The organism is Acidovorax sp. BL-A-41-H1 (assembly GCF_051942715.1).
Window position 1 is genome coordinate 227,029 of sequence record NZ_JBPVJQ010000005.1, and the last position, 226,111, is coordinate 453,139.

Below are 226,111 nucleotides of genomic sequence, written 5' to 3' on the forward strand. Positions count from 1 at the left end.
TCCCGAAAGACTGGCAAAAGCGCCTGCCGCACAACAGCTCGCCCTACACCTCCACCATCGTGCTGGTGGTGCGCCAGGGCAACCCCAAGGGCATCAAGGACTGGGATGACCTTGTCAAGCCCGGCATCAGCGTGATCACGCCCAACCCCAAGACCTCGGGCGGCGCCCGCTGGAACTACCTGGCAGCCTGGGAATTCGCCAAGCGCAAGTACGGCGGTGATGCGAAGGCCCGCGAATTTGTGGCCAAGCTGTACGGCAACGTGCCCGTGCTGGACACCGGCGCGCGGGGCTCTTCGGTGACATTCGCCCAGCGCAACCAGGGCGATGTGTTCATCAGCTGGGAGAACGAGGCCTACCTGCTGGAAAAGGAATTTGGCAGCAAGGTGGACGTGGTGTACCCGTCGATCTCCATTTTGGCCGAGCCTGCGGTGTCGGTAGTGGACAAGAACGTGGACAAGAAGGGCACTCGCGCGGTGGCCGAGGCCTATCTGCAGTACCTCTACACCGACGAGGGCCAGGACATTGCCGGCAAGCATTTCTACCGCCCGGCCGTGTCTGAAAAAGCCAAGGCCAAGTACGCCAGGCAGTTCCCCAAGCTCAACCTGTTCACCATCGACGAAGCGTTCGGCGGCTGGGACAAAGCCGCCAAGGACCACTTTGCGGACAACGCGAGCTTCGACCAGATCTATTCGAAGAAGTAGGTCGCGCCAGAACCAGGCTGCCCGAGCGGCGGGCCTGTCCTCTCTCAGCAAGTGCGCTGCTGCCCGGCCAGGCCCTGGCCGGACGGCGCGGGGAGGGTGCTGCGCGTCATTTTTGAGCGAAATACGGCTCAGGCGCACGTTTCATATGCACCTTGTGCTATCAAAATAATAGTAAGGAATTCCATGTCTGCCCTGCTGATTGCTGGTAGCCCCTCCGAACGTTCCCGCTCCGCCGCCCTGCTCGATGCCGTGGCCCGGCGCCTGACGGTGCGGGGCGCGCTGGTAGACCGCATCCTGATTCGCGACCTGTCGCCCCAGGCCCTGGTGCTGGCCGACTTTGGCCACCCCACCGTGGTGCGGGCGACGAACCAGGTCGCAGATGCCAGCGTGCTGGTGGTGGCCACCCCTGTCTACAAGGCGGCCTACAGCGGCGTGCTCAAGGTGTTTCTGGACCTGTTGCCGCAAACAGCGCTCAAGGGCAAGGTGGTGTTACCGCTGGCCACGGGCGGCAGTCCGCACCACATGCTGGCGCTCGACTACGCGCTACGGCCCGTGCTGCAGTCGCTAGGCGCCAAGAGCATCCTGCCCGGCATCTACGCCACCGACTCGCAGGTCACGCTGACCCCCGAGGGCGCCTGCGACATCCACGCCGACATCGCCGCCCGGCTGGACGATGCGGTGAACGTGCTGGTCACGGAAACCCTGCGCCCATCGCCCGCCCAGGCCGCGCGGTTTGCGCCGGTCAACTTCGCTGACGTGCGATGTAGCGTGTAAGGCCAGTGTTGGCGCCGCGGCAAGCCCGCTGCGCCTGCGCCGTCGCCCGCGTTTCCTTCCCCAACTTTTCCTCTTTTTTGCTGCGCCCGGTGCGCGGGCAGGGCGTTGTGTTGCCCGCTGCCCGGCACGGTCGCCCCACCTTCACACCTTGATTCCGGAGCTTGCACCATGCACGAACTGACCCGTTTTTCCCTCCAGCGCCGCCACATCCTCGCGGCATCGGTTGCCGCTGCCGTTACCGCTACCAGTGGCGCGTCCTGGGCCCAGGCGCCCGGCCGCGTCCTGCGTGTCGGTCATCAGAAAGGCTGGCTTTCCATCCTCAAGGCCCGCGGCACGCTGGAAAAGCGCCTGGCCCCGCTGGGCGTGAAAGTGACCTGGACCGAGTTCAACGCCGGCCCAGTGCAGCTGGAGGCGCTCAATGTCGGCTCCATCGACTTTGGCGACGTGGGCGAAGCCCCGCCCATCTTTGCCCAGGCCGCAGGCGCGCCGCTCGTGTACGCCGGTGCCACCGTGCCGCGCCCCGGGCTGGAGGCCGTGGTGGTACCCAAGGACTCCCTCATCCGCACCGTGGCCGACCTCAAGGGCAAGCGCGTGGCCTACAACAAGGGCTCCAACGTGCAGTACTTCCTGGTCAAGCTGCTGGAGAAGAACGGCCTGAAGTACAGCGATGTGCAATCGATCTTCCTGGCACCGGCCGATGCGCGTGCGGCGTTCGAGCGCGGCGCCGTGGATGCCTGGATCATCTGGGACCCGTTTCTGGCTGCTGCGCAAAAGCAGCTTGATGCCCGCCTGCTGGTCGATGCTACCGGCGTGGTCAACAACCGCGCGTACTACTTCACCTCGCGCGACTTCGCCACGAAGAATAGCGATGTGCTGCGCATTGCCATCGATGAGGTCAATGCCATCGACACCTGGGTCTCCAAAAACAAGGATGCGGCGGCTGCCGAACTGTCGGCTGTGCTCGGCCTCGACAAGTCCATCACCGATCTGTACCTGAGCCGCGCCCGCTTTGGTACGGCCCCGGTCACACGCGAGATCCTGGCCGAGCAGCAGGCGATCGCAGACACCTTCTTCGAACTGAAGCTCATCCCGAAAAAGCTCAATCTGCTGCACGCCGCGCCGGTGGACCTTTGAGGGTGCTGGCAGTACCGCAAAGAAAGGAGTCAACATGACCCATTCCCATCTGAGTCCCGAGCGGCGTCGCGCACTGCAACTGCTGGGCGTCACCGCCTTCAACTGGGCGCTGTCCAGCCGCTATGCCCACGCGCAAAGCCCCGCTGTTCCCGGCCCTGAGCAACTGCGCATTGGTTACCAGAAGTCGGCTGTCAACCTGGTCATCCTCAAGCAGCAAGGGGTGCTGGAAAAGCGCTTCCCCGGCACCCGCGTGAGCTGGCTCGAGTTTCCGGCGGGCCCCCAACTGCTCGAAGCCTTGTCGGTGGGCAGTCTGGAGTTTGGCCTGACCGGGGACTCGCCCCCCGTGTTCGCCCAGGCCGCGGGCAAGGACCTGCTGTACGTGGGTGCCGAGCCGCCCAAGCCCGACAGCTCTGCCCTGTTGGTGCTCAAGGATTCGCAACTGCGCACGCTGGCCGACATCAAGGGCCGCCGCATTGCCGTGCAAAAAGGCAGCAGCGCCCACTACCTGCTGGTGCGTGCGGTCGAGCGGGCCGGGCTGCAATGGGCCGACATCCAGCCGGTGTACCTGACCCCCGCCGACGCGCGTGCCGCATTCGAGCGCAAGAGCGTGGACGCCTGGGCCATCTGGGACCCGTTCTACGCCGCTACCGAGCTGGCCATCCAGCCGCGTGTGCTTGCAACCGGCCGTGATCTGGCCAGCAGCAACAACTCGTTCTATCTGGCGGCCCGCCCGTTTGTGCAGGCCCACCCGCAGGTACTGCGCGTGCTGTTTGAGGAACTCAGCCGCGCCGACCGGCTGGCACAGGATGCGCGCACGGACGCCATCAAGCTGATTGCCGACTTCAGCGGGCTGGATGCAGGCGTTGTCAGCCTGTTCATCCAGCGCCGCCCGTCGTCCCCCGTGGGGCTGCTGAACGCCGAGACCGTGGCCGACCAGCAGCGCGTGGCCGATGCGTTTTTCAAGCTCGGCCTGATCCCAAAGCCTGTGCGTGTTTCCGACATCGTGTGGCGGCCTGCCTCTGCGCAGCTGACTGGCGCTGCCGCCCTGTCCTGAGCCATCGATCCATCCAACCCCCTGAGGTCTTCATGAAAATTTTCTGGTTCATTCCCACCCACGGCGACAGCCGTTATCTCGGCACCGCCAAAGGCGCGCGCCAGCTCAACCACGACTATCTGAAGCAGGTCGCCGTGGCGGCAGACAGCCTGGGCTACGAAGGCGTACTCATCCCCACCGGTCGCTCGTGCGAAGACCCGTGGGTGGTGGCGGCCAGCTTGCTGCCGGTCACGCGCAACCTCAAGTTCCTGGTGGCCGTGCGGCCGGGCCTGCACCAGCCCGCGTTGGCTGCCCGCATGGCAGCAACGTTCGACCGGCTCTCGGGCGGGCGCCTGCTGATCAATCTGGTGACGGGCGGCGACCAGGCCGAGCTGGAGGGCGATGGCGTGTTTCTGGACCACGCCGCGCGCTACGAACAGTCGGCCGAATTTATCCGCATCTGGCGCGAGATTCTGGCGCGCAGCCACCGGGGCGAATCGCTGGACTTTGAAGGCCAGCACCTGTCGGTGAAAGGTGCCAAGCTGCTCTTCCCGCCGGTGCAGCAGCCACACCCACCGGTGTACTTTGGCGGCTCGTCGTCCGCTGCGCACGACCTGGCGGCCGAGCAGGTGGAAACCTATCTGACATGGGGCGAGCCGCCGGCCGAGGTGGCCAAAAAGGTGGCCGATGTGCGCGAGCGCGCTGCCAGGCACGGCCGTACCGTCAACTTCGGCATCCGCCTTCATGTCATCGTGCGCGAGACGGACGAGCAGGCCTGGGCTGCTGCCGAGGAACTCATCAGCCACGTCAGCGACGACACGGTGGTGCGCGCCCAGGCAGTGTTTGCGCGCATGGATTCCGAAGGCCAGCGCCGCATGGCCGCGCTGCATGCAGGCGGCGCCAAGCGCACCCGCAAGGACCTGGAGATCAGCCCCAACCTGTGGGCCGGTGTGGGCCTGGTGCGCGGCGGTGCGGGCACCGCGCTGGTGGGCGATCCGCAAACCGTGGCGGCACGCATCGAGGAATACGCCGCGCTGGGGCTCGACACCTTCGTGTTCTCGGGCTATCCGCACCTGGACGAGGCCTACCGCTTTGCCGAGCTGGTGTTCCCGCTGCTGCCCCTGCCGCTGCGCAGCCAGCTGTCCAGCGGCAACCCCCTGTTTGGCAACCCGCTGGGGCCGTTCGGCGAAACCGTGGCCAACGACTTTGTACCGCGTGCGTCCCAGAGCTGACCGGAGCCGACCCATGACATACACCGCGAAAGAACTGCAGGTATCTCCACTGGCCGACGCCGCAGACCTGCCCATTGACGTACCGCCGCTTCCCGCAGCCGTGGGGCGCTTTGCCAGGCAGATCGCGCAGCGCCTGCTGCCATGGCTTGTGCCCGTGGGCCTGGTCGTGCTGTGGCAGGTCGCCTCGTCGCAAGGCTGGCTGTCCACCCGCGTGCTGCCTGCACCCTTCGAGGTGGCGAAGGCCGCCTGGACGCTCGCTGCGTCGGGCGAGCTGTGGACGCATGTCCAGGTCAGTGCCGGCCGCGCCCTCACCGGGCTGGCCATTGGCGGGGGCCTGGGGCTGCTGCTGGGCCTGCTCACGGGTTCGGTCAAGCTGTTCGAAACATTGCTGGATTCCACCATCCAGATGGTGCGCAACATTCCGGCGCTGGCGCTGATCCCGCTGGTGATCCTGTGGTTTGGCATCGATGAATCGGCCAAGCTGTTCCTCATCAGCGTGTCGGTGTTCTTTCCGATCTACCTCAACACCTTCCACGGCATCCGCAATGTGGACCCGGGGCTGATCGAGATGGGCCGCACCTACGGCCTCGGCCGCTGGCAGCTATATCGGCAGATCATCCTGCCGGGCGCGCTCTCCAGCATCCTGGTGGGGCTGCGGTTCTCGCTGGGCTTGATGTGGGTGATCCTGATCGTGGCCGAAACGATTTCGGCGCAGGCCGGCATTGGCTACCTCACGATGAATGCCCGCGAGTTCCTGCAGACCGACATCGTGCTGGTGCGCATCCTGCTGTACGCCTTGCTGGGCAAGCTGGCGGATGTGTTTGCCAAGGGGCTAGAGCGCTACTGGCTGCGCTGGCATCCTGGATATGCATCCCCCTGAGCCGCTGCGCGGCTTCCCCCTTCTCTCTACGCGCTGCGCGCTAGGGGAAGGGGGACGACGCCAGCGCGGCGGGGCGGCCCTTGCGCGGCGTCCAGCGCATTAGGTCGCGCCCAGTGCAGCCACTGCGCCCAATTACTCACCTTTTTATAGCTGCTAGCGCTTGATTGATAAGCGCAGGAGGTCATTGTGACTACTCATTCACCTTCAAAAAGCCAGGGCGTACGCCTGGAAGTGCGCGGCGTGGACAAGCGCTACGGCGCGCGCGACGTGCTCAAAGAAACCGAACTGGTAATCGAGCCCGGCGAGTTCGTCGCCATCGTGGGCCGCAGCGGCTGCGGCAAGAGCACCTTGCTGCGGCTGGTGGCGGGGCTGGAGTCCGTGTCCGGCGGGGCGATCCGCCTCGACGGCCAGGACGTTGCAGGCCTGAGCACCGACACCCGCATCATGTTCCAGGACTCGCGCCTGCTGCCCTGGAAGCGGGTGGCCGAGAACGTGGCCCTGGGCCTGGCACCCGAGCGGCGCGCCGATGCCGCCGACGTGCTGACCCGTGTGGGCCTGGGCGACCGGCTGGGCGAATGGCCCGCGCGCCTGTCGGGCGGCCAGCGCCAGCGCGTGGCACTGGCACGGGCGCTGGTGCACAAGCCGCGCCTTTTGCTGCTGGACGAACCATTGGGCGCGCTGGATGCGCTGACCCGCATCGAGATGCACCGCCTTATCGAGGGCCTGTGGCGGCAGTCTGGCTTTACCGCGCTGCTGGTCACGCACGACGTGCAGGAGGCCGTGGCCCTGGCCGACCGTGTGATCCTGATCGAGGACGGCCAGATCGCGCTGGACCAGCGCATTGACCTGCCGCGCCCCCGGGTACACGGCGAGGCCGCCTTTGCGCAGCTGGAAAAACGCATCCTCGACCGCGTGCTGCAAAAGCCCGACCCCGAGCCCGCAGCCAGCCCGCTGCCCTGGCCGGGCGTGGCGGCCCATGGACTGCGCTGGGCGGTATAGCCCGCAACGCCACCTCTGTCTTCAACCCATCTTTTTTTCGTTCAACGGACTTTTCAAGGAGAACCCTATGTCCATCCAAGCCATCAACGTTCGCAATCAGTTCAAGGGCAAAGTGCGCGAGATCATTCGCGGCGATGTCGTCTCGGAGGTCGATGTCGAAACGCCCTGGGGCATCGTCACTTCGGTCATCACCACCCGCTCGGTGGACGATCTGGCTCTGGTCGTCGGTTCTGACGTGGTCGCACTGGTGAAGTCCACCGAAGTGTCCATCGCCAAGCTGTGAAGCGGCGGTGTCACACGACTGAAGCCTGGGCAGCGCCGGCAATTTCGGTTCAGGTGTCGCTGACCCCTGTACGCGGCGACGCTGCCTGCGCCCAATTTCCCGTCAACGGAAAGGGCTATCTGGTCCGCTCATACATTCCCCCAAAACATGAGGGGGAATCCAGTGATCGATCTGCTCAAGAAAGCAATGTTGCTCGCCATCGTCGTCGTGGTGGGCTACTACGGCTTGCGCTTCATCGCCGGCTACAGCCTGGCCAAGCAGGTCGCAGCCTGCGCAACCGAAGTGAACTCCGGCGGGCGCCTTCAGGCTGCCAAGACCGATGAAGAACGCCGGGCCATCAAGCTGAGCGTGGCGGACTGCACGGCAAAGCGCATCAGCTTTCCCGGCTCGCTGATGTTCGACGAGCAGAAGTTCAGGGCTTCGATGCAGTGATGTGTTTTGCCATCAGCATGCGGCGGCGGTCACTCGCAGCCCGCTGATCCGTCCGAAGTACGACGCATGGGCGTCGCTCTGCGCAGGCCAGTTGGCCGTGAACAGCGACAGCCAACGTGCCTGGTTGTAGTGCACGGGCAGCGCGTCCACATTCACCCCGGCCACCTGCGCGCCGTGCGATGCCGCATGGGGCGACGGGCGGGCTGAAATGCGCGTGATGAGGCCCGGCAGCGCGCCCCCCGCGTTGGGCATGCCCGCGGCTCCGTTGTTGATGACCACTGCGCCCTGGGGCATGGCGGTGTGGTGCAGTACGGGCTCGCAGGTGTGGGTGGATGCAAACACATCCACCTGTGCGGCGCCAAATGCCTCTGCCAGCCACGGAGCCTGTTCAGGCCTGCCAATCTGGTCTACGGCAAAACGCCAGCCGGCCAGCGAATCGGCATCGCCGTGCACCACGCCCACGCGACAATCGCCGACCTGGTAGCGGGCCAACATGGGAAGGGCTGCAAGCTGCACGAGCAGATCGGGATGCCGCTGCGCCGTGGCCTTGAGCCGGGCGTGGATGCGGTTGGAGCGCTCCACCACCTCGCCCGACACCTCGGGCGGGTAGGCACAGCCGCAGCCGGCGTCGTCACCCTCCACGGGCAGTTCGGCCTCCACGTTGCCGGCGATGGCATCATGGCGCAGCACGCGGGCATTGATCTCGCGAAAGCCGGGGTCGTCCACGTTGAACCAGTTGAAGTCGCCGTTGAAGCACAGGGTGACCGTACCGGTTTCCTGCGCCGCCATCTGCTCGATCACATCGAGCGCAGCCACGTTGCCGTACAGGCCGCCAATCACATACAGCACATCCGCCGCGCGGGCGGGCGCGCTTGCGATGGCCTGTGGGCCGTAGCGGTAGCGCAGCGGGCAAGTGCGGCCGGCGGTGGCATCGGGTGATGGGCTCATCGGGTGCTTTCGGAAATGGGGGCGCGCACGGGTGCGGCGGGAATGTGCCAGTGGGCTACGGGCTCCTGGTCAGCGGGTCGGTACAGGTCGAGCAACTGGCGGTCGCCCACCTCGTCCACGGGCAGGTCGAACGCGATGCGGCCCTGGCGCAGGCCGATCACGCGGCGGGCCAGCACCGGCAATAGGGCGGGGTTGTGCACCACGGTGATGAGGGTGGCGCCAGCGGCAGATGCTGCCAGCAGCTGGCAGACCTCGGCCGCGGCAGCCGGGTCTAACGCTGCGGTGGGTTCATCGGCGAGGATGAGACGCGGGCCCTGCACCAGCATGCGGGCCACGCCGGCCTTTTGCCGCTCGCCGCCCGAGAGCTGGTCTGCCCGGGCGCCAGCACGCGCCAGCAGGCCCACCTGCTGCAGCGCGGCCTCTGCGCGTGTGACCTCGGCGGCGGGAAAAACTCTCGCCCAGCTGCGCCAGCCCCGCACGCGGGCCAGTGCGCCGATCAGCACGTTGTCGAGCACCGACAGGCGCCCCACCAGGTGCAGCCCCTGCATGACCTGGCCGACCTCCTGACGCAGCAGGCGCAGCTCGCGCGCACCCAGCCCCTGGCCCAGGTCCCGGCCCAGCACCTGGGCGGAGCCTTGCGCGGGCGCCATGAACCCGGTCAGGAGCCGGAACAGCGTGGATTTGCCCGCGCCGTTGTGGCCAATCACGGCCACGCGCTCCCCGGGCGCAATGCGCAGCTGAGGGATGTCGAGCACGGTTCGGCCGCCGATGTCGCAGCGCACGTTGCGCAGCTCGATGCAGGGCATGTTCATGCCAGCGCCCTCCGTATGCGCCGGCTCATCGCGTCGAATGACGCCACCAGCAGCACCACCACCAGCAGCACCGTGGCCAGCCGGTCCCACTGGAAAAGGGAGGTGGCTTCCGAGATCAGCAGGCCCAGCCCGCCCGCGCCGATGATGCCGAGGATGGTGGAGTCGCGGATATTGAATTCCCAGATGTACAGGTGGGCCGACACAAACTGCGGCAGCACCGTGGGCCACACGGCGTTGAAAAACACCTGTGTGCGGCTGGCTCCCACGCCCTGCACGGCGTGGATGGCGGCCATGTCGAGCGACTCGATGGCCTCGGCAAACAGCTTGCCGTAGGTGCCCATGGAATGTAGGCCTATGGCCAGAATGCCCGCCGTGGGCCCCAACCCCACAATGCCGACCAGCACCAGGCCAAACACCAGGGTGTGGATGGAGCGCAAGGTGTCGAGCACTGCCTTGGCCGCCATGGCCAGGGCGCGTGGTGCCGCCAGGTTGCGTGCCGTGAGCACGGCCAGTGGCAACGCCAGCACTGCCCCCAGCAGCGAGCCCAGCGTGGCGATGCGTACGGTGGTCCAGGTGGCGCGGGCCAGCCCGGCCAGGTAGTCGGCCTCCACCTGCTGGCGGTTTTCCACCCGCAGCACGGTGCCGTCGTCGCTGGTGTACTCGAGCCTCGGGTTGCCAAACCATACGTCGAGAAAGCTGGGGTAGGCGAACTCGCCCAGCGTCTTGGCCAGGTTGGCGAGCGGGGCGCGGCCCATGGACAGGTCGCCTTCGGCGAGCAAAGTCCACACGCAGGCGATCACCAGCGCTGCGTACACAAGGCCCAGCGCACCGAAGCCAAGGCGCCCACTGGCCCAAAGGTGCCGCTGCAGGTGGACCATGGTCAACGCGCCTTCAGGTTGCCAGTGGCCAGGCCCGCATCACGGATGGGCTTGTAGAAGCTGTTGTCGCGCACTACAAAACCGGTGTAGTGCGCAGGAAGCAGCTGGGGCTGCGAAGCGAGTGCGGCTCCCACGCCCGACAAGGCAGCCTGCAGGTGCGTGACAAAAGCCTTGTCCGCCGCCAGCGCCTTGCTGACCGCAAAGGCATCGTTGGGCAGCGGGGCCGACGTCCAGATGATGCGCGACTGCTCGGCTTTGATGAGGCCCTGCTCGATCATCGCGTTGCGGTTGCGGTCGTAGTCCGCCCCTGCATCCAGCACGCCCTGCGTCACCTGCGTTTCAATGGCCTGGTGTCTGGTGTGCAGCACCTTGCTGAAATACGTGTCGGGGTTGAGGCCCAGGGTCATGAAGTGGTGGCGGGGAATCAGGTAGCCCGAGGTCGATCCCTTGTCGCCAAACGCAAACGTGCGCCCCTTGAGGTCGGCAAGGGTGTTGATGCCGGATCTGGGGTGCGTGATGATGATGGCGTGGTACTCGGGCTTACCGTGGTACAGGATGGTGGAAACCACCTGCGCGCCGGCTTCGTGGTTGGCCAGCACATAGCCCCAGGGGCCCATGAGCGCCATGTCGGTCTCGCCATTGGCCAGCGACTTGGCCAGGCCTTCCCAGCTGTCTACCGTGCGCAGCTGCACAGGGCGGCCCAGCTGGCTTGCCAGGTAGGCGGCCAGCGGGCGGTAGGTGGCGTCGTTCTTTTCCCGGTCGGGCTGGAACATGCCCACGCCCAGCTGCAGCGGGGGGAGGGCGGCTTGCGCCAGCGCGAGGTGCGGCGCAGCTCCCGCGGCGGCAGCGATGAGCGCCATGGCGGCAAAGGTACGGCGGTGCAAGGGTGTGGTCATGGGGTCGTGTTGCAAGTGGCGGTGGATCGGTTCGTGTACGGGGTTTGGTCGCTGGCGGGCAGGCTGTTCTTACAGCGCCTGAGCCTGCTATTTCGACGCCGGGGCAGAAAAATCGCACGCCTCATCCGCCGCCACGAAATGCAGGTCTGAAAAACCGGCGCGCGCGGTCTCACCCGTGTTGTCGGTGTCCGATGCAATGGCCAGCGACGTGGCCTTGAAGGGCAGGGCGCCAAACGCCCGCGTGGCATCGGCCAGCACGTTCACCCGCTCGGCCACCCACTTGGCCGCCTGCCCGTTGCCCGAGCGCTGTACCACCATGGCCGCGCGGTCGGTGTAGGCGTTGAAGGCGCGGGTGCCCACGGGGTGGCGGTTGTCCCAGACGTAGTTGACGGCCGCATCCGGCACCAGGTTGCCAAACAGGCTGCGCCCCAGCGCCAGCTTCAGGCGCAGTCCTGCACCCAGTGATTCGGGTGGCAGGCTGAAGGCTACGTATACGCGGGCCGCGTAGTCGTCACCCGCCTTGCGGGCCAGATCGGCCTGCTGCAGCACGGCATCGACCCGCCACATCCAGCACAGCACGGGTGTCTTTTGCAGGTCGATCTCCAGCGGGCGGGCCAGCAGGGCCATGCTGGCGGTGGCGCTCGCCTCCACGGCGGAGCGGCCGTCCCACTGCAGGGTGCGGTAGCGCGTGGCGGGCACGCGCTGGTCGATGTGCACCACCTGCCAGTCGGGTGGCAGGGCGCTTGCGGTCGAAAACTCGCCTACGCGCACGGGTGCGGCCAACGCGGCAGGCGCAGTGGCTTGCAGTAGCGCCGCCAATGCAGCAAAAAGCAGGGAGTGGTGGGTCACGCGCATGAAGGCTCCGAAGGGTAAGAAGATGGCAGCTCGGCCTGCCAGCGGGCGGGCAGATGGCGAAGGTCTGCCGGTTCGTCGATGTCGTGCAGTGTCGGCAGGGTGTGCAGGCTCCAGCCCAGTTGCTGCAGACGCTGCCGCGTGAGGGTGGCCACGGCGTCCGTGCTCCAGGGCATGTCGGCAAACACCAGCGCGTCAAATCGCGCAAGGCCCAGCAGTGCATAGCCGCCGTCGGCCGTGGGCACCATGGCGGCGTCGTGGTCAGAGAGCGCCGCGGTGGCGTTGCGCAGCACGGCCGCGTCCAGGCCGGGGCAGTCGGTGCCGATCAGCAGCACCGCTTCCCCCGCAGCCACGGTGCGTTGCGCTGCGCCGCCCATGCGCTCGCCCAGATCGCCGTCTCCCTGCTCGGACCATTCCACCGATGCAGGCAGGCCCAGCGATGCCCAGTCAAAAGCATCCACGCCGGGCGTCACGCACAGCTCCACCGGCCCCACGTTGGCGCTGCACGCGCTGTTCACCGCATCACGCAGCATGCGGCGCGCCAGACGGGCCGCTGCCTCGGTGCCGATGGCCGGCGCGAGCCGTGTCTTGCAAAAGCCCGGGATCGGCGCCTTGGCGATGATGATGATGCGTGTCGGCTTCACCGGTAGGCCTTTGCAATGTCGCTGGCGGGCACGCCGCGCCAGTAGGCCCAGCGCAGCCGCCACATGAGCACGATGGTGCGCCACACACCGCGCTGCTCCCAGCGCCGGCCCGAGGTGGTCACGCGCTCGGCCAGGCACAGCGGGCGGGCCATGCGGCGCAGGCGGCTGGTAATTTCAATGTCTTCCATGAGCGGCTGCAGCGGAAACCCGCCCACCGCATCGAAGGCCTTGCGGGTCATGAAGATCGCCTGGTCGCCCGTGGCAATGCCGGTGATGCGCGAGCGCCAGTTCATCAGGGCCCCCACCACCCTGAGCATGGCGGGCCGACCTTCGATGGTCACGTCAAAGCGCCCCCATGCAATAGTGTCCGGATCAACCCGCGAGAGTGACGCGGTAGCGGTGTCAGGCAGGCGTGTGTCGGCATGCAGGAACAGCAGCACATCGCCGCGCGCACGGGCCGCCCCGGCGTTCATCTGTACTGCCCGCCCGCGCGCCGACCGCACCACTACAAAGCCCATCCGCTGCGCCATCTGCTCGGCCATGTCGGCACTGCCATCGCTGCTGCCGCCGTCCACCAGGATCACCTCTATCCCCTGGGCTGCCAGGCTTTCAAGCTGCGCGCCCAGCACGGGCAGCGCAGCCGCTTCGTTCAGCATGGGGACAATCACCGAAAGCGTTGTTGCCATGCTGCGCCTTCAGCCCCTGCGCCAGGCGTGGTAGCGCTGCACCCACGCCAGTAGCTGCTGCGGCGCGTGGGCACGCTTCCATTCGCCCGCTGCGTATTTGTTGGCCTCGGCCAGCGTGGGGTAGGTGTGGATGGTGCCCAAAATCTTGTTCAGGCCCAGGCCGTGCTTCATGGCCAGCACGAACTCGGCCAGTAGGTCGGCCGCATGCTCGCCCACGATGGTCACGCCCAGGATGCGGTCCTTGCCCGGCACCGTGAGCACCTTCACAAAGCCATGCGCGGTGCCGTCGGCAATGGCGCGGTCCAGGTCGTCGATGCCGTAGCGGGTGACCTCAAAGGCAATGCCCTTGTCGCGCGCCTCCTGCTCATTCAGGCCCACGCGTGCCACCTCCGGGTCCACAAACGTGGCCCAAGGAATCACCGAGTAGTCGACCTTGAACCGCTTGAACTGCCCGAACAGCGCATTCACCGCGGCGTACCAGGCCTGGTGGGCGGCTGTGTGGGTGAACTGGTAGGGCCCTGCCACGTCACCCGCTGCATAGATGTTGGGGTACAGCGTTTCGAGGTACTCGTTGGTGACGACGGTGCGGTCCACCGGGATGCCCAGTGCCTCCAGGCCATAGCCCTGCAGCCGTGCCACGCGGCCCACGGCGCACACCAGCGCGTCAAACTCGATGCGCCGCTCCACACCGTTGTGCTCGACGATGATCCACTTGCGCACCGCGCCGCCTTGCTCGTCGCCTTGTTCTTCGCGTTCACAGCGCACAGCCTTGTGGCTGGTGAGCACCTCCACGCCGTCGTGCGCGAGCGCAGCACGCACCAGGTCAGACACCTCGGCATCTTCGCGCGGCATGAGGCGCGGGCCCATCTCGACCTGCGTGACGGCCGAGCCCAGGCGGCCCAGCGCCTGCGCCAGTTCGCAGCCGATGGGGCCACCGCCCAGCACCACCACCCGCGCCGGGGCTGCGTCCATCTGGCCAAAGTGGTCCCACAGCGTGTCGCTGGTGACATAGCCCACGTCGTCCAGTCCGGGCAGGGGCGGCACCATCGGCCGCGCACCGGCGGCAATGACGATGCTGCGGGTGGTCAGGCGCTGGCGGGTGCCATCTGCGGCCTCAATCTCTACCGTCCACGGGTCTATGACGCGGCCGTAGCCCTGCAGCACCTCCACGCCCAGCGATTCGTAGCGCTCCACGCTGTCGTGCGGTGCAATGGCGCGCACCACATCGTGCACGCGCGCCATCACCTGCCTGAAGCTGAACTGGGGTGTGGCAGGCGTCAGGCCATAGCGGTCGGCATGGCGCATGGCCGAGGCCAGCTTGGCCGTCTTGATCAGTGCCTTGCTGGGCACGCAGCCGTAGTTCAGGCAGTCGCCACCCATCTTGTGCGCCTCGACCAGCGAGACCTTGGCTTTCACGGCCGCGCCGATGTAGGCGGTGACCAGCCCGGCTGCGCCCGCGCCGATCACGATGAGGTTGCGGTCGTAGCGCTCTGGCTGCTTCCAGCGCGCATACACGCGGCGGCGCGCCAGCCAGCCCAGCACGGCCTTGGCGAGCAGCGGGAACACACCCAGCAGCACAAACGACAGCAGCACGCCGGGCGACACAATGCCCGACAGGCTGGTGATCTGCGCCAGCTGCGTGCCGGCATTTACGTACACCAGCGTGCCCGCCAGCATGCCTAGCTGGCTCACGCCATAGAACGTGAGCGTGCGGATGGGCATCAGCCCCATCACCAGGTTGATGAGAAAAAACGGGAACACCGGCACCAGCCGCAGCGTGAACAGGTAGAACGCCCCATCGCGCGCCATGCCGTCGTTGATGGGTTTCAGTCGGTCGCCAAAGCGCGCCTGCACCCAGTCGCGCAGCAGGTACCTCGCGCTCCAGAAGGCAAGCGTGGCGCCCAGCGTGGAGGCAAACGACGCGATGACCGTGCCCCAGAAGAGGCCGAACACGGCCCCGGCGGCCAGCGTCATGATCACCGCGCCCGGCAGCGAAAGGGCCGTGACGAGCACATACACAGCGCCAAACGCCAGGCCCAGCAGCACAGGCGATGCGTCTTTCCACGCCAGGAACTGGTCCAGCCCGGCCTTGAGGCCATCCAGCGTGAGCCACCGCTGGCCGCCCAGCGCAAAGAACGCGCCCACGCCCAGCGCCGCCGCTGCCAGCAGCGCGACCGATTTGAGGTTTTTCATGGTGGTTGCCCGGGCGTGTCAGGCTTTGAGCGCGCCACCGCAGCTGCTGCCTTGCCCAGCGGTGCAGCCAAAGCAGTGGTCGGCAATGCGCACGGGCAGACCGGCCGGGTCCTGCGCCAGCAGGTCCGTGAGGTGCGGGCGCGGCTTGAAGGGCAGGCCTTCAGCCGCCGGCAGGGGCAGGCCGAGCTGCTGGTTGAAGTCGCAGTCGTACAGGTGGCCCTGCCAGTCCACGCTAATGAGGCTGCGGCACATCACCGCTGCGTGGTTGTTGTCGGTGAAGCTGCTGCGCAGCAGCTGCATGTAGCTGTGGAACTGCCCCTTGGAGACCAGCATCGAACCAAACCGCTGGATGGGCATGTTGGTAATGACGAACAGCTCGTTGAAGTCGATGCCGAAATGCGCCTTGAGCTCGCGCTTGTAGTCGGCCTGCAGGGCGCCCTGCTCGGGCGGCAACGATGGCCCCTGCGGGTTGTAGACCAGGCTCAGCTTGGGGCCGGTGCCGGGCTGGCCGTAGCCCAGCGCGTTGAGCTTTTGCAGCGCCGCAATGCTCTTGTCGAACACGCCCTTGCCGCGCTGCTTGTCCACGTTGTCCATCGAATAACAGGGCAGCGATGCCACCACCTCCACCTGCTGCTCGGCCAGAAACTCGGCCAGGTCTTCCTGCCCGGGCTCGAACAGGATGGTGAGGTTGCAGCGGTCCATCACATGCACGCCCAGGGCCCGCGCGCGGCGCACCAGGTGGCGAAAGCCCTCGTTGAGTTCGGGCGCACCACCCGTAAGGTCCAGCACGCCAATCGACCGGGCCCGCAGCACATCCACCACCAGGTCCAGGTGTGCGTCGTCCATCATTTCGGTGCGGTTGGGCCCGGCATTGACATGGCAGTGCACGCAGGTCTGGTTGCAGCGGTAGCCCAGGTTGACCTGCAGCGTGGTCAGTGCGCCGCGGTGCAGGGCCGGGAACGTGGTGGCTTCAAGGAGGGGCAAGGTGGCGTGCATGGAGCTTCTCGTGGGTCAGGCGTTGGCAGCTTTGGGGCTGTGTGCTGCTTGGTCGGTGGGCGTTGCCGGTTTCTTACACAGGCGGGTTGTGGACCTTGCGCGCGGCTGCATCAGCGGCGGGCTTTCTCGTCGTCGCCCTGCGCGTGGGCGCGCATCAGCTGGCTCAGGAACGGGATCTGCTGGCTGAAGTTGCGGCAGCCCGCGCACATCATCAGGTGCACGTTCAGGCGCAGTTTTTCGGTCATGCCCAGGGTGCGCTCCTGGGCTTGTGACACCAGCCCGGTGGCGGACTTGCAGTTCAGCATGGCTGCTCCTTCTTCTTCATGTACCAGTGGTTCTCCAGGCATTCGCGCAGGCGCAGCCGGGCACGATGCATCAGCACATTCAGGTTGGATGTGGAGATGCCCACGGTGCTGCAGATCTCGTCGGATTCGAGCCCGATGTATTCGCGCATCATGAACACGCGGGCCTGGTGGCCGGGCAGGCCGTCCAGGCACAGCTCAAATACCTTCCAGAACTGGGCCTGGTGCAGGCTTTCCTGCGGGTTGCCCCAGGCGGCGGGGCGCTCGTCGGGCTCCCACATGCCCCGGGCGTTGAAGAGTTCATCCAGGTCTTCCTCGCCGTCCCGCTCCCGCATCAGTGCGCTGGCTTCGCCCAGCCGCTTTTTCTGGCGCAGGGTGTCTGCGATCTTGTTCTTGAGGATGGCGAACACCCACGTCTTGAGCGCCGCCTGGCCCCGAAAGGCCGAGACGTTCTTCAATGCGCCGATCAGCGCCTCCTGCACGGCGTCTTCGGCCAGCGGCTCGTCGCCCAGCTGCAGGGTGGCAAACCGCAGCATCTGCTCGCGCAGGCTTTGCAGGGCCCGCGGGTCGGCCAGCACACTGCCTGCCACGTCCTCTATATCCTCAAGCTCCATGTTCGCTCCGTGTTTTTTCGATCATGCCGAACTCCCATCGCCCCTGGATTGGACGGGCCATCGCCCGGGCGCAAAGCGGCGGATGAACCGCCGGTCGATCCAGTCCTTCCAGCGCCACACCCAGTGGCCCTGCGCCGACCACGCGCCCCACGATGCGATGGCGTAGCGCGGCCCGCAGGCCAGCAGGTACAGCGCGTTGGGCTTGGGGGAATAGGTGTGCAGCGGCCTGCCGTCCAGGGCCGCCATCAGGTTGCGTGCCAGCACCGGCCCTGCATGCACGGCATGCACACCCGAGCGCGCAAGGGCCGAGCCAGGCCGTGCGCACACATCGCCCGCCGCGAATACATCGGCGTGCGAGGTGCTGCGCTGGTAGCTGTCCACCAGAACGTAGCCTGCCGGGTCGAGTGCCAGGCCCGACATCGACAGCCACACTGGCGCGCGTGCCCCGGTGGCGGCAATGACCAGGTCGGCGGGCAGAAAGCGGCCATCGGCCAGCAGCACGCCGCCCTCGCCACCCACGGCCCGCTGCATGTGCAGGTGCAGGCCGGCCCGGCGGGCATAGGCCAGCACGCGCTGTTGCACACGCGGGTGGTGGCCTGCCAGCACGCCGTTTTCAGATGCGACCAGGTCCACGCGCGCCTGCACGCCGGCCTGCTGCAGCGCGTGCTGCGCGGCCAGGGCCAGCTCGACCCCCGCGGCGCCCGCGCCCACCACCACCAGCCGGCAGGTGCCCCGTGCCCTGGCCTGCGCCAGCTCGTTGGGCCAGCGGTCGAAAAAATGGTCCAGCGGCTTCACGGGCAAGAGCGCAGGGCCGAGCGCCTGTAGCCACGACGTGGCCGTCTCGCTGCCCACATCCAGGGACAGCAGGTCGTAGTGCACATGCCTTCCATCGGTGAGGCCCACGCAATGGCGGGCGGCATCCATGCCCACCACGCTGTCCAGGATGAGCCGCGCGCCAGCGGCGGCCGCAAGGGGGCGCAGGTCGATGCGGCTGTTGTCCAGGGCGTAGTGCCCCGCGATCCAGCCGGGCAGCATGCCCGAGTAGTTTTGCCAGGCCGACGGCGTGATCAGCGTGACCTCGACGCCTGGCTTGGGCTGGCGGGCCAGCGCCTCCAGCACCGACAGGTGCGCATGTCCGCCGCCGACCAGCACCAGGCGCTGCTTCATGCGCGGCAGCCTCGGGTGGGCACGGCGCTGCGCGCGGGTCGGGTGTGGCGCGGGACATGGGAAGCAGTGGCGGTCTTCATGGTCGGTGTGCAGTCGGTAAGCCTAGTGGCGGAGGGAGCTTGGTTTTCATCAACGGGTGAACACGTCGGGACGTACCCGGCGTGGTGGTTCGATGCAGCTTGGTCGCACCCGCCGGGTTCATTCTTACACTCGCGTAATAAAAGACCGCGTGGCAGCGACCAAGCTTGCGCAACCAACCCAACTATCTGGAGTGATCCACATGACCAAGGCAGTGATCGGCGTTATCGGCGGCAGCGGGCTGTACCACATGGCGGCGCTGGAAAATGCGCAGGAGCAGCGCATCGACACGCCGTACGGCCCGCCCTCGGATGCCATCGTGACGGGAGAGGTGAGCGGCGTTCCGGTGGCGTTTCTTGCGCGCCATGGCCGGGGGCACCGGCTGATTCCGTCGGAGGTGCCGTACCGCGCCAATATCCATGCCCTGCGCCAGCTGGGGGTGCGCTACCTGGTCTCGCTTTCGGCTGTGGGGTCGCTGCGCGAGGAGATGCGGCCGCTGGACATGGTGCTGCCCGACCAGTTCATCGACATGACAAGGCGCCGTGAGGGCACGTTTTTTGGCGCTGGCGCAGTAGCCCATGTGTCGATGGCGCAGCCGGTGTGCCCGGCGGTGTCGGACGTGCTGGCGCGCGCGCTGGCGGCCGCCGGCCTGAACGACAAGGTGCGCCTGCACCGCGGCGGCACCTACCTGTGTATCGAGGGGCCGCAGTTTTCGACCCGGGCCGAGTCGCACTGGTACCGCAGCATGGGCGCCAGCGTGATCGGCATGACCAACATGCCCGAAGCCCGCCTGGCGCTGGAGGCGCAGATGGCCTACGCCACACTGGCCATGGTCACCGACTACGACTGCTGGAACCCGCGCGAGGCCAACGTCACGGCCACGTCGGCCATTGCCAACCTGCTGCAGAACGCCGAACACGCCCAGGCCATTGCGGCGCACGCCATCGGCATTCTGGGGCGTGAGCTGCCGGCTTCACCGGCCCACACCGCGCTCGACGCCGCCCTGGTCACCCCCCGCGATGCCATGGCGCCTGAGGTGCTGGAGCGGCTGGCGCCGTTCTGGAGCGGCACCTGAAGGTGCCTTAGCACCGGATTTTGGGTCAAAAAGGCCGAAAGTCCAATCAGGATAATGCCTGAAAGCTATAAAAATAATAGCGTCAATCGAGTGCTACCAGGGAGCACTACCGTGGCAGGCACGGCGCAAAGCCCTGCGGCCCGGTAGCCGCCACGTCGGCCCGCGCCAGCGGCACGGTGGCGTCGTTTTGCCCGGGTATCTTGGTCAGGCGCTGGCCGTTTTGCCACACCCACTGCTTGCCATCAAAGCTGTAGACGAAAGTGTGCGTGCGGTTGGACAGCAGGTGCGCAGGCGTGAGCGTGATGGCCTGGGCGGCGGCTTCAGTGGGGGCGGTGGCGCGGGCCTCGTTGTCCTTCACCACGATCTTGCCTACGTAGGGCGTCACTGTGGATTCCGTGCGTTGGACCTCTCCTTGCACCTGTGCGGGGCTGTAGCCGGTCTTCGCCCATTCCGCCGTGCCGCCGGGGCGCACAAAAGGCTCGCGCGCGGCCAGGTGCTGGGTGCACGCAGCCACCAGCGTGTCGAACGCCACCTGTGCAGGGCCCTCAACCGTGGCCTGCTTGCAGCCGGGCAGGGCCAGCAGCAGTGCGGCAGGGGCCAGAACGCAAAGAAAAAGGCGGGGGGCAGAAGGCATGGGCATCGGTAAGGCAGGCGGGGTGGTGGCGTGAGGCTGCTGCGGCGCTGGCGTGACGCAAGTGCAGGGCATGGCATTGTGTGCCGTCGCGCGCCGGCCGGCTTGACCGAAGTCAATGTGACGCCATGGGGCCATGCGCTGTGGCACCCCATGGGCGCGTGATGGGTGTCATCCCGCTGGGCCTGCCCACCACGCAGGCAGCAGGCTGCGCACCTGCGGCTGTGCAAAGCGTTCGTCCATGAGGTGCACTACGCCTTCGTCGCTGGGCGTGCGGATCACGCGGCCCGCGGCCTGCACCACCTTTTGCAGCCCGGGGTACAGGTAGGTGTAGTCATACCCCGCGCCAAACAGCGCCTGCATGCGCTCGCGGATCTGCTCGTTGACGGGGTTGATCTGCGGCAGGCCCAGCGTGGCCACAAAGGCTCCAACAAGCCGCTGGCCGGGCAGGTCGATGCCCTCGGCAAACGCGCCGCCCAGCACGGCAAACGCAATGCCCTGGCTGGTGTCGGTGAACCGCGCCAGAAACTCGCGCTGCTCGCCCTCTGCCATGCGGCGCGATTGGCTCCAGTGCGGCACATCGGGGTGTTGCCGGGCAAACAGCGCCGCGGCCTGCTGCAAATAGTCATAACTGCTGAAAAACGCCAGGTAGTTGCCCGGCCGCTCGCGAAACTGCTGCGCCATCAGCGCGGCGATGGGTGCGAGCGAGGCAGTACGGTGCGCATAGCGCGTGGAGATGTGGCGTGCCACCTGCACCTGCAACTGGCGCGCGGCAAAGGGAGATTCCACATCCACCCACGCGTGGTCGGCGGGCAGGCCCAGCAGGTCCGCGTAGTAGCGCGCGGGCTGCAGCGTGGCCGAAAACAGCGTGCTGGTGTGCGCAGCCGCCAGCCGGGGCTGCAGGAAGGGTGCGGGCACCAAGTTGCGGATGCAGACCACCGAGTCGCCGGGCTTCGGCAGGCGCGCCCCGGGGCCTGCCGCAGGCCGGGTGATGTCCACCATCGAATGCGCGTCCAGCAGGTCGGCCATGCGCTGCAGGTGCAGAGCGTCGAAGTAGAAGGCCTGCAGGGCAGCGTCGGGCTCGGTGGGGTGGTCGGTGAAGTGTTCGGTGAGTGTGGTGGTGCACTGCTGCAGCGCGGCCAGCAGCTTGTCGGGCATAGCGTCCAGCACGGTGTACGCGGCGGTCTGGGCCTTGTCCAGCGCCACCCAGGCGCGGCGCACCTTGTCCAGCGCCTTCTTCACCGGGGCGTGGCGTGCTGCGGCGGGGCTGCTGCGGGCCTGGGCCAGGGCGGCCGGGTGCAGCTCGGCGGTGAACATCTTGCGCCCACGCTCGACGAGGTTGTGGGCCTCGTCCACCAGCACCGCCGTGCGCCACTGGTTGGCCTGGGCCAGGCCGTGCAGCAGGCCGCCCAGGTCAAAGTAGTAGTTGTAGTCGCCCACCACCACGTCGGCCCAGCGGGCGAGTTCCTGGCTCAGGTAGTAGGGGCAGACGTCGTGCTGCAGGGCCACGTCGCGCACGCGGGTTTGCAGCAGCGCGGGGGCGGGGCTGCCGTCATCGGCGTTCGCCACGGCCGCGGCGCGGGCGGCGGGCAGGCGGTCGTAAAAGCCGCGGGCCAGTGGGCAGGATTCGCCGTGGCAAGCGTTGGCCGGGAACTCGCACGCCTTGTCGCGCGCCACCAGTTCCAGCACGCGCAGGGGCAGTGCCGGTGCGCTGTGGGCCATGCGCGCCAGGGCATCCAGCGCTGTCTGCCGCCCCGATGTCTTGGCCGCCAGGAAGAACACCTTGTCGATGCGCTGTGCCGGCGCGGCCTTGAGCAGCGGAAACAGGGTGCCCATGGTCTTGCCGATGCCGGTGGGGGCCTGGGCCAGCAGGCATCGGCCCGCCACGGCCGCCTTGTAGACGGCCTCGGCCAGCGGGCGCTGGCCGGTGCGAAAGCCGCCAAACGGGAATGCGAGTGCGCCCAGCGCCGCATCGCGCGCCGTGCGGTGGGCCGTCTCTCGCCCGGCCCACGCAATGAAGCGCTGGCACTGGGCCTCGAAATGCTGGCGCAGGTCGGCGGCGCTGCAGCGCTCGGTGAACACCGTCTCCTGCTGCGTGCCCACGTCCAGGTACACCAGCGCCACGTCGATGTGCGCCAGCCCCTCTTGTTCGCACAGCAGCCAGCCGTACACCTTTGCCTGCGCCCAGTGCAGGTGGCGGTGCGATGCGGGCTGGCGGTCCAGGCTGCCCTTGAAGGTCTTGACCTCGTCGACGCGTTGCTGTGCGGGGTCGTAGCCATCGGCCCGGCCGCGCACGCGCAGGGTCTGGTAACTGCCGCTCAGCGTCACTTCGGCCCGGTAGCCGGTGCCCCGGCGCGCTGCGGCCACGGCATGGCCTGCGATGCCTTCGAGCGCGGTGGGCGCGGGCGTGAAGCGCAGGTCCAGGTCGCCCTGCTTGGCGGTGAATTCGCACAGCTCGCGCACCGCCACGGTGTAGGTCATGGTGCGTCGGGGGCGGACGTTGCCGGGGTGGCTACTGGTGCTTCGTCCGGCCCGGGGGCGGCGCCCTCGATACCGCCCAGGTGGGCCTGGGCGGGTTCGTCCTCGCTGCGCAGCGGGGTGGCCTTGCACAGTGCCATCCACACCGCAAAGGGCAGCGTGCAGCTGCTGTGCCTTGCAGGGCGCAGCAGCTCGAAGCGGCCGTTGTCCACGCTGCCGTGCAGCACCCAGATGCCAAAGTGTTCGGGGATCTCTTCGGGCTCGGCAATGCCCGCGGGGAACACGTAGTAGCACTCCTCGCACAGCCACTGGTAGGCCTGGCGCTTGGCGTCGTGCCGCAAGTCCGACAGCAGGTCGGCCCGGCTGGCCTTGACCTCGTGCACCATGGGCTGCAGGTACGCTGGCACCGAGGTGTTGCGCACCGAAAACAGGTCGGGCCGGGCCATGCGCCACACGTTGGCAGCGACGCGGGCAGCGGGGGCCTGTTCATCGTCGGCCCACAGCGGCGCCAGTGCGGCTGGCAAGCCGTCTGCGGCTGTCGGCACGGGTGGGGGCTGGGTGTCGACCACCGCACGCAGCGACAGCTCGGTCCACACGATGCGGCCCGAAGCCAGCAGCTGCGACGCGAACTTCTGGCCCAGCCGGTCGTGCAGGCTCAGGGCGCGCACCCCGCGCTGGCGGGCCTGCGCGAGGGTGCGGATGCCTTGGTCGGTCAGACGCAGGGTTTCGCAACCGTCGGGCGCCCTGTGCAGCTGGATGAGTCCCGCAGCCAACAGATCAACCTCCAGCCCGTCCTTGCACGGCCAACCTGCCGAGCGCCAGATCTGCATCAGGCGGGTGCGGTGGAAGCGGGTGACCGTGATGGAGTGCGGGGAGTCCGAAGCGGGGGAGGGCTGCGCCGTCATGGCGGGGTGGGTGGGCTGGCGAGACACTGATTTTAATCACAGTGCCTGGCCCAGGGTGCTTCGAGACGGGGCGAGGGGCTGGAGCGAAGATTTGGACGAAATCGGCCCGTGGCGCACGTAGGACAACCGCTCGCAGCTATTGAAACAGGAGCGTTGCCGCGACTCGTGACCGCGGCGCATCGAGCGAACGCCTTCGGGGCCTGAACATTCTGCAAGCCGGTGCAACGACCGGCGCAGGCTCATGCTCAGGCCACGGCGCTGGTTTCACAATCAGGCCGGTTGCGAACAGTCGCCAGGGCTGGCGTTGCGCCGCGGACTTGGCTGCACTCAGTCTTCGACGCGTACTCCCAGCCGGCCCAGTTTTTTTGCAAACGAGTCCCGGCGTTTTGCCGCCTTGGCAGCGGTGTCGGACGCGGCCTGGATGGCCTTGGGCCCCTTGTCCGCCGCAGCTTTGATCAATCCGAATTTGTGGGTGGCATCGGCCTGCGCCCGCTTGTAGGTGGCAATGAGTTCAGCATGGGCAATGGATGGATTCACGGGAGCTCCCATATCGGTCAGCGTCGCTACCTCAAAGCTTGACGTGGGTGCGAAGCAGGGCGGTCCTCAATTCGCGACTGGCTGGTTTTGATACGTCCACCTGCTGAACAGCCAGCTCGAACGGCGAGCCGGGCCGGATGCTGGCAGGCAGTATCTTTTTGGCCGGATTCTTGGCGGGGTAGGTGCCCTGAGCCGGACACATGCGAACGGAGAACCCGAATTCTTCGAGGACACCCTTGGCATACAACTCTGCCAATTGTTGAAACGACACGAAGGTGGAACGTTTGCCCTCTTTGAGTCCCGGCTCGCGGATATCGCGCACGACCTCGAATTTGCCCAGCGAATCCCGCTGTGTGTCGGTAAACGGATGCAGCACAAAGGTCTGGCGAACCCCGTTCTTTTTGGACACTACGGTGTGCTCTACGGCGATATCGGTTAGCAGCATATTTATTCTTCGCTTTTAAAGCCGCAGCTCACACGGCCGCATCCGTCGCCATCCCGCCCTGAGTCGGCAGTCTGGGTTTAAAACCAGTCCAACGGGGGCAGTGCCCCTTCAGATGCGAAGCGCGCGACAAGGGCAAAGTCACCCCAAGGGCGCGGACTTTAACTGAACAGCAAAAAACGGCAGATCCCTATCGCGCCGTGACAGACTGCTTCGGTCGAAACCTCCCTGCCAATGACGTGCGAGTCAAAGCCCGGAGCCCGACTGAAAACAGCGCATACATCGGCGCGCCACCGGTCCCGCTGACCACGCCTGCCCTGCTCACCACTCTGCAAAGCTCCCATCCCGGTGCCGCCACACCGGGTTGCGCCAACGGTGCCCCTGCTGCGCACGTTCGCGCACATAGTTCTCGTTCACCTCAATACCCAGGCCCGGTCCGCCGGGAATGGCGACCATGCCGTCCTGGTAGGCAAAGACCTCGGGGTTGGTCACATAGTCCATCAGGTCGTTGGCCTGGTTGTAGTGAATGCCCAGGCTCTGCTCCTGGATGAATGCGTTGTAGCAGACGGCATCGAGCTGCAGATTGGCTGCCAGAGCGATGGGTCCCAGGGGGCAGTGCAAGGCCAGCGCCACGTCGAAGGCCTCGGCCATGGCGGCGATCTTGCGGGTCTCGGTGATGCCGCCGGCGTGCGAGGGGTCGGGCTGGATGATGTCCACATAGCCTTCGGACAGCACCTTCTTGAAATCCCAGCGCGAGTACAGCCGCTCTCCGAGCGCGATGGGGGTGGAGGTGGCGTGTGCGATCTCGCGCAGGGCCTCGCTGTGCTCGCTGAGCACGGGCTCCTCGATGAACATCAGCTTGTAGGGGTCGAGCTCGCGGGCCAGCACCTTGGCCATGGGGCGGTGCACGCGGCCATGGAAATCCACGCCAATCCCTACGTTGGGCCCGACGGCTTCGCGCACGGCAGCCACGTTCTGCAGGCAGCGGTCGACCTTGTCGAAGCTGTCCACGTACTGCATTTCCTCGGTGCCGTTCATCTTGACGGCGGTAAAGCCGCGGGCCACTGCTGCGGCCGCGGCAGCGGCCGTGTCTGCGGGCCGGTCGCCGCCAATCCAGCTGTAGACGCGGATGTGGCTGCGCACGTTGCCGCCCAGCAGTTCGGCCACCGGCACGCCCAGGGCTTTGCCCTTGATGTCCCACAGCGCCTGGTCGATACCTGCCAGCGCGCTCATGTGCACGCCGCCGCCGCGGTAGAAGCCGCCACGGTACAGCACGGTCCAGTGGTCCTCGATGTGGCGCGGGTCCTTGCCGATGAGGTAGTCGGCCAGCTCTTCCACTGCAGCGGCCACGGTGTGCGCGCGGCCCTCCAGCACGGGCTCGCCCCAGCCGCAGATGCCAGCGTCGGTCTCGATCTTGAGGAAACACCAGCGCGGTGGCACCAGAAACGTGGTCAGTCGTGTGATCTTCATGGCGCGGCAACGGGAGGGTGCAGGGTAGGGTATGCGGAACACGCCGGCGGGGTGCCGCCCGCGCCATACGACTCGCGCCACGCCTGCATGAACGCGACCGCCTGCTGCGCAACGTCGCGGGCGGAATCACCGGGCCGGTACAGGGCGGAGCCCAGCCCGAAGCCGCTGGCGCCCGCCATCGCATAGGTGGGGATGCTGGCGGGCACGATGCCGCCCACCGGAATCAGTGCCATGGGCGGCGTCAGCACGGCGCGCCAGGCTTTGAGTACATGGGGCGGCAGGGCCTCGGCCGGAAAGAGCTTGAGCACGTTGGCGCCTGCGGCCAGCGCGGCGTAGGCCTCGGTCAGGGTGGCCACGCCAGGGGCGCAGGCCATGCCAGCGGCACGCGCCGCGCGGATGACTTCTGCATCGCTGTGCGGCATCACCACGATCTGTCCGCCTGCGGCGGCCACATCGGCCACGGCCTGCACTGACAGCACGGTGCCCGCGCCCACCAGGCAGTCATCCGGCACCGCGCGGCGCAGCGCGGCAATGCTTTCCAGTGGATCTGGCGAGTTGAGCGGCACCTCGATGATGCGAAGCCCGGCGTCGTACAGCGTCTGGCCGATGCCTGCCACCTCGTGCGGGCGCACGCCACGCAGGATGGCGATCAGTCCGCAGTGCCCGAGGGTGTTGAACAAGGCCTTGTCGATGCGTTTCATGCGGTGGCGCTCCAGGACGATCCAAGGGGTTCATCGGCCTGCCGGCCCGGGCTGGCCAGCAACCCGGCAGCCACGGCCACGCGCCACAGACCGGTGACGGCCGGCTGGGCGGCGATGGAGGGCGTGCCCAGGCCAAAGAAGTCGAGTGCCATGGCATAGCGACGGCACAACCCGGGGGTACCGCACAGGACCAGACTGCAGGCCGAGGAGAAAGCTTCGTGTTCGGCACGCGCCAGACCCACCATTTCGTGGCCGATCAGCAGGCCCGAGAGGTAATCTGCCTGGGCGCCAGCGGCCAGTGCGTTGGTCAGGCCCAGCGTACGCACGGTGAAGATCTGCGACAGCAGACCTGGGCCGGCGTCACCCTGCCGGGCGACTTCCAGTCCGCGCAGGAAGGCCGCGTCGTCCGGTTCTGCAGCGGCGGCCATGGTCCTGCCCAGGATGGTGTGCTCGCGAAGCGCGGCAAACACCTCACCCGTCATGAAGGTGTGAAACCTTGCAATGCCGTGCCGGTGTGCCACCACCCATTTGCTGTGGGTGCCTGGCAAGCCGACGAGGGCCTGCGCATTGCCGGTCCATTCCAGGCCCGCCAACGCGCCCAGCACCTGGGTCTCCTCGCCGCGCATCACGTTGGGCAGCGCCCCGCACTGCAGCAGGCCGGGCACGATGTGCAGGGCTGGCCCGCGGGGCCGGTCCACCCGGGTGAGTCCTTGTGCCAGCGCGCCGGGCGATGCCGGTGTGTCCAGGTAGCGCGCCTCGCGCCAGCCCTGGGCGCTGCCCACCATGCCGCAGGCCAGCAGGGCGGGCGGCGGGTCGGCAGCCAGCCAGTCGCCACAAATACCCTCCAGCGCGCGCTCGAAAGCGGCGGCACTGTCGGGCTGTGCTCCGTCGCCATGCCCTGAAGGCAGGTTCATGATGCCCCAGGGACGCTCGCGTTCGTCCAGCACGCAGCCCGCGGCATCAAGATGGCTTGCGCGCAGGGACGACGTGCCCCAGTCCAGCGCCACCAGGCGGGATGCGGGCGGAGCAGTGGTGTCAGGTGGCCGCATCCCGCATTACCGCGACCAGCGCAGCACCAGCGGGTCGAGCCGGCGCGCGATGGCCAGCAGGCCCGCGCGCACCTCGGGGAGCATGGGTGGGAAAGGGTGGCGCCCGGCTTCGCAGGCGATCACACCGCCAGCCTTCATCAGCGCCTTGGCCGTGAGGATGCCGCCCTGCCGGTTCTCGTGGTTGATCAGGGGCAGCCAGCGCTGGTACAGGGCAAACGCCTGGTCCATGTCGCCGTTGCGGTGGGCCTCCAGGATGGGGCGGATCCCGTCAGGGAACGCGCCGCCCGTCATGGCGCCTGTGGCGCCCGCGTCCAGGTCCGCCAGCAGCGTGATGGCCTCCTCGCCATCCCAAGGCCCTTCGATGGCGTCGCCGCCCAGGCGGATCAGTTCACGCAGCTTGCTGGCAGCGCCAGGCACTTCGATCTTGAAGTAGGCAAGGTTCTCGATCTCGCGCGCCATGCGCGCCAGGAAAGGCGCAGACAGCACTGTGCCGCTGGCGGGTGCATCCTGCACCATGATCGGAATGCGGATCGCATCCGAAACGCGGGCGTAGAACTCGTAGATCTGCGCTTCGGGCACGCGAAAAGTCGCGCCGTGGTAGGGCGGCATCACCATCACCATGGCGGCGCCCATATCTTGCGCGGCGCGGCTGCGCTCTGCGCACACGCTGGTCCCGTAGTGGGTGGTGGTGACGATCACGGGCACGCGGCCTGCCACATGCTCCAGCGAGGTGCGGGTGAGGACTTCGCGTTCGGCATCCGACAGCGAGAACTGCTCGGAAAAGTTCGCCAGGATGCACAGGCCATCCACGCCGGCGTCGATCATGAAGTCGAGGCAGCGCTTCTGGCTTTCGAGGTCAAGGGTGCCGTCTTCATGGAAGGTCGTGGGCACCACGGGGAAGATGCCGCGGTAGCGTGGGTTCTGGAGGGAATGGGTGGCTGGCATGGCGGGTGCAGGAAAAATTGAATGAAATGGGGTTCTAGCGCTTGTCGGATAACCGCTAGAAGCTATCAAATTTGTAGCGACATGAGCGATGGACGCTGGCCATGCGCGTGCAGCCGCGCCAGGGCCACCCCGCCGTGCTGGCTGCCTCCCCTCCCCACGACGCGCAGCGTTGCGAGAACGGGGGAAGGCGCAAGGCGACTCAGGGGGTGTTGCATGTCCTTCAATGCGAGTGCCGTGGCACGGCGGCGCCGCGGCAGCCCACCAGGAAGTCGAAATCGCAGCCCTCGTCGGCCTGGAGCACATGGTCCACGTACAGCCGCTGGTAGCCGCCCCGGCCTCCACGGTCCGTGCCCGCCAGCGCAGCCAGGCGCTCCGCCAGTTCGGCATCGCTGATGTCCAGGTGCAGGCGGCCGGCGTCGCAGTCCAGTTCGATGAAGTCGCCATCGCGCACGGCGGCCAGCGGACCACCTGCAGCCGCCTCGGGCGCCACGTGCAGCACCACGGTGCCGTACGCCGTGCCGCTCATGCGGGCGTCCGAGATGCGGACCATGTCCTTGACGCCTTGGCGCAGCAGCTTGGGCGGCAGGCCCATGTTGCCCACCTCGGCCATGCCGGGGTAGCCCTTGGGGCCACAGTTCTTCAAAACCATCACGCAGCTGCCATCGATGTCGAGCGACTCGTCCATGATGCGTTCCTTGTAGTGCTCCAGATTCTCGAACACCACGGCGCGGCCCCGGTGCTTGAGGAGTTCGGGCGAGGCCGCCGAAGGCTTGAGCACGGCGCCCCGCGGTGCCAGGTTGCCGCGCAGCACGCAGATGCCGCCATCGGCGATCAGCGGCCGGTCGATGGGCCGGATCACCTCGTCGTCGTACTGCGGGGCTTCGCGCACGTTGTCCCACAGGCTCTTGCCGTTGACGGTAAGTGCGCCGGGGTGCGGCAGCAGGTGGTTTTCGCCCATGCGGCGCAGCACGGCCGGCAGGCCGCCCGCGTAGTAGAACTCTTCCATCAGGAATCGGCCCGAGGGCTGCAGGTCCACCAGCGTGGGCGTGCCCTTGCCGATGCGGGTCCAGTCCTCCATGTCCAGCTGCACCCCGATGCGTCCGGCAATCGCTCTCAGATGGATCACTGCGTTGGTCGAGCCACCAATGGCTGCGTTGGTACGGATGGCATTCTCGAACGCCTCGCGCGTGAGGATCTTCGACAGGCGCAGGTCTTCGTGCGCCATCTCCACAATGCGCCGGCCCGACATCTGCGCCAGCACGTAGCGGCGAGAATCCACGGCGGGAATCGCGGCGTTGTGGGGCAGCGAGGTCCCCAGGGCCTCGGCCATACAGGCCATGGTGCTGGCCGTGCCCATCGTGTTGCAGGTGCCGGCAGAACGGGACATGCCCGATTCGGCCGCGAAGAACTGGTGCTCGTTGATCTCGCCGGCCTTGAGCGATTCATGCAGCTGCCACACGGCCGTGCCGGAGCCGATGTTCTTGCCCTCCAGCTTGCCGTTGAGCATGGGTCCTCCCGTGACAACGATGGCGGGCACGTCGCAGCTGGCAGCACCCATCAGCAGGGCTGGCGTGGTCTTGTCGCAACCGACCAGCAGCACGACCGCATCGATCGGATTCCCGCGGATCGCTTCCTCGACGTCCATGCTGGCCAGGTTGCGCGTAAGCATGGCTGTGGGGCGCAGGTTGGACTCGCCATTGGAGAACACCGGAAACTCCACCGGGAAGCCGCCAGCCTCGTAGATGCCGCGCTTGACGTATTCCGCGATCTTGCGGAAGTGCGCGTTGCACGGGGTCAGTTCCGACCAGGTGTTGCAGATACCGATCACGGGGCGGCCGTCAAAGGCGTCGTCGGGTATGCCCTGGTTCTTCATCCAGCTTCGGTACATGAAGCCGTTCTTGTCTGCAGTGCCAAACCATTCGGTCGAGCGGAGTTTGCGCGGAGAGGTGGTCATCGGTGTGATGCGTTATGTGTGAAAAAGGGATGTGTCAGTGGCGCGCCTGCCGGCCGTGCACCAGAACGCGCTGGAGCAGGCAGAAGACAAGCAGGAGCAGGCCGACCACGATGCGCGTCCACCACGAGCTCAGCGAGCCGTCGAACGAGATCAGCGTCTGGATGATTCCGAGCATCAGCACGCCAAACAGCGTGCCGGCGAGGTAGCCCACGCCGCCGCTGAGCAGCGTGCCGCCGATGACCACCGCGGCAATGGCGTCCAGCTCCATTCCGGTGGCGTGCAGGCCGTAGCCAGAGAGCATGTAGAACGTGAAGACCACGCCGGCCAGTGCCGAGCACAGGCCGGATAGCGTGTAGACGCCCACCAGCGTGCTGCGCACAGGCAGCCCCATGAGCACTGCAGAATGCTCGCTGCCTCCGATGGCATATACCGCACGGCCGAACGGCGTGCAGTGCGCGACAAACATCGCTGCCAACAGCACCGCGATGGCCACCATCGCCCCCACCGACAGGGAGGCGCCGTCCCACAGCTCCAGGCGCCACTGCGCGAGGTCGGAATACGCTTCATTCGTGATGCTGATCGAGTCGATGCTGATGAGGTAGCACAGGCCGCGTGCCAGGAACATGCCGGCCAGCGTGACGATGAACGGCTGCAGGCGAAAGCGCTCGATCAGGAAGCCCATGGATGCGCCCAGCGCCATGCCCATCACCAACACGACCGGAACCGCGGCGGCGGGGCTCCAGCCGTGGTGCTCCACCAGGCTGGCCAGCACCATGGTGCTCAGCGCGACGACTGAACCCACCGAGAGGTCGATGCCGCCTGACAGGATCACAAAGGTCATCCCTACCGCAACGATGATGAGGAACGCGTTGTCGATCAGCAGGTTCAGGAACACCTGCGCCGAGAAGAACCCGGTGTAGAACACCGAGCCAAAGGTGGCCATCGCAACGAACAGCGATATCGTGACCGCCAGGGGCAGGTACTTCGGGTTCAGGCGCAGGCGGTCCGGACGCGTGGCGGGCAGCGGTCGTGCGGCCGTAGCGTGCGCGACAGGTTGGGGCAGGGCGCTCATGACGGTGCTCCTGGCAGGCCCGGCCTGCTGGCAATGGCAAGCACCTGAGATCGGAATTCGGCGGACTGCAGCAGCATCACCACAAACACCACCACCGCCTTGACCACGAGGTTGATCTCTGGCGGAACACCCAGCGAGTAGATGGCGTATGTCAGCGACTGGATGATGAGTGCGCCCAGCACGCTGCCCACCAGGCTGAATCGGCCACCGGTCAGCAGCGTGCCGCCCAGCGTCACGGCCAGGATGGCATCGAGCTCCAGCAGCTGGCCGGCATTGTTGCCGTCCGCGCTTTTTACATTGGACGAGATCAGCAAGCCGGCCAGCCCGGCACACACGCTGCAGAACACATAGGCGGCCAGCGTCAGCCGGCTGGCCTGTACGCCGGCCAGCCGGGCGGCCGAGGGGTTGATGCCGATGGCCTGTAGGAACAGGCCCAGGGCCGTGCGCGTGACCGCGAGGTACAGCAACAGGAACACCGTGCCCACTACAAACAGCGGAAACGGAAGCCCGAGGAAGTGCCCGCCGCCCAAGAAGAAGTAGGGTGTGTAGTAGATGGTGATGATCTGCCCGTCGGTGATGAGCTGGGCCACGCCACGGCCCGCGACCATCAGGATCAGGGTGGCGATGATGGGCTGCATGCCCATCCTGGCCACCAGCACGCCATTCCACAGGCCGCATAGCAGTGCGACGCCGATGGCGCCTGCAAAGGCCATGGGCAGCGGGAAACGGCTTTCGGTGCCCGAGACAGCGCCGCCGATCATCCAGCCGGCGACCGCGGCCGAGATGGCCACCACGGCGCCGACGGAAATGTCGATGCCCCGCGTGGCAATCACCATGGTCATGCCCAGTGACACCAGCACCAGCGGTGCTGCGCGGTTGAGGATGTCGATCAGACTTCCGTAGAAATGGCCATCGCGCCACTCGATGCGAAGAAAGTTCTCGTTGAAGGCCGTATTGACCGCCAGCAGGAGCAGCAACGTGATGACCGGCCAGGCCAGCCGGTGGCGCAGAAGACCTGCGAGTGGATTCGGAATCTTGCTATCAGGCATGTTCGGCAATCAGTTCGTACACGGCGTCTTCGGTGCTGCCTGCGGGCAGCTCGCCCACTTTCTGGCGGTCGCGCAGCACCACGATGCGGTGCGCAACGCGCACCACTTCGCTGATTTCGGAAGAGATGAACAGCACCGCCATGCCGGCCTTGGCCAGCCGGAGGATCTGTTCCATGATTTCCTGCTTGGCGGCAACGTCGATGCCGCGGGTGGGTTCGTCGAGGATCAGCAGGCGGGGCTCCACGGCCAGCCAGCGGGCCAGGATGGCCTTTTGCTGGTTGCCCCCCGACAGCAGGCCGATGGGGGTGTCGATGCTCGCGGTCTTGATACCCAGCATCTGCACGTAGCGCTCGGCCAGCGAGGCCTGTTCGGCCCGCGAAAGGAACTTGCCCACGCCCATGCGTGCCTGAAGTGCCAGGGCGATGTTCTCGCGCACTGACAGTTCGGCCACGATGCCGTCGGTTTTGCGCTCTTCAGGGCACAGCGCCAGGCCGTGGCGGATGGCGTCCATAGGGCTTGAAAAATTCACGGCCCTGCCGTCGATGTGTAGCATGCCACGGTCCGGCCGCTCCAGGCCGAACAGCAGCCGCGCCACCTCGGTGCGGCCCGCCCCCAGCAGGCCTGCCAGGCCCACGACTTCACCGGCGCGGATCTGGAAGTCCAGCGGCTGCAGCTGTCCGGTCTGGCCCAGTCCCCGGGTCTGCAGCAATGCGGGCCGGTGCGTTTCGGAGGCCACGGCGGCAGTCTGCGCGCCGGTGGCAGCCGCCAGCTCGCGGCCCAGCATGGCGGCGATGAGGGCGGGCGCGGGCAGGTCGGCGGCTGGCCATTCGCCTACCCAGTTGCCATTGCGCAGCACGGTGATGCGGTCACACACCGCGTACACCTGGTTCAGAAAGTGCGTGACGAAGACGATGGCCATGCCTTCGCTGCGCAGGCGGCGTATTACCTCGAACAGCTTTTGCACCTCGTCCTCGTCCAGGCTGGACGTCGGCTCGTCGAGGATGAGCACGCGCGATTCGATGCTGAGCGCGCGTGCAATCGCCACCAGCTGTTGCACGGCCACGGGGTAGTCGCTCAGCAACCGTGTGACGTTGATGTCCAGGCCGATGCGCTGCAGCAGTTCACGCGCACGCTGCTGCATCAGCGGCCAGTCGATGCGGCGCCCCTGGGCCCAGCCGTGGCGCGGGTAGCGCCCGGCAAAGATGTTTTCGGCCACCGTGAGGTTGTGGCAGAGGTTGACTTCCTGATACACGGTACTGATGCCCAGCTCCTGCGCGTCGCGGGAAGAGGTGGGCCATACGGCGCGCCCGCCGATGTGCATCTGCCCGGCATTGGGGGGCACCACACCGGTCAGCACCTTGATGAGTGTGGACTTGCCCGCGCCGTTCTGGCCCATCAGGGCATGGATCTCGCCCGGAAAAAGTCGCAGTTGGACATCGCGCAGTACCTGGACGCCGGAAAACTGCTTGTCCACGCCTGAAAGCGTGAGCACAGGCGCCGATGGCGGCGCATGCATGGACTGGCTCATGGAGGTCATGCCTTGTTCTTGTTGTAGACATCCACCAGCACGGCGGCCAGCAGCACCACGCCTTTGATCACCTGCTGGTAATCGATGCCGATGCCCAGGATGGACATGCCGTTGTTCATCACGCCCATCACAAAAGCGCCGATCACCGCACCCATCACCTTCCCGACACCGCCCGACGCCGATGCGCCGCCAATGAAACATGCAGCGATCACGTCCAGCTCGAAGCCGAGGCCGGCCTTGGGTGTGGCGGTGTTCAGGCGCGCCGCAAACACAAGGCCCGCCAAGGCCGCGAGCACGCCCATGTTGATGAATGCGTACATCGTCAGGCGCTCGGTCTTGATGCCCGAGAGCTTGGCCGCCTTCTCGTTACCGCCCATGGCATAGATGCGCCTGCCCACCGTGGTGCGACTGGTGACGAAGTCGAACAGCACAATGAGCACGGCCATGACGATGAGCACGTTAGGGAGCCCCTTGTACGACGCCATGAGGTAGGCAAAGCCGATGAACAGGGCTCCGAAGAGCGCCGTGCGCATGGCAAACAGGGCTGCAGGTTCGGCGTGCACGCCGTGGCGCGCGCGGTTGGCACGTGCGCGCAGGCCGGCAAGGGCCAGGGCTGCGGCCACCGCAATGCCCAGCAAAAGCGAGGTCAGGCGAAGGCCTTCGGCATTGAACAGGTCGGGGATGAAGCCGGAACTGAGCATCTGGAACGCTGGCGGAAAGGGTCCCACCGACTGGCCTGCGAGCAGTGCCAGCGCCAGCCCCTTGAACACCAGCATGCCTGCCAGCGTGACGATGAACGATGGAATGCGCGAAAACGCCACAAAGCCGCCCTGGATGGCGCCGATGAGGCCACCGCACAGCAGGCACGCCAGCGAAGCCGGGATTACGGGCCACTGGTACTCCACCATCAGCACCGCCGCCAGGGCGCCGATGAACCCGCACACCGATCCCACGGACAGGTCGATGTGCCCGGCCACGATGACCAGCAGCATGCCTAGCGCCATGATCACGATGTAGCTGTTCTGCAGCACCAGGTTCGTGAGGTTCAGGGGCTGCATCAGCGTCCCGTCTGTCATGTACTGAAAAAAGCCCATGATCGCGACCAGCGTGATCAGCATGCCGTATTCGCGCAGGTTGTGCTTGAGGTGGTCCAGCAGCGGCTTTGCCACCGCTGCTGCGGCCGGCGGCGCGGCGTCCTGCGGCGCAACGGAAAGGGAGGATGTCGTCTGGCTCATGTCGGTCAGTGGTTCAGTGGATGTGCAGCTGCACGGGGTCGCCCGCGGTGGCAGGCGGCGCCAGTGCTGGCTTTTCGTGGCCCGCCATCACGATCGCACGCATGATCTTTTCCTGGGACGCCTCAGCGGTCGGCATCTCTGCCACGAAGCGGCCTTCATTCATCACGTAGATACGATCCGAGATACCCAGCAGCTCGGGCATTTCCGAAGAGATCACGATCACGCACTTGCCCTGTGCGGCCAGCTGGGCGATGAGCGCGTAGATCTCGTACTTGGCACCCACGTCGATGCCGCGAGTGGGCTCGTCCAGGATCAGGACCTGGGGGCTGGTGAACAGCCACTTGGAGAGCACGACCTTCTGCTGGTTGCCCCCGGACAGGTGCAGTGTCTTCTGGTCCACGCCGGCGCAGCGGATTCGCAGCTTGCGGGCAAAGTCCACGGCAACCTGGTGCTCCTGCCCATCGTTGATGACCCCGGCAGTTGCCACGCCGTCCAGGTGGGCGAGCGAGATGTTGAACTGGATGTCTTCGCCCAGCACCAGGCCGTTGCCCTTGCGGTCTTCGGTGACGTAGGCCAGACCTTCCTGCACGGCCTTGCCCACGGTGCTCACATCAATCTTCCTGCCATGGAGCAGCACGTCACCGCGGATGCGGCGGCCCCAGGACCTGCCAAAAATGCTCATGGCCAGCTCGGTACGGCCGGAGCCCATCAGCCCGGCGATGCCGACGATTTCGCCGCGCCGCACCGTCAGGTCGATATCGCGCAGAAACGGTGTGTCGGAGCGCTGGGGGTGATATGCGCACCAGTTGCGCACCTCAAAGACCACGTCGCCAATGTCGGGTGTACGTCGGGGGTAGCGGTCTGCCATTTCGCGTCCCACCATGGCCCGGATCACGCGGTCCTCCTCAATGGGCTGCTGGGCGCATGCCATGGTCTCGACCGTGCTGCCGTCCCGCAGCACCGTGATGGCATCGGCCACGCGCGAGATCTCGTTGAGCTTGTGCGAGATCAGGATGCAGGTGATGCCCTGCGCCTTGAGTTCCAGGAGCAGGTCGAGCAAGGCCTGGCTGTCGGTCTCGTTGAGGCTGGCGGTGGGTTCGTCCAGGATGAGCAGGCGCACCTGCCGCGAGAGCGCCTTGGCAATTTCGACCAGTTGCTGCTGGCCCACGCCGAGCTGGCCGACGGCCGTATCGGCAGGTACGCGCAGACCGACCTTGCGCAGCAGGGCCTGGGACTTGCTGTGCGCGGCCATCCAGTCGATGACGCCGCGGTGGGCGGTCTCGTTGCCCAGGAAAATGTTTTCTGCAATCGACAGGAGCGGCACGAGAGCCAGCTCCTGGTGAATGATGATGACGCCGGAATGCTCGCTGTCGCGGATGCCGCTGAATGCGCGGGCCTGCCCGTCAAGCAGGATGTCTCCGCTGTAGCTGCCATGGGGATACACGCCCGAGAGCACCTTCATCAGCGTGGACTTGCCTGCACCGTTTTCGCCAACGATGGCATGGATCTCGCCGCGCCGCACGCTCAGGTTCACGCGGTCAAGGGCGACCACTCCGGGAAAGGTCTTGCGGATGTTCCGCATCTCGAGAAGCATTTTTTTCGGGGAGATGGTGGCTGGCTGTTCGGGGAGGTGAATGGCCGGGGGTACCCGGCGCCATAGGCCGGGGCCGCAGGAGGTGCGGCCCCGGGCGCCATCACCTGATCTGCGATTCCTTGTAGTAGCCGCTGCCCACCAGCACCGCGTTCCAGTTCGATGCATCCACCGACACGGGCTTAAGCAGGTATGCGGGCACGACCTTCACGCCGTTGTTGTAGGTCTTGGTGTCGTTGATCTCGGGCTGGCGGCCCGACAGCGTGGCGTCCACCATGTTGGCTGCCACCTTGGCCAGCTCGCGGGTGTCCTTGAACACCGTGGAGTGCTGTTCGCCCTTGAGGATCGATTTGATCGACGGGACCTCTGCATCCTGGCCGCTCACCACCGGGCAGGGTTGCTGCGCGGTGCAGTAGCCCACGCCCTTGAGCGAGGAGAGGATGCCGATAGAGATGCCGTCGTAGGGTGCAAGAACGGCGTGCACCTTGTCCTTGCCGTAGTAGGCCGACAGCAGGTTGTCCATTCGGGCCTGGGCGACCGAGCCGTCCCACCGCAGGGTGCCCACCTTGTTCATGCCCGTCTGCTTGCTGCGAACGACCAGCTTGCCGGAATCGATGTAGGGCTGCAGGACGCTCATCGAGCCGTCGTAGAAGAAGAAGGCGTTGTTGTCGTCCGGGGAGCCGCCGAACAGCTCGATGTTGAACGGGCCCTTGCCCTGCTTGAGCCCCAGCTTGTCCACGATGGATGTGGCCTGCAGCACGCCCACCTGGAAGTTGTCGAACGTGGCGTAGTAGTCGACGTTCTTCGTACCCTTGATCAGGCGGTCATAGGCGATGACCTTCACGCCCTTGTCGGCTGCGTTCTGCAGCACGCGAGACAGCGTGGTGCCGTCGATGGAGGCAATCACCAGCACCTTGGCGCCCTTGGTGATCATGTTCTCGATCTGAGCCAGCTGGTTGGGAATGTCGTCGTCCGCGTACTGCAGGTCGGTCTTGTAGCCCCGATCCTTGAGCACTTTGACCATGTTGTCGCCGTCGGCGATCCAGCGCGCCGAGGACTTGGTGGGCATCGAGATGCCGATGGTGCCCTTGTCCTGGGCCGATGCCACGGATGTGGCGCCCATGGCAGCCAGTGCCACACTGGCCAGCAGGGCCTTGAAAACTGCGCGCTTCATGTGTTGTTGTCTCCTGATGTGATTTGTTGTTCTGGTGGGCGCGGGCACTCGAAATGGACGCCCGCGATTGCACAGGCCGATGGCGGTGCCGCCCTTCGAGGCCGCCCCGCGACGGAGGCAGCGCCTCAGGGGGTCAGTACTTGCGGTTCGGGAATTCCTTGGCGGCCACTTCCATCGGGAAGATGCCTTCTTCGGTCACGATGCGCTTTTGCACGGGCTTGCCGGCCTTGATGTCCTTGACTGCGCTCATCAGCTGCGGGCCCAGCAGCGGGCTGCATTCCACGCTCACATTGAGCTTGCCGGCGATCATGGCTTCGAAGGCGCCCTTGACGGCATCGATGGAGATGATCGTGATGTCCTTGGCGGGCTTGAGGCCGGCTTCTTCGATGGCCTGGATCGCGCCGATGGCCATGTCGTCGTTGTGTGCGTACAGCACGTTGATCTTCTTGCCCTCGGCCTTGAGGAAGGCTTCCATGACTTCCTTGCCCTTGGCTCGCGTGAAGTCGCCCGTCTGCGAGCGCACGATCTTGAATTTCGGATCGGCCTTGATGATTTCTTCAAAGCCCTTCTTGCGGTCGATGGCCGGGGCCGAGCCCACGGTGCCCTGCAGTTCCACGATGGTGACTTCGCCCTTCTGGTCCTTCATCTTCTCGACCAGCCAGCGGCCCGCCTTGCGACCTTCCTCGACGAAGTCCGAACCCATGAAGGTGACATACAGCGACGGGTCCTTGACGTTGACTGCACGGTCGGTCAGCACCACCGGGATCTTTGCGGCCTTGGCTTCGCGCAGCACAGGCTCCCAACCAGACTCGACCACCGGCGAGAACGCAATCACGTCCACCTTCTGCGCGATGAACGAGCGGATGGCCTTGATCTGGTTTTCCTGCTTTTGCTGGGCATCGGAGAACTTCAGTTCAATACCGGCTTCCTTGGCAGCCGACTTGATCGACTCGGTATTGGCGGTGCGCCATTCGCTCTCGGCCCCCACCTGGCTAAAGCCCACCACGATGGGTTTCTGGGCCCACGCGGCAGCAGGCAGCAGGGCTGCGAGGGGGGCGCTGGCCAATGCGACGGCCAGGGTGCGACGGTTCAGTTTCATCATCTTTGTCTCCTCTTGTGAATGTGTGTCGATGAAGGGGTTGCAGAAATCGGGTTTCAGGCCAGCATGTAGCCGGTCTTGACGGTGGTGTAGAACTCGGCGGCGTAGCGGCCCTGTTCACGCGCACCGTAGCTGGACTCCTTGCGCCCGCCGAAGGGCACATGAAAGTCCACCCCGGCGGTGGGCAGGTTCACCATCGTCATGCCCACGGCTGCGTGGCGCTTGAAATGCATGGCCCGCTTGAGCGATGTGGTGCAGATGCCGGCGCACAGTCCAAATGGCGTGTCGTTGGCCAACGCCAGTGCGTGCTCATAGTCGGCGGCCCGCAGCACGCAGGCCACGGGACCAAAGATTTCTTCGCGCGCGATGCGGTAGTCGGGCTGGGCCAGAAAGAGGGCAGGGCTCATGTAGTGCCCCGGCGTGGAGCGCTCGAGCTGCTCGCCGCCCCACACATGCTCGGCCCCCTCGCCGCGCGCGATCTCCACGTAGCCCAGGTTCTGCTCCAGCTGGTGGCCATCCACCACGGGGCCCATTTCGGTGGTGCGGTCCAGCGCATGGCCCACCCTGAGCTGGATGAGACGGTCGCGCAGCTTACCGACGAACGCGTCATGAATGCCGCTCTCCACAATGAGCCGGCTTGACGCGGTGCACCGCTGGCCAGTGGAGAAGTACGAACCCTGCAGCGCACATTCCACAGCCTGATCGAGGTCGGCATCGGCAAGGACGATAAGAGGGTTCTTGCCACCCATCTCCAGCTGCACCTTGGCGCGGCGCGCGGTGCCAGCACGCAGGATGCGGTCTCCGGTAGATACCGATCCGGTGAAGCTGATCGCATGGACCAGCGGGTGGTCGACCAGTGTCTGGCCCACTTCGCGGCCGCTTCCCATCACCAGGTTGAATACACCGGCCGGCAGGCCGCAGCGGCTGATGATTTCGGCCAGTGCCCAACCGCAGGCTGGCACCAGCTCAGCGGGCTTAAACACCACGGTGTTGCCGTATGCCAGTGCGGGTGCGATCTTCCAGGCCGGGATGGCGAACGGAAAGTTCCACGGCGCGATGATGCCGACCACGCCCACGGGCTCGCGGGTCACGTCCACCTGTACGCCCTGGCGCACCGATGCCATCAGTTCACCCTGGATGCGCAGCGCCTCGCCGGCAAAGAACTTGAAGATCTGGCCGCTGCGGGCCACCTCGGCCACGGCCTCGGGCAGGGTCTTGCCTTCCTCGCGGGCCAGCAGCGCGCCCAGCTCATCCTTGCGGGCCAGCAGTTCGCTGCCCACGCAGTCCAGCACGTCTGCGCGGCGCTGGGGAGTGCTCTGGCTCCAGTGGGGAAATGCATCGGCTGCGGCGCGCACCGCCTGTTCGGTCTGGCTGCGGTCGGCACGCGAATACTCTGCCACCACTTCCCGTGTGTCCGAAGGGTTGGTGCTGACGCCCGTGGTGGGGCCGGTTTCCCACCGTCCGTTGATGAGATTGCGCGGGTTTTGCTGGATGTCGCCGAGTTTCATGGGGGCCTTTGCGGGAACTGGGCGGGAGTCTAGGTTTGATTTAGATATCAATCCAATAGATTTTTTGACAAAATAGATATCAATCCACGCATTCTGGAAAACCCTATGAGCACTTATAACCACTGGTTCATTCGCGCACGGCTCAAGACGCGGCAGCTGCTGCTGCTGGTCGCGCTGGCCGAGGAAGGCAACATCCACCGTGCGGCGCAGATGCTGAGCATGACCCAGCCGGCGGCGTCCAAGCTGCTCAAGGATCTGGAGGATGTGCTGGAAGTCCAGCTCTTTGACCGTCTGCCGCGCGGCATGCGGCCGACCTGGTATGGCGAGACGATGATCCGCCACGCCCGCATGGCGCTGGCCAACCTGAACCAGGCGCACGACGAGATCGGGGCGCTCAAGAAGGGGCACTACGGCCAGGTCGGCATCGGCGCCATCACCTCACCCGGGCTGAGCCTGCTGCCCGCCGCGGTGGCGCTGGTCAAGCAGGAGCACCCGAGCCTGCGCATTTCGCTGGACATCGAAACCAGCCCCTTGCTGCTGGAGCGGCTGGAGCAGGGCAAGCTCGACATCGTGGTGGGCCGCGTGTTTGCCGAGCACGACAAGACCAACCTGCGGTACGAATCGCTGACCGAGGAGCTGGTGTGCGCCGTTACCCGGCCGGGACATCCGCTGCTGGGCACCAGCGGGCTCACGCTGCGCGACGTGCTTTCTTCCGGCTGGATCGTGCCGCCTGCCGGCAGTGTGCTGCGGCACCGTTTCGACGTGATGTTCCAGCAGGACGGCCTGGCTCCGCCGCTCAACACGGTGGAGAGTTCGGCGCTGCTGTTCATCACGCGGATGCTTCAGCAGAGCGACATGATTGCCGTGCTGGGAACCGATGTGGCGCACTACTACGCATCCCACGGGATCATGGCGGTGCTGCCCCTGCCGCTGCCCTGCCACATGGATGCGTTCGGCATCATCACGCGTACTGACCGCCTGCTTTCGCCCGCCGCAAAGGTGATGATGAAGGCCCTCAAGCAGACCAGCCTGGTGCAGTACGGCCGGCGCCTGGACGCCGACTGAACCCCCGGGGTGTGGGTCGGTTTACACCCAGCCCGCGTCCACCTTGAACTCCTGCGCGGTGCACATGGCCGCGTCGTCCGACGCGAGGAACAGCACCATGTGGGCGATGTCGTCAGGGCGCATCTTGTCCGGCAGGCACTGGTTGCGCGCAAGGTCTTTCTCGCCTTCCGCGTCCAGCCACAGCTTGACCTGCCGCTCGGTCATCACCCAGCCGGGTGATACGGTATTGATGCGGATGCGGTCCTGGCCCAGCGTGCGCGCAAGGCCGCGCGTGAGGCCGTTGACAGAAGACTTGGCGATGGCATAGCAAGGATAGCCCGAGCCTTTGCCCTGCCAGCCGGTGGAGCCCAGGTTGATGACCGAGCCCGCTCCCAGCCGCCGCATGCCGGGCACCACCGACTGGATGGCGAAGAAGGCGGGGCGCTCGTTGATGGCAATGCGCTCGTCGTAGTACTCGGGGGTCACCGATTCCAGCGTGTGCCGGTCGTCGCTGGCCACGTTGTTCACCAGCACCGAGAAGTCGCCAAGTTCCTGTGCTGCCTGCGCGATGCAGCCTTGCAGCGCTGCAATGTCTCGCACATCGCACGGCTGCCACCATGGTCTGGGCAGCCCGGCATCCTGCAGTTGCCGGGCCAGCGCCTCGCTGGCCTCGCGGGCCACGTCCACGAAACCCACCCGGGCACCCTGCCGCGCAAAGGCCGTGACGATGGCGGCACCGATTCCGCTGCCGCCCCCGGTGACGAAGACAGCCCTGCCACGCAGGCTGGGGTACCGCGTGATCGCCTCCCCGGCAGAGGCTTCCGGGCGAGAAGTGTGGGTGGGTGCGGGTAAAGTTGACATATTCAAATAGATATCAATAGATCATTAAAAAATAACTTACAGGTATCACTGTGCGTTGATAAGATGCCGCCCGTCAAGAGGCCTGGCAAAGACATGTGCCAAAACAACAAAACGGAGACCGGCATGACGCAAAGCGCGCAAGCACCCCTTCACCCGCCGGCCAGCGCCGCAGGCCCTGCCGTGGGGGACGCACGCTGCGTGCTGCCGGTGCAGGCGGCGCTGGGGGAAGGGCTGCTGTGGTCGGTGCGCGAACAGGTGCTGTACTGGGTCGACATCCTCGGCTGCAGCCTGCACCGTTGGGATCCTGCACAGGGAACCCGCCGGCAGTGGACTTTTGCAGAGGAAATCTCGGCCATTGCCGAGCGCGCCCAAGGACGTGGTCTGGTGGTGGCCATGCGCACAGGCTTTGCGCTGTTCGACCCGGCCACCGGCAGCGCGCCCCGGTATCTGCAAAGGCCCGAGCCTGACCGGCCCGGCAACCGCTTCAATGACGGCAAGTGCGATGCGCAGGGGCGCTTCTGGGCGGGAACCATGGACTTTTACTGCCTGGCGCCCACCGGCGCGCTGTACCGGCTGGACGCGGACGGCAGTTGCAGCCGCCACGAAGACGGGGTGGTCGTGACCAACGGCCCCACATGGGCCGCCACAGAAAGCGGGCCTGCGATGTACTTCAACGACACGGTGCAGGCAAGCGTGTACCGCTACGCGTTTGATGCAGCCACGGGCACGCTTTCGGACAAGCGGCTCTGGAAGCGATTTGATGCGGCTGACGGGCTTCCGGACGGCATGACCACCGATGCGCAAGGACGTCTATGGATCGCCCACTGGGGCGGGGGCTGCGTGACCTGCCACGACGCAGACAGCGCGGTGGAGCTTGCGCGGGTGCGGCTTCCCGTGTCGCAGGTCACCAATTGCGCGTTTGGCGGGCCCGACCTGCGCACGCTGTACATCAGCTCGGCCCGTGTGGGCCTGAGCGCCGCTCAGCTGGCGGTCGAGCCAATGGCAGGCGCAGTGTTCTGCGTGCAGACCGATGCCCCTGGGCTGCCTGCACATCCGTTCGCAGGCTGAACCGCTTTCCGCCAGCCAAGGGTGCGTCTGCTGGTGTTTCCATGGAGTTGCCTGTCGCGTCCGCGGTAACGGACGGCGCCCGCAGCATCCTGTTTTTGCGCTCATTCCACAAGGCTTTTGATGACCTCCGAGAACCATCCGATCGTTTGGCTGCACCGCTGCGGGCAGCACCTGGGCCTTGTGCCGTCGCTGGGTGGCAGCGTGGCTGCGTGGCAATTCGACCATCCGCGCCAGCGCGGGGAACCCGTTGACCTGTGGCGCCCGTGGGACGGGCACAGCCTGGACCTGTACCGCATGGCCTCGTTCGCCATGGTGCCCTGGTCCAACCGGATCAGCGGCGGTGGTTTTGAACACGAGGGCGTGTTCCACGCCATGGCACCCAACCGCGCAGGCGAGCCATACCCCATCCACGGCGACGGCTGGCTGCAGCCCTGGGCGCTGGAGCAGACGGCCGAAGACACGGTGCGGATGTACCTGCGCTCGCATTGCTTCAACGGCAGCCCCTACCACTACGAATGCACGCAAACCTTTCGCCTTGTGGACGGTGGCCTTGACCAGGAAGTCCAAATACGCCATTTGGGGGAGTCACCCATGCCCTACGGCCTTGGGCTGCACCCGTGGTTTCCCCGCACGCCAGCCACACGCGTCACCGCGCCGGTTGACACCGTCTGGCTGTGCGGCGCGGACCCGATTCCGACCGTGCAGACGCGCTCCTTCCCCGAAGGCTGGGACCTGAACGCGGGCATTTCCGCACACGGCAGCCTGATTGACAACGCCTATACCGGTTGGGCAGGGCACGCCTGCATCGACTGGCCCGAGATGGGACTGCAACTGACGGCCCGCATGCCGGACTTTGATCACGACGGTGGTGCGGCCGCGCACTATTGCCTGGTCTACCGGCCGCCCCAGGGCCCCGCGTTCTGCTTTGAGCCGATCACGCAGCCCATTGACGCCTTTCACCAACCCGGCCAGCCTGGGCTGCGCAGCCTGGCGTACGGTGAAGAAGCCGCGCTGCGTGTGCAGTGGCGGGTGCAGCCGCTGGCTTCTGGCTGATAAGGCAGTCGCGGGCGCGTCGCACGCTGCGGCCCGTGCGCCAGCACAATCGCCGCATGCAATCCACCACCACCATGCTGCGGCTGATCAGCCTGGCTGCCTTTTCCAGCATGGCCTCGATGCGCGTGTGCGACCCCATGCTGGTGGCGCTGGCGGCGGAGTTCCGCATCACCACCGGAGATGCCGCCGCCGTGGTGGCTGCGTTTGCCGTGGCCTACGGCGTGCTGCAACTGGTGTACGGGCCGCTGGGGGACCGGCTGGGCAAGCTGCAGGTCATCATTGGTGCGACGGCTGCGTGCGCGGTGTTCAGCGCCGTCACAGCCATGGCCCCTGGCTTCACGGTGCTGGTGGTGGCGCGTGCGGCCATGGGGGCTGCGGCGGCCGGCATCATTCCGCTGTCAATGGCGTGGATTGGCGACCAGGTGCCGTATGCGCAGCGGCAGGAGACGCTGGCACGGCTGATGGGCGCCACTGTGACCGGGATGATGGCCGGGCAGTGGTTTGGCGGATTTGCCACCGAAACGCTGGGCTGGCGCGCCGCCTTTGCGGTGCTGTCGGTGCTGTTTGCGGTGGCCGCCGTGCTGCTGTGGCGCCATGTGCGCGCTGCCAGTGCCACGCCCGAGGCCGTCGCCCAGGCAGCGCTGGAGAGCGCTGCGGGCCGGGCTCCGTTTTCGCTGGCCGGCTATGTGGCAAGTACCTTGGCGCTTTTGCGGGTGCCACGCGTTCGCTGGGTGCTGACGGTGGTGGCCATTGAAGGTGCCCTGGCGTTCGGCACGCTGGCCTTTGTGCCCGCACGCATGGTCGACGGGTTTGGCCTGTCGGCATCGGCCGCTGGCGGTGCCATGGTGCTGTACGGCGTGGGCGGCTTGCTGTACAGCGTGTTTGCCCGCCGCTGGCTGGCCTGGCTGGGCGAGCGCGGGCTGGCGCTGGCGGGCGGCACGATGATCGCCGCGGGCCTGTTGCTGCTGGCGTGGGCGCCCGTGGTGGCTTGGGCGGTGGTGGGCTGCTTTCTGTCGGGGCTGGGCTTTTACATGCTGCACAACACGCTGCAGGTGCAGGCTACGCAGATGGCGCCCGAGGCGCGTGGCACGGCGGTCACGCTGTTTGCGTGCCTGCTGTTCCTGGGGCAGTCCACCGGCGTGCTGATCGTGGCTTTCAGTGTGGACCGGGGCTGGTTGCCGCCGGTGTTCACGGCAGCGGCAGTGGGTGTGCTGGTGCTCGGCGCCGCCGTATCGCGCAAGGTGCAGGGCAAGGGGCCTGCGGGCTGAGGCTGGCGCGCTCGCCCAACATCCGGTCAGCGCGCCTCGTACCAGCCCTTGCTACGGTTGACCACGGCCACCACCGCCAGCATCACCGGCACCTCGATCAGCACGCCCACCACCGTGGCCAGCGCCGCGCCGGAGTGAAAGCCAAACAGGCTGATGGCCGTGGCCACGGCCAGCTCGAAGAAGTTGGACGCGCCGATCAGTGCCGATGGGCAGGCAATGCTGTGCTTTTCGCCCACGGCGCGGTTCAGGCCGTAGGCCAGGGCCGAGTTGAACAGCACCTGGATGAGGATGGGCACGGCCAGCAGGGCAATCACCAGCGGCTGCTGCAGGATGGCCTCGCCCTGGAAGGCGAACAGCAGCACCAGCGTGGCCAGCAGCGCGGCAATGGACCACGGGCCGGTGCGCGCCACGGTGGCGTCAAAGGCGGCCTGCCCCCGGCGCAGCAGCCGCTTGCGCAGCCACTGAGCGATGACCACAGGCACCAGGATGTACAGCACCACGGAGGTGAGCAGCGTGTCCCACGGCACGGTGATGGCCGACAGGCCCAGCAAAAAGGCCACCAGTGGCGCAAACGCCACGATCATGATGCTGTCGTTCAGGGCCACCTGCGACAGCGTGAACAGCGGGTCGCCCCCGGTGAGGCGGCTCCACACAAACACCATGGCCGTACAGGGCGCCGCGGCCAGCAAGATGAGCCCGGCGATGTAGCTGTCGATCTGGTCGGCAGGCAGGTACGGGGCAAACCAGTGGCGGATGAAAAGCCAGCCCAGCAGCGCCATCGAAAACGGCTTGACCAGCCAGTTGACGAACAGCGTCACGCCAATACCGCGCACATGCTGGCGCACCTCGGCCAGCGCGCCGAAGTCCACCTTGAGCAGCATCGGGATGATCATCACCCAGATGAGCAGGCCCACGGGCAGGTTGACACGCGCCACTTCCAGCGCGCCCACCGTGCGGGCCACGCCAGGCAGCCACTGGCCCAGCGCAATGCCGGCCACGATGCACAGCAGCACCCACACGGTGAGATAGCGCTCGAAGACCGCCATGCCGGCGGCGGGGGAGGAGGGCAACGCGCTGGCAGCAGCGCGTTGCAAAGGGCTTGGTGGCAGGGTCATTTCAGTGATCCCTTCAGTGATCCATTGTGCTGCGCGTCACCCGCGATGCATGAAACTGGCGCGGCCCAAGCCCGTACACCCGTGGAACTGGCTTTGCCAGGCCACCCGGTGCGTCCCCCTCCCGCGCAGCGAGAGAGGGGTGAAGGCGCGCAGCGACTCAGGGGGTGTTTCATCATTGCGCAGGCAGGTTGCGGGCGGTGGCTTGCAGTACGGTGGCGGCCAGCTTGTCGGCAGGCAGGTTCACCAGCAGTTCCAGCCGTTGCTTGATGGCGTGCAGGGTGTTGCGGAAGGCTTCGGCCTTGTCGGCCTCCGATCCGTCGCCCCCCGACGGGTCGGCATAGCCCCAGTGCGCCGTGGCCGGGTGGCCGGGCCAGAAGGGGCAGACCTCGCCCGCGGCGTTGTCGCACACGGTGATGATCAGGTCCATGTGCGGCGCGCCGGGGGCGGCAAATTCGTCCCAGCTTTTGCTGCGCAGCCCCTCGGTGGGGATGCCGGCCTGCGCCAGCGCCTGCAGGCCCAGCGGGTGCGGCTGCTGGTTGTCACGCGGGCTGCTGCCGGCCGAGTAGGCTTTGAAGCGGCCCTGGCCCATGGCGTTGAGAAGCGCTTCAGCCAGGATGCTGCGGGCCGAGTTGTGCGTGCACAGGAACAGCACGTTCAGTGGCTTGCGGGTGTCGGTCACTTGTCTGGCTCCGGGTTCAGCAGCAGCGGCTGGCGCTGGCGGTTGCGGTGGATGCGGTGGGGCCGCAGCATCCGGTCTTGGCGGGGGCCACTGCCTGCGAAGCGGGTTTAGCCGTGGGGCAGCACACAGCGGCGGTATCGGCCTTCGGTGCGCTCACAGCCGTTGCCTGGGGCTGTGCAGCCGCCTCGTTGAACACGGGGATGTTGCCCAGCGTATGAAAGTGCTCCCACGCCAAGCCCTGCGGGTCGGTCACCCAGTGCTTTTCGCTGCGCGCATAGCAGCAGGTGGTGGCGCCTTCGTCCAGCAGGGCCATGTCGGCGGACTGCGCACGGGCCTTGAGGTCGGCCAGCTCGCTGGCATCGTCCACCTGAAAGCCCAGGTGGTCCACGCCTGGCGCGCTGCCGCGGGTGGAGATGGCGAAGTTCACGCGTGGGTCATCGAGCATCCACTTGGCGTAGTCGGCCTCCACGCGCGCGGGCTGGGCGCCAAACAGCTTCGAATAGAAAGCGACGCTCTGGCCGAGGTCGGCAACATGCAGGTGAACGTGGAATCGTTTCATGGCGGGATCCTTTCAGTGGTCAGGCAGGCGGACGGGAAAACAGCAGGTCATGCAGCAACGGGAGGAAAGAGGACAGGCGGCTCAGCACTCGCACGCCGGGGCTGCGTCGTCAGTAGCACAGGGCGCGCCCTGGCAGCAGTTTTCGGTCAGGTAGGCCATGAGCGATGCCATGGCGGTAAACGATGCGCGGTAGATCAGGTTGCGGCCCTGGCGCTCCTGGCTGACCAGCCCGGCGTGCGTCAGCTCCTTGAGGTGAAACGACAACGTGTTGGGCGCAATGCCCAGCTGCTCGCACAGCGCCCCCGGTGTCAGCCCGGCCTGGCCTGCCACCACCAGGGCGCGGAACACGCGCAGGCGCACTTCCTGGGCCAGGGCAGCGAGGGATCGGACAACTTCGTTTTCTTGCATGGTTCGATAATACAACAAACGTAGAAATATTGTATGAACCCGGGAATACGTGGCCTTTGCGGGCGCATGGTGCAGTCCATGGGCCGCGGAACCTTCTCGCCTGCGTTATGAAGCCATCAAAGTAATTGCTATCAAATAAATAGCTATTGAGGCAATTAATACAAGCGCCAGCGGCCAATTTGGCTGGGTCTATTCCCTGGATGGGCCTGCACAGGCTGCAGGGGCCGGGCCCGCCCGCAACGCCTGGGCCGCGCCAGTGCGCAGGTCAGCCCGGCACCCGGTAGTGGTAGCCGTAGGCCGTGGTGAAGCCCATGGATTCATACAGCCGCAGCGCAGCCACGTTTTGCGCGCGCACCTGCAGGTAGGCGCTGGTGGCGCCGCCCTCGGCCGCCCAGTGCAGCAGGGCCTGCACCAGCGCGCGGCCGCGCCCGGCGCCGCGGTGCCCGGGGGCCACGGCCAGGTCGTAGAGGCCCACGGCACCGCGCTCCAGCACGGCCAGGCCAAAGCCCACGGCATGGCCCTGCGCATCGCGCTGCAGCGCATAACCCACCGGGTGGGCAATCGCGTCAAGAATGCTGCGGTGCAGGTTGCGGTGGTGCGCGGCCACGCCGTTGGCCGCGGCAAAGCCGTCCAGCCATGCCGGCGAGGGCGAGGTGCTGACGATGGTGTGGCCATCAATCTTTGCCGCAAGGCCCGACGCGAGGGGCCGGTGCAGGACCAGCGACGGGTCGAAATGCTTGTAGCCCGCGTCGGCCAGTGCCTGGTCCGCAGCAGCCGGGGCCAGCGGCGAGATGCGGAACACCGCAGGCAACCCATGCCGCGCATACAGCGCTGCCGCTGCCTCGCGCACGCCATCGAACGGGGCGCTTGGCACCAGTGCATTCACCGAATTCGCGCGCTTGGTGTAGCCGCCCGTCAGGCGAAATACCCAGCCCTGGTGGAACACCGTCTGGTGTGAGGGCCAGGCGTTGAAGGCGCGTTCTTCCAGCGCGCTGACGAGGGCGAGGGGCGTGGCGGTGGCCGGGGATGGGGTGCGGTCGGGCATCGGCGGGTTATACCAATCCACCGCACACCGCTGCTGCCCCCGCCAGCTTTGCGCAGCGGCTCAGGGTGTCGCTACCGTGCTGGCACGCGACGGTGCTGGCGTCCCGCCGATGCGTGCAGCGGATATGGGGATGGGGAGGCCGCGCCCAGGGGGGGCGCCCGGCGTAGCTGTCGGGGTGCCTGTCGTGCGGAGTGTGATCCGTACGGGTTTGTTGACCCGGTAGGTGGCGCCCGGGCTGCGACCGGGTTAGGGTACTGCCTTGAGCCGTGGCTCGCGCCACTGCAACATCCGCCATCGCCCCTGCCTCGCAATGAAAAAACTGTTGCTCCTCCTCGCCCCGCTGCTGGTTCTGCTGACCCCGCCCGCCCGCGCCCTTGACTCGCAGGCCCCGGGCGACTGGACCGTGTCGGCCGATGGCGCCCTGGTGCTTGACCAGCGTGCCGGCCTGGCCTGGTCGCGCTGTGTGGAGGGCATGCAGTGGAACGGCAAGACCTGCACCGGCGAGCCCCGGCTGCTCGACCGCGCCGAGGCCACGGCACTGGCCAGCGAGCGCTGGAAGGCCGAGGGCGTGGACTGGCGCCTGCCGCGCGCGGCCGAGCTGCAGCGGCTGGTGGACAAGTCGCTGTCGCCGCCGGGCCTCAACCCCATCCTGTTTCCGCGCGCACTAGGGCAGTGGCACTGGTCGTCTACCGTCAATACCACCGGGCCACGCATCAACCAGTACACCTACGGCAACATCGTGCAGGGCCGCTCTGGCGACGGTGCGCAGCAGGCCGCGTTGCTCAATGGCTGGGCGGTGAATCTGTCCAGCGGCGAGGCGAGGGGCGATGCCGCCCGCACCAGCAAGCTGCCGGTGCGGCTGGTGCGGGCCCAGTCGGTGAAGTAGCGCCGTCACCACGCCAGCACGCCACGCCACGACCCGGTTGCGTCGCTGCCCACGCTGTCATCCGGCAACCGACAGCGGGGATCGGCAACCGCCAACCGCCTGACCGATAACCTGCGGGACAGCGCTCGTGCCCAGCCTCGTCAAAAATGCCGAAACCGGGGTGGGCGCAGCGTTGGCCGCGGCGCCCACCCCTTACGCACCGGGCCGCCCATGGCAGGCCGCCCGGCCGGCCAATTTTTTCACCGCGAGTCCCCATGAACCCAACCCTTCCCACCACCGCGCTGGAACTCCGTTCCCTGGTACAGGCCGACGGCACCCTGCAGATCAGCCTCGAATCTGTGCCCGTGCCCACGCCGGGCCCTGATGACGTGCTGATCCAGATGCAGGCCGCGCCCATCAACCCGTCAGACATCGGCCTGCTGCTGGGCCCGGCCGATCTGTCGACCGTGCAGGTGGCGGGCAGTGCAGGGCGGCCGGTGGCCACAGCGCGCATTCCCGAGCGCGCCATGCCCGGCATGGCCGCGCGCGTGGGCCAGAGCATGGCCGTGGGCAACGAGGGTTCGGGGCTGGTGGTGGCCGCAGGCGCTTCGCCCGCCGCGCAGGCCCTGCTGGGCCGCACGGTGGCCGTGATCGGCGGCGCCATGTATGCGCAGTACCGCGCCATGCCCGCTGCGCAGTGCCTGGTGCTGCCACCCGGCACCACCGCGGCCGAGGGCGCGTCGTGCTTCGTCAACCCGCTGACCGCGCTGGGCATGGTCGAAACCATGAAGCGTGAAGGCCATACCGCCCTGGTGCACACCGCTGCCGCCAGCAACCTGGGCCAGATGCTCAACAAGCTGTGTCGCAAGGACGGCATCGCGCTGGTCAACATCGTGCGTAAGCCCGAGCAGGCCGCGCTGCTGCGCAGCATCGGCGCGCAATACGTGTGCGACAGCAGCTCGCCCACTTTCATGGCCGAGCTGACCGACGCCCTGGCCGCCACTGGCGCCACCATTGCGTTTGACGCCACGGGCGGCGGCACGCTGGCCGGGCAGATCCTGCAGTGCATGGAGGCCGCCATCAACCGCACGGCCAAGGAATACAGCCGCTACGGTTCGGCCGTGCACAAGCAGGTCTATCTGTACGGCCACCTGGACACGCGCCCCACCGAAATCCAGCGCACCTTTGGCATGGCGTGGGGTGTGGGCGGCTGGCTGCTGTTCCCGTTCCTGAACAAGATCGGCCCTGCGGCTACGCAGGAGCTGCGCGAGCGCGTGGCAGCCGAGCTCAAGACCACGTTTGCCAGCCGCTATGCCCGCACGGTGTCGCTGGCGGGGGCGCTGAGTGCAGAAGCGATTGCGTTCTATGGCCCCCGCAATACCGGGGCGAAGGTGCTGATCGACCCGTCGCTGTAACCGGCTGTCGAGGGCGCCCGCATCAGGGGGCGCCCGTGCAAACCTGCGGCTGTCGTCGCCCGGGTGACGGAGCTCGTACTATCGATTTGATAGCTATCAGGGCAATCAATACAAGCGCTACAAGGCGATTTTGCTCAAAACAGGCCCGTAGATGCCCTCTGGGCGCCTGCCCAGGCTGCGCCGATACTGTGTGTACATTGCATTCCCTGCTTCCACCCCGCCGGAGACAAGCCGCCATGACACTGCCGTTTCACCCCCTGGATGCCGACCTGTTTGCCCGCGCCCAGCCGCTGCTCGATGACGAGTGGCTCGCCCGCGACCCGGAGCTGGCCCCGGTGCTGCCCACCGTGCTGGCGCGCAACGTGGGGCAGGACTGGCACAAGGCCGGCACCTTTCGCCACCACCTGGTGGGCGTAACGCGCACCCTGACCGTATGGCAGCAGCCGCGCGACGTGCGCCTGCTGGGGCTGCTGCACAGCGTGTACGGCAACGCGTTTGTGGACCTGGTGAAGTTCGACCCCGCCAAGGAGCGCGCCCGGGTGCGCGAGATGGCGGGCGAGTCGGCCGAGCATCTGTTGTACGTGTTCTGCACCCAGTCTCGCACGCAGTTCGTGCAGAAAGTGCTGGCCCACGCGCTGGAGGCCGACGGCAGCCTGGTGCTGCAAAAAGACGGGCAGGACCACGTGCTCACGCCGTACGAGGTGGCGGCCTTCATCATCGTGAGCATGGCCGACACCATCGAGCAGTGGTTCAGCTGGCAGGACGACATTTTTTCGCGCTTTCCGGAGGTGCAGCACCGCAGCCAGAAGGCGCACTGGGCCGCATCCCTGTGGCCCGGGCCCATGCGGCCGTCGGGGCGCATGGTGCACCAGATCAATGGCCTGGCCAAGGCGCTGCAGCACCCGGGGCTGAAGGGCGTGCTGCCCATGCCGCCCGTGTTTGCGCACTGCTCGCAGCCCCTGTCGGCCGCCAACGAGGCGGCGGCGGCATCGCTGTACTGGTCGGTCATCCAGCAAGACCAGCCGCTGGTGGACCTGGACGTGGCCACGGGCGTGCTGGAGTCCGCCGTGCGCCACAACCCCTGGGTGGGCGAGCCGCAGATGGTGCTGGCCCAGCTGTACCTGTCTGCCGGGCGCAAGGACGACGCCAAAGCCGCTGCCGAAAGCGCGCTTCACCTGTTTTGCGCCTGGGGCAACGCGTGGGACAAGCGCGTGCAGTGGGATGCCTGGGTGGCCTGGACGCGCATCCTGCTGCAGGGCGCCACGGTAGAGGGCACCTGGCCCGAGCGGCTGGACAAGCTCAACAACGTGGCCCTGCGCGGCTGAGTTCGGGCGGGCGCCAGCAGCAGCGCAGGCAGAGCTTGGCGCAGGCGTGGCTGCGAGGCAGTGCGAGCGGTGTTTGCTATAAAATAAATAGCAATCAGGGCAGTTAATGATTGGGCTAGAAGCTGTTTTGGCTTCAAAAAACCAAAAACCCGGCATGAGCCGGGTTTCTGCGCAGTTGCTCGCCCGCGCGGGCGGGCAACGGAGCGGTGCGTGCGTCAGGCCGCCTGCACAGCGGTATGCGCGCTGATGTCGTTGGCTGCTGCCGCCAGCGCAGTCGCCTTCGCATCGGGGCCCATGGCCACGCCTTCGGCGCGCACAAAGCGCACGTCGGTGATGCCGAAGAAGCCGAACACCACTTTCAGGTAGCTCTCCTGGTGCTCCATGGCCTGGCCGCCTCCGCTGGTCGAATACACGCCGCCGCGGGTCGACGCCACGATCACCGTCTTGCCACCCGCCAGGCCCACCGGGCCCTTGTCGGTGTACTGGAAGGTGCGGCCAGCCTGGGCCAGGCGGTCGATCCACGCCTTGAGCTGGCTGGGCACCGAGAAGTTGTACAGCGGCGCGCCAATCACGATCACATCGGCCGCCAGAAACTGGCTCACCAGTGCTTCAGACAGTGCGTTTTCGGCGCGCTCGGCTTCGGTCGCTGCGGCCTGGCCGGTGCGAAAACCCATCGACTGGGCTGACAGGTGCGACGGAGCCTTTTCGGCCAGGTCCAGGTACTGCACTGCCGTGCCGGGGTGGGCTGCCACCCAGGCCGCCACGGTGTTGGCGGTGAGCTGGCGGGATACGGATTGCGTGCCGGTGATGGCCGAGTCGACGTGAAGCAGTTGCATGAAAACCTCCTGGATTTGTGTGAAGCCGCAGGGGATTGCGACCATGGGTGGGATTCTGAACAGTCAGGCTGGCGTTGATAAGCTGGGGAACTTGCGATAGATTGTTCTATCTGTAGAACGATGACGGCCATGCAAGACCTGAACGACATGCTTTACTTTGCCGAGGTGGTCGAGCGCGGTGGCTTTGCCGCTGCCGGGCGCGCCCTGGGCATTCCCAAGTCGCGGCTGTCGCGGCGGGTGTCCGAGCTGGAGGCCCAGCTGGGCGTGCGGCTGCTGCAGCGCACCACGCGCCGGCTGTCCCTTACCGAAGTGGGCGAGGCGTATCTGCGGCACTGCCAGGCCATGCGCGAATCGGCGCAGGCCGCCGCCGATGTGGCGGCCCAGGTGCAGACGTCGCCACGCGGCACCATCCGCGTGAGCTGCCCGGTCACGCTGGCCCAGACGGTGCTGGCCGAGCTGATGCCGCAGTTTCTGGCGACCTTCCCCGAGGTGCGCGTGGAGATGCTGGTGAGCAACCGCGCCGTCAATCTGGTGGAAGAGGGCATCGACGTGGCCCTGCGGGTGCGCCCCTCGGTGGACGACAGCGGCAGCATGGTGGTCAAGCGGCTGGACCATGCCACCCAGATCCTGGTGGCCAGCCCCGAGCAGCTGATCCGCCAGGGCACCCCCGAGACGCTGGAAGACCTGGCGCGGCTCGACAGCATCGCCATGTCGGCGCCGGACGGGCGCTCGACCTGGAACCTGATCGGCCCCGGCGGGGTGCACCAGGTGGTGCAGCACACGCCACGCTACGTGGCCGATGACCTGCTCACCCTCAAGATCGCCGCTGTAGCGGGCACCGGCATCTGCTGGATGCCCGACTACATGTGCCAGGACGAGATCCGCGAGGGTCGGCTGGTGCGCGTGCTGCCCGCGTGGGCGCCGGCGCCCGCCATCGTGCATGCCGTGTTCCCGTCACGCCGCGGCTTGTCGCCCGCAGTACGGCGGTTTCTGGACTACCTGGGCGAGGCCATGCCAGGCCGCAGCAGCCAGGCTACGCGGCAGGCGCTGCAGATGGACGGGGCAGGCATCTGAGCCATCCCGGGCCCGCTTCTGGCGGCGGCCCGGCCCGTGCCAGCCCGGAGCCCGGGTTCGCACGGATCACCGCTTGCAGTCCCAAGGGCCGCCCACCTGCCGCCCGCTGGATCAAAGACCGTAGCACCTCCGCCGAATACCCCGTCGCACGCTCTTTTTGGGGTGACAATGCAACCAATTGCAACTTCGCCGCCGGGCCCTTGCACAGGGGGCCGTGCCCGTTGCAGGCCCATCCATTGATCTGCATCGCACGCATGAATTCACTGCCGTGAGCACTCCACACCCTGTCGATCTGGACCTGAAACAGGCGCGCGCGCACCCCGCCGTGCGCGCCATCGTCATCCCGCCGTGCCCCGAATCGCTGGTGCGCCTGCAGCAGATCATGGCCGGGCCCGAGGTGGACCAGCAGGCCCTGGGCCTGCTGGCGGCTTCTGACGTGGCCATGGCTGCGGCGCTGATGCGGGCGGCCAACAGCCCCCTGCACGGCCTGGCCCAGCCGGTGCAGACGGTGGGCATGGCCCTGACGGTGCTCGGGCTGCGACCGTCGGTGGAACTGCTGTCGGCGTTCATCACGCGCCATGCGCTCAACGTGCGCTCGCCGCTGCTGGAACATTTCTGGGAAAGCTCCCAACGCCGCGCCATCGCGTGCGAGCACATTGGCCGGCAGCTCTACAGCCTGGACCCGGGGCTGGGCTACAGCTTCGGGCTGTTTTGCCATGTGGGCATTCCGGTGCTGGTCAAGGCCGTGCGCGGGTATGCGTCTACCGTGACCGAAGCGCTGGCCCGCAAGGACCGCACCTTCACCCAGACCGAAAACGCCAACCACAAGACCGACCACGCCGTGGTCGGCGCCATCGTGGCGCGCACCTGGCACTTGCCGGCCGCCGTGGCGCAGGCCGTGTGGCTGCACCACGACTTTGGCTGCCTGTCTGCCGAGCGCTTTGACCCCACGGTGCGCCACCTGGTGGCCATGGGTGCGCTGGCCGACTACCTGGTCACGCACCACGAAAACCTGCCCGCCACGCGCGAATGGCAACTGCACGGCCAGGCCTGCATGGACCACCTGCACGTCACGCAGGATGAGCTGGACCACTGGATCGACACGCTGTACCCGGCGTTTGAGGCTGTGGGTTTCTAGCCAGCAGGGTCGCTTTTTTTCTGCGCGCAAGTTGCAGCGTTGCGCAAGGGGGGAAAACAGTGCCACGCGCTGCTTCGGTTTGGAGCATGCTGTGGTTAGCCGTTGGCTACCACAACCAGGAAAGCCCCCTATGAACCAGTTGAAAATCTCGACGCGTCTGACCCTGGCATTCACCATTCTGGTCCTCCTTCTTGTCGTGCTGGGCAGTGTGGGGCTGATCAGGTCGGCCAGCCAGCGCACGGAATTGCGCGACGTGGTGGAGGTGCGCATCCCCATCACCAAGGCCCTCGGCGTGTTGGCCAACGGGGTCAACGTGCAGGCCATCCAGTTTCGCAACCTCGCGATCTTCAGCAGCGAGACGGTGGTGAAGAGTGCGTTCGACCAGGTGGCCGCAAACCGTGCCCTGATCACCGAAACGTACAAAGAGCTCGATGCGCTGATTGAAAGCCCCAAGGGTGAAGAGATCTTGAAGCGCATGAACCAGCAACGCGCAGAGTTCGTGAAGCTGGGCGACGAGTACATGGCACTCATCCGCCAGGGCAACAAGGAGGCTGCCGTACAGCTGCTGGAAGAAAAACTGCGGCCAACGCAACTGGCCTACCAGGCAACCATCGAAGAACAGGTTCAGTTTCAAGGCACCGTCACCGCTGCGGCCGGGCAGCGTGCCGATGCCAGCGCCAGTGCGCTGCAGCGTGATGTGCTGATTGCAGGTGTGGTCGCCATTGCCCTCGCCATCGTTCTGGCGGTGAGCATCATCCGGTCCATCACCCGCCCGCTGGAATCCGCCGTGAAGGTGGCCGACAGCATTGCTGCAGGAGACCTGGGCACGCAGATCGCGGTGCATTCGCGGGACGAGACAGGCCAGCTGCTGGGCGCCCTGCAGCGCATGCAGCAAAGCCTGGCCAACACCGTCAGCACCGTCCGCCAGAACGCCGAAGGCGTGGCCTCGGCCAGCGCGCAAATCGCCTCGGGCAACAACGACCTGTCGGCCCGCACCGAGCAGCAAGCCAGCGCCCTGGAAGAAACGGCAGCCTCCATGGAAGAGCTGGGCTCCACCGTACGGCAAAACGCCGACAACGCCCGCACCGCCAACCAGCTGGCCATGACCGCATCCACCGTAGCCACCCAGGGCGGCCAGGTGGTGGCCGAGGTGGTCGAGACCATGAAAGGCATCAACGCCAGCAGCAACAAGATCGCCGACATCATCAGCGTCATTGACGGCATTGCGTTCCAGACCAACATCCTGGCGCTCAACGCCGCCGTGGAAGCCGCCCGTGCGGGCGAACAGGGCAGGGGCTTTGCAGTGGTGGCCGGAGAAGTACGCAGCCTGGCCGGGCGCAGCGCCGAAGCGGCCAAGGAAATCAAGAGCCTGATCGTTGCCAGCGTGGAACGCGTGGAGCAAGGCAGCCAGCTGGTGGACAAGGCCGGGGCCACCATGACCGAAGTGGTCAGCGCCATCCGGCGGGTGACCGACATCATGGGCGAGATCAGCGCCGCCAGCAGCGAGCAAAGCGCGGGTGTGGGGCAGGTCGGCGAAGCCGTCACGCAGATGGACCAGGCCACACAGCAAAACGCGGCGCTGGTGGAAGAAATGGCCGCAGCAGCCAGCGCCCTGAACGCACAGGCAGGCGAGCTGGTGAACGCGGTGGCGGTGTTCAGGCTGGGGGAGGGGAGTCCAAGCCGGGTTGCTCCGGCGCCTGCCCCCCGCGCGCCTGCGTACGCGCCCAGGCCAGCAGCTGCGCGCACTGGCGGCGCCACCAGCGCACTGCGCAAGCCTTCCGCCGCCGCACGGCCAGGGCTGTCGGCCCCCAAGGCCGCACCGGCGCAACCGCCAGCACCGGGCGCAAGCCGCCCGGCACCTGCCAGCGCACCCACCAGCGATAACAAGGACGACTGGGAAAGTTTTTGAAGGTCAGATGAACGCCTTCTGACCCGGGGCTGGCCCACGGGCCCCCCGGCTCATATGTTCCGCGCGTTCAGCGCGAGGGCCGCGCCCGTGCGGCGCCGCATGGCAGATTGCGCCCTTGGCAGGGTGACCCTCCGGGCCACCCTGTCTCCATCAGTTCACAGCCACGCGTGCCCGCGTGGCGCTGGCCTGCGGGTGCTGGCCTCGGATCAAGGCGGCCACCGAGATCTGGCTCAGGGAGCACGGCGCCGTGGATCCCCTGTGAAGCATGTGCTTTGACATGGGGCAGAGACCCCCCGGGCGGGTGTCTGGTCCGCACCTTCGCGGTGCATTCCGGCTGACGGGGTAAAGGGTAAACCCTAGTTTTGTGCAGTGGTAATTCAAGCCGGCGATACTTGCAGGTTACAAATTGTTTGGGTTGCGGGTTTCGGACACGAAATGCCTCAAATCGGTGCGTTTTCTTCGCCGCTTTGAATCCAGGCCACTTTTTAGCCCGTATATGTGCAATAGCTTGATGCAGGTCATGGTCCGGGAATGGTCATGATTGCAGCCAAGTTACATAATGAAACAACGCCACATTCCCCGACCCCCTGCCACGCAGGTGTCACCCCGCCAGAGCCTCACCTCTGCCGTTTCGAGGCATCTGCAGGCTTTTCCGCCAGGAGTTTTCCATGATTGATGCGCGTACCACGGCCCAGCAGGGCACTTCCGGTGCTCATGTTTCCCACACCGTCCTGGGCGACCGGGTCATCCTCGCAGCCATCGTCGTCAGTGCCATCACTGCCGTAGTGCTGGGCGCGCGCTTTGTTGAATCTGCTGTGGCGTGGGTGGCGGCCGGCCTGCTGCTGGCCATGGCGGTGCTGGCGTTTGTCACCATGCAGGGCACGTTTGCATCACGCATGGTGCTGGCGTTCGTGCAGACCTCTATGGTGGCGCTGCACATCCAGCTGGCGCAGGGCATGACCGAATTCCACTTTGGCGTGTTTGTCACGCTGGCCATCCTGCTGGTGTACCTGGACTGGCGCCCGATCGTCTTTGCTGCCGTGCTGTTTGCCGTGCACCATGTGCTGTTCGACAGACTGCAGGCCGCCGGCTGGGGGCTTTACTGCCTGACCGAGCCCGACTTTGGCCGCGTGGTGATCCACGCGGTGTACGTGGTGATCCAGACGGCGCTGGAAGTGATGATGGCCGTGAGCCTGGGCCGCACCGCCGCCCAGGGGCAGGAGCTTCGCCAGCTGGTGAGCGTGGTGGACCGCCCCGATGGCATTGCGCTGGATGCCGCCGTGGCCCTGCCCGTGACCACGCGCCCCGCGCAGGCCCTGCAGGCCACCATGCGCCGCATGGAAAGCGCTGTGGCATCGGTGCGCGAATCGGCGCACCATGTTGAATCGGCCTGCGCCGAGATTGCATCGGGCAACGGAAATTTGTCTTCGCGCACCGAGCAGCAGGCCAGTGCGCTGCAGCAGGCATCGTCGTCGATGGAAGAACTGGGCGCTACCGTGCGCCTGAATGCCGACAACGCACGCGCGGCCAACCAGCTGGCCGTGAGCGCATCGGGTGTGGCCACCGAAGGCGGCAGCGTGGTGGCCGAGGTGGTGCAGACCATGAAGGGCATCAACGACAGCAGCGCCAAGATCGCCGACATCATCGGCGTGATCGACGGCATCGCCTTCCAGACCAACATCCTGGCGCTCAATGCTGCGGTGGAAGCCGCGCGCGCGGGCGAGCAAGGCCGCGGCTTTGCCGTGGTGGCCAGCGAGGTGCGAAGCCTGGCAGGCCGCAGCGCCGAGGCTGCCAAGCAGATCAAGACCCTGATCACCGACAGCGTGGAGCGCGCCGAACAGGGCAGCAAGCTGGCCGACAAGGCGGGCGCCACCATGAACGAAGTGGTCAGCGCCATCCGCCGCGTGACGGACATCATGGGCGAGATCAGCGCCGCCAGTGGCGAGCAGAGCGCTGGTGTCAGCCAGGTTGGCCAGGCCGTCTCGCACATGGACCAGTCCACCCAGCAGAACGCAGCGCTGGTCGAGGAAATGGCCGCGGCTGCAGAGCGGCTGCACTCGCAGGCCAGCGACCTGGTGGGCGCGGTGGCGGTTTTCCGCCTCACGTCAGATGTCGGTCACAGCCCTGTGCAGACCACGCGGCTGCTGCGCGGCTGAACTTGAACGGTTGGCGCTGCGGGCTGCAACCCGCACTGCACTCCCGGCCCGAGCGTTCACGCCGGGCATGGTCCGGATTCATCAGATGTTTTCGGGATGAAGTAACAACGAGATATTCGTTTGGGTTTTGAAGCCGGCCTCGCAGAATGGGTCATCCCATCCATCGAGAGGGGCTTTTGCCACCGCGTGGCAGCAATACCCGGCCGGACCGGCGCCCAAGCGCCCGCCCACGCATTGCCGGGGGCGCATGCGACTGGCAGGCCCGTGCGTATCCGTGCCGTCATCCACATCCATCATCATCGTGCCAGGCTGGCGCGGCTCCGGGCCAGGCCACTGGCAGGCTCTGTGGGCCGAGCGCCTGCCGCACGCCCGCTGCGTCGAGCAGGACAACTGGGTGGCACCCACCCGCGCGGCGTGGGTTAGCCAGCTGGAGCAGACCGTGCTGGCAGCACCGCAGCCGGTGGTTATCGTCGCCCACAGCCTGGGCTGCATCGCCACCACGCACATGGGGCCCGAGGCGGCAGGGCGCGTATGCGGCGCGCTGCTGGTGGCACCGGCCGACCCCGAGCGCCGCGCCGTGCTGAACGACTTCGCCCCCGTGCCCTACGCAGCGCTACCCTACCGCAGCATCCTGGTGGCCAGCAGCAACGACCCCTACTGCCCGGTGCGGCTGGCGGGCGCCTATGCCCGGGCCTGGGGCAGCGAATTCGTACGCATCCAGAACGCAGGCCACATCAACGTGGATTCGGGCCATGGCGAATGGCCGCTGGGCTGGGCGCTGCTGCAGTCGCTGCAGGGGGAGTTCGAGGCGGCGCGCGCCACGGCTTGATGCAGGCATTTCGCTATTAAAATAATAGCTATCTGGGCAATCAAGGAAAGCGCTAGAGGGCAATTTCATCGTGAAAATGCCCAGATGGTGCCATAGCGGGCTCCGGTGGCTCTTTATGCCAAATATCGATTAATTAACAAGAATATATTCTTTTGAGTTTTAACGGTGGCTGTTCACAATCCACGCATCTGAAGCTCCAATCTGCGTGCCCTCCATGACCACTACCTCCAAACTCAAGACTCTTCTGGCCGCGATTGCCCTGGCCTCCAGCGGCCTGGCAGTGGCACAGAACTCGTTGCTCAACGTGTCGTACGACGTGGCCCGCGAGTTCTACAAGGACTACAACGCTGCCTTTGCCGCGCACTACAAGAAGACGACTGGCCAGGACGTGAAGATCGACCAGTCGCACGCTGGCTCCAGCGCCCAGGCCCGCGCCGTGAACGACGGTCTGGCGGCCGATGTGGTGACGATGAACACCACCACCGACGTGCAGTTCCTCGCTGACAACGGCGTGGTGGCCAAGGACTGGACCAAGAAGTTTCCGCACGATGCGTCGCCCACCACCTCGACCATGCTGTTCCTGGTGCGCAACGGCAACCCCAAGGGCATCAAGGACTGGGAAGACCTCATCAAGCCCGGTATCCAGGTGATCGTGGTGAACCCCAAGACGGGCGGCAACGGCCGCTATGCCTATCTGGCCGCCTGGGGCGCCATCCGCGAAAAGGGTGGTACCGAGGCGCAAGCCGCCGACTTTGTGAGCAAGCTCTACAAGAACGTGCCCGTGCTGGCCAAGGGCGGCCGCGATGCCACCGCCACCTTCCTGCAGCGCAACCAGGGCGACGTGCTCATCACGTTCGAGTCGGAAGTGGTCTCCATCGACCGCGAGTTCGGCGCCGGCAAGGTGGATTCGGTCTATCCGTCGGTCAGCATCATTGCGGAGAACCCCGTAGCCGTGGTCGAACGTACCGTAGCCAAGAAGGGCACGGCCCAGCTGGCCAAGGCTTATCTGGACTACCTGTACTCCGATGAGGCGCAGGAAATCGCGGCCAAGCATGCCATCCGTCCGCGTTCTGAGGCCGTACTCAAGAAGTATGCCGACACGTTCAAGCCGCTCAAGCAGTTCACGGTGGCCAAGTACTTTGGCTCGCTGACCGAAGCGCAGAAGGTGCACTTCAACGACGGCGGCCAGTTCGACAAGATCTATTCCAAGTAATTCGGAACAACCCCCTGAGCCGCTGCGCGGCTTCCCCCTTCTCTCGAATTGCTGCGCAATTCGGGAAGGGGGACGGCCCCCGGTGCTGCGGGGCGGCCCTTGCACGGGGGCACTGGCATCGGACTGCGCCAGTCTTCGCCGTCGCTTGCCCTGGATAAAGCTTTATGAACAACAACAACAACGGCGGCCGCAGAGGCGCCAAGCGCGTTTTGCCCGGCTTCGGGCTCACGCTGGGCTACACGCTCTTTTATCTGAGCATCATCGTGCTGATCCCGCTGTCGGCACTGATCTTCAAGACCTTCACGCTGACCTGGGACCAGTTTTGGGAGGCAGTGACCGCGCCGCGGGTGATGGCGTCGTACCGGCTTACGTTTGGCGCGTCGTTCATTGCGGCGCTGGTCAACCTCTTCTTCGGGTTGCTGATTGCCTGGGTGCTGGTGCGCTACAAGTTTCCGGGCAAGAAGATCGTGGATGCGCTGGTGGATTTGCCGTTTGCGCTGCCTACTGCCGTGGCGGGCATCTCGCTCACGGCGCTGCTGGCCAGCAATGGCTGGATCGGCCAGATACTGGAGCCCATGGGCATCCAGCTGGCCTTCCAGCCCGGCGGCATCGTGATTGCGCTCATCTTCATCGGCCTGCCGTTTGTGGTGCGCACGGTGCAGCCCGTGCTGGAAGACGCCGAGAAAGAGCTCGAAGAAGCCGCCACCTGCCTGGGCGCCACGCGCCTGCAGACCTTCACCAAGGTGATCCTGCCCTCCATCACGCCTGCGCTGCTCACCGGCTTTGCCATGGCGTTTGCTCGCGCAGTGGGCGAGTACGGCTCGGTCATCTTCATCGCCGGCAACATGCCCATGGTTTCTGAGATCACGCCGCTCATCATCATCGGCAAGCTCGAGCAATACGACTTTGCCGGCGCCACGGCCGTGGCGGTGGTGATGCTGGTCATCTCGTTCGTGCTGCTGCTCATCATCAACGCGCTGCAGGCCTGGCAGCGCCGCAATGCAGGAGCACCAGCATGAGCGGCGCCAATACCAAAGTCGTGCGCCGTGCCCGCGCGGGCACCACCGAATCGCCGTGGGTGCGCTACACGCTGATCACGCTGGCGCTGGCCTTCATGCTGCTGTTTCTGGTGCTGCCGCTGGCTGCGGTGTTCACCGAGGCGCTGCGCAAGGGGCTCGATGCCTACATTGCCGGGCTGCGCGATCCGGATGCGTGGTCGGCCATCAAGCTCACGCTGCTGACGGCGGTGATTGCCGTGCCGCTGAACCTGGTGTTTGGCGTGGCGGCGGCGTGGTGCATTGCCAAGTACGAGTTCCGTGGCAAGGCATTCCTCACCACGCTGGTCGACCTGCCGTTCTCGGTGTCGCCAGTGGTGGCGGGCCTGGTCTATGTGCTGATGTTTGGCGCCAACGGCTGGTTCGGCCCCTGGCTCATGGCCAATGACATCAAGATCATCTTTGCCGTGCCAGGCATAGTGCTGGCCACGACATTCGTGACCTTCCCGTTCATTGCGCGTGAGCTCATCCCGCTGATGCAGGCGCAGGGCAACGACGAGGAACAGGCCGCCATTGTGCTGGGCGCCACCGGCTGGCAGACCTTCTGGTACGTCACGCTGCCCAACATCAAGTGGGGCCTGCTGTACGGCGTGATCCTGTGCAACGCGCGGGCCATGGGCGAGTTTGGCGCCGTGTCGGTGGTGTCCGGTCATATCCGCGGGCAGACCAACACCATTCCGCTGCATGTGGAAATTCTCTACAACGAATACCAGTCGGTCGCTGCCTTTGCTGCCGCATCGCTGCTGGCGCTGCTGGCCCTGGTCACGCTGGTGATCAAGACCATTGCCGAACACCGTAACGAGCAGGCCATGAAGGCCGCTGCCGAAATGCCCCCCGAGCGGCCCGCACCGGCACCCGCCGCCCGCTGAAGGAAGACACCCACCATGAGCATCGAAATCCGTAACGTCAGCAAGCAGTTTGGCGACTTCCAGGCCCTGCGCGATGTCAGCCTTGATATCGCCTCGGGCGAACTTATCGCGCTGCTCGGCCCTTCGGGCTGCGGCAAGACCACGCTGCTGCGCATCATTGCCGGGCTGGAGACGCCCGACGTGGGCACCATCCACTTCAGCGGCGAAGACACGACCGACGTGCATGTGCGCGAGCGCAACGTGGGCTTTGTGTTCCAGCACTACGCGCTGTTCCGCCACATGACCGTGTTCGAGAACGTGGCCTTCGGCCTGCGGGTCAAGCCGCGCAGTGAGCGCCCGAGCGAAACGCAGATCAAGCAAAAGGTGACCGACCTGCTCAAGCTCGTGCAGCTGGACTGGCTGGCCGAGCGCTACCCGTCGCAGCTGTCGGGCGGCCAGCGCCAGCGCATTGCACTGGCCCGCGCCCTGGCGGTGGAGCCCAAGGTGCTGCTGCTCGACGAACCCTTTGGCGCGCTGGATGCCAAGGTGCGCAAGGAACTGCGCCGCTGGCTGCGCCGCCTGCACGACGAGCTGCATGTCACCAGCATCTTCGTCACGCACGACCAGGAAGAAGCGCTGGAAGTGGCCGACCGCGTGGTGGTCATCAACCAGGGCAAGATCGAGCAAAGCGGCTCGCCCCAGCAGGTGTGGGACCACCCGGCCAGCCCGTTCGTGTACGGCTTTTTGGGGGATGTGAACCTGTTCCATGGCCGGGCACACGAGGGCCTGGTGCACCTCGATGGCGTGCAGATCGATTCGCCCGAGCACGCTGCCACGCAGGACACCAAGGCCTTTGCCTATGTGCGCCCGCACGATCTGGATGTGCAGCACTATTCGCCCGGCGCAGGTGTGGATGCCGACGGCCGCCCGCGCGGCATCGTGGCCCAGCTCAGCCGTGCCATCGTGGTAGGGCCGATTGCGCGGCTGGAACTAATTCCCTCCGACGACCACCAACCAGCGGACAATGCGTCCCCGGAGAACCTGATCGAAGCGCAGATTCCTGCGCAGCAGTTCAGGGAGATGGGTTTCAAAGAGGGCGAAACGCTGGTGGTCACACCACGCAGGGCCCGCGTTTTTCTGGATCACGCTGCTGGGATTTGATTCCCCCCTGAGCCGCTTCGCGTCTTCCCCCTGAGGGGGACGACGGCCTTTGCTGCGGGACGGCCCTTGCTGGCCGTCCGCGCGATGGCGCTGCGACGGTTGCATAGGCAACGCCTTGAGCGGTTACTTTTGGATGAGGGACAGGAATGATGGTGTTGAACTGGATTGATCATGCCCCGCGCCGTGTGCTGGCACTGATCAGCGCGGCCTGCGTGGCCATGCTGGTTTTTGGCATGTACCTGCAGCACGTGGTGGGCCTGGAGCCTTGCCCGATGTGCATCGTGCAACGCTATGCTCTCATTGGTGTAGCAGTCTTTGCAGCACTGGCAAGCGCCAGAGGGCAAAAAGGCTGGTGGATGGGCTTTGGCACACTTGCGCTGCTGTCGTCCGGCTTCGGCGCTTTTGTGGCGGCCCGCCAGAGCTGGCTGCAGTGGTACCCGCCCGAGGTAGCCACCTGCGGCCGAGACTTCTACGGAATGATCGAAAACTACCCCATCAGCCGCGCCATCCCGATGATCTTCCGCGGATCTGGCGACTGCGCAGCGATTGACTGGACATTCCTGGGCGGCTCCATTGCCAACTGGTCGTTCATCTGCTTTGTGGGCTTTGGCCTGGTGTTGCTGGCAGTGCTCGCGCGCGGGATGAGGGCAGGCGGCAAGGGCGGGGCAGCGTACTCGGCGGCATAAGTCTGTCGGCCCTGCAGGCACGAAAAAGGCGCCTCGGGAGGGCGCCTTTTTCTTGGGCGTAAACGGAGAGCCGGGACTATGTCTTGAGGCCGCGAATGGCCTCGTTGATGTCTCGCAGGTTGGTCTCGATCTTGGAGCCCAGCAGGTAGATGGCCAGCAGCATGAAAGTGGCAAAGGCCACACCCGCTGCGATGGCGCTGGCCATGGCGTTGGCACGCGCCTGGGCGATGCGCAGGGCTTCCTCGGCCCGTTCCCTTTCGACGCGGTCACGCTCGGCCTGCTCGAACGCGGCCTTCTCATCCTCGATGCTGTCCCACGCCTTGATGTGGAAGTTCAGCACGGGGTAGAACACGCTCTTGATCTTGCCTTCCTTGCGCATCGCGATGATGGTCGGGTCGGCCAGTGCGGCACAGGTGAACTCGGTCGTTGCCTTCACCCACCGTTCGCCGCGGCGTGGGTCACCGGCCAATTTTTCTACCTGCGCGCGCAGTTCTTCCACACGCTGCGCGGCGGCGGCGTTGTCTTCCTGGTCGATCTGGGCCCCTACCTTGATACCGAACTCGATGGAGCACCGGTACAGCCGGGTGACTTCTTCAAGGTACCTCAAGGAAGGGGCCATCGGCTTTGGGGCGCTGGCCGGGGACTGCGCCTCGCCGGTCTTGTCGTCCTTGAGCAGCATCTTGCGCAGGTCGTCCATGCTGACCTGCCTGTCGGGCGCCTTCTGGGCCGGAGCCGGTTCATTGGGCATCTTGGCACTTTGATAGGCGACATTGATGCCCAGGATGATGACCGTCAGTAGCGCGAGCGCCATGCACGCCAGCACTGTTACCTTGACGATCTTCAGGAATAGTTCTTCGGTCCGCTTGGTCTCTATCGCCATTGTTCCCCCTGCTTGTCGTTATAGATCCATGGCCGAGCGGACCTTGATCGGAGCCTTCTTGGCCTCCGCTTCGGCTTTCTGTCGGGCTGCCTTGTCGGCAGCTGCCTTTTCTGCCACGGCCTTTTCGACTGCGGCTTTCTCAGCGGCGGCTCTTTCGGCAGCAACTCTTTCGGCCGCCGCCCTGTCTGCAGCGGCCTTATCTGCCGCAGCCTTGTCAGCTGCCGCCCGCTCTGCGGCCGCCTTCTCTGCCTCCAGCTGCAGGTTTTTGCGCCGCAGGGCCTCCACTTCGGCGGCCTGGGCCTGGGCCCGGGCAGCGGCTGCTGCGGCCTCGTCCGCCTGCCGTTTGGCTGCCAGGGCACGCTCGGCTTCAACGGCCTTGTCGGCTGCCTCCCGCGCGGCCAGTTCCTTGTCGCGGTTCAGCTTCTCGGTGGTGCGTGCCGCCGAATCCGCCGCAGGGGCTGGTTTTGCGGCTACCGCAGGTCGGGGCACCGATGGCGCCGCCGCGGGTGTTGGTTGTGTGGAGGCTGTCGGGGGCGTGGGCCGAACCGCAGGGGCAGCCCTGTCATTGCGCTCCCTCGCTTCTTTGGCAGCGAGTACAGCGCTCGTCAGCCTGACCTGACAATCCCGCAGTTGGGTCTTTCCGTCCGGTGACTCCAGCGGGCCGGCCAATGTCATCTGCGAGCCGCTCTGTGTGCCCTTCAGTCGGTACCGCCACGCCCGCCTCGGGTCGTCTTTCCAGTGACCGCCGCCTTCCAGCGTGGCGCGTCCGGATCGCTCGATCGCGCCATTGAACGACTCGATCACCTCGGTCGTGTCACGCCGGCCGGTGATGGCGCCAAAGGACACGTTGACCTTGAGCTGGCTCACGAAGCCCTTGGGAGAGCGGCCACCTGCGGTCCGCATTTCGCCGCACGACAGGGTGCCCTGCCATGTGCCTTCGGTGTCATTGATCTGGCCGTGTGCAGCCCCAGTGCCCAGGATCACGAGGACAAGGGCTGTGTTACGCAGCACCCCGGGGCCGACGGACCCAAACGGCCCCATCTGGGAATTTGATAGAAATATCCAGCGCATGTAACCAAGTATGTCACGGCTGGTGCAGTTGGTCATCGGGTTCAGAGCGCTGCACGGAAAGGTGCACCATCGGTGCCAGCCTGCTGGCTTTCATGCGACGCTGTCAGGACGGATGGGGAAACACTACCCCTGGAGTGCCTTCTGCCCAGGCGGGCAGCTTGTCCATCACGCTGGCGAGCAGGGCCCCGTTTTGCCACTGTGCCAACCAGGCCTGAACCCTTGGCCACGGCTGGGCCTGCCACCATTCCGCATCAATCGCCGCAAACTGCCGCACGAACGGCGCAATGGCCATGTCGGCCAGTGCGGCATGGTCCCCAAAAAGAAAGGGCAGGCTTTGCAGGCGATCTTCCAGCCCTTGGAGCCACAGCATGGCCTCGGCGCGAGAGACGGCGGGGTCTGCATCCGGGTAGCGGCTCGGGTACTTGCACCGGTCCAGTGCCTGCTTGAATGAACCATCGCAGGTGGCAATCAGCGCGAGCATCTCGACAACCGTCCCGTGGCTGGGCGCCAGCCATGCCTGCGGGTCGTGCCGGGCCAGCGCCCAGCGCATGATGTCCAGGCTTTGGTCCAGCACCTGGCCATCGGTCAGCACCAGCACCGGCACAGTGCCTTTGGGGGATGCCTGCAGCAGCGCAGCCGGCTTGTTGCGCAACACCACCTCACGCAATTCGCACGCCTGGCCACTCACGGCCAGAGCCAGGCGCGCGCGCATGGCATACGGGCAGCGGCGAAAGGAATAGAGGACGGGCAGGGCGCCTGCGCCAGGCATCCCACCCGTGCTGCTGATGGCGTTCATGGCCCGTTGTCTCCGTTTCGTTCGTCATCAGTGCGGTGCTGGCGCGTGGGGACGCCTTGCTGGCGGGCGCCGATGTGCTCCGCGCCGCGCAGCGCGGCCAGCTGCATCTGGCGCTCGCGTTCGGCCAGCGCGCGCTCCTGCTCGGGTGTCCGGGTGCCGTGGCAATAGGGGCAGCTCACGCCCGCCACATAGTGGGGCGATTGCAGCTCGGCATCGCCCAGCGGCATGCGGCACGAACGGCACAGCTGGTGGTGGCCGGGGGCCAGGCCGTGGCCCACCGACACGCGCTCGTCGAACACGAAGCAGTCGCCATTCCACAGGCTGTCTTCCTCGGGCACCGTTTCCAGGTATTTGAGGATGCCGCCCTCCAGGTGATAGACCTCGTTAAAACCCTGCGACCGGAGCAGTGCGGTGGATTTCTCGCAGCGGATGCCGCCGGTGCAGAACATCGCCACGCGCGGCTTGCCAGCCAGCAGACCGCCGGGCTGGCTCTCACGCGCCACCCACGCCGGGAATTCGGCAAACGTGCGCGTGTGCGGGTTCACTGCGCGCTCGAAGGTGCCTATGCCCACCTCGTAGTCATTGCGGGTGTCGACCACCACCACATCGGGGTCGGCAATCAGGGCGTTCCAGTCTTCGGGCTTGACGTAGGTGCCAGCGTTGCGCGCGGGGTTCAGGCCCGGCACGCCCAGGGTGACGATCTCGCGCTTGAGGCGCACCCGCATCCGGTAGAACGGCATGCGCGCGGCATAGGCCTCCTTGTGCTGCAGACGGGCAAACCGCGCATCGCGGTGCAGCCATGCCAGCACGGCACGCACGCCTGGTTCCTCACCCGCAATGGTGCCGTTGATGCCCTCGGGGGCCAGCAGCAGCATGCCGCGCACCCCCTGGGCGTCGCACAGGTCCTGCAGCGGCGCGCGCAGCTCCGCGCAGTCGGGCAGGTCCACAAACTGGTAGAGCGCAACGGTGAGAAAGCGGGGCGGGACGGGGTTCACAGGCAGGGCTTTGCAAGCGCAGAAGCGACGGATGATACCGGCCGGTACTGGAGCAGATAGGGGCACAACCGCGGTGCTGAAGAGGCGATGTACGGTTCATTTTCAACAGGCCTTTTCCAGCGGCTGGCGCAGCGCAGCGGCATTGCGCGGCGCAGCTCTACGGAATGCCCGAGGCGGGGGTAGCACAGGTGCTGGCGGCATCACGGACGGACTCCCGCTCTTGTCGTGGTGCCCCCTGCGGGTAGGTGACTGCCATCTGGGCGAATTGGGGTGGAACGCCAGCCCCTGCAAAGCGCTGAATGTTCGCTATGTTATTTCTAGCATGTCAGGCAATTGAATCAAGCGCTACAGGCCTGTTCAATGCTCAACCAAGGCTTTTGGGGCTGTCTGCGCGCTCCAGCAGCCAGCCAGCAAACGCCGCCATGGCTGCGGTCTGCGGCCGAGACTGGAGCCGCGTCAGCCAGTAGCCACCGCGGTGCAGCAACTGCGCATAGGGCTGCACCAGCCGGCCCTGACGCAGCTCGCGGCTGAACATGGGCACGGGCAGCAACGCCACGCCGGCGCCCTGTGCTGCAGCCTCTGCCAGCGTGAGCGACGAGTCGAAAACAACGCCGCGCACCACAGGGCATGGCACGCCTGCAGCGCTGAACCATGCCGGCCATTCGTCGGCACGGTAACTGCGCAGCAGCGGCTGCCGGGCCAGGTCGGCCGCGCTGTGCAGCCCGCTGGCCATGGCCGGGGCGCACATCACTGACAAGGGCGCGTCGAGGATGCGGTCGGCGTGCGTGCCGTGCCAGGCGCCGTCGCCAAAGCGGATGGCCAGGTCCAGGCCTTCACCGGCCATGTCCACGCGGTTGTTGTTTGTGAACAGGCGCAGGTCCACAAATGGGCAGGCCTGCTGAAAGTCGCGCAGCCGCGGTAGCAGCCAGCCCACGGCAAAGGTGCCCACGGCGCCCACGGTCAGCACCTCGCGCGGACGGGTGTCGGCCAGCTTTTCCAGCGCGCTGGCCAGGCTGCCGAACGACTGCGCCACGGCGGGCAGCAGCGCGTTGCCTTCGTCAGTCAGGGCCAGGCCACGCGGCAGCCGCCGAAACAGCGGTTTGCCGACGCGGTCTTCAAGCTTGCGGATGTGCTGGCTAACTGCTGTCTGCGTCACATGCAGTTCCTCGGCCGCACGTGTCAGGTTCAGGTGGCGGGCAGCGGCCTCAAAGGCGCGCAGGGCGTTCAGGGGCAGGTGCATGGGAGCTGCAAGTTTTTATGGGGTCAGGCGGTATTTATTGTCGATGGTGCTCGGGCGGCAACGTGCGTATCTTTCGCGCTTCTGAATTGTCGACAGGATTTTTCAATGCAAAGACGCGAGTTTTACTTGGGGTTGGCCGGTGTGGCGGCCCTGCCGATGCTGCCCGCCTGCGTGGCGCACCGTGGCGAGGCGCCCGCGCGCGTCGAGCGCCGTTGGCGCGAAACGCTGGCAGGTGTCGAACAGGCGGCCCAGGGCCGGCTGGGCGCTGCCATGCTCGATACGGGTACAGGGCTGGCGTTGGGCTGGCGCCCGGACGAGCGCTTTGCCATGTGCAGCACCTTCAAGCTGGTGCTGGCGGGCTGGATGCTGGCGCTGGTGGACCAGTGCCGCGAGCAGCTGGATGCACGCGTGCACTACGCAGCCGCCGACGTGGTGGCGTACTCCCCCGTGAGCGGCCCCCGCGCGGGCAACGGTGGCGGGCTCACGGTGGCCGAGTTGTGCGCCGCCACCGTGAGCCTGAGCGACAACACCGCCGCCAATGTGCTGCTGGCGCGGCACGGCGGGCCGGCGGCGTTCACGGCGTTTGTGCGGTCGCTGGGCGATGCCGTCACACGGCTGGACCGCACCGAGCCCACGCTCAACGAAGCTGCCGTGGGCGACCCGCGCGACACCACGACCCCGCTGGCCATGCTGCAGACGATGCACAAACTGGTGCTGGGCGATGCCCTCAGCCCCGCGTCGCGCGCGTGGCTGCAGCGCTGGCTGGTGGAGACGAGCACCGGCGACAAGCGCCTGCGCGCTGGCGTGCCGGGCTGGAAGGTGGGCGACAAGACCGGCACCGCGGGTGACAGCGGCACGGCCAACGACATCGGCGTGCTGTGGCCACCCGGTGGCGGAGCGCCGGTGCTGGTGACGTGCTACCTCACGCGTTCATCGGCAACGCCAGAGCAGCGTGACGCCGCCATTGCGCAGGTGGCGCGGGCAGTGGCAGCGGCGCGTGTCGGGTAGTCTGCCTGCGGGTTCGGGGACCAGGGCTTGCCGTGGTCGGCATTTTTCCAAACCGTTCGGGCTGAGCGCGTCGAAGCGCTGCGCAACGCTTAGACCGGCTCAGCCCGAACGGTGGTGTGATTTGGGAGCCCGGTTCTTCAGAGCTTCTTGACCAGCACCTGGCTGCGCCGGTCCCAGTTGTACTTGCGCTTGCGGGCGTCGGGCAGCCAGTCCGGATCCACCGGCTGAAAGCCGCGCTTGATGAACCAGTGCATGGTGCGCGTGGTCAGCACAAAGATGCTGTCGAGGCCCTGCAGCCGCGCCCGCTGCTCAATGCGCTTGAGCAACTTTTCGCCGTCGCCCGTGCCCTGGCTTTGCGGCGATACCGTCACGGCCGCCATCTCGGCCGTGCGGGCCTCGGGGTAGGGGTAGAGGGCGGCGCAGCCAAAGATCACGCCGTCGTGCTCGATGATGGTGTAGGCCGAAATGTCGCGCTCGATCTCGGTGCGGTCGCGCTTGACCAGCGTGCCATCTTTCTCAAACGGTTCGATCAGCTGCAGGATGCCGCCCACGTCGTCGATGGTGGCCTCGCGCAGTTCTTCGAGCTTTTCGTCAATCACCATGGTGCCGATGCCGTCGTGTACGTACACCTCCAGCAGCAGCGACCCATCCACCGCAAACGGCAGGATGTGGCTGCGCTCCACGCCGGCCTTGCAGGCCTTCACGCAGTGCTGCAAATAGAAGCCGGTGTCGGTGGGCGTTTGCGCCGTGGGCAGCTGGGCCAGCAGGGCCTGGGCGGCGGCCAGCGGCAGTTCGGTGTCGATGGGGTTGTCTTCGCTCTCGGGCTCGCCGGGCTCCATGCGGATGCCGGGCACCTCGGTCAGAAAGATCAGCTTGTCGGCCCGCAGTTCAATGGCCACGCTGGTGGCCACTTCTTCCATGGCCAGGTTGAAGGCCTCGCCCGTGGGCGAAAAGCCAAACGGCGACAGCAGCACCAGCGCGCCCATGTCCAGAGTGCGCTGGATACCAGCCACGTCCACCTTCCGCACCAGGCCCGAGTGCTGGAAATCCACCCCATCCACAATGCCCACCGGCCGTGCCGTGAGGAAGTTGCCCGAGATCACGCGCACCGTGGCACCCGCCATGGGCGTGTTGGGCAGGCCCTGGCTGAAGGCGGCCTCGATCTCGTAGCGCAGCTGGCCGGCCGCTTCCTGTGCGCAGTCCAGCGCCACCGAATCGGTGATGCGGATGCCGTGCGAGTACTTGGCCGCGTGGCCCTTGGCGGCCAGTTGCTCGTTGACCTGCGGGCGAAACCCGTGCACCAGCACAATGCGCACGCCCATGGCCTGGATCAGCGCCAGGTCTTGCGCAATGTTGTGCAGCTTGCCCGCCGCAATGGCTTCGCCCGTGAGCCCGATCACAAACGTCTGGTTGCGGAACTTGTGGATGTACGGCGCCACCGAGCGGAACCAGGGCACAAAGGTGAAGTTGAATACGGCGGACATGGCGTCAGTGGGGCGGGTGGCGGTGCTCGGGGGCGCGCAGGCTGCGCAAAGCGCGAATCATAAGTGGACACAGCAAGCGCGTGCGGGCTGACAGCCCCTTGTTGCACCTTTGCGGCAGCGCACCGGGATAATGGCGCCCTTCATGACCGATTCCGCGCCTTCCCAGACCCCGCCCGCAACGCCTCCTGCAGCCCGCCCAGCGGCGCCCCCGCCCCTGGTGATCGAGTTTCCCGAATCCTTGCCCGTCTCCGGCAAGCGCGAGGAGATCATGGCGGCCATCGGCAAGCACCAGGTGGTCATCGTGTGCGGCGAAACGGGTTCGGGCAAGACCACGCAGCTGCCCAAGATTGCGCTGGCCATGGGCCGGGGCAAGTGCAATGCCAAGCCCGGAACCAAGGGCCAGCTTATCGGCCACACCCAGCCGCGCCGCATTGCCGCCAGCAGCGTGGCCAAGCGCATTGCCGAAGAGCTGAAAACCCCGCTGGGCGATGTGGTGGGCTTCAAGGTGCGGTTCCAGGACCGCCTCTCGCGCGATGCCTCCGTCAAGCTGATGACCGACGGCATTTTGCTGGCCGAAACGCAGACCGACCCGCTGCTCAAGAACTACGACACCATCATCATTGATGAGGCGCACGAGCGCAGCCTCAACATCGACTTTCTACTGGGCTACCTGCGCCAGATTTTGCCCCGGCGGCCCGACCTCAAGGTCATCGTCACATCGGCCACCATCGATGCAGACCGTTTTGCCAAACACTTTGAATCCGCCAAAGGCCCTGCACCGATCATCTACGTATCGGGCCGCACCTTCCCGGTGGAGCAGCGCTACCGCCCGTTTGAAGAGACGCGCGACTACGGCCTGAACGAAGCCATTGCCGATGGTGTGGACGAGCTGTGGCAGGGCAACGCGGCGGGCGACATCCTTGTCTTCTTGCCCGGCGAGCGCGAGATCCGCGAGGCGGCCGACCACCTGCGCAAGCACCTGTCACACCAGCCGGTGATGCGCAATGCCGAGGTGCTGCCGCTGTTTGCGCGGCTCAGTCAGCCCGAGCAGGACCGCATCTTTGACGGCCACACGGGCCGTCGCATCGTGCTGGCCACCAACGTGGCCGAGACTTCGCTCACCGTGCCGGGTATCCGGTATGTGATCGACGCAGGCACTGCGCGCGTCAAGCGCTACAGCTTCCGCAGCAAAGTCGAGCAGTTGCTCGTCGAGCCCATCAGCCAGGCCGCTGCCAACCAGCGCGCGGGCCGGTGTGGGCGCGTGGCCAACGGCATCTGCATACGCCTGTACGACGAGGCCGACTTCAACGGCCGCCCGCGCTTTACCGACCCCGAAATTTTGCGCAGCTCGCTGGCGGGCGTCATCCTGCGCATGAAGTCGCTGCACCTGGGCGATGTGGCGCAGTTCCCGTTCATCGAGGCGCCCTCGGGCCGCGCGATTGCCGACGGCTACCAGCTGCTGAGTGAGCTGGGCGCGGTGGACGACGCCAACGAACTCACCAGCATGGGCACAGAGCTGTCGCGCCTGCCGCTCGACCCCCGCGTGGGCCGCATGATCATCGAGGCGCGCGACCGCAAGGCGCTGGATGAGGTGCTCATCATTGCCAGCGCCCTGAGCGTGCAGGACGTGCGCGACCGCCCCATGGAGGCGCAGCAGCAGGCCGACCAGGCCCACGCCAAGTTCGACGACGACAAGAGCGAATTCAGCGGGTATCTGAAGCTGTGGAAGTGGATCAACGAGGCGCGAGGCGGAGCGCCCAGCCTGCCATCGGCCCGCGCCCAGCGCGCCATGGCGGCGCAGAAGGCACCTTCGCAGGCCTACCTGCCGGTGGCGCAGCGCAGCAGCGGCGCAAGCCCTGTGGTGGCATCGGTCGCGCCTGCCGCTGCACCGTCCCCCACGCACAAGCTCAGCAACCGACAGTACGAGCAACTGCTGCGCCAGAACTTCATCAGCATCCGCCGCCTGCGCGAGTGGCGCGACATCCACACCCAGCTGCTCACGGTGGTCACCGAGCACAAGTGGCAAATCAACACCCAGCCGGCCAGCTACGAGCAGCTGCACCTGTCCATGCTGGCCGGGCTGCTGGGCAACGTGGGCTACAAGAGCGATGAGGACGACTGGTACCTGGGCGCGCGCGGCATCAAGTTCTACAAGCACCCGGGCGCGCACCTGAGCAAGAAGCCCGGCCGCTGGATCATTGCGTCGGAACTGGTGGAAACCACGCGCCTGTTTGGCCGGGGCATTGCGGCCATCGAGCCGCAGTGGCTGGAGCAGATGGGCGGGCACCTGCTGAAGAAGCAACTGCTCGACCCGCACTGGGAGAAGAAGTCGGCCGAGGTGGTGGCGCTGGAGCGCGCCACGCTGTACGGCATCGTGGTTTACAACAACCGCCGCATCAACTTTGGCAAGGTAGACCCGCACGCAGCACGCGAGATCTTCATCCGCGAAGGCCTGGTGGGCGGCAACTGGGAGACCCGACTGCCCTTCCTGGCCGCCAACCAGAAGCTGATCGCCAAGGTGGAAGAGCTGGAACACAAGTCGCGCCGGCAGGATGTGCTGGTAGACGACGAGCTGATCTACGCCTTTTATGACCAGCAGCTGCCACCCGAGGTGTGCAGCGGCCACAGCTTTGAGTCTTGGTACCGCGAAGAGGTGAAGAAGCAGCCCGACCTGCTCAAGCTCACCCGCGAAGAGCTGATGCGCCACGAGGCTGCAGGCATTACCACCAACGCCTTCCCGCGCACGGTGCGGCTGGGTGGCGTGGACTGCGCCGCTGCGTACCTGCACGAGCCCGGCGATACGCGCGACGGCATCACCGTGACCATCCCGCTGTTTGTGCTCAACCAGGTGAGCGACGAGCGCTGCGAATGGCTGGTGCCCGGCATGCTCAAGGACAAGATCCAGGCGCTGCTCAAAAGCCTGCCCCAGCGCCCACGCAGCCGCTTTGTGCCGCTGCCCGAGTCGGCCACCCGCCTGGCCGCGCTGCTGGGCACGCCCGAGCGCTTTGGCTCGGGCAGCCTGACCGATGTGCTGTTGAAGCAGGTGCGCGATGAGACCTCGCTCGATGTGAAACGCGCCGACTTCAAGCTCGACATGTTGAGCCCCCACCTCTTCATGAACTTCCGCGTGGTGGATGAGCACGGCCGCCAGCTGGGCCACGGCCGCAACCTGGGCGCGCTCAAGGCCGAGTGGGGCGCCAAGGCGCGCGGGGCATTCCAGGCACTGGCGGGGCTCAAACTGGCTGGTACAGCCGCCGAAAACGCCAATTCAGAGCCAAAATTGCCTCAAGCGCACGGTTTAATTGCACCTGTTGCTATTAAATCAGGAGCAAATTCACCTGCCAGCTCCAAGGCGCCCCCTGCGCCACCCGCAGCACCTGCAGGCCAGCGCTACACCGCCTGGACATTCGGCGAGCTGCCCGAGCTGATGGAGATCAAAAAGGCCGGCCAGACGCTGATCGGCTTTCCGGCCCTCATCGACGGCGGCGACGCCGTGACCATCGAGGTGTTTGACGAGCCCGAGGTGGCAGCCGCCAAGCACCGTGCTGGCCTGCGCTGCCTGTTTGCGCTGCAGATCAAGGACGCGCTCAAGTACCTGGAAAAGAACATCCCCGACCTGCAAAAGATGGCCGTGGCCTACATGCAGGTGGGCCGCAATGCCGACGGCACCGGCGGCGGCACGCAGGAAGAGCTGCGCAACCAGATCATCGACGTGGCGCTGGACCGCGCCTTTTTGCTCGACCCGCTGCCCACCGACGAATACGCCTTCAAGCGCCGCATGGAAGAGGGCCGGGGCCGGCTCACGCTGATCGCCAACGAAGTGGCGCGCCTGGCGAGCACCATCCTGGTCGAATACGCGGCAGCCGCGCGCAAGATCAAGGACACCAAAAACGCCCCCGAGGCCACGCAGGATGCCCAGCAGCAGCTGGCGCGCCTCATGCCCAAGAACTTCATCGCCGTGGCCCCGTGGGCCCAGCTGGCCCACTACGCCCGCTACCTCAAGGCCATCACCCTGCGCCTGGACAAATACCGCGCCGACCCCGCCCGCGACGCCGCCAGACTGGCCGAACTGCGCCCGCAGGAGCAGCGCTACTGGCGCCTGGTGGCCGAGCGCAAGGGCCAGGTAGACGCACGCATGCAAGAGCTGCGCTGGCTGCTGGAAGAACTGCGCGTGAGCTTCTTCGCGCAAGAGCTGCGCACGCCCCAGCCGGTGAGCGTGAAGCGGCTGGACAAGCTGTGGGCGCAGGTCAACAGCTGATGAGCCGCTGATCAAAGCTGACCAATAGCTGGTCTATCGCTGGTCCATCGCTGGTTTTTCGGCAGCGTGGTTTGCGTCAGCCCCGCAGGTCCAGTGCCTGCCAGGCGTCGAGCACGTCGATCTGCTTTTTCAGCCAATCCAGTGGCGCGGCGCTTGTTCCCCAGTGGTGGCGCCGCCCCAAGGCCTCGCCCATGTTCCACAGATGGCGCAGCTGCACGAACATCGGCACCGCGCGCAGGTCGCCATCGTTGACTTCGCCCCCACCAGCTGCATAGCCGCGCAGGTAGTGCGCCCAGCGCTCACGCAGCGTGTCGTCGGGTTCCCTCAAGGTCTTGCGGACCATGTACGACCACGGCAGCACGCTCAGGTCATACGACAGGAAGCCTGGCCCCGCATCGTCAAAGTCGAAGAACACCGCGTTTCGGCTTCCCTCGGGGCCGGGCTCGATGTGGTTGTTGAAGCCGTGGGTATCGCCGTGGCAGACCACGCGCGTGAGGCCGTTTTGCGCCGCGGCCAGTTCCTGCAGCAGCCGTTGCACCCGCTGGCGGTAGCCCTCAAGCACGGTGGTATCGATCTCCGGATAAGTCTCCAGGTACGCCAGTGTCCTTCCTGCGAGGTGGTGGCCGTCCAGCGTGTAGCGGCTGGCCGGGCCGGTGTAGTCGCGCGCTGCGCCATGAATGTGGGCCAGCGTGCGGCCGGTCAGCTCGAACTCTTCCAGCGTGTCTGGAACTGCGCCCTCGACATGCCTGAACAATGCCATGGCGCGCGGTCCTTCCGGAAAGCGCAGGGCGATGTGCGCATCTCCGTTATCGCACGCAACCGGGGCCGCCACGCCCGCGCCGCGCGCGTGCAGGTGGCTCACGAGCGCAGTCTCGAAATCGATGTTGAATTCACCCCGCGGCCGGATGGAGTACACACGCGCCACATGGCGGGTACCGTCGGCACAGCGCAGCGCGTAGTTGTCGTTCAGGCCGCGCCGGATCAGGTGGCAGTGCGCCACGGCCAGGCCGTAGTGCAGCTCTACCCAGCGCGCAACCGATGCAGCGGCGGCCGTGGTGTGGGCGGTGACGAGGTGGGGGTCGTGGGAGGATGGGTCGGGCATTAGGCATTGTCCATGGCGCGCTGGCATCGAATGGCCGCGCTGGGCAATCCGGCCAGTGCTTTGTGGCGTGCAACGGTTGGGGCTGTCGATTGCCGCAGTCAGGCGGCCGGTAGCGAAATGTGACGCGGGGGTAACGAGCTGCTACCGCCTGACTCGGGCGCCACAGTGATGGCTACGTTTGCGCGTCACTTTGGTGACCCCGCCACTGGCCATCCCCATTGCCCGCGGCCGGCGCCGCCTCTAGGCTTGCAGATCCAAGGAGACCTGCACCGCCATGCGCCCACACCACAAGTTCTGGCCCCACCGCATTCCGCACGCCATCACGCTGCCGTCCACCTCGCTGTGGGACAACCTCGCCATCAGCGCCCGCCGCTACCCCGACAAGCCCGCGCTGGTGTTCTTCGGCGCCGTCACCACGTACCGCGAGCTGGCCGAGGGCGCCGAGCGCCTGGCTGCGCAGCTGCATGCGCTGGGGGTGCGCAAGGGCGACCGCGTGGCGCTGTTCATGCAGAACTGCCCGCAGCTGGTGATGGCGCACTTTGCCATCCTGCGGGCCAATGCCGTGGTGGTGCCGGTGAATCCCATGAACCGGGCCGAAGAGCTCAAGCACTACATCACCGACCCCGACACCCGCGTTGCCATCACGACGGGTGACCTGGCGCCCGAGATGGCCAAGGCCAGCAATGCTGTGCCCGAGGGGCAGCGGCTGGCGCACCTGGTGGTCACACAGTTCACCGATGCGTTCGATGCGGCAACGTCGGGCGTCGATGCGCCGCCCGAAGCCTGGCGCGAGTGGCTGGGCATGCGCCATGCGTTACCCGCGCTCGATGGCGGCCAGGCCCATGCGTGGGCCGACTGCATGGCCTGCACGGCCGCCGCGCCCGCGCTGGAAGTGGGGCCCAACGACCTCGCCTTGTTGCCCTACACCAGCGGCACCACCGGCCTGCCCAAGGGCTGCATGCACCTGCACAAGAGCATCATGCACAACGCAGTGGCCAGCAGCCTGTGGGGCAACGGATCGGCCGACAACGTGGTGCTGGCGGTGGTGCCTATGTTCCACATCACCGGCATGGTGAGCGTGATGCATTCAGCCATCTACGCAGGCTCGGCGCTGGTGATCATGCCGCGGTGGGACCGTGACCTGGCCGGCCGGCTGATCTCACGCTGGCGCGTGACGAGCTGGACCAACATCCCCACGATGATCATTGACCTGCTGGGCAGCCCGAACTTTGCCAGCTACGACCTGTCCAGCCTGAGCTACATCGGCGGCGGCGGTGCCGCCATGCCGCAGGCCGTGGCCCAGCGCCTGCAAGACCAGTATGGCCTGCGCTACGCAGAGGGCTACGGGTTGACGGAGACCGCGGCACCCTCGCATTCGAACCCGCCGGACCACCCCAAGCAGCAGTGCCTGGGCATTCCGTTCATGAGCACCGATGCGCGCGTGATCGACCCCGACACGCTGCAGGAGGTGCCGGTGGGCGAGCAGGGCGAGATCATCATCCACGGCCCCGAGGTGTTTGACGGCTACTGGAAGCGGCCCGATGCCACGGCGGCGGCGTTCATCGAGTTCGAGGGCAAGCGCTTTTTCCGATCGGGCGACCTGGGGCGCATGGACGAGGACGGCTACTTCTTCCTCACCGACCGGCTCAAGCGCATGATCAATGCCAGCGGTTTCAAGGTATGGCCGGCCGAGGTCGAGGCCCTGATGTTCCGCCACCCCGCCATTCAGGAGGCCTGCGTGATCTCGGCCACCGATGCCTACCGCGGCGAGACGGTGAAGGCGGTGGTGGTGTTGCGTGCCACGCACCAGGACACGACCGAGCAGCAGATCGTCGACTGGTGCCGCGAAAACATGGCGGTGTACAAGGCGCCGCGCGTGGTGCAGTTTGTGACGGCGCTTCCCAAGAGCGGCAGCGGCAAGGTGATGTGGCGGGCGCTGCAGGAGGCCGAAAAGGCCTGAGCCCTGCCGGCGGCTGTGATGGCGGCCGGCCCCGGGTTGTCAGGCTGAGGTCTGGGTCAGTTCGGCCAGGTCGCGCTCCAGCAGGGCCGGGTCGCCCAGCTGCAGCTCGATCAGGCGGCGCAGGTGGGTGACGCTGTCCAGGTCGATGCTGCGGCACAGCAAGCCGGTCTGGCCGTCCTGCAGGTGCGCCACCTCGGCCGACATGGCAATGTGCGTGCCGGCTTCGGCCAGCGGTATGGTCAGCTGACAGGGCATGCCGGGAGCGAGCTCGGCAACGGCAGGCGCCGTGAGCAGCGCGCCCTTGAGCGACACATCCACCACATGAACGCTGAACGCACCGCGTGCCGTCGTGAGCAAGGCAGGGGCGTCGAAACCGACGCGGACGAAGTGGCGGCGCTCATGCGGCATGGCTGACTCCAGAGGGTGGCGGGGAAGGGCGGAATGCAGGGCACATGCTACTCCAGCCAGCTGACCATGCGTCGCTCTTCCGTGTCTGGCAATACACTTCCCGGCGCCTGTAGTCACGGCCCGCGCCTACAGACGACATGCAACGGCGCGTGTACCGTGTGCAGACGTGTTACCAAGGACATTCGATGACTTCCAATCCGTTTTACAAGGCTTGCACCATGCCTGCCGCGCTCATCGCCCACACCCGCCGTATTGCTGCGCTGGCCACGGCGGCCACATTGCTTGCGCTGGCAGGAGGTGCCGCGCACGCCCAGGCCTATGTCAACGCCACCGTGGGCGGCGAGCTTGCGCCCGGCGTCTATGGCCGCATCAACATTGGCAATGCGCCACCGCCACCGCTGCTGTACGCAGAGCCGATCATCATCCAGCGGCCCGCCGTGGTGATGCCGCGTTCGCCGATCTACATGTATGTCCCGCCCGGCCACGCCAAGAACTGGTCCAAGCATTGCTCGCGCTACAACGCCTGCGGTCAGCCTGTGTACTTTGTGCAGGAGCCACCGCGCGGTGGGTACAAGCATGACAAGTACGAAAAGCATGACAAGGGCCACAAGGGTGACAAGGGCAGCAAGCACCGCGACGAGCGCCACTGGGACGGCGATGACCGGGGCCATGGCAACGGGCGTGGTGAAGGCCGTGGCAAGGGCAATGGCAACCGCGACTGAGGCGTGCCAGGAGCCCTGCGACGCCTGTGGCGCAGGGCGCTGCGGTTAAGCTCGGGCCACTATGGCCCAACCCAGTTTTGTTCCTCCCTTCACCACCCCGGCCGCCGTGGCCGAGAACCTGCGCACCACCGGATTTGCAGTGCTCGCGCCGTCCGACGTGGCCCACTGGACTGGTACTGACCTGCCAGCGCTGATGGCGCTCAACGGCAGCTGGAACAATCTCCCGCCTGATGAATTCCTCAAAGATGGCGGGCGCTACCGCAAGCGCCGCCACGCCTGCTTTGTGGTCGATGCCGGCCAGGTGCAGCAGGTACCGCACCGGCCCCACTGGCAGCCTGTGGAGTACAACGCCCTGCACGGTGGCATGGAGCGCTGGTTTGCGCCCATGGAGGCCGACACTGTGGCCCAGCCTGTGTGGCAGCGCCTGATGGCAACCCTGGCGGGCGTTTCGGATGCCGTGTTTGGCGGCGCGCAGGCACCGGTGCCGTGGTTTGTAGAGGCGCACCAGTTCCGCATTGACACCACCGATGGCATTGGCCGCCCCACACCCGAAGGCGCGCACCGTGATGGCGTGGACCTGGTGGCCGTGTTCCTGGTGGGGCGCCATGGCGTCAAGGGCGGCGAGACGCGTGTGTTCGAGGCCAGCGGCCCCGCGGGGCAGCGCTTTACGCTGACCGAGCCGTGGTCGCTGCTGCTGCTGGATGACGCACGCATGATCCATGAAACCACACCCATCCAGCCAGCAGCCCCCGGCGGGCACCGCGACACGCTGGTGGTGACCTGCCGGCGCGGCAGCTTTCAAGGGGCTGATGTGGTGGGGCAGGGCGCAGCAGTAGCGGCGGCCTGACGCGTCCGCTCGGCAGCCATGGCGCCCGCTGCACACAGCGCGCAGGTGCCGCATTTCCTGTTCGGCCGCGTCCCCGGGATTTGATCCGAATCAAGGTGCGCGGTATGGTGGTGGGGGACACTCGTCGTCAAGGTTGGGCCACGAGCCTGGCCTCCACCTCACTCAAGGAGAAGTACCATGTTCAAGCACATTCTGGTTCCTGTCGACGGTTCGGAAACATCACTGCTGGCCGTGTCCAAAGCTGCCGGGCTGGCCAAGGCATTTGGCAGCGCAGTGACGGCGCTGTATGTCGTCGATCCGTATCCCTTCACCGGCGTGGGTGCCGACTTTGCGTACGGTCAGGCGCAGTACATCAACGCCGCCAAGGCTGAAGCCAACGCTGCGCTGGAGGCCGTGCGCAAGGCCATGGGCGATGCGGGTGTGCCCGTGACCACTGTGGTGGGCGAGGGCCATGCCGTGCATGAAGGCATCATGCGCGCGCTGGAGGGCACCGATATCGACCTGGTCGTGATGGGCTCACACGGCCGCCGCGGGCTGGAAAAGCTGATGCTGGGCAGCGTGGCGCAAAAGGTGCTGGGCGTGGTGCGCGTGCCCGTGATGGTGGTGCGCGGCTAAGGGCTTCCGAGGCGTTTCAGCCCGGGCTCCGCACGTCGAATTTGCACCCTGCAAGCGCGCCCAGACGGCCACACGGCCACACGGCCCATTTCAGGCCTTCTGCATGTACACATACCGGCCCGCAATGGGCTGGTGTTCGTGAAAGCGGATAGGTGCATCCAGTACCTTCCGCACCGCCAGCCCATGCGTGTGTGCCAGGGCGCGCAGGTAGTCCTCGCGGTGGGCGTAGCGCAGGCTGGGCAGCAGTTGCACGCCCGGGCCCTGCTCGGCGTCTTCCACCGTAAAGGCCAGCCAGCCACCGGGCTGCAGGCGCAGTGACGCCAGCGCAAAGGCGCGCTCCAGCGGGCCCACATAGATGAACACATCGGCGGCCACGATCAGGTCGTACGGCGCACCGCCGTCGCCCAGGTGGTCGTGGATGTCGTGAACGTGCAGATCGTTGTACAGGCCGCGAGCGCGGGCCTTGTCAACCATGGCGGGCGACAGGTCCACACCCGTCAGGTGACCGGCGCGGGTGCGCAGCAGCGGGCCGCACAGGCCGGTGCCGCAACCCAGGTCCAGCACGCGCGCCGCAAAGGCTGAGCAGTCGGGCGGCAGCTGCTCGATCAGCAGGCGGTGGCCCTGGTAGCCCAGCTGGCCCACCAGGTGGTCTTCAAAATCGTGGGCATAGCCGTCAAAAAGCGCCTGCACGTAGGTGCGCGGTGCTTCCACCAGCGGCGCCTGCGGCCGCAGTGCCGCCAGGTAATAGTGGTGCAGTGCAGGGTCGGCCCCCAAGTCCAGCGCGCGCTGGTAGCAGTGGGCCGCACGGTCGAGCTGGCCACTTTCGCGCAGCACATCGCCCAGTGCGCTCCACGCTTCGACCAGCGTGTTGTCTGCTTCCAGGGCCTTTTCGTAGTGCTCGACGGCCGCGCCACCCAGGCCCTGTCGTGACAGGCTTTCGGCCAGCCGCAAACGCAGCGCAGCCGAATCGGCCCCGAGCGCCAGCGCGCGTTCGTGGCTGCGCGCCGAGTCGGCCCAGCGCGCCAGCTGGTGGTGGGCCAGCGCCAGGGCGCTCCAGGCGTCGCTGGCATCGGGCAGGGCGGCTGTGGCGGCCTCCAGGAGGGGCAGGGCTGCCGCCGGCTGACCCTGGTGCAGCCGCGTCACACCCAGGTTGAGCATGACCGATGGCCGCCCCGGCGCCAGGGCCAGGGCGTGCGCGAAGGCCTGCGCCGCATCGTCAAAGCGCTGCTCGGCAAAGGCGGCCGTGCCTTGCAGGAATGCGGTACGGGCTTGTTCGAGGGCGTCGGTGGTCATGTTGCGAAAGGAGTGCAGTAGCGATGCAGGTACTGGCGCTGGACGGCAAAACGCCCCGGTGCGCAGGCGCCGGGGCGTTGTCGAAACCGGGGTGTGCCGGGCACATCGTACCCGGCAGCAGAGGCTTATTCGATCTTCGCGCCCGAGGCTTCCACGATGCCCTTCCACTTGACGTAGTCGGCCTTGAGCAGGGTGCTGAACTGAGCGGGCGACATGGCTTCGGGCTCGGCGCCCTGGGCCTGGATGGCGGCCTTCATGTCGGCGGTGGCCAGCAGCTTGTTGATTTCGGCGTTCACGGTGGTCACCACGGCGGCGGGCGTGCCAGCGGGTGCAAACACGCCGTACCAGGTGCTCACGTCAAAGTCCTTGTAGCCGGATTCGGCCACGGTGGGCACATCGGGCAGCGACGAGCTGCGCTTGGCCGACGTGACGGCCAGCGGGCGCAGCTTGCCCGACTTGATCTGCGCCATGGCCGATGGTACCGACGACACCAGCAGGTCCACATTGCCCGCCAGCGCATCCATGAGTGCGGGGCTGGAGCCTTTGTACGGGATGTGGCTGAGCTTGATGCCCGCCGCCTTCTCGAACAGGTCGCCCGCCAGATGGATCGACGTGCCATTGCCTGGCGAGCCATACGTGACGGTGCCGGGGGAGGCCTTGGCAGCCGCAATCACGTCTGCCAGCGTCTTGTACTTGGAAGTGGCACTGGTGGCGATGATCACGGGCGTGTAGGCCACGTGGGCCACAGCGGTGAGGTCCTTGGTCGGGTCCCACGGCAGGTTCTTGTACAGCCAGGGGCCGATGACCAGGTTGTCTTTCTGGCCCATCACCAGGTCGTAACCGGTGGGCGCGGCCTTGACGGCCTCGGTGATGCCGATGGTGCCGCCGGCGCCGGCCTTGTTGTCGGCCACCACGGACCATTTGGCGCTCTCGGTCAGCCGCGTGGCCACCAGGCGCGAGAGGATGTCGGTGCCGCCGCCTGGCGGGAAGGGCACGATCAGGCGCACGGGCTTGTTGGGGTAGGCGCCTGCGGCTGCAGGGGCGGCTGTCTGAGCCTGGGCGGTCAGGCCCACGGCCAGGGCCAGCGTGGTGAAGGTGAGCAGTTGGCGAATCATGGGGTGGTTGTCTCCGTGTTGTTCAGGGCCGGCGGCACGGCCGGCAGCGCGAAATGATCGCCGATCCTGGCGGCTGCCGGTGTTGCCAATCCGGCGCGGCAGCATCGCCAGCCACGATGGTGGGCCTGGCAATGCCGCGCGGGCAGGGCCGTGGGGTCAGATGCGTTCAAAGATGGCGGCAATGCCCTGGCCGCCGCCGATGCACATGGTGACCAGCGCGTAGCGGCCCTGGATGCGCTGCAGCTCGTGAATGGCCTTGACGGTGATGAGCGCACCGGTAGCGCCGATGGGGTGGCCCAGCGAGATGCCCGAGCCGTTGGGGTTGACTTTGGCCGGGTCCAGGCCCAGGTCCTTGGTCACGGCGCAGGCCTGCGCGGCAAAGGCTTCGTTGGCTTCGATCACGTCCAGGTCGTTCACCGTGAGGCCCGCCTTCTTCAGCGCCAGCTGCGTGGCAGGCACGGGGCCGATGCCCATGTACTTGGGGTCCACGCCTGCGTGGGCGTAGGCCACCAGGCGGGCCAGAGGCTTGGCGCCACGGGCCTTGGCGGCACCCGCCTCCATCAGCACCACGGCAGCGGCGGCGTCGTTGATGCCCGAGGCATTGCCCGCGGTCACCGTACCGTTTTCCTTGATGAACACCGGCTTGAGCTTGGCCAGGTCTTCCATGGTGGCGCCAGGGCGGAAGTGCTCGTCGGTGGCGTAGTGCACATCGCCCTTCTTGCTCTTGAGGGTGACCGGGACGATCTGGTCCTTGAAAACACCGCTCTGGGTGGCGCGCTCGGCGCGGTTGTGGCTTTCGACCGCCAGCTTGTCCTGGTCTTCGCGGGTGATGCCCCACTTGGCGGCGATGTTCTCGGCCGTCACACCCATGTGGATGTTGTGAAAGGGGTCGTGCAGCGCGCCGATCATCATGTCCACCATCTTGGTGTCGCCCATGCGGGCGCCCCAGCGCATGTTCAGGCTGGCAAAGGGCACGCGGCTCATGTTCTCGGCACCGCCTCCAATGGCCACGTCGGTGTCGCCCAGCAGGATGGACTGGCTGGCGTTCACGATGGCCTGCAGGCCCGAGCCGCACAGGCGGTTGACGTTGTAGGCGGGCGTGCCTTCGCCGCAGCCGCCGTTGATGGCTGCCACGCGCGAGAGGTACATGTCCCTGGGCTCGGTGTTCACCACATGGCCGAAGACGACGTGGCCCACGTCCTTGCCGTCCACGTTGGCACGGGCAAGCGACTCGCGCACCACGGTCGCGCCGAGTTCGGTGGGAGGCACATCCTTGAGGCTGCCGCCAAAGGTGCCAATGGCGGTGCGCACAGCGCTGACGACGACGACTTCACGGGTCATGGGGAGGTCCTTTCAGGGGGATTTCTGGTCAATTTTTGGGTCAAACAGGCCGCTAGCGCTTGTATTGATTGCACTAATAGCTATCAAAAAAGGAGCAAACGGGCATCATGCATCCCGCACGTCGGCCACGGGGTTGGTGCCGAAGTCGGCGCGTTCCAGCCAGCCGAGCACGCGGGTGGCGGCGTCGGCAGGGGATGTGAGCTGGCCACCCGCCTTGAGGTTGGCAAAGTTCTGGCGGTCGGGGAACGCGGCGGGGTCGGCCCCGCGCAGTTGTACCTGCATGTCGGTGTCGATCACGCCGGGCGCCAGCGAGCAAACGCGGGCGCCGTGCGGCTTGGTGGCTTCGTCCAGCGCGACGCAGCGGGTGAAGTGGTCCATGCCCGCCTTGGCGGCGCAGTAGGCGGCTTGCGACGCCATGGCCCGGCGGCCCAGGCCCGAGGAAATGTTGAGCACCTTGCGCGGCACCGTCCAGCTGTCGGTGGCGCCCAGGAAGGCGGCGGTGAGCTGCATGGGCGCCTCCAGCCCCACGCGCAGGGCATGGGCCAGATCATCGGCATCGCTGGCCGACAGCGGCGCGATGCGCGGGATCACGCCCGCGTTGTTGATCAATGTGGCGCTTGCAAACGCCTGCGGGCCCTGGGCAGAGAGCCAGTCTTGCAGCTTGTGGGCCGCCTGCTCGCCTTGCGACAGGTCTTGCTGCCATTGCTCCAGCGTGACGCCTGCGGCCTTGGCCTCGGTGGCCAGGTCGGGGCTGGTGCTGCGGGCAATGCAGATCAGCGTGTTGCCGCTTTTGAGCAGCTGCTGGGCCATGGCCAGGCCCATGCCGCGCGAGGCGCCGGTGAGGATGTAGAGGTGGTTTTGAGGCATCTCGCCATGGTACTGCGCCAGTCCTACGGCTGGCTGTCACCAGCGGGCTCCTGCGTTGCCGGGCAGCATAGCGGCGGTACCGTGGGCGATATGGCGGACCGCATTGTCGATCTGGTTGCTATAACAATTATAGCTACAAGGGATTGTTTAACAAGCGCTTGCGGCTTGTTTCGCTAAAAATCAGGTGGCAGGTGGATGCAAACAGGTTCACCCGTTGCCGGATGCGTGAATGCCAGCTGGCAGGCGTGCAGCAACAAGCGGGGCGACAGTGCCTGCGCGGCCGCGTCGGCATACAGTGCGTCCCCCAGGATGGCATGGCCGATGGCTGCCATGTGCACGCGCAACTGGTGGGTGCGGCCGGTGATGGGCTCCAGTTCCACCCGCGTGGTGCAGGCGTCGGGGCCGTCGGCCAGGTCGTTGCCGGTGGCCAGCGTGCGCCACCGGGTCACGCTGGGTTTGCCTTTGGCGTGGTCGATCACGCGGAGCGGGCGTCGCTCCCAGTCCGCACCGATGGGCAGGCTGATCTCATTCCATGCCCCGCCGTCGTCGCCCTCGTCGTCCTGCCCGTCTCCATCCAGCATGAGGCAGCCCTGCACCACGGCCTGGTAACGCTTGTGCACCTGCCGTTCGGCAAATGCCTGGGACAGGCGCCGCTGTGCCTCGATGTGCCGCGCCATCAGCACCAGGCCGGAGGTGGCCTGGTCCAGCCGGTGCACGATCAGTGCCCCGGGCCAGCGCTGCTGCGCCCGGGCGCTCAGGCAGTCCTGCTTGTCGGGGCCGCGGCCGGGCACGCACAGCAGCCCGGCGGGCTTGTGCAGCACCAAAAGGTCAGCGTCTTCAAACACGGCCTGTACGCCGGGCGCGAGCCGGAGCGCTGATTCATGGCCCGTGGCAGCCTCTGGCAGGGCAGCCCGTTGCGATGGCGGATCACCCGGCGACATCGTCGCCCGCCACCAGCCGCTGCACGGTGGCGCACAGTTCTTCCACGTCGTTGGGTTTGTGGATGAGTGCGCGGGCGCCTTCGGCCAGTGCCGCCTGTTCGATCTCGGTGGTGACGTATCCCGATGCCAGCGCCACCGGCAGGCTTGGCCGTATCAGCCGCGCCTCGCGCACCAGGTCCACGCCGCAAAAGCCGGGCATGTTGTAGTCGGTCACCAGAAGGTCGTAGCGTTCGGGGTCAGCGCGCAGTGCAGCCGTGGCGGCGTGGGGGTCGGTAAAGCCGCTCACCACGTAGCCGCGCCGGCGCAGCAGCCGCTGCACCAGAAACACCAGTGCCTCGTCATCGTCCACATACATCACATGCCGCGGGCGGGGCTGGTGGCTGCCGCTGCTGTCGGCGGGTGTAGTGCCTGCCGCTGCGGGGGGTATGGTGCTGGCAGGCGCATCGGCCACCGCCGCAGTGGCGGCTGTGGCTGGCGACGCAGTCCCTGCGGGCGCCGCCGGAAAGTACAGCGTGAACCGGCTGCCCTGGCCCGGCACGCTGTGCACATCCACCGCGCCTTCGTGGGTGCGCATCACTCCGTGCACCACAGCCAGGCCGAGGCCTGTGCCCTGGCCGACTGGCTTGGTCGTGAAGAAGGGTTCAAAGATGCGTTCGAGCGTGGCGGCATCCATGCCCGGGCCGGTGTCGCGCACGGTCAGCGCCACGTAGTCGCCCGATGCGAGCGCGAGCCGTTCGCCCAGGCGCTGGTCGGGCTGCACGGCCGTGGCCTCGACGTGGATCGCGCCGCGCGCGTTGCCCGCGCCCTGGATCGCGTGGATGGCATTGGTGCACAGGTTGAGCAGGGCCTGCTCGACCTGGGTGGCATCGGCCAGCACGGGCGGCAGGCCGACGGGCAGTTGCATGTCTAGCGCAATGCCAGGCGGCAGGGTCACGCGCAGCAGGCGCTCGGTTTCGTGCGCCACCTCGGCCACGGACACGGCGGTGCGCTGCGGGGGTTCGTTGCGGCTGAAGGTTAGAATCTGGCGCACTAGGTCGCGCGCGCGGCGGCCGGCCTTGTCGATCTCCATCAGGCTTTCGAGCACGGGCGAACCCGCGTTGCAGTCGGCCTTGGCCAGCTCGACGTTGCCCAGGATGGCGCCCAGGATGTTGTTGAAGTCGTGCGCGATACCGCCTGCCATGGTGCCCACGGCCTGCATCTTTTGCGATTCGCGCAGCTGCGCTTCCAGCTCGCTGCGGTGCGCCTCGGCCTTCTTGCGTCCGGTGAGGTCGCGCGCGAACACGGTCGTGGTTTCGCCATCAGCATGGCGCTCGAACGACACGCTCACCTCCACCGCCAGTTCCTTGCCTCCCACCGTCAGGGCCGTCATCTCGCCCAGGAGCGCCTGTGTGGTCAGCTGGGCAAACGCCAGCGCGTGTATCGCATCGGGCAGAAACCGCTGGAGCGGGCTGCCCAGCGCATCGCTGGCGCTGCACTGGAACAGCGCGGCCGCCGTGGGGTTGAACACGGTGATGCGCTGATGCTGGTCTACGCAGATGATGGCGTCCAGTGCCGAGTTGATGACGGCTTCGAGCCGTTTTTCGCTGGCAAAGAGCTGTTCGTTGCGCTGCTGCAGGGCCTGGGCGCTTTGCTGCAGCGCCTGCCGCTCGGCCAGCAGCGGGCCCTGGTCGATCACGGCACACAGAAACTGCGGCATCGGCGGCCCGCTGTCTTGCGGGGCTTCGATGTGTGCGATGTGCAGGTCGCCGGTGATGCGCACTTCGGCGCTGATGGCGAACACCACTTCCTTGACCTCGCTGCGGCCTGCGTCGCGCGCCAGCACAAAGGCCTCGGCCACACGGCCGGCGTCTTCGTCGCGCACGAAAGGCATCAGCGCCGACAGGGGCCGGTCGCGTTCGCTGGGCTGGAACAGCCGGTGCGCCATGGAATTGGCCTGCACCACCAGGTCACGCTCGTCTACCACCATCAGGGCTAGCGGCACGCTGGCAAAAAGCGTCTCGAACCGCTCATACGCGCTCTCGGCCACCGTCTGGCTGTAGCGCAATACCTTGTTCTGGTTTTCCAGCTCAACCTGGTAGGCGCGCAGTTCGGCCACCAGGTCACCCGCTGTGGCTGCCCGCCGGTCGGTACCCGGCGCAGCGCGGCGCTCCAGCACGGGAGCCGGTGCAGATGCGGTTTGTGCAGGGCTTCGACCGGCAGGATCGAGGAAGGACAGGTCGGGTTCGCTCATGGTGGGGCGCTTTGCAGGCGGCGGCGCAGGGCCCTGTACCGCGGGGCGTCACGCGAAAGCTGGATCGGCGGAGTGTACGCCGCAGCCCAGGGCAGACGCCTCCAAGGCGTGGGCGTGTGCGGGGTTTGCGCCCGTTGTCCGGTGCCCAGGTCGGTCGATTGTTTCCGCTGGGTGAACAATCCTTTTCCCCGCGGGCAGTTACCGGCCGGTCGGCAGGCGACTACAGTCTTTGCAACGTGCACACCTCCGTGCATGCCGCGTTCCAGTCACCCAGTTCCAAGGACCAAAATCATGACCACTACCAACGATACCGGTACTGCCCAACCCCTGTTGAGCAAGCTCGAATGGCGCTACGCCGCCAAGAAGATGAACCCCGCCAAGAAGGTGCCCCAGGACAAGGTCGAGCGCATCCTGGAAGCCGCGCGTCTGGCACCTACATCCAGTGGCCTGCAGCCGTTCGAGATCATTGTGGTGACCGATGCCGCCGTGCGCGCCCGCATCCAGCCCATCGCCTGGAACCAGGCACAGATCACCGACGGTTCGCACCTGCTGGTCTTTGCCGCGTGGGACAACTACACGGCTGATCGCATCAACATGATGTTTGACCTGACCAACGAGCAGCGCGGCTTCAAGAACGAAGGCTGGGAAAACTACCGCCAGATGCTGCTGGGCATGTACCCCCAGCGCGATGCCGAGGTGAACTTCCAGCACGCAGCCCGCCAGGCGTACATCGGCCTGAGCGCATCGCTGATGGCTGCAGCCTTCGAAGGCGTGGACTCCACGCCCATGGAAGGCTTTGACCCCAATGCGCTCGACGAAATCCTGGACTTGCGTGCACGCGGCCTGCGCAGCGTGGCGATCCTGCCCCTGGGCTACCGCGCCGACGAAGGCGACTGGCTGGTCAACCTCAAGAAGGTACGCCGCCCGCGCGAGCAGTTCGTCACCGAGGTGTGATCAACCCCCTGGCGCCGCGCGCACGGGCGCATCCGTCACGCGGCGCAGCGGCGTAAGCACCAGGGCGAGCGCGGCCAGTGCCACCAGCAACGCGCCGCTGGCGGCAAACAGCTGGCCCAGTGTGACGGCTTTCATCACCCATCCGGTCACCGCGGCCGAGATGGGCGCCAGTCCCATGAAGATGAACATGAACAGGCTCATGGCCCGGCCCAGCAGGGCTGGCGGCACACGCTGCTGGATCCAGGTGAACACGCGCACCTGCATGAACCCGCCCAGCAGCCCGATGACGAGCATGAGCGCAGCGCCTTGCCAGGTGGCCGTGATCTGGCCCATGGGCATGAAAAGCAGCCCGATCACCGCATCGAACACCAGAATCGTCAAGCCGAGGCTGCCCAGGCGCAGCCTTGGCAGCGCGCCGGATGCCACCATGCCCAGCAACGTGCCTGCGCCGTGCGCCGCCACGATGGTGCCGAACGCCGCTGCACCCAGTTGCGGCTGGCTGCTGGCCAGCACCGGAATGGCGATGTGGATGGGCCCCATGATGAAAAGGGCAATGGCACTCCAGTAGAGAAAGCAGGTGCGCAGCTCCTGGTCGCGCCAGAAGTGCAGCAGCCCGTGCCATACCGATGCGAGCGCGGCCTGCGTAGGCGCCCCGGTGGCTGCGGGTGTAGCGCCCGCGCCTGCGGTGCGCGTATTCACTTGGGCCAGCGTCCAGGCCGAGACGGCGAAACTGAGCGCATCCAGCGCAAACGCCAGGCCGATACCGGTGGCGCTGGCCATGGCACCCGTTGGGCTGGCCGGAGCAACACCACCCGTGCCAAACAACGCAATGAGAAGGCCTGCCAGCAAGGGGCCCATGAACATCGTGAGCTGCCGCAGCCCCAGGCTGATGCCATTGGCCGCCTGCAGCTGCGCGGGCGCTACCACGTGCGGCATCATGGCCGTGCCGGATGGAATGCTGAACGCCGTGGCCAGGCCTATACCCAGCGCCAGCAGGTACACCATCCACAGGGTCAGGGCGCCTGCCAGCACCAGCCCGGCAAGCAGGGCCAGCAGTACCAGATTGACGTATTTGGTGACCATGAGCACCTGCTTGGGCGAGTGGCGGTCTACCAGCGCTCCGCCAATCAATATGAAGAGCGCGCGCGGCACGCTGACCAGCGCCAGCACGGTGCCCAGCACCAGCGTGTCGCCGGTCATCTGCAGCACCAGCCACGGCAGGGCGATGAGGGTGAACTGGTCGCCCAGCATCGACAGGAACGAGCCGCTGATGAGGAAGCGGAAATTGCGGTCGCGCAGCAGGGCTGTGCGCGCGTCGGGTGCGGCGTGCGTGCGGCCCGTGCTTGTGGGATGTGGGTGTTTGGAGTCCATGGGTGCGGACTGTGCAGCCTCACGTAGCGTGAGGGTCAAGCGCCGTGGGCTCAAATTTGCCCACGCTGCAGCGCTCAGGTTGCGTACGGTCAGACCAATGGATCCTGAGGCGCCGTTGAATTCATCGGAATTGCACAACTGGCCGAGCCCGGCTTGCCCGGTTGCGCGCACGCGGCCGCGGCCTGCAGGTACGCCCGTACGTCGCTGCTCAAGGGCGAGCCGGCCTGCAGCAAGGGCTCGCTGGCCGTGGCCTGCATCAGCCGGGCACGCAGACCTGAGTCATGGCTGGCGAGGGTGTCCAGCAGCGCACTCCACCTGCGCGCGCAGGCCAGTGCGTCAGGGTGGTGGCAGGGCAGGGCGCGCGCCATCAAGGCCTGCACATCGCGCTGCAAGTCGGCCCACGCGTGGTGCGGCACATGGCCCAGGGCGCTGAAGTCCTCGGGCTGCAGGTACTTTTCAAGCAGTGCCATGCGCAGTTTGATCGCGCCTTCGATGTATTCGATCATGTCGCCGGGCGGGGCATGGTTGCGCCCCTGGGCGGTGGGTTCGGTGCGGAACATGTGGCCCCACCGTTCCAGGAGGTCCATGTCGCCATGCATCCACTGCAGCATCAGGGCCATCCACCGATAGGCCAGCGCCTGCACCTCGGGTGCATTGCGGGGCAGTTGCTGGTCCATGGCACGGCGCACCTCGTCCTTCACCGCAAGCCAGTCGGCCTCGATGGCTTTCCAGCTCTCGAAAATGCGCTTGAGCTCGGCGGTGCTGAAGTGCTTGCGATAGGTGGTCATGAGGGCCAGCGTTTCCAGCCAGTTGCCCATGTCAGGCTCCGCTCCGGCCACCAGCCCGTCGCGCAGCATGGCCAGCCTGCTGCGCAGGTCGGTGGCGCGGGCAATCTGGTCGTCCAGCGCGCGGATCTGCTGGCTGATGATGCGCTGCGGCGCCACGCCTTCACCGGCCAGCAGCTCGCCGATGTCGCCCAGCGCCAGGCCCATCTGCCGCATGGTCTGGATGGAGTGCAGCCGTTGCACATCGGCCTGGCTGTAAAGCCGGTAGCCGGCGTCCGACCTGCCAGAGGGCTTGAGCAGCCCGATCTCGTCGTAGTGGTGCAGCGTGCGCACCGTGAGGCCGGCGCGCCGTGCGAGGTCACCGACCTTCAGCAACATGGGGACAGCCTGTACGACGGGGGCGGGCTGGCATGGTCAGCGGCGTACGGACACCAGTTCGACTTCGAAGTTCAGCGTGGCGTTGGGCGGGATCACGCCGCCCGCGCCGCTGGCACCGTAAGCAATGCCGGGGGGGCAGGTCAACTTGGCCTTGCCGCCAGGCTTCATGCGCTGCACTCCTTCGGTCCAGCAGGGGATCACGCGGTTGAGCGGGAACTCGGTGGGCTCGCCACGCTTGTACGAGCTGTCGAACTCCTTGCCATCCAGGAAGGTGCCGCGGTAGTGCACCTTGACCGTGTCGGTGGCCTTGGGGGATTCGCCGGTGCCCTCCTTGAGCGACTGGTAGACCAGGCCGCTGGCCGTGGTGACGGCTGCTGGCGCTGACTGGGCGTGGGCAAGTGGGACGGCCAGCAGGCCGGCGAGCAGAAAGGCGGAGCAGGAGCGCACGGTGGTACCTCGGGTAAGGGGTAAAGGGGGAAAAAGCGGAAGGGGAATCGAAGAGCGGGTTCGCAGGTGCAAGGCCCAAGGGCAGATGCGGGCGCGGGGGCGCCAGTGTAAGGGCGTGGTCCGAGGGCCGTGCAGCAGGCCTGCCACGAAGCGTTGCGCGTAGCGTTAACCGGCGTTAATGCGCGCCCTGGGTTGCGCCCTCAGACTGCCGGTGCGGCCACAGGGCCGTGTGCAACCATGAGGGGATTTGAATGACTTCACACGACGTCCGGGCGGGCCTTGCGCGGCGGACATTTTTGGGCGCGCTGGCGGCTGGAAGCAGCGCCGCCACCCTGGCGCAGCCCGCGCAAACGCTGGCCGCAAGGCTGCCCGGGTCGATGGCACGGGCGGGCGGCGCAGACGTTCCGTATGGGCAGCCTTCGCTGCATGAAGCCGCTGTTCAGCGCACCCCATCGAACCATTCCGGGTTTGCCGTGTGGCGCACGCCGCTGGAGACACAGCGCGGCATCATCACGCCCAGCGGGCTGCATTTTGCGGTGCATCACAGTGGCATTCCCGAGGTCGATCCGCAGCGGCACAGTTTGCGTATCCACGGCCTGGTGCAGCGCCCGCTGCAGTTTGATGTGGAGCGGTTGCTTCGATACCCCATGGTCAGCCGGGTGCATTTTCTGGAGTGCGCGGGCAATTCGGCGGCTAACGCGTTGTCGCCGACCGCGATGGACCAGACCTTGGGTGAGATCGCGGGCGAGGTGTCATGCTCGGAATGGACGGGGGTGCCGCTGTCGTACCTGCTGCAGGAAGCAGGCGTCAAGGACACCGCCCGCTGGGTGGTGGTGGAGGGGGCGGACGGTGCTTCGCACAGCCGCAGCGTGCCCTTGCAGCCATTGAAGGAGCACGCCATGGTGGCGCTGTACCAGAACGGCGAGCGGTTGCGCCCGTCGCAGGGCTATCCCATGCGCCTGTTCATTCCGGGCTTTGAAGGCAACGTGAATGTGAAGTGGCTGCACCGGCTGGAGGTGACCGACGCGCCGGCCTACACCAAGGATGAGTCGGGCCTCTACACACAGCCGCTGGCGGATGGCCGTATCGAGCGCTTTGCCTTTCACATGGATGTGAAGTCGGTCATCACGCACCCGTCGGGCCGCCAGAGGCTGTCCGAGCCCCACGGTTTTTACGAGATCGCGGGACTCGCGTGGTCCGGCTACGGCCGCATTGCGCGCGTGGACGTCTCGGTGGACGGTGGGCGCACCTGGGCTGCCGCGCAACTGCACGGCCCGGTTCTGGATCGGGCATTCACCCGCTTCACGCTGCCCTGGCGCTGGTCCGGACGCAAGGCAGAGCTGATGAGCCGCGCCACCGATGAGCACGGGCGCACCCAGCCCCTGCGCAGCGAATGGAAGCGCCGCTACGCCATGCATTCGTTCAACCATTACAACGCAGTGCAGGCGTGGCGGGTGCAGGCCGATGGGCGGGTGGAGAACATGTATGCGTGAAGATCGCATCTGCTGCCAGTTGCGGATTGCAGCGTCCGCTTTGCGACGGTACTGGAAGGCAGGCTCCAGTGCGGTGGTCGCGTCGGTGCTGTGGGCCGTGCCCGGCGGGGGAGGTGCCAGCGAGGCCGTGGTGCCGCCACCCGCCATCGGCCTGGGCAAGGCGTTGACCGCCGAGGAGATCGAGCGCTACGCCATCACCGTGTTCCCGGACGGGCGTGGCCTGCCGCAAGGCCGCGGCACGGTGGAGCAGGGCGCCCGCCTGTACCAGATGCAGTGTGCCGCGTGCCACGGTGCGCGGGGCATCGAAGGGCCGGCGTCGCGCCTGGTGGGAACCGATGGATTCATTGGCTGGAGCGACCCCTTGCGGCCCCTGCGTGTGCGCAAGTACCCGCTGCAAGTGTTTTCGGTGGGGGCGATGTGGCCCCATGCCACGACGCTGTTTGACTATGTCCGCCGCGGCATGCCCATGCATGCCCCCAAGAGCCTGACCGACGAAGAGGTCTATGCGGTGACAGGCTATGTGCTGCACCTGAACGGCCTGGTGGCCCGCCAGGCCGTGATGGACCGCGAGACGCTGCCCAAAGTGGTGATGCCCGGGCTGGCAAGAACCGTATCGGCCTGGCCCGCAGAACGCTGAGGTGTGATGGCTATGCCGAGACGTCGTGGTGAGCATCTGCGTCCCGGCGGTGCCTCAAGCCACGCGATGCCCGTCCGCCATGCCCATCCGGGCGCGGATGCGTGAAAGCGAAACCGGTGAGATGCCGAGGTAGCTGGCCACCTGGTGTTGCGGAATCTGTGGCGCCAGTGGCCCGTACGCGGCCAGGAATGACTCGTAGCGTGCCTGCGCTGTCAAGCTGAGCAGTTCCGCTTCACGGTGCGCCTGCTGCGTGAACACGTGGCCGATGGCCTGCGCAAGAACGCCTTCGAGGTGCGGATGGGTGTTTTGCCACTGCCGGAGCGTGTCGTAGTCCAGTTCGACAGCATCCACCTGCGACAGCGCTTCGATGGCGTACGGACTGGGCACCACAAGGGGCGGCAGGCTGCCCCCCACCCAGTTGCCCGGGCCGTGAAAAGAACGGTTGCGCTCGGTGCCCTGATCGTTGAGGTAATACAGGCGGACCACTCCGCGCTCGATCAGCCAGCATCGGGTGGCGTTGTCGCCCGCGCGCTGCAACGGTGTGCCGGCTTCCAGCGTGCGCCGCAGCAGCGTCTTCCAATGCGCTGCTAGCGTTGGCTCCGCGCCCAGCAGCGCCGCGAGCGCCTCTGGGTCGCAGACATTGCACGGGGCCTCGGGCGTCATCAAAGGGCGGGCCCTGTCAGGCGTAGTCAGACACAGGGATGCAGCTGCACGACAGGTTGCGGTCGCCCCAGACGTTGTCCACGCGGCCCACAGGCGCCCAGTACTTGCCCTTGCGCAGGGCGGGCACGGGGTAGGCGGCGGCCTCGCGGCTGTAGGGGCGGGTCCAGTCGCCCGAGAGTAGGCTTTCTGCCGTGTGCGGTGCGTTCTTGAGCGGGTTGCTGTCCTGCGGCCATGCACCGGATTCGATCTGGCGGATCTCTTCGCGGATGGCGATCATCGCGTCGATAAAGCGGTCCAGCTCGTGCAGCGTCTCGCTTTCGGTGGGCTCCACCATCAGCGTGTTGGGCACCGGGAAGCTCAGCGTGGGCGCATGGAAGCCGTAGTCGATCAGGCGCTTGGCCACGTCCTCGGCCATCACGCCACTGGTGTCCTTGAGGTGGCGCAGGTCCAGGATGCACTCGTGGGCCACGTGACCATTGCTTGATGCGTACAGCGTGGGGTAGTGGTCCTTCAGGCGCACGCTGACGTAGTTGGCCGAGAGGATGGCCACTTCGGTGGCCGACTGCAGGCCCTCCGCGCCCATCATGCGGCAGTACATCCAGCTGATGGGCAGCACGGCGGCGTTGCCCAGCGGAGCAGCGCTGACGGCGCCCACGCCACCAGCCACGCCGGCCGTGGCATGGCCGGGCAGGAATGGGACCAGGTCTTGCACCACGCACACCGGGCCCACGCCGGGGCCGCCACCGCCGTGGGGAATGCAGAAGGTCTTGTGCAGGTTCAGGTGGCTCACGTCGCCGCCAAACTCGCCGGGAGCAGCCACGCCCACCAGGGCGTTCATGTTGGCACCGTCCACGTACACGCGGCCGCCGTGCTGGTGCACCAGCGCGCACAGTTCCTTTACGCTGGTCTCGAACACGCCGTGCGTGCTGGGGTAGGTGATCATCACGGCCGCCAGATTGGCGCTGTGCTGCTCGCACTTGGCCTTCAGGTCTGCCATGTCGACGTTGCCGTTGGTGTCGCACGCCGTCACCACCACCTGCATGCCCACCATCTGCGCGCTGGCAGGGTTGGTTCCGTGCGCGCTGCTGGGGATCAGGCAGATGTTGCGGTGCGCGTCGCCCTGCGCCTCGTGGTAGGCCTTGATGGCCAGCAGACCGGCGTATTCACCCTGGCTGCCAGCGTTGGGCTGCAGGCTGATGCCCGCGTAGCCCGTGGCCTGGCACAGCCAGGCGCGCAGTTGTTCGTCCAGCTCCTTGTAGCCCTGTAGCTGGTCGGCTGGAGCAAAGGGGTGCATGTGCGCAAACTCCGGCCAGGTGATCGGGATCATCTCGCTGGTCGCGTTGAGCTTCATGGTGCAGCTGCCCAGCGGGATCATGGTGCGGTCCAGCGCCAGGTCCTTGTCGGACAGCTGGCGGATGTAGCGAAGCATGCCGGTTTCGGAATGGTGCGTGTTGAAGACCGGGTGCGTGAGGTACTTGCTGGTGCGGCGCAGCTCGGCCGGGATCAGTGGCTCAACGCCCTTTTCAAAGGCGTCGAAGGTCGGCAGTGCCTGTCCGTCCTTGGCGAAGATCTTCCACAGCAGCTCGACATCGGCCCGTGTGGTGGTCTCGTCCAGCGAGATGCACAGGTACTCTTCGAAGTAAATCCGCAGGTTGGCGCCCATTTCTACTGCTTTGGCAGCTATGGATTTGGTAGCGCCAGCGGTGTGCAGGCTCACGGTGTCAAAAGTGGCTTGCGGGCGCACTGGCGCACCCAGCTGCTCCAGGCCGCGCGTGAGGATGGCTGTATAGCTGGCCACGCGCTGCGCAATGCAGCGCAGGCCTTCAGGACCGTGGTACACGGCGTACATGCTGGCGATCACGGCGGGCAGGACCTGGGCCGTGCAGATGTTGGACGTGGCCTTTTCGCGGCGGATGTGCTGCTCGCGCGTCTGCAGCGCCAGGCGGTAGGCGTGGTTGCCGTGCGCGTCCACGCTCACGCCCACCAGGCGGCCGGGCAGGCTGCGCTTGAATTCATCGCGGCAGGCCATGTAGGCCGCGTGCGGGCCGCCTGCGCCCATGGGCATGCCAAAGCGCTGGGTCGTACCCACCACGATGTCGGCGCCCCATTCGCCGGGCGGCGTGATCAGGGCCAGCGCCAGCAGGTCGGCTGCTGCAATGAAAGCTGCGTTGCGCGCGTGGGCCTTGTCCACCTCGGCACGCAGGTCGTCAATGCGGCCGCTGGTCGAGGGGTACTGCGCCAGCACGGCAAAATATTCGCCATCGAGCAGGGTGTTCCATTCTTCGGCCGAGTTGGCCAGATGCACCTCGATGCCCAGGGGCTTGGCGCGCGTCTGGATCACCTCGATGGTCTGCGGGTGCGCGTCGCCGGCCACCACGAACACGTTGCTCTTGCTCTTGACAGAGCGCTTGGCCAGCGTCATGGCTTCGGCCGCGGCAGTGGCTTCGTCCAGCATCGATGCGTTGGCAATGGGCATGCCGGTCAGGTCGCACACCATGGTCTGGAAGTTGACCAGCGCTTCCATGCGGCCCTGCGAGATCTCGGCCTGGTAGGGCGTGTAGGCGGTGTACCAGGCGGGGTTTTCCAGGATGTTGCGCAAGATGACGCCCGGCGTGTGCGTGCCGTAGTAGCCCTGGCCGATGAAGCTCTTGAGCACCTTGTTTTTCGATGCAATCGCCTTGAGTTCTGCCAGCGCTGCGGCCTCGGTGATGGGCAGTGGCAGGTCCATGGCGCGGCTGCGCGCAATCGAGCGCGGCACGATGCTTTCGATGAGCGCGCGGCGCGATGCCTCGCCAATCACGGACAGCATGTGCGCTTCATCAGCGGCATCGATACCGATGTGGCGTGGCAGGAATTCGGTGGCGTTTTCAAGCTCGCCAAGGGGCGTGGCGGATTGCATCAGCATGGGGCAGTCTCGTGAGGGCGGGGTTGGGGTGGGGCCGGGCGCTGGTGCGCGGGCGGTGGGGCCCGTGCCGGGCATGGCCCGGCGCCATGCCCGCAAACGCATCGCGCTGATCGATCAGGCGTTCTTGGCGAACTCGGTGTAGGTGGCTTCGTCCAGCAGGGCGTCGAGCTGTGCGGCGTCCGACAGCTTGACCTTGAAGAACCAGCCGCTGTTCAGCGGGTCGGTGTTGGCCAGCGAAGGATCGGCGCGCAGGGCTTCGTTCACTTCGGTGACTTCGCCCGAGACGGGCATGTACACGTCGGCAGCGGCCTTGACGGACTCGACCACACCAGCGACTTCGCCTTGGGCAAAGGTCTTGCCGACTTCGGGCAGGTCCACAAACACCACGTCACCCAGGGCGTCCTGGGCGTGCACGGTGATGCCGACGATGGCGGCATTCTGGTCAGCGACGTTGATCCATTCGTGGTCTTTGGAGAATTTGACGGTCATGGGGGGCTCCTCAAAAATTGATGGTTGAACAGGTAAGAGACTGCACTGCGCAATGTAGCGGGCCCGCGGGCAGCATGGCCGCGGGCGCCCGGCGTCAGCCTCTGAAATAGTTGGCCGGCACGAAGGGCATGGCGCGCACTTCCATCGGCACCGGCTTGCCGCGCACGATGGCATTCACGCGCGTGCCAATGGCAGCAAACGCAGGCGCCACGTAGCCCATGGCCACGGGTTCGTTCACCGTGGGCCCCAGCAGGCCGCTGGTGACCTCACCGATCTTCTGGCCGTCGGTGCTCTGCAGCTCGGTGTGGTCGCGCACGGGTACGCGCTCCAGCGCGACCAGGCCCACGCGCTTGCGCAGCAGGCTGGCAGGGTTGTCGATCTGCGCCAGTACCTTGTCGGCACCAGGGAAGCCACCTGCGCGCGCACCGCCTGTGCGGCGCACTTTCTGGATGGCCCAGTTCAGCGCGGCCTCGGGCGGTGTGGTGGTGGTGTCGATGTCGTTGCCATACAGGCACAGGCCGGCTTCCAGGCGCAGCGAGTTGCGGGCGCCCAGGCCGATGGGCTTGACCTCTGGCTGGGCCAGCAGGGCGCGTGCCAGCGTATCGGCCTGCGCGGCGGGCACCGAGATTTCAAAGCCGTCTTCACCCGTGTAGCCGCTGCGCGTGACAAAACAGTCGCAGCCTGCAATGCTGAAGTCGCCACCGGTCATGAAGACCAGCTTTGCAACGCCGGGCGCCAGGCGCGCCAGTGCAGTGACGGCCTGCGGGCCCTGCAGCGCCAGCAGTGCGTGGTCGGGCATGGGGATGACCTGGCAGCGCTGACCGATGCGCTCGGTGATATGGGCGATGTCGCCCACCTTGCAGGCACCGTTGACGATCACGAAGATCTCATTGTTGCCCTTGTTGAAGAACATCAGGTCGTCAATGATCGTGCCTTCGTCGGTCAGCAGCAGACCGTAGCGCTGCTTGCCCACTGGCAGGTCGATCACGTCCACCGGCATCAGACTCTCGAACGCAGCCGCGGCGTCGGGCCCCACCAGTTTGAGCTGGCCCATGTGCGACACATCAAAAAGGCCGGCGGCCTGACGGGTGTGCAGATGCTCAGCCATGAGGCCTGCGGGGTACTGCACAGGCATGGAATAGCCGGCAAAGGGGACCATGCGCGCGCCCAGCTCGATGTGCAGGGCGTTCAGGGGCGTGGTGAGCAGGGGGGCGGCAGCAGGGGATGACATGGGCGGGGCTCCGGGCAAATGGGGGCCGCGGCCTTCAACGATGGCCGCGGTATTTGCCCTGCTGTCCGCTTTACCTGAGAGATTCACCGCAGCGCCCTGGCTGGCCCTGCGGTTTGCTCCTTCGGTGGATGGGGGCCGCGCGTGGGCGGTGCCATCTCTCTCCAGCAAGGGAACGCCCGCATCACTGCGGGCGGTTGTCAGTCCTTTTGCCTGAGCGTTCGGCTGCTGCCTGCGCCTTCGGCGGTGCAGCGCGAGCCATTCACTGGCCGGCGCACTCTCTCCTGACGGCCTCGATTCTACCTACTTTGCGTACACCAGGTCCCGCAGGAAGAGCGAGATGGATGGCACATACGTGATGATCAATAGGCACGCGAAGATCACGCCCACGAATGGCAACAGGTGCGGGATGATCCGGTCGAGCGATATCCGGGCCACCGTGCAGGCCGCAAACAGGTTCACGCCAAAGGGCGGCGTGATCATGCCCAGCGCAAGATTCACGACCATGATCAGGCCGAAGTGAACGGGGTCGATACCGAAGTGCACCGCCACAGGCGCCAGGATGGGCGCGAGCACGATGATGGCCGCACTGGTCTCGATGAACATCCCGATGATGAACAGTGCCGCGTTGACGCCCAAGAGGAAGAGGGCGGGCGACTGCAGCACGGCTTCAAGCCAGCGGCCAATGGCATCGGGCACGCCCGCGCGGGTGATAAGGAAGGCAAAGAGACCAGCGTTCGCGATGATGAACATGATCACCGCTGAAGAGATCGCAGACTTGCGCAGGATGGCGAACAGGTCCTTGAGCTTGATCTCGCGGTAGATCACGACCCCCACTACCAGCGCGTAAAAAACAGCCACTGCGGACGCTTCGGTGGGCGTGAAGACACCCCCGTAAATGCCGCCCAGGATGATCACGGGCATCAGCAGTGCCCAGCCGGCCTGCAGCGTGGCCTTGCCAAACGACATGCGGCCTTCGCCATCGTTCTTGCCCCAGCCCTTGTATTTGCAGTAGGCCCACACAAACAGCATCAGCGCGCCGCTGATCAAAAGACCCGGGCCAAAACCGGCGATGAACAGCTCGCCAATCGACACCTCGGCGCTCACCCCGTACAGGATCATCGGAATGGATGGCGGAATGATCACGCCCAGCTCGGCGCTGGTCGCCTGCAGCGCAGCCGCATAGCTCGTGGGGTAGCCGTGCTTGATGAGCGCCGGGATGAGGATCGCGCCGATGGCAAACGTGGTGGCCACCGACGAGCCCGACACGGCCGCAAAGATCATGCAGGTGAGCACGCAGGTCATGGGCAGGCCGCCCTGCACGCCACCGACAATGCTCTTGGCAAACTCCACCAGGCGGCGCGAGATGCCGCCGGTCTCCATCAGGTTGCCAGCCAGGATGAAGAAGGGGATGGCCGCCAGCGGAAACTTGTTGATGGAGGCAAACATCTCCTTCACCGAGATCAGCATGTTGGCGTTGGACGCCTGGATGCCCAGGATGGAGGCGAGTCCGATGGACACCGCCACCGAGATGGTGAGCGCAAAGCACAGCACCATCGTTGAAATCATGACCAGGCTCATAGCGCTCCCACCATCGGCGTTGCTTGCAGTTGCGGGCCCTGAAAAGGCCAGCTTATTCGTTTGACTGGGCGGAGGAACGCGCTCATTGGGCGGTCTCCAGTTCCATGCGCAGCGGGTCGATCAGGTTGCCGATGATCCCGACCACGCAGAACAGCCCGCCGACCGGCATCGCAAGATAAGCCCAGAACATCGACACCGATTCCAGCCCGGCCATGCTCTGCACGCCGCCGCGCTGGGCGTAGTCCCATCCGTACCAGATGATGATGCCGATCAGTGCCAGGGCGGCCAGTGCCACCACCCAGTCAAGCACGCGCCGTACCCTGGGCGGGCTCCAGCGGTACAGCACATCCACGCTCACCATGGCGCCCTGGCGGAACGCCGCCGGAATGGCCAGGAACACCATCCAGATCAGGCTGAACCGGATCAGTACCTCGGTCCATTCGGCGGGCTGTTCCAGCACGAACCGCGTCACGATCTGGAACATGCCCAGCGATGCCGACAGGGCCAGCATGGCGCAGGCCCCCAGCATGGCGCTGAAAGTGGCCCATCGCTCAAAGGTCAAAAATGCTTGTTTCATGAAAGGCGCAGGCGCAGGGCCAAAGCGTAGGAAACAGAATGATAAAGCGCCCGTCAGCGCAATGGCTGCGGGCGCTGGATGCTATCTTATTGATAGCGATCCGAATTACTTCACGTCGCGGATCTTGTCCAGGGCAGCCTTGCCAAACTGCTTTTCAAATTCAGCGTTGACGGGTGCCAGGGCTGCCACGAACTTGGACTTGTCGGGGTTGTCGATCACGGTCATGCCCTTGGCACGCAGGTCGGCCACGCCCTTGGCGTCGTCTTCATCCACGCGGGCGCGGTTGGCCTTGGTGCCTTCCTTGGCGGCGTCGATGAAGGCCTGCTTGTCGGCGGCCGAGAGCTTGTCGAACGAGCCCTTGTTCATCACGAAGATGGCGGCCGAGTACACGTGGCCGGTGAGCGTGAGGTGCTTTTGCACCTGGTCGAACTTGGCCGAGATGATCACGGGCAGCGGGTTCTCCTGGCCGTCGACGGTACCTTGCTGCAGGGCAGTGAACACTTCAGGGAAGGCCATGGGCGTGGTGATGATGCCAAAGCCCTTGTACGCGGCGATGTGCACAGGGTTCTCCATCGTGCGCATCTTCAGGCCCTTGAGGTCATCGGGCGTGTTGACCGAGCGCTTGCTGTTGGTCATGTGGCGGAACCCGTTCTCGGCCCAGGCCAGCGCCTTGAACCCCTTGCTGTCGAACTTGGTCAACATCTCCTGGCCAATGGGGCCGTCGAGCACGGCGCGGGCGTGTGCCTTGTCACGGAACAGGAAGGGAACATCCAGGATCTTGGTGTCGGGCACGAAATTCGGGATGGGGCCTGTCGAGCTGAAGGCCAACTCCTGCGTACCGAGCTGCACCGCCTCGATCGACTCGCGCTCGCCGCCCAGTGCGCCGTTGTAGAAGGTCTGTACCTTGTAGCGGCCGCCCGTGCGCTTTTCGACTTCCTTGGCGAAGGTGTCGATGGCAACGCCCTGGTGCGAGTTCTGTGCCGTGGAGATGCTGATGCGCATGGTGGTCTGCGCGGCGGCAGTGGCTACAAAGCCCAGTGCCAGGCTCAGTCCAAGGACGATTCGGGTGAGTTTCATTCGCGTGTCTCCGGTGGGATGTAGGGCGACGCAGCAGCGGGCCGCGCGCAGGACTTCTAAATTATGGGTGCCGCACAGCCGCCGGGGCATCGGGGTTTGTGCTGGTAAGCGTACTTATGAACTGGCTGAGCATCCCAGATGCGTCTTTGGAAGCTCACTCATCGTGCCCCCGCCCTGGGGCAGCAATGTGCGTGGGGCATGGAGCGCGTCGGCTTGCAGGGCTGCCTGTTGCCCGTTGCGCCGGGCCCCCAATGCCAAGGGCCCCGTGCTGGCGGTAACCAGCCGGGGCCTTGTCAGTTTGTGCGCTCCGGTAAGAACGCCTTGATGGGAGAAGTATGCAGGGCAGGGCGCAGATGATTTTGCTGAAATGATCGCAGTGTTGCTGAAATGCAGAAGGATTTTCTGTTAATCAGCCAAACGGTGAATAATCAGCACCATGGATCGCCTTGACCGAAAAATTCTCGCTGTACTCCAATCCAACGCACGGGCCAGCCTGCAAGAGATCGGCCAGGCCGTGGGTCTCAGCCCTTCGCCCTGCTGGGGCCGCATCAAGAAGATGGAAGAAGCGGGCGTGATCCAGGGCTATACGGTGCGCATCAACCCGCAGGCGCTGGACCTGGCCGATACGGTGCTGGTCCAGGTCACGCTGGACAGCCACTCCGACAACACGCTGGAGAAGTTTGGCGAAATCCTTGCGAGCATTCCGGAGGTCATCGAGGCCCATCTGGTTTCGGGCGACTACGACTACCTGCTGCGCGTGGTCGTGAAGGACACCCGAGACTACGAGCGCCTGCTGCGCGAGAAGCTCTACAAGATCAAGGGCATCCGGCACAGCCGCTCGAGCTTTGTGCTGCGAACGCTCAAGAAGGCGGATCTGCCTCTTTTTGCCGGTTAGGGCATCAAAAAGGCCGGTAGCGCTGGATTTAAATGCCTAGATTGCTATCGAATAAATAGCATTTTTGTTCCGTCAGGGTTGCCGTGGTTGATCCGGCTGTGCCATCGCGGCGCCCTGAAAGGGTGCGGTTTACCGACGCTGGGAGCTTTCGGTAGTCAAGGACGGCCTGCCTGCGGGCCGGTGGCAAGTGTTTTCAACTGGCCGGTGGCTTCTTCGAGCTCGGCGGTGCGCTTGTCCACGGCTTCGCGCAGGGCCTTGCCTGGCTTGAAGTGGGGAACGCGCTTTTCAGGAATGGCAACGGCTTCGCCGCTGCGGGGGTTGCGACCCATGCGGGGTGGCCGGTGGTTGACCGAGAAGCTGCCAAAGCCGCGAATCTCGATCCGGTGACCGCGCACCAGTGCTTCACCGACGGCGTCCAGAATCGTCTTGACGGCAAATTCGGCGTCGCGATGCGTCAGCTGGCCGAAACGGGCAGCGAGTTCTTCGACGAGGTCGGAGCGGGTCATGGAATCTTGTGGCATACGCGCAGGTGCTTGCTTCAAAAAAAGCGGGCGCCAATATGGCGCCCGCTGTCTTGCCAAAGTGCCCTTCGGTGCATTCCACCGGGTGGGGCCGGGGTAGCTGCACAGACCTTACGTGGATAGGGCCTGCGAACTGCCTCGGCTGCCCGCCCGATGGCGTGGCACCAGGGCAGGCTTTGCTTACTTTTCCGAGTTGTCCAGCTTGGCGCGCAGCAGGGCGCCCAGGCTGGTCGTGCCGGCGCTCTCGCGGCTTGACTGCTGGCTCAGGCTGGCCATCGCGCCTTGCTCGTCGGCCATGTCCTTTTGCTTGATCGACAGCTGGATGTTGCGGGTCTTGCGATCCACGTTGACCACCACGGCCGTGACTTCGTCGCCTTCTTTGAGCACGTTGCGGGCATCTTCCACGCGGTCGCGGGAGATTTCCGAAGCGCGCAGGTAGCCCACGATGTCTTCGCCGAGGTCGATTTCAGCGCCACGGGCGTCCACGGTCTTGACCTTGCCGGTCACCGTCTGGCCCTTGTCGTTCACGGTCACGAAGGTGGTGAACGGGTCGCCGTCGAGCTGCTTGATGCCCAGCGAGATGCGCTCACGGTCCACGTCCACGGCCAGCACGATGGCTTCCACTTCCTGGCCCTTCTTGTAGTTGCGAACAGCGGCTTCGCCGGGTTCGTTCCACGAGAGGTCGGACAGGTGCACCAGGCCGTCGATGCCGGCAGCCAGGCCCACGAACACGCCGAAGTCGGTGATCGACTTGATAGGACCCTTGACGCGGTCGCCGCGCTTGGTGTCCTGGGCGAATTCCTGCCATGGGTTGGCCTTGCACTGCTTCATGCCCAGGCTGATACGGCGCTTGTCTTCGTCGATTTCCAGAACCATGACTTCGACTTCGTCGCCCAGCGAAACCAGCTTGGCGGGAGCGATGTTCTTGTTGGTCCAGTCCATTTCAGACACGTGCACCAGGCCTTCGATGCCGGGTTCGAGTTCGACGAACGCGCCGTAGTCGGCAATGTTCGTGATCTTGCCGAACAGGCGGGTCGATTGTGGGTAGCGGCGGTTCACGCCCATCCATGGGTCGTCGCCCATCTGCTTCAGACCCAGCGAGACACGGTTCTTTTCGGTGTCAAACTTCAGGATCTTGGCAGTGATTTCCTGGCCAGCGGTCACCACTTCGGATGGGTGACGCACGCGGCGCCATGCCATGTCGGTGATGTGCAGCAGGCCGTCGATGCCGCCCAGGTCCACGAACGCACCGTATTCGGTGATGTTCTTGACCACGCCTTGAACGATGGAGCCTTCCTTCAGGGTTTCCATCAGCTTGGCGCGCTCTTCGCCCATCGAGGCTTCCACCACAGCGCGGCGGCTCAGCACCACGTTGTTGCGCTTGCGGTCGAGCTTGATGACCTTGAATTCCATGGTCTTGTTTTCGTACGGCGTCAGATCCTTGATCGGACGTGTATCGATCAGCGAACCGGGCAGGAATGCGCGGATGCCGTTGACCAGGACCGTGAGGCCGCCCTTGACCTTGCCGCTGGTCGTGCCAGTGACGAATTCGCCGGATTCGAGGGCCTTTTCCAGGCTCATCCACGAAGCCAGACGCTTGGCAGTGTCGCGCGACAGGATGGTGTCGCCGTAGCCGTTTTCGATGGAGCCAATGGCCACCGACACGAAGTCACCCACTTGGACTTCGACTTCGCCCTTGTCGTTCTTGAACTCTTCCAGGGGCACGTAGGCTTCGGACTTGAGGCCTGCGTTCACGACCACGAAGTTGTGCTCGACGCGCACGACTTCAGCGGTGATGACTTCGCCTGGGCGCATTTCGGTGCGCGTCAAGGATTCTTCAAAAAGGGCGGCAAAAGATTCGGACATGTGTTTCCTTGCCACAAACAGGATTCCAGTAGCACCATTGCTACTGTTTTTATAGCTGCTTGCGGTGGTTTTTTGCGGTGAAACCGCGGGTTAGGTTAACGATCCACACCGCCTGAGCGCTGACGCGCGAGAGGGGCGGCGTGGGCCTTTTGCACAGCCTTTCGGCCGTGCCTGGAGGCCCCCGATGAAAAGGGCCTCACACTTTTCGGCCCTGCGCAGAGGCTGCGAAGGGCTGTCGCTCCTGCCACCAGGCCAACACCTGATCGACGGCTTCATCAATCGTCAAATGGGAGTTGTCCAGGACCAGAGCGTCCTGCGCGGGCTTCAAAGGCGCCACGCTGCGGGAGCTGTCCCGTGCGTCGCGTGCTTCCAGGTCCGCACGAAGATCGTCGATATTAGCCGAAAAACCCTTTGAAATCAACTGTTTATGGCGGCGCTCGGCGCGGCATGCGGCACTGGCGGTCAGGTAGACCTTGAGTGGGGCTTCGGGAAAGATCACGGTACCCATGTCGCGGCCGTCAGCCACCAGCCCTGGGAGAAGCCGGAAACTGTGCTGCAAATCCACCAGGGCCTCACGCACGGAAGGCAGGGCAGACACGCGCGAGGCGTTCATCCCGGCTTCTTCGGTACGGATGGCCTCGGTCACATCGTCGTCGCCCAGCAGCACTCGGCCCGCCTCAAACCGCACCGGCAGCGTACGGGCCATCGTGGCAATGGCGCCTTCGTGTTCCGGGCAGATGGCGTAACCGGCGCGGCCCGCAGCCAGGGCGGTGATGCGGTACATCGCGCCCGAGTCGAGAAAGCGGTAGCCCAGCCGCTGGGCCACCGCGGCGGCCACAGTGCCCTTGCCCGAGGCCGTAGGGCCATCAATGCAGATCACGGGGACGCGCTCGGGCGACACGCCCGAGACCGAGAACAGCGTTTCGAAATACTCCGGGAACGTCTTGGCCACGCACTTGGGGTCTTCGATGCGCACCGGCAGCTGCGCCGGGTTGAATGCCGCGAGCGAAAAGCACATGGCCACACGGTGGTCGTCGTAGGTGTGGATGCTGGCGGGCTTCCAGTCTTGTAGCGTGGCTGGTGGCGTCACGCGGATGTAATCGGCGCCTTCTTCCACCGTGGCCCCCAGCTTGCGCAGTTCGGTGGCCATGGCGGCGATGCGGTCGGTTTCCTTCACGCGCCAGCTGGCAATGTTGCGCAGTGTGGTCGTGCCTTCGGCATAGAGCGCCATCACCGCCAGCGTCATGGCGGCATCAGGGATGTGGTTGCAGTCCAGGTCGATGGCCTTGAGCGGCCAGCCCTGGCCGGGCGCGCCGCGGCGGATGTTCAGCCAGTTGGGGCCACCAGTCACCACCGCACCCATTGCGCGGGCTGCGTCCACAAAGCGGATGTCGCCCTGGATGGAGTCGAGTCCTACGCCGCGCACAGTGATGCCCACAGATGGCTCACCATGGGTACTTTTCGTGTCATTTCGCGGGTATGTCCCGTCAATAATTGCCCCGAGTGCTATGAAATAGCTAGCAGATGACGCGTCTGCCTCGACGTGTATGTCGCCGGGCGACTGGTAGCGGCTGCCGGCCGGGATGGTGAAGCGCTGCCAGCTGTCGTGCGCCACGCGGATGCCAAAGCGCTCCAGCAGCTGCAGCGTGATGGCAATGTAGGGCTTGGAGATCAGCTCGCCCACCACCTCGATTTCGATGGCGCGTTGCCCCGCCGCCAAGGGCAGGGCCATGAGCAAGGCGGTAAGGAACTGGCTGGATACGTCGCCCCGCACACGGATAGGCGCATCGAGCAGCAGCGCAGGCACGCCGCCCCTATGGGCGATCCGCAGGGGCGGGTAGCCATCGTTGCCCAGGTAGTCGATCTGGCAACCAAGCTGGCGCAGCGCATCCACCAGGTCGCCGATGGGACGCTCATGCATGCGTGGCACGCCTGAGAGCTCATATTCACCGCCCAGCAGCGCCAGCGCCGCCGTCAGCGGCCGCATGGCCGTACCCGCGTTGCCCATGAACAGTTTTGCCGGTGCCGCAGGCTGGCCGCCACCCAGGCCCGTGATCAGCACGGTGCTGCCGCGCTCGTCCACTGTGCAGCCGATCTGGCGCAGGCCATCGAGCATCACGCGGGTGTCGTCCGACGCCAGGAGGTCGTGCACGGTGGTCGTGCCGTGGCTCAGTGCAGCCAGCAACAGCACGCGGTTGGAGATGCTTTTGGACCCGGGCAGGTGGACTTCGCCGCAGGCGGTCTCGAGCGCGGGGAGATCAAGGAATGCGGTGCTGAACATGGCGAGGATAGAAGGTCAAAGGGCGAGGGTTGAAGCAAGAAGGCGTCAGGGCGTCGAGGTGTCAGGTCTGGCCGGGCGGCTGGTCGCGCAAGCAGGGCTGGCGTGTGTGATGCAAGCATCTGGCCCGCGTGTTCTCAAAGCTCCAGACGCGCTACCCACCATGCCCGATTGGGCCTGCAGCGCAGCTGGCAAGCACTGCCACGCGTTCGTCAGCGCAGCTTGGAAGTGCGCTGCGCCCCCATGCGCCAGTGCGCGCGGGTTTCGCTGGCAAGCGTCAGCATGTCTTCCAGGGCCTGGCCATCCCCTTTTTCCATGGCCTGCTCGATGTTCTTGAGCGCCTGCTGGAACAGTTTGGACTGGGCGATCAGTTCCTCGCGGTTGGCCAGCAGGATGTCGCGCCAGACCTTGGGGTCGCTGGCGGCGATGCGCGTGAAATCACGAAACCCGGGCCCCGCGAGAGACAGAAAATCGTCGCCTTCGGGCTGGCCGGTGATGCTGTTCATCATCGCGAACGCCAGCACATGCGGCAGGTGGCTCACGGCTGCAAACGCCGCATCGTGCGATTCGGGCGACATGCTCGACACACGGCTGCCCAGCGCTGTCCAGATTTCCTGGGCCTTTTGCAGCTGGGCGGTGTAGGTGCGCTCCGTGGGCGTCAATATGACCTGGCGGCCGCTATACAGATCCGCCTCGGCGTGCTCCACACCCGAAACTTCGCGGCCCGTGATGGGATGGGCCGGCACGAAAGAGCCCACCTGGTCGCGCAGCGCGCGGCGTGCCGCCTGCACCACGTCGGCCTTGGTCGAGCCCACGTCCATGATCAGCATCTGCGGAGTGACCAGGTGCTTGATGGCCTTCAAGGTGGCTTCGGTGGCAGACACGGGAACGGCGATCAGCACTACATCAGCGCCTGCCACAGCCAGCAGTGCCGACGGCGCCTCAACGTCGATGACGCCCATCTGGCGGGCACGATCGGTGGTCGAGGGCGACTTGCTGTAGCCGACCACCCGCTTGACCAGGCCGGCCTTTTTCATGGCCAGGGCGAACGATCCGCCCATCAGTCCACAACCTATCAGTCCGAGTTGTTCAAACATGCCGGTTCCTCAGGACGAGACGGGGTAGGTCCCGAGGACTTTGTAGAACGCGCACAGGCTGCGAAGTTCTTCCAGGGCGCGCGCTACATGGGGTTGCGCGGGGTGGCCGTCCAGATCGATGTAGAAGTAGTACTCCCACTGGCCGGTGCGCGCGGGGCGCGATTCAAAGCGCGTCATGGACACGCCGTGCGTCTTGAGCGGCACCAGCAGATCGTGCACGGCACCAGGGCGGTTGGGCACCGAAACCACGAGACTGGTGCAGTCCTTGGCAGAGGGCGGGGGCGTCTGCAGCGTATGCGGCAGGCAGATGATGGCAAAACGCGTGCGGTTGTACGCATCGTCCTGGATGGCGTGCGAGACGATGTGCAAACCAAACTGCGTGGCGGCGCGCTCGCTGGACAGGGCTGCCCAGGCCGGGTTGGTGGTGGCCAGCCGCGCGCCTTCGGCGTTGCTGGACACCGGGCGGCGTTCGGCATGCGGCAGATGCTTGGATAGCCACGCCTGGCACTGCGCCAGTGCCTGCGGGTGGGCCAGTACGGCGTCGATGCCGTCGAGCGAATTGCTGGTGCGCAACAGGTTGTGGCGAACCAGAAGGCTGACTTCGCCCACCACATGCGTGGGGGTGTGCAGAAACAGATCCAGTGAGCGTGTGACCACGCCTTCGGTGGAGTTTTCAACCCCCACCACGCCGTACTGCGCGCTGCCCGCGGCGGTGGCGTGAAACACCTCGTCGAAGTTGGCGCAGTACATCAGGTCTGCGGCCCCGCCGAAGAACTCGATGGCGGCCTGTTCGCAGAAGGTGCCTTCAGGGCCCAGAACGGCGACGCGCTGCGGAGATTCGAGCGCGAGGCAGGCCGACATGATCTCGCGCCAGATCGCCGCCACATGGGCACCCTTGAGGGGGCCCGGGTTGGCCGTCTGGATCTTCTCGATGACCTGGGCCACGCGGTCGGGCCGGAAGAACGGCGTGCCTTCGCGCTTCTTGACCTCGCCTACCTTCTCGGCCACCAGCGCCCGCTGGTTAAGCAGCGTGAGCAGTTGCTGGTCGAGGCTGTCGATCTGCACGCGCAAGGTGGCGAGATCGGGGGAGGCTTGCGGATTGTTCATGAATGGGGGCGTGTTCTTGTGTCTGCGCGCGGCCGTGTGTCAGGCGTTTTTCTTCAGCGTTGTTCTCAGGCGCGCTTTTGCTCAAATTCTCGCATGTAGTCCACCAGCGCCTGCACCCCATCCATCGGCATGGCGTTGTAGATGCTGGCGCGCATTCCGCCGACGGACTTGTGGCCCTTGAGCTGCAACAAACCGCGCTCTTTGGCGCCTGCCAGGAAGGCATCGTTGCGACTTTCGTCGCGCAGGAAAAAAGGTACGTTCATGCGCGAGCGGCAGGGCACGGCCACCTTGTTCACATACAGGCTGGAGGTGTCGATGGCGTTGTAGAGCAGCGCTGCCTTGGCTGCATTGCGGTGCTCCATGGCGGCCACGCCGGTCAGGCTGCCTTCGGTCTGGCGCTTGAGCCACTGGAAGGTGAGCCCGGCGATGTAGATGCTCCAGGTGGGCGGTGTGTTGTACATCGACTGGTTGTCGGCCACCGTCTTGTAGTCGAACGCGCTGGGGCAGATCGGCAGTGCATGGCCGAGCAGATCTTCGCGGACGACGACCAGCGTGAGGCCAGCGGGGCCGAGGTTTTTCTGGGCACCGCCAAAAGCCAGCCCCACGCGCGACCAGTCAACTCTGCGCGATGCCACGTGCGACGAAAAATCGATGACCAGAGGCGCATCGCTGCCCAGTGCCTTCAGGTCGGGCAGCTCTTGAAACTCCACGCCGTGGATGGTCTCGTTGCTGCAGATGTGCACATAGCTGGCACCGCGGCTCAGGTTCCACGCCGCGGGGTCAGGCAGGGTGCAAAAGCCCGATGGTTCGCCAGAGGCCACCGTGTTCGCCTCGGAGGCGTACTTGCGCGCTTCCTTCAGCGACTTCTGGCTCCAGCTGCCGGTCACGACAAAGTCGACCACGCCCGCCCGAGACAGGTTCATGGGAACGACGGCGTTTTCAGCCAGACCGCCGCCCTGCATGAACAGGATCTTGAAGTTCGCAGGAATCGCCAGCAGCTCGCGCAGGTCGGCCTCTGCTTGCTCATAGATCGAGATGAACTCCTTGCCCCGGTGGCTCATCTCCATCACGCCCATTCCACTGCCGTTCCAGTCGAGCATCTGGGCCGCGGCTTGCTGCAGCACCTCGACAGGGATGGCTGCGGGACCGGCGGAAAAATTGTATGGGCGATTCATTTTGATTAGAATGGGGCTCTAGCGCTTGATCTATATGCGCTCGTCGCTATTATTTATATAGCATTTGCAGATTGCTCAACAGCCCGCCGCTGATGGGCGTGCGGTGCGCACCGTGCAAGCCCGGGCGGCACCGTACGGCCTTAAGCCTCTGGTGTTTGCGGTGGCGTGGCGTCGGAAGCTCCGCCATCGGCTGAACCGTCTCCAGCATCCGTATCCGCCAGATCCGCCGGGTTCGCATCGTTTTCAACAATGCGTTGCAGGCCACTGAGCTTGGCGCCTTCGTCCAGCGCGATCAATGTCACGCCCTGCGTGGCCCGGCCCAGTTCACGGATCTCGGACACCCGGGTACGCACCAGCACGCCCTTGTCGGTGATGAGCATGATTTCGTCATCGGCATGCACCAGCGTGGCTGCAACCACCTTGCCGTTGCGCTCGCTCTGCTGGATGGCGATCATCCCCTTGGTACCGCGGCCGTGGCGGGTGTATTCGACGATGCTGGTGCGCTTGCCGTAGCCGTTTTCGGTGGCCGTCAGCACGCTTTGCGTTTCATCTTCAGCCACCAGCATGGCGATCACGCTCTGGCCGTCTTCCAGGGTCATACCGCGCACCCCGCGGGCTTGGCGGCCCAGGGGGCGAACGTCGTTCTCGTCAAAGCGCACGGCCTTGCCGCCGTCGCTGAACAGCATCACGTCGTGCTTGCCATCGGTCAGCGCTGCGCCGATCAGGTAGTCGCCATCGTCCAGGTTCACGGCAATGATGCCGCCCTTGCGCGGGTTGCTGAACTCGTCCAGTGCGGTCTTCTTGACCGTGCCCATGCTGGTCGCCATGAACACGTACCGGTCGGCCGGGAACGTGCGCATGTCGCCAGTAAGGGCCAACACGACGTTAATCTTCTCGCCCTCTTGCAGCGGGAACATGTTGACGATCGGGCGCCCGCGCGAGCCGCGCGAACCGGCAGGAACTTCCCACACCTTGAGCCAGTAGAGCCGGCCGCGGTTGGAAAAACACAGGATGTAGTCGTGTGTGTTGGCGATGAAGAGCTGGTCGATCCAGTCGTCTTCCTTGGTGGCGGTAGCCTGCTTGCCGCGGCCACCGCGTTTTTGCGCACGGTATTCGTTGAGCGGCTGGCTCTTGATGTAGCCGGTGTGGCTGAGCGTTACCACCATGTCGGTGGGCGTGATCAGGTCTTCGGTCGAGAGATCCTGCGCGCTGTATTCAACAATGCTGCGGCGGGCACCCAGCTTGTGCTGGCCGAACTCGGTCTTGATGGAGGTGAGTTCGTCGCCAATGATGACGGAGACGCGCTCGGGCTTGGCCAGGATGTCGAGCAGGTCTTCGATGACCGACATGACTTCCTTGTATTCGGCAACGATCTTGTCCTGCTCCAAGCCCGTCAGGCGCTGCAGTCGCATCTGCAGGATTTCCTGCGCCTGCGTTTCCGACAGGCGGTACAGGCCGTCCTGGCCCATGCCCAGTTCTTTTTCCAAGCCTTCGGGGCGGTAGTCGTCCGCGTTGACCACGCCGCCATCGGCGCGGGTGCGGGTGAGCATCTCACGCACCAGCTTGCTGTCCCACGAGCGGGTCATCAGCTCGGCCTTGGCCACGGGTGGCGTGGGCGCGTTGCGGATGATGGCAATGAAGTCGTCGATGTTGGCCAGCGCCACCGCCAGGCCTTCCAGCACATGGCCGCGGTCGCGCGCCTTGCGCAACTCGAATACCGTGCGGCGGGTGACTACCTCGCGTCGATGCTGCAAAAAGACGCTGATCAGGTCCTTGAGGTTGCACAGGCGGGGCTGACCGTCGATCAGCGCCACCATGTTCATGCCGAACGTATCTTGCAGTTGCGTCTGCTTGTACAGGTTGTTGAGCACCACTTCGGGCACTTCGCCACGCTTGAGTTCGATCACCAGGCGCATGCCCGACTTGTCGGACTCGTCCTGGATGTGGCTGATGCCTTCGATCTTCTTTTCGTGCACCAGCTCGGCCATGCGCTCCTGCAGCGTCTTCTTGTTGACCTGGTAGGGGAGCTCGTCCACGATGATCGCCTGGCGCTGGCCGCGGTCGATATCTTCAAAGTGGCACTTCGCGCGCATCACCACCTTGCCGCGGCCGGTGCGATACCCGTCCTTCACGCCGTTGATGCCGTAAATGATGCCGGCCGTGGGGAAGTCGGGCGCCGGGATGATCTCCATCAGCTCGTCGATGGACGTGTCGGGGTTGCGCAGCATGTGCAGGCAGGCGTCCACCACCTCATTGAGGTTGTGCGGCGGAATATTGGTCGCCATGCCCACCGCAATACCGGCCGAGCCGTTGACCAGCAGGTTGGGGAGCTTGCTCGGCAATACCAGCGGCTCCTTTTCGCTGCCGTCGTAATTCGGGCCGAAGTCGACGGTTTCCTTGTCAATGTCACCCAGCATTTCGTGGGCGATCTTGGCGAGGCGGATTTCGGTGTAGCGCATGGCGGCGGCGTTGTCGCCGTCCACCGAGCCGAAGTTGCCCTGACCGTCTACCAGCATGTGGCGCAGCGAGAAATCCTGCGCCATCCGCACGATGGTGTCGTACACGGCCGAGTCGCCGTGCGGGTGATATTTACCGATCACATCGCCGACAATACGGGCCGATTTCTTATAGGGCCGGTTCCAGTCGTTGTTGAGCTCGTGCATTGCAAAAAGCACGCGGCGATGCACGGGTTTGAGGCCATCGCGCGCATCAGGCAGGGCGCGTCCGACGATTACGCTCATCGCATAATCGAGGTAACTGCGCCTCATTTCTTCTTCAAGACTGATGGGCAAGGTTTCTTTGGCGAACTGGGTCATCGGGGACTTGGTATGCGGCGAGGGATAGCCATTTTAGGGCTAAGACTGTGTAGCGATAGCGCAACATATCGAAGCAAAACGGGTTTTGTCCTACGGTGCCCGGAGCTGTCCCCCCGCTGTTGCCCTGTTACGTATGGCACAATCGTTTGAACGCTTTGGGTGATGGTCACCCCCAGCGTCCTGATTCGCAGCGCGGCTGCGGCTTTTTCCCCAAGAGGAGAACCATGAAGAAACTGAACAAAGTGGCGATGTTGTTTGCCTCTGCAGCGCTCGCAACCGCCGCAGGCGCTCAAACCGTTGACAACTGGACGAACGCTTCGGGCGTGGTCTGGAAAAACGGCACCAACGAATACTGCTGGCGTGATGCCAACTGGACGCCCGCAACGGCTGCTCCAGGCTGCGACGGCGCCATTGCCGCTGCTGCTCCCGCGCCTGCCGCTGCTCCAGCACCAGCCGCCGCACCTGCACCTGCCGCTGCTCCAGCTCCTGCTGCTGCTCCAGCACCCGCAGTTGCTACCAAGGTGACGTACGCTGCTGACGCATTCTTCGACTTCGACAAGTCGGTCCTCAAGGCTGAAGGCCGCGCCAAGCTGGACGACCTGGTGTCCAAGGTCAAGGGCATCAACCTGGAAGTTATCATCGCCGTGGGTCACACCGACTCCGTGGGTTCCGATGCTTACAACCAGAAGCTGTCGGTTCGCCGTTCCGAAGCCGTCAAGGCTTACTTGGTGTCCAAGGGCATCGAAAAGAACCGCGTGTACACCGAAGGCAAGGGCGAAAAGCAGCCAGTGGCTGACAACAAGACCTCCGAAGGTCGCGCCAAGAACCGTCGCGTGGAAATCGAAGTGGTTGGCACCCGCGCCTCCAAGTAATCTTCGGATTGCTTCTTAAAAAAGCCCCGGTAACGGGGCTTTTTTGCGTCCGGCTCCTCCATGGGGTCGTCTGCCTTCGGGCAGAATTGCTGTATGAGTGAAACAGTCAATGCTGACCCGGCGGAGCTCGCCAAATTCTCTGAACTGGCCCACCGCTGGTGGGACCCTGACAGCGAGTTCAAACCGCTGCACCAGATCAACCCCCTTCGTCTGGAGTGGATCAACGGCCTGTGTGAACTCCGCGGCAAACGCGTACTGGATGTAGGTTGCGGCGGAGGGATTCTGGCCGATTCGCTCGCGCGCAAGGGCGCGCAAGTGACGGGTATCGACCTGGCGTCCAAGGCGCTGCGCGTGGCCAAACTCCATGCATTGGAAACCGGCACGACGAACGTCGACTATCGCGAAATCAGCGTAGAGGCGCTGGCCGCTGAAGACCCCGCCGGTTTCGACGTAGTGACTTGCATGGAAATGCTTGAGCACGTGCCAGACCCTGCGTCCGTGGTGAAGGCATGTTCTTCGCTGGTCAAGCCCGGCGGTTGGGTGTTTTTTTCAACGATCCACCGCAATGCCAAAGCGTTCATGCTTGCCATCGTCGCGGCCGAGTATGTGATGAACATGCTGCCGCGTGGCACCCATGAATACGACAAGATGATCAGGCCCAGTGAACTGGCGGCCTATTGTCGTGCAGCCGAACTCGTGGTGTGCGGCACGCGAGGGCTGGCATACAACCCCGTTACCGAGCGCTACTGGCTCAATGCCGATACCAGCGTCAACTATCTTTTCGCCACCCGACGGCCCGCTTGACCATGGCGATATTTCAAAATGTGCGAGCGGTACTATTTGACCTCGATGGCACCTTGATAGACAGCGCACCTGATCTGGCCAGTGCTGCCGACAAGATGCGCCTGGACCGCGGGCTTGCCCCATTGCCGTACGAACAATACAGGCCCGTAGCTGGCGCGGGTGCGCGGGGTTTGCTGGGCGCAGCGTTCGGGCTTACGCCTGACCACGCTGATTTTCCCGCGATGCGGGAAGAGTTTTTCATCAATTACGAACGCCGCATGACCGAGCGGACTTATGTGTTCGACGGTGTTACTGACTTGATTGCTGCGATCACCCGACGAGGCATGCAGTGGGGTGTGGTGACGAACAAGGCAACCCGCTTTACGGCTCCGCTTACGGCAGCGATGGATCTGTTCAAAGGCGCGGGTGCAATCATCAGTGGCGACACCACCCCGCACGCAAAGCCACATCCAGCGCCTTTGCTGGAAGCAGCGGCGCGGCTTGGCGTGCCGCCTGCTCAGTGTATTTACGTCGGCGACGACGAGCGCGATGTGGTGGCTGGGCTTGCGGCAGGAATGGGCACCGTGGCCGCAGCCTACGGGTACCTCGGAACGGCAGCGAATCTCTCCGCGTGGGGAAGCCATGCGTCAATTAAATCTCCCTCGGAACTCTTGAATTTGATCGGGTCGGTCTAAAATAGAAAGCTCTGGGGCTGTCCTGGTTTCGACGTGGGTTCGGAATCGGTGTGGTGCATGTCGAGCTTGAGTCACGCTCGTAAATCTCGATTTAAAAAACTAACTGCAAACGACGAACGTTTCGCACTCGCTGCTTAATTGCCAGTGAGCCTTGCAACAGTCGGCCTATGGGCTGGGCAAGGGGGTTGTGAGCAATCATGACCTCCCGGCTGCAAGGATAATTACATAGGCTGGTCCTTGTCCGGGTACCTTGGACGAGGGTGAGAAAATAGGGTACTGGCGGCCGTTACAGCGTGCGACTGCGCGGTAACGGTGGCGAGACTCAAATCAGACCGCTAAACATGTAGATCTGCCCGATAAAGGCTTGCGGACGCGGGTTCAATTCCCGCCAGCTCCACCATAATGTGAAACCCCAACCCTTATCCGGTTGGGATTTTTTTTGCCCGTTCCCCCTGTGTTGGCGCGGTTTCCGGCCTTTGCCTCTTGAGCACGCCCCTCCGGAAGTCGCCGTTCCAGGCGCGCTTTCCGCCGTTTTTCTCTCTCTGTTCTCTGCTGCCCTCTTGAGCATTCAAGGCCCGAAGTTGTGTATTGGCGCGGGTTTGCGGGCCATCGGTTTGCTTCTTCGCTTGCTCTAGCGGGCGCGACCGAGACAGTGAAAGGCGCAAAAAAACCGCCTTGCGGCGGAGTGTTGGTGCGGCACGGATGTCAGCGCGAGCCTGCCACCAGGGTCTCACGTTGCGCCAGCCACGATGCCGACAACTTGCCGCGCAGCAACTGGCTGACGCCCACCTCGAGGCGTCCCAGGGCGATGGCTTCGATCAGGTCGGGGGCCAGTTGTGCCAGTCGGCTCATCTTGCTCGCTTGGCCGAGGTCGATACCCTCGGCCGCCGCGATCTCGGTCATGGAACTGAACCGTCCTTCGTCCAGCAGGCGTTGCCAGTGGTGCGCGAGGCCGAGCGCCCGCATCAAAGGGGTGTCCTGCGCCATCTCGCGTACCTGCCGCTCACGGCGGGCTTCGTCCAAGAATTCCTGCGGCGCGTCGAGCGGCGTGATGACCTGCTTCTTCAGACCTCGGCGCACCAGCGTCCAGGGCAGGAAGGTCTCCATCTGCACGCCGCCAGCAGGCAGCGGCGTCTGATACGTCACAAGGTCGCCCTTGGCGTGGCCGCGATGCTTCTTGCTCACACATCCTCCTCAAAACTGGCCATGAGCTGGCGCTGGGCGTGCCAGTCGACCATCAGGCGGTTTCGCTGAAACCACATCAGGGTCAGACGGCGCGGCTGCTTGCCCGCCATGAACTGCTCGATGATGTCGGGGGCCAGCAGGGTCAGGCGCAGCAGTTCGTTGACCACCGAGTGGTGCAGTTTCTCGGCGCGGGCGATGGCGGACCCGCTCTGCATCGCGCCGGTGTCCAGCAGGTGCTGCCAGTAGAAGGCGCGTGCCACACCGTCGAGCAAGGTGACGTCGTGGACGTTGCGGTCGTCGGCAGCCACGCGCTGGACGCCCCGGCGGCGAAACGTCAGGGGCACGAAGGTTTCCATCGACTCATCCATCAGGCTTCGACCTCCAGCAGTTCGGCACCGATGCTGTCGGGCGCGAACTCCTCGATCAGCGCGTTCCAGCCCACCTCCCGCCACTTCACCTTGATCCCTTGCACCTCGCCCGCGTGGACGAGGTCGATGCGCTCGATCATCAGATTGGCGATGCGGTGGCGCTCGATGGGGAAGAGTTGATCCCACACGTTGTTGAGCCGTCCCATCGCCATCACCGTGGTGGCCTCGTCAATATGGGCCCCGTTTCGCTGGATGTGCCGCACCACCGACGCCACGGTCTCCGGGCTGGTCAGCACCGTTCGGATCTGGACGACCACCGCCCCTTCGATCTCCGGCGCAGGCAGGCGCTCGTAGCTCTTGCCCGGCGCGCCGAACCGCGCTTCCGACTTGGACACGTAGTAGTGGTACTTGCGTCCGTTCTTGCGCGAGTAGGTCGGGTACATCCGCTCGCCCGAGGGCGCGTACAGCAGCCCGCGCAGCAAGGCGTCGGTGCGCGACCGGATCTTGGTTTCGACCGACCGGGTGTGACCGTCCTTGGCCAGCACCTCGTGAACCCGCCCCCACAGCCCGGGATCGATGATGGCTTGATGCACGCCCGGGTACCAACTGCCCTTGTGCGACAACTCCCCGAGGTAGATGCGGTTGCGCAGCAGCTTGTGCAGGTACTTCTTGTCGATGCGCGTGCCTGCCCGCGTCTGGCCGTCTTGCGTCGTCCACGCCTTGGTGGTGATGCCGTCCAGCGTCAGGTTGGCGGCAATCTGGGTGGGCGAGCCGATGGTAAGCATCTCCTCAAAGATGCGCCGCACCACCGCCGCCTCGGTTTCGTTGATGACCAGCAGGCGGTTCTCGACGTCGTAGCCCAGGGGCGGCACGCCACCCATCCACATCCCTTTGCGCTTGCTGGCAGCGATCTTGTCGCGGATGCGCTCGCCGGTGACCTCGCGCTCGAACTGGGCGAAGGAAAGCAGCACGTTGAGCATCAGCCGTCCCATCGAGGTGGTGGTGTTGAACTGCTGCGTGACCGACACGAACGACACGCAGTGGCGCTCGAACACCTCGACCATCTTGGAGAAGTCGGCAAGGCTGCGTGTCAGGCGGTCGATCTTGTAGACCACCACGATGTCGATCTGGCCGCGCTCGATGTCGGCCATCAGGCGCTTCAGCCCGGGCCGATCCGTGTTGCCGCCGGAGAATCCGGGGTCGTCGTAGTCGTCGGCCACCGGAATCCAGCCCTCGGCGCGCTGGCTGGCGACGTAGGCGTGGCCAGCCTCCTTCTGCGCGTCGATGGAGTTGAATTCCTGGTCGAGCCGCTCATCCGACGACACCCGGCAGTAGACGGCGCAACGTTTGCGCGCCTTGGGCGAGGCAATCTGTGCAGCGTCGCTCATTGCGCACCTGCCTTGCCAGTCAGGCCGAAGAACAGCGGGCCCGACCAGTGCGTGCCGGTGATCTGGCGGGCCACGGCGGTCAGACTCTTGAAGGTGCTGCCCTCGTACTCGAACAGGCCGTCGGCGGTGACCGCCACCTTGTGCTCGCGGTCGCCCCATTCGCGCAGCAGCACGGTGCCGGGCGCGAAGTTGATGTCGTGCGGACGGGCCCGCAGCTTGATCTTGGAGTGCTTGGCACCGATGGCCTCCAGGCGCTGGCGGGTGTTGTGTGCCAGACCGCCGAAGACCTCCTCCTGCATCTTGTAGGCGATCCGCGACTCGATGAAGGCGCGGTTGGGATTGATAGGGCGGCTGCTGAAGTACCGATCCCACACCGGCCACAACTCGGCAATGGGCAGGCTGGACAGCGCCGCGATCTGCGCGGCGACGGATGCTTGTTTCTCGTTCATCACAACTTCTCCTGTGGATAGGGGGTTGGATGAACGCGCTGGTCGGGCAGGAAGCCAAGGCCAACTTCTCTCTGTTTTGGCTCGTCCGCGACGAGCGTGCGGACGATGGCGGCCGCAAGGATGGCGGCGATTTCGCCAGCACGGGCGCTGGCGGACATCTCCGAGGGAGATGCAAGTTCGAGGTTCTTCATGACGGCTCCGGGGAATAGCAACCGTCAGGGATAGTGAGCCTGATCTTCCGAAGCGGATGGCAACGTAGGGTAATGCTGTTGCGTTCCGCTGTTCGCAAGCCTTTCTTGCGCAACTAAGTTTGCAAGAGTAGAATGACGTTTTCGGAGGTGCCAACCCATGCTCGACAAGATCTCGCACAAGCTGATCGGCTTCCGCGTGAAGGCGGCGCGCGAGGCCAAGGGCTGGACGCAGGATCAGCTCACCGAAGGCCTTGGCCTGAACGACCGCCAGTCGGTTTCCGACATCGAAAACGGCAAGCGCACGCTGCGTGCGGAGGAAATGCTTGCCCTGACCGATCTGCTGGATCGGGACATCGAATTCTTCATCGACCCTTTCGCCGTCGCGGGCGAAGCGCAATTCAACTGGCGTGCCGATCCCGGCGTGTCTGAGGACAGCCTGGACGGCTTCGAGCTGAAGGCTGGCCAATGGATCGGGCTGCTGCGCTGGCTGCGCGAACAGCGCGACAGCCGGGCCAGCGTGCTCAAGCGCGCCCTGCGCCTGTCTACCCAGTCGTCCTACGAGGATGCGCAGGAGCGCGCGGAAAGCTTGGCCGCAGAGCTCGACCTGGGCGTCATCCCTGCCGAGACCCTGATCGACAAGGTCGAGCGCGAACTGGACATCCCGGTGCTGTTCGTCGACACGGTCGAGACCGCAGACGGCAAGTCGATCTCCGGTGCAACCTGCCACCTGGAGGAGATGGGTGTCATCCTCATCAACCGCAACGAAAGCGAGGCTCGGCGCTTCTTTGACCTCGCCCACGAACTCTTCCACGCCCTGACGTGGGATGCGATGAGGCCCGAACACCGGGAGTCGAACTCTTTCGAGGAGCGCACCAAGGGCAAGCGCGTCGAGCAGCTGGCGAACAGTTTCGCGGCTGCGCTGTTGATGCCGCGTGCCTCGCTCGACAAGCTCATCGACAAGGAACGCGTCAACGACATCGCGCATCTGTGCGAGGTCGCAGCCCTGTTGCGAGTCGCGCCGGTGGCGCTGGCATGGCGGCTGTTCAACCTCAAGCTGATCGGTGAAGACACACGGTTAAGCCTCTCGCAAGAGAAGCAGCGCCCCTCCGTTTCCGGCGCGCCTAAGCGGTTCTCCGCGTCCTTCGTGAAGATGCTGCACGAGGCGCTGGAAAACGGACGGCTGTCGGCGCGCAAGGCCGCCAAAGCCATCGGCATTGGCCTTGGTGGGTTGACTGAGCTGTTCGGCCAGTACGACCTGCCCGCTCCGTTCGAGCTTTGAGGTGAATACCGTATGCCTCAAGTGCGCGTATTCGCTGACACGAACGTCATCCTCGAAGCATTTCGCACACGGTGCTGGACAGCCATCGCCACGCACTTCGCCGTCGAAACCGTCGAGAAATGCGTCGAGGAAACGCTGACCGGCGATCCCACCGATCCTCGCCATGTACCGGTTGCGTCCGCTGAACTGCACGCGGGCCTCACCGCCCGGCACCCCGTCACCCGCAAGGAACTGGCCGCGTTGGTCACCAGCCAGCCCGGATGCCTGACGCTGGACGACGGCGAAAAGCACCTGTTCGCATGGCTCCATGCCAGCAAGCTCCTGCCCAGCAACGTCATCGTCGTGACCACTGCCGACAAGGCGGCCCTGGTGGCATCGAATGGGCTGGGCTGGCTCAACTGCATGACCTCGCTGGAAGATCTCGCCCGCAAAGCGGGCGTCGGTCGCGTCAATCTCGACGCCTTGGCCTTGCAGTACCGCGAGGACTGGTTGTCCAGCATCAAGACCAAGATCATGTTGGGAATCATCCCGTGAATGTCGAACCGCGCTGACGGTGCCGAAGAGAGGAAGGCCACTCAGCATCAATCCAAGGAGCATCGAGTGGCCCAGAAGTCTCACAAGAACAACAAGCACATCGCCGAACTGATCGAATCGGCAACCGTCACCGCGATCCAGCTGCTGGCGCAGGTCGAAAAGTTCGCCATGCTCGGGGGCATCGATGCGTCTCTGCCTGATGATCAGGCGCGCACGGCGCTGCGCGAGCACATCCTCAAGATTAGGCGCGAGGACATCACCATTGCCGATCAGGAGGCCGTGCGACTTCTCCAGCTTGTCCGATTCCGTACCGAGGAAATGCTGGAGCACGCCTACCGGGAACTGGAATTCGAACAGCACGCGGAGATCGCTACCTTCGACAAGTCGGCGGATGCGATGACCCGGCTGATCTGGTTGCACGTCAAAGCGTCGCGCGTTTTCGACCAGATCGAGACCATCTACCTGACTCACCATTTCCACGGGCACAAGAAGTTCCTGGGGTTCACGGTGCGCGACGGCGATGGGCGCGACTTCCAGTGGACGCCGGAAGTCGAGAAAAAGCTGCACGAAGGCGTGGGCGAAATCCTCGAACTGGACGACGAGGCCAAGCAGAACTGCGAGCTGATTCACTTCGAGATGGACGAAGGCGATGCGGCCGCCAAGCGACGCATGCACTATCTGGTCGTCTATCACCCCGGAAAGATGAAGCTGCTGCGGCAGATGAAGGATCGTCGCCGCGACCTCCTGGTCTTCACACCCGCACTGGAAGCAACGCTGGTGTACGACCCGGCAGCGAACAAAGTGCATGTGCTCTCGGACAAGCGCGGCACGGCGCAACGCCTCGCGGATCGCTTCGTCGCGGTCGGCTTCGACAAACCGCTCTCGAAGCAGCCTGTCGGGGCAATCAGCTACGAGCTGGGCATGTTCAAGAGCTCGTTCAACCTGCGCACCGCAGCCGCCAAGGGTGCTGTGATCCTGGACGCATGGATTTCGTCGATCACCGTGACCCTCGGGCATACCCGGCACAGCGTCACTTTTGCGATGGCGAACAGCGACAGCGTCTGGAGCGTGTCCGACAAGCATTTCGGCGACCACAACCCCTTGTCCAGCTGTCGTTCCGTGATCGAGGTGAAGCTCTCGTTCTCGATCCGTTTCGACGGCGAGCAGGAATCGCGCGCACTGGACATCACGGTCGATCACCGGGGTTCGTGCAATCTGCTGAACCTGCCTGATCCACGTCTGCGCCAATGCGGTGAAGACATCCTGACTTCACTGGGCGTGATGAAGCGAGTCGAACCGGCGAAGGTCGGTGCCGACCTCGCGCTGTTCCGAGCCGAGATGAAGTTGCTCGATCTTGCAGGCCACGAGGCGGATGGACACCTGCTGACAGCGCTTGGTCTGACCGCCGCCGATCTGGTGAGCAAGGGTCTGCTCAGGCAGAAGGCTCCGGGCGACTACATCACCGTCCCTGTTGAGGATGACGACGGCCAGCAGGGGTTCCGCCGACTGAAGGTCATCTTCAACAGCACCAGCACTTCGGCGGTTGATGACGTCACCGACGAACGCTTCGACCTGGCTGAAGGCGACCTTTGCCGATACGACATCAACAAGGGCTACCTGCGGGAACGTCTCGACGAACTGCTTCGTCCCCAACTGGTCGACATGCCGTTGACCGTGGACGAAGAGGAGCCCTATGTGCTCGGCAACTACAGGATGGGCGATCAGCGCATTCCGGTCGCGCTGGTGTCCAGGCTGTGGGAGCCAAAGCACGCAGACAAACTCGACACAAAGCTGCGCCAGTCGAATCTCGGCCTCACCATCGTGTTGTCGACGACGGCGGGCCAGCCGCGCCGCTACCTTGGGCCCGGCATCGTTGTCTCATTGGACGCGCTCGCCAAGGACGCCAACGGTAAGGTGTCGATTGATCTCGCGCCGGTCGACGCTGAGATTCGTCGTCGGCAATCCGAAGCGTCCGTGATCGACACGCCGCGTTTGATCAAGGACGACGCACGCAGCGGCACGCTGCACGGGCCGTGGCCCGATCCGTGGACGCTGACCAAGAAGGAATGGCTCGATGTGGTCGAGGTGTTCGTCAATGGCTGGACATCCGGGCGGCGCAAATGGTCAAAGGCTCAGATCGAGTCTGCGTCGGGCGTTTCATTTCGCACGATGGCCGAATTGTTCCGGGGCGCACCGGAATGGCAGACGTATTTCCGTGGCGCAGATGGCAATGCCAAACCCCGCGTTTGGGAACTGAACATCGGCGCACCCGACTATGTAGGCTCCGCGCAAGCCACTGGCGACGAGACAGCGGAATCCGAAATGGCGTGAGGGACACGCCCTTGTAATTTCCGCGCGATTTCTGCGTGAAGGCTGCGAAATATCGCAAGCCTTGCGGCAAGAAAGTAGGAGCACCCCAACGAAAGGAGTGCTCCTCATGCAAAACCAAGTCCCTTCCATTCAATCCGGCCGGAAGCTGATCCGGCCCCTTCCGGACGGTGCCACCCGCATCGCCCTCGACGAAAACGAACTGGCCATCCGCTGGGGGCTTTCCGTCAAGACCCTGCGCCGCTGGCGGCAGGAACAGCTCGGCCCGGTTTTCTGCAAGCTCGGTGCCCGCGTCACCTACCTGATCTCCGAGATCGAAGCCTTCGAGCGTCGCGTTTCGCGGCACTCGACCTTCACTCGCGTGTACCAGTGAGGAGGACGGCCATGAGCGACCTGACCATCTTCCCCGCCGACCTCGCGGCCATGAGCATCGCCCAGTTGGCGGCGCTGCCGGTCACCGACTTCGTCGATGCCGAGCGCAACGTCGACGAGGCCTCCGCCTACCTCAAGCAACTGCGCACCAAGCTGGACGCCGCCAAGTTGCAGCGTTTCGGTGAGCAGGCGCGCGTCGCACTGCGTGACTCCGGGCGCGACTTCGGCACCGCCCACGTCAACGACGGCGCGTTGCACGTCAAGTACGAGCTTCCCAAGAAGGTGACCTGGAGCCAGCCCATTCTCAAGGAGATGGCCGAGCGCATCGTCGCCTCGGGCGACAAGGTGGAGGACTACATCGACATCAAATTGTCGGTGTCCGAGTCCCGCTATACCAACTGGCCAACGGCGCTGCAGGAGCAGTTCGCCGCCGCCCGCACGGTCGAAGAAGGCAAGCCGACCATCACCCTGACGCTCGATGGGGGTGTGGCATGAGCCTTCCCATCATCTCCGCGAAGCAGCGCATGGCCGAGCGCAAGGGCGTCAAGCTGCTGATGCTCGGCAAGTCCGGCATCGGCAAGACCACCCGGCTCAAAGACCTCGATCCGAAGACCACGCTGTTCATCGACATCGAGGCCGGTGACTTGGCAGTGGCCGACTGGCCGGGCGACACCATCCGACCGGCGTCCTGGCCCGAGAGCCGCGACTTCTTCGTGTTCCTCGCGGGCCCGGACAAGTCGCTGCCGCCGGAGTCTGCCTTCTCGCAGGCGCACTACGACCACGTCATCGAGAAGTTCGGCGACGCGACGCAGCTCGACCGCTACCAGACCTTCTTCCTCGACTCGATCACGCAGTTGTCGCGCCAGTGCTTCGCGTGGTGCAAGACACAGCCCGGTGCTACCAGCGACCGCTCCGGCAAGCCTGATCTGCGCGGTGCCTACGGCCTGCTGGGCCAGGAAATGGTGAGTGCCTTGACCCACCTGCAGCACGCACGCGGCAAGAACGTCGTGTTCGTGGCCATCCTCGACGAACGCCTCGATGACTACAACCGCAAGGTGTTCGTGCCGCAGATCGAAGGCAGCAAGACCAGCCTGGAGCTGCCCGGCATCGTCGACGAGGTCGTGACGCTGGCCGAGATCAAGGCCGAGGACGGTAGCGCCTACCGCGCCTTCGTCACCCACACCGTCAATCCCTACGGCTTCCCGGCCAAAGACCGCAGCGGTCGTCTCGACCTGCTGGAGCCGCCGCATCTCGGCGCGCTGATCGCCAAGTGCGCGGACGCACCTGCTACGCCCGCCAGAGCCGCCACCCCCACACACATCGAATCTCAGGAGTAATCGCAATGACCGCATGGAATGACTTCAACGACGCCGACGCCCAGCAATCCGGCTTCGATCTGATCCCCAAGGGCACCACTGTCCCGGTGCGCATGACCATCAAGCCCGGTGGCTACGACGACCCGTCGCAGGGCTGGGGCGGCGGCTACGCCACCGAGTCCTTCGAGACCGGCTCCATCTATCTTGCGGCCGAATTCGTGGTCACCGCTGGCGACCATGCCAAACGCAAGATGTGGTCGAACATCGGCCTGCACTCCAAGAAGGGCCCGACCTGGGGCCAGATGGGGCGCAGCTTCATTCGCGCCGCACTCAACAGCGCACGCAACGTCCACCCGCAGGACAACGGCCCGCAGGCCGCCGCCGCACGCCGCATCCAGGGCTTCAACGAACTGGATGGCCTGGAGTTCCTGGCCCGCGTCGACATCGAGAAGGACGGCAAGGGCCAAGACCGCAACGTGGTCAAGGTGGCGGTCGAACCGGATCACCCCGACTACGCCAAGTTGATGGGCGTGCCGCCCAAGGCGTCGGGCGGCGGCACGTCCGGCGCTCCGGCGCAGGCAGCCCCCGCGTATCAAACACCGGCTCCACAACGCGCACCCGTGACGGGCAAACCGTCGTGGGCGCAGTGAGGGAGGCCGCCATGAGCGCATCCACCCTCAGTGCCAGCCACTGCGGCGTCGTGCATTTCGGCGACCTCGACTGCGAGGCGGTCGTGCTCACCACCGGCGAGCGCGGCTACGTCCGCAAGCAGGTGGCCAAGCTGCTCGGCGTCCACGAGAACAACACGGGTCACCGTTTCCGCCAAATTTTGGCCGACTTCTCGCCTAAGTCATTGTCAGAGCTGGACAAATTTGAATCACCGATTTCGCTGCCCAGCGGCCGGCGGGCGCAGTTCTTCCCGGCGGGCGTGATCACCCAGATCGCCTCCGGCGTGATTGATGCCGCGCTCGACCACACGCTGCACCGTGCGCGCAGGAAGCTGGTGCCCAACTGCATGAAGATCATGCGCGCGCTCGCCACCACCGGCGAGGTCGCGCTGATCGACGAGGCCACCGGCTACCAGCACCACCGCGCGCCTGATGCGCTGCAGGAGCTGATCTCCAAGTTGCTGCGCCAGTCCTGCGCGTCATGGGAGCGGCGTTTCCACCCGGACTACTACCGGGCGCTGTACCGCCTCTTCAACTGGCGGTACCAGGGGCACGAGCAGAACCCGCCCCACGTCATCGGCCAGATCACCTTGCGCTGGGTCTACGGGCCGGTGCTGCCGGAGGACTTGCTGGGCGAGATCCGCAACCGCAAGGGCATCTCGCAGAAGCACCACCAGTGGTTGTCCGAGCAGGGGCTGGCGCATCTTGAATCGCAGATTCACGCGGTCACCGCGATTGCGCGCAGCTCGATGAACTACCGCGATTTCGCCCGCCGCTGCGAAGCCGCGTTCGCTGGCGCTGCCCTGCAGTTGGGCCTGCTGCTCGATGAACTCGAGGAGGGGGCGTGAAATGCTGGGTCTGCAAACGACAAGCACGCGGCTACGGCCACACGGACGGTCGCTTCAAGACCGCCGATCCGCGCCGCTACGTGCTCGACTGGGTGTTCTGCTCGCGCCGCTGTCAGGACGCGTTTCATGGGCTGTACAGCAACTGGCAGCGCGCCAAGGAAGGCCGCATCGACCAGACGGAGGTCGCCATGATCGATCCGTCTGATGTCGAACTGGCCGCGATGCGCCAGTGCCTCAAGGCCTTCGGCGAGGCTGCGGGCGAGATCGGGTTTGCCAAGCCGCTGGGCGACTACTCCGAAACCGAAGCGCTGCAGGTGATCGACGCCATCGTCACCTGCTGGTCGGACGCGATGGTCGCGCACCACGAGGCCACCAAGTTCCCGCCCGTGCGGGGCTTGCCGCCGACGCCCGATCCGCTGGCACCCGACGCTGCCAATCCGTTCGCCGATCTGGAGGACGACCTGCCGTGGGACGAGCCGAAGGGGAGGAAGCCATGATGGACTTCAATTCCTCGGCCAGCCTCTCCGGCCAGATCACGGCGCTGATTGACATCGGCATGCAACGTGTGCGTGCGCAGCAGACCGCACGCGACTACCTCGGCGCGTCGCGTCTGGGAGCGGCTTGCGAGCGCGCGTTGCAGTTCGAGTACGCCAAAGCTCCGGTCGATCACGGGCGCGACACCCAGGGCCGGATGCTGCGCATCTTCGAGCGCGGCCACCTCATGGAGGACTGCATGGTGGCGTGGCTGCGCGACGCGGGCTTCGACCTGCGCACCCGCAAGCCCGATGGCGAGCAGTTCGGCTTCTCCGATGCGCACGGTCGCCTGCGCGGCCACGTCGATGGCGTGATCGTCGGCGGGCCGGACGGTTTCCACTATCCCGCGCTGTGGGAGAACAAGTGCCTCGGCGCGAAATCGTGGCGCGAACTGGAAGCCAAGGGCCTCGCGGTCGCCAAGCCGGTGTACGCGGCGCAGGTCGCGCTCTATCAGGCGCATCTGCAACTGCACGAGCACCCGGCGCTGTTCACCGCGATCAACGCCGACTCGATGGACATCTACGTCGAGCTGGTGCCCTTCGATGGCGCGCTCGCGCAGCGGATGACGGATCGCGCGGTCAAGGTCATCTCCGCGACCGAAGCCGGTGAGCTGCTGCCGCGCAGCTTCCACGAACCCACTCACTTCGAATGCCGGATGTGCGCATGGCAAGACCGGTGCTGGAGAACCCCATGAGCGACGACACGCAATTCATCGGCGACGTCGAACCGATGATCGACGCCAAGCAAGCTGCTGCCGCGCTGCGCTTGCCGTACTACTGGTTCGCCGACCCGCAGATGCGCAGCAAGTACAAGATTCCCCACTACCTGATGGGCGGTCTGGTGCGCTATCGCCCGTCCGAACTGTCTGCGTGGGCGGCGCGCAGCACCGTCGCGCAGGGGCGCGACGGAGACACCGATGGCGTGGAGGCCGAATGACTCTCGACTTCAACGACATCGCGCCACTGCCCGATCACAACCGCCGCACCCTCAGCGACGCCGAGCGCGAAGAGCTTCGTGCCGACTTGCTCGCACGACTTGAATCCGTTCTGTTCACTTTGTTCCCTGCGGGCAAGAAGCGCCGTGGCAAGTTCCTGATCGGCGACGTGCTGGGCAGTCCGGGCGACAGCCTCGAAGTGGTTCTCGATGGCGACAAGCAAGGGCTGTGGACGGATCGCGCTACTGGCGACGGCGGCGACATCTATGCGCTGATAGGTGCGCACCTCGGCATCGACGTGCTGCACGACTTTCCGCGCGTGCTCGACGCCGTTGCCGATCTGCTCGGACGCTCGCGTTCCGCACCGGTGCGCAAGACCAGCAAGAAGGACGTGCCGGTCGACGAGCTCGGCCCCGCCACCGCCAAGTGGGACTACCTCGATGCTGCGGGGCATCTCATCGCCGTCGTCTACCGCTACGACCCGCCCGGGCAAAAGAAGCAGTTCCGGCCCTGGGACGCCAAGCGGCGCAGGATGGCACCGCCCGATCCGCGCCCGCTCTACAACCAGCCGGGGATGAGCAGTGCCGCGCAGGTGGTGTTGGTCGAAGGCGAAAAATGCGCGCAGGCCTTGATCGACGCGGGCATCGTGGCCACCACGGCGATGCACGGCGCGAACGCCCCGGTCGACAAGACCGACTGGTCGCCGCTTTCAGCCAAGGTGGTGTTGATCTGGCCCGACCGCGACAAACCGGGCTGGGACTACGCGGCACAGGCGGCGCAGGCCATCCTGTCGGCGGGTGCGAAGTCCTGCCACATCCTCTATCCGCCCGAGGAAGCTGCCGAGGGCTGGGACGTGGCGGACGCCATCGCCGAGGGCTTTGATGTCGCTACCTTCCTCACCCACGGGCCGCGCCTGCAGATGCACGACGTGGCCGATGACGTCGATCCGGTGGTCAGCAGCGACGAATCTGTCTGGGGCACCGAGGACGCGCTGGCGCTGTCCTTCACCCGCCGCTACCACCGCGACTGGCGCTACGTGGCTGCGTGGGGTCGCTGGCTGGTGTGGGACGGTCAACGCTGGCGCGCCGAGGACACGCTGGCCGCCACCGACCTGATCCGCAGCGTTTGCCGCCAGACCGCCGTGCGCGCCGACAACCCCAAGGTCGCCGCCAAGTTGGCCAGCGCCAGCACGGTCGGTGGTGTGGAGCGGCTGGCGCGGGCAGACCGCAGGCACGCGGCCACCACCGACGAATGGGACGCCGACCCGTGGCTGCTCAATACACCCGGTGGCGTGGTCGATCTCAAGACCGGTCGCAAGCGCGCGAACGACCGCGCCGACCGGATGACCAAGATCACCACGGCCACGCCGGGTGGCGACTGCCCGCAGTGGATGGCATTCCTGTCTGACATCGCGGGCGGCGATGTTGATCTGCAGACCTACCTGCAGCGGATGGTCGGCTATTGCCTGACCGGCGTGACCAGCGCCCACGCGCTGTTCTTCCTGTACGGCACGGGTGCCAACGGCAAGAGCGTGTTCGCCAACGTCATCAGCACCATCCTCGGCGACTACGCCGCCACGGCGTCGATGGACACCTTCGTCGAGACGCGTGGTGACCGCCATCCGACCGATCTGGCGGGCCTGCGCGGCGCGCGCTTCGTGACGGCCATCGAAACCGAGCAGGGGCGGCGCTTGAACGAGTCCAAGGTCAAGGCCATCACGGGCGGCGACAAGATCTCCGCGCGCTTCATGCGCCAGGACTTCTTCGAGTACACGCCGCAGTTCAAGCCGGTGATCGTGGGCAACCACAAGCCCGCCATCCGCAACATCGACGAAGCGATGAAGCGGCGCATGCACATGATTCCCTTCACAGTGACGATTCCGCCCGAGCGGCGCGATAGCCGCCTGACCGAGAAGCTGCTGGCCGAACGCGACGGGATTCTGGCGTGGGCCGTGGCCGGGTGTCTTGCGTGGCAGCGCGAAGGCTTGAAGCCGCCCGCCAGCGTGGTGTCGGCGACCGAGGAGTATTTCGAGTCCGAGGATGCGCTGGGGCGCTGGCTCGATGAACGCTGCGTGCGCGCGCCCAACGCCAAATCGCTGACCGCCGAACTGTTCACCGACTGGAAGCAGTGGGCCGAGGCCGCCGGGGAGTTCATCGGCGCGCAACGGCGCTTCTCCGATCTGCTGATCACGCGCGGGATCGAGAAGTGGCGCAACGGCATGGGCGTGCGCGGGTTCCAGGGCATTGGCCTCAAGCACCCGCCGATGCCCGCCTACACCCCCTACGCGGACAACTGACCCCCATGAAGACCACGTCGTCTGACGCAGCTGACGCATTTGCTCGTAACTCTCTATACGCGTGCGCGCGTGCGCGCCTCACGGAGAGTTTCGGTATTCCGTGTCAGCTGCGTCAGACCTGCACCGGACAAGGACTGACACCATGACCACCACCATCCTCGCCCTCGATCTGGGCACCACCACCGGCTGGGCGCTGCGGGGCAGCGACGGCCACATCACCAGCGGTTCCGAGAGCTTTCGTCCGCAACGATTCGAAGGCGGCGGAATGCGCTTCCTGCGCTTCAAGCGCTGGCTCACCGAGATCAAGCAATCCTGCGACGGCATCGACTGCCTGTACTTCGAGGAAGTCCGTCGCCACGTCTCGACCGACGCGGCGCACGCCTACGGCGGCTTCCTCGCCACGCTCACCGCGTGGTGCGAACACCACCAGATCCCTTACCAGGGCGTGCCCGTGGGCACGATCAAGAAGCACGCCACCGGCAAGGGCAACGCCAGCAAGGACGAGATGGTGGCGTCCGCCCGTGCCCGTGGTCATGCCCCGGCCGACGACAACGAAGCCGACGCGCTGGCCCTCCTGCACTGGGCTGTCCACCACCACGACCTTGGACAGGAGGTGTGACGTGGCCCGCAACGACTGGACGATTGAGGACGTGGCAGCACGCTTCGAGGAAGCCGCCAGCACCGGACGACGCCTGCCACCGGTGCGTGTGCAGGGCTACTTCAACACCTGGCCCATCATTGTGCGCAAGGAGTGGGAAGCCTTTGCCGCCGACGAGCACGTCTACCGACCCTTCCCACCCACACCCGACGCCGTTGCCCGGATGCTGGAGACGATGAAGTGGGTGCAGTGGCTGGAGGTCGAGCAGCGCCATCTGGTGTGGATGCGGGCCAAGCGCTACGGCTGGCGCGACATCACGATCCGCTTTGCTTGCGACCGAACGACGGCGTGGCGGCGCTGGCAACGGGCGCTGGAGATCGTCGCCGAGAAACTCAACGGCGAAGGCCTCCGCCTGCCTTCCAAAATCGTGGGCCAAGCAGGGTAATGCTTGCCGCGTTTGTCCTTCGTTTCCTGCGTTTGTCCCTTTTGACGCTCGTCGAGCCTGCAACAAAACAGCACGGCCGGGGGTAGTATTTCAGCTATCTTCTGGACAGCGGTGACGGTTCGGCGAGCGGCCCGAGGTGAAAGGGGTCCTTCCTGCCGAAAGTCCCATGCGGGGGGCGCGAGCGCGACGCTTTTTTAGCGTCAGGGCGCGGACAAGGTTACCAGTCGGCAGGTTACCGGCCTCGGTTACCACCCCCTGGCGCAGTTACCACCCCACCAGAATCTTCATTCACTCAACCCGCCCGGCGGCAACGCTCGGCGGGTTTTGCTTTTGGGACTTCCACTTTGAACACGCTCAACGTCGAGTACCGCAAGGTCGAGGCGCTGATTCCCTACGCCCGCAATCCGCGCACGCACGCCGAAGGCCAGATCGCCAAGATCGCGGCCAGCATCGTCGAGTACGGCTGGACGAACCCGATCCTGGTCGATGCCGACAACGGCATCATCGCCGGGCACGGGCGTCTGGCCGCAGCCCGTAAGCTCGGGCTGGATCAGGTTCCGGTGATCGAGCTGGCGCATCTGACCGTCGCGCAGAAACGGGCGCTGGTGATCGCCGACAACCGGCTGGCGCTTGATGCGGGCTGGGACGAAGAGATGCTGGCCCTGGAGCTGGCCGATTTGTCCGAGGCCGGGTACGACCTTGCCCTGACCGGTTTCGAGGATGCCGAGATTGAAGCGCTGCTCACGGGTGAGGTGACCGACGACGGTACCGACCCGGAGCCGGATACCGACGAGCAGGACGCAGCGGACGACGTGCCGGATGCGCCGGTCGTGGCGGTGTCGCGCCCCGGCGATGTCTGGGCCATCGGGTCGCACCGGCTGATCTGTGGCGACGCCACCGACCGGGGCGTGGTCGCGGCACTGATGGACGGCGACACCGCTCGCCTGTGCTTCACCTCGCCGCCCTACGGCAACCAGCGCGACTACACCTCGGGCGGGATCACCGATTGGGATGGCCTGATGCGTGGTGTGTTCGCGCACCTGCCGATAACGGGCGATGGGCAGGTGCTGGTCAACCTTGGCCTCATCCACCGCGACAACGAGGTGATCCCGTATTGGGATGCGTGGCTCGGCTGGATGCGTCAGCAGGGTTGGCGGCGCTTCGCGTGGTACGTCTGGGATCAGGGGCCGGGAATGCCCGGTGACTGGGCAGGACGCTTCGCCCCGAGCTTCGAGTTCGTTTTCCACTTCAACCGCGAAAGCCGCAAGCCGAACAAGATCGTGCCCTGCAAGCACGCCGGGCAGGAATCGCACCTGCGCGCCGACGGGTCGTCCACCGCGATGCGCGGCAAGGATGGCGAAGTGGGTGGCTGGACGCACAAGGGCCTGCCGACGCAGGACACGCGCATCCCCGACAGCGTGATCCGCGTGATGCGCCACAAGGGCAAGATCGGTCAGGACATCGACCACCCCGCCGTGTTCCCGGTCGCGCTGCCGGAGTTCGTGATCGAGGCCTACACGGACGTGGGCGATATCGTGTTCGAACCCTTCGGCGGCAGCGGCACCACGATGCTGGCGGCCGAGCGCACGGGCCGCGTCTGCCGCAGCGTGGAAATCGCGCCGGAGTACGTGGATGTCGCCATTAAACGCTTCCAGCAGAACCACCCCGGTGTGCCGGTCAGCTTGATCGCCACCGGTCAGTCCTTCGCGCAGGTCGCCGCCGAGCGCGCCGCCACCCTTGATGCCGAGGTGATGGCATGAACTGGCTGGCCGAAAAGATCGAGCAGTGGCCGACCACCAAGTTGCTGCCCTACGCCCGCAACGCGCGCACCCACTCCGAGGAGCAGGTGGCGCAGATCGCTGCCAGCATCGCCGAGTTCGGCTTCACCAATCCGATCCTCGCGGGCAGCGACGGCATCATCGTCGCTGGCCACGGTCGGCTGGCCGCCGCCCAGAAACTCGGGCTGGAGATCGTGCCGGTGGTCGTGCTCGACCACTTGAGCCCCACCCAACGCCGGGCCCTGGTCATCGCGGACAACCGCATCGCCGAGAACGCAGGCTGGGACGACGCGATGCTGCGGATCGAACTGGAAGCCTTGCAGCTGGACGGCTTCGACCTCGACATCACCGGCTTCGACGCCGACGCCCTGGCCGAACTGATCGCGGGCGACGAGCCTGACAACGAGAGGCAGACCGATGAGGATGCGGTGCCCGAAGTCTGCGAGACGCCGATCTCGCGTCCGGGCGATGTCTGGGTGCTCGGCCCGCACCGGCTGCTGTGTGGCGATGCCACCGTGGCGGCAAGCTACGAGGCCTTGCTGCAAGGCGAGCCGGTCGATATGGTCTTTACCGATCCGCCGTACAACGTGAACTACGCCAACAGCGCCAAGGACAAGATGCGCGGCAAGGATCGCGCGATCCTGAACGACAACCTGGGCGACGGGTTCTACGATTTCCTGCTGGCGGCGCTGACCCCCACCGTGGCGCATTGCCGGGGCGGGATCTACGTGGCGATGTCGTCGAGCGAACTGGATGTGCTGCAGGCCGCCTTCCGCGCTGCCGGTGGCAAGTGGTCGACGTTCATCATCTGGGCCAAGAACACCTTCACGCTGGGCCGTGCCGATTACCAGCGCCAGTACGAGCCAATCCTCTATGGCTGGCCCGAGGGGGCGACACGCCACTGGTGTGGCGACCGCGACCAGGGCGACGTCTGGAACATCAAGAAGCCGCAGAAGAACGACCTGCACCCGACGATGAAGCCGGTGGAGTTGGTCGAACGCGCGATCCGCAATTCGAGCCGACCCGGTAACGTGGTGCTCGACCCCTTCGGTGGCTCGGGCACGACCTTGATCGCCGCAGAGAAGTCAGGCCGCGTTGCGCGGCTGATCGAACTCGATCCGAAGTACGTGGACGTGATCGTGCGCCGGTGGGAAGACTTCACCGGCAAGCAGGCCACCCACGAGGCGAATGGCGCGGCGCTCGATCAGGCGGCGAGCGACTCGTCGAGGATCTCGCAGTGAATCACGAAGCCCGTCAGGTAAGGCAGGCCGCGCGGGATGCCGTACTGCTTGCTGGTCTGGCGGCCAATCGTCCAGCCCATCCAGCGCTCCGTGGCGGCGTTGATCGCGTTCGCCAGGGGCTGGCCCTGATAGAGCCCGTTCTGGACGTCGTCCGCAAAGTGGCGTCCGTGGCGGCTGTCGAGGAAGACCCGTACCGATTCGAAGGGCTGGCCGGTGGCGTCCGAGATGGCGCTCATCGCCAGGGGCCACGCGGCGCTGGCGTGCTCGTTCATCGTGCCCCAAAAGCCCCAGGCGTCGTTCTGGGTGGCGGGGATCTGGATGCTGGTCATGGTGGTTTCTCCTTCGGGTTGATCGTTGCGATACCCGTAGTAACGCGCTGTTCGATTGAGAAGCCAAGCGCTGCTTGGCCTCTTTCTCTATCTTTCTCGATTAGGCGATGCGGTAGACCCGCTCGCCGCCCTGCGGCTTGTCCGACACGATGGTCAGGCCGAGCTTTTTCTTGAAGGCTCCGGCAAAGGTGCCGCGCACCGTGTGCGCCTGCCAGCCGGTGGCGGTGCAGATCTGGCCGATGGTTGCGCCCTCGGGACGCTGCAGCATCCGGATCACTTCGGACTGCTTGCTGTTGTCGCGGGTGCGAGGCGCTTTGACGGGCGTTTTGAAGGACGCCTCGGCTTGGGCGACGGCGGCTTCGAGCTCTGCGTCCGCGTCTGCGGTGTCGTCCTGTGCCGCTTCGGCGTTGGCAATGATCGCGTCGAGTTTGGCCTCGAACTTCGAGGTGTGCTCGGCGTTGACCTGGGGGCGCTTCATGCCCAAGGCGTCATAGCCCTCAGCGGCGACGCACCAGCCCTCGCCGTCAGGCGTGATCAGGGCGCGATTGAACATTCCTTCGAGCACCTTTTTGCGCGCGCCGCCTTTGATGTTGTCGGGGAACCAGTCGATCTTGCCGCCGCTGGTGTTGATGGCCTTGGCGAGGATGGCGTGCTGGGCCGGGGTGAGTTGGGTGGTGGTCATGGGCTGCTCCTTCGGGGGTGGTGGATGACGATGTGATGAACGCGCTGTTCGGGAGTGAAGCCAAGCGCTTTCCGCTTGGTTTCGTGGATTTCCGATCAGTCCTTGGCGATCTCCGCGTCCGTGGCTTTCGAGCTCGACGCGCCGAGTTCGACGCCCGCCTTGAAGGCTGCTTCCAGCGCGTCCCGGATGCACCACACCGCCGTGTCGTGGAAGTCCAGGCTGTCGGCGTGGCGGGTTTGCAGGGTGTCGATGCCCAGATGCTTCTGGGCGATCAGGGTGAGGATGGTGTCGATCTGGCTCATGGCGTGTTCCTTTCGGGGTTTGGTTGGCGTGACGTGATGAACGCGCTGTTACCGATGGAAGCCAAGCTCAATCCGCAGGAATGACGAACAGATGATTGAAGAAGGTGACGATGGGACTCTCGATTCGCGCCTACGCGCGCCACCGTGGCGTGTCGCACGTGGCCGTGAAGAAGGCCATCGACACCGGGCGGATCACCGCACTGCCTGACGGCACGATTGATCCGGATGCGGCGGACGCCCAGTGGGCACAAAACACATTGCAGCCGCGCCGTGCCGCTGCGCAGGAGAAGGTCAGCACCACAAAGGCGCGAACCGCGCCCGCAACAGGGCCCGCCGAAGCAACACCGCAGCGCGATGTCGCCGACACCAGCACAGCGCCGATGTCGGCGGGAGGTACCTCGCTGTTGCAGGCGCGCACGGTCAACGAGGTACTGAAGGCCAAGCTCAACAACCTGGAGCTGGCACACCGAAAGAAGGAGCTGGTGGATCGGGCGCAGGCCGTGGCCCACGTATTCAAGCTCGCGCGCATCGAGCGCGACGCGTGGTTGAACTGGCCCGCGCGCATCTCGGGGCAGATGGCCTCCGCGCTTGGCCTTGATGCGCACACGATGCACGTCACGCTGGAAGCCGCCGTGCGCGAGCACCTGATCGAACTGGGCGAGCTGCGCCCGCGCGTGGATTGACGATGGACGATTACGAAGGCGCTGTTGAGATCGAACGCGCGTGGCGCGACGGCTTGACGCCTGATCCGCTACTCACCGTGTCGGAATGGTCGGATCGCCATCGGATGCTCTCCAGCAAGGCGTCCGCCGAACCCGGGCGCTGGCGCACCAGCCGCACGCCGTACCTGAAGGCGATCATGGATTGCCTGTCGCCGACCTCGCCGGTTGAGCGCGTGGCGTTCATGAAGGCCGCTCAGCTCGGTGCGACCGAAATGGGCTCGAACTGGATCGGCTACGTGATCCACCACGCACCGGGGCCCATGATGGCCGTCTGGCCGACTGTGGAGATGGCCAAGCGCAACTCGAAGCAGCGGATCGACCCGCTGATCGAGGAGTCGGCGGCGCTGGCGGAATTGATCGCGCCCGCACGCAGCCGGGATTCGGGCAACACGATTCTGGCCAAGGAGTTCCGGGGCGGCGTGCTGGTGATGACCGGCGCGAACAGCGCGGTGGGCCTGCGCTCGATGCCGGTGCGCTACCTGTTCCTCGACGAGGTCGACGGCTACCCGTTGGACGTCGAGGGCGAAGGCGATGCAATTTCGCTGGCCGAGGCGCGCACGCGCACCTTCGCGCGCCGCAAGATCTTCATCGTGTCGACGCCGACGATTTCGGGGGCAAGCGCCATCGAGCGCGAGTACGAAGCCAGCGACCAGCGCCGCTACTTCGTGCCGTGCCCACACTGCAACCACCCGCAGTGGTTGCGCTTCGAGCAACTGCGCTGGGACAAGGGTGCGCCGGAATCCGCCGCCTACATCTGCGAATCCTGCGACACCGCGATTGCCGAGCATCACAAGACGTGGATGCTGGAGCACGGCGAATGGCGCTCGATGGCACAGGGCAAGACGGCAGGCTTTCACCTGTCGTCGCTGTACAGCCCGGTGGGCTGGCGATCCTGGCGTGACATCGCTGCCGCGTGGGAAGCCGCCGTCAACAAGGAGTCGGGGTCGGCCGCCGCGATCAAGACCTTCAAGAACACCGAACTCGGTGAGACGTGGGTCGAGGAAGGCGAAGCGCCCGACTGGCAACGGCTGGTCGAGCGCCGCGAGGAGTACCACATCGGCAGCGTACCGCAAGGCGGTCTGCTGCTGGTTGGCGGCGCGGACGTGCAGAAGGACCGCATCGAAGCCTCGGTCTGGGCCTTCGGGCGCGGCAAAGAATCGTGGCTGGTCGAGCACCGCGTGCTGATGGGCGATACCGCCCGCGACGCGGTGTGGAAAGCCCTGGCCGCGATGCTGGCCGAGCAGTGGACGCACGCATCGGGCGCGGCGATGCCGCTGGCGCGCTTCGCGCTGGACACCGGCTTTGCCACGCAGGAGGCCTACGCCTTCGTGCGTGCTTGCCACGATGCGCGCGTGATGGCGGTCAAGGGCGTGCCGCGCGGCGCGGCCCTGATCGGCACGCCCACGGCCATCGATGTCTCGCAGGGCGGCAAGAAGCTGCGCCGGGGAATCAAGGTGTTCACGGTAGCGGGCGGCATCGCCAAGCTGGAGTTCTACAACAACCTGCGCAAGAGCGCGGACGTTGGCGAGGACGGCTTGACCCCGGTGTTTCCTGCCGGGTTCGTCCATCTGCCGAAGATCGATGCTGAGTTCATCCAGCAGCTCTGCGCCGAACAACTGATCACCCGCCGCGACCGCAACGGCTTCCCGGTGCGCGAGTGGCAAAAGATGCGCGAGCGCAACGAAGCGCTCGACTGCTACGTCTACGCCCGCGCGGCCGCGTCCAGCGCGGGACTGGATCGCTTCGAGGAACGCCACTGGCGCGAGCTGGAGCGGCAACTGGGGGTAGCACCCCCACCGGATGAGCCACCGCCCATCCACGATATCGAATTGAACGAGGCCACCCAACGCGGTGGCCTCGCTGCTTCTGGCACCCGCAATACCGGCCGGCGCGTCATCCGAAGCCGTTGGCTTCGTTGACGGCGGCCGCTTCAAACCAAGGAGAACACATGAGTCTTGCCACCCGCATCGAGAGCCTGGTCATCCGGGTTGCCCAGGAGTTCAACGACGTCCGGACCACCGCTGGCAATCTCGCCAGCCTGTCCACCACCGACAAGTCGAGTCTGGTCGCGGCGATCAACGAGCTGAAAGCGGCGGTGCTGTCCGCCACCGCCATCGACGACAGCCAGATCGCCACCTCCACCACCTACTCGTCGAACAAGATCGTGTCGCTGCTCGACGCGCTCAAGGCCGACATCCTCGGTGGAGCTGACGCCGCCTACGACACCCTGGTCGAGATCCAACAGTTGCTGCAGAACGGCAGCACAGGTCTGGACGCGCTCCTGGCTGCAGTCAATCTCCGGGTGCGCTTCGACGCGGCACAGACCTTGACGGTCGCCGAGCAGCTGCAGGCCCGCATCAACATCGGTGCCGTGGCGGCCGTCGATGTCGGGAACACCGACACCGACTTCGTCGTGATCTTCGACGGGGCGCTGGCCTGATGAGCCTCGCGTCCAGCATCGCCGCTTTGGCGGCGCGCATCGGCTTCGAGGTCAAGACCAAGATCGACGACACACATCCTGGTCTTGCCCGGGTGTGGGTCAGCTTCGGCTACGTCAATGGTCAGGTCGTGATCGCCAGCGCGCGCAACGTCGCCAGCGTCGTGCGCACTGCGGCGGGCCGCTACCGCGTGCATTTCGCCGTGGCGATGCCCGACGCGAACTACTGCTGGACGGCGCTCGCACGCAGCAGCGTCAACGGCGGCCAACAGCGCGTGGCCGTCGTGCGGGCCAGCTCTGACCTCAAGACGGCCCAGTACGTCGACATCTCCTGCGCGACGCCTGCAACGTCGTTTGACGACTCCTCCGAAATCAATCTCGTGGTGTACCGCTGATGGCCTACACAGAAATCCAACTCCAGGCATTGGAGAGCGCGCTCGCCAAGGGCGAACGGCGGGTGACCTTTGCTGACAAGACGGTCGAGTACCGCTCGGTCGACGAGCTGATGGCTGCGATCCGCGAGGTCAGGCGCGGGCTGCTGCAGCAGGCGGCAGAAACCGGGCTGCTGCCCGGTGCGCCGCGCCAGATCCGGGTCACGACCTCCAAGGGGTTTTGATGGCCTGGTACTCCAAACTCCGAAGTCTCTTCGGTCAGCCTCCCGTCCACGAAGCGGCGGGGCGTGGCCGTCGCTCGCTGGCCTGGATGCCCGGCAACCCCGGCGCGGTCGCCGCGATGCTGGCGACCAGCAACGAACTGCGCGGCAAGAGCCGTGACCTCGTGCGCCGCAACGCATGGGCACAGGCAGGCATCGAAGCCTTTGTGGCCAACGCGGTCGGCACCGGCATCAAGCCCCAGAGCCTGTCGCCTGACGAGGCGTTCAAGGCCGAGGTGCAGGCGCTGTGGCGCGACTGGACGGCGGAAGCCGACGCCGCCGGTCAGACCGACTTCTATGGTCTGCAGGCGCTGGCCTGCCGCGCGATGCTCGAAGGCGGTGAATGCTTGATCCGCTTGCGGCCGCGACGCCCGGAGGACGGGCTGGTCGTTCCACTGCAACTCCAGTTGCTGGAGCCCGAGCACCTGCCGATCAATTTGAATACCGATCTGCCGTCGGGCAACGTGGTGCGCTCCGGTATCGAGTTCGACAGCCTGGGACGGCGCGTCGCCTACCACCTGTACCGCTCGCACCCCGAGGACGGGCGTTTGGCCCCGATGTCGGGCCAGGGCGGCATGGACACGGTGCGCATCCCGGCTGCGGAAATCATCCATTTGTTCCGCGTGCTGCGCCCGGGCCAGATTCGCGGCGAGCCGTGGCTGTCGCGGGCGCTCGTCAAGCTCAACGAACTCGACCAGTACGACGACGCCGAGCTGGTGCGCAAGAAGACCGCCGCGATGTTCGCGGGCTTCGTCACGCGCGCCAACCCGGAAGACAACCTGATGGGCGAAGGCAATGCGGACGCCGAAGGCATCGCATTGGCTGGACTGGAGCCGGGCACGCTGCAGATTCTGGAGCCCGGTGAGGACATCAAGTTCTCCGATCCGGCCGACGTTGGCGGTTCGTACTCCGAATTCCTGCGCACGCAGTTCCGGGCAGTCGCTGCCGCCATTGGCATCACCTACGAACAACTGACCGGCGATCTGACGGGCGTGAACTACTCGTCCATCCGCGCAGGGATGCTGGAGTTCCGGCGTCGCTGCGAGATGGTGCAGCACGGCGTGCTGGTGCATCAGCTATGCCGCCCGGTGTGGGCGGCGTGGATGAAGCAGGCCGTGCTCGCCGGGGCGCTGGATGCGCCGGGCTTCGCACGCGGCGGGTCTGCCCGCCGTCGCCAGTACCTCGCCGTGAAGTGGATTCCGCAGGGCTGGCAGTGGGTCGATCCCGAGAAGGAGCTCAAGGCGATGTTGCTGGCCATCCGTGCGGGCTTGATGTCGCGCTCGGAAGCCATCTCGGCCTTCGGCTACGACGCCGAGGATGTTGACCGCGAGATCGCCGCCGACAACCAGCGCGCCGACGACCTCGGCCTGATCTTCGATTCCGACGCTCGCTACACGTCGAAGGACGGCGGCAGCGCGGAACCCAACCGCAACGCCGCCGACGCATCTGGCAGCACTTCGACTGCCTGAAGGACTTCCCATGACCTTGCTGCCGCATCTGGCGGCGCGCCTCTTTGGCGTGCCGCTGGCGATCCATCGCCCAAAACTTGACGTGATCCTGGCCGTGCTCGGCCCCCGGGTCGGCCTTGCCGATCTGGCCGCCGCCCCCGGCTACACGCCGCCCCAACGTGATAGCAGCGCCACGTCCGGATCACCGCCCGGTGTGGCGGTCATTCCGATTCACGGCACGCTGGTGCGCCGCACCGTGGGGCTGGAAGCCGAATCGGGGTTGACCAGTTACACGGGCCTCGCCGCGCAACTGGACGCCGCCATCGGCAATCCGGCGGTGTCAGCCATCCTGCTCGACATCGATTCGCCCGGTGGGGAGTCGGGGGGCGTGTTTGATCTGGCCGACCGCATCCGCGCAGCCAGCCAGATCAAGCCGGTCTGGGCCGTGGCCAATGACATGGCCTTCTCGGCCGCCTACGCGCTGGCGTCCGCCGCCAGCCGGGTGTTCGTGTCGCGCACCGGCGGTGTCGGCTCGATTGGCGTGATCGCCATGCACGTCGACCAGTCCGAGAAGGACGCGCAGGACGGCGTTCACTACACCGCCGTGTTCGCGGGCGACCGCAAGAACGACCTCAACCCGCACGAGCCGATCTCCAGCGAGGCCCACGCCTTCCTGAAGGCCGAGGTCAATCGCATCTACGGTCTGTTCGTCGAAACGGTGGCCCGCCACCGGGGCATCGAGGCGTCCGCTGTCCGCGACACCGAAGCCGGTCTGTTCTTCGGACAGGCCGCCGTCGCCATGGGCCTTGCCGATGCCATCGGCACCTTCGACGAGGCGCTGGCGCAACTGCTCGCATCCCTTTCCCCCAACCCGACTCCGGTGGCTGTGGCCACGCGGGCGGGCTCTTTCTGCAACCACCCCAAGGAGTCACTGATGAATGATCGAACCGACCCCGCTTCTCTTGATCGGCCTCTTGCTGATCCTGCTGGCAGTCCTGCTCAACCGCCCGCCGCCACGCTGAGCGTGGCCGACGCCGTCGAGATCGCGCAGACCTGCACGCTTGCCGCACGCACCGACCTGATCGCGGGCTTTCTCGAAGCCAACACCGCACCCGGCACGGTGCGCAGCCGTCTTCTCTCGGCCAAGGCCGAGGCCAGTCCGGAAATCGTCAGCCGCATCGCGCCTGACGCCTCTCGTCCCCCACCCGCCAACCCGCTGATCGACGCTGCGAGGAACCTCGCGGCGCAGTCGTCCGCACTGAAGAAGGAGATCTGAAATGCCGACCGTTTTCACCGAGGCCATGAATCTGGGCGACCTGCTCAAGTTCGAAGCGCCCAACCTGTACTCGCGCGACCGCGTCACCGTGGCGGCAGGCCAGAACCTGCCGCTGGGTACGGTGCTCGGCATCGTCACCGCCAGCGGCAAGTACAAACAAATCGACCCGTCCGCCGAGGACGGCACGCAGGTCGCCGCCGGTGTGCTGCTGCAGAACTGCGACGCCACGCTGACCGACCGTGACAACGGCCTTGTCGTTGCGCGTCACGCCATCGTGTCCGACCACGCGCTGCAGTGGCCCGAAGCCATCACCGCCGCCGAGAAAGCCTCGGCCATTGCCCAGCTCAAGGCGTTGGGCGTCCTCGTCCGTCAAGGAGTCTGACCATGCAGAACATCTTCGAGAACCCGGCGTTTTCGATGTCGGCGCTGACCGCCGCCATCAACATCCTGCCCAACAACTACGACCGTCTGGCCCAGATGGGCCTGTTCGTCGACCGCCCGCAGCGCTTCCGCTCGATCATCGTCGAGCAGCAGAACGGCGTGCTGACCTTGCTGCCGACGATGCCCGTGGGCTCGCCCGGCACGGTCGGCGTGCGCGGCCAGCGCAACGTGCGCTCGTTCCACATCCCGCACATCCCGCACGATGACGTGGTGCTGCCCGAGGAGGTGCAAGGCATCCGCGCCTTCGGTTCGGAGACGGAACTGCAGACGGTGGCAGGCGTGATGGCGCAGCACCTGCAGACGATGCGCAACAAGCACGCGATCACCCTGGAGCACCTGCGCTTCGGCGCGCTCAAGGGGCTGATCCTCGATGCCGACGGCAGCGTGATCTACAACCTCTTCACGGAGTTCGGCATCACGCCGCAGACCTTTGCGTGGGACATCGCCGCGCACGACAGCGATTTCGACGTCGGCAAGGCCTGCCGCGACCTGCTGCGCTACGTCGAGGACAACCTGCAGGGCGAGCGGATGACCGGCATCCACGTCCTGGTCGGCAAGGACTTCTTCGAAGCGCTCACGACGCACGACGACGTGATCGCGGCCTACGAGCGCTGGCAGGACGGTCAGGCGCTGCGCACCGATATGCGTTCCGGCTTCACCTTCTGCGGCATCACCTTCGAGGAGCATCGCGGCCGCGCGACCGCACCCGGTGGCACCGTGCGCCGCTTCGTCGAGGAGGACGAAGGCCACGCCTTCCCGCTGGGCACGATGGACACCTTCGCCACCTACTACGCGCCCGCCGACTTCAACGAGACGGCCAACACAATGGCGCTGCCGCTCTACGCCAAGCAGGAACCGCGCAAGTTCGACCGGGGCACCGACCTGCACACGCAGGCCAATCCGCTGCCGCTGTGCCACCGCCCACAGTTGCTGGTGAAGCTGGAGATCGCGTGATGGGCCTCGTCGAACAGGTCTATGCCGCCGCCACCAACGCGGGCCTGCTGCGCGATTGCCATTGGCAGCCTGCCGATGGCTCGCCGATGCAGACGCACGCGGTCGGATTTTCCGAACCGGACGACACGGTGTTCGATGGGCTGGCCTCGACCACCGACCACCAGATGTCGTATCCGGCGTCGGTGTTTATGGGTCTGGCCCCGCGCGACACGGTGGAGATCGGCAGCGTGACCTATCAGGTGCGCGACATCCGGGCCGTCGGCGACGGCTCGGAGATGCGCGCCAAGCTCACAAGGCTCTGACCCGTGTCCGGCAACTCGATCCGCGAACAGATTCTGCTCGCGGTGATGACGGCCGTCCGCACGCCGGTGGAATCGCTCGGGGCCACTCTGCACCGCTCGCCCACGGTGGCCATCGGCCGGGAGCAATGCCCGGCGCTGGTGGTGTTCCCCGAGTCCGAATCCATCACCGAGCGCGCCAACGACCGCGTCACGCGTGAACTGATCGTGCGCCTCGTCGCGCTGGCACGCGCGGTGCCGCCCGCGATTCCGGAGACAGAAGCCGACCGGCTGCTGACCGCCGCTCACGCCGCGCTGCTGGCCGACCGGAATCTGGGTGGCTTGTGCCTGGGCATCCGCGAGCAGGAATGCGAATGGGACATCGAGGACGCCGACGCGGTGGCTGCCGCTATTCCCGCGCGCTACGCGATCACCTACCGGACGCTCGACACCGATCTTTCAACCAACGGATGACTCCCATGACCTCACTCGTCTTGATCCGCCCACACACCCACGCGGGCAAGCCGCTGCAGCCGGGCGAACGGCTTGACGTGGAAAGCGGCACTGCCGACTGGCTCATCGCCAATGGCATCGCCCGCCACGACCGCCAGCCCGCACCCGTGCCGCAGCCGGAAGGCGACAGCGCTCCCATCGAAGCCAAACCCACTCCCACCCAACGCAAGGAATCCAAATCATGAGCACCTACGCCAGTTTTCAGGGCCGCGTCTTCCTCGGCAAGCGCGATATCGACGGCCTTCCTATCGAAGTGCGCTCGCCCGGCAACGTGGCCGAGCTGAAGCTCTCGCTCAAGACCGACGTGCTGGAGCACTACGAGAGCCAGACCGGCCAGCGCTCGCTGGATCACCGGATGGTCAAGCAAAAGTCGGCCACCGTGAATCTCACCATCGAGGAGTTCACCAAGGAAAACCTCGCGCTGGCGCTGTACGGCAACCACGTCACTGGCAGCACAGGCACTGTGACCGCCGAAACCATCGGCGGCGCTGCTCCGGTGGTCGGCGACCGCTACTTCTTCGCTCATCCCAAGGTGTCGGCGCTGGTGGTGACCGACTCGGCGGTCACGCCCGCGACGCTGACCGCAGGCACGCATTACACCGCCGACACCGACTTCGGTGCCCTCCAGTTTCTGGATACCACCGGCTTCACCGCGCCGTTCAAGGCGGCCTACAGCTACGGTGTGGCCACCGAGATCGGCATCTTCACGCAGGCGCTGCCCGAGCGGTTCCTGCGCCTGGAAGGCATCAACACCGCGCAGGGCAACGCCAAGGTGCTGGTCGAGCTGTACCGCGTGGCCTTCGATCCCTTGAAGGAAATCTCCTTCATCTCGGACGAGTACAACAAGTTCGAGCTGGAAGGCTCGCTCCTGGCCGACACCACCAAGCCTTATGACGCGGTGCTTGGCCAGTTCGGCCGCATCGTGCAACTGTGATGGGGACTGCCATGAGCGATCTGGAAACTCTCATCCCACAAGCGGTGGAGCTGGTCATCGACGGGGAGCCGTTGGCCATCAAGCCACTCAAGGTCGGCCAGATGCCCGCCTTCCTGCGCGCCATCACCCCGGTGATGCAGCAGATCGGCGGCGATGGCATCGACTGGCTGGCGCTGTTCGGCGAGCGCGGCGACGACTTGCTGACGGCGGTGTCGATTGCCGTCGGCAAACCGCGCGCGTGGGTCGATGAGCTGGCCGCCGACGAAGCCATTCTGCTGGCGGCCAAAGTGATCGAGGTCAACGCCGATTTTTTTACGCGGACGGTGATGCCCCGGCTCGACGGCCTGATCGCACGGACGGGCGCGACGGCAGCAATGGCCACGGCTGGTTCGACACCGTCCAGCACCTGATCGCCCACGGCCACCGGTTGCCGGACATCCTCGACTACACCCTGGCGCAGGTGCGTGGCTTCGCCGCCGCCACCGCGCGGGATGACGCCGCACGCGATGCGCGGCTTCTGTCGCTGATCGCCATCGGCACACGGGGCGACGCCCGCCACCTCGACCAGACCCTCGACAGGCTCCAAGACCATGCGCATCTCGGTTCGCATCGATAGCAAGGCCGCGCAGGCGCAACTGCGCCGCTGGGGCGGCGAGTTCCGCGACAAGGTCAAGCAGGCGGTCGCGCGCGGCATCGCCAGCGAAGCCACCGAACTCAAGCAGGACGTGCGAAGCCACGTCGCGGGCCAGATGACGGTGGTCAAGAAGTCCTTCGTCAAAGGCTTCACCGCCAAGGTGCTCGACAAGGATCGGAGTCGGCTGCCCGCGCTCTACGTCGGCTCGCGCATCCCGTGGTCGGGCATCCACGAGCGTGGCGGCGTCATTGGTGGCCGGATGCTGATCCCGCTGCACGGGCGCGTGGGCCGTAAACGCTTCAAGGCGCAGATCGCCGAGCTGATGCGCGGTGGCAATGCCTATTTCATCAAGAACGCCAAGGGGAACATCGTGCTGATGGCCGAGAACATCAAGGAACACGACCGGCCACTGTCGGGCTTCAAGCGCCGCTACCGAAAAGCCGAGGGCATCAAGAAGCTGAAGCGCGGTGCCGACGTGCCCATCGCCGTGCTGGTGCCGCGCGTGCAGCTCAAGAAGCGGCTGAACGTCGAGCGCATCGTCGCCGGTCGCATCCCGCGCCTCTCTGCACGGATCGAGAAGCAGTTACGGCTGGTGGACTGAAATGGCAAACCGCATTTCCATCCTTGTTGCGCTAGAAGGCGCTGACGAGGGGCTCAAACGCGCCATCAATTTGGCCGAGCGCAGCCTTGGCGAGTTTGGCGCGAACGCCAAGACCGCAGGCGATAAAGCCGCCGCCGGGATGGCCGAGGTCAAGGCCGGGATGAACGCCTTCGGTGATCAGGTCGCCAAGGCCAAGACGCAGTTGCTGGCCTTCCTCACCCTCAACTGGGCGGCGGGCAAGGTGCAGGAGATCGTCCAGATCGCCGACGCCTGGAACATGATGTCCGCGCGCCTGAAGCTCGCCACCGCAGGCCAGCGCGAATACATGGTCGCGCAGAAGGATCTGTTCGCCATCGCGCAGCGCATCGGCGTGCCGATCCAGGAAACCGCCACGCTCTACGGAAAGCTCCAGCAGGCCGTGCGGATGCTGGGTGGCGAGCAGAAGGACGCGCTCTCGCTGACCGAGAGTATCTCGCAGGCGCTGCGCATCTCCGGCGCATCGGCCACCGAGGCGCAGTCGTCCCTGCTGCAGTTCGGGCAGGCCTTGGCCTCGGGCGTGCTGCGCGGCGAGGAATTCAACTCCGTCGTCGAGAACAGCCCGCGTCTGGCCAAGGCGCTCGCCGATGGCCTGAACGTGCCCATCGGACGGCTGCGCAAGCTCGCCGAAGAAGGGCGGCTCACCGCCGACGTGGTGGTCAACGCGCTGATGAGCCAGAAGGACAAGCTGGCCGCCGAGTACGCGCAATTGCCGATGACCGTCAGCCAGGCCTTCACGCGCCTGTCGAACGCCTTCGGCCAGTGGATCAGCAAGCTCGACGAATCGACCGGCTTCACCAAGAAGCTCGCCGAGGCGCTGACGTGGCTGTCGGAGAACCTGGACACGGTGATGAAGTGGCTGGGGCGCATCGCCGAGGTCGGCCTCGCGGTGCTGGTCTACCGCCTGATTCCGGCGCTGATCATCGCGTGGCAGACGGCAGGTGCGGCGGCGGTGACAGCGGCCAGCACCACGGCGGCGGCGTGGGCAACGGCCAACCTGTCCCTGTCGAATGCCATCGCAACGGTCGGCAAGCTGCGCGTGGCCTTCGCCGTGCTCGGTGCGGCCATCATCGGCTGGGAGATCGGCACGTGGCTGTCGGAGAAGTTCGAAATCGTCCGCAAGGCGGGCATCTTCATGGTCGAGGTGCTGATGAAGGGCATCGAGCACCTGCGCTTCCAGTGGGAGGTGTTCGCCGCCATCTTCAGCTCCGACACCATCGCCGAAGCCACAAAGCGCCACGAGCAGCGGCTCGCGGAGATGAATCGCATCTTCGCCGAGATGTACGCCGACGCCACCGAAGGCGCGAACGCGGCCAAGGGCGCGATGAACACCGCCGCGACCGCCGCCGAGGAAATCGCCAAGCGGCTGGAAGCCGTGCGCCAGGGCACGCAGGAAGCGGTCGGACGCGGCATCGAGGCCGTCCACGCCGCGCTGGAAAAGCTCAAGTCCCGGCTCGGCGAGGTCGAACAGGCGGTGGGCAAGGCCCAAGGCGTGGTCAACGACGCCACCGCCAAGATGGCCGAAGCCTACAAGGGGCTGACCTCAATCGTCGAGGCCAGTCTCGCGCAGCAGGTGCAGGCGGTGAAGAACCGCTACGAGCAGGAGAAGGCGGAACTGGAACGCACCCAGCAGTCCGAAACCGCCAAGATCACCAAGTCCACCCAGCTGCTCACCGAAGCGCTGACCCAGCAGGCGACCCTGCGCCGTCAGGCCACGACCGAGACGCTGGGCCTGATCGATCAGGAAACGCAGGCGCGCAAGGACGCCGCCGCCCGGCAAGGCCAGACCGAGGAAGAGCGCCGCGCCAATGTGCAGCGGGTCGAGAACGACATCCTCGCCACCAAGCGTCAGACCTTGACGCAGGCGCTCTCCGAGTACCGCCAGCACATCGACGCGCTCAACGCCGAAGCCAACCGGCATCTGGCCGAAGTGCAGCGCATCGAGGAAGCCAAGCGCCAGTTGTCGATGTCCACGGAGGAGCGCATCCGCGACATCCGCCGTCAGGGCATGACGGAGTACGAGGCCACCGAGGATCGCAAGCGCCAGATCACTGAGATGCAGGAGCAGGCGCGCCGGGCGCTGGCCAACGGCGAGTTGGAGCTTGCCCGCCAGCTCGCGCAGAAGGCGATGGACATGGCCGCGCAGGTGGCCACCAGCCAGACCAACGAGGCCAAGCGCGGCGAGGAAGCGCGCAAGCAGTCCGAGCAGGCGGTGTCGCAGGTCACGCAGCTCGAAGCGCAGTCGCGCGAGGCCTACCGCAGGCAGGAATACCAGCAGGCCACCGATCTGATGCGGCAGGCCGATCAGTTGCGCGCCGAACTGGCGCAGAAGGCCAAGGACGCCGATGCGCAGGCCGCGCAAGGCAAACAGGGCGTGCGCGACGCCATCGACCGCATCCGCCAGTCCGAGGAAATCCTCAACCAGACGCTGGACGCCGAAGCGAAGGCGCACCAGACGGCGGCACGCTCGGCGATCACCGCACGCGATGAGATTCAGCGCACGCTGACCGAGACCACGCGCCAGATCGACGACATCACCGCCAAGCTCAAGGACGGCTTGAAGGTCACGCTCGACGCCGACACCACGCGTTTCGACAAGGCCATCGCCGATCTGGACAAGGCGCTCGCCGAGAAGGAATACCTGCTCCAGATCCAGGCCGACCTGCAGGAAGCGGAGAAGAAGCTCAAGGAATACGAGCAGCTGCTCAAGGAAGGCAAGACGCTGCCGGTCGATGCCGACGTGTCCAAGGCGAAGGAAGCGCTGGACAAGCTCAAGGCCTACGCCGACCAGAACGCACAGTTCGAGCTGAAGGTGGCGACCGAGAAGGCGCAGGCGGCCATCACCAATGTCGAGGGGATGATCAAGGCGCTGGATCGCATCCAGACCGAATCTCAGCATCAGGTGGCCAGCAACGTCGGCGCGGTTCGCGGGGAGATCGACAGCCTCAACGGGCGCAATACCTCCAGCACCCACACCATCTACGTGACCAAGGTGGAAACCAATGCCACGGGCGGACTGGTCGGTGGCGCGGGTGGTGGTGTCCGTCGCTTTGCTGACGGCGGCGCGGTGGCTCCGGCCTTTCCCCGGATGAGCGGTGGCTCGGTGCCCGGCTCCGGCCACCACGACACCGTGCCGCGTACGCTGGACGCCGGTGCCTTCGTGATCCGCAAGGCAGCCGTACAGAAGTACGGCAGCGGCGCGCTCTCGCGGTTGGCCAGCGGGGTCGCCCACTTTGCACGCGGCGGCCCGGTGGCGATGTTCGGCGGCGGCAAGACGCGAGATGCCGACCCGAACGACAAGCCAAGCAGGCCCAAGAAGAACCGCGAAGCGTTCGAGGCGCTGAAGATGATCGATCTCGGCCTGCAGGGGATGAACGAATACACCAGTTGGCTGCAGTGGAACTACGGCGCATCGGTCAGTCTGGATATGCGCAGCAAGACGATGGACAACTACGGCAAGCAGGCGCAGCAGGATCGCCGCACGCTGGAGGAGTTCATGAGTCGCAAGACGCTCACCGGCAACGAGCGCCAGAACCTCGAACGCATCAAGCAGACGTGGCGCTCGGCGATGGCGCAGCCACTGCTCTGGGGCAAAGACCTGGAGCGCGAGCTGATCGACTACATGGAGCAGAACCAGGGCGAGTTCTACCGGCGCGGCGGCATCTCGAAATCCGACACCGTCCCGGCGATGCTCACCCCAGGCGAGTTCGTCGTGAACCGGCAGGCGGTCTCTCGCTACGGCGCGGGCTTCTTCGAGGCCATCAACAACCTGAGCGCTCCGGCGCAGGCACTGGCCGGACGCGCGCTGGCAGGCATTCAGGGCTTTGCCTCGGGCGGTCTGGTGCAGCCCGCCAGCCGCAGCCTGCCGCGCCCCTCGCTGCCCGACAGCGCGCCGACGCGCACCGTGCGCGTGGAGCTGTCCTCGGGACAGCAGAAGGTCAACGCCACGGTCGATGCGCGCGACGAAGCGCGGCTGCTGCAACTGCTGGACGCCGCCCGCGCCCGCACTTCCTGAAGGTTTTCCGATGCAACTGACGAACCTCGACACCGGGGTGGCTCTGCCATTGCCCGACGACTTGCTATGGAGCGACGAGCACGCGTGGTCGCCAGCGGTCGCCAGCACCTCGTACCTGATCACCGGGGCCTTGCTGATCCAGTCGGCGACCCGGCAGGCAGGTCGGCCGATCACCCTGGTGGGTGCCCCCGATATGGCGTGGGTGACGCGTGCCGCCGTGGAGCAGTTGCGCGGGTGGGCGGCGATTCCGGTGGCCAGCACCACGGGCCGCTTCGAACTGACGTTCGCCGATGGCCGTGTCTTCACGGTCGCCTTCCGCCACCAGGAAGCCGCCATCGAGGCTGAACCCGTGCTGGGCATCCCGGCGCGATCCGGCTCCGATTTCTACCGCCTGACCCTTCGATTCCTGGAGATTTGAGATGCCGATTCAATCCGGCGACGTGAAATTGCTGAAGTCCGCCGTGATGGCGGACGTGCCCGAAGGCGGTGGTGCGCCCACGGGCCTGGTGATCGCTGACGGCGTCTCGAACGCGATCTTTCCGGACATCTCCGAGCTGGATCGCGCTGGAGGCCGCGTCAATCTGCGCAAGAGCTTTGTGCAGGTGGCCACCGACGATACCGACACCTACTTCGGGGCCAACGTCATCGTGGCCGAGCCGCCGCAGGACGAGCGCGTCAGCGTCACGCTGTTCTCCACCCGCAAGACCTTCGACACCCGCGAGCAGGCGCAGACCCGCATCGAGGCCTACCTCAACAAGGGCCCGGAGTGGGCGGGCTACCTGTTCGAGAACCACATCGCGGGCCAGCGCGTGGTGCAGTTGTTCCAGCGCCCGAGCGACGCCGTGCCCAACGTCGGCCAGACCCTCGTCCTGATCGAGAACGAAGGCCTGCCGACGCAGAAGGAGCAGTACATCCGGGCCACCGCCGTGTCGGTGGTCGAGCGCAGCTTCACCTACAACACCGATCAGGACTACAAGGCGGCGGTCGTCACCGTCGCCATCAGCGACGCGCTGCGCTTCGACTTCACGGGCTCGCCCGCCAGCCGCACGTTTACGCGGGCGGCCAACAGCACCAAGGTACGCGACACGGTGGTGGCCGACGCGGGCACCTACGTCGGCGTGGTGCCCCTGACGCAAGCGGCCAATGTGGGCGACTTCACCCTCAAGGGCGCGTCCATCTACACGCAGCTCGTGCCCAGCGCCCAGACCGAGACGCCGATCTCGTTCGTGCCGCCGTATGCCGCAGCGGGCTTGCCGGTGCCGGGCGCGGCACCCGTGAGCTACACGGCCAGCCACGCCTGGAACACCACCCTCAAGTTCAATCTGCCGGGCGGCTGCCTGCCCGGATCGCTGTCCATCGTCACCGACGGCGTCACGATCTTCGACGACGCGGGCCTGCTCAAGACCGCCAGCGGCACGCTGGGCACCATCGACTACGCCAACGGCATCCTGAGCCTGAACTCCGGCTCAATGTCCAACAGCAAGTCCATCACCTACACGCCCGCTGCCCAGTTGCAGCGCGCGCCGCAAAGCTCGGAGATCGCGGTCACGCCGGAGTCGCGCAGCCAGTCCTATGTCGGCACCGTGAACCCGGTTCCGCAGCCCGGCACGCTCTCCATCAGCTACATGGCGCAGGGCCGCTGGTACGTGCTGTCGGACGGTGGCAACGGCTCGCTCAAGGGGCTGGACGCCAGCTACGGCGCGGGCACCTTCAACAAGAACACCGGGGCCTTCGTGGTGACACTGGGCGCGCTGCCCGACGTGGGCTCTTCCCTGATCCTGACGTGGAACGTGCCGACGCAGGAAACGCAGCAACCGACCGCCGCCCTGAAGGCGTCGCAGGCCTTGCAGCTCGCCCCGCCCGAAGGCAAGAGCGTGCAGCCGGGAACGCTCACCATCACCTGGCCGCACGAGAGCGGCACCGGCACGCGCACGGCGTCCGCCGCCACATCCGGCACGCTCAGTGGAGCCGCTACCGGCAACCTGAACGTCGCGCAGAACCTCTTGAGCTTCGCGCCTAACGTCCTGCCGCCGGTCGGCGCGCTGCTGACGGTGGACTACGTCGCGGGCCCCAAGCAGGAAGACAGCTTCGCGCACCCCTCGCGCGATGGCCAGGGCCACGTGCCGGTGACTGCGATTCTGGGCTCCATCGAGCCGGGTTCGCTGGAGATCGAATGGAACACTCTGACCGACACCGCCGTGCTCGGGGTCTACACGCTGCAGCAGATTCAGGCGATGGGGTTTGGCCTGTGGAACGGCGTCGATCCCACGCAATACGCCCGCGACGATGGTGCGGGCAACGTGCTGCGCTCCGGCGTCGTCATCGGCAGCGTCGACTACGCCACTGGCGCAGTGCAGTTCCAGCCCGACGTCACTGTCAAGATTCCAAGCCCTGTCTATGGCGCGCAACGCCTCGGCTGGGCCTCGGGCGTGGGCCAGATGTTCCGCCTCAACTACGGCGGCATCCGCTACGTGGACGCGCCGTCGCTGTACCCGAACGACGAGTCCGGCTACGTCAAGCTGCGCTACAACAGCGCGGGCTCGACCAGTAACCACAGCGAGACGTTCGCGTTCAGCCCGTCGTTTCGGCTGGTGCCGGGCGTGAACGCGCAGGTGGTGACCGGCACGGTATTGCTGGCCATCGCGGGCAGCCAGCCCTGGGGCGACAACGGTCAGGGAACGCTCCGTGAATTCACGCCCAGCGGCTGGGTCACGCGCGGCAGCATCAACTACCTCTCGGGCGCGGTGACCCTCACCTCGTGGTCGGCGGGCGCGACCAACAGCATCACGCGCGCCAGTTGCGTGACCACGGTCGGCGAGAACATCTCCAGCGAGTACGTGTTCCGCACCGGTGCCGCGCCGCTGCGCCCGGGATCGCTGTCCATCCAGTTCGCCCGTGCCGTGGGCGGCACGCAAACCGTGACTGCGGGCATCGACGGCACGATCACCGCGTCCGGCGTCAACGGCAATGTCGACTACGACACCGGCCTCGTGCGCGTGCGCTTTGGCACCGTGGTCACGGCGGCGGGCAACGAGACGGAGCCGTGGTTCGACGCCGAGAACGTCCGTCTGGACGGCAAGATCTTCCGGCCCGAGCCGGTGGCGGCATCCAGCCTGCGCTACAGCGCCGTGGCCTACAGTTATCTGCCCCTGGACGCGGCGCTGCTGGGCATCGACCCGGTGCGCCTGCCCAGCGACGGGCGGGTGCCGATCTTCCGGCCGGGCGGCTTTGCGGTGGTCGGCCACACCGGTCGCATCATGACGTCGGTCAGCAACGGCCAGACCATCGATTGCGCGCGGGTGCGTCTGTCGCGCGTGCGCGTGGTCGGCCACAACGGCGTGGTGATCCACACCGGCTACGTTACCGATCTGGAAGCAGGCACCGTCACGTTCACCGACGTGACCGGCTACAGCCAGCCAGTGACCATCGAGCACCGCATCGAGGACATGGCCGTGGTGCGCGACGTGCAGATCAACGGCGAGATCAGCTTCACGCGCCCGCTGACGCACGCCTATCCGCTGGCCAGTCCCGGCGATCCGGTCTCTGGCAGTTTCGTCTCCAGCGCGCTGGTGGCCGGTGATCTGTTCGCCCGCGTGAACCTCGTGTTCGATCAGAGCACGTGGAACGGCAGCTGGTCGGATGAACTCGTCGGCAGCGCCGCGACGGCCACCTTCAACCACACGCAATACCCGATCACGGTCACCAATCGAGGGGCGCTCACCGAGCGCTGGGTGGTGCGGATGACCAACAGCACCTCGTTCGAGGTCATCGGCGAGAACGTGGGTGTGATCGCCACAGGCAATACCAGCGCCGACTGCGCCCCCAACAACCCGGCGACCGGCGTGCCGTACTTCCGACTGCCCGCGCTCGGTTGGGGCAACGGTTGGGCCACCGGCAACGTGCTGCGCTTCAACACCATCGGCAGCCAGTTCCCGGTGTGGGTGGTGCGCACCGTCCAGCAGGGGCCGGAATCCGTGCCCGACGACCACTTCACGTTGCTGATTCGCGGCGACGTCGACACCCCTTGACCAGAAGGAGTCAATTCAATGGCTGACCTCACCGTCAAATACTTCAACAGCGGCATGACCGGCGCACCGCAGATCTCCAACAACTGGGGCGATCTGGTGACGATGCTCGATGCCTGCCTCGTCAACGGCTTCGCGCTCAAGGCCATCGACACGCTGACTTGTGTCGATGGCATGGCCACCGCCACCATCAGCGCGGGCCACGCCTACCGGCCCGAGCAGGTGGTCGAGATCGCCGGAGCCGACCAGCCCGAGTACAACGGCGAGGTGAGGGTGATCGCCGCCACCGCGACCAGCTTCACCTACGCGGTGATCGGCACGCCCGTGTCGCCCGCGACCAGCGCCACCAGCATCTCGGCCAAGGTCGCGCCGCTGGGTTGGGAGAAGGCGTTCGCGGGAACGAACAAGGCGGCGTACCGCAGCCAAAACCCCGCCTCGCCGCAGAACCTGCTGCTGATCGACGACAGCCTCAAGACGCCCGGGTACACGACGACTTGGGCCAAATGGGCCAACGTCGGCATCGTCGAAGACCTGTCGGACATCGACACCATCGTCGGTGCGCAGGCTCCCTTCGACCCGAACAACCCGACGCAGAACTGGAAGCAGGTTCAGGCCAACCAGTGGGGTTGGTACAAGTGGTACCACGCCCGCACCAGCGGCTACGACAACTCGGGCGACAGCGGCGGCGGCAACCGCAACTGGGTGCTGATCGGCGACGACCGCCTGTTCTACTTGTTTGTCACCAATGCCGCCGGGTACGGCTGGTACGGGCGCAACGGCTACTGCTTCGGCGATATCACGAGCTTCAAGCCCGCCGACAACTACGCGACGGTGCTGGCCGCCGAAGACATCTATTGGAGCAACAGCAGCTCGGGCTACTCGAGCTATCCCGGCCAGTACAACGGCTACGGGCTGACGCAGTCGCTGGAATTCACCGCCAAGGTGCTCTTGCGCAACCACACCCAGCTCGGCAACCCGGTGCGCTTCGGGCTGACATCCCTGAACACCAACAACGGCCAGCAGGTCTGCGGACGCGGGCCGATGCCGTTTCCGAACGGGCCGGACTACAGCCTGTGGCTGCTCCCGACCTATGTGCGGCAGGAGGATGGCCATATGCGCGGCCTGATGCCCGGGATGCTGTGGATGCCGCAGGATCGCCCGTACTCGGATCAGACCATCGTCGACAACGTCGTCGGGCAGACGGGCAGGAAGTTCCTGCTGGTCAGGACGCAGTACAGCTCGGAAGCCGAGGGCGCGCAGATCGCCTTCGACATCACTGGGCCGTGGAGGTAAGCCGTGAGCTGGTGGGAGAGCGTGGCGTCCTTGACGCCGGTCGCGGCGTGGGACGCGTTGCACTTCTCGGGCGGGCAACTGCAGGATCAGGTGGGCAGCAACGCCATCACCGTGCAGGGAGGCGTGGCCACGCCATTCCCGCTCTACGGGCTGTACGGCCAGGACAAGCCCTGGCCGCTGGCGACGCCGATGGCCTTGTCCGGCGACTTCGTGCTGGCGGGCTTCGTGATGCACGTCAGCCGAGGGCTGGTGTTCTACAAGACCCTCGGCGACAGCAACAGCTACTTTCTGGATCAGGAATCCAACGGCGCGATCTACCAGTACGCCAATGGCAGTGGCGGTCAGGTGGGCAGCGGGCCCGCGTGGGGCACGCTGAAATTCATGGCGCTGGTGGTCAGCCCGGCCAGTGCTCGTGTCTACATCAACAACGACTGGGCGGGCGCGGCGTTCGCGCGCTCGTGGGTCGCGGACAGCGTGGGCGGCATCGGCTACTACGCCGATGGCAACGAATACAACATCGGCGGCAGCGAGCGCTTCTTCGCGGCCGGGCTGTGGTCGGGTGTCGCCAGTCTCGCCGACTTGCGCGCGCTGGAAGCCGCCTGCCGCGCCGCGCTCGCCGGGCCGCCGGTCGGCGTTCACGCCGTCGCCTTGAGCCGCTTGCACAGCCCGAACTCCGTGCAGTGGAACGTGCCGGGCAGCCACCCGCGCCAGTACCGAGGCGTGGCCAGCCACCGACGCAACATCCATTTCGGCGGCAACGGCCAGATCACCGGCACCGTCAAAGAGAAGGGCCAGCCCGACCAGCCATTGGTGCGCGAAGTGCTGCTCTACAGCGAGAACACCCACGCCCTGGTGGCGAGCACGTGGTCTCAGGCTGACGGCACGTACCGCTTCGAGCGCATCGATCCCCAACAGCGCTACACGGTGATCAGCACCGACTACCAGCAGCTGTACCGCGCGGTGATCGCGGACAACCTCAGGCCGGAGCCGATGCCATGACCGTCGCCATAACGCAGGAGCACAACGAGGCGCGGCTGGCGGGCACGCTGACCTTCCTCGATGCAGGCAGCAACCCCGCGCGGCTGCGCATCTACGGCGGATCACGCCCGCCCAATCCAGCGGCGACGCCCACCAGCGCGATGCTGGTGGAGATCGCGCTCACCAAGCCCGCAGGAACGATTGCAGGCGGGTTGCTGACGCTCACCCAGCAGGAGGACGGCCTCATTGCCGCCACCGGCATCGCCACCTGGGCGCGGCTGGTCAACGGTGAGGAGGTGACCGCGCTCGATCTGGATTGCAGCGGCACCGATGGCCCGGGCGATGTGAAGCTGGCCAGCACCAACCTCTATCTGGGCGGCGACGCCCGGATGGTGTCGGCCATCTTGGGCTGAAGGATCGGGGGTGAACGGTGCCTGTGAACTCTGGGCAAAACGTCGACCTGCGGTTCGACCGACCCGCCACGCTAGATGCCGATCTGATCTTCGGCGCGGACTACGTGCCGCCGCGCAACGACGTGGTGGTACAGGCCACGCTGCCGCTGCCGGTCGTCAGCGTCGCCTTCATTCCGCCCGCGCGGCTGGAGGTGCTGGCAGAACTGCCGGGCTTGACGGTCAGCACGCTCATCCTGCGCCCGAGCGTGCCGCTCAACGTTGGCGTGGCCAGCCTGCCCGGGGTGGTGCTCACCGGCGAGGTGCGCTACGCCTCGCGCACGCAGCGCCCGACGGTGGGCCAGACTGCGCACGAATGGCAGCAGGCCGTGCAGCGCGAGGACGGCGCAGCGCAGCGCCAGCAGGATGCGACGGCGACGCCCGCAGGCTGGGGTGCGGCGTGGCAGCGTGGGGCTTTGTCGGTTCACTGCATCGCGCACCGTCTGCCGCCAATCTTGGTGGCCGCGCCGCTGCTGCGACGCACCGGCCAGCAGCAGGCGACGCGCTTGCACGGCGCAACCGGGTTCGCCCACGAGAACGCGACGCCCATCGCGCAGATTCGGACGGGCGTGTTCCAGAACGCCACCCGTTTGCGCGACGCCACGCACTTCGCGCATCAGGACGGTGACCGCAGCAAGCGCGCCGGTCGGCTCGCCCTCTGGCAGAACGCCCGACCGCTGACGCAGCGCCAGGGTTCGGACTTCCAGAGCGCAAGCCGCCGACCGGTGGGCTGGCGCGGGCGGTACCAGGAAGCGATGCGGCCACCGCCCGGCATCAGCGTGTGGGTGATCCCCGAGCCGCCCGAACCGCCGCGCTGCTACACGCCAAGTGGCCATCTACTATTCGCTGCACTGGCTCCGGCCAGTGCCCACCTGCTGTTCTTCTGCGAAAACCACACCGACCCGCCCGATGGCGAGACGGTGGTCGTTCCCATCCGGAGGGTCTACTTCGTGATCAACAACGTGACCCTGCACCGGCTGCCCGATGGCTTGCCCGTGCCGGTGTTCAATCTCTCGCTGTCGCTCGACGCCGCGTCCTGGACGTGGGGGGTCGAGGCACTGCTCCCCGCCGCAGTAGAAAGTCTGGTCGCGCCCGGCAGCAATGGCGGCCCGGTCGAACTGGTGGCCAGCGTCAACGGCACGCAGTTCCGCGTCCTGGCCGAGAGCGTCAGTCGCGAGCGGGTGTTTGGCGATGCGAGCATCCGCATCTCGGGCCGTGGGCGCAACGCCGTGCTGGCCGCCCCCTACGCGCCAGTGATGAACTTCCAGCAGCCGCAGGCGCGCACCGCGCGGCAGTTGATGGACGACGTGCTCACCCTCAACGGCATCCCGCTGGGCTGGAACATCGATTGGGGTCTGACGGACTGGAACGTCCCGGCCGGGGTGTTCACTCAGCAGGGCACGTGGATGGAAGCCTTGGTTGCGATTGCCAGTGCGGCCGGGGGTTACCTGATCCCGCACCCGTCCGACCAAAGCATCCGCGTGCGCCATCGCTATCCGGCCGCGCCGTGGGACTGGGACACCGTCACGCCTGACTTCGTGCTGCCCGTCGATGCCGTGGCCCGTGAGTCGCTGCGGTGGGTCGAGAAACCCGGCTACAACCGCGTGTTCGTGTCCGGGCAAGACGTCGGTGTGCTCGGGCAAGTCACCCGGGCCGGGACTGCCGGGGATGTGCTGGCCCCGATGGTGGTCGATGCGCTCATCACCGAAGCCGCTGCCGCGCGTCAGCGGGGCATCGCCGTGCTGGCCGACACCGGGCAGCAGATCGAGGTGAGCCTGCGCCTGCCGGTGCTAGCCGAGACGGGAATCATCGAACCGGGTGCCTTCGTCGAGTACCAAGACGGCAGCGTGACCCGCCTGGGCCTCGTGCGCTCGACGCAGATCGATGCCGGGATGCCCGAGGTCTGGCAGACGCTGGGAGTGCAGAGCTATGCATAACCTCTACGAACAGTTCCGCCAGCTCATCCCCGACCCGCCGTTGCAGGCGGGCACGGTGGTGAGTGTCGGCGCAGGCAGCGTGACCGTCGCCTTGCCCGGTGGTGGCCTGATCCGCGCGCGCGGCAGCGCCGCCATTGGCCAGAAGGTGTTCGTGCGTGATGACGCCATTGAAGGCGTCGCGCCCAGCCTGACGCTGGAAATCATCGAAATCTGAAACTCAACTTTCCGATCAACCCCGAACCCGCCCACGAGGCGGGTTCTGCCTTTCTGGAGACCTGCAATGACCGAACCCGAACAACAAGCGCCCGCCGTGCTGGTGGAGAACATGCTGCTTTTGCGCAAAGAGGACTTCGACGAGCTGCTCGACCGCGCCGCTGAACGTGGAGCCGAGCGCTGTCTCGCCCATCTCGGCCTCGAAAACGGTCACGCCGCGAAAGACATCCACGAGCTGCGCGATCTGCTCGAAGCGTGGCGCGATGCCCGCCGTACCGCGTGGCAGACCACCGTCAAGGTCGTGACTACCGGCATCTTGGCTGCACTGCTCATTGGTGCCGCTATCAAGCTCAAGCTAATGGGCGGTGCGCCATGACCACCAAGCCGAACCTCTGCCTGCTCGACGACTGGCGGCGTGTGTTGCGGCGCGCCTGGAGCATCCGCTTTTCGCTGCTGGCGGCGGCGTTCACGGCGGCGGAAGTGGTGGTACCGCTGTTTGGCGACGTGCTGCCGCGTGGCGCATTCGTGCTGCTGGCCTTCGCTGCCAGCATCGGCGCGACCGTGGCCCGCATCGTGGCGCAGCCGGAGATGCACCGATGATCCGGCCGCCGCAAAGACGCACCGTGGCCGCACTGACGCTGTCCGCTGCCGCACTGGTCGGCATCGTGCTGCACGAGGGCTACACCGACCGCGCGGTGATCCCGGTCAAGGGTGACGTGCCGACCATCGGTTTCGGTACCACCACTGACGTGAAGCTGGGCGACACCACCACGCCGCCGAAGGCGCTGGCCCGTGCGCTGACGGATGTACAGCAGTTCGAGGGCGCGCTCAAGCAATGCGTGACCGTGCCGCTGGCCCAGCACGAGTACGACGCGCTGGTCAGCTTCTCCTACAACGTGGGCAGCCGCGCGTTCTGCCAGTCCACGCTGGCGAAAAAGCTCAACGCCGAGGACTACGCCGGAGCCTGTGCCGAGCTGCTGCGCTGGCGCTTCTTCCAGGGCAAGGACTGCGCGCTGCCAGCCAATGCGCGTCTGTGCGGCGGGCTGGCCACGCGTCGGCAGGCCGAGTACCGGCAATGCCTCGGGGAAGCGCAATGAGCCTGATTCCTTGGCCGTACCGCTGGCTGGCCCTCGTCCTGCTCGCCGCTGCACTGATCGGCTTCGGCTGGATCAAGGGCGCGGGCGACGTTCAGGCCCAGTGGGACGCCGCCGTCCAGAAGCAGGCCCTGCAGGTCGCCGCCATCCGTGAGCGGCAAGCGCAAGCCACCGTCAAGGTCGTCACCCAGTACGTCGACCGCGTCCGCGTCGTCCGCGAGAAGGGCGACACCATCATCAAGGAGGTTCCCGTCTATGTCCCCGTTCAAGCCGATGCTGCTTGCACTGTCAACCGTGGCTTTGTGCGCCTGCACGACGCTGCCGCCGCCGGTGAACTGCCCGAACCCGCCCGAGATGCTGATGCGGCCGCCGCAGGCATTGCACTCTCTGCCGTCGCCGGAACCGTTGCCGCCAACTACCAGACCTGCCACGAGAACGCCGAGCAACTGAAGGCGTTGCAGGTGTGGGTCAGGGAGATGCAAGTGACTACGAAGTGACCTGGCTGTGGTCAATGCGCAGCAACCATTCGACTTGGCGTCGCGCAGAAGCAATCACTTGACTGAAGATTCGAGCGTCGACATTCGGCTCACGATTCTCTTTGGGGAAGTCAGGCGATAAGCGCCCGCCAATCAGAACCACCCGGATCGGCGAAGTAATGTGCTTGGCGAAGTCGTGCCGGTACTCGATGGCTTGCTTGTAGTCATCGTAATTCAAGCTGTGGTCGGGGCGCTTGAACTCGATCAGCAGATACTCACCACTGAGATTCTGGTTCAGCAGCAAGTCCGGACGTTTGTCGGCATTCTTCCCCTTGTACGTCGTGTTGAGCACATCTTCAATCTGCCTCTTCAACGTGATGTTGGAGCTGAAGAGTGAATACTCTGGCCCGAACACCCACAGACTCAATTCCAGCGATTTGTGCATCGCCGCTTCGGTCGTAGCGGAATCGCGCGCCAATTCCTCCAGTTGGTCGAGAAATGTCTGTCGCGCAGCTGCTTGCGCGACAAGAAACGCCATCTCAGCCAACCCGAAGTCGTTCAAGCGATCCGCAATGGTCGCCACTTCACCCTGCGATGCATCGGCTATGTGTTCCAGCAGGATGCGGTAGTCGGATCGCTCCAATGCATCCAGCAACACGCCGACGATTGGCTCAATCTTGCTCGGCGGCTCGTCGTAGTAACGTTCGAGAATCTTCTTGATCGACCTGTCGGCGAAACTCCGCTTGTGTTCTGGCAAGCTGGCCAAGCGTTGCTGAATGGCCTTCTGCATTCGCGCTTGCGCGAGCTGGAGTTCCATTCCGTACTTTTCTTTCGCCGCCGAAATGAGGATCGGCTGAACGAAGGCTTCCACCGCCTTCAGCTTTTCGCTGTTCTCTACCAGTGAATCCCATCCGGCGGTGACGTGGTCGAGCAGCCCGTCCGCATCCACTTCACCGTACATCTTCTTCAACAGCTTCGGCGGAAAATACTCGTGCCCCTCCAGACCAAAGAAGCTGGGCGAGCCGACCGCTTTTCCACCGACGCGAAGCGTGACTCCGGGCTGGCGCAAGCCCGCTTTGCCGTCGAAGATCGATAGACGCAATTTGACGTCGCCAACGTCAAGCAGCGTCGTCTGGTGTTCCGAGTAGCTCCCTTGCACGTCATCGACATCGAGCCGCTTCTCATCCACGATAACTGCGAAATCGTCATGCCTTCCGTAGTCCTGCAAGAGCACCTGCCGCAAGCGATTTGGGTCGGGATAGGCCAATCCTTGATGTAGTTCGCTCAGCGTGATGACCGTGCCGTGCCTGTCTGGATCGCAGTCCTCACTCTGAAGGACGATATCGAGGTGCTCGATGTCCTCCACCTTGCCTATGGCATCCAGTCGTAGGACTATGCGGCAGAGCCTCCCCCGTGTGCTCGTCTCCAAGGTCATCACCGACGCAGCCATGAATCCGGCGAACTTGCCGATTCCTTTACGTCCCTTGACCTGGCGATTTTTTCCGGCGGTGCGCTCGCCTCGCGCCGAACGCCGATCTTTGGCTATGGTGAGGTAGTGCCGCCGGAGTTCTTCTTCTGTCATCCCGGTTCCATCGTCGCGGATGACAATGGGTTCGCCGCTCAAGGGTTTCGGTAGTTGGATGCTCACCTGATCCGCATCGGCATCCCAAGCGTTGTCCACCAATTCCTTCAAGGCACGCTCGGTCGATCTGTATTCCTGACTCAGCAGCGTGGCGAGACGGGAATCAACTTGGAATCGAAGATTTGCGGCACTCATGGATGGCTCCTATTGCGGTATCCGATGCAGATGGTTGTCCGCCTCGTTCACCGACTTCGCGATCAGGTGTCCACTCATGCCAGCACCCGGAAAAGTTTCTTCAAGTAGGCGCTGGCACCATCCTCCATGAACAACACGTTGCGGCTTTCCAGATCGGCCTTCTTTGTCGGGTCGCCCACGTTCAGCAGGTCGGCGAACTTCGTCGGCGAGAGAACGAAGGCATTCAAGACCAGCGGCGCTTCGCCCGCCTTGGCCTGCGCCGCCAGCGTTGTTTCCAGTGTCTTCACTTCCTTGTACAGACCCAGCTTGGGGTGCGACAGGTCGAGATTGCGCAGACCCTTCGGATCGACAAACGTCAGCCACTGCTTGCCGCTGGCGTCGTCCACCAGCCACAGCAGGAAGTCCGGATAGAAGTTGCCCGCCAACGCGAAGCCTAGGCCTTTCTCTTCCCGATCCGCATTGCGCAACAGGTACAGGCTGCGTGGGCCAATCGCTTCCTTACCTTCGCCTGAGTTGTAGAACGCCTCCAGATCGCGGACGAACTCCCATTCGCTCGGCGCGTCAAAAGCCAGCGGACGGAGCTTCAGCGGCACTGCATCCTTGTCCTCCAACGCCAGCAGCGGGTAGTACAAATGCCGGTCGAAGCTGATGGCCACCATGTGCGGCGCGTTCCATTTGCTGGCCTCGCCAATCTTGCCGTCCGCCACCAGCTTCTTCAGCACTTCCAGCTTCGCCTGATACTCCAGACCGTCGTCGCTGTTCTCGATCTCGAACTGGTAAAGCTTGAGCATCGACCCGTGATCTTCATCGATGTGGGTGATGTCGTAGAACTGGCCTTCGTAGCCCGTCTTCAAGGCCTTGTAGAAGCGGTCGGTGTAGTCCGTCAGCAGTCGCAGCAGGATGTCTTCCTGCTTGCGGATGTTGGCGAAGGTCGTCACGTTCAGCTCCGCCGCCGGAATGAACAGCGTGTACCAATCCTGCGCACCCGCGCAGAAGTCGATCAGCTTCTGCCGTTCCAGCCGCAGATTGCTCCAGCTACGCTGCAGCTTGTAGTCCTGCAACGCCAGATAGACGCGATCCCAATTGAAAGCCGGAAACAGCGTCTGATTCAGCTTGCCCTTGTTGCGGGCTTCCGTCGTGGGGGCTGTGCCCTTGTCCTTGCTGGACAGCGCTTCGACGCGCGGGTACAGGTCAAGTACCACATGGGGTGGCTTGATCTTGCCCTGGAACTGCGCAGGAATCTCGTACAGCCAAGGGAAGTGCGTACGCTTGAACCCGAGTTTCTGGTTGTCCTTGTAGCCATCCTTCAGCGCCAGGGTCTTGAGCTTGCCCTTCGGCAGGTTGGCCCTTGTCGGGAAGTCCAGTTCCAGCACTTCATCGCTGGGCGTGATGCCTTCCTCGCGCAGGTAGTCTTTGAACGCGGCCATGTAGCTGGCGCGCACGCCGAAGATGTTCAGCGCCTCCAGCTTGTCCAGATGCACGCCCTTGGGCCTGTCTTGGGGCAAGGTGCGCTTGAGCGAGAAGCCCTTGCCCTTGAGGCGCACCCCGCGCCCAAATAACTGGATGATCTGCGAACCTTCACCCTGACCCATGTTCAGCAGGCCCATCGTGGACACGCGCCAACTGCTCCAGCCTTCCGTGAATTTGCGCGAGCCGATCAGCACGTTGAGGCGGCTGTCCTTGTTGTTCAGCGTGCCGAACAGCGCGCCGCCAAAGTCGTCGCGTTCGCTGTCGAAGGCCTCGACGTCCTCCGCCATCCCGAAGAAGCCCGCATCGTCGCCGATGTTGATGAGGCCGAAGGGCTCTGCATCGCCCACGCGCAAGGCCAACTCGCCTTTGCTGCTTTTGATGTTGACCAGTTTCAAGCGCTGACGAGCCGAGGCATTGAACACTCGCAGCAGGATGTCGGCGTACAGCTCATCCACGCGACCGCCGAAGCCCATCAGGGGCGTGAAACGTCCGCTGAAGATGTTGTTGCCCTTGGCGTCCAAAATCTGCGCTTTGTCCGCAATCAGGTCGGTCAGCCAGATCTTGATCTGCATTTCGCTGTTCAGGAAATCGGCGAGGAAGTTCACCACTTCAAGGATGTCCGACTCCTCGCCTGACACCGTGTTGCCCACGAATACCCAAAGCGGCTTTTCGATGTTGAAGTCGGCAAGTGCCGAGCGGTGCGTGCTCCACAGCCAGAGCTGCTGGTAGTAGGCCAGCAGGCAGGCGGTGAAATACTTGCGCGCGTTATCCGCCTGCTCGTAGGCCTCGCCGCTCATGTTGAGGATCAGCGACTCCTTGCCGTAGCCGTCCTCATAGAAGAACTTGTACGAGTAATCGAACAGGATGCACTTGGCGTAAATCTCGCGCGTCGCAGTGATGCGCGCGCGGCGCTTGTCCTCGGCGGTCAGCGCAAGTTGCGCCTTCTGCCCGTCGTCCAGACTGCGCAGACTGGTGGTGTTGAACAGCATCTTGGCGCGCTTCTTCTGGATGTCTTCTTCCGCCGCCGCCACGATCATGCCCTTGGCCACCGCCTGCCCGAAGGTGGCCGAGTACTCGAAGGCAAAACCACCGCGCACCAGCGCATCGCGCCGTGCCATCCACGCGCCTGCCGCCGTGCCAGTACCACGGTGGCCTTCGTCCACCAACACCAGGTTGTTGCCCTCGAAGGCATCCACGGCGACGGTCTTGTCGCCCATCTCATCGCCCAGCTTGTTGATGTCGATGATTTCGATGGTGCCGCGCGCGGGTGACTGAGCCTTGTTAAAGAACTGCGAGAACCCGAAGCCGGACAGGTGCAGCTCTTCCAGATGCTGACGGCTCAACCCTTCGTTGGGCGTGAGCAGGATGATCTTGTCGGGAAAGTGATCGCTGCGCCCCGCCTGAAAATAGTGCAGGTACTGGCGGATGTTGACGTGCAGCAGCAGGGTCTTGCCGCTGCCGGTGGCATTCCAGAAGGCGATCTTGTTCAGGTCGTCCGCCTCGAAATCGCGGAACGGTTCCGCACCCGTCTCGGCGCGGTAACGCGTCATTTCCTCGTTCAGGCCATCGAGCAAGTCCTGACGGTGGTTGAAGTACCAGTCCAGATACAGCTCGGTGAACAGCAGCGAGAGGTACTGGAAGTACTTCATCTGCAGTTCGTGGCCTTCCAGCTTGTTGCGCTGGGCGGTAATGGCCTGCCAGTGGGCGACGACGTTCAAGTCGTAGCGTCGCAAGTCGGCCTCGGGCACCTTGTTGGGATCGAACAAGCCTCGGATCAGTTCGTGGAAGAACTTGGTCTGGCCGTCCTCGTCGATGCCCTCGAAGCGGTCATCGCCCAAGCGCATCTTGAGTGCCGCGAGCGTGCCGCCCTGAAAGAAACCCAGCACCCAGCGGTTGAGCACCAATTCCTGATGGAAGCTGCGCTTCTTGCCGCCGCGACTGGAACCGGCTGCGCCGCTTGCGCCCGAACCGGCGGCAGGGGTCTTGCGTGGTCGTGCCATCAGATGTCCTCCACGGAGAACATGCGCTCCAGAAACTCCGGCTCGATCTGGCGCAGCTTGAGCACGCGCGTGGCACCGCCTTCCTCGGCCGTCTGCGTCAGCACGGTGGGAATGTTGTGGTCGCCGTTGATGTAGACCACGTCAAACTCGTTGTCCGCCGGGTTGATGGCCAGCTTGTCGCAGAGCTTGCTGATGCCTTCGTAGTCCAGCACATCGCAATCGCGCCACAGAACGAGGCAGGTCTCATTGCTGGGCAGGGTTCCGGTGACCGTGACGAAGCCGCGCTGCGGCTGGGCATCGATGTGCTTTACCCGCAGGCCGATCAGGAAATTGAAAGTTTCGACCAGATCGATCTTGCGCGGCTCGAACGCGCCCGCCGAGTCCACCGCCACGTTGAGGGTGTAGTCGAAGGGCTTCCTGAAGTCCTCCACCGACAGCAACGAGCCCCGGCTTTCCACGTCCAGCACGTAGTTGAGCAGGTAGTCGTCCTTGGCCTGCTGTGGCAGGGTGTTCAGCAGATCGCCCTGCGCGGACGTACGGAGCAGTTGCAGGTTGTTCAGGGTGTCTTCGTAGCTTTCCAGCTTCAGCAGCTTGAAACAGTGCGAAATCCCAGTTTCAGGGGCGGTTGGTTTGCCATTCTTCCACTCGGCGGAATACACCACCTTCTGAATGCGGGGCTTCAGAACAGTCTCAAAATATTCGCCCTGCTCAACAACTGCATATCTGCGTGAACCGCCATCGGTCCTGTTCAAAGCAATGGCGGCGTGGGCAGTTGTCCCTGAGCCCGCAAAGTAGTCGAGAACCATGCCATCGGCAGGAAGCCAATAACTCAAGGCATCAGTCACCAGACCCAATGCTTTGGGGTAACTAAATATCTGCTCGCCAATAATGTCAATTAGCAGTTTGGTGCCATAGGTAGTAGCCGAGTAACCGGACTCGTACCAGAGAGTTTTTGGCTTTTTCCCTTCTGGTTTTCTGGTCTTCTTGACGAGTTCAAATCGCCCAGCCTTTTCGAGAATAGAAATATCCCCGGATTCGATGAATCTAGCTGCGCCATCCTTGTTGACACGCCAAATTCGCTTTTCACCCTTAGGGTCAATTGGCCAGACCTCTTCGCACCCGTCAAATGGCTCTACGCTGACCTTCTTTTGTGCAAGCGAGGCATATAGCGGGAAGTACTGCTTGGGCCGATCCGATGGTCGAGAATTGCCACCCCGTCGCCGCAGATTGTCCCAAAGGTAAAAGCCGTCAGCATCTTGTTCCTTATAAGCCTTCTCTTCCTCTGGCGTGAGTCCGCGAAGCAACATATCCATCTTGTCGATGTTCTTTGCGTACACGTGAAAGTAGTCATGCGATCGTGCCGGGGTATTTGGTCGAAGATTCTGTCCTGCTGGGTTGACCTCGATTGCAACCGTGGAAACATAGTTCTCGCCGCCGAAAACTTGCCCTAAGATTTCGCGCAGAATTCCGGATTCGGTATCATCAATCGCAACGGCGCAGACGCCATCCTCCGAGATAAGTGGGTACGACTTTGAAACACGGTTATGAATCAGTGATGCCCACGACGAATGCTTGTATTGATTCTTGTATGCGAATGCGTTCTCAGTTGTATTGTATGGTGGGTCAATATATATGTAGTTGACCTGCCTCCTGTACCTTTCGGAGATTAGATTTACTGCCTGAAAATTGTCCCCATGAATAACAACACCACCGGTCGTTGATTCAATGTCCGCGATTTCGTTTAGTAGCTTCGCCCGGAAGGGTTCTTGAAAGAGCGCTGTATCAAGCATCAGATATGGGTTCGCCTTCAAGTCATCGATGGACCCCGGGGTTTTCGTGGTTCGCATTCCAAGCCCGTGCCACTGCTGCCACTGCTTCTCATTCGCCGCTATTTCTGTATAAAGCGCCTCGGGCACCCGATCCAGCGTGATGCAGTAGTGACTGGAGACAACGAACTTCTTTTTCAGCCACAGCTTCTTCTGGAAGTCTTCCAACTGGGCCAAGAAAGTGATCAGCTCCAGCGCGATGCTGCGCAGGCACTGGATCATCCGAAGGTTCTTCTCGATGTCCGCGAACGCGCCCGCGTTCTGCACGTCGTCGAGATGCATGACTTCGTTCTTGACGTAGAAGTCCAATTCGCGCCGGAGGAAACCACCCAGATCCTTGTGGATGAAGTAGTCCGCCGTGTTCTTGGTGGTGTAGTCGCTCAGGTGCTTTTCCAGCAGGGTGCGCTGCGGGCTCTTCTCCGTAGGCGCGCGGTTGCCCAGGGCCAGCCAGCGGGCCTTGACGGCGGTGTCCGCCAGCACTGCCTCTACGGCCTTGGTGACCAGCGCCTCCTGCTTGGTACCTTTGGGCTGGGCGGCGTACTCGAAGCGGATGATCAGCTCCTTGTTGCCGTCACTGCCCGATGCTTCCTCCACTGGCACCAGTTCCTCTTCGTATTCGTCGCCGTTTTCATCCACACGGGTGACGGTTTTCGCCGCCACCAGGGCAAATCGACGCTCCTTGTCGTTGTCCTTCCGGTTGTCCTTGGCGGTGTCGGCGGCGGCGAGGCGGAAATGCACCGTGCGGCCGTCTTCGATCTTGAAGCTGTAGTTGCTGAAGTTCTCGCCGCTCTTGGTGTAGTACTGATCCTTATTGGCCCAATGCAGCATCACCTCTTCGCCCGCGTAGGGGATGGCGTAGGTGTCGCCCTTGTAACGGCGCTGGCTGATGAAGTCGCCTTGCTCGTAGTAGCGGGAGAAAAAGGCCAGCAGGTGCGAGAACACGGCATTTTCGTGTTCGCTGCTGCCTGCGGTGGCATCCTTCAGCTTCGCGCGCAGTTCCTGCACCTTGGGCACGGCGTCGGGGCTGACGCCCAAGGCTTGGGCGTTCTTCTCGGCATCCTGCAGTTCAGCCTGCAATTGCTGCGCGCTGGCGGCGCTGCCTGCGGAGAGGGCTGCCTGCACCTTCTCGGCCAGCCGGTTTTGCAGGTAGTCGTTGATCTCGCCCGCACGCGCGTTGAGGATGCGGTAGATACCGAAGTCCAGTTCCGGGCGGTCGATCTGGAAGATCTCGCGCAGCTTGGCGACGAGCTCCTGGAATTTGGGATTCTGTTTGTTGGTCATGGGTTGCCCTGATCTCGGGATTTCTGATTCTTCGAAGGATTTGCGTTTCAGGTGACCTGCCAGCGCACGCTGAACAGGGTCTCGTGGCTTGTTTTTTCTTGCAGGCGCTGCTGGAGCGAGGCAATCAATTCGTCGCGCTTGGCGATGATCTCGTCCTCGACGGCGAAAATTTCCTGGCGCAGACGGCGTTGCTTGCGCTCCAGCTCAGACAGTTCGCGCTGGATGCCATCCTGCTCCTGCAAGGTCGCGGCCTTGCGGGCGTCGCGCTTCAACTGGGCGATGCGCGCCTTGGTGTTCTTCAGGGCTTCCTCTGCGGCCAGCAGCTTGTCGTCGGCCCAGCGTTCCAGCTTGTCGCGTTCTTCATTGAACAGGCGCTGGTTGGCCTCCAACACCTGGGCAACGGTGGCGGCGACCGCGCGCTGGCTGTTGGCCAGCAGGGCCTCGGGTACGGTGGTGCTCAAAGGAGTGGGTTTGCCAGCTGCTGGAATGGTCATCAGCCTTTCGCACGTTTCCTGATCCAGCACCTGACCATCGTCGGTGAGGCCGGAGAACAGCAGCGCCTCGGTGGTCTCGAAGGCGGTGACTTCCAGCCGGGCCAGCGTCAGCCAGCCGGCCATACCGCGTAGTCTCTCGATGACGGAGACGCGCGCGCCGTGTTTGCCGTAGTCGAGCTTCAATGTGGCGACGGGCGTGGCCGCGTTCAGGCTGGCATCAATGCTCCATTCCCCCAGCGGGTGGCTGAGGCGGTAGGCGTGCGCCAGCATGTCCGGCTGCGCCGCACCACGAATGAGCTGATAGCGACCTGTGGCGATTCCAGTTGGCGGCGTGCTCAGAGAAAACGCGTAGGACTGCTCGTCGAAGCGCGCGCGGCCGTCCAATGCAAAGCAGGTGACACCCCAGAACCAGCGCCCCAGCTTGTCGAGCCGCGCTTCGGCGTCTTGAAGACGCAGCTTGAGGCGGTCGTGAACGTCCTCATCGAAGTTCTCCAGCAATTGGGACTGGGTGTCTTTGATGCGGTCGGCGATAACTTCTTCCAGCTCGGCTTGCAGGGCGTTGAAAGCGGCTTCGATCTGCTCGGGCTGGCGACAGGTGTCGTAGATCTGGAGGATGCGTTTCTCGAAGTCGAGGCCGCCTTCAATGCGACCCAGCACTTCATCGCTTGCACCGAACACGCCGGAGAACAGGTTGAATTTTTCGGTGAGCAGTTCCAGCACACGCTGGTCAGCCTGGTTGCGGGTGTTCAAGAAGTTGATGACCACCACGTCGTAGCGTTGGCCGTAACGGTGGCAGCGGCCAATGCGCTGTTCGACTCGCTGCGGGTTCCACGGCAGGTCGTAATTGATGATCAGCGCGCAGAACTGCAGGTTGACACCTTCGGCAGCCGCTTCAGTGGCGATCATGATTTCCGCGCCGGTGCCGTCGTCCTTGCGGAAGTAGTCGATCAGCGCGGTGCGGCGATCCACCTGCGGCGAGCCGGTGACGCGATCCGTGCCTTTGTACTCTTCGAGCCAGCGCTGGTAGATGACGGTGGAGTCTTCATGATTGTTGGTGCCGCTGAACAGCACCAGCTTGCCCGCGTGGCCGTTGGCTGAGAGAAAGCGGTGCAGGTACTCCTGCGTGCGCTTGGACTCTGTGAAGATGATGGCTTTGCGCGGCGCGCGCAGCTCGGCCATCTTGCTGAAGCCCAAGCCGAGCGCCTTCAGTAGCGCCTGCGCCTTGGTGTCGGTTTGCAGCGCTTGCGCGGCATCGACGAACGCGGTCAGCTCCGCGATCTCGGCGCTGATGGCAGCGCGGACGGCATGAGCGTCTTTTGCAGCGCCCGTCTTATCGTCTTCCGCTGGCGCGGGCGTAGGGGCTTCGGCGTCTTCGTCGGCCTCGCTGGCTTCCTCTTCCAGATAGTCCTGCTCCAGGTCGTCCTCGGCAATGAGCTGTTCGACCAGTTGGCTGCCGTCGTCTTCCGTTTTGTCTGCCGTGAGCAAGCCCTGCAGGCGCTCGCGGATGGTGACCAACGTGGCAGCGACGGCGTGCGAACTGGAGGCCAGCAGCTTGCGCAAGATCAGTGCCGTGAGATGGCGCTGCTGTTTGGGCAGGGCGTAGGAGTCTTCCTTTTGCAAAAACGCCGAGATGCGCTCGTACAGCGCCTGCTCGTCGTCGGTGGGATTGAACGGCTGGGTGAGCGCCTTGCGCTCGGTGTACTTGATGTACTCCAGCACGTCGCGGCGCAATGTGCGTTTGGCGAAGCTGGCAAGACGCGCGCGCAATTCGTCCAGGCCCGTCCCGCTGTTCATGAACTGCTTGCGGAAGGCCGTCTCATCGCCGAACAGGTGCTCGTCGATCAGCGTGGACAGGCCGTACAGCTCTATCAAGGAATTCTGCAGCGGCGTGGCGGTGAGCAGCAGCTTCTTGCGGCCTTGCAGTGCGCGCTTGAGCGCCTGCCCGGTGCGGTTGCTGGCGCGGTGCGCGTTGCGCAGCTTGTGCGCTTCGTCGATGACCACCACGTCCCAGGGCACGGCACGAAGCTCGGCTTCCAGTTTGGCGGCGAACTGGTAGGACATGATCACGACCGCCTTGCCGACCAGCCGTTGCAGTGTGGCGAGCATGTCGCCAGCGGACTGCTTCCGCAGAGAAACGGCATCCACCACGGTGGTGGGCACGGCGAACTTGTCGTGCAGCTCCTGCGCCCATTGCTTGCGCAGGCTCGCCGGGCAGATGACCAAGAGCCGACGGCGGCGCTCAGCCCAGTATTGGCAAACCACCAGCGCGGCTTCGATGGTCTTGCCCAGCCCCACCTCGTCAGCCAGCAGTACGCCTTCCTGCAATGGGTTCCGAAGGGCGAACAGCGCCGCCTCGATCTGATGCGGGTTCAGATCGACGCTGGCATCGAACAGCGATTGGGAGAGGCGATCTACGCCATCGGCGGCGTGTCGCCGCGTTAGCTCGTGGGCGTAGTACTTGGCGTGGTAGGCGGAGATCAATCGGTTCCCTCCGCCTTCTTCGACTGGTCGGCTATCCAGCCGTCGATGTCCGTTGCCCGGAAGCGCCATGTCCCGCCGACTTTGAAGGCCGGTATTTTCTTGGCTGCCGCGAGTCGGTAGATCGTCCGCTCCGTGACCTTCAGGTACTCGGCGACTTCCTTGATCGTCAGGATTCCGCTTTCGCTGGTGTTTTTGGGCATGGAGTGGGGCCAGTCGGATGATTGGTAAAGGACGACAGGATAGTGCAAAATTTTCCAACTGGCGACCAAAAGCGACCGAACTCGGAAGGTTTGTCTCCGACTTGGTAGGGGATGGGATGGATTGCCTCAGTCAAGCTGAGTGCGACGCGCTTGCGCACGGCCCCAGGCGCGGGTGGCCAAATCGTCGAATCCACGCCCCCAAGGCGGAGGCGTTACTATCTGTCTCGGATTACGGACGCGGGTTCGGTTCCGTGTTCCACCACCACCATAACGTCCAAGGGCGTTCACTGAAGTCCAGTGAACGCCCTTTTTCTTTGGAAAATCAACAGGTTACGGTGCAGGGAGGTCTAAGGATGTCTAACCACATCCAAGGCCAAGTGGGGGAACACAAGGGGGAACACACTGAAAAAATCGTAGACTTGAGGTGATTGTTCCCCCATTCTCCTATGGAGGAGCGCTTTCATCACCTCTGGATGTTCCCCCATGTTGACCGATGCACATTGCAAAAACGCTCGTTGTTCCCCCACCCTGAAGCGTGAGCGGCTCTCTGATTCAGGCGGGCTTTACTTGGAAGTTAGCCCCACGGGTTCCAAGCGCTGGTTCTGGAAGTACCGTATCAACGGAAAAGAAGGGCGAATGGCACTGGGCAGTTACCCATCTGTCGGATTGACTGCCGCCCGCAAGGCGCGTGACGCTGCGAAGTTGCAGAAGGCTGAGGGCGTAGATCCGGTCAAAGCACGCAAAGTGGAGCGACTGAAGGCGAGTAACCCTGCTGGGGACACCTTCAAAGTGGTCGCGTTGGAGTGGTATGCGAGGCAGAAGGGCCAGTGGAGTGAGGGGCACGCAGAGCGCTCACTTCGCCAGTTTGAGCGTGATCTTTTTCCATGGCTTGGCGAGCGCCGTTTGGCCGATATCGAGCCCGTTGAATTGCTCGCTACTTTACGAAAAGTTGAAGAACGCGGTGCCGTCGAGACTGCAGACCGGGGATTGATGCTGGCACGCCAAGTGTGGCGCTACGGCGTGGCCACAGGTAGGGTAGGGCGTGACATAACGGCAGACCTCAAAGGAGCGCTGTCTCCATACCGAGGGCGCCACTTTGCAGCGATAACTGATCCTGAGAAATTGGGTGAGTTGCTTCGGGCCATTCAAGCCTATCGAGGAGGGCCCATCGTTCGTGCAGCACTCCAACTTGCTCCTTTGCTATTTCAGCGGCCTGGAGAGTTACGCGGTGCAGCATGGGCTGAGATAGATCTGGAAGCCGCAATGTGGACGATTCCCGCAGCGCGTATGAAGCGTGGGAAGGAGGGGAAGGAGCATGGGGCGCCGCATCTGGTGCCATTGTCTAGACAAGCTGTGGCCGTTTTGCGCGACCTACAGCCTCTTACAGGACGCGGAGTCTTGGTCTTTCCGGGAGAGCGCAACCACGCGCGTCCTATTTCTGAGAATTCAGTGCGGACTGCCTTAATCTCTATGGGCTACACGGCAGAGATTCAGACTTGGCATGGTTTCCGTGCAACAGCTCGCACGATGCTGGCTGAGCGCTTAGATTGCGACCCCTTGGTAATCGAGGCGCAACTTGCTCATGCAGTCAAAGATGCGAACGGGAGGGCATACAACAGAACGCAATATCTGGATCACAGGACGCGGATGATGCAACTATGGGCTGACTATCTCGATCGTCTCCGTAACCTGTAGCGATCATATTTCGCCGCGAGGTGCCTCACTATAGCTTGCGTATCGGCGCCGGTCTGTAATGGCGCTAATGGAGTGGCACGCCCCATTTCCTCTGGTGACGTGTGAATCCATGCAAGACAAGGCTTTTGATTTAATTTTATCAATCGGATGGGGGGAGTTTGATTTGCTTCCGGCGTTTTATTTTTTCTTCAATGTGAATTCTGTTTTTGTATTCAGATTCAATAATTGATTCAATTATCTCTGAGCGTGAGAGATAATATTTTTTGGCGAGTTCGTCGAGTTTTGCAATTGTCTCATTTCTGAGGATGAAGTTGTGCTGCTTCGAATCCGTCGCTTCCTCCCTTGCTTTCTTTTGATTCCATATTTTTCTTGCACTTGAGCTAAGTGCTTTTTTCTCAATTGTTGAAAAATTCGATCGCAAGAAATATATCAAAAGCTGCTCGTATGTGTTAATTGAGGAGGTGGATGGGAGAAATGGTGATATTTTGCCTTGTAGCCATTCTCGAAAGAAAATAATCTTAGATTCGGCGTCATTATTTTTCATCCATTCAAAAGCCTTATCTTCTTTCTGTTGAATTAACCAGAGTCTGCCTAGTTCCTTTATTGTGTGTAGCGGGTTATAGAGAGGGTTCGAATTGTAATAGATCGATCTGAAGTATAGATAATCAATTATTGCCATGCTGCAAGACTTTGTTTCCAAATCCGCTGGAATATGCATGATCAAATTCCATGATTTGTTGCCTCGCTCTAGGTATTCGAAGTTGTATTCTGATTTTTCAATAACTCCTAAAATTTCTTTAATCCAGCAGTGCTGATAATTGTTGTCTGTAATCCACTGAAAAATATCGTCTGGTAATATGCTGTGGTGTATGTACGATTTTAATTGTTCGTTAAGTGTTGTATTTTTTGTAAGATATTCTCCATAACTTATCCCAAAATAGTTCGAATATTTTTTCGCTGGACTGTTCTCGTCCTGTACCAAACACATATGAATGAATAATCTTATGCGTTCCGTTATGATGCTATCTATTGCTGTGTTTTTTGGTACATCTGGATCATTTATTGCCATATTTTATATTTCCTTAATGAATAGAAGTGATATTGAAAGATTTTAGAAGAACTATACAAGTTCCATTGAGGTACTCAAGGCGGCTTCTAGAAGAAACATAGGCTAAAGATAGATAGATTCTTCACTTGTCAGTCTCTGGAACATGGGTTAAAGCGTAGCCGACTGACTGTTCTGATCACAATGGATGATGTACCGGTTGCGTTAGATCTTCGGGGAATGACGTTCTTGGGTTTGCGCTGTTCAAGTGCTACATCCTAGGTAGTCAGCGCCAGTCCGGTCAATTTTCGTTCATGGCTCAGATCACCATGCGCTGACACCAGTCACCACGTAGCTAAATCCAATGAAACTCGGCATAGAGCCAATGTCGGTCGTGATAGACAACTCGGTTGGCCATCTTGATACACCGACTGGCCTAGTTACGTTATGGGTCGCAGCGTGACGCTTCTCGCTACTGGAGTTAGTTGGGTGGCTTCAGCGCCTGCTGATGCCTTGTCTATGACCCTACGCATGAGCGTCGCCTTACGCGGGGGGACTGATGTAGACGATTTGCCTGATGATCCTGGCTTGCTCCGGGGGGCATGCCGTAAGACTCTCTGTGCATCTGTTAGAGGCGGCCAGGACGCGATCCATGGTGAGTACGCGCAGGTCGGCACAGTCAGTCACCACGACTCGGAGGACTTCGCTGAAGCAGCATTTCTGCGACAGTGTTTCTCGCTTTGCCAGGACTTGCCGAATCATCTCCCCCAGCTCTGCTGCAGTCGCAGCCTTCCTTGCGTAGTACAGGCATTCTGATCGACGGCGGCATTGTCAACCGAGTTGGTAATGGATTGAGTGGTAACGATGGTCTCAGGTCAGAGTCGAATTGACGTCCGGATTTCACGAACGAATTCGATCGTCCGTTGTGTGATTGGGGAGGAGGGCTTTCCTCTTGCTAGACGCTTGCTGGCGGTATGAAAAAAATACCGTAGTCAGGGATGCTTTGTACTAACAGCGCCGGAGTGCAAAGCATGCAGATTTTAAGATTGCCTGAAGTTTCAAGGCTGACCGGATTGCCCAGGTCAACAATCTACCTCTACATCAAGAACAATCAATTCCCCAAACAGATAAAACTGGGTGCACGCTCGGTTGGATGGGTGAGTGGCGAGATAGAGCATTGGTTGCATGCACGTGCAACCTTGAGGGAGATTTAAGCCTTACCCTATTTTTCCAGAGTAACTTGGTCTGTAAGAACCGTGAACTTATAAGGTAAAGAGGGCGCCGAAGTGTGGATTTGGTGCTTTTTTCCTTATGTGTTAATTAGGTATTGGTATTATAAATATATAAGATGCATGCAGTGGTAGGGTTGCACGTGCAATGCTACTTTGTTCTTGTTAATGTTTTATATGTCGTGCGAGGTGTAGATATGAAAAACACTCTTGGAGTAAATAAGAATCATCGACTTCACCTGTCTGGTGACTACAATTCAATGCCCTTGGTTTCTCAGTGCTATCCATTCGTGAGTAGTTATCTTGGTGTACTAAACGAAGTGATCGCTAAGGCACTTGAGCAATACTCAAAGGTGTTTGCCTTTAGGTGCGACCTACGTGTTCCTGAGTGTATCGACGCAAAACCTGATGTCTTCAACAATGACGTGATATCCAGATTTATTGAATCACTGAAGGCTAAAATCAAGCATAACAGACAAGCAGTCGCCAAGGAAGGGGCGTACGCTCATGACACGAAGGTGCGGTACTTCTGGGTGAGGGAAGTGGGAGAGCAAGGGCGCGTTCATTTCCATGTGGTCATCTTGTTGAATGGCCATGCTTTCAACTGGCTTGGCACTTATGGGGCGTCTGGTGACAATATGGCTAATCGAGTGTGTGCGGCATGGTCCAGTGCATTGGGTCTAGCCATTGAAGATGGTAGACCGTCGGTTCACTTCCCGCAGAGTCCGTCCTACATGCTCTTTCGGGGCGACCCACAATCCGTGGACGCGTTCTTCCAGCGTGCAAGCTACTTGTGCAAGGTATCGACCAAGCACCATGGCCTCGGCCACCATAGTTACGGTGGCAGTCGGGGTTGACTCGCCGGTGCCAGAGGGTGTCAGGGTGACTCCCCAAGATGCCAGTTCGTGCTGCCTCTATGGTGTGCATCGCTCCTACTTTTATGGATCAGCGAGTGGACATGCACTCCATCGCAAGTTTGTGTTGTTTCAATGCTGCAGCGCACTTCCTGGCAAAAACTCCACCCCCGTGCGTTTCACCAGCTCCTGGTAGCTGATCGGCCGCACCACCGTCTCCCCTTCACGGTTCTCTTGCCAATGCGCCCAGGCCTTGTTGGTCGTTGCGTCGTACACGAGCTTGTACAGATAGGTCGGCACCTTCACCCCGTTGACTCCAATGCGTGGTCCCGCATCTGTGAACACCGGCCCGGTGATCACAAACACATCCCCCTTGGCCCGCTTCACATAGTGCCGCGTGTCCTGCTCGATCTTGTTCCAGGCGCCCCCGTTGTGCTGGGCGTTTTGGGGGACCATGTTCGCCAGGCTGAAGCTCTGCGCCATAGAAGTGGGTGTGGCCATATCTCCCGCCGGCGCCATGTGGCCTCGGGAGTAACCTGAGTTCTTGTAATCCTCCAGCTCAGCCCGCTCCCCACTGGGCAGGCGCGCATCCGCGAAGAACCGTTTGGCCCGTTTCTCATCGGCATCCTCGATGAGTCTGCGGTTCAGGCGCTGGGCTACAAACACCGGTGTCTTGGTGGTACCGGAGTGCAGCACCGCAAAAGCTTCATAGCAAAGCTCGCGCAACTGCGGCCGGGGCGTAATGGAGGGTGGTATGCCATTCGCAAAGAACTGCGGGCACTGCGCAAAGGAGGTGGGCTCGGGCGTGAGCAGGGCCGCACTGTCGAACTGCGGAAACCGTGCCCAGGAAAGATTGGGGAGAGCAACGCTGGCAAGAGACAGGGCCAGCACAACTGCCAGGCGCACACGGCCTGGCCAAGAGAACAAACGATTCACAGAATGAGCATTCAGGTCGAACAAAACGGAGCCCGATTGGAGCACCGTTCACCTATCGCTTTGGGCCCGAATGCTCGGAACCCGCAGGGTTTTACAGCTGCTTGCAGAGATGGGGGCCGCAAACAGAAAGGGCCCCCAAAGGAGCCCTTTCTGCCTGCCCGCCCCTGCGGCTCAGTTAACACTTCCCATGGCAGCAGCACCCGCAAATGCAAAGCGCCACCACTATGGGAAGTCCCGCAACTGCTTCAAACCAATCTCAGCAGTTGGTCTGCCAAATTACATGGCGCTGAATTCACCCGAAGGGATCTGGCCGGTGCGCACAGCTTCAGCGGCCTGGGCACGCACTGCAGCGCGGTCGGCGGTGGACTTGTAGGTCACCACGCGCGAGCCTGCGGGTTCCATGCTGTGGGTCTTGGCTTCCACTACAGCTTCGGCTTGCACTTCAGCGCGGGTGCGGTTCGTGTCGAACTTCAGGGCAAATTGCGAGCCATCGGCTTCGTCAGCATGGGCACCAAAAGCGGCGAATGTAGCAACAGCAGCGACGGAGAGGAAACGAGCGGTCTTGTTCATGATGAAAATCCTTGAAAGTTAAAAAGCGTCTCAAAAAAGCCGGGTCAAAAACCATTCCTGAACCGGGTTCGGTGAGTCGCCTTGCGGGTTCGGCTCATCGATGGGATTAACTGTACGCCGATGGTGTTCAGGGAAAAACCACCCAGTCGCAAACTAACTGTTCCAGTATTGAAAACAATCTCTCGGCGCTTTCATACGCCGAATCTCCGTGCCTTCGCATCTCATTCAGCCGACCGTCAACCCGCCTTCAAGACCTCCAAAAACTCCCGTGCATTGAGCTGGCTCTTGTCCTCCATGCAGTTGTTGAACACTGCATGCGGATACCGCACCGACCGCGCAATCGGGCTGTATCGATGCGCCAGAGCCTGCAACTCTGCGGAGGTGTACGCATAGTCAAACCGCTCGGCCGCTGATTTGGCAGGCATCCCATACGCCACTGCATTGCGCCCATGGAGCCTGAGCAGTGCATGGTCGGGATGGGTGGTCTCCCAGATCGCCGGAACACTGTGCGCTGAGCCTTGCGGCCCATCCACGATGGTGTGGACCAGTCCCAGGTTCCTGAGTAGGCCCAAGGTGTCTGCCGTCACCGCATCGTTCTCCCACCAACTCGGATGCCGGAACTCAATGCTCAAGGTGTGACCCGGCAGATGCTCCAGACAGTGCTCGATGTGGGCCATGGCCACTGGGTGGCGCACCACCTTCGGCGAGAACTGGAAGTGCACAAGACCCAGCTTGCCGTTGACCTGCAACGGCACGAGGCAGGCCACAAAGCGTTTCCAGAGTTCCTCCCGAAACTCCGCCGCCATGTCCTTGTAGACCATGCGCCGACCAGGCCCCAATGCCTCCTTGATGTCCTTGGGCAAAACGTCTGTACTGGTCCACTGTCCAGTGAACAGGCTGAAGGCCTTCACGTTGAACACAAACCCAGGTGGGGTGCGTTCTGCCCAGTGCTGGGCCGTGGAGACCGCAGGGATGGCGTAGTAGCTGGTATCCACCTCCACCAGGTTGAACTGCGAGGCATAAAAGCGCAGCCGCGCTTCGGGTGTCTTGGCCGTGGGCGGATAGAACTTGCCGCAGTCGAGCAAGGTCTTGTCCGACCAGGACGCGGTCCCGACCAAGGGATTGAAGCCAAAACTGTGGGGGGCGAAAGAGTGCTCCATGGGGAGGCCTCCTTGGGTTCATCCTACATGCGTATCTGTGGCAAAAGCTGTATATTCATCCAGTATTCAACCACAGGAGAAGCAGCGCCATGCAAGTCATCGAATCCACCTATGTCGTCACTCTGCGCGACTACCCCGAAGAGATCCCTGCCAAGGAGCGCATTGCCGCAGAAACCCGGTATGCCCAAGCCCTGGAAAAGCAGCTCGGCGGCCCCGAGCAGGTGGCGGCCGCCCTGGACACCATGCACAGCCTGGAAGAGTCGCCGCCCGAGGTGGTGTCGCCTGGTGACCTCACTTTGCTCAAGGCCTGGGGCAAGGCCAGTGCGGCGGCCAAGCAGGCGGGGTTCAGGGACCTGGGGGAAGGGGAGGGGGCGTACTTTGAAGTGCGGAGGGTATGAAGGTAGAGATCCGCTACCGCTGGCGGGTGAAGTCAGCCAATGGCCGATGGTTCAACACCCGGCATGCGGCTTCTGAAGAGACGATTCGTAAGCAGCATCCAGAGGCGGTGGCCATTGAGGGTTCTCGTACCGAGCAGATCATCTTGGACCAACCCGCCGAGTTATTGCAGGCGAGGTTGCACCGCTACAAGCCCTGCCCATCGGTGCTGATCTGGCCTTGCGAGATACCTGGGCAGAACGGTCGCATCTTGCTGTTGGGCGAACCCGACCACTACACCATCGAGCAAGTTGGTGAGGAATGGGTGGTGATGCAGAACGAGACCGTGCTCATGTACCGTGGACCTGGGCCAGTGCGGATTGAGAGAGCGCCATGACGACCGAGCCATTGTGGAACTACCCAACGTTGATGTGTACCCCGCCGGGTAGAGCCGGTGGAGTGTTCCCTGCGGAGACAGTGCTGCCGCTGGAGGCTGAGGCGTATGCGGTGACCCAAGAAGGGGAGATGTGGCGGGTGACGGTGAAGCACTCGGGGGATTTGCTGTATGCGGGGCCGGGGCCTGTGGTGTTGGTGGAGTCGCCTGCGCCGTTTTGAGTGGCGAACAGAGCGGAGTGTTTGGTGAGGCTGCTGCCGGATGGCGGACCGCTTTGCAGCGGTTGCCGTCGCTCGTCCTGCCGCTATGGAAGTCCGCTGACGATCTCTCATCGGTCGTTCGGAGTAGTGGGCCATATTTTTGGATGGAGATAGAGAACACCAATCTATTAGCTCCTCACATGGCTTGCGCTTTCAAGCCAGCTTAAGCAGGTCCGCGAGGTCCATAGGCGGCTCGATAAAACGTTAAGAGCCTCTTAGCATGCAACTCGCCAAGCATGATCGCATCGGCATAGCCTTACATGCCTTGGCGACTGCCGCTCTCGATCTTGACGCCCGGTTGATTTTTGCGAATGGGCTTGACCTTCTCGTCGTGACAAGGTTCATAGTCAAAACATGAATCAACTGAAGGAGGCTCACATGGTCCGTTTCAATGTTCCTGACATGACGTGCGGTGGTTGCGCCCAGCGCATTCGTCGAGCAATAGCTCAGGCCCCAATGCCGGCGGGTGTCGAAGTAGAAATCGATGTGGCCGCGCGGCAGGTCCGCGTTCCTGGGCAAGCCGAAGACGACACTGTGGAGCTTGTTCGCTCCGCAATTGAGCGTGCCGGATACAAAGCAGACGCCGTGGTGGGGACTTCATCGGGCCGAACAACCGGTGGCTGCTGCTGTGCGTCTCGGTCCACAACCTCTGTTGATGTGAATCAAGGCGCTGCGAACCGTACGTCGTCATGCTGCAATTGAACCTACAAGGAGACCATCATGCGTCTGAATATCGTCGCTGGGCTGTTGACAACCCTTTTCGTGGCGGGATGTGCCATCGCGCAATCTCCAAAACCTACGGACGAACACGCAGGCCACCACCCCGGTGATGCGCAGAGCGGTGGCGTAGCCACCCAGTCTGCCCCGACAGCTACTACCCCGCCAGCACCGGACGCCTTTGATCGTCAGATGAAGGCGATGCAGGAAATGCACAAAAAAATGCAGGCGGCCAAGACTCCCGCCGAACGTTCTGCTCTGATGGACGAGCACATGAAGCTCATGCAGTCCGGCATGGCCATGATGGGTGCTGGTAATTCTGGTGGCATGGGTATGGGGATGATGCAGCAAGGGGCGCAGGCCAAACCTGCCGCACCTGCAGCCTCTGGAAACTCGGGCATGGGAGGCGGCATGATGGGCATGCACGCTCAAATGGAGCGCCGCATGGCCATGATGGAACAGATGATGCAAATGATGGTGGACCGCCAAGCGGTCATGCCATCCAAATAGCCCCCCCGCGAGCGTCCTGAGGGGCGCTCGCCACAAAATCTCATTGAGATTCTGTAAACCACCTTCCTGAATCGACCAGCGCAAGGCGTGTTTCCCCTGAGCCCGTTACTGCCGCCCGCAAGCACTACGCATTTCAGAAGTGGGGATGTGGTCGGCTCCTTTGCATGCATGCTTGATCGATAGCTCAATTGGGTGCCATTGATGGCGGCGACGGTGTTCTTATCGGGTCTTCAGTTTTCAGCGATAGCGACAGGGGGGGCGCCGCTGACCTGGTAGCGCCGCTTTGATCGGCACCCAGGCCATGGAGCCAGTCCGATTGAAGCTGCATTGCCTGACGTCGCCACGCAGCCTCTCGATCAGCAAACTCGACGCCCCTAAGCCTGCCTCACGAAGCCTAAGTGTCCAGCTGGTCGCGTTTTCTCGGCTTTCTCATCAGCACATAGGCTGCAGGAATCACGAACAAAGAAAGCAGCGGTGCGGTCACCATACCGCCCAGCATGGGAGCCGCGATGCGGCTCATGACCTCCGAGCCTGTCCCGCTGCTCCACACGATGGGTACCAGGCCCGCCAGGATGACGGCTACGGTCATGGCCTTGGGGCGCACGCGCAGCACTGCACCTTCCCGGATCGCGTCCAGCAGCTCTTCCAGCGTGGGCTGCCTGCCGTCTGGACATCTCTCTGCGAGTGCGTGCTTGAGGTAGATGAGCATGACCACCCCGAACTCTGCCGCGACCCCCGCCAGAGCGATGAAGCCCACACCGGTGGCGATGGACAGGTTGTAGTTCATCAGGTACAGGAACCAGATGCCCCCAGTGAGCGCGAATGGCAGCGTCGCCATGATCAGTCCCGCCTCGCCCATGCGCGAGAAGGTCAAGTACAACAGCACGAAGATGATCAGCAAGGTGGCAGGCACCACGACTTTCAGGCGGGCATTGGCCCGCTCCAGGTACTCGAACTGACCTGAGTACGTGATGCTGACCCCGGGCTCCAGCTTGATCTGGCGGCCCACCGCATCGCGCAGGTCATTGGCCACCGATGCCAGATCGCGCCCCCGCACATCGACATACACCCAGCCCGATGGGCGGGCGTTCTCGCTCTTGAGCATGGGGGGGCCATCGGTGATGGAGATGCTGGCCACCGTGCCCAGCGTGATCTGCTGCCCCATGGGCGTGGAGATGGGCAACTGGGCCAGGCGTTCCGGGGAGTCGCGCCACTCACGCGGATAGCGCAGGTTGATCGGGAAGCGGGCCAAGCCCTCGACCGTTTCAGACACGTTTTCACCACCGATGGCCCCGGAGACCACGGCCTGGATTTCGGACACGTTCAGCCCGTAGCGCCCTGCGGCCGTGCGGTCGATGCGGACATCGACGTAGCGCCCCCCCGTCAGGCGCTCTGCCAACGACGAAGTCACTCCCGGAATGCCCTTGGCGACCTGCTCGACTTGGGCAGCGATCCCGTCGATCACCTTCAGGTCGTTGCCGGTCACCTTGACCCCGATGGGACTCTTGATGCCGGTGGCCAGCATGTCAATCCGGTTGCGGATGGGTGGAATCCAGATGTTGGACAGGCCAGGAATCTTGACGGCCTTGTCCAGCTCCTCGATCAGACCCTCGGGCGTCATTCCTGGACGCCATTGGTCTCTGGGCTTGAGCTTCACCGTGGTCTCGAACATTTCCAGCGGTGCCGGATCGGTTGCGGTCTCCGCGCGGCCAGCCTTGCCGAAGACGCGCTCGACCTCGGGAACCGTCTTGATCATCCGGTTGCTCAGTTGCAGAAGCTCCGTCGCCCGCTGTGCCGACAGGCCCGGGAGCGCCGAAGGCATGTACAGCAGATCGCCTTCATCGAGCCTGGGCAGGAACTCGCCCCCCAGCCGCGAGAGGGGCCAGATCGTGGTCGTCAGCGCCAGCACGGCGATGACCAGTGTGGATTTGGGGCGGTGCAGAACCCATTCCAGGCAAGGCCGGTACACGGCAATCAGCGCGCGCGTGATCGGGTTCTTTTGCTCATCTGGGATGCGGCCCCGGATCCAGTAGCCCATCAGGACCGGGATCAGCGTGACCGAGAGGGCCGCAGCTGCGGCCATCGCGTAGGTCTTAGTGAACGCCAGCGGTCCAAACAGGCGACCTTCCTGTGCTTCCAGCGTAAAGACGGGCACGAAGGACAAGGTGATGATGAGCAGCGAGAAGAACAGCGCGGGGCCTACCTCCTCGGCGGCTTCGGTGATTACCTTCCAGCGCTCTTCCCCCACCAGTTGGCGGTCGGGATGCTTGTGCTGCCAGGCCTCCAGCTTCTTGTGGGCGTTCTCGATCATCACCACGGCCGCATCAACCATGGCGCCCACTGCGATCGCAATGCCACCCAGAGACATGATGTTGGCGTTGATGCCCTGGTAGCGCATCACCAGAAACGCCGCCATGATCCCCAGCGGCAGAGAAATGATGGCGACCAGTGCCGAGCGCAGGTGCCAGAGGAACAAGACACAGACCACAGCCACCACGATGAACTCCTCCACGAGTTTGGTGGTGAGGTTCTGGATCGCCCGCTCAATGAGCGCACTGCGGTCGTAGGTTGTGACGATCTCCACGCCCTGGGGCAGGCTGCTTTGCAGCTCGCTGAGCTTGGCCTTGACGGCTTGGATGGTTTCCTGGGCATTCTTGCCCGAGCGCAGGACCACCACGCCACCGGCCACTTCCCCCTCGCCGTCGAGTTCGGCGATGCCGCGCCGCATCTCCGGTCCGATCTGCAGCGTTGCGACATCGCCCAGGCGCACGGGAATCCCGGCGCGCGACACCAGCGGGATGGCCCTGAAGTCGTCCAGCGTCTTGAGGTAGCCGCTGGCGCGCACCATGTACTCGGCCCCGGACAACTCCAGCACCGACCCTCCCGTTTCCTGGTTCGCTCCCAGGATGGCATCACGCACCTGCCCCTGGGTCAGCCCTTGGGCTGCGAGCTTGATCGGATCGAGCACCACCTGGTACTGCTTGACCATGCCGCCCACCGACGCCACTTCCGCGACATTGGGCAGGCTCTTGAGTTCGAATTTCAGGAACCAGTCCTGCAGGGCCCGCAGCTGGGCGAGATCGTTCTTGCCGGTGCGGTCCACCAGCGCATATTGGTAGATCCAGCCGACCCCGGTGGCGTCGGGGCCGAGCGACGATTTGGCCGTGGCGGGTAGTCGCCCCTGCACCTGGTTCATGTACTCCAGCACCCGGGAACGTGCCCAGTACAGGTCCGTGCCGTCCTCGAACAGGATGTAGACAAACGAGTCGCCAAAGAACGAGAAGCCGCGCACCGTCTTGGCGCCCGGGACGGACAGCATGGTGGTGGCCAGCGGGTAGGTCACCTGGTTTTCCACGATCTGCGGCGCCTGGCCGGGGTAGGAGGTGCGGATGATGACCTGGACATCCGACAAATCGGGGAGCGCGTCCACGGGGGTGCTGCGCACGCCCCACACGCCCCAGGCCGTGAGCATCACGGTCGCCAGCAGAACCAGGAGTCGGTTCGCCACCGACCAGCGGATCAGACGTGCGATCATGGCTTGATCCTTTCCACGGCAGTGATCACGAAGTCCTTGCCTTGCTGCTGGAAGGTGAACTTGACCTGCTGCTCCGGTTTCAGGGCCTTGGCCAGCTCTGGGTTTGCCAGCTTGAATGGCATGGTCATGCCGGGCCACTTCAGTTCAGGCACGGCCTCGTGGGTAAGGGTCAGCTCGGTTGGCGTGACCTCATCGACCACCCCTCGCACCGTAAAGCTCTTGGACGCCGGAGCCGCAGAGGCCGAGGAACCCTGTTCAGCGATGGGTTGTGCGCTGCTGCCGGGAGGTTGAGCGGGCATGATGCCTCGCAGGCTGGCTTCCGAGTCGATCAGGAACTGCGCCGAGGCGACCACCTGCTGCCCTGCGGTGAGTCCGCTTTGAATGACGAGTCGGTCATCGATTTCCGCGCCAAGTTGTACCTGGACGGGGTGGTACTTGCCGGGGCCGTCCACCACGTAAACCAGTGCCCGCTTACCGGTTCGGATCACCGCTTCACTGGGTACCAGCAGCGCCGGTTGGGTGCGTCCCGCCAGGACAATCTGCCCGGACATGCCCGCCTTCAGGCGCTGGGTGGGGTTGGGAAGCTCCAGGCGCACGCGCACCGTGCGGGTGTCCCGGTTGGCCTCTGGGAGGATGCTCACGACACGGGCTTTGAGGGTTTCGCCCGGAAACGCGGCCAGGCGCACCTGGGCGTCCTGCCCCAGTTGCAAGGGACCGCTTTGCGCTTCGGGAACGGCCGCTTCGATCCAGACGCTGGCCAGACCGTTCACGCGCACCAGGCTGGCCCCCGCAGAGACCGTCATGCCCTGGCGCACCATCAGTTCGGCCACCATCCCTGCTTGTGGGAAGGTCACCGTGTAGCGGCCCTGAGGTTCGCCCGTGCGCTCCACCTGGGCCACGAGCGAGGCAGGCATGCCCAGCAGTGACAACCGATGACGCGAAGCGGCCGTCAGCGACTCTTCCTTGAGCGCCCGGACAGCGAGGAACTCGCGCTGCGCAGCCACCCACTCAGGCAGCAGTAAATCGGCCAATGGCGCGCCTGCGGCCACCACGTCACCCGGGGCCCGGGCATAGACACGCTCCACAAATCCTGCAGAACGCGCCTGGACGATACTCACATCCCGGTCATTGAGCTGGACCGTGCCCAGCACGTCCACATCGGATCCAATGTCGCGCTGCTCCACCGTGGCGGTGCGCAGGCCGAGGGCTTGCACCGCTTGTGCCGAGACATTCAAACCGGTGCTTTGTTGTGCGTCCTCATCGGCGTACTTGGGAACCAGCGCCATGTCCATGTAGGGCGACTTGCCTGGCTTGTCGAACTTCTGCGTTGGCACCATGGGGTCGTACCAGTACAGCACCTTGCGGTCGGCCTTCGCCGCTTCTGCCGATGGAGGGGTAGCGCCAGATGGATGACTGCTCGCAATGCGCCATTGGGAGACGCCCCAACCGAGGGCAATGCCAGCAGCCACCAGTGCCACGGCCACAGTGGTCTTCTTGAAAACGGTATTGGTCATGTGGTTCTCCCTTCAGTCCGCGATCAGGCTGTTCAGACGGGCAATCACGGTGTCCCGCTGCGCCTGCAGATCAATGAGCCGCCAGTGCGTCTCCCGCACTTGGGCCCTGGCCGCCAGCACGGCGCTCAAGTCGCCTTTGGCAGACTGGTAATTGGCCAACGCGAGTTCGGCACGCCCCTGTGCCAAGCCCATGCCCGCCGATTGCAGCCGCTCGATCTGACTGTTCAGTGCCGCCAGCTCTGAGGCGCTGTCCTCCAGCTCCTGCAGGTGCCTGCGGGTCACGTCTTCCTGCTCGGCGTCCAGGCGCTGCAGCTCCAGCTGCTTGGCCTTGATCTGGGGTCCCTGGCGCCGCTCCTGTTGCCAGGGAAGGTCAAAGGTCACCTGGAAGGACACCATGTCGCCCCAGCGTCGGTCGCGGCGGCTGTAGGCGACTTCCCAGGACCAATCACCCTTGGTTTCTGCTTGGGCTTCGCGCGTTTCCGCCAAGGCCATGGCCTGCATGGCGGGGTACTGCGCAAGTTCCGCGTGGCGGTGTACCTCAGACCGCAGTTGATCCAAGGGGCGGCTCAGCGGCCCAGGAGTTCCCTGTAGCGCCTCGTCGGCGCGAGCGCCAACCCAGCGCCGCAACATCGCCCTGGCCTTGGATCGGTCCCGCTGCAGATCGTCCCTGCGATCCGACAGCGCAAGCGCCTCCTGCCTGGCCATCAGCAGGTCTGCGGCCTGGGCCGTGCCTCCGGCGATGCGGGCGGGCAGGCTGTCCTGCAGGCGCTGGTTCTCACTCAGTAGACCGGTGAGTACCTGGTCACGTTGCTCGATAGCCTGGGCCAGGATCCACGCTTGACTCAGTTCCTGGCGGATCTGCAGGCGCTGGACCGCCAGGGTGGCGCGTTCGCGTTCCACCTTGGCCTCGGCACCGGCGATCTGGGCATCGCGCTTGGCCCGGTTGGGCACCTCCTGCATCAGCGCCAGGCGCTGCATGGTCATGGACTCACGCGTGAGGCTGAAGCGGTCCATGCCGCTGATGGGAAAGTTCTCGATACCGACCGAGAGCTTGGGATCCGGCAGCGTTCCCGCCGACTTCTGGGTACTGCTGGCTGCGTCAATCTGCAGCCGCTGGGCCGTGATACGAGGGCTGTGCTGCTCCGCCAGATCCAAGGCTTCGGCAAACCCCAGGGCGTGGGCCTGGTTGCCTGCAAGGCCGATGCCGGCCAGCAGGAATCCGAGAGCGCAAAGGCGCAGATGGTTGAGGTTGCGCACACGGATGCGCGGCGAGAGAGGATGAATGCGCAGTTGCGCAGGCAGGCGCTCGCAGGGAGCGCCGAAGGAGATGTTGGGCATGATAGTCCTCGAAATGAAGGGGCACGAAGTCAGACCTGCGCGCACGCTGCAAGGCAGCGCACACGCCGTGCACGTTCAATTCCGAAAGACCTGATGGGTCAGATAGATGGGGGGAGAGCCCGCTCGACTGTCCAGCTCTGCGTAGACAGCCCGAGGGTCAATATGGCGTTCTGAGTCCAGGATCACGGGCAGCACATAAGCAACCCAGATGGCGTGAGCCGCGAGCGCCTGCAGATCGAGACCTTGTAGCGAGGGGGAGGACAAGCTGTCGCCATCACAATGGGCTCGACACAGCTGAGGATCTTGCTCATCCATGGTTCCCGCCATAGCGTGGCAATCGGGCATGGAGGGCATGCCGACTGAGTCTTCCATGGCCATGCCCGCTTTTTGCATCGATGCCGCATGGGCTGCGGAGTCCAGCTTGGGACAGGCATAGGCCGCCAACGCGAACTGCATCAGAAGCAACACCGCGACCAGAACGCTGGTTATCCAGCGTCTTTGGCGCAACACGGTGTTCCTGACAGCGATCATGGTGCGAATGGTATCCAGAATGCCAGTCACGGACTTAACCCAGATCAAGTCCGTGCAAGCGGCCCCTCCTCAGCCCTTGCGCAGCCGCAGCGCGTTGGTGATCACCGACGCAGAACTCAGGCTCATCGCCAGGGCCGCAATCATTGGCGACAGCAGCCATCCGGTGAAGGGATACAGCAGCCCTGCGGCGATCGGGATGCCCAGCGCGTTGTAGAGGAAGGCAAACATCAGGTTCTGCTTCATATTGCCCACCGTCGCCTCCGACAATTCCCGCGCAGTGGAAATCCCTCGCAGATCGCCCTTGACCAGGGTGACCTGTGCGCTGTTCATCGCCACGTCGGTGCCGGTGCCCATCGCGATCCCCACATCCGCCTTGGCAAGGGCGGGCGCGTCGTTGATCCCGTCCCCCGCCATGGCGACAACACGGCCTTCGGCCTGCAGCCGCGACACCAGGGCCAGCTTGTCCGCAGGCTTGACTTCGCCATGGACCTCATCAATCCCCAGTTTGGCCCCCACCGCCTTGGCGGTGGTCATGCCGTCGCCCGTGGCCATGACAATGCGCAGTCCCGCCGCATGCAAGGTCGCCAGCGCTTCCGGCGTGCTGGCCTTGATGGCATCCGAGACCGCCAGCAGGCCTTGAAGCTGGCCATCGGCCGCCAGGTACATCACGCTGGCGCCTGTGGCGCGCAAGGCCTCTGCCTGCGCAAGCAGCGGGTTCGCTGAAACCCCAACCTGCTCCATGAGGACCGTGTTGCCCAGGGCGAGCTGGCGTCCAGCGACCTGTCCGCGCACCCCGATGCCCGAGCCGGACTCAAAGTCCTCGGGCTTGTCCAGGGCGAGCCCCTTGGCGCGAGCTGCCTGGACAATGGCATCGGCCAGCGGATGCTCGCTGCCTTGGTCCAGACTGGCCGCCAGGCGCAGAACCTCATCCTCGGACAGACCGGGCATGGCCACTACACGTTCGAAGGAGGGCTTGCCTTCGGTGAGCGTGCCTGTTTTGTCCACGATCAGCGTGTCCACCTTGCGCAGGTTCTCGATGGCTGCCGCGTCCCTGAACAGCACGCCGCTGGTCGCCCCCCGGCCTGTGGCCACCATGATGGACATGGGAGTTGCCAGGCCCAACGCACAAGGGCACGCGATGATCAGCACCGCAACTGCATTGACCAGGCCGTAGACCCAGCGTGGCTCCGGACCGAACAGGCCCCACGCGAAGAGTGTGAGCAACGCGATACCCACCACAGCCATCACGAAGTAGCCCGCCACCTGGTCGGCCATGCGCTGCATGGGGGCCCGTGAGCGCTGTGCCTGCGCAACCATTTGAACGATCTGCGACAGCATGGTGGCGGAGCCCACCCGCTCGGACCGGATCACCAGTGCCCCGTTGGTATTGAGCGTGGCACCGATGACGGCATCACCAGGCCCTTTGACGATGGGCACCGGCTCGCCAGTGAGCATGGCTTCGTCCACCGCGCTGCTCCCCTCGACCACCACACCATCCACAGGAACCTTCTCGCCAGGCCGCACGCGCAAGAGGTCTCCCACATGGACATGGGACAAGGGAACATCACTCTCCTGACCGTTGGCGTCAATACGCCGCGCGGTCTTGGGGGCCAGGCCCAGCAGCGACTTGATGGCGGCCGAAGTCTGCGAGCGCGCCTTCAGCTCCAGCATCTGACCCAGCAGCGTGAGCGAGATGATGACCGCTGCAGCTTCGAAATACACCGCCACGCGCCCCATGGCCTGGAACGAGGCGGGAAACACCCCCGGCGCAACGGTCGCGACCACGCTATAGACAAATGCTGCGCCCGTTCCCAGACCAATCAGCGTCCACATGTTGGGACTGCGGTTCACGACCGACTGCGCACCGCGCAAGAAGAAGGGCCAGCCCGCCCACAGGACGATGGGTACCGTCAGCACCAGTTCAATCCAGCTCTGTGTGACCATCTCGAACCACTGCAACCGGTGCCCAAGCATGGCCAGGACGGTAACCACCACAGTGAGAGGCAGCGTCCACCAGAAGCGATGCCGGAAATCCACGAGCTCGGCGTTTTCTCCCTCATCCAGCGTGGGCAGCATGGGCTCCAGTGTCATGCCGCACTTGGGGCAATTTCCAGGATGGTCCTGTTGCACCTCAGGGTGCATGGGGCAGGTATAGGTTGTGCCCGGTTGCGCCGCTTCGGGCTCAGGCTGAGGCGCGCGCTCGCTGATGGGAGTCGAGAGAAACTTTTGCGGCGCTTCCATGAAGCGTGCTTTGCATTTGGCGCTGCAAAAGTAGTAAGGACGCCCTTCGTGCTCTGTCGAGTGATGCGATTGTTCCGTCACATCCATACCGCAGACAGGATCCTTTAGTCCCGTCGTGGGCAACGACACATGCGTGTGATGCCCTTCATGATGCTGGTGGTCATGATGGACGTGTTCGTGCGGTTGCGCATTCGACATGGATAGCCTCCCTGGGTGTTTTGGCCGTGCAAGATTACTTCTTGCTCGAATCGACGTTGTGGGAGCCGTGCCCCCCGTGTCCGTGGAAAAGGTGCATCAGGGGGCAAGCCAGCAAGAGCAGATACGGCCAGTAGCCCGCGACATGCGACCAGTGCTCTTTGAGAAGAAAAAACATGCCAATGAAAGCGAGCATGACGACTGCGCCAATCAGTCTCTTTCTGCCCATTGAAGCGCTGGCCTTATCCGATTGTCCTGTACTGTGATCGTGGTTCATGGTTTTCTCCATATGAGGTCGTCGAGACAGTGACGAGCCGTATGGAAACAATAAGGCTTAACACGGTGGCAATGTCAAACTGATGACAAGTCCTCTTGACGTGGATCATGTGCCTGCTCAGCCCCCATGCGCACTGCAAACGGCGTCTGAGTAACGCTGCCCTGATTCCCCGACAGCGGTCCAAGGGTCAGGGCAGCGATCGCTGAGTACAGAGAACTATTTCGTGGGTGCTGTGGGTTGCTTGCCATTGCGAACGAGAAACGCATCCAGCACAGCGATTTCCTTTTTTTGCGCGGAAATAATGTCCTGGGCCATGCTGAGTAGTTGGGGATCTTTTCCATCGCGCAATTGGCTCTGCGCCATGTCGATGGCACCTTGATGGTGGATGCGCATCATTTGCGCGAAATCCACATCGGGATTGCCTGACGTCTTCACGGACGCCATCTTGTCGTTGTTCTCTTTCATCATGGACTTAATGTCCATCTTGCCTGCAGGCATCGTCTGATCCATGGCAGCGCCTTTCATGCCAGCGTGTGGGGCAGACTGGGCGTGCAACGACAAGGGAACCACCAACGCGCATGCAAGAAAGGCGGTTGCCGAGACGGTTTTCGAGGGTGGGTGCAGAAATCTCATGGTGGGCTCCTTGAACAGCGTCAATCTGCGTGGGCCATGGCGGCACATTCTTGAGCGCATTTGTGGCAAGCGGCGGCACATGCCTTGCAATGCTCGGCTTCGTGCCTAGCGCACTCATCGCCGCAGGCCTTGCAGATCTGCGCGCACAGCGCACAAATCGCCTCGGCGTATTCGCTTCGGCGCGCCATCACATCGGCAGCTAAGCTGCAAGCGGCCGCACAGTCCGCGTCCAGCGCAATGCAGCGGGCCATCATCTTGACGTCCTCCTCCTTGAGGCACTCTGCGAAACACTGATGGCAAGCCGTCGCGCACGACCGGCAAGCATTGATGCAAGACATGTAGGGGTTCGGGGTGTGAATCATCTGGATCTCCTGATAGGTTTGGATGGCTCAAAAAGTTGAACTTGATCCTACGCAGCGGGCTGCAAGGAGCATCCATCTTCCGCCGCGAGAAGCATTCGGTTCTGTAGGCTCGCGCCGACGATTGACTCAGCCTTCGAGCAATTTGCCGCAATTTCGGTGCAAGATGACGAAGAGGTTTCACGGTCGTAATCTAGATGTCACATTCGACCAAGTAGTCTTCGCCAAGGCTCTTTGTTACGCCTATTCGCACGGCTGCCGTCCAATCACAGCCCTTCAAAGCTGACGTAACCACCATGCAGTGCACTACGGGCCCAGCTGTGGTACCTCTTACGCCACAAGGCGTCAGCGCACACGCGACGATCGGATGCCAGAAAGAACGCCAGATGGTTCGGCTTCCCCAGTGTTTGATCGCGCAGCGAGCATGCGGCCTGCGGCATCGACTTTGATCATGGCCAATCTTGGATGGCTCCAGTAGCGCGTTTTTCCATCCTCCGTCGCAACTCTGGTGGCCGACGCTTCAACGCGCACCTCGTTGTCGGTAGGTGCGGCAAACGTGGTCGCAGACGCCAGCGACGCTGCTGCGACCAACATAGACACAATCATCTTTTTGTACATGGTCTTACTTTCCTCATCAGTCATTAAAACGTCAGCTGGGCCGACGGCTACACGCGGATACAAGACATCAATGGGCGGCGTGTGGAAGAGGATTTTGGGCTACGGGGACGAACGAGAAGCTGTAGTGCGGATGACGTTTTCGAAATATACGGAACATGCAATGTTCATCGGGTGCTTCATCCCGGTGAGGAGACATAGACCGTATCTCGAACCAAATCCCTCTGCACTTTTCACCTCGCCCCAAACCTGTCAAAAGCGTAATCGGGAGGTCACCGCTTCGTAGGGGTGCGGGTTCTAGACTTCTCTCCGTGGCGCAGAAAAACGCCACCTGGATGGACCATATCGGGCATCCGGCGCCACAGGAGACCATCATGAAAATTCGTACTGCCATCCTCGTCGCCAGTCTCGCTGCATTCGCTACAGCGTCCTTCGCTACTTCGGTCTACCACGCAAGCCCAAGTCAGGAAGAAGGCGTGAGTCTGGCCCCCGACCACCTGGGCAACGCAGTCAGCCGTCAAGCTGTCGAAAGCACCGTACTGGCCGCGCAAAAGGACGGTTCTCTGTACTGGATCAGCCGTGGTTACCCGGCTACTTATCCGCTCGTCCCTGGCCCCAAGCTGACAAAGACCCGCCAGCAAGTCTTGGATGAGTTGCAGGCCGCCAAGCGCAATCCCGTGACCAGCGATGGCATGCGCGATCTCGGAGGCGAGGCAGGTTGGGTCAACGCCAGCCAACTGCCCTGAACCCCGAACCATCCCCACTCCCGCGAATCTCCAAGACCGGCCTGCGGCTGCACTCAAACCATCTCCATTTATCAAGAAGGAAATCCCATCATGAAACTCAAGTCCACCCTCATCGTCCTCTCTCTTATCGCAGCCCCTGCATTTGCTTCGGACCAAGTGGTCAGTAAGACGCGCGAGCAAGTCCGTGCTGAATTGGCGCAGGCTCAGCAGAGCGGCGACATGCTCGCCTTTGGCGAATCGGGTCTTACGCTCAAGCAGATCAATCCTGGCGCCTATCCCGTGGCTACTTCGACTCAGGTCGGCAAATCCCGAGAGCAAGTGCGGGACGAGCTGGAGCAGGCTATCCGTACAGGCGACATCATGGTGGCCGGTGAATTCGGCGTCAAACGCAATGAACTGATGTCAGGCCGCTATCCCATCGTGACAGGCAAATCGCTGAAGACACGTGACCAGGTAAAGAGCGAGCTGGCACGCGCCATCCGCGAAGGCGAAGTCGTCGCTGTGGGCGAAGACGGCCGCAAGCTCAACGAAATCTATCCGGACCGCTATCACGCAGCGCAGCATGCGGCCATGGCCACCACCTCGGACGAATCCTCCAAGGCGCCACGGTTTCAGTGAGTTTTCCCAGGGGGTCAGCGGCTGAGCTGGAGGAGCCTTGCCAAAAAAGGGCCGCCTCCAGCTTGAATGCAAAGCATGCCCACGGCCCCGACAGCAGGTGCGCACGACCGTTGTCTTACAACTCGCTCAGGATCAGACCTGCATGTTCATCACATCGGTGTAGGCCTGGACAATTCGATTGCGGCTTTGCAAGGTCGCCTGGAACGCAATATTCGACTTGACTCCAGCGAGCATGGTCCCTTCCAAGCTGACCGTGGGGTTGCCAAGTGTGACCTCTCGACTCAGCCGACCCGATTCACCTTGCAATTGGCTTGTGATTGTCAGCGCCTGCTTCATGGCGTCTAGAAAACCGCCCCCTTGGATGCTCGGTGCTGTGGACACAGAGTTTCCCAACAAACCGACTGGCGACAGAGCATCCAATGGCTTGGTAGTGACGTTCATGTCGAGGACCTCATGGTTGGACGAAGAATTTGCGAAGTGCCGCCTTGGAGATCTCTACCAAGGTGATGGTCCATCGTAGTTTCTGGCGCCAGACCTGTAGCTTTCGCAGCGCAAGTTATTACCAGCTAGTCCCCCCGTTCGGGATAACAGGCGCTTCATCTTGCCGACATCGCCGTGAATCGAACCCGAGGCCGAAGGAGCCAGACCCAGGCGAACCGCACCATGCCAAAGAACCGGGTCTCACAGCCGCTGCGAAATCTCCAGCAGCGGCTTGATACTGGAACCAAAACGGCTCATCAAAGCGTGGTTCTGCTCCAGTTGGCTATACGGCAGGTACCGGATTCCCAACTCCGAAACGCGGGAGAATGCAGGCCTTTGAAGTTGTTCAGCGACCTTGTCTCTGCGATTGTCTGGAGCCACAAGAAACAATGCACAGTTGACTGCAACCGACGTGCCCAAGGCCAGGTCGAGCATTCGCACGATCCCCGAATAGATGGACGTGGTGTGCTCGACTTCAAATGCGGCCGCGACCTGCGATGTCTGAGTATCAATCCATACGACATCAATGAGTCGAATCGACTCCAGTCCCCTGTCCACGCTGGCAGGCAACTGCGCCAGACATCCGTCTCCCAAAAGGCCGCTGCCGTAGGAGCGACCCCGGTCGTTGGACGCTATCCAGACATCAAACCCGAGAGACTTGCCCAGATCGCGCAATGAAGCCTGAATACCCGTGTGGGTCGCATCGCTTTCGGTCGCCTGGGACATCTCCCGTTGCGATGCGGTGGATTCCAGCCGCACACGTTCAAGGTCTTCTTGCCAGAGTGTCGCCGTCGCCGCATCCATTGCTTGTGGCGGCGCTGCATATCGGCCACTGCCAATGTCAAACATGAGTCCCGCAATCGCACCGAGATCATTCGATAGTTTCAGCCGGTACTGCGCGTTCAAGCGCAGCAAGCCCTCCCGCATAGAGAGATAGTGGTCCCAACGTCCGAGCTTCACGCGCCCGCCAGTCACTGCGTTGAAACCATTGACAATGGCAGTGTTAAAGGGAGAGAGCAGCGTTGGGTGGATGAAATACAGCAAGTTGGCGACTGCTGGGCCCAAGCCTTTGATGCCGATTGCATCGATGCGCTGTATGGCGGCAACGACGTCTTCTGCGCAATCGCAGTGATCGCAGGTGTGAAGGAGATCTGCGAAGGCGAGCTGGTTACTCGTGTTCTCGTAGATGTCCGGAATCCTCAGCTTGGGTTTCCAGAGGAACGCGTGGTCCGCACCTTTGAAAATTTGGCGCTGCTCTGCCACGGAACCCACGATCGTCTCCAGCGAGGAGCCTCGGTAGGCGTTGCCAAACGTTCCTCCCCGGATGTCCTCCACCACCTGTGCAATGCCTCTGCGTATGGAGCGGAAGTTCTTGATCCTCTGATCCCACAGGAACCAGCTGTTGTAGGTGCTGCTCGGATCCGCCTTCCAGCAGTCAATAAGGGTTGCAAAGGGGTCATGCATTTGTCGTGAAGTGCTTGCCAATGGTCTGTGCACTGGGGAAATACATCGAAAAACAGGTCCTGCCATCGGCCGAACTCACTGAGATGCGGCCCCGGTGTGCATGAACAATCGCCTGGGTGATGGACAAGCCCAAGCCTGCACCGTCGGAATCCAGTTGCTTGCGCGACTTGTCTGCCCGAAAGAAGCGGTCGAAAAGGCGGGGGATCATCTGCGCGTCGATGGAAGGTCCAGTGTTGACTACATCCACGGTGGTTCCGTGAACGTCCCCTTGAATGTCAACGACCACCTGTTCTCCAGGGGGGGTATAGCGAATGGCGTTGGACAGGAGATTGCTCAGCGCCCGGCGAAGCATCAACCGGTCGCCAGTGATCTCCGCCGTTCCGATCAGTTGCAGCCGGACCCGCTTTTCTTCGGCAAGTGCCTCGTAGAAATCAAACAAGGCCTGTGCTTCATCATGAACTGCGATTCTCTCCGTGCTGGGAAGAATAAGCCCGTGGTCAGCCTTGGCCAGGAACAACATGTCAGCCACCATGCGGGCCAAACGCTGGTACTCCTCGGCGTTGGAGGCCAGTATGTCCTGGTACTCCTCGGAGGAGCGAGCTTGGCTAAGCGTGACCTGGGTCTGCGTCATCAGATTGTTGATGGGCGTTCGCAGCTCGTGAGCCAGGTCCGAAGAAAACTCGGACAGCCGGTCGAACTCCTCCTTGAGCCGCCGGAGCATCTCGTTGAGAGTGGTCGCCAAGTCTGCCATTTCCACTGGAAACTCCTGGGTTGGCATCCGCTCGTCCAGTCGCTGTGCCGTGATGGCCATGGCGCGAGATCTCATGGCCCGAAGGGGGGCCAAGCCATTCTTTGCGGCCCACCAGCCCAGGACCCCGGCCACTAGAGTGGCCAACGCCACATAGCCCACAAGCACCCAAATCAATTCGTACATGAAGTGCTTGTGGTGGGCAATGTCTACAGCTACCCAGACCTGCAGCGGCGGCTCGGCGGAACCCGGCAACGTCACGAGTGCCGACATCCCTCGGTATTCCCGCCCCTTCGTTTTCCAGGAGGCAACCCCCAGGCGGGCCCTCTGGGCCAGGGCATGGAGATCATCTGGAAACTGGAAACCCGTGGTCGCGTAAAGCGGGTCCTTGTCACGGAAAACGCTGACAAAAAGGCCCTCGTGGCTGTGCAAAACGTCGTCCAGCCGAATTTTGAGGTCCTGCGGTGACGTGGATTTTCCTATCACCTCACGTGTGAGGTGGATCTTGTCGCGCAGGGCATCGCGATCCAGTTCCACAAAATGGCGATCGATAGAAATGGCGACGATGGTCCCCAAGCCAACGAGCACAAGCCCAGAAGCCAGCGTAAAAAAGGCCGTCAGCCGTGTCGTCAGCGAGTGCCGGGCTTTCACGGAATCTCCTGTGGCGCTTCAAGCACATACCCCATGCCTCGCACCGTCTGGATCAGTTTGGCGTCATAGGCATCGTCAATTTTGGCCCGAAGCCTACGCATTGCCACCTCGACCACGTTGGAGTCGCTGTCGAAATTCATATCCCACACCTGCGACGCGATCAGAGAGCGAGGCAAAACCTCTCCTTGGCGACGCATCAGCAGTTCCAGCAGACCGAATTCCTTGGGCGTGAGGTCGACGCGTTTGCCGGACCTGCTGACTCTCCGCCGCAGAAGATCCAGTTCAAGATCGGCCACCTGCAGAATGGTCACCTCGGCGCCACTACGGCCGCGCCGCAGTATGGTCCGGGCCCTTGCCAGCAATTCGGCAAAAGAAAACGGCTTGACCAGATAGTCGTCTGCGCCTAATTCCAGCCCCTTGATCCGGTCTTGCACCTGATCCTTGGCCGTGAGAAATAGCACGGGCATCTCAAGGCCACGGCGACGCATATTGGTGAGGACCTGCCAGCCGTCCATCCGAGGAAGCATCACATCCAGGATTACCAGATCGTAGTCTTCCTCTTGAACCATACGCAGACCATCGACACCGTTGTGGACTAGATCAGCGTTGAATCCCGCTTCCCGCAAGCCTTGGCGCAGGTACTCCCCGGTTTTGATTTCGTCCTCAACGATCAGTATCTTCACGAGACCTCCTTGGCGCTGCGAGTGGCCGCCAGTGTGCCCGCAGATTTGCGCCTTTCTTGAACATGACAAAGATGTAATTGAGGCGTTATCTATTTGGAAGCCATTGACTCACACAATGCGTTGCATCAAAACGCATGGTGAATCTATGAGAAATTCCTGGCTCTCACGACTTAACTCAATCCCCTGGCTGGCCGCTGCACTGCTGGCGCCTTCGCTAGCCTTTGCTCAGATGCCAGACGGTGCACCCCCGAAAGTGGACTACCAACTTTCGTACCGATCAGCTCTGACAGGCTATGAGGTCTACAAAGAGCAATCCGTCCAGCCCTGGAAGGCTGCCAACGACAAGGTAGGCGAAATTGGAGGATGGCGCGCCTATGCCAAGGAAATGCGCCAGCCCGCACCCGCAGCGGACCAGGGCCAACCAGCCCAAGGCCATGACGCACACCACGGGGGCAAACAATGATCCGTACCCTTCGCATGCCCCGCGCCAAACTAGTGATCGCTGTTGCCGCAGTGGCGGTCTTGTCTGGCTGCGCCAGCGTGAATCTGGAGCAAAACCTCTCCAGCGCCAACGCGGCGACAAGCGGTTTCACGGACGGCGGACTTACTCTGGCCCGGGACCGGAATGAGCAAGATGCCTTGCGCCAACGCGCCTCGGACCTGTTGGCCAAACCGCTCAGTCAACAAGATGCCGTTCAACTCGCTCTGGTCAATAGCCCGTCCCTGCAAGCCATCGTGGCTCAAAACTGGGCGGACGCTTCCACGGCGGCCCAGTCCGGCCGCATCGCCAACCCTATTCTGAGCCTGGAGCGCGTTCGGCTAGGCAGCGAGACGGAGATCGGACGCCTCCTTTCCTTCGGTCTGCTTGACCTGCTGACCTTGCCCATGCGCAAAGGTATCGCCGAGCAGCGTGTCAAACAGACTCAGCTGCGCCTCAGCAGCGATGTAGTGGACCAGGTGACCCAAGTGCGCCAAGCCTGGGTCCGCGCTGTTGCCGCGCAACAGACGTTGACTTACACCCAACAGGTTGTCGCAAGCGCCCAAGCCAGCGCCGAGTTGGCCAAGCGCATGCAGGCAGTCGGTAATTTCAACAAGCTTGACCGTGCACGCCAGCAAGCGTTCTATGCCGACACAGCGACCCAGCTGGCCACCGCCCAGCACGGGGTCACAGCGGCCCGTGAAGAGCTGGTGCGGATGCTGGGCCTTGATGACAACCAAGCCCAGCAGCTCAAGTTGCCTGAGCGCCTGCCGACGCTGCCCAAGGAGCCGCTGTCCCCAGCAGATGCTGGCCGTCAGGCGTCCAAGGGGCGGCTGGATCTTCAGATCGCGAAGGCCGACTATGACGCAGCCGCACGCGCGCAAGGCTGGAACACGATCACGACCTTCACGGACATTGAACTGGGTGTACGGCGCGACTCTGTCTTCGATGCAGCCGAGAACACCCACTCGACGCGGCGCGGCTTCGAGATCAGTCTGCAGCTGCCGATCTTCGATTGGGGGGGCATGCGACGCGATTCCATGAACGCGCAAACCCTGGCCGCTGCCAACCGCCTGGAGGCCACAGCCCGCGCGGCGGGCTCGAACTTGCGCGAGAGCTATTCCGCGTACCGCACGGCGTATGACATCGCGCGCCACCACCGCGACGAGGTGATCCCTCTGCGAAAAACCATTTCTGAAGAAAACCAGCTTCGCTACAACGGGATGCTGATCAGCGTCTTTGAGTTGCTTGCCGACTCCCGCGACCAGGTGAACTCAGTGATGGCGGCTCTGAACGCCGAACAGCAGTTTTGGCTAGCGGACGCAGCCCTTCAAGCCTCCCTCATCGGCAAACCCACCAGCGCAGGTGTCTCGGGCGGTGGCGCAGCCGCAGCCGAAGCTGGTGCAGGTCACTGATCCCTCAAGGAAACCAACATGAATTCAAGAAGAGATTTTTTCCGATTTGCTGGCATTGCTGGGGGGGCTGTGGCCGCAGCGAGTGTGAGCCGGGTGGCGATGGCCGCTCTGCCAGAGCCAGTGTTCCAGACGAGTGCAGACACCATGGCGCCGCTGGTGCCCAATTCGGGGCGCCCCTACAACCCCGTGGTCACGCTCAACGGCTGGACGCTGCCGTGGCGCATGAACCAGGGGGTCAAAGAGTTCCACTTGGTGGCAGAACCCGTGGTGCGCGAAATGGCGCCCGGTTTCAAGGCCCACCTGTGGGGATACAACGGCCAGAGCCCAGGTCCCACCATCGAGGTGGTGGAAGGCGACCGCGTCCGCATTTTTGTGACCAACAAACTGCCCGAGCACACCAGTATCCACTGGCACGGGCAGCGTTTGCCTAATGGCATGGACGGCGTGGCGGGCTTGAATCAGCCAGCGATCCAGTCCGGCAAAACCTTCGTCTACGAGTTCGTTGCGCGCCGTCCGGGGACATTCATGTACCACCCCCATGCCGACGAAATGACCCAGATGGCCATGGGCATGATGGGTTTTTGGATCACGCATCCCAAGACCAAACATCCGCTGATCGACGAAGTGAACCGGGACTTCTGTTTCCTCCTGAGCGCCTACGACATCGAGCCCGGCGCCGCGACGCCCAAGGTCGCGGAAATGCTGAACTTCAATTTGTGGACCTGGAACAGCCGCATCTTTCCTGGCATCGATTCCTTGAACGTCCGGCTCAATGACAAGGTGCGGATTCGCATCGGTAATCTCACCATGACCAACCACCCGATGCATTTGCACGGACACGAGTTTCTGGTAACGGGCACGGACGGCGGTCCCACGCCCAAGAGCACCCGTCTCTATGAAGTGACAACCGACGTGGCCGTGGGCCAGATGCGCCAGATTGAGTTCCTCGCGGACGAAGAAGGCGACTGGGCGTTCCACTGCCACAAGAGCCACCACACCATGAATGCAATGGGTCACGACATTCCCACCATGATTGGCGTGGACCACCGCGGCGTTGCCAAGAAGATCAACAACCTGATCCCCGACTACATGGTCATGGGCGAGCGCGGCATGGCAGACATGACGGAAATGGAAATGCCCATTCCGGACAACACCATCCCGATGATGACCGGAGAAGGCCCGTTCGGCTCGGTCGAAATGGGCGGAATGTTCAGCGTCCTCAAAGTACGCCGCGACCAGAAGCCGGGCGACTACAAAAACCCGGGTTGGTACAAAAACCCGGAGGGCACGGTGGCCTACGAGTACACCGGTCCGATGGCGGAGCCTGCCCGCTTCAAGGCGGAAGGCGGCCAATCCATGCCCCGCAAAGAGAAGTCCAGTTCGGACACCGTCGTCAAGGTCAAAAAGCCGTCCTCGCACGGCGGCCACTGATCGCCTGCTTTCCCCATCAACAACCCAAGGTAAATATGAAACGCACCCTTTCCCTGATCGCTGCCTCAACCCTGGTGGCTCTGTCTTTCAACAGCTTTGCGGGTGGCAACCACGGTGGTGGTCACGACGGCGGCGGCGCCCACGGCCATGGCAGCGCTGAATCAGCTATTGGCCAGCCCGGCAAAGCTGCCAAGGTGACCCGTACGATCAACGTGGACATGGCGGACACCATGCGCTTCACGCCTGCAGCGATTTCCGTCAAGCAGGGCGAAACGGTCAAGTTCGTGATCAAGAACAGTGGCCAGGTCAAACACGAGTTCAGCTTGGGCACCGATGCCGAACTCAAGGAACACTACGAGACGATGAAGAAGTTCCCGGATATGGAGCATGACGAACCCAGCAAAGTGTCGCTGGCCCCAGGCAAGCAAGGCGAAATCATCTGGCAGTTCACAAAGGCTGGTGAAGTCAAGTTTGCCTGCCTTTACCCAGGCCATTACGACGCGGGCATGAAGGGCCAGGTCACGGTGGTGAAGAAGTAAGCGGAAAAGCCTTCTACGCGATTGAACAAGGAGTTCCTATGAAAAACGCAAACAGTCTTTTGATCGGCGCGATGTTGTCGCTGGCCGCACTCATGCCGTTGTCAGCCACGGCGCAAGCCTCTGGAGACGCCGGAAGAGCCGCAACCACGGCCGCAGCCTCCATGACCGATGGAGAGGTGCGCAAGATCGACAAGGACGCCGGAAAAATCACCATCAAGCATGGCGACATCAAGCACTTGGAGATGCCGGGGATGACCATGGTGTTCACAGCCAAGGACAAGGCCCTGCTCGACAAGGCGCAGGCCGGCGACAAGATCCGCTTCATGGTGATCAACGAGGGCGGAAAGATGGTCGTCACTGCCATCGAGCCTGCCAAGTAAGCGCAAAAAGTGTCTCGCTACGCCCTCAAGAAAAGGGGGCGTTCTTCTGTTCGCACGTCAACCCACCAAGGAAAAATCATGAAAACGCTCCTTATTGCCCTCGCCATGACAGCAGCATCGTCCGCATTCGCCGCTGGCGACACCCAGGAAGCCACGCCCTATACCAACTCCAAGGCGCAAGCGCATGGCGAAGACCACAAGAAAGCCCGTCCTGCAACCGGTGTGAAGCAGATCAAGGATGGCGGTACAGCGCGAGGTGAAGGCTCTGGCCTTGCGGACACCAGCAAGGCCGAAGCCCGTGGTCAGGAAAAGGCCAATGCGCGTGAAGCCATGCCGCACAAGGAAGCCACTCCGGGCTCCACGCCTAAGTAATGCAAACAGGTGGGCCACAAGCGTGGCCCGCCCAAGTACGGGCTGGCCGCAATCGTGGTGCAAGGTGATGGCTCTGCAAGCCACCTCACGGCCTAGTTCAATGCCCGCTCCGATGCACGTGTACGCCACGCATCCATGTCATGAGATCCAAATGACTGGTTGTCGGCTTGTTGGTTACCCCAGAGTGAGCGGGGGTGGCCTTGGCACCGCGACGCTTCGGTTTGACAAAGCTAGCACTGTGATTGGGGGCCGAGGGACTGTCTGCGGCGAGGTTTTCCAGAATCGCGCAATGGGCATGTTCGTCACCTGCGCACACAGAAACCAACTGCTCTAACGCCGATTTCATCTCGACAATTTCCCGTAGCTTCCGCCAAATGGCGCTCGGCTATCGCTTTTAACTGCCGACGGCGTGTGTCACCCCATTGCATTGGCCGATCCACTCCTTGATCTGGGGCCTGGAGTGTTAAGGTTGTTCGATTTGCCGATACCGTCTGGGTCAGGAAAACGCTGCCCAGCAATATCAAGCAAATGACAAGGATTCTTCGCACGGAGGAGCTGTACTCCAGCTGCCTGCCGGCGCCCTGAGCACTGCCAGTCAAATGCTGCGCTGATTCACCCGCTTTGACAACGCGTCTGCACTCTCGCGTCGCTCGCTATACCGATCCACCAGATAGTCTGCACTATCGCGGGTCAGCAGCGTGAACTTCACCAGCTCTTCCATTACATCCACCACACGCTCGTAGTAGCTTGATGGCTTCATGCGGCCACTTTCGTCGAACTCCAAAAAGGCTTTTGCGACCGACGACTGGTTGGGGATGGTGATCATGCGCATCCACCGACCCAGTACCCGCATCTGATTGACGGCATTGAACGACTGCGAGCCACCCGAGACTTCCATCACCGCCAGGGTCTTGCCCTGGGTCGGCCGCACGGCCCCCACGGACAGAGGTATCCAGTCGATCTGCATCTTCAGGATGCCGGTCATCGCGCCATGGCGCTCCGGTGAGGTCCAGACCATGCCCTCCGCCCATTGGGCCAGCTCTCGCAACTCCACCACCTTCGGATGGCTGTCGGGCTCTGCGTCCGGCAGTGGCAGCCCTCGCGGATCGTAGATGCGGGTTTCAGCACCGAGGGCGCGCAGCAGTCGCGCAGCCTCTTCGGTCAGCAATCGGCTATAGGAGCGCTCTCTCACAGAGCCGTAGAGCAGCAGGATGCGGGGTGCATGGGTAGAACGCTGTGCGGGCACCAGTCGCTCAAGATCGGCCTGCTCGAAGAGCGTGGCATCAACGTTGGGAAGATCCGGATTCATACCAGTCCTTTGAAGAGTTCACGACCTTGACCACCAGCAGCATGACCGGCACCTCGATGAGCACCCCCACCACCGTGGCCAGGGCCGCACCCGAATGAAAACCGAACAGGCTGATGGCTGTCGCCACGGCCAGCTCGAAGAAGTTGGAAGCACCGATCAATGCTGATGGGCAGGCAATGGCATGCTTTTCTCCCGCTGCGCGATTGAGCCAATACGCCAGTGCCGAGTTGAAGAACACCTGGATCAGGATGGGTACGGCCAGCAATGCGATGACCAGGGGCTGCTGCAGGATGGCCTCGCCCTGGAACGCGAACAGCAGCACCAGGGTGAGCAGTAGCGCAGCAATGGACCAGGGACCAATGCGATGCAGCGCAGCGTCGAACACGGCTTGACCTCGGGCCAGCAGTGCCCGGCGCAACCATTGGGCCAGCACAACGGGAATCAAGATGTACAGGACGACAGAGGTGAGCAACGTGTCCCACGGCACCGTGATTGCCGACAGGCCCAGCAGGAAAGCCACGAGCGGCGCGAACGCGACGATCATGATGCTGTCGTTCAGCGCGACCTGGGACAGCGTGAACAGCGGGTCGCCCCCCGTGAGACGGCTCCACACGAACACCATGGCGGTGCACGGGGCGGCGGCCAGCAGGATCAAGCCAGCGATGTAGCTGTCGATCTGGTCAGCTGGCAGGTATGGGGCAAACCACTGACGTATGAACAGCCAGCCCAGAAAAGCCATGGAGAATGGCTTGACCAGCCAGTTCACGAATAAGGTGACCCCGATGCCGCGCATGTGGTTGCGCACTTCGCCCAGGGCGGCGAAGTCCACCTTGAGCAGCATCGGAATGATCATCACCCAGATGAGCAGGCCCACCGGAATGTTCACGCGGGCGACTTCCCACGCACCAATCGCGCGTGCTGTTCCAGGAAACACCTGGCCCAACCCGATCCCCACCACGATGCACAGCACCACCCACACGGTGAGGTAGCGCTCGAACACGCTCATGCTGGATTTCTGCATCCCGTTTCTCAGTTTGTGACCAGTTGGCGAGCGGTGGTCTGAAGCACCGCCTTGGCCAGCTTGTCTTCGGGAAGGCTAACCAGCAGTTCGAGCCGACGCTTCATGGCGTGCAGCGTCTGGCGGAAGGCTTCAAGTTGCTGCTCGTCCGTGCCGTCGCCCTCGCTGGGGTCTGCATAGCCCCAGTGCGCTGTGGCGGGGTGGCCTAGCCAGATGGGGCAGACCTCGCCCGCCGCGTTGTCGCACACCGTGATGATCAGGTCCATCTGGGGCGCGTCGGGCGTGGCGAACTCATCCCAGCTCTTGCTGCGCAGGCCTTCGGTGGAAATGCCTGCTTTTTGCAGCACCTGCAGTCCGAGGGGGTTGGGCTGCTGGTTGTCGCGTGGGCTGCTCCCAGCGGAGTAGGCCTTGAACCGACCGGCACCCATGTCATTGAGCAGCGCTTCGGCCAGGATGCTGCGCGCCGAGTTGTGTGTGCAAAGAAAGAGAACTTTCAAGGGTTGTGGGGTTGCGCTCATGGTGAACTCCAGGGTCAATGGTGGTGAGATAGGTGAATCTGGGCTGAGCGCACAGGCGCTTGGGGCATGGATTGCCCTACAGGGAACCCTCAGCAGTTGCAGGAGGCGGCCTCTTCAGTGAGGCATAGCGCACCCTGGCAACAGTTTTCTGTCAGGTAGGCCAGCAGACCGTTCATGGTCTGGTACGAGGCGCGATACACCAGGTTGCGCCCGTGGCGCTCCTGGCTCACCAGGCCAGCATGGGCCAACTCTTTGAGGTGAAACGACAGGGTGTTGGAGGCTACTCCCAGCTGCTCGGAGATTGCGCCAGGGGTGAGACCATCCTTGCCTGCCACGACGAGTGCGCGGAAGACACGGAGGCGTACCTCTTGAGCAAGCGCTGCAAGCGAGCGGACAACTTCAGGCTCATTCATTTCTCAATAATACACCAATTATTGAAATATAAGCCGGCTAAATCCACTCCTATTTGCATGGCGAGTGGCGGCTCGGGAAATGCGATTCGCCCCAATGGCCGTGATGAGTGGCACGCTCCAAAATCACACACCCTGGCTCGACCATCGAGGTACGCAGTCCAAAAGGCGCCAGCATCGGTCAGGGGTGGCGGCTTGCATCCGAAATCCTTGATTGAAGGAATCAGTCAGTAGACTGATTGGTCTTCTCTCAGGGCCGTCAACAACAACAGAAGGGATTTCTCGACTGCGGCACGATCCCGCTCACTCAGGCAGGCAAGCAATTGCACTGCGTGGTCATCCAGGGCAGCATTCCAATGATTGACTGACTGAAACCCTTCGTCGGTGAGCGTGACCAACCATTTCCGGGAATCGGCGGGATTGGGCTCCTTGACGACCAGACCACGGGTCGCCAGTGCGTCAACAGAACGCGACACCCAACTTTTTTCGCGTCCAACCCGCCTGCCCAGTTCAGTCATCGCAAGCGTCCCGGAGCGCTCCAGTTCGGCGAGCAGATTGCATTGGCTGTTCATCTTGCTGTTGCGTTCCACTGACCTACTTTGCGATTGTGTGAACAAACGGGCGACCTCCCGCAACAGACTTCCCGAAATGGCCGTTGTCATTTTGGTGCGTATTGCAGTGGATAGTATGAAGTCTTGGTTTTTTTGTGTGGCCAACGCTTCCGCTCAAGAGCCAAGGCGGTCGGCTCATAGCGCCGAAACTAGCTCGTGGAAGTGAGCATGTTCAGCCAACTATGCGGTCTGGCTACCCTCGTACCCTTCGAAGAAGGCGCAGGCCATTGCCCACCACCAGCAAGCTCGCTCCCATATCCGCGAAGACCGCCATCCACATGGTGGCCGTGCCAACGACCGCCATCACCAGGAAGACGCTCTTGATGCCCAATGCCAAGGTGATGTTCTGCCAGAGAATGGCGTGGGTGCGCTTGGATAGACGCACCGTCTCGGCGACGCGCTGCAGGTCATCGTTCATGATGACCACATCGGCTGCTTCCATGGCCGTGTCGGTTCCCGCCGCACCCATGGCAAAACCGATGTCGGCCTGCGCCAGCGCCGGCGCATCGTTGATGCCGTCGCCGGTCATGCCGGTGGCGCCATAGCGCTTTTGCATTTCCTTGATGGCGTCGAGTTTGGCTTCGGGCAGCAGATCTCCACGGGCGTCATCAATGCCGGCCTGCGCCGCGATGGCTTTTGCGGTGGCCGTGTTGTCGCCGGTCAGCATCACCGAGGTCACACCCAGTGCCTTGAGATCGACGATGGCCTGTTTCGATGTCTCACGGATGGTGTCCGCTACCGCGAACAGCGCCAGGACGCCTGAATCGTCAGCCAGGAGGGTTACCGTGCGGCCTTGTTTTTCATGGGTGGCCAGCTCCGCCTCCAGCTCCGGACCGCACAGTCCTAGCTCATGGATCAGTCGGTGATTGCCCAGCATCAAGCGCACACCATTCACCATGCCTTCGACGCCGCGCCCAGGCAAGGCCTTGAAGCTTTCTGCTTCTGGACCCTTTACATCCAAGCCCTGGACAATCGCCTTGGAAACCGGGTGGTCGGAACGAGCCGCCAGGCTGGCAGCCATCTGCTGGACTGCTGCCTCGTCACCGGCACCCCACACCTGCCACTTCACCAGCTTGGGTTTGCCTTCGGTGATGGTGCCGGTCTTGTCCAGCGCCACCGCCTTCAGAAGCCGGGCATCTTCCAAGTAGGTTCCGCCCTTGATCAAGATCCCACGGCGCGCTCCCGCGGCCAATCCGCTGACCACCGTGACCGGCGTGGAAATGACCAGAGCGCATGGGCAGGCGATCACCAGCAGGACCAGGGCCTTGTAGAGCGCCTCCAGCCAGGTAAGTCCCATCAGGAAAGGAGTGAGGACCGCCACCGCCACGGCAATGGCGAAGACTGCGGGGGTGTAGATGGAGGCGAACCGATCCACAAAGCGCTGCGTCGGAGCGCGCGTGCCCTGCGCCTGCTCAACGGCTTGGATGATCCTGGCCAGGGTGGTGTTGCTCGACAAGGCTGTGACCTCGAACTCCAGCTCACCAGTCTCGTTGATCGTGCCGGCGAACACCTGGTCGCCAGGTGCCTTGTCCACGGGGATGCTCTCGCCAGTCACGGGGGCCTGGTTGATGGCGCCATTGCCCTTGGTCACCTTACCGTCCAGCGGCACGCGTTCGCCCGGCTTGATGCGCACGGTCGCTCCGATGGCCACCGAAGCCACCGGTGTAGCGGTCCATGCTCCGTTGGTGCCCAGTACCAAAGCCTCTTCGGGCGCCAGTTCCAGCAAGCCCTTGATAGCGTTTCGGGCCCGGTCCACTGCCTTGGCTTCGATGAGCTCCGCAATCGCGTACAAAGCCATCACCATCGCGGCTTCTGGCCACTGACCAATGAGGAATGCGCCGGTGACGGCCACCGACATCAGCGCATTGATGTTCAGCTTGCCGCGCAGCAGCGCCGCAATGCCTTTTTTGTAGGTGTCGATGCCGGCCAGCCAGATAGCCAGAGCGGCAATCGCCATGCCGGCCACTTTCCAGGCCATCTGGTCGGGAGCAAAGAACGAGAGGACCTCAGCCCCCGTGGCGAACACCAGCGCGGCTACCAGCCGGGAGATGCCGCCTGCAAAACCATGTCCATGGTCGTCGCCTTCGGCTGGTTCGCCCGCCTGTCCGCCCTCGGAGCCATTGGCGCCTGGAACTGGCTGCGGATCGAAGCCCGCTTTGCGGATGGCATCGAGTGCCAACGGGTAGGTGCCTTCCTCTGCATCGATCTTCAGCGTCCGCGCGCCCAGCTGAAAACCCAGAGAACGAATCCCATCCAGAGGCTCCAGCGCCCGACGAATCTCCGCCTCCTCGGCGCTACAGTCCATGGTCGCAATGCGAAACACCCGGCCTTGGCTACCCTGGGTGTTTGCCGCAGTGACCACGGGCTGTGGATCGAAACCCGCCTTGCGGATGGCATCGAGCGCAAGGGGCAAGGCGCGATCCTCCGCATCGATCTTCAGCGTGCGCGCGCCGAGCTGGAAACCCAACGAGCGGATTCCCTCAAGCGGCTCCAGCGCCCGACGAATCTCCGACTCTTCGGCACTGCAGTCCATGGTGGCGATTCGGAACAGCTTGCCCTGGCCCGGGCTGCTTGTGGCTGCAGGGACCACTGCTGCGGTACTGGAACAGCCCGAGGAGCAGCAGGTGTCAACAGTGGTGGGAGGTGTGCTTGTTTCTGATTTCATAGCCCAATTGGAAACCTTCAAGTAGCTTTAAAGTCAAGCAGCAAAAAGAACATGGCTGCTTTGTCCTGGGTAAATCGGATTTCTTAACGGTCCGTACTCAGTCGCAGGGGCACAGGATCGACCCCACCCCGTCGAAAAACAACATCAATTCGGGGGGATTTCGATTCCCACATTCGTTACCCCGTTTTCTGACGATGCAAAGGGCTTTCCCTGGTGCATGCGTGCAATAGCTCCTACTATGGCCAACCCAAGGCCATGGTTACTCTGCCCATGACTACGAGCCGGATCTGCACGGAAGAATCGGTCAAACAGCTGCGGGAGTAGCTCGGGATCGATAGTGCTGCCGTAGTTGGTGACACTGATCAACACACGGCCCTCATCGATAGTTCTGAGGTTGACTTGGACGATTGAGCCAGGGTTCGCGTATCGGGTGGCGTTGCCGAGCAAGTTCGACAGGGCCCGGCGCAACAACGGCACGTCGAAAGCGCCATGCGCATCGCCGACCACCTTAGCGGTGAGACCAGCCTCGGCCAGTGCCGCTTCGTGGTAATCCAGTACGTCAGCAGCCACTGATGCAAGAGTCGCAACGGGGGCCCGACGTGCTCCCACACCCCGATCCGCCTGGGACAGGAACAGCATGTCATTGACGATGCCCGTCAGGCGGTGCAGCTCCTCCAAATTGGACGCCAGCACCTCGCGAATATCCGCCTGCTCAGGGCGCAGCAAAGCCAGTTCATTGTTGGCAATGAGCGTGGCCAAAGGCGTGCACAACTCATGCGCCACGTCCGCATTGAAGCCTTCCATCTGGGAATAGGCCTTCTCAATGCGAGCAAGGAGCGCGTTGAACTGGTCGATCAAAGGCACGAGCTCAAGGGGCTGCTCGGCGCTGTCGAGACGTTGATGCAGATTGTCAGCCGACACTGCGCGCGTCTGACTGGCCAGTCTTCGGACGGGCGCCAGGCCCAAGTTGACCAGGGAGAATCCGCCTAGCGATACAACGACGGCCCCACCGATGGCTGCGACCAGCAAGGTAAGAGCAAGTCGGTGCAACAACTGGTTGTCGGTTTGGATATCCAGCGACAGCTGAACGCGCAAGTTCTTTGAGGGAGTCTGGTCCGTAGTCTGTGCTACTTCGAACTGCCGTTGGCGCCATACCGTCTTCGCATTCTGGTTGCGGGTGTGGGCGTAGAGAACAATCCCGTCCGCCCGCGCGACTTCGAGCGACAGATCTCCGTGCCCAACAAGGAAGTCATCGAGTTTGTGCGCAAGGTCTTCCGAATCCCCATGCTCCTTGCCATCCACTAGCAAGTGCCGAATGACGTTTTCCTTTTGCGCCAGCGTTTCCTCTTGCCGATCACGAAAGTTGAACTCGGTCACCAGATACACCGCCAGACAGACCACCCCGAGTCCGGCAAAGCTCTGCAGCGCCAGCCACCAAGACAACCGCTGGCGCAATGAGCGATGTTGGGCCAGCTCCTTCATCCGTTGCGGTCCTCCATCACGTATCCCATGCCGCGAATGGTGTGGAGCAGCGCAGTGTCAAACGGAACATCGATCTTGGTACGGAGGCGCCGGATCGCGACTTCCACTACGCTGGTATCGCTGTCGAAATTCATGTCCCACACCTGCTCAGCGATCTCAGTGCGAGAAAGCACTTCGCCTTTTCTTCTCAGAAACAGAGTCAGCAGCAGAAACTCCTTCGCAGTCAACTCCAAGCGCTGGCCACACCGGGACGCTTTGCGCCGTACCAGGTCTAATTCCAGGTCGCCCAACCGCAGTTGCGTGGGCTCTGCGGCATCCCGCGCGCCATGGGTCCGCCGCAGCAGCACCTGGATGCGGGCGCTCAGTTCGGAAAACGCAAAGGGCTTGACCAGATAGTCGTCGGCACCCGTCTTGAGTCCCAATACCCGATCCTCGACGCTGACCCTTGCTGTCAACATCAAGACCGGAGTCTGCTTGGTCTTGCGAAAGGCCGTTAGAAGGCTGAAGCCGTCGATCCCTGGGAGCATCGCGTCCAAGACCAGCAGATCGTGCACGCCTTCCAGAGCCATGTGAAGGCCATCCACCCCATTGTGTGCAACGTCCACCACGTAGCCGACCTCTCCCAGGCCCTTGCGCAGGTACTCGGCCAGCTTGACTTCGTCTTCGATGAGCAAAATTTTCATGCTGCCATTCTCGAAGAATCCGGCCTGTTCGTAGTTTACGAATTTGTTATCTGGCTGTTGGCGCCGTGTCGCGCGCGGATTTTTACAGTGTCTCCGTGTCGAAAGGCATAGTCCCGGCAGATCGCCGAGGGCTAACTGATATCAAGGGACAACACCATGACTGTTCGCAAACCCCTCGCCCTCACTCTGATCGCCTTCACAATTGCGGCTCCAGGATTTTCATCTGCCTCGTCGCTGTACCATCCTGCTGGTGGCGAAGTGGGCATGACCACACATCCCGACCACATGCAAAGCGCAATGTCCCGTGGCGATGTGCTTCAGGCTGTCGAAGTAGCGCGCAAGGATGGCACGCTGGCAGTCCTTTCGCGCGGGGGTGCGCTGCCAGTCAAAGCAACAGGCTCAACAAAGACGCGTGAGCAGGTCCAACAGGAATTTCTCAACATGTCGGCAGCTGAAAAGAAGGCGCTTCTGGACATGAACGGCGGCGCTCGCTGATTTCCCAACCCAGTGCCCTTCAGCGGCCATCCAAGCCTCAGTACGCCCTTCATGACGCATGCTAGACTTCAAAAATGCGCCGCTTGATCGCCGTTCTTATGCTTGCATTGCTTCCGTTCCAGTTCAGCTGGTCTGCGGTGGCTGCTTATTGCATGCATGAGAGCTCAACCTCGCAGTCGCAGCATTTGGGGCATCACGAACACCAGCATGAAGCCAAAGGCGGGAATGGTCAGGCCGAAAAGTCCAGCCAGGGTGCAGGTGCATTTGATGTTGACTGTTCAGTTTGCCATGGCGCGGGTATCGGGGCCTTGAGCTGGTCAGATGCAAAGCCAGCCTTTTCCCATGACAGCCGTGTGGAGTCTTCCCCAGGCCAGCGCCTGCTGGCTGTAACGCCCACGCCCCCTGACCGCCCTCAGTGGTCCGTCCTCGCCTGATCGGCGGGGGCATCTCACTTTTCTTTTTCAGTCTTGTCCGCCATCGCGGCCGAAGCAGTTGCGTGTGTTGCAGCTGGAGTGACTGACGAGTTGCCAGGCAGCTGCACGGTTGCCAGTCCGCCGATTCCCTCGTGTTTTGAAATCACTGGAGAATCGGATGTTCAAGGGTACTTACCTTCAAGAGATGCCGCACGCATGGCGCGGCGGTAGAAAGATCAAGCTCGCGGCAGGCGCCGCAGCTATATGGCTGAGCGCCTCGGGCGGTGCCTTTTCCCAGGGCCTGCCACCAGGGCCAGCCGTTGGCGAACGAGCACCTCAGTCTGCTGCAGCGGCCGCAGCTGAGCCTTTGTCGCTGGCCAAGGCCATCGAACTGGCCCTGGAGGGAAATCCGGAGGTGGCTGCGGCAAAGCGCCAATGGGAGGCAACCGAAGGACAGGTTCTTCAAGGACGCTCGCGCCCCAATCCAGAGCTCGCGTACTCGCTGGAAGACACACGCTCCAAAACACGTACGCAAAGCTGGCAACTCAATCTTCCCTTGGAATTGGGCGGAAAGCGTGCAGCACGCACCAAGGCGGCCGAAAAAACGCGCGAGCAAGCACAGGCCCAACTCGCCGAGCTGCAAGCCACCGTGCGGGCCAATGTCGCTGCCGCTTACTTTGATGTTCTGACTGCGCAGGAACGATTGGTACTAGCCAGAGACAGCGCAGCGCTGGCCAAATCTTCAACGGATACCGTCTCAAAGCGTGTAGCCGCTGGCAAAGTGTCCCCAGTGGAAGAGTCCAAGGCCCGGGTTGCCGAAGCCGGCGTTCGCGTCGAACTCGCCCAGGCCGCAAGCGAACAACGCAATGCACTGTCTCGCCTTTTCGCGCTGTTGGGACGGATCGATGCGCCTTACACCGTCCTGGAGGGCAAGGCCGAGAACCTGCCCTCGGTCCCGAGCCTCGTCGATCTCCAGCCCCTGATTGCTTCTTCGCCAGGCGTGGTACTTGCGCGAATCGAGGTGGATCGGCGCAAGGCCTTGACCGACCTGGAACAAAGCAAACGCGTCCCCGATGTCACCGTCAGCGTCGGCATGCAGCGCAGCAACGAGACGCAGCGCAACGTCCTTCTTTTCGGGGTCTCTGTGCCTCTTCCCGTCTTCGACCGCAACCAAGGCAACCTCCTGGAGGCGCTGAAACTTGAGGACAAGGCCCGCGATGAGCTGCAAGCAGCCACCGTGCGCCTGCACAGCGAAGTGGCGCAGGCACGAGAGCGCCTTTCCACGATCACCGCAGAGGTTCAGTCACTGCAGCAGGAAGTTCTGCCCGGTGCGAAGTCGGCCTATGACGCCGCCACCATTGGGTTCGAGAACGGTAAGTTCAATTTCCTGGAAGTGCTCGATGCCCAACGCACTTACTTCACCGCCAAATCCCAGTACCTCAAAGCCCTTGGCGAAGCACACCGTGCAGCGGCTGATATCGACCGCCTGCTCGGGGCCAGCATGGTTCCCGGCCTGATCGCAACGCAACACTGAGCATGACCATGAACATGAACTCCAGCAAATCCACCATCAGTAAAAAACACCTGATCGCCATTGCAGTAGTCCTCGCAATAGGGGTCGGTGCGGGAACCTTCATCTTGCAAGGTGGCGGCAAGCCCAAAGCCGCAGCCACCGAGGACGATGGCCACGGTCACGGCGGCCACACCGAGGCCAAGGGGCACGGCGACGGCGAGCACCATGGCAAGGGTGGCGAAAAGGGCCACGACGATGACAAGGGGCATGCCGATGGTGAACACCACGAAAAGAGCGAAGCCAAGGGCCCACATGGAGGTACCGTGTTCAAGGAAGGCGACTTCAGCTTGGAAGCGTTGTTGTCTGAAGACGGTGGCGAGCCTCGACTGCGAATCTGGCTGTCCGACAAAGATAAACCGCTGCCCCTGAATGCTGCAACGGTCACGGCAACTGTGACCCGCCCGACAGATGAAAAGCAGAAACTGACGTTTGCCGCTGAAAAAGACAGTCTTGTCAGCCGAGAGATCGTTGCTGAACCCCATGCTTTCGACATCGAGATCATTGCGCAGACTGCCACAGAGCCTTTCATGTTCGTGATGAGCAAGGAAGAAGGAAAGATCGAACTGACCGATGCCCAGATAAAGGCTGCATCCATCAGCCTGGACGCTGCTGTGAAAGCCAACATCAAGACGGCGTTGCTCCTTCCCGGGGAGATACGCTTGAACGAAGATCGCACGTCTCACGTTGTTCCCCGGCTTGCGGGAGTCGTGGAAAGCGTCAATGCCAGCTTGGGCCAAGTGGTCAAGAAAGGGCAAGTTTTGGCGGTGATCGCGAGCCCGACTGCTTCCGAGCAACGCAGCGAGCTGCAGACGGCCCAAAAGCGCTTATCGCTGGCAAAGACCACCTACGAGCGAGAAAAAAAGCTGTGGGAGCAGAAGGTGTCTGCCGAGCAGGACTACCTGCAGGCCAAGCAGGCCTTGAGCGAAGCAGAGGTCGCAGTAGCCAACGCCAATCAGAAACTGAGCGCGATGGGCCTGTCCGCCTCGTCGGTAGCAGGACTGAACCGTATCGAGTTGCGAGCGCCCTTTGATGGCATTGTCATCGAGAAGCACCTTAGTCTCGGCGAAGCCGTGAAGGAAGATGCTGCGGTTTTCACCATCTCGGACCTTTCCCAGGTGTGGGCTGAGATCAATGTTCCGGCGAAAGATCTGCCATCGGTTCGTGTGGGCGAAAAGGTCACGATCAAGGCCACCGCCTTTGACGCCTCCGCTACAGGCACTGTCGCTTTTGTAGGAGCGCTCATTGGCGAGCAAACCCGCACGGCAAAAGCCCGCGTGGTTCTTGACAACCCCAAGGGCGCTTGGCGCCCCGGCCTGTTTGTCAATGTTGAGGTGGTGTCCGAAGAAACGGCAGCGCCTGTAACCATCTCGGCCGACGCCGTCCAAAACGTCGGGGAAAAGCCGGTGGTCTTCCTCAAGGTTGATGGAGGCTTTATCGCTCAACCCGTGAAGCTGGGCCGAAGCGATGGCAAGCGGGTCGAAGTCCTATCGGGTCTCAAAGCCGGTATGCCCTACGCCTCGACCGGCAGCTTCGTCGTGAAGTCTGAACTCGGCAAGGGATCTGCCGAACACACGCACTGATCGCGGAGCGCATACATGTTTGAAAAACTCATTCGATTCTCGATCGAGCAGCGATGGTTGGTGCTTCTAGCGGCCCTGGGCATGGCGGCGCTTGGCGTCATCAGCTACCAAAAGCTGCCTATCGATGCGGTCCCTGACATCACGAACGTCCAGGTTCAGATCAACACACAGGCCGCAGGCTACTCGCCTTTGGAGACTGAGCAGCGGGTTACATACCCCATTGAGACGGTCATGGCTGGCCTGCCAAACCTGGAGCAGACCAGGTCGCTTTCGCGGTACGGTCTGTCGCAGGTGACCGTCATTTTTAAAGACGGAACCGACATCTATTTTGCTCGGCAGCTCGTCAACGAGCGTATCCAGGAGGCGCGCGACAAGCTGCCTGCCGGCATCACGCCAGCGCTGGGGCCCATCTCGACCGGGCTGGGCGAAATCTATCTCTGGACTGTCGAAACCAAGGACGGGGCGAAGAAGCCCGATGGCTCACCCTATACCGCAACAGACCTGCGCGAGATTCAGGACTGGATCATCAAGCCACAGCTGCGAAATGTTCCTGGCGTGACCGAGATCAATTCCATTGGCGGCTTTGCCAAGGAATACCAGATCGCGCCCATCCCTGAACGCCTGGCTTCTCTGGGCGTGACACTGCAGGATGTGGTTACTGCGCTGGACCGCAACAACGGCAATGTGGGCGCGGGCTATATCGAAAAGCGTGGCGAGCAGTATCTGATTCGTGCACCTGGTCAGGTGAAGTCGCTTGAAGACATCGGTAACGTGATCCTCAGCAGCGCCAACGGTGTTCCTGTGCGCGTTCGCGACGTGGCAGAAGTTGGCATTGGCCGGGAACTGCGCACAGGTGCTGCAACAGACAACGGACGCGAAGTGGTCCTCGGCACGGTGTTCATGCTGATCGGCGAGAACAGCCGGACTGTCTCGCAGGCGGTGGACAAGAAGATGTTGGAAGTCAACAAGAGCCTCCCAGAGGGGGTACACGCGGTGACAGTCTACGACCGTACCGTGCTTGTTGACAAAGCCATCAGTACGGTGAGGAAGAACCTGCTGGAAGGCGCGGTTCTGGTGATCGTGATCCTGTTCCTCTTCCTGGGCAACATTAGGGCCGCAATCATTACCGCGATGGTCATCCCCTTGTCGATGCTCTTCACGTTCACCGGGATGGTTCACTACAAGGTGAGTGCCAACCTGATGAGCCTGGGAGCCCTGGACTTCGGCATCATCATCGACGGTGCTGTCGTGATCGTGGAGAACTGCGTGCGGCGACTTGCCCACGCACAAGCGCACCACGGTCGGCCACTGACGCGGGCCGAGCGCTTCCATGAGGTGTTTTTGGCATCCCAGGAGTCAAGGCGTCCATTGCTGTTCGGACAGCTCATCATCATGGTGGTGTACCTGCCCATCTTCGCGCTGACAGGCGTTGAAGGGAAGATGTTCCACCCCATGGCATTCACGGTGGTCGCGGCACTGCTGGGCGCCATGGTTCTGTCGGTGACATTCATCCCCGCAGCGGTGGCCCTGTTCATCGGCAATCGGGTCAGCGAGAAGGAAAACTTCCTGCTGGGCCATGCCAAGCGCTTGTATGGTCCACTGCTCGACCGTGTCATGGCCGCCAAGGCGGTCGTACTGACCGCAGCTGCAGTTGCGGTGATCTTGTGCGGGTTGATCGCCACGCGTATGGGCAGCGAGTTTGTACCCAATCTCAATGAAGGCGACTTTGCGATCCAGGCGCTGCGCATCCCAGGTACCAGCCTTTCCCAGTCAGTCCAAATGCAGCAGCAGATTGAAAGGACCTTGAAAGAGAAATTCCCCGAGATCGAGCGCATTTTCGCCAGAACCGGTACTGCGGAGATTGCCTCGGACCCCATGCCGCCGAACATTTCGGACGGGTACATCATGCTCAAGCCCGTGGACGAATGGCCTGAGCCGCGCAAGACCCGAGACGAGTTGCTTGCCGCAATTCAGGAAGTCCTGGGCAAAATTCCTGGCAACAACTACGAGTTCTCCCAGCCCATTCAGTTGCGCTTCAACGAGCTGATTTCGGGTGTGCGAAGCGACGTGGCGGTAAAGATTTTCGGTGACGACATGGACGTGTTGAACAAGTCCGCCGAAGAGGTCTCCGCAATGCTGCAGAAGATCCAGGGGTCATCCGAGGTGAAGGTCGAGCAAACAACAGGCCTTCCGATGCTCACGGTGAACATCGACCGCCAGAAGGCTGCACGCTATGGCCTTAACGTCGCCGACATCCAAGACACCGTGGCCACCGCCATCGGTGGTCGCGAGGCGGGCACCATGTTCGAGGGAGACCGCCGGTTTGACATCCTGGTTCGCTTGCCTGAGACCCTGCGTAACGACCTGGAAGGGATGAAACGGCTCCCTATTCCGCTGCCGCGTTCTGCCAGTGGCACGGAGGCCAAGACGAACTTCATCCCCTTGGGCGAGGTCGCGACTTTCGAACTTGCACCCGGCCCCAACCAGGTGAGCCGCGAAAACGGCAAGCGGCGCATCGTCGTAAGCACCAACGTGCGCGGGCGCGATGTGGGTTCCTTTGTGGCAGAGGCCGAGCAAGGCCTGGCCCAGATCAAGATTCCTACCGGCTACTGGACGAGCTGGGGTGGAACCTTCGAGAACCTGCAATCGGCCACGAAGCGCCTGCAGATCGTTGTGCCTGTGTCTCTGCTGCTGGTTTTCGTGCTGCTGTTCGCAATGTTCGGCAATGCCAAGGACGGTTTGCTGGTATTCACAGGCATCCCGTTCGCTTTGACGGGGGGCATTCTGGCGCTTTGGCTTCGGGATATCCCGATGTCCATCTCCGCGGCCGTTGGCTTCATCGCGCTCTCTGGGGTGGCAGTGCTCAACGGGCTGGTGATGATTTCCTATATCCGCAGCTTGAGGCAGGGCGGCGTTGGACTTGACGAAGCGATCCGGGATGGCGCGTTGACCCGGTTGCGCCCCGTGCTGATGACTGCCCTGGTGGCCTCGCTGGGCTTCATTCCCATGGCCATTGCGACGGGCACCGGCGCTGAAGTCCAGCGTCCCCTGGCCACCGTAGTGATCGGCGGGATTCTTTCGTCCACGCTGCTCACGCTTCTCGTGCTGCCGATTCTTTACCGTCTGGCCCACCGGCCCGACGAGGAAGATGAGGACGTGTCTGCTGAGCCCTCGCATCCCCCGGACGTGTCCGCTCCCGTGTAGTTGAAACGGTCCCGCTCGCTGATCGCGGGACCTTCCCTTTTCTCCAACCCCAAAGGAAATGTCATGAAACTCTCCCAACTCATTCTCGCAGTGGCGGTGTCGGCCTGCGGCACGGCGTTCGCTGCTGACAACCATGGTCACGACATCAAACCGATGCACGGTGGTGCTGTCGCCGAAGCCAAGGAGGTCGAGTACGAACTCGTCGCCAGCGCCGACAAGCTGCAGCTCTATATGCGCGATCATGGAAAGCCAGTTGCCGTGGCGGGAATGACCGCCAAGGTCACGCTGCTGGCAGGCAGCGAGAAACAGGATGTCCAGCTCCAAGCCGGTGACGGCAAGCTGGAAGCCACGGGCAGCTTCAAAGTCCCCGCCGGTACCAAAGCCGTCGTCGCTGTCTCGAAGGCCGGCAAGTCGGTTGCCTCTGTTCGTTTCACGCTGAAGTAATACGAAGCCTGGCTGGGGGGATCGCCCTCGCGACGCCCCAGTGTTGATCCACTTTCAGCAGTCCGTTCACGTCAAAGCAACTGACTACATAGCGGCGAGTTCGGTCAGCCCATCGGCAATATGCCTTTGCTGGAGGCACAAAGGAGCGATCCATGTCAATGCAGGCGGCACAGGTCGCGCCTTTTGCCAAACTGTTCTGGATTTGGATCGGCTTGTTGACCTCCGTGTTTGTGTTTTGGAGGCTGCGGCGTATCTGGCTCAAACGCCATCCGCCAATGGACATAAAAATCAAGTACAGCCGACGCCTGGCCAAGAGACTGAGGGATCGACAGGCAATGCGTTTCAAACACCGAAAAACACCGAAATCGCGGTGCCGCCATATGCAATCCAAGGAGGCAGACCGTGGGTGACGGTACCGGGGTCGCTGATGAAGCTTCAGGCAATACGCAACAACCTCCACAGCAAAAAAACAGATCCATGACAAAAATACCTACATATTCAGGCACCCGCCGCCTCTCCGTGATCCTCAGCTCTGTGCTGGCAGCTAGCCTGCTGGCGGGTTGTGCTACCTCTACTGGGGCCGATCCCTCCGCCGAAGCGCCATACTGCTACAAGACCAGTAAGGGCAGAGTAGTCGCGTGCACTCGGGTACCCGCCCCCAGCCTGAATGCCGACGCTCAGGCGAAGCGCTTTACTCCCGATCCGAATGCGCTCACCGTCTACGTCGTACGGCGCAACTGGGGAGATGGCGGGCGGTTTGTGAAGATCAGCGCGGATAACGAAATGGCCGCCGAGACTCTCCCCAACACGATGGTGCGCTTCAAGTTGAAGCCAGGAACGCATACGTTCACCTTGGATTTCGAAGGAGAGCGTCAAGTCGCAACCGTGGATGGTAAAGCTGGTGACCTACGATTTCTTCGGATCGATGGAACGGTTTGGGCATGGAAGAGCACGTTTGTATGGGCGACTGACGGCGAGGATGCAATTCGGGAAAGGGCTTACAAGGCTCGCCTGGTCGCCGACCTGACGGTCAAGTGACCTCGGGGGAGCAGACAAAAAAATACCGGGGGTTCAGTGAACGTGTTGATGGTGCACGTCAGGAGCATGGGGATGGGCGTGGGTCATAGGTTCATGGGTGTGCTTGTGACTGTGGCTGCCCTTTGGCATCACATCGTGCACATGTGAATGGTGCCCATCGTCGTGCCGGTGGGCATGCTCATGCTCAAGCACTTCGTGTGTGTGCTCGTGACCATGGCCTTCCGCCAAGT

At 64.1% G+C, this 226,111-nt stretch carries 212 protein-coding genes, 1 other RNA gene, 1 pseudogene and 2 riboswitches (2 of these 216 running past the window's edge); of the genes and pseudogenes, 107 read left to right on the forward strand and 107 right to left on the reverse strand.

All coding sequences use genetic code 11. The features are described from left to right. The 9 genes from ACTPOI_RS12140 to ACTPOI_RS12180 all read left to right on the forward strand — a co-directional run. Positions 1-701: the 3' portion of a sulfate ABC transporter substrate-binding protein gene (locus tag ACTPOI_RS12140; RefSeq protein WP_440109113.1), read on the forward strand. 322 nt of this gene lie to the left of the window's left edge; only the last 701 of its 1,023 coding nucleotides appear in the window; its start codon lies beyond the left edge, outside the window; its stop codon occupies positions 699-701. A gap of 183 nt (positions 702-884) precedes the next feature. Next, a complete protein-coding gene (gene ssuE / locus ACTPOI_RS12145; protein WP_440109115.1) occupies positions 885-1,475 on the forward strand; it encodes an NADPH-dependent FMN reductase in 591 nt (196 codons plus the stop codon). Between the two features lie 168 nt (positions 1,476-1,643). Next, entirely contained in the window at positions 1,644-2,609 is a 966-nt protein-coding gene (locus tag ACTPOI_RS12150; RefSeq protein WP_440109117.1) for a sulfonate ABC transporter substrate-binding protein, read from the forward strand. 34 nt (positions 2,610-2,643) lie between these two features. Further along, complete coding sequence (locus tag ACTPOI_RS12155) at positions 2,644-3,663, forward strand: sulfonate ABC transporter substrate-binding protein (RefSeq protein WP_440109119.1); 1,020 nt, start codon at positions 2,644-2,646, stop codon at positions 3,661-3,663. A 32-nt stretch (positions 3,664-3,695) separates the two neighbouring features. Then, positions 3,696-4,874 carry an FMNH2-dependent alkanesulfonate monooxygenase gene (ssuD, locus tag ACTPOI_RS12160; protein WP_440109121.1) on the forward strand — a complete coding sequence of 393 codons (1,179 nt, stop codon included), beginning with the start codon at positions 3,696-3,698 and terminating at the stop codon, positions 4,872-4,874. A gap of 13 nt (positions 4,875-4,887) precedes the next feature. Continuing rightward, positions 4,888-5,754 carry an aliphatic sulfonate ABC transporter permease SsuC gene (gene ssuC, locus ACTPOI_RS12165; protein ID WP_440109123.1) on the forward strand — a complete coding sequence of 289 codons (867 nt, stop codon included), beginning with the start codon at positions 4,888-4,890 and terminating at the stop codon, positions 5,752-5,754. Positions 5,755-5,940: 186 nt separating this feature from the next. Continuing rightward, positions 5,941-6,753: an ATP-binding cassette domain-containing protein gene (locus ACTPOI_RS12170; RefSeq protein ID WP_440109125.1), complete on the forward strand. Its 813-nt coding sequence runs from the start codon at positions 5,941-5,943 to the stop codon at positions 6,751-6,753. A gap of 67 nt (positions 6,754-6,820) precedes the next feature. Beyond that, positions 6,821-7,036, forward strand: coding sequence for a TOBE domain-containing protein (locus ACTPOI_RS12175; protein WP_056168199.1), 216 nt, complete (start codon positions 6,821-6,823; stop codon positions 7,034-7,036). A gap of 147 nt (positions 7,037-7,183) precedes the next feature. Then, entirely contained in the window at positions 7,184-7,468 is a 285-nt protein-coding gene (locus tag ACTPOI_RS12180) for a hypothetical protein (protein WP_440109128.1), read from the forward strand. 12 nt (positions 7,469-7,480) lie between these two features. Here the strand turns inward: ACTPOI_RS12180 and ACTPOI_RS12185 are convergent, their stop codons facing one another. The 12 genes from ACTPOI_RS12185 to ACTPOI_RS12240 all read right to left on the reverse strand — a co-directional run bounded on the left by ACTPOI_RS12185 (position 7,481) and on the right by ACTPOI_RS12240 (position 18,456). Then, positions 7,481-8,416: a hypothetical protein gene (locus ACTPOI_RS12185; protein WP_440109130.1), complete on the reverse strand. Its 936-nt coding sequence runs from the start codon at positions 8,414-8,416 to the stop codon at positions 7,481-7,483. Next, entirely contained in the window at positions 8,413-9,228 is an 816-nt protein-coding gene (locus tag ACTPOI_RS12190; protein ID WP_440109132.1) for a phosphonate ABC transporter ATP-binding protein, read from the reverse strand. Before ACTPOI_RS12190 ends, ACTPOI_RS12185 begins: the two co-directional genes overlap by 4 nt. Beyond that, a complete protein-coding gene (gene phnE, locus ACTPOI_RS12195) occupies positions 9,225-10,106 on the reverse strand; it encodes a phosphonate ABC transporter, permease protein PhnE (RefSeq protein WP_440109134.1) in 882 nt (293 codons plus the stop codon). Before phnE ends, ACTPOI_RS12190 begins: the two co-directional genes overlap by 4 nt. A 2-nt stretch (positions 10,107-10,108) precedes the next feature. Further along, complete coding sequence (locus tag ACTPOI_RS12200; protein ID WP_440109136.1) at positions 10,109-11,002, reverse strand: phosphate/phosphite/phosphonate ABC transporter substrate-binding protein; 894 nt, start codon at positions 11,000-11,002, stop codon at positions 10,109-10,111. Positions 11,003-11,089: 87 nt separating this feature from the next. After that, complete coding sequence (locus ACTPOI_RS12205) at positions 11,090-11,857, reverse strand: DUF3047 domain-containing protein (RefSeq protein ID WP_440109138.1); 768 nt, start codon at positions 11,855-11,857, stop codon at positions 11,090-11,092. Continuing rightward, complete coding sequence (locus ACTPOI_RS12210; protein WP_440109140.1) at positions 11,848-12,498, reverse strand: TIGR04282 family arsenosugar biosynthesis glycosyltransferase; 651 nt, start codon at positions 12,496-12,498, stop codon at positions 11,848-11,850. Before ACTPOI_RS12210 ends, ACTPOI_RS12205 begins: the two co-directional genes overlap by 10 nt. Continuing rightward, positions 12,495-13,184 (reverse strand): TIGR04283 family arsenosugar biosynthesis glycosyltransferase, encoded by a 690-nt coding sequence (locus tag ACTPOI_RS12215; protein ID WP_440109142.1) that lies wholly within the window; start codon positions 13,182-13,184, stop codon positions 12,495-12,497. Before ACTPOI_RS12215 ends, ACTPOI_RS12210 begins: the two co-directional genes overlap by 4 nt. Positions 13,185-13,193: 9 nt before the next feature. Further along, entirely contained in the window at positions 13,194-15,377 is a 2,184-nt protein-coding gene (locus tag ACTPOI_RS12220) for an FAD-dependent oxidoreductase (protein ID WP_440109144.1), read from the reverse strand. 18 nt (positions 15,378-15,395) lie between these two features. Further along, positions 15,396-16,373: an arsenosugar biosynthesis radical SAM (seleno)protein ArsS gene (gene arsS / locus ACTPOI_RS12225; RefSeq protein ID WP_440109146.1), complete on the reverse strand. Its 978-nt coding sequence runs from the start codon at positions 16,371-16,373 to the stop codon at positions 15,396-15,398. Between the two features lie 110 nt (positions 16,374-16,483). After that, the gene (locus ACTPOI_RS12230; RefSeq protein WP_440109148.1) at positions 16,484-16,678 is read right to left on the reverse strand and encodes a zf-HC2 domain-containing protein; all 195 of its coding nucleotides are present in this window, start codon (positions 16,676-16,678) and stop codon (positions 16,484-16,486) included. Further along, entirely contained in the window at positions 16,672-17,289 is a 618-nt protein-coding gene (locus ACTPOI_RS12235) for an RNA polymerase factor sigma-70 (RefSeq protein WP_440109150.1), read from the reverse strand. The genes ACTPOI_RS12230 and ACTPOI_RS12235 overlap by 7 nt, the downstream gene beginning before the upstream one ends. A gap of 21 nt (positions 17,290-17,310) precedes the next feature. Then, positions 17,311-18,456 (reverse strand): FAD-dependent oxidoreductase, encoded by a 1,146-nt coding sequence (locus tag ACTPOI_RS12240; RefSeq protein WP_440109152.1) that lies wholly within the window; start codon positions 18,454-18,456, stop codon positions 17,311-17,313. Between the two features lie 280 nt (positions 18,457-18,736). Between ACTPOI_RS12240 and mtnP the strand changes: the two genes are divergently transcribed. After that, positions 18,737-19,609 carry an S-methyl-5'-thioadenosine phosphorylase gene (gene mtnP / locus ACTPOI_RS12245; protein WP_440109154.1) on the forward strand — a complete coding sequence of 291 codons (873 nt, stop codon included), beginning with the start codon at positions 18,737-18,739 and terminating at the stop codon, positions 19,607-19,609. A gap of 106 nt (positions 19,610-19,715) precedes the next feature. Here the strand turns inward: mtnP and ACTPOI_RS12250 are convergent, their stop codons facing one another. The 18 genes from ACTPOI_RS12250 to ACTPOI_RS12335 form a co-directional block, all read right to left on the reverse strand. Next, a complete protein-coding gene (locus ACTPOI_RS12250; protein WP_440109156.1) occupies positions 19,716-20,243 on the reverse strand; it encodes a hypothetical protein in 528 nt (175 codons plus the stop codon). A 168-nt stretch (positions 20,244-20,411) separates the two neighbouring features. Further along, complete coding sequence (locus ACTPOI_RS12255; RefSeq protein ID WP_440109158.1) at positions 20,412-22,721, reverse strand: ATP-dependent DNA helicase; 2,310 nt, start codon at positions 22,719-22,721, stop codon at positions 20,412-20,414. Next, positions 22,718-23,623, reverse strand: coding sequence for a hypothetical protein (locus tag ACTPOI_RS12260; RefSeq protein WP_440109160.1), 906 nt, complete (start codon positions 23,621-23,623; stop codon positions 22,718-22,720). The genes ACTPOI_RS12255 and ACTPOI_RS12260 overlap by 4 nt, the downstream gene beginning before the upstream one ends. A 327-nt stretch (positions 23,624-23,950) precedes the next feature. Beyond that, positions 23,951-24,160 (reverse strand): hypothetical protein, encoded by a 210-nt coding sequence (locus tag ACTPOI_RS12265; protein WP_440109162.1) that lies wholly within the window; start codon positions 24,158-24,160, stop codon positions 23,951-23,953. A gap of 31 nt (positions 24,161-24,191) precedes the next feature. Continuing rightward, on the reverse strand, positions 24,192-24,605 hold the full coding sequence (locus ACTPOI_RS12270) for a hypothetical protein (protein WP_440109164.1): 414 nt from the start codon (positions 24,603-24,605) through the stop codon (positions 24,192-24,194). A gap of 318 nt (positions 24,606-24,923) precedes the next feature. Then, positions 24,924-26,072, reverse strand: coding sequence for a galactonate dehydratase (dgoD, locus tag ACTPOI_RS12275; RefSeq protein ID WP_440109166.1), 1,149 nt, complete (start codon positions 26,070-26,072; stop codon positions 24,924-24,926). Then, positions 26,069-26,773 carry a 2-dehydro-3-deoxy-6-phosphogalactonate aldolase gene (locus ACTPOI_RS12280; RefSeq protein WP_440109168.1) on the reverse strand — a complete coding sequence of 235 codons (705 nt, stop codon included), beginning with the start codon at positions 26,771-26,773 and terminating at the stop codon, positions 26,069-26,071. The genes dgoD and ACTPOI_RS12280 overlap by 4 nt, the downstream gene beginning before the upstream one ends. Further along, positions 26,770-27,822, reverse strand: coding sequence for a 2-dehydro-3-deoxygalactonokinase (locus ACTPOI_RS12285; RefSeq protein ID WP_440109170.1), 1,053 nt, complete (start codon positions 27,820-27,822; stop codon positions 26,770-26,772). The genes ACTPOI_RS12280 and ACTPOI_RS12285 overlap by 4 nt, the downstream gene beginning before the upstream one ends. A 6-nt stretch (positions 27,823-27,828) precedes the next feature. After that, positions 27,829-28,767, reverse strand: a complete 939-nt coding sequence (locus ACTPOI_RS12290; RefSeq protein WP_440109172.1) for a dihydrodipicolinate synthase family protein — start codon at positions 28,765-28,767, stop codon at positions 27,829-27,831. Positions 28,768-28,987: 220 nt separating this feature from the next. After that, positions 28,988-30,721 carry an IlvD/Edd family dehydratase gene (locus ACTPOI_RS12295; RefSeq protein WP_440109174.1) on the reverse strand — a complete coding sequence of 578 codons (1,734 nt, stop codon included), beginning with the start codon at positions 30,719-30,721 and terminating at the stop codon, positions 28,988-28,990. A 34-nt stretch (positions 30,722-30,755) separates the two neighbouring features. Then, positions 30,756-31,793, reverse strand: a complete 1,038-nt coding sequence (gene yjfF, locus ACTPOI_RS12300; RefSeq protein WP_440109176.1) for a galactofuranose ABC transporter, permease protein YjfF — start codon at positions 31,791-31,793, stop codon at positions 30,756-30,758. Continuing rightward, positions 31,790-32,842 (reverse strand): ABC transporter permease, encoded by a 1,053-nt coding sequence (locus ACTPOI_RS12305; protein WP_440109178.1) that lies wholly within the window; start codon positions 32,840-32,842, stop codon positions 31,790-31,792. The genes yjfF and ACTPOI_RS12305 overlap by 4 nt, the downstream gene beginning before the upstream one ends. Beyond that, positions 32,835-34,379, reverse strand: a complete 1,545-nt coding sequence (locus tag ACTPOI_RS12310; protein ID WP_440109180.1) for a sugar ABC transporter ATP-binding protein — start codon at positions 34,377-34,379, stop codon at positions 32,835-32,837. Before ACTPOI_RS12310 ends, ACTPOI_RS12305 begins: the two co-directional genes overlap by 8 nt. Beyond that, the gene (gene mmsB / locus ACTPOI_RS12315; protein WP_440109182.1) at positions 34,376-35,605 is read right to left on the reverse strand and encodes a multiple monosaccharide ABC transporter permease; all 1,230 of its coding nucleotides are present in this window, start codon (positions 35,603-35,605) and stop codon (positions 34,376-34,378) included. The genes ACTPOI_RS12310 and mmsB overlap by 4 nt, the downstream gene beginning before the upstream one ends. 13 nt (positions 35,606-35,618) lie before the next feature. Beyond that, a complete protein-coding gene (mmsA, locus tag ACTPOI_RS12320) occupies positions 35,619-37,199 on the reverse strand; it encodes a multiple monosaccharide ABC transporter ATP-binding protein (RefSeq protein ID WP_440109184.1) in 1,581 nt (526 codons plus the stop codon). A gap of 100 nt (positions 37,200-37,299) precedes the next feature. After that, entirely contained in the window at positions 37,300-38,370 is a 1,071-nt protein-coding gene (chvE, locus tag ACTPOI_RS12325; protein WP_440109186.1) for a multiple monosaccharide ABC transporter substrate-binding protein, read from the reverse strand. Positions 38,371-38,503: 133 nt separating this feature from the next. After that, a complete protein-coding gene (locus ACTPOI_RS12330; RefSeq protein ID WP_440109477.1) occupies positions 38,504-39,469 on the reverse strand; it encodes an ABC transporter substrate-binding protein in 966 nt (321 codons plus the stop codon). Between the two features lie 56 nt (positions 39,470-39,525). Beyond that, entirely contained in the window at positions 39,526-40,977 is a 1,452-nt protein-coding gene (locus tag ACTPOI_RS12335; protein WP_440109188.1) for an aldehyde dehydrogenase family protein, read from the reverse strand. A gap of 105 nt (positions 40,978-41,082) precedes the next feature. On the opposite strand from ACTPOI_RS12335, the gene ACTPOI_RS12340 reads away from it, so the two are divergent. Then, positions 41,083-42,042 carry a LysR substrate-binding domain-containing protein gene (locus tag ACTPOI_RS12340; RefSeq protein ID WP_440109190.1) on the forward strand — a complete coding sequence of 320 codons (960 nt, stop codon included), beginning with the start codon at positions 41,083-41,085 and terminating at the stop codon, positions 42,040-42,042. Between the two features lie 21 nt (positions 42,043-42,063). Here ACTPOI_RS12340 and ACTPOI_RS12345 read toward each other — a convergent pair whose 3' ends face one another. Next, the gene (locus tag ACTPOI_RS12345; RefSeq protein ID WP_440109192.1) at positions 42,064-42,882 is read right to left on the reverse strand and encodes an SDR family NAD(P)-dependent oxidoreductase; all 819 of its coding nucleotides are present in this window, start codon (positions 42,880-42,882) and stop codon (positions 42,064-42,066) included. A gap of 123 nt (positions 42,883-43,005) precedes the next feature. Between ACTPOI_RS12345 and ACTPOI_RS12350 the strand changes: the two genes are divergently transcribed. The 3 genes from ACTPOI_RS12350 to ACTPOI_RS12360 all read left to right on the forward strand — a co-directional run bounded on the left by ACTPOI_RS12350 (position 43,006) and on the right by ACTPOI_RS12360 (position 46,271). After that, entirely contained in the window at positions 43,006-43,950 is a 945-nt protein-coding gene (locus ACTPOI_RS12350) for an SMP-30/gluconolactonase/LRE family protein (protein ID WP_440109194.1), read from the forward strand. A gap of 120 nt (positions 43,951-44,070) precedes the next feature. Then, on the forward strand, positions 44,071-45,003 hold the full coding sequence (locus tag ACTPOI_RS12355; protein WP_440109196.1) for an aldose 1-epimerase: 933 nt from the start codon (positions 44,071-44,073) through the stop codon (positions 45,001-45,003). A gap of 56 nt (positions 45,004-45,059) precedes the next feature. Continuing rightward, a complete protein-coding gene (locus ACTPOI_RS12360) occupies positions 45,060-46,271 on the forward strand; it encodes an MFS transporter (RefSeq protein WP_440109198.1) in 1,212 nt (403 codons plus the stop codon). A 26-nt stretch (positions 46,272-46,297) separates the two neighbouring features. On the opposite strand, the gene arsB (ACTPOI_RS12365) is transcribed toward ACTPOI_RS12360, so the two are convergent. The 5 genes from arsB (ACTPOI_RS12365) to ACTPOI_RS12385 all read right to left on the reverse strand — a co-directional run bounded on the left by arsB (ACTPOI_RS12365) (position 46,298) and on the right by ACTPOI_RS12385 (position 50,077). After that, positions 46,298-47,317: an ACR3 family arsenite efflux transporter gene (arsB, locus tag ACTPOI_RS12365; RefSeq protein WP_440109479.1), complete on the reverse strand. Its 1,020-nt coding sequence runs from the start codon at positions 47,315-47,317 to the stop codon at positions 46,298-46,300. Positions 47,318-47,558: 241 nt separating this feature from the next. After that, entirely contained in the window at positions 47,559-48,065 is a 507-nt protein-coding gene (locus ACTPOI_RS12370) for an arsenate reductase ArsC (RefSeq protein WP_440109200.1), read from the reverse strand. A 16-nt stretch (positions 48,066-48,081) separates the two neighbouring features. After that, positions 48,082-48,624, reverse strand: a complete 543-nt coding sequence (locus ACTPOI_RS12375; protein WP_440109202.1) for an ArsI/CadI family heavy metal resistance metalloenzyme — start codon at positions 48,622-48,624, stop codon at positions 48,082-48,084. 81 nt (positions 48,625-48,705) lie between these two features. Further along, positions 48,706-49,032: an ArsR/SmtB family transcription factor gene (locus ACTPOI_RS12380; protein ID WP_440109204.1), complete on the reverse strand. Its 327-nt coding sequence runs from the start codon at positions 49,030-49,032 to the stop codon at positions 48,706-48,708. Between the two features lie 265 nt (positions 49,033-49,297). Beyond that, positions 49,298-50,077, reverse strand: a complete 780-nt coding sequence (locus ACTPOI_RS12385; protein WP_440109206.1) for a GNAT family N-acetyltransferase — start codon at positions 50,075-50,077, stop codon at positions 49,298-49,300. Between the two features lie 310 nt (positions 50,078-50,387). Between ACTPOI_RS12385 and ACTPOI_RS12390 the strand changes: the two genes are divergently transcribed. From ACTPOI_RS12390 to ACTPOI_RS12400, 3 genes are all read left to right on the forward strand, one after another. Further along, positions 50,388-50,963, forward strand: coding sequence for a DUF1566 domain-containing protein (locus ACTPOI_RS12390; protein WP_440109208.1), 576 nt, complete (start codon positions 50,388-50,390; stop codon positions 50,961-50,963). A 254-nt stretch (positions 50,964-51,217) separates the two neighbouring features. Continuing rightward, positions 51,218-52,357, forward strand: coding sequence for a zinc-binding dehydrogenase (locus ACTPOI_RS12395; protein ID WP_440109210.1), 1,140 nt, complete (start codon positions 51,218-51,220; stop codon positions 52,355-52,357). Positions 52,358-52,593: 236 nt separating this feature from the next. Next, positions 52,594-53,682 carry a DUF6817 domain-containing protein gene (locus ACTPOI_RS12400; protein ID WP_440109212.1) on the forward strand — a complete coding sequence of 363 codons (1,089 nt, stop codon included), beginning with the start codon at positions 52,594-52,596 and terminating at the stop codon, positions 53,680-53,682. Between the two features lie 215 nt (positions 53,683-53,897). Here ACTPOI_RS12400 and ACTPOI_RS12405 read toward each other — a convergent pair whose 3' ends face one another. Continuing rightward, positions 53,898-54,518 carry an FMN-dependent NADH-azoreductase gene (locus ACTPOI_RS12405; protein WP_440109214.1) on the reverse strand — a complete coding sequence of 207 codons (621 nt, stop codon included), beginning with the start codon at positions 54,516-54,518 and terminating at the stop codon, positions 53,898-53,900. 129 nt (positions 54,519-54,647) lie between these two features. On the opposite strand from ACTPOI_RS12405, the gene ACTPOI_RS12410 reads away from it, so the two are divergent. From ACTPOI_RS12410 to ACTPOI_RS12455, 10 genes are all read left to right on the forward strand, one after another. Beyond that, positions 54,648-55,592, forward strand: coding sequence for a LysR family transcriptional regulator (locus tag ACTPOI_RS12410; protein ID WP_440109481.1), 945 nt, complete (start codon positions 54,648-54,650; stop codon positions 55,590-55,592). Between the two features lie 268 nt (positions 55,593-55,860). Beyond that, positions 55,861-56,730 (forward strand): HDOD domain-containing protein, encoded by an 870-nt coding sequence (locus tag ACTPOI_RS12415; RefSeq protein WP_440109216.1) that lies wholly within the window; start codon positions 55,861-55,863, stop codon positions 56,728-56,730. Positions 56,731-56,860: 130 nt separating this feature from the next. Then, the gene (locus ACTPOI_RS12420; RefSeq protein ID WP_440109218.1) at positions 56,861-58,639 is read left to right on the forward strand and encodes a methyl-accepting chemotaxis protein; all 1,779 of its coding nucleotides are present in this window, start codon (positions 56,861-56,863) and stop codon (positions 58,637-58,639) included. A gap of 668 nt (positions 58,640-59,307) precedes the next feature. Beyond that, positions 59,308-60,795, forward strand: a complete 1,488-nt coding sequence (locus tag ACTPOI_RS12425) for a methyl-accepting chemotaxis protein (RefSeq protein ID WP_440109220.1) — start codon at positions 59,308-59,310, stop codon at positions 60,793-60,795. 247 nt (positions 60,796-61,042) lie between these two features. Further along, on the forward strand, positions 61,043-61,624 hold the full coding sequence (locus ACTPOI_RS12430; RefSeq protein ID WP_440109222.1) for an RBBP9/YdeN family alpha/beta hydrolase: 582 nt from the start codon (positions 61,043-61,045) through the stop codon (positions 61,622-61,624). A gap of 214 nt (positions 61,625-61,838) precedes the next feature. Then, complete coding sequence (locus ACTPOI_RS12435) at positions 61,839-62,837, forward strand: sulfate ABC transporter substrate-binding protein (RefSeq protein ID WP_440109224.1); 999 nt, start codon at positions 61,839-61,841, stop codon at positions 62,835-62,837. Between the two features lie 164 nt (positions 62,838-63,001). Next, positions 63,002-63,856, forward strand: a complete 855-nt coding sequence (gene cysT / locus ACTPOI_RS12440) for a sulfate ABC transporter permease subunit CysT (RefSeq protein WP_440109226.1) — start codon at positions 63,002-63,004, stop codon at positions 63,854-63,856. Continuing rightward, entirely contained in the window at positions 63,853-64,761 is a 909-nt protein-coding gene (gene cysW / locus ACTPOI_RS12445; protein ID WP_440109228.1) for a sulfate ABC transporter permease subunit CysW, read from the forward strand. Before cysT ends, cysW begins: the two co-directional genes overlap by 4 nt. Positions 64,762-64,776: 15 nt before the next feature. Continuing rightward, positions 64,777-65,901: a sulfate/molybdate ABC transporter ATP-binding protein gene (locus ACTPOI_RS12450; protein WP_440109230.1), complete on the forward strand. Its 1,125-nt coding sequence runs from the start codon at positions 64,777-64,779 to the stop codon at positions 65,899-65,901. A gap of 149 nt (positions 65,902-66,050) precedes the next feature. Next, a complete protein-coding gene (locus ACTPOI_RS12455) occupies positions 66,051-66,587 on the forward strand; it encodes a disulfide bond formation protein B (RefSeq protein WP_440109483.1) in 537 nt (178 codons plus the stop codon). Between the two features lie 76 nt (positions 66,588-66,663). Here ACTPOI_RS12455 and ACTPOI_RS12460 read toward each other — a convergent pair whose 3' ends face one another. The 5 genes from ACTPOI_RS12460 to ACTPOI_RS12480 all read right to left on the reverse strand — a co-directional run bounded on the left by ACTPOI_RS12460 (position 66,664) and on the right by ACTPOI_RS12480 (position 71,569). After that, the gene (locus ACTPOI_RS12460) at positions 66,664-67,467 is read right to left on the reverse strand and encodes a hypothetical protein (RefSeq protein WP_440109232.1); all 804 of its coding nucleotides are present in this window, start codon (positions 67,465-67,467) and stop codon (positions 66,664-66,666) included. Between the two features lie 18 nt (positions 67,468-67,485). Then, positions 67,486-68,451: a hypothetical protein gene (locus ACTPOI_RS12465; RefSeq protein ID WP_440109234.1), complete on the reverse strand. Its 966-nt coding sequence runs from the start codon at positions 68,449-68,451 to the stop codon at positions 67,486-67,488. 190 nt (positions 68,452-68,641) lie between these two features. Next, positions 68,642-69,334: a glutathione S-transferase gene (locus tag ACTPOI_RS12470; protein WP_440109236.1), complete on the reverse strand. Its 693-nt coding sequence runs from the start codon at positions 69,332-69,334 to the stop codon at positions 68,642-68,644. Continuing rightward, positions 69,331-70,329 carry an oxygen-dependent tRNA uridine(34) hydroxylase TrhO gene (gene trhO / locus ACTPOI_RS12475; protein ID WP_440109238.1) on the reverse strand — a complete coding sequence of 333 codons (999 nt, stop codon included), beginning with the start codon at positions 70,327-70,329 and terminating at the stop codon, positions 69,331-69,333. The genes ACTPOI_RS12470 and trhO overlap by 4 nt, the downstream gene beginning before the upstream one ends. 364 nt (positions 70,330-70,693) lie before the next feature. After that, entirely contained in the window at positions 70,694-71,569 is an 876-nt protein-coding gene (locus tag ACTPOI_RS12480) for a LysR family transcriptional regulator (protein ID WP_440109240.1), read from the reverse strand. A 105-nt stretch (positions 71,570-71,674) separates the two neighbouring features. Here ACTPOI_RS12480 and bla point away from each other — a divergent pair, with 105 nt between their 5' ends. Then, the gene (gene bla, locus ACTPOI_RS12485) at positions 71,675-72,577 is read left to right on the forward strand and encodes a class A beta-lactamase (protein WP_440109242.1); all 903 of its coding nucleotides are present in this window, start codon (positions 71,675-71,677) and stop codon (positions 72,575-72,577) included. 137 nt (positions 72,578-72,714) lie between these two features. Here bla and argA read toward each other — a convergent pair whose 3' ends face one another. Beyond that, on the reverse strand, positions 72,715-74,061 hold the full coding sequence (gene argA / locus ACTPOI_RS12490; RefSeq protein WP_440109244.1) for an amino-acid N-acetyltransferase: 1,347 nt from the start codon (positions 74,059-74,061) through the stop codon (positions 72,715-72,717). 142 nt (positions 74,062-74,203) lie between these two features. On the opposite strand from argA, the gene hrpA reads away from it, so the two are divergent. Continuing rightward, positions 74,204-78,319 (forward strand): ATP-dependent RNA helicase HrpA, encoded by a 4,116-nt coding sequence (gene hrpA / locus ACTPOI_RS12495; RefSeq protein WP_440109246.1) that lies wholly within the window; start codon positions 74,204-74,206, stop codon positions 78,317-78,319. Positions 78,320-78,395: 76 nt separating this feature from the next. Here the strand turns inward: hrpA and ACTPOI_RS12500 are convergent, their stop codons facing one another. Continuing rightward, on the reverse strand, positions 78,396-79,421 hold the full coding sequence (locus ACTPOI_RS12500; RefSeq protein ID WP_440109248.1) for a phosphotransferase enzyme family protein: 1,026 nt from the start codon (positions 79,419-79,421) through the stop codon (positions 78,396-78,398). Positions 79,422-79,695: 274 nt separating this feature from the next. Here ACTPOI_RS12500 and ACTPOI_RS12505 point away from each other — a divergent pair, with 274 nt between their 5' ends. Continuing rightward, complete coding sequence (locus ACTPOI_RS12505) at positions 79,696-81,381, forward strand: long-chain fatty acid--CoA ligase (RefSeq protein ID WP_440109250.1); 1,686 nt, start codon at positions 79,696-79,698, stop codon at positions 81,379-81,381. A 39-nt stretch (positions 81,382-81,420) separates the two neighbouring features. On the opposite strand, the gene ACTPOI_RS12510 is transcribed toward ACTPOI_RS12505, so the two are convergent. After that, a complete protein-coding gene (locus ACTPOI_RS12510) occupies positions 81,421-81,789 on the reverse strand; it encodes a PilZ domain-containing protein (protein ID WP_440109252.1) in 369 nt (122 codons plus the stop codon). Positions 81,790-81,974: 185 nt separating this feature from the next. Here ACTPOI_RS12510 and ACTPOI_RS12515 point away from each other — a divergent pair, with 185 nt between their 5' ends. The 3 genes from ACTPOI_RS12515 (at position 81,975) to ACTPOI_RS12525 (ending at position 83,973) form a co-directional block, all read left to right on the forward strand. Next, positions 81,975-82,511: a hypothetical protein gene (locus ACTPOI_RS12515; protein WP_440109254.1), complete on the forward strand. Its 537-nt coding sequence runs from the start codon at positions 81,975-81,977 to the stop codon at positions 82,509-82,511. A 61-nt stretch (positions 82,512-82,572) separates the two neighbouring features. Then, positions 82,573-83,358, forward strand: coding sequence for a 2OG-Fe dioxygenase family protein (locus ACTPOI_RS12520; protein ID WP_440109256.1), 786 nt, complete (start codon positions 82,573-82,575; stop codon positions 83,356-83,358). Positions 83,359-83,535: 177 nt separating this feature from the next. Further along, positions 83,536-83,973, forward strand: coding sequence for a universal stress protein (locus ACTPOI_RS12525; protein ID WP_440109258.1), 438 nt, complete (start codon positions 83,536-83,538; stop codon positions 83,971-83,973). A 90-nt stretch (positions 83,974-84,063) separates the two neighbouring features. Here ACTPOI_RS12525 and ACTPOI_RS12530 read toward each other — a convergent pair whose 3' ends face one another. The 6 genes from ACTPOI_RS12530 to ACTPOI_RS12555 all read right to left on the reverse strand — a co-directional run bounded on the left by ACTPOI_RS12530 (position 84,064) and on the right by ACTPOI_RS12555 (position 91,760). Then, positions 84,064-85,266 carry a tetratricopeptide repeat protein gene (locus ACTPOI_RS12530; RefSeq protein ID WP_440109260.1) on the reverse strand — a complete coding sequence of 401 codons (1,203 nt, stop codon included), beginning with the start codon at positions 85,264-85,266 and terminating at the stop codon, positions 84,064-84,066. Between the two features lie 125 nt (positions 85,267-85,391). Beyond that, entirely contained in the window at positions 85,392-86,381 is a 990-nt protein-coding gene (locus tag ACTPOI_RS12535; RefSeq protein ID WP_440109262.1) for a Bug family tripartite tricarboxylate transporter substrate binding protein, read from the reverse strand. 156 nt (positions 86,382-86,537) lie between these two features. Continuing rightward, complete coding sequence (bktB, locus tag ACTPOI_RS12540) at positions 86,538-87,722, reverse strand: beta-ketothiolase BktB (RefSeq protein ID WP_440109264.1); 1,185 nt, start codon at positions 87,720-87,722, stop codon at positions 86,538-86,540. Positions 87,723-87,827: 105 nt separating this feature from the next. After that, positions 87,828-88,589 carry an SDR family NAD(P)-dependent oxidoreductase gene (locus ACTPOI_RS12545; RefSeq protein ID WP_440109266.1) on the reverse strand — a complete coding sequence of 254 codons (762 nt, stop codon included), beginning with the start codon at positions 88,587-88,589 and terminating at the stop codon, positions 87,828-87,830. Positions 88,590-88,762: 173 nt separating this feature from the next. Continuing rightward, entirely contained in the window at positions 88,763-89,530 is a 768-nt protein-coding gene (locus ACTPOI_RS12550) for an RluA family pseudouridine synthase (RefSeq protein ID WP_440109268.1), read from the reverse strand. Beyond that, positions 89,517-91,760, reverse strand: coding sequence for an ATP-binding protein (locus ACTPOI_RS12555; protein ID WP_440109270.1), 2,244 nt, complete (start codon positions 91,758-91,760; stop codon positions 89,517-89,519). Before ACTPOI_RS12555 ends, ACTPOI_RS12550 begins: the two co-directional genes overlap by 14 nt. A 291-nt stretch (positions 91,761-92,051) precedes the next feature. Between ACTPOI_RS12555 and ACTPOI_RS12560 the strand changes: the two genes are divergently transcribed. Further along, complete coding sequence (locus ACTPOI_RS12560) at positions 92,052-92,714, forward strand: NAD(P)H-dependent oxidoreductase (protein ID WP_440109272.1); 663 nt, start codon at positions 92,052-92,054, stop codon at positions 92,712-92,714. Here the strand turns inward: ACTPOI_RS12560 and ACTPOI_RS12565 are convergent, their stop codons facing one another. The 3 genes from ACTPOI_RS12565 to ACTPOI_RS12575 form a co-directional block, all read right to left on the reverse strand. Next, positions 92,715-94,085 carry an MFS transporter gene (locus tag ACTPOI_RS12565; RefSeq protein WP_440109274.1) on the reverse strand — a complete coding sequence of 457 codons (1,371 nt, stop codon included), beginning with the start codon at positions 94,083-94,085 and terminating at the stop codon, positions 92,715-92,717. Positions 94,086-94,174: 89 nt separating this feature from the next. Beyond that, positions 94,175-95,248, reverse strand: coding sequence for a MerR family transcriptional regulator (locus tag ACTPOI_RS12570; protein WP_440109276.1), 1,074 nt, complete (start codon positions 95,246-95,248; stop codon positions 94,175-94,177). A 36-nt stretch (positions 95,249-95,284) separates the two neighbouring features. Beyond that, complete coding sequence (locus ACTPOI_RS12575) at positions 95,285-95,695, reverse strand: FKBP-type peptidyl-prolyl cis-trans isomerase (RefSeq protein WP_440109278.1); 411 nt, start codon at positions 95,693-95,695, stop codon at positions 95,285-95,287. A gap of 251 nt (positions 95,696-95,946) precedes the next feature. Between ACTPOI_RS12575 and soxC the strand changes: the two genes are divergently transcribed. Continuing rightward, positions 95,947-97,188, forward strand: a complete 1,242-nt coding sequence (gene soxC, locus ACTPOI_RS12580; RefSeq protein WP_440109280.1) for a sulfite dehydrogenase — start codon at positions 95,947-95,949, stop codon at positions 97,186-97,188. Continuing rightward, entirely contained in the window at positions 97,181-97,825 is a 645-nt protein-coding gene (locus tag ACTPOI_RS12585; RefSeq protein ID WP_440109282.1) for a c-type cytochrome, read from the forward strand. The genes soxC and ACTPOI_RS12585 overlap by 8 nt, the downstream gene beginning before the upstream one ends. A gap of 54 nt (positions 97,826-97,879) precedes the next feature. Here ACTPOI_RS12585 and ACTPOI_RS12590 read toward each other — a convergent pair whose 3' ends face one another. The 7 genes from ACTPOI_RS12590 to ACTPOI_RS12620 form a co-directional block, all read right to left on the reverse strand. Further along, positions 97,880-98,488 carry a Crp/Fnr family transcriptional regulator gene (locus tag ACTPOI_RS12590; protein WP_440109485.1) on the reverse strand — a complete coding sequence of 203 codons (609 nt, stop codon included), beginning with the start codon at positions 98,486-98,488 and terminating at the stop codon, positions 97,880-97,882. A gap of 16 nt (positions 98,489-98,504) precedes the next feature. Beyond that, a complete protein-coding gene (gcvP, locus tag ACTPOI_RS12595) occupies positions 98,505-101,393 on the reverse strand; it encodes an aminomethyl-transferring glycine dehydrogenase (RefSeq protein ID WP_440109284.1) in 2,889 nt (962 codons plus the stop codon). 114 nt (positions 101,394-101,507) lie between these two features. Continuing rightward, on the reverse strand, positions 101,508-101,882 hold the full coding sequence (gene gcvH, locus ACTPOI_RS12600) for a glycine cleavage system protein GcvH (RefSeq protein WP_069105576.1): 375 nt from the start codon (positions 101,880-101,882) through the stop codon (positions 101,508-101,510). A gap of 94 nt (positions 101,883-101,976) precedes the next feature. Next, on the reverse strand, positions 101,977-103,113 hold the full coding sequence (gene gcvT / locus ACTPOI_RS12605; protein WP_440109286.1) for a glycine cleavage system aminomethyltransferase GcvT: 1,137 nt from the start codon (positions 103,111-103,113) through the stop codon (positions 101,977-101,979). Between the two features lie 51 nt (positions 103,114-103,164). Further along, positions 103,165-103,288: riboswitch (glycine riboswitch) on the reverse strand. A 13-nt stretch (positions 103,289-103,301) separates the two neighbouring features. Next, positions 103,302-103,407: riboswitch (glycine riboswitch) on the reverse strand. Positions 103,408-103,413: 6 nt separating this feature from the next. Beyond that, complete coding sequence (locus ACTPOI_RS12610) at positions 103,414-104,691, reverse strand: TRAP transporter large permease (protein ID WP_440109288.1); 1,278 nt, start codon at positions 104,689-104,691, stop codon at positions 103,414-103,416. 82 nt (positions 104,692-104,773) lie between these two features. Next, the gene (locus ACTPOI_RS12615; protein ID WP_440109290.1) at positions 104,774-105,268 is read right to left on the reverse strand and encodes a TRAP transporter small permease; all 495 of its coding nucleotides are present in this window, start codon (positions 105,266-105,268) and stop codon (positions 104,774-104,776) included. Between the two features lie 105 nt (positions 105,269-105,373). Further along, positions 105,374-106,345, reverse strand: coding sequence for a TRAP transporter substrate-binding protein (locus ACTPOI_RS12620; RefSeq protein WP_300457002.1), 972 nt, complete (start codon positions 106,343-106,345; stop codon positions 105,374-105,376). Between the two features lie 436 nt (positions 106,346-106,781). Here ACTPOI_RS12620 and ACTPOI_RS12625 point away from each other — a divergent pair, with 436 nt between their 5' ends. Then, entirely contained in the window at positions 106,782-107,240 is a 459-nt protein-coding gene (locus ACTPOI_RS12625) for an Lrp/AsnC family transcriptional regulator (protein ID WP_440109292.1), read from the forward strand. A 155-nt stretch (positions 107,241-107,395) separates the two neighbouring features. Here ACTPOI_RS12625 and ACTPOI_RS12630 read toward each other — a convergent pair whose 3' ends face one another. From ACTPOI_RS12630 to gyrA, 7 genes are all read right to left on the reverse strand, one after another. Continuing rightward, complete coding sequence (locus ACTPOI_RS12630; protein ID WP_440109294.1) at positions 107,396-107,761, reverse strand: integration host factor subunit beta; 366 nt, start codon at positions 107,759-107,761, stop codon at positions 107,396-107,398. A gap of 180 nt (positions 107,762-107,941) precedes the next feature. Then, positions 107,942-109,642 carry a 30S ribosomal protein S1 gene (rpsA, locus tag ACTPOI_RS12635; protein ID WP_300456997.1) on the reverse strand — a complete coding sequence of 567 codons (1,701 nt, stop codon included), beginning with the start codon at positions 109,640-109,642 and terminating at the stop codon, positions 107,942-107,944. A gap of 181 nt (positions 109,643-109,823) precedes the next feature. Next, a complete protein-coding gene (locus ACTPOI_RS12640; protein ID WP_440109296.1) occupies positions 109,824-111,908 on the reverse strand; it encodes a bifunctional 3-phosphoshikimate 1-carboxyvinyltransferase/cytidylate kinase in 2,085 nt (694 codons plus the stop codon). Positions 111,909-112,117: 209 nt separating this feature from the next. After that, entirely contained in the window at positions 112,118-113,002 is an 885-nt protein-coding gene (locus ACTPOI_RS12645) for a prephenate dehydrogenase (RefSeq protein ID WP_440109298.1), read from the reverse strand. A gap of 9 nt (positions 113,003-113,011) precedes the next feature. Further along, complete coding sequence (gene pheA / locus ACTPOI_RS12650; protein ID WP_440109300.1) at positions 113,012-114,109, reverse strand: prephenate dehydratase; 1,098 nt, start codon at positions 114,107-114,109, stop codon at positions 113,012-113,014. Positions 114,110-114,174: 65 nt separating this feature from the next. Next, positions 114,175-115,284, reverse strand: a complete 1,110-nt coding sequence (gene serC / locus ACTPOI_RS12655; protein ID WP_440109302.1) for a 3-phosphoserine/phosphohydroxythreonine transaminase — start codon at positions 115,282-115,284, stop codon at positions 114,175-114,177. A gap of 140 nt (positions 115,285-115,424) precedes the next feature. Further along, positions 115,425-118,100 carry a DNA gyrase subunit A gene (gyrA, locus tag ACTPOI_RS12660; protein ID WP_440109304.1) on the reverse strand — a complete coding sequence of 892 codons (2,676 nt, stop codon included), beginning with the start codon at positions 118,098-118,100 and terminating at the stop codon, positions 115,425-115,427. Between the two features lie 224 nt (positions 118,101-118,324). Between gyrA and ompA the strand changes: the two genes are divergently transcribed. The 4 genes from ompA to ssrA all read left to right on the forward strand — a co-directional run bounded on the left by ompA (position 118,325) and on the right by ssrA (position 120,850). Then, positions 118,325-118,972 carry an outer membrane protein OmpA gene (gene ompA, locus ACTPOI_RS12665; RefSeq protein ID WP_440109306.1) on the forward strand — a complete coding sequence of 216 codons (648 nt, stop codon included), beginning with the start codon at positions 118,325-118,327 and terminating at the stop codon, positions 118,970-118,972. A gap of 93 nt (positions 118,973-119,065) precedes the next feature. Next, entirely contained in the window at positions 119,066-119,776 is a 711-nt protein-coding gene (gene ubiG / locus ACTPOI_RS12670; protein WP_440109308.1) for a bifunctional 2-polyprenyl-6-hydroxyphenol methylase/3-demethylubiquinol 3-O-methyltransferase UbiG, read from the forward strand. Between the two features lie 8 nt (positions 119,777-119,784). Beyond that, positions 119,785-120,450, forward strand: a complete 666-nt coding sequence (gene gph, locus ACTPOI_RS12675) for a phosphoglycolate phosphatase (protein WP_440109487.1) — start codon at positions 119,785-119,787, stop codon at positions 120,448-120,450. A gap of 13 nt (positions 120,451-120,463) precedes the next feature. Then, positions 120,464-120,850, forward strand: a transfer-messenger RNA (tmRNA) gene (gene ssrA / locus ACTPOI_RS12680). 305 nt (positions 120,851-121,155) lie between these two features. On the opposite strand, the gene ACTPOI_RS12685 is transcribed toward ssrA, so the two are convergent. The 5 genes from ACTPOI_RS12685 to ACTPOI_RS12705 are packed head-to-tail and all read right to left on the reverse strand — an operon-like array spanning position 121,156 to position 124,031. Next, positions 121,156-121,635, reverse strand: a complete 480-nt coding sequence (locus ACTPOI_RS12685) for a LacI family transcriptional regulator (protein ID WP_440109310.1) — start codon at positions 121,633-121,635, stop codon at positions 121,156-121,158. Continuing rightward, positions 121,632-122,003: a site-specific recombinase resolvase gene (locus ACTPOI_RS12690; RefSeq protein WP_440109312.1), complete on the reverse strand. Its 372-nt coding sequence runs from the start codon at positions 122,001-122,003 to the stop codon at positions 121,632-121,634. The genes ACTPOI_RS12685 and ACTPOI_RS12690 overlap by 4 nt, the downstream gene beginning before the upstream one ends. Then, positions 122,003-123,391 (reverse strand): recombinase family protein, encoded by a 1,389-nt coding sequence (locus tag ACTPOI_RS12695; protein ID WP_440109314.1) that lies wholly within the window; start codon positions 123,389-123,391, stop codon positions 122,003-122,005. Before ACTPOI_RS12695 ends, ACTPOI_RS12690 begins: the two co-directional genes overlap by 1 nt. After that, positions 123,388-123,840 carry a DUF2924 domain-containing protein gene (locus ACTPOI_RS12700; protein WP_440109316.1) on the reverse strand — a complete coding sequence of 151 codons (453 nt, stop codon included), beginning with the start codon at positions 123,838-123,840 and terminating at the stop codon, positions 123,388-123,390. Before ACTPOI_RS12700 ends, ACTPOI_RS12695 begins: the two co-directional genes overlap by 4 nt. After that, a complete protein-coding gene (locus ACTPOI_RS12705; protein ID WP_440109318.1) occupies positions 123,840-124,031 on the reverse strand; it encodes a hypothetical protein in 192 nt (63 codons plus the stop codon). The genes ACTPOI_RS12700 and ACTPOI_RS12705 overlap by 1 nt, the downstream gene beginning before the upstream one ends. Before the next feature lie 157 nt (positions 124,032-124,188). On the opposite strand from ACTPOI_RS12705, the gene ACTPOI_RS12710 reads away from it, so the two are divergent. The 16 genes from ACTPOI_RS12710 to ACTPOI_RS12785 all read left to right on the forward strand — a co-directional run bounded on the left by ACTPOI_RS12710 (position 124,189) and on the right by ACTPOI_RS12785 (position 139,202). Next, positions 124,189-125,310: an ImmA/IrrE family metallo-endopeptidase gene (locus ACTPOI_RS12710; protein WP_440109320.1), complete on the forward strand. Its 1,122-nt coding sequence runs from the start codon at positions 124,189-124,191 to the stop codon at positions 125,308-125,310. Between the two features lie 12 nt (positions 125,311-125,322). Further along, the gene (locus ACTPOI_RS12715) at positions 125,323-125,844 is read left to right on the forward strand and encodes a hypothetical protein (protein WP_440109322.1); all 522 of its coding nucleotides are present in this window, start codon (positions 125,323-125,325) and stop codon (positions 125,842-125,844) included. A 66-nt stretch (positions 125,845-125,910) separates the two neighbouring features. Next, a complete protein-coding gene (locus ACTPOI_RS12720) occupies positions 125,911-128,175 on the forward strand; it encodes a hypothetical protein (protein ID WP_440109324.1) in 2,265 nt (754 codons plus the stop codon). A 106-nt stretch (positions 128,176-128,281) separates the two neighbouring features. Further along, complete coding sequence (locus ACTPOI_RS12725; RefSeq protein ID WP_440109326.1) at positions 128,282-128,545, forward strand: helix-turn-helix transcriptional regulator; 264 nt, start codon at positions 128,282-128,284, stop codon at positions 128,543-128,545. An 11-nt stretch (positions 128,546-128,556) separates the two neighbouring features. Then, positions 128,557-129,039 (forward strand): hypothetical protein, encoded by a 483-nt coding sequence (locus tag ACTPOI_RS12730; protein ID WP_440109328.1) that lies wholly within the window; start codon positions 128,557-128,559, stop codon positions 129,037-129,039. Next, positions 129,036-129,881, forward strand: a complete 846-nt coding sequence (locus ACTPOI_RS12735; RefSeq protein WP_440109330.1) for an ATP-binding protein — start codon at positions 129,036-129,038, stop codon at positions 129,879-129,881. The genes ACTPOI_RS12730 and ACTPOI_RS12735 overlap by 4 nt, the downstream gene beginning before the upstream one ends. Before the next feature lie 5 nt (positions 129,882-129,886). Next, positions 129,887-130,510 (forward strand): hypothetical protein, encoded by a 624-nt coding sequence (locus ACTPOI_RS12740; protein ID WP_440109332.1) that lies wholly within the window; start codon positions 129,887-129,889, stop codon positions 130,508-130,510. 11 nt (positions 130,511-130,521) lie between these two features. Then, on the forward strand, positions 130,522-131,376 hold the full coding sequence (locus tag ACTPOI_RS12745) for a P63C domain-containing protein (protein WP_440109334.1): 855 nt from the start codon (positions 130,522-130,524) through the stop codon (positions 131,374-131,376). After that, entirely contained in the window at positions 131,373-131,873 is a 501-nt protein-coding gene (locus ACTPOI_RS12750) for a DUF6511 domain-containing protein (protein ID WP_440109336.1), read from the forward strand. The genes ACTPOI_RS12745 and ACTPOI_RS12750 overlap by 4 nt, the downstream gene beginning before the upstream one ends. Further along, positions 131,870-132,604 carry a hypothetical protein gene (locus ACTPOI_RS12755; protein WP_440109338.1) on the forward strand — a complete coding sequence of 245 codons (735 nt, stop codon included), beginning with the start codon at positions 131,870-131,872 and terminating at the stop codon, positions 132,602-132,604. The genes ACTPOI_RS12750 and ACTPOI_RS12755 overlap by 4 nt, the downstream gene beginning before the upstream one ends. Continuing rightward, on the forward strand, positions 132,601-132,846 hold the full coding sequence (locus tag ACTPOI_RS12760) for a hypothetical protein (protein WP_440109340.1): 246 nt from the start codon (positions 132,601-132,603) through the stop codon (positions 132,844-132,846). Before ACTPOI_RS12755 ends, ACTPOI_RS12760 begins: the two co-directional genes overlap by 4 nt. Then, positions 132,843-135,140: a phage/plasmid primase, P4 family gene (locus ACTPOI_RS12765; RefSeq protein ID WP_440109342.1), complete on the forward strand. Its 2,298-nt coding sequence runs from the start codon at positions 132,843-132,845 to the stop codon at positions 135,138-135,140. Before ACTPOI_RS12760 ends, ACTPOI_RS12765 begins: the two co-directional genes overlap by 4 nt. Before the next feature lie 142 nt (positions 135,141-135,282). Continuing rightward, positions 135,283-135,759, forward strand: a complete 477-nt coding sequence (locus ACTPOI_RS12770; protein ID WP_440109344.1) for a crossover junction endodeoxyribonuclease RuvC — start codon at positions 135,283-135,285, stop codon at positions 135,757-135,759. A 1-nt stretch (position 135,760) separates the two neighbouring features. Then, on the forward strand, positions 135,761-136,183 hold the full coding sequence (locus ACTPOI_RS12775) for a DUF6362 family protein (RefSeq protein WP_440109346.1): 423 nt from the start codon (positions 135,761-135,763) through the stop codon (positions 136,181-136,183). A gap of 344 nt (positions 136,184-136,527) precedes the next feature. Further along, on the forward strand, positions 136,528-137,943 hold the full coding sequence (locus ACTPOI_RS12780) for a site-specific DNA-methyltransferase (RefSeq protein ID WP_440109348.1): 1,416 nt from the start codon (positions 136,528-136,530) through the stop codon (positions 137,941-137,943). Next, positions 137,940-139,202, forward strand: coding sequence for a site-specific DNA-methyltransferase (locus ACTPOI_RS12785; protein ID WP_440109350.1), 1,263 nt, complete (start codon positions 137,940-137,942; stop codon positions 139,200-139,202). Before ACTPOI_RS12780 ends, ACTPOI_RS12785 begins: the two co-directional genes overlap by 4 nt. Here the strand turns inward: ACTPOI_RS12785 and ACTPOI_RS12790 are convergent. The 3 genes from ACTPOI_RS12790 to ACTPOI_RS12800 all read right to left on the reverse strand — a co-directional run bounded on the left by ACTPOI_RS12790 (position 139,166) and on the right by ACTPOI_RS12800 (position 140,515). Beyond that, entirely contained in the window at positions 139,166-139,531 is a 366-nt protein-coding gene (locus ACTPOI_RS12790) for a hypothetical protein (protein ID WP_440109352.1), read from the reverse strand. The genes ACTPOI_RS12785 and ACTPOI_RS12790 overlap by 37 nt on opposite strands. Positions 139,532-139,631: 100 nt before the next feature. Next, on the reverse strand, positions 139,632-140,213 hold the full coding sequence (locus ACTPOI_RS12795) for a DUF3489 domain-containing protein (protein ID WP_440109354.1): 582 nt from the start codon (positions 140,211-140,213) through the stop codon (positions 139,632-139,634). A gap of 95 nt (positions 140,214-140,308) precedes the next feature. Next, positions 140,309-140,515: a DUF6900 domain-containing protein gene (locus ACTPOI_RS12800; RefSeq protein ID WP_440109356.1), complete on the reverse strand. Its 207-nt coding sequence runs from the start codon at positions 140,513-140,515 to the stop codon at positions 140,309-140,311. Positions 140,516-140,625: 110 nt separating this feature from the next. Between ACTPOI_RS12800 and ACTPOI_RS12805 the strand changes: the two genes are divergently transcribed. The 28 genes from ACTPOI_RS12805 (at position 140,626) to ACTPOI_RS12940 (ending at position 165,942) form a co-directional block, all read left to right on the forward strand. Next, the gene (locus ACTPOI_RS12805; RefSeq protein ID WP_440109358.1) at positions 140,626-141,198 is read left to right on the forward strand and encodes an elements of external origin; all 573 of its coding nucleotides are present in this window, start codon (positions 140,626-140,628) and stop codon (positions 141,196-141,198) included. A 2-nt stretch (positions 141,199-141,200) separates the two neighbouring features. After that, positions 141,201-143,156, forward strand: coding sequence for a phage terminase large subunit family protein (locus tag ACTPOI_RS12810; protein ID WP_440109360.1), 1,956 nt, complete (start codon positions 141,201-141,203; stop codon positions 143,154-143,156). A 29-nt stretch (positions 143,157-143,185) separates the two neighbouring features. Next, positions 143,186-143,677 (forward strand): hypothetical protein, encoded by a 492-nt coding sequence (locus ACTPOI_RS12815; RefSeq protein ID WP_440109362.1) that lies wholly within the window; start codon positions 143,186-143,188, stop codon positions 143,675-143,677. Next, positions 143,677-144,069 carry a hypothetical protein gene (locus ACTPOI_RS12820; RefSeq protein ID WP_440109364.1) on the forward strand — a complete coding sequence of 131 codons (393 nt, stop codon included), beginning with the start codon at positions 143,677-143,679 and terminating at the stop codon, positions 144,067-144,069. Before ACTPOI_RS12815 ends, ACTPOI_RS12820 begins: the two co-directional genes overlap by 1 nt. Beyond that, a complete protein-coding gene (locus ACTPOI_RS12825) occupies positions 144,069-144,290 on the forward strand; it encodes a phage head-tail joining protein (RefSeq protein WP_218559705.1) in 222 nt (73 codons plus the stop codon). Before ACTPOI_RS12820 ends, ACTPOI_RS12825 begins: the two co-directional genes overlap by 1 nt. Beyond that, complete coding sequence (locus ACTPOI_RS12830) at positions 144,290-145,795, forward strand: phage portal protein (RefSeq protein WP_440109366.1); 1,506 nt, start codon at positions 144,290-144,292, stop codon at positions 145,793-145,795. The genes ACTPOI_RS12825 and ACTPOI_RS12830 overlap by 1 nt, the downstream gene beginning before the upstream one ends. 10 nt (positions 145,796-145,805) lie before the next feature. Further along, positions 145,806-147,050, forward strand: coding sequence for a S49 family peptidase (locus tag ACTPOI_RS12835; protein WP_440109368.1), 1,245 nt, complete (start codon positions 145,806-145,808; stop codon positions 147,048-147,050). A 1-nt stretch (position 147,051) separates the two neighbouring features. Further along, positions 147,052-147,432 (forward strand): head decoration protein, encoded by a 381-nt coding sequence (locus ACTPOI_RS12840; protein ID WP_440109370.1) that lies wholly within the window; start codon positions 147,052-147,054, stop codon positions 147,430-147,432. A gap of 2 nt (positions 147,433-147,434) precedes the next feature. Further along, the gene (locus tag ACTPOI_RS12845) at positions 147,435-148,445 is read left to right on the forward strand and encodes a major capsid protein (RefSeq protein ID WP_440109372.1); all 1,011 of its coding nucleotides are present in this window, start codon (positions 147,435-147,437) and stop codon (positions 148,443-148,445) included. After that, on the forward strand, positions 148,445-148,747 hold the full coding sequence (locus tag ACTPOI_RS12850) for a head-tail joining protein (RefSeq protein ID WP_440109374.1): 303 nt from the start codon (positions 148,445-148,447) through the stop codon (positions 148,745-148,747). The genes ACTPOI_RS12845 and ACTPOI_RS12850 overlap by 1 nt, the downstream gene beginning before the upstream one ends. A 3-nt stretch (positions 148,748-148,750) precedes the next feature. Next, positions 148,751-149,197, forward strand: a complete 447-nt coding sequence (locus tag ACTPOI_RS12855) for a hypothetical protein (protein ID WP_440109376.1) — start codon at positions 148,751-148,753, stop codon at positions 149,195-149,197. Between the two features lie 5 nt (positions 149,198-149,202). Next, the gene (locus ACTPOI_RS12860; protein WP_440109378.1) at positions 149,203-149,421 is read left to right on the forward strand and encodes a DUF7210 family protein; all 219 of its coding nucleotides are present in this window, start codon (positions 149,203-149,205) and stop codon (positions 149,419-149,421) included. Beyond that, positions 149,418-150,170: a hypothetical protein gene (locus ACTPOI_RS12865; RefSeq protein WP_440109380.1), complete on the forward strand. Its 753-nt coding sequence runs from the start codon at positions 149,418-149,420 to the stop codon at positions 150,168-150,170. The genes ACTPOI_RS12860 and ACTPOI_RS12865 overlap by 4 nt, the downstream gene beginning before the upstream one ends. 11 nt (positions 150,171-150,181) lie before the next feature. Continuing rightward, positions 150,182-150,580 carry a hypothetical protein gene (locus ACTPOI_RS12870; RefSeq protein ID WP_440109382.1) on the forward strand — a complete coding sequence of 133 codons (399 nt, stop codon included), beginning with the start codon at positions 150,182-150,184 and terminating at the stop codon, positions 150,578-150,580. Continuing rightward, complete coding sequence (locus tag ACTPOI_RS12875; protein WP_440109489.1) at positions 150,577-150,786, forward strand: hypothetical protein; 210 nt, start codon at positions 150,577-150,579, stop codon at positions 150,784-150,786. Before ACTPOI_RS12870 ends, ACTPOI_RS12875 begins: the two co-directional genes overlap by 4 nt. Next, the gene (locus ACTPOI_RS12880) at positions 150,761-151,405 is read left to right on the forward strand and encodes a DUF6441 family protein (protein ID WP_440109384.1); all 645 of its coding nucleotides are present in this window, start codon (positions 150,761-150,763) and stop codon (positions 151,403-151,405) included. The genes ACTPOI_RS12875 and ACTPOI_RS12880 overlap by 26 nt, the downstream gene beginning before the upstream one ends. Before the next feature lies 1 nt (position 151,406). Then, entirely contained in the window at positions 151,407-155,456 is a 4,050-nt protein-coding gene (locus tag ACTPOI_RS12885; RefSeq protein WP_440109386.1) for a tape measure protein, read from the forward strand. 10 nt (positions 155,457-155,466) lie between these two features. After that, positions 155,467-155,874, forward strand: a complete 408-nt coding sequence (locus ACTPOI_RS12890; protein ID WP_440109388.1) for a hypothetical protein — start codon at positions 155,467-155,469, stop codon at positions 155,872-155,874. A 1-nt stretch (position 155,875) separates the two neighbouring features. Next, positions 155,876-159,484 (forward strand): hypothetical protein, encoded by a 3,609-nt coding sequence (locus ACTPOI_RS12895; RefSeq protein WP_440109390.1) that lies wholly within the window; start codon positions 155,876-155,878, stop codon positions 159,482-159,484. Positions 159,485-159,502: 18 nt separating this feature from the next. Then, positions 159,503-160,774: a hypothetical protein gene (locus ACTPOI_RS12900; protein ID WP_440109392.1), complete on the forward strand. Its 1,272-nt coding sequence runs from the start codon at positions 159,503-159,505 to the stop codon at positions 160,772-160,774. Positions 160,775-160,777: 3 nt separating this feature from the next. Continuing rightward, entirely contained in the window at positions 160,778-161,773 is a 996-nt protein-coding gene (locus tag ACTPOI_RS12905; protein ID WP_440109394.1) for a hypothetical protein, read from the forward strand. Then, positions 161,770-162,165, forward strand: coding sequence for a hypothetical protein (locus tag ACTPOI_RS12910; protein ID WP_440109396.1), 396 nt, complete (start codon positions 161,770-161,772; stop codon positions 162,163-162,165). Before ACTPOI_RS12905 ends, ACTPOI_RS12910 begins: the two co-directional genes overlap by 4 nt. A 23-nt stretch (positions 162,166-162,188) precedes the next feature. Beyond that, the gene (locus tag ACTPOI_RS12915; RefSeq protein ID WP_440109398.1) at positions 162,189-164,138 is read left to right on the forward strand and encodes a hypothetical protein; all 1,950 of its coding nucleotides are present in this window, start codon (positions 162,189-162,191) and stop codon (positions 164,136-164,138) included. Continuing rightward, positions 164,131-164,352, forward strand: a complete 222-nt coding sequence (locus tag ACTPOI_RS12920) for a hypothetical protein (RefSeq protein ID WP_440109400.1) — start codon at positions 164,131-164,133, stop codon at positions 164,350-164,352. Before ACTPOI_RS12915 ends, ACTPOI_RS12920 begins: the two co-directional genes overlap by 8 nt. Before the next feature lie 66 nt (positions 164,353-164,418). Then, a complete protein-coding gene (locus ACTPOI_RS12925) occupies positions 164,419-164,727 on the forward strand; it encodes a DUF6127 family protein (protein WP_440109402.1) in 309 nt (102 codons plus the stop codon). Further along, a complete protein-coding gene (locus tag ACTPOI_RS12930; RefSeq protein WP_440109403.1) occupies positions 164,724-164,951 on the forward strand; it encodes a hypothetical protein in 228 nt (75 codons plus the stop codon). Before ACTPOI_RS12925 ends, ACTPOI_RS12930 begins: the two co-directional genes overlap by 4 nt. 23 nt (positions 164,952-164,974) lie before the next feature. Further along, entirely contained in the window at positions 164,975-165,448 is a 474-nt protein-coding gene (locus tag ACTPOI_RS12935) for a lysozyme (protein ID WP_440109405.1), read from the forward strand. Continuing rightward, positions 165,445-165,942 carry a hypothetical protein gene (locus ACTPOI_RS12940; protein ID WP_440109407.1) on the forward strand — a complete coding sequence of 166 codons (498 nt, stop codon included), beginning with the start codon at positions 165,445-165,447 and terminating at the stop codon, positions 165,940-165,942. Before ACTPOI_RS12935 ends, ACTPOI_RS12940 begins: the two co-directional genes overlap by 4 nt. Here ACTPOI_RS12940 and ACTPOI_RS12945 read toward each other — a convergent pair. The 5 genes from ACTPOI_RS12945 to mads1 form a co-directional block, all read right to left on the reverse strand. Then, positions 165,932-167,698, reverse strand: a complete 1,767-nt coding sequence (locus ACTPOI_RS12945) for an ATP-binding protein (protein WP_440109409.1) — start codon at positions 167,696-167,698, stop codon at positions 165,932-165,934. The genes ACTPOI_RS12940 and ACTPOI_RS12945 overlap by 11 nt on opposite strands. 74 nt (positions 167,699-167,772) lie before the next feature. Next, a complete protein-coding gene (locus ACTPOI_RS12950) occupies positions 167,773-171,168 on the reverse strand; it encodes a DEAD/DEAH box helicase family protein (RefSeq protein WP_440109411.1) in 3,396 nt (1,131 codons plus the stop codon). Continuing rightward, a complete protein-coding gene (locus tag ACTPOI_RS12955) occupies positions 171,168-174,275 on the reverse strand; it encodes a site-specific DNA-methyltransferase (RefSeq protein ID WP_440109413.1) in 3,108 nt (1,035 codons plus the stop codon). Before ACTPOI_RS12955 ends, ACTPOI_RS12950 begins: the two co-directional genes overlap by 1 nt. Before the next feature lie 47 nt (positions 174,276-174,322). Next, a complete protein-coding gene (locus ACTPOI_RS12960; protein ID WP_440109415.1) occupies positions 174,323-177,319 on the reverse strand; it encodes an SNF2-related protein in 2,997 nt (998 codons plus the stop codon). Continuing rightward, positions 177,247-177,450 carry a methylation-associated defense system helix-turn-helix domain-containing protein MAD1 gene (gene mads1 / locus ACTPOI_RS12965; RefSeq protein ID WP_209421958.1) on the reverse strand — a complete coding sequence of 68 codons (204 nt, stop codon included), beginning with the start codon at positions 177,448-177,450 and terminating at the stop codon, positions 177,247-177,249. Before mads1 ends, ACTPOI_RS12960 begins: the two co-directional genes overlap by 73 nt. 483 nt (positions 177,451-177,933) lie before the next feature. Between mads1 and ACTPOI_RS12970 the strand changes: the two genes are divergently transcribed. Beyond that, positions 177,934-179,145: a tyrosine-type recombinase/integrase gene (locus tag ACTPOI_RS12970; RefSeq protein WP_440109418.1), complete on the forward strand. Its 1,212-nt coding sequence runs from the start codon at positions 177,934-177,936 to the stop codon at positions 179,143-179,145. Positions 179,146-179,284: 139 nt separating this feature from the next. Here ACTPOI_RS12970 and ACTPOI_RS12975 read toward each other — a convergent pair whose 3' ends face one another. Then, positions 179,285-180,214 (reverse strand): hypothetical protein, encoded by a 930-nt coding sequence (locus ACTPOI_RS12975; RefSeq protein ID WP_440109420.1) that lies wholly within the window; start codon positions 180,212-180,214, stop codon positions 179,285-179,287. 1,007 nt (positions 180,215-181,221) lie between these two features. On the opposite strand from ACTPOI_RS12975, the gene ACTPOI_RS12980 reads away from it, so the two are divergent. Beyond that, positions 181,222-181,404 (forward strand): helix-turn-helix transcriptional regulator, encoded by a 183-nt coding sequence (locus ACTPOI_RS12980; protein ID WP_440109422.1) that lies wholly within the window; start codon positions 181,222-181,224, stop codon positions 181,402-181,404. 212 nt (positions 181,405-181,616) lie between these two features. After that, a complete protein-coding gene (locus tag ACTPOI_RS12985) occupies positions 181,617-182,276 on the forward strand; it encodes an inovirus Gp2 family protein (protein WP_440109424.1) in 660 nt (219 codons plus the stop codon). Positions 182,277-182,405: 129 nt separating this feature from the next. Here the strand turns inward: ACTPOI_RS12985 and ACTPOI_RS12990 are convergent, their stop codons facing one another. From ACTPOI_RS12990 to ACTPOI_RS13000, 3 genes are all read right to left on the reverse strand, one after another. After that, positions 182,406-183,233 (reverse strand): DNA/RNA non-specific endonuclease, encoded by an 828-nt coding sequence (locus ACTPOI_RS12990; protein WP_440109426.1) that lies wholly within the window; start codon positions 183,231-183,233, stop codon positions 182,406-182,408. A 252-nt stretch (positions 183,234-183,485) separates the two neighbouring features. Continuing rightward, positions 183,486-183,779 carry a DUF4148 domain-containing protein gene (locus tag ACTPOI_RS12995; protein WP_440109428.1) on the reverse strand — a complete coding sequence of 98 codons (294 nt, stop codon included), beginning with the start codon at positions 183,777-183,779 and terminating at the stop codon, positions 183,486-183,488. 236 nt (positions 183,780-184,015) lie between these two features. Next, positions 184,016-184,939 carry a DUF72 domain-containing protein gene (locus tag ACTPOI_RS13000; protein ID WP_440109430.1) on the reverse strand — a complete coding sequence of 308 codons (924 nt, stop codon included), beginning with the start codon at positions 184,937-184,939 and terminating at the stop codon, positions 184,016-184,018. A gap of 89 nt (positions 184,940-185,028) precedes the next feature. Between ACTPOI_RS13000 and ACTPOI_RS13005 the strand changes: the two genes are divergently transcribed. From ACTPOI_RS13005 to ACTPOI_RS13025, 5 genes are all read left to right on the forward strand, one after another. Then, positions 185,029-185,337 (forward strand): hypothetical protein, encoded by a 309-nt coding sequence (locus tag ACTPOI_RS13005; protein WP_440109432.1) that lies wholly within the window; start codon positions 185,029-185,031, stop codon positions 185,335-185,337. Next, on the forward strand, positions 185,334-185,711 hold the full coding sequence (locus ACTPOI_RS13010; protein WP_440109433.1) for a hypothetical protein: 378 nt from the start codon (positions 185,334-185,336) through the stop codon (positions 185,709-185,711). The genes ACTPOI_RS13005 and ACTPOI_RS13010 overlap by 4 nt, the downstream gene beginning before the upstream one ends. 477 nt (positions 185,712-186,188) lie before the next feature. Beyond that, on the forward strand, positions 186,189-186,326 hold the full coding sequence (locus ACTPOI_RS13015; RefSeq protein ID WP_156391310.1) for a hypothetical protein: 138 nt from the start codon (positions 186,189-186,191) through the stop codon (positions 186,324-186,326). A 20-nt stretch (positions 186,327-186,346) separates the two neighbouring features. Then, a complete protein-coding gene (locus tag ACTPOI_RS13020; protein ID WP_015012964.1) occupies positions 186,347-186,670 on the forward strand; it encodes a heavy-metal-associated domain-containing protein in 324 nt (107 codons plus the stop codon). 18 nt (positions 186,671-186,688) lie between these two features. Next, on the forward strand, positions 186,689-187,195 hold the full coding sequence (locus ACTPOI_RS13025; RefSeq protein ID WP_015012963.1) for a hypothetical protein: 507 nt from the start codon (positions 186,689-186,691) through the stop codon (positions 187,193-187,195). 394 nt (positions 187,196-187,589) lie between these two features. Here the strand turns inward: ACTPOI_RS13025 and ACTPOI_RS13030 are convergent, their stop codons facing one another. From ACTPOI_RS13030 to ACTPOI_RS13070, 9 genes are all read right to left on the reverse strand, one after another. Then, positions 187,590-190,730: an efflux RND transporter permease subunit gene (locus tag ACTPOI_RS13030; protein WP_440109436.1), complete on the reverse strand. Its 3,141-nt coding sequence runs from the start codon at positions 190,728-190,730 to the stop codon at positions 187,590-187,592. Then, complete coding sequence (locus ACTPOI_RS13035; RefSeq protein WP_056419591.1) at positions 190,727-192,244, reverse strand: efflux RND transporter periplasmic adaptor subunit; 1,518 nt, start codon at positions 192,242-192,244, stop codon at positions 190,727-190,729. Before ACTPOI_RS13035 ends, ACTPOI_RS13030 begins: the two co-directional genes overlap by 4 nt. A gap of 12 nt (positions 192,245-192,256) precedes the next feature. Next, positions 192,257-193,582, reverse strand: a complete 1,326-nt coding sequence (locus tag ACTPOI_RS13040) for a TolC family protein (protein ID WP_440109438.1) — start codon at positions 193,580-193,582, stop codon at positions 192,257-192,259. Positions 193,583-193,657: 75 nt separating this feature from the next. After that, positions 193,658-194,143: a hypothetical protein gene (locus ACTPOI_RS13045; RefSeq protein ID WP_231940668.1), complete on the reverse strand. Its 486-nt coding sequence runs from the start codon at positions 194,141-194,143 to the stop codon at positions 193,658-193,660. Between the two features lie 39 nt (positions 194,144-194,182). Further along, positions 194,183-196,552, reverse strand: coding sequence for a heavy metal translocating P-type ATPase (locus ACTPOI_RS13050; RefSeq protein WP_192424945.1), 2,370 nt, complete (start codon positions 196,550-196,552; stop codon positions 194,183-194,185). Positions 196,553-196,586: 34 nt separating this feature from the next. Next, complete coding sequence (locus ACTPOI_RS13055; protein WP_055402945.1) at positions 196,587-196,778, reverse strand: DUF2933 domain-containing protein; 192 nt, start codon at positions 196,776-196,778, stop codon at positions 196,587-196,589. A gap of 264 nt (positions 196,779-197,042) precedes the next feature. Then, the gene (locus ACTPOI_RS13060; RefSeq protein WP_069106281.1) at positions 197,043-197,459 is read right to left on the reverse strand and encodes a DUF305 domain-containing protein; all 417 of its coding nucleotides are present in this window, start codon (positions 197,457-197,459) and stop codon (positions 197,043-197,045) included. Positions 197,460-197,479: 20 nt separating this feature from the next. After that, positions 197,480-197,821 (reverse strand): four-helix bundle copper-binding protein, encoded by a 342-nt coding sequence (locus ACTPOI_RS13065; protein WP_069103138.1) that lies wholly within the window; start codon positions 197,819-197,821, stop codon positions 197,480-197,482. 342 nt (positions 197,822-198,163) lie between these two features. Beyond that, on the reverse strand, positions 198,164-198,436 hold the full coding sequence (locus ACTPOI_RS13070; protein ID WP_156779031.1) for a hypothetical protein: 273 nt from the start codon (positions 198,434-198,436) through the stop codon (positions 198,164-198,166). 371 nt (positions 198,437-198,807) lie between these two features. Here ACTPOI_RS13070 and ACTPOI_RS13075 point away from each other — a divergent pair, with 371 nt between their 5' ends. Beyond that, positions 198,808-199,179 carry a hypothetical protein gene (locus ACTPOI_RS13075; protein ID WP_082836304.1) on the forward strand — a complete coding sequence of 124 codons (372 nt, stop codon included), beginning with the start codon at positions 198,808-198,810 and terminating at the stop codon, positions 199,177-199,179. A gap of 90 nt (positions 199,180-199,269) precedes the next feature. Next, positions 199,270-199,797, forward strand: a complete 528-nt coding sequence (locus ACTPOI_RS13080; protein ID WP_069103139.1) for a DUF4148 domain-containing protein — start codon at positions 199,270-199,272, stop codon at positions 199,795-199,797. Positions 199,798-199,929: 132 nt separating this feature from the next. Here ACTPOI_RS13080 and ACTPOI_RS13085 read toward each other — a convergent pair whose 3' ends face one another. From ACTPOI_RS13085 to ACTPOI_RS13100, 4 genes are all read right to left on the reverse strand, one after another. Beyond that, entirely contained in the window at positions 199,930-200,238 is a 309-nt protein-coding gene (locus ACTPOI_RS13085) for a flagellar hook-basal body complex protein FliE (RefSeq protein WP_055401387.1), read from the reverse strand. A 240-nt stretch (positions 200,239-200,478) separates the two neighbouring features. Next, positions 200,479-201,741 (reverse strand): hypothetical protein, encoded by a 1,263-nt coding sequence (locus tag ACTPOI_RS13090; RefSeq protein ID WP_055401385.1) that lies wholly within the window; start codon positions 201,739-201,741, stop codon positions 200,479-200,481. Then, the gene (locus tag ACTPOI_RS13095; RefSeq protein WP_069103140.1) at positions 201,734-203,140 is read right to left on the reverse strand and encodes a heavy metal sensor histidine kinase; all 1,407 of its coding nucleotides are present in this window, start codon (positions 203,138-203,140) and stop codon (positions 201,734-201,736) included. Before ACTPOI_RS13095 ends, ACTPOI_RS13090 begins: the two co-directional genes overlap by 8 nt. Continuing rightward, positions 203,137-203,823 (reverse strand): heavy metal response regulator transcription factor, encoded by a 687-nt coding sequence (locus tag ACTPOI_RS13100; protein WP_069103141.1) that lies wholly within the window; start codon positions 203,821-203,823, stop codon positions 203,137-203,139. Before ACTPOI_RS13100 ends, ACTPOI_RS13095 begins: the two co-directional genes overlap by 4 nt. Before the next feature lie 459 nt (positions 203,824-204,282). Between ACTPOI_RS13100 and ACTPOI_RS13105 the strand changes: the two genes are divergently transcribed. From ACTPOI_RS13105 to ACTPOI_RS13125, 5 genes are all read left to right on the forward strand, one after another. Next, on the forward strand, positions 204,283-205,716 hold the full coding sequence (locus ACTPOI_RS13105; protein ID WP_069103143.1) for a TolC family protein: 1,434 nt from the start codon (positions 204,283-204,285) through the stop codon (positions 205,714-205,716). A gap of 18 nt (positions 205,717-205,734) precedes the next feature. Continuing rightward, complete coding sequence (locus ACTPOI_RS13110) at positions 205,735-207,147, forward strand: multicopper oxidase family protein (RefSeq protein WP_069103144.1); 1,413 nt, start codon at positions 205,735-205,737, stop codon at positions 207,145-207,147. A 35-nt stretch (positions 207,148-207,182) separates the two neighbouring features. Beyond that, the gene (locus tag ACTPOI_RS13115) at positions 207,183-207,686 is read left to right on the forward strand and encodes a cupredoxin domain-containing protein (RefSeq protein WP_069103145.1); all 504 of its coding nucleotides are present in this window, start codon (positions 207,183-207,185) and stop codon (positions 207,684-207,686) included. Between the two features lie 38 nt (positions 207,687-207,724). After that, positions 207,725-208,066 carry a copper-binding protein gene (locus tag ACTPOI_RS13120; RefSeq protein ID WP_015012915.1) on the forward strand — a complete coding sequence of 114 codons (342 nt, stop codon included), beginning with the start codon at positions 207,725-207,727 and terminating at the stop codon, positions 208,064-208,066. Between the two features lie 78 nt (positions 208,067-208,144). Continuing rightward, on the forward strand, positions 208,145-208,438 hold the full coding sequence (locus ACTPOI_RS13125) for a hypothetical protein (protein WP_015012914.1): 294 nt from the start codon (positions 208,145-208,147) through the stop codon (positions 208,436-208,438). A gap of 595 nt (positions 208,439-209,033) precedes the next feature. On the opposite strand, the gene arsH is transcribed toward ACTPOI_RS13125, so the two are convergent. The 8 genes from arsH to ACTPOI_RS13165 all read right to left on the reverse strand — a co-directional run bounded on the left by arsH (position 209,034) and on the right by ACTPOI_RS13165 (position 217,134). Further along, complete coding sequence (gene arsH, locus ACTPOI_RS13130) at positions 209,034-209,747, reverse strand: arsenical resistance protein ArsH (protein ID WP_055396770.1); 714 nt, start codon at positions 209,745-209,747, stop codon at positions 209,034-209,036. Beyond that, positions 209,722-210,768 (reverse strand): ACR3 family arsenite efflux transporter, encoded by a 1,047-nt coding sequence (arsB, locus tag ACTPOI_RS13135; RefSeq protein ID WP_197506379.1) that lies wholly within the window; start codon positions 210,766-210,768, stop codon positions 209,722-209,724. The genes arsH and arsB (ACTPOI_RS13135) overlap by 26 nt, the downstream gene beginning before the upstream one ends. Before the next feature lie 8 nt (positions 210,769-210,776). After that, the gene (locus tag ACTPOI_RS13140) at positions 210,777-211,283 is read right to left on the reverse strand and encodes an arsenate reductase ArsC (protein WP_063459417.1); all 507 of its coding nucleotides are present in this window, start codon (positions 211,281-211,283) and stop codon (positions 210,777-210,779) included. An 89-nt stretch (positions 211,284-211,372) separates the two neighbouring features. Next, positions 211,373-211,696, reverse strand: coding sequence for an ArsR/SmtB family transcription factor (locus ACTPOI_RS13145; RefSeq protein ID WP_063459325.1), 324 nt, complete (start codon positions 211,694-211,696; stop codon positions 211,373-211,375). 224 nt (positions 211,697-211,920) lie between these two features. Next, the gene (locus ACTPOI_RS13150) at positions 211,921-212,283 is read right to left on the reverse strand and encodes a MarR family winged helix-turn-helix transcriptional regulator (protein WP_238324276.1); all 363 of its coding nucleotides are present in this window, start codon (positions 212,281-212,283) and stop codon (positions 211,921-211,923) included. A gap of 214 nt (positions 212,284-212,497) precedes the next feature. Further along, positions 212,498-214,894, reverse strand: a complete 2,397-nt coding sequence (locus tag ACTPOI_RS13155) for a heavy metal translocating P-type ATPase (protein ID WP_255409874.1) — start codon at positions 214,892-214,894, stop codon at positions 212,498-212,500. Between the two features lie 219 nt (positions 214,895-215,113). Further along, complete coding sequence (locus ACTPOI_RS13160) at positions 215,114-216,451, reverse strand: heavy metal sensor histidine kinase (RefSeq protein ID WP_082836287.1); 1,338 nt, start codon at positions 216,449-216,451, stop codon at positions 215,114-215,116. After that, positions 216,448-217,134 (reverse strand): heavy metal response regulator transcription factor, encoded by a 687-nt coding sequence (locus ACTPOI_RS13165; protein WP_069103148.1) that lies wholly within the window; start codon positions 217,132-217,134, stop codon positions 216,448-216,450. The genes ACTPOI_RS13160 and ACTPOI_RS13165 overlap by 4 nt, the downstream gene beginning before the upstream one ends. 156 nt (positions 217,135-217,290) lie before the next feature. Between ACTPOI_RS13165 and ACTPOI_RS13170 the strand changes: the two genes are divergently transcribed. From ACTPOI_RS13170 to ACTPOI_RS13200, 7 genes are all read left to right on the forward strand, one after another. Then, positions 217,291-217,629, forward strand: coding sequence for a DUF4148 domain-containing protein (locus ACTPOI_RS13170; RefSeq protein ID WP_069103149.1), 339 nt, complete (start codon positions 217,291-217,293; stop codon positions 217,627-217,629). A gap of 74 nt (positions 217,630-217,703) precedes the next feature. After that, complete coding sequence (czcI, locus tag ACTPOI_RS13175) at positions 217,704-218,063, forward strand: cation efflux protein, CzcI family (protein WP_083235244.1); 360 nt, start codon at positions 217,704-217,706, stop codon at positions 218,061-218,063. Between the two features lie 157 nt (positions 218,064-218,220). Then, on the forward strand, positions 218,221-219,576 hold the full coding sequence (locus tag ACTPOI_RS13180; RefSeq protein ID WP_440109448.1) for a TolC family protein: 1,356 nt from the start codon (positions 218,221-218,223) through the stop codon (positions 219,574-219,576). A 2-nt stretch (positions 219,577-219,578) separates the two neighbouring features. Further along, positions 219,579-221,195: an efflux RND transporter periplasmic adaptor subunit gene (locus ACTPOI_RS13185; RefSeq protein ID WP_015013002.1), complete on the forward strand. Its 1,617-nt coding sequence runs from the start codon at positions 219,579-219,581 to the stop codon at positions 221,193-221,195. Between the two features lie 15 nt (positions 221,196-221,210). Then, positions 221,211-224,399 carry a CusA/CzcA family heavy metal efflux RND transporter gene (locus ACTPOI_RS13190; protein ID WP_440109450.1) on the forward strand — a complete coding sequence of 1,063 codons (3,189 nt, stop codon included), beginning with the start codon at positions 221,211-221,213 and terminating at the stop codon, positions 224,397-224,399. A 63-nt stretch (positions 224,400-224,462) separates the two neighbouring features. Then, positions 224,463-224,843 carry a hypothetical protein gene (locus ACTPOI_RS13195; RefSeq protein ID WP_015013004.1) on the forward strand — a complete coding sequence of 127 codons (381 nt, stop codon included), beginning with the start codon at positions 224,463-224,465 and terminating at the stop codon, positions 224,841-224,843. 402 nt (positions 224,844-225,245) lie between these two features. Further along, positions 225,246-225,881: a hypothetical protein gene (locus ACTPOI_RS13200; RefSeq protein ID WP_231940671.1), complete on the forward strand. Its 636-nt coding sequence runs from the start codon at positions 225,246-225,248 to the stop codon at positions 225,879-225,881. Between the two features lie 33 nt (positions 225,882-225,914). Here the strand turns inward: ACTPOI_RS13200 and ACTPOI_RS13205 are convergent. Further along, positions 225,915-226,111: pseudogene (locus tag ACTPOI_RS13205) on the reverse strand (EamA/RhaT family transporter); its annotated part runs 13 nt beyond the window's last position; the annotation flags it as partial.

Coding starts and splice junctions, on each gene's coding strand:
- ssuE (WP_440109115.1), top strand. CDS start 885: ATGTCTGCCCTGCTGATTGCTGGTAGCCCCTCCGAACGTTCCCGCTCC.
- ACTPOI_RS12150 (WP_440109117.1), top strand. CDS start 1,644: ATGCACGAACTGACCCGTTTTTCCCTCCAGCGCCGCCACATCCTCGCG.
- ACTPOI_RS12155 (WP_440109119.1), top strand. CDS start 2,644: ATGACCCATTCCCATCTGAGTCCCGAGCGGCGTCGCGCACTGCAACTG.
- ssuD (WP_440109121.1), top strand. CDS start 3,696: ATGAAAATTTTCTGGTTCATTCCCACCCACGGCGACAGCCGTTATCTC.
- ssuC (WP_440109123.1), top strand. CDS start 4,888: ATGACATACACCGCGAAAGAACTGCAGGTATCTCCACTGGCCGACGCC.
- ACTPOI_RS12175 (WP_056168199.1), top strand. CDS start 6,821: ATGTCCATCCAAGCCATCAACGTTCGCAATCAGTTCAAGGGCAAAGTG.
- ACTPOI_RS12180 (WP_440109128.1), top strand. CDS start 7,184: ATGAGGGGGAATCCAGTGATCGATCTGCTCAAGAAAGCAATGTTGCTC.
- ACTPOI_RS12185 (WP_440109130.1), bottom strand. CDS start 8,416: ATGAGCCCATCACCCGATGCCACCGCCGGCCGCACTTGCCCGCTGCGC.
- ACTPOI_RS12190 (WP_440109132.1), bottom strand. CDS start 9,228: ATGAACATGCCCTGCATCGAGCTGCGCAACGTGCGCTGCGACATCGGC.
- phnE (WP_440109134.1), bottom strand. CDS start 10,106: ATGGTCCACCTGCAGCGGCACCTTTGGGCCAGTGGGCGCCTTGGCTTC.
- ACTPOI_RS12200 (WP_440109136.1), bottom strand. CDS start 11,002: ATGACCACACCCTTGCACCGCCGTACCTTTGCCGCCATGGCGCTCATC.
- ACTPOI_RS12205 (WP_440109138.1), bottom strand. CDS start 11,857: ATGCGCGTGACCCACCACTCCCTGCTTTTTGCTGCATTGGCGGCGCTA.
- ACTPOI_RS12215 (WP_440109142.1), bottom strand. CDS start 13,184: ATGGCAACAACGCTTTCGGTGATTGTCCCCATGCTGAACGAAGCGGCT.
- ACTPOI_RS12220 (WP_440109144.1), bottom strand. CDS start 15,377: ATGAAAAACCTCAAATCGGTCGCGCTGCTGGCAGCGGCGGCGCTGGGC.
- arsS (WP_440109146.1), bottom strand. CDS start 16,373: ATGCACGCCACCTTGCCCCTCCTTGAAGCCACCACGTTCCCGGCCCTG.
- ACTPOI_RS12230 (WP_440109148.1), bottom strand. CDS start 16,678: ATGCTGAACTGCAAGTCCGCCACCGGGCTGGTGTCACAAGCCCAGGAG.
- ACTPOI_RS12235 (WP_440109150.1), bottom strand. CDS start 17,289: ATGGAGCTTGAGGATATAGAGGACGTGGCAGGCAGTGTGCTGGCCGAC.
- ACTPOI_RS12240 (WP_440109152.1), bottom strand. CDS start 18,456: ATGAAGCAGCGCCTGGTGCTGGTCGGCGGCGGACATGCGCACCTGTCG.
- mtnP (WP_440109154.1), top strand. CDS start 18,737: ATGACCAAGGCAGTGATCGGCGTTATCGGCGGCAGCGGGCTGTACCAC.
- ACTPOI_RS12250 (WP_440109156.1), bottom strand. CDS start 20,243: ATGCCTTCTGCCCCCCGCCTTTTTCTTTGCGTTCTGGCCCCTGCCGCA.
- ACTPOI_RS12255 (WP_440109158.1), bottom strand. CDS start 22,721: ATGACCTACACCGTGGCGGTGCGCGAGCTGTGCGAATTCACCGCCAAG.
- ACTPOI_RS12260 (WP_440109160.1), bottom strand. CDS start 23,623: ATGACGGCGCAGCCCTCCCCCGCTTCGGACTCCCCGCACTCCATCACG.
- ACTPOI_RS12270 (WP_440109164.1), bottom strand. CDS start 24,605: ATGCTGCTAACCGATATCGCCGTAGAGCACACCGTAGTGTCCAAAAAG.
- dgoD (WP_440109166.1), bottom strand. CDS start 26,072: ATGAAGATCACACGACTGACCACGTTTCTGGTGCCACCGCGCTGGTGT.
- ACTPOI_RS12280 (WP_440109168.1), bottom strand. CDS start 26,773: ATGAAACGCATCGACAAGGCCTTGTTCAACACCCTCGGGCACTGCGGA.
- ACTPOI_RS12285 (WP_440109170.1), bottom strand. CDS start 27,822: ATGCGGCCACCTGACACCACTGCTCCGCCCGCATCCCGCCTGGTGGCG.
- ACTPOI_RS12290 (WP_440109172.1), bottom strand. CDS start 28,767: ATGCCAGCCACCCATTCCCTCCAGAACCCACGCTACCGCGGCATCTTC.
- ACTPOI_RS12295 (WP_440109174.1), bottom strand. CDS start 30,721: ATGACCACCTCTCCGCGCAAACTCCGCTCGACCGAATGGTTTGGCACT.
- yjfF (WP_440109176.1), bottom strand. CDS start 31,793: ATGAGCGCCCTGCCCCAACCTGTCGCGCACGCTACGGCCGCACGACCG.
- ACTPOI_RS12305 (WP_440109178.1), bottom strand. CDS start 32,842: ATGCCTGATAGCAAGATTCCGAATCCACTCGCAGGTCTTCTGCGCCAC.
- ACTPOI_RS12310 (WP_440109180.1), bottom strand. CDS start 34,379: ATGACCTCCATGAGCCAGTCCATGCATGCGCCGCCATCGGCGCCTGTG.
- mmsB (WP_440109182.1), bottom strand. CDS start 35,605: ATGAGCCAGACGACATCCTCCCTTTCCGTTGCGCCGCAGGACGCCGCG.
- mmsA (WP_440109184.1), bottom strand. CDS start 37,199: ATGCTTCTCGAGATGCGGAACATCCGCAAGACCTTTCCCGGAGTGGTC.
- chvE (WP_440109186.1), bottom strand. CDS start 38,370: ATGAAGCGCGCAGTTTTCAAGGCCCTGCTGGCCAGTGTGGCACTGGCT.
- ACTPOI_RS12330 (WP_440109477.1), bottom strand. CDS start 39,469: ATGAAACTGAACCGTCGCACCCTGGCCGTCGCATTGGCCAGCGCCCCC.
- ACTPOI_RS12335 (WP_440109188.1), bottom strand. CDS start 40,977: ATGAAACTCGGCGACATCCAGCAAAACCCGCGCAATCTCATCAACGGA.
- ACTPOI_RS12340 (WP_440109190.1), top strand. CDS start 41,083: ATGAGCACTTATAACCACTGGTTCATTCGCGCACGGCTCAAGACGCGG.
- ACTPOI_RS12345 (WP_440109192.1), bottom strand. CDS start 42,882: ATGTCAACTTTACCCGCACCCACCCACACTTCTCGCCCGGAAGCCTCT.
- ACTPOI_RS12350 (WP_440109194.1), top strand. CDS start 43,006: ATGACGCAAAGCGCGCAAGCACCCCTTCACCCGCCGGCCAGCGCCGCA.
- ACTPOI_RS12355 (WP_440109196.1), top strand. CDS start 44,071: ATGACCTCCGAGAACCATCCGATCGTTTGGCTGCACCGCTGCGGGCAG.
- ACTPOI_RS12360 (WP_440109198.1), top strand. CDS start 45,060: ATGCAATCCACCACCACCATGCTGCGGCTGATCAGCCTGGCTGCCTTT.
- arsB (WP_440109479.1), bottom strand. CDS start 47,317: ATGGCGGTCTTCGAGCGCTATCTCACCGTGTGGGTGCTGCTGTGCATC.
- ACTPOI_RS12375 (WP_440109202.1), bottom strand. CDS start 48,624: ATGAAACGATTCCACGTTCACCTGCATGTTGCCGACCTCGGCCAGAGC.
- ACTPOI_RS12380 (WP_440109204.1), bottom strand. CDS start 49,032: ATGCAAGAAAACGAAGTTGTCCGATCCCTCGCTGCCCTGGCCCAGGAA.
- ACTPOI_RS12385 (WP_440109206.1), bottom strand. CDS start 50,077: ATGCCCGACCGCACCCCATCCCCGGCCACCGCCACGCCCCTCGCCCTC.
- ACTPOI_RS12390 (WP_440109208.1), top strand. CDS start 50,388: ATGAAAAAACTGTTGCTCCTCCTCGCCCCGCTGCTGGTTCTGCTGACC.
- ACTPOI_RS12395 (WP_440109210.1), top strand. CDS start 51,218: ATGAACCCAACCCTTCCCACCACCGCGCTGGAACTCCGTTCCCTGGTA.
- ACTPOI_RS12400 (WP_440109212.1), top strand. CDS start 52,594: ATGACACTGCCGTTTCACCCCCTGGATGCCGACCTGTTTGCCCGCGCC.
- ACTPOI_RS12405 (WP_440109214.1), bottom strand. CDS start 54,518: ATGCAACTGCTTCACGTCGACTCGGCCATCACCGGCACGCAATCCGTA.
- ACTPOI_RS12410 (WP_440109481.1), top strand. CDS start 54,648: ATGCAAGACCTGAACGACATGCTTTACTTTGCCGAGGTGGTCGAGCGC.
- ACTPOI_RS12420 (WP_440109218.1), top strand. CDS start 56,861: ATGAACCAGTTGAAAATCTCGACGCGTCTGACCCTGGCATTCACCATT.
- ACTPOI_RS12425 (WP_440109220.1), top strand. CDS start 59,308: ATGATTGATGCGCGTACCACGGCCCAGCAGGGCACTTCCGGTGCTCAT.
- ACTPOI_RS12430 (WP_440109222.1), top strand. CDS start 61,043: ATGCGACTGGCAGGCCCGTGCGTATCCGTGCCGTCATCCACATCCATC.
- ACTPOI_RS12435 (WP_440109224.1), top strand. CDS start 61,839: ATGACCACTACCTCCAAACTCAAGACTCTTCTGGCCGCGATTGCCCTG.
- cysT (WP_440109226.1), top strand. CDS start 63,002: ATGAACAACAACAACAACGGCGGCCGCAGAGGCGCCAAGCGCGTTTTG.
- cysW (WP_440109228.1), top strand. CDS start 63,853: ATGAGCGGCGCCAATACCAAAGTCGTGCGCCGTGCCCGCGCGGGCACC.
- ACTPOI_RS12450 (WP_440109230.1), top strand. CDS start 64,777: ATGAGCATCGAAATCCGTAACGTCAGCAAGCAGTTTGGCGACTTCCAG.
- ACTPOI_RS12455 (WP_440109483.1), top strand. CDS start 66,051: ATGGTGTTGAACTGGATTGATCATGCCCCGCGCCGTGTGCTGGCACTG.
- ACTPOI_RS12460 (WP_440109232.1), bottom strand. CDS start 67,467: ATGGCGATAGAGACCAAGCGGACCGAAGAACTATTCCTGAAGATCGTC.
- ACTPOI_RS12470 (WP_440109236.1), bottom strand. CDS start 69,334: ATGAACGCCATCAGCAGCACGGGTGGGATGCCTGGCGCAGGCGCCCTG.
- ACTPOI_RS12480 (WP_440109240.1), bottom strand. CDS start 71,569: ATGCACCTGCCCCTGAACGCCCTGCGCGCCTTTGAGGCCGCTGCCCGC.
- bla (WP_440109242.1), top strand. CDS start 71,675: ATGCAAAGACGCGAGTTTTACTTGGGGTTGGCCGGTGTGGCGGCCCTG.
- argA (WP_440109244.1), bottom strand. CDS start 74,061: ATGTCCGCCGTATTCAACTTCACCTTTGTGCCCTGGTTCCGCTCGGTG.
- hrpA (WP_440109246.1), top strand. CDS start 74,204: ATGACCGATTCCGCGCCTTCCCAGACCCCGCCCGCAACGCCTCCTGCA.
- ACTPOI_RS12500 (WP_440109248.1), bottom strand. CDS start 79,421: ATGCCCGACCCATCCTCCCACGACCCCCACCTCGTCACCGCCCACACC.
- ACTPOI_RS12505 (WP_440109250.1), top strand. CDS start 79,696: ATGCGCCCACACCACAAGTTCTGGCCCCACCGCATTCCGCACGCCATC.
- ACTPOI_RS12510 (WP_440109252.1), bottom strand. CDS start 81,789: ATGCCGCATGAGCGCCGCCACTTCGTCCGCGTCGGTTTCGACGCCCCT.
- ACTPOI_RS12515 (WP_440109254.1), top strand. CDS start 81,975: ATGACTTCCAATCCGTTTTACAAGGCTTGCACCATGCCTGCCGCGCTC.
- ACTPOI_RS12520 (WP_440109256.1), top strand. CDS start 82,573: ATGGCCCAACCCAGTTTTGTTCCTCCCTTCACCACCCCGGCCGCCGTG.
- ACTPOI_RS12525 (WP_440109258.1), top strand. CDS start 83,536: ATGTTCAAGCACATTCTGGTTCCTGTCGACGGTTCGGAAACATCACTG.
- ACTPOI_RS12530 (WP_440109260.1), bottom strand. CDS start 85,266: ATGACCACCGACGCCCTCGAACAAGCCCGTACCGCATTCCTGCAAGGC.
- ACTPOI_RS12535 (WP_440109262.1), bottom strand. CDS start 86,381: ATGATTCGCCAACTGCTCACCTTCACCACGCTGGCCCTGGCCGTGGGC.
- bktB (WP_440109264.1), bottom strand. CDS start 87,722: ATGACCCGTGAAGTCGTCGTCGTCAGCGCTGTGCGCACCGCCATTGGC.
- ACTPOI_RS12545 (WP_440109266.1), bottom strand. CDS start 88,589: ATGCCTCAAAACCACCTCTACATCCTCACCGGCGCCTCGCGCGGCATG.
- ACTPOI_RS12550 (WP_440109268.1), bottom strand. CDS start 89,530: ATGTCGCCGGGTGATCCGCCATCGCAACGGGCTGCCCTGCCAGAGGCT.
- ACTPOI_RS12555 (WP_440109270.1), bottom strand. CDS start 91,760: ATGAGCGAACCCGACCTGTCCTTCCTCGATCCTGCCGGTCGAAGCCCT.
- ACTPOI_RS12560 (WP_440109272.1), top strand. CDS start 92,052: ATGACCACTACCAACGATACCGGTACTGCCCAACCCCTGTTGAGCAAG.
- ACTPOI_RS12565 (WP_440109274.1), bottom strand. CDS start 94,085: ATGGACTCCAAACACCCACATCCCACAAGCACGGGCCGCACGCACGCC.
- ACTPOI_RS12570 (WP_440109276.1), bottom strand. CDS start 95,248: ATGTTGCTGAAGGTCGGTGACCTCGCACGGCGCGCCGGCCTCACGGTG.
- soxC (WP_440109280.1), top strand. CDS start 95,947: ATGACTTCACACGACGTCCGGGCGGGCCTTGCGCGGCGGACATTTTTG.
- ACTPOI_RS12585 (WP_440109282.1), top strand. CDS start 97,181: ATGCGTGAAGATCGCATCTGCTGCCAGTTGCGGATTGCAGCGTCCGCT.
- ACTPOI_RS12590 (WP_440109485.1), bottom strand. CDS start 98,488: ATGACGCCCGAGGCCCCGTGCAATGTCTGCGACCCAGAGGCGCTCGCG.
- gcvP (WP_440109284.1), bottom strand. CDS start 101,393: ATGCTGATGCAATCCGCCACGCCCCTTGGCGAGCTTGAAAACGCCACC.
- gcvH (WP_069105576.1), bottom strand. CDS start 101,882: ATGACCGTCAAATTCTCCAAAGACCACGAATGGATCAACGTCGCTGAC.
- gcvT (WP_440109286.1), bottom strand. CDS start 103,113: ATGTCATCCCCTGCTGCCGCCCCCCTGCTCACCACGCCCCTGAACGCC.
- ACTPOI_RS12610 (WP_440109288.1), bottom strand. CDS start 104,691: ATGAGCCTGGTCATGATTTCAACGATGGTGCTGTGCTTTGCGCTCACC.
- ACTPOI_RS12615 (WP_440109290.1), bottom strand. CDS start 105,268: ATGAAACAAGCATTTTTGACCTTTGAGCGATGGGCCACTTTCAGCGCC.
- ACTPOI_RS12620 (WP_300457002.1), bottom strand. CDS start 106,345: ATGAAACTCACCCGAATCGTCCTTGGACTGAGCCTGGCACTGGGCTTT.
- ACTPOI_RS12625 (WP_440109292.1), top strand. CDS start 106,782: ATGGATCGCCTTGACCGAAAAATTCTCGCTGTACTCCAATCCAACGCA.
- ACTPOI_RS12630 (WP_440109294.1), bottom strand. CDS start 107,761: ATGCCACAAGATTCCATGACCCGCTCCGACCTCGTCGAAGAACTCGCT.
- ACTPOI_RS12640 (WP_440109296.1), bottom strand. CDS start 111,908: ATGTTCAGCACCGCATTCCTTGATCTCCCCGCGCTCGAGACCGCCTGC.
- ACTPOI_RS12645 (WP_440109298.1), bottom strand. CDS start 113,002: ATGTTTGAACAACTCGGACTGATAGGTTGTGGACTGATGGGCGGATCG.
- pheA (WP_440109300.1), bottom strand. CDS start 114,109: ATGAACAATCCGCAAGCCTCCCCCGATCTCGCCACCTTGCGCGTGCAG.
- serC (WP_440109302.1), bottom strand. CDS start 115,284: ATGAATCGCCCATACAATTTTTCCGCCGGTCCCGCAGCCATCCCTGTC.
- gyrA (WP_440109304.1), bottom strand. CDS start 118,100: ATGACCCAGTTCGCCAAAGAAACCTTGCCCATCAGTCTTGAAGAAGAA.
- ompA (WP_440109306.1), top strand. CDS start 118,325: ATGAAGAAACTGAACAAAGTGGCGATGTTGTTTGCCTCTGCAGCGCTC.
- ubiG (WP_440109308.1), top strand. CDS start 119,066: ATGAGTGAAACAGTCAATGCTGACCCGGCGGAGCTCGCCAAATTCTCT.
- ACTPOI_RS12690 (WP_440109312.1), bottom strand. CDS start 122,003: ATGGATGAGTCGATGGAAACCTTCGTGCCCCTGACGTTTCGCCGCCGG.
- ACTPOI_RS12695 (WP_440109314.1), bottom strand. CDS start 123,391: ATGAGCGACGCTGCACAGATTGCCTCGCCCAAGGCGCGCAAACGTTGC.
- ACTPOI_RS12700 (WP_440109316.1), bottom strand. CDS start 123,840: ATGAACGAGAAACAAGCATCCGTCGCCGCGCAGATCGCGGCGCTGTCC.
- ACTPOI_RS12705 (WP_440109318.1), bottom strand. CDS start 124,031: ATGAAGAACCTCGAACTTGCATCTCCCTCGGAGATGTCCGCCAGCGCC.
- ACTPOI_RS12710 (WP_440109320.1), top strand. CDS start 124,189: ATGCTCGACAAGATCTCGCACAAGCTGATCGGCTTCCGCGTGAAGGCG.
- ACTPOI_RS12715 (WP_440109322.1), top strand. CDS start 125,323: ATGCCTCAAGTGCGCGTATTCGCTGACACGAACGTCATCCTCGAAGCA.
- ACTPOI_RS12725 (WP_440109326.1), top strand. CDS start 128,282: ATGCAAAACCAAGTCCCTTCCATTCAATCCGGCCGGAAGCTGATCCGG.
- ACTPOI_RS12730 (WP_440109328.1), top strand. CDS start 128,557: ATGAGCGACCTGACCATCTTCCCCGCCGACCTCGCGGCCATGAGCATC.
- ACTPOI_RS12735 (WP_440109330.1), top strand. CDS start 129,036: ATGAGCCTTCCCATCATCTCCGCGAAGCAGCGCATGGCCGAGCGCAAG.
- ACTPOI_RS12740 (WP_440109332.1), top strand. CDS start 129,887: ATGACCGCATGGAATGACTTCAACGACGCCGACGCCCAGCAATCCGGC.
- ACTPOI_RS12745 (WP_440109334.1), top strand. CDS start 130,522: ATGAGCGCATCCACCCTCAGTGCCAGCCACTGCGGCGTCGTGCATTTC.
- ACTPOI_RS12755 (WP_440109338.1), top strand. CDS start 131,870: ATGATGGACTTCAATTCCTCGGCCAGCCTCTCCGGCCAGATCACGGCG.
- ACTPOI_RS12760 (WP_440109340.1), top strand. CDS start 132,601: ATGAGCGACGACACGCAATTCATCGGCGACGTCGAACCGATGATCGAC.
- ACTPOI_RS12765 (WP_440109342.1), top strand. CDS start 132,843: ATGACTCTCGACTTCAACGACATCGCGCCACTGCCCGATCACAACCGC.
- ACTPOI_RS12770 (WP_440109344.1), top strand. CDS start 135,283: ATGACCACCACCATCCTCGCCCTCGATCTGGGCACCACCACCGGCTGG.
- ACTPOI_RS12785 (WP_440109350.1), top strand. CDS start 137,940: ATGAACTGGCTGGCCGAAAAGATCGAGCAGTGGCCGACCACCAAGTTG.
- ACTPOI_RS12790 (WP_440109352.1), bottom strand. CDS start 139,531: ATGACCAGCATCCAGATCCCCGCCACCCAGAACGACGCCTGGGGCTTT.
- ACTPOI_RS12795 (WP_440109354.1), bottom strand. CDS start 140,213: ATGACCACCACCCAACTCACCCCGGCCCAGCACGCCATCCTCGCCAAG.
- ACTPOI_RS12800 (WP_440109356.1), bottom strand. CDS start 140,515: ATGAGCCAGATCGACACCATCCTCACCCTGATCGCCCAGAAGCATCTG.
- ACTPOI_RS12805 (WP_440109358.1), top strand. CDS start 140,626: ATGGGACTCTCGATTCGCGCCTACGCGCGCCACCGTGGCGTGTCGCAC.
- ACTPOI_RS12810 (WP_440109360.1), top strand. CDS start 141,201: ATGGACGATTACGAAGGCGCTGTTGAGATCGAACGCGCGTGGCGCGAC.
- ACTPOI_RS12815 (WP_440109362.1), top strand. CDS start 143,186: ATGAGTCTTGCCACCCGCATCGAGAGCCTGGTCATCCGGGTTGCCCAG.
- ACTPOI_RS12820 (WP_440109364.1), top strand. CDS start 143,677: ATGAGCCTCGCGTCCAGCATCGCCGCTTTGGCGGCGCGCATCGGCTTC.
- ACTPOI_RS12825 (WP_218559705.1), top strand. CDS start 144,069: ATGGCCTACACAGAAATCCAACTCCAGGCATTGGAGAGCGCGCTCGCC.
- ACTPOI_RS12830 (WP_440109366.1), top strand. CDS start 144,290: ATGGCCTGGTACTCCAAACTCCGAAGTCTCTTCGGTCAGCCTCCCGTC.
- ACTPOI_RS12835 (WP_440109368.1), top strand. CDS start 145,806: ATGACCTTGCTGCCGCATCTGGCGGCGCGCCTCTTTGGCGTGCCGCTG.
- ACTPOI_RS12840 (WP_440109370.1), top strand. CDS start 147,052: ATGCCGACCGTTTTCACCGAGGCCATGAATCTGGGCGACCTGCTCAAG.
- ACTPOI_RS12845 (WP_440109372.1), top strand. CDS start 147,435: ATGCAGAACATCTTCGAGAACCCGGCGTTTTCGATGTCGGCGCTGACC.
- ACTPOI_RS12850 (WP_440109374.1), top strand. CDS start 148,445: ATGGGCCTCGTCGAACAGGTCTATGCCGCCGCCACCAACGCGGGCCTG.
- ACTPOI_RS12860 (WP_440109378.1), top strand. CDS start 149,203: ATGACCTCACTCGTCTTGATCCGCCCACACACCCACGCGGGCAAGCCG.
- ACTPOI_RS12865 (WP_440109380.1), top strand. CDS start 149,418: ATGAGCACCTACGCCAGTTTTCAGGGCCGCGTCTTCCTCGGCAAGCGC.
- ACTPOI_RS12870 (WP_440109382.1), top strand. CDS start 150,182: ATGAGCGATCTGGAAACTCTCATCCCACAAGCGGTGGAGCTGGTCATC.
- ACTPOI_RS12880 (WP_440109384.1), top strand. CDS start 150,761: ATGCGCATCTCGGTTCGCATCGATAGCAAGGCCGCGCAGGCGCAACTG.
- ACTPOI_RS12885 (WP_440109386.1), top strand. CDS start 151,407: ATGGCAAACCGCATTTCCATCCTTGTTGCGCTAGAAGGCGCTGACGAG.
- ACTPOI_RS12890 (WP_440109388.1), top strand. CDS start 155,467: ATGCAACTGACGAACCTCGACACCGGGGTGGCTCTGCCATTGCCCGAC.
- ACTPOI_RS12895 (WP_440109390.1), top strand. CDS start 155,876: ATGCCGATTCAATCCGGCGACGTGAAATTGCTGAAGTCCGCCGTGATG.
- ACTPOI_RS12900 (WP_440109392.1), top strand. CDS start 159,503: ATGGCTGACCTCACCGTCAAATACTTCAACAGCGGCATGACCGGCGCA.
- ACTPOI_RS12910 (WP_440109396.1), top strand. CDS start 161,770: ATGACCGTCGCCATAACGCAGGAGCACAACGAGGCGCGGCTGGCGGGC.
- ACTPOI_RS12920 (WP_440109400.1), top strand. CDS start 164,131: ATGCATAACCTCTACGAACAGTTCCGCCAGCTCATCCCCGACCCGCCG.
- ACTPOI_RS12925 (WP_440109402.1), top strand. CDS start 164,419: ATGACCGAACCCGAACAACAAGCGCCCGCCGTGCTGGTGGAGAACATG.
- ACTPOI_RS12930 (WP_440109403.1), top strand. CDS start 164,724: ATGACCACCAAGCCGAACCTCTGCCTGCTCGACGACTGGCGGCGTGTG.
- ACTPOI_RS12940 (WP_440109407.1), top strand. CDS start 165,445: ATGAGCCTGATTCCTTGGCCGTACCGCTGGCTGGCCCTCGTCCTGCTC.
- ACTPOI_RS12945 (WP_440109409.1), bottom strand. CDS start 167,698: ATGAGTGCCGCAAATCTTCGATTCCAAGTTGATTCCCGTCTCGCCACG.
- ACTPOI_RS12950 (WP_440109411.1), bottom strand. CDS start 171,168: ATGGCACGACCACGCAAGACCCCTGCCGCCGGTTCGGGCGCAAGCGGC.
- ACTPOI_RS12955 (WP_440109413.1), bottom strand. CDS start 174,275: ATGACCAACAAACAGAATCCCAAATTCCAGGAGCTCGTCGCCAAGCTG.
- ACTPOI_RS12960 (WP_440109415.1), bottom strand. CDS start 177,319: ATGGCGCTTCCGGGCAACGGACATCGACGGCTGGATAGCCGACCAGTC.
- mads1 (WP_209421958.1), bottom strand. CDS start 177,450: ATGCCCAAAAACACCAGCGAAAGCGGAATCCTGACGATCAAGGAAGTC.
- ACTPOI_RS12970 (WP_440109418.1), top strand. CDS start 177,934: ATGTTGACCGATGCACATTGCAAAAACGCTCGTTGTTCCCCCACCCTG.
- ACTPOI_RS12975 (WP_440109420.1), bottom strand. CDS start 180,214: ATGGCAATAAATGATCCAGATGTACCAAAAAACACAGCAATAGATAGC.
- ACTPOI_RS12980 (WP_440109422.1), top strand. CDS start 181,222: ATGCAGATTTTAAGATTGCCTGAAGTTTCAAGGCTGACCGGATTGCCC.
- ACTPOI_RS12985 (WP_440109424.1), top strand. CDS start 181,617: ATGAAAAACACTCTTGGAGTAAATAAGAATCATCGACTTCACCTGTCT.
- ACTPOI_RS12995 (WP_440109428.1), bottom strand. CDS start 183,779: ATGAACAAGACCGCTCGTTTCCTCTCCGTCGCTGCTGTTGCTACATTC.
- ACTPOI_RS13000 (WP_440109430.1), bottom strand. CDS start 184,939: ATGGAGCACTCTTTCGCCCCCCACAGTTTTGGCTTCAATCCCTTGGTC.
- ACTPOI_RS13005 (WP_440109432.1), top strand. CDS start 185,029: ATGCAAGTCATCGAATCCACCTATGTCGTCACTCTGCGCGACTACCCC.
- ACTPOI_RS13010 (WP_440109433.1), top strand. CDS start 185,334: ATGAAGGTAGAGATCCGCTACCGCTGGCGGGTGAAGTCAGCCAATGGC.
- ACTPOI_RS13015 (WP_156391310.1), top strand. CDS start 186,189: ATGCAACTCGCCAAGCATGATCGCATCGGCATAGCCTTACATGCCTTG.
- ACTPOI_RS13020 (WP_015012964.1), top strand. CDS start 186,347: ATGGTCCGTTTCAATGTTCCTGACATGACGTGCGGTGGTTGCGCCCAG.
- ACTPOI_RS13025 (WP_015012963.1), top strand. CDS start 186,689: ATGCGTCTGAATATCGTCGCTGGGCTGTTGACAACCCTTTTCGTGGCG.
- ACTPOI_RS13030 (WP_440109436.1), bottom strand. CDS start 190,730: ATGATCGCACGTCTGATCCGCTGGTCGGTGGCGAACCGACTCCTGGTT.
- ACTPOI_RS13035 (WP_056419591.1), bottom strand. CDS start 192,244: ATGACCAATACCGTTTTCAAGAAGACCACTGTGGCCGTGGCACTGGTG.
- ACTPOI_RS13040 (WP_440109438.1), bottom strand. CDS start 193,582: ATGCCCAACATCTCCTTCGGCGCTCCCTGCGAGCGCCTGCCTGCGCAA.
- ACTPOI_RS13050 (WP_192424945.1), bottom strand. CDS start 196,552: ATGTCGAATGCGCAACCGCACGAACACGTCCATCATGACCACCAGCAT.
- ACTPOI_RS13055 (WP_055402945.1), bottom strand. CDS start 196,778: ATGGGCAGAAAGAGACTGATTGGCGCAGTCGTCATGCTCGCTTTCATT.
- ACTPOI_RS13060 (WP_069106281.1), bottom strand. CDS start 197,459: ATGAGATTTCTGCACCCACCCTCGAAAACCGTCTCGGCAACCGCCTTT.
- ACTPOI_RS13065 (WP_069103138.1), bottom strand. CDS start 197,821: ATGATTCACACCCCGAACCCCTACATGTCTTGCATCAATGCTTGCCGG.
- ACTPOI_RS13070 (WP_156779031.1), bottom strand. CDS start 198,436: ATGTACAAAAAGATGATTGTGTCTATGTTGGTCGCAGCAGCGTCGCTG.
- ACTPOI_RS13075 (WP_082836304.1), top strand. CDS start 198,808: ATGAAAATTCGTACTGCCATCCTCGTCGCCAGTCTCGCTGCATTCGCT.
- ACTPOI_RS13080 (WP_069103139.1), top strand. CDS start 199,270: ATGAAACTCAAGTCCACCCTCATCGTCCTCTCTCTTATCGCAGCCCCT.
- ACTPOI_RS13085 (WP_055401387.1), bottom strand. CDS start 200,238: ATGAACGTCACTACCAAGCCATTGGATGCTCTGTCGCCAGTCGGTTTG.
- ACTPOI_RS13090 (WP_055401385.1), bottom strand. CDS start 201,741: ATGCATGACCCCTTTGCAACCCTTATTGACTGCTGGAAGGCGGATCCG.
- ACTPOI_RS13105 (WP_069103143.1), top strand. CDS start 204,283: ATGATCCGTACCCTTCGCATGCCCCGCGCCAAACTAGTGATCGCTGTT.
- ACTPOI_RS13110 (WP_069103144.1), top strand. CDS start 205,735: ATGAATTCAAGAAGAGATTTTTTCCGATTTGCTGGCATTGCTGGGGGG.
- ACTPOI_RS13115 (WP_069103145.1), top strand. CDS start 207,183: ATGAAACGCACCCTTTCCCTGATCGCTGCCTCAACCCTGGTGGCTCTG.
- ACTPOI_RS13120 (WP_015012915.1), top strand. CDS start 207,725: ATGAAAAACGCAAACAGTCTTTTGATCGGCGCGATGTTGTCGCTGGCC.
- ACTPOI_RS13125 (WP_015012914.1), top strand. CDS start 208,145: ATGAAAACGCTCCTTATTGCCCTCGCCATGACAGCAGCATCGTCCGCA.
- arsH (WP_055396770.1), bottom strand. CDS start 209,747: ATGAATCCGGATCTTCCCAACGTTGATGCCACGCTCTTCGAGCAGGCC.
- arsB (WP_197506379.1), bottom strand. CDS start 210,768: ATGCAGAAATCCAGCATGAGCGTGTTCGAGCGCTACCTCACCGTGTGG.
- ACTPOI_RS13140 (WP_063459417.1), bottom strand. CDS start 211,283: ATGAGCGCAACCCCACAACCCTTGAAAGTTCTCTTTCTTTGCACACAC.
- ACTPOI_RS13145 (WP_063459325.1), bottom strand. CDS start 211,696: ATGAATGAGCCTGAAGTTGTCCGCTCGCTTGCAGCGCTTGCTCAAGAG.
- ACTPOI_RS13160 (WP_082836287.1), bottom strand. CDS start 216,451: ATGAAGGAGCTGGCCCAACATCGCTCATTGCGCCAGCGGTTGTCTTGG.
- ACTPOI_RS13165 (WP_069103148.1), bottom strand. CDS start 217,134: ATGAAAATTTTGCTCATCGAAGACGAAGTCAAGCTGGCCGAGTACCTG.
- ACTPOI_RS13170 (WP_069103149.1), top strand. CDS start 217,291: ATGACTGTTCGCAAACCCCTCGCCCTCACTCTGATCGCCTTCACAATT.
- czcI (WP_083235244.1), top strand. CDS start 217,704: ATGCGCCGCTTGATCGCCGTTCTTATGCTTGCATTGCTTCCGTTCCAG.
- ACTPOI_RS13180 (WP_440109448.1), top strand. CDS start 218,221: ATGTTCAAGGGTACTTACCTTCAAGAGATGCCGCACGCATGGCGCGGC.
- ACTPOI_RS13185 (WP_015013002.1), top strand. CDS start 219,579: ATGACCATGAACATGAACTCCAGCAAATCCACCATCAGTAAAAAACAC.
- ACTPOI_RS13190 (WP_440109450.1), top strand. CDS start 221,211: ATGTTTGAAAAACTCATTCGATTCTCGATCGAGCAGCGATGGTTGGTG.
- ACTPOI_RS13195 (WP_015013004.1), top strand. CDS start 224,463: ATGAAACTCTCCCAACTCATTCTCGCAGTGGCGGTGTCGGCCTGCGGC.